Genomic DNA, 230,686 nt, shown 5'->3' on the forward strand with positions numbered 1-230,686 from the left:
GGAGATAAAGCATCTGTGCTGAGTTGTGAAAAATTTGAAGTCATGCTTAATATGTTCCGAATAGGGTAAACAATTCACACAAGCCCGAGATGAGCTATTACACAGAAGAGATGAAATTCCTTATCAACTCATTTTATGTTAGTGTACAAAACAAGGGTCTGTTGACATTTCACAGATGGTTGCGACATAAGACAATTCTTTTAGACGTTACCAAGCAAGAGCTATGAAATTTAGCCATTCTAAATAAATAGATCTTAACAACGGAACGTACAAAATAACATGGTCTCGCGCTATGCCTGCGCTGCTTAAATGGCAACTCAGATTATGGCTGAAATTTCACAAACTATATAACAAAACTGGACAAAGGATTGCCATTGTCTGGGTTTTGCGTCTTATTTGGATTAATTTTTAGCTCTAACGCAATCCATAGATGAAATGTCAACAGACCCTGCTTAAATTTATAATTTTTTTTAGGTAGTTGCAATGCAAACAAGTGTACATTGGCTAGAGAATGTTGCTTTTGAAGCGAAATCGGATAGCGGGCATAGTGTCATCATGGATGGCTCACCTGAGTATGGTGGTGAAAACCGTGGTCCACGTCCTATGGAGTTGTTATTAATGGGACTTGGTGGTTGTGCTTCGTTTGATATTGTGACCATTTTAAAGAAATCTCGTCAAGATGTGACGAATGTTGTATGTAATTTAAAAGCTGAGCGTGCTGACGCAATTCCAGCTGTTTTTACTAAAATCCATTTACACTTCGTGGTAACGGGTAAAGCTGTGAAAGAAAAACAGGTTGCAAAAGCAGTTGAATTGTCTGCCGAAAAATATTGTTCAGCGAGTAAAATGCTTTCCGATGGTGGTGTTGAAATTACCCATGACTTCGAAATTATTGAAGCTGAATAAGGCACTTTTTTAATAGGTAGAAAGAAGAAGCTGACATGAGAGTTGGCTTTTTTATTGTCAAAAATAACTAAAAAATAAGAGGAGGAATGGAAGTGAATATTCGTTCTGCTAAATTAGAAGATACCCAAGCAATATGTGATTTACTCAAACAGATGGGCTACCCACAGTCACTCGCTCTTATCCAAGAAAAATTTGAAATATTAAATAACGACTCTAATTCACAAATTTTAGTTGCTGAAGAGGGAGGTAGAATTTGTGGTTTTTTATCTCTTTATTTTATTCCACAAATTGCCTTACAGGGTGACTTTGCCAAAGTATGTTATTTGTGTGTTGATGAAAATATGCGTAGCAAAGGTGTAGGGCATTTACTCGTACAAGAAGTCGAACAGTTAGCAAGGCGCCGCGGTTGTGATCGAATGGAACTGCACTCTGGAATGCAGAGACCTTTGGCACATCAATTTTACCTAAGAGAAGGCTATGTCGAGGCACCAAAGTATTTTCGTAAAGCTTTAAATTAATGAGCTGTATTTAGAAAAAGCTGAGGATCTACCCGAGCATTATTAAGACTCATGCCCCAATGTAGGTGAGGGCCTGTCACACGTCCAGTTTTGCCTACTAAACCTAAAGTTTCTCCTTGGCGAATATGTTGGCCTTTTTCTACTTTAATTGCGCTTAAATGGCAGAACATACTGATTAAGCCTTGCCCGTGATCAATTAATACAGTTTGACCATTAAAAAAATAAGATCCAGTTTGGATAACGACACCATCTGCTGGTGCAACTACTTTTTGGCCTATAGGTGCAGGAATATCTAGACCTGAGTGGGGCGCGCGTTCTTCACCGTTAAAGAAACGTTTTCGACCAAAAGAATTAGTAAATTTACCCGAAGTTGGGCGTATAAATGCTGGTAGGGATTGCCATGAACTTCGTGTAAATGAGCTATATACATCATTTTGTTCTTTAGCTTCTTGAGCGTAGCGGTCTAATTGACTCTGGTTCGGGTTCACATAATCTTGGTTAGTGACTTTAATCCGTTGTTCAGCATAAGGATAGGACTTAACTTCTATTTGAATTGGAGTTTTGTTCGTATCAAGTTGTACACTACCAAGAGGAGTAGCTAACGGAATACCAAGTACAGCATAACGCTGCTGACCTTCCTTACTAATTAAAACTGGCTTTTGTTGAAAGGTGACTTGCGTAATATCAGCGTTTAAAGGGACAACTGCGATTCCACCGGGTCTTCTTGAGTCTTGTGGAAGCTGAGCGATTGCCAGTGCCGAAGTAAAAAGACAAGTTGTTGTTAATAGAATGTGTTTAAAGTGCATTTTTCATTTCAAAACGAGTAGTAAACTAACAAGATAAACTAAAGCTTAATCAATAAATTCTCAATGAAGAGTTTGTGAAAAGCGTAGTATGAATAAGCATGAAGCTAAATATTCAAGTATTTTAATAAAATGTAGCTGAACTGTACTTGAAATATATACAAAACAATCCCATATTATAATCGAGTTTTACTCATTGTTATTTTAATAACATTATGAAAAATATATAAAAATTTATTTGAAATCCGGAAAAATGTTCCCATCTATTAGACAAGTACAAATTTGTTGTGAGGAATAACAAGAATGCGTTTTGAAAAATTTACAAACCGCTTGCAGCAAGCCCTTTCAGATGCTCAATCTTTAGCGATGGGTAAAGACCATACCGCAATCGCGGGTATTCATATTTTGAGTACCCTTTTAGAAGAGCCATCAAATATTAGTTTGTTGCAACAAGCAGGTGCACGGTTACCTGAACTTAAACAAAAGCTTGAGCAAGCTATAAAAGATGCTCCGACCATTGCGAATCCGACTGGGGATGTCAATTTAAACCCTGAAGCTGTTAAGGCGCTTAATCTGGCAGATAGATATGCACAAAAAGCGGGTGATGAATTTTTGTCAACTGACTGGGTGCTATTAGGCTTAGCAGAAACAGGCGAAACTAAAAATATTTTAAGTGCCGTAGGTGTAACTCCTGACAGCCTACGCAAAGTAATTGAACATATTCGAGGTAGTGACAAAGTCATGAGTAATAATCACGAAGATCAACGTGACTCACTTAATAAATATACGATTGATTTAAATGAGCGTGCTTTAGCTGGGAAACTTGATCCGGTGATTGGGCGTGATGACGAAATCCGCCGTACTATTCAGGTCTTATCACGTCGTACAAAAAACAACCCTGTACTTATTGGTGAACCGGGTGTTGGTAAAACTGCTATTGTTGAAGGTTTGGCACAGCGTATTGTGAAGGGTGAAGTACCTGAAGGACTAAAAAGCAAACGTGTTTTATCATTAGATTTAGGTTCATTGCTTGCTGGTGCTAAATATCGTGGTGAGTTTGAAGAACGATTAAAAGCTGTTTTAAAAGATTTGGCAAAACACGAAGGCGAAATCATCTTGTTTATTGACGAGCTACACACGCTTGTAGGTGCAGGTAAAGGTGATGGCGCAATGGATGCAGGTAATATGTTAAAACCTGCATTGGCGCGCGGTGAGTTGCGCTGTGTGGGTGCAACAACCCTAGATGAATACCGCCAATACATTGAAAAAGATGCTGCATTAGAGCGTCGTTTCCAAAAAGTGTTGGTTGATGAGCCAAGTGTTGAAGATACCATTGCAATTTTACGCGGTCTAAAAGAGAAATATGCCACTCACCATGGTGTGCAGATTTTAGACTCGGCAATTATTGCTGCGGCGAAAATGTCTCATCGTTACATTACTGACCGTCAATTACCGGACAAGGCAATTGACTTGATTGATGAAGCAGCTTCTCGTATTAAGATGGAAATTGACTCTAAACCTGAAGCGCTTGATAAGCTCGACCGCCGTTTAATCCAATTGAAAATGCAATTGGAAGCTGTGAAAAAAGACGAAGATGTAGGCAGTAAAGCCGAAGTCACTCATCTTGAAAAACAGATTGCTGAAGTCGAGAAAGAATACAACGATCTTGAAGAAATTTGGAAATCTGAGAAGACTCTTGTCGAAGGTACTAAACAGGCTCAGGTTGAACTCGATAAAGCACGTATTGCTTTTGAAAAGGCTCAGCGTGAGGGTGATTTGGCTGAAGCAGCACGTTTACAGTATGGTGTAATTCCTGAGCTTCAAAAACAACTTGAGCAAGATGAAGTTGCTGAAGATAACGAAGAGCCAAAACTCATTCGTACTAAAGTCACTGAAAATGAAATTGCCGAAGTGGTTAGTGCGGCAACCGGAATTCCGGTCACGAAAATGCTGCAAGGCGAGCGTGAAAAACTACTCAATATGGAAGGTTTTTTACATGACCGCGTTGTAGGGCAAGATGAAGCTGTCGTTGCCGTGTCTAACGCAGTTCGTCGTTCGCGTGCAGGCTTATCTGATCCGAATCGTCCAAGTGGTTCATTCTTATTTTTAGGACCAACAGGTGTTGGTAAAACTGAGTTAACCAAAGCGCTGGCTAACTTCTTGTTTGACAGTGACGATGCCATGATTCGTATCGATATGAGTGAATTCATGGAGAAACATTCGGTGAGCCGTTTGGTTGGTGCACCTCCGGGTTATGTGGGGTATGAAGAAGGCGGTGTTTTAACTGAAGCTGTTCGCCGTAAACCATATAGTGTGGTGTTGTTTGATGAGGTTGAAAAAGCGCATCCAGATGTATTCAATATCTTGCTACAAGTGTTGGATGACGGGCGCTTAACGGACTCTCAAGGTCGAGTAGTAGACTTTAAAAACACTGTGATTGTGATGACCTCGAACTTAGGTTCACAAGATGTACGTGAGCTAGGTGAACATGCAACAGATGATGAAGTGCGTACTATTGTAATGAATGCGGTAAGTCAGCATTTCCGTCCGGAATTTATTAACCGGATTGATGAGCTTGTGATTTTCCATTCACTTAAGAAAGCACAAATTCGTGGTATTGCCGATATTCAGTTGGATCGCTTACGTTCAAGACTTGTCGATCGCGATATGAGCTTAACTGTAGATGATACAGCCTTTGATTTATTGATTGATGCTGGTTTCGACCCTGTCTATGGTGCGCGTCCATTGAAACGTGCAATCCAACAACAGATTGAAAACACATTGGCTCAAAAAATCTTGTCGGGTGATTTCGTCGCAGGTGATACCATTTTGGTTAAAGGTGAAAATGGTCACTTAGTGTTTGATAAAATGAAACTCAGCTAAACTTTGTCTGCTAAAACCGAAAAGAGAATATGGAAACATATTCTCTTTTTTTTATGGTGAGGGTGTTTTTGTTGTTGATGTGAGTAAAAAAATTAAGGTGTCTGAAACTTTCTGAGTTAATGTTTTTAATTTTTGTTCGGGGTGGCCAGATAAAAAATAATGGTAATGATAAATACGCTCTTGGTAAAAAATGCAGATAAAAAAAGTACCTACAGGTTTTTCTGGGGTTTCACTTCCGCCAGATTTTAATAGACCAGTACAACTTACAATAAGATCGGCTTGTTGAAATAACCTTTGACCCAGTCTGCACATTTCCTCTGTGACTTGTGGTGATTCTGCTGTGTAAGTCTCTATCAACTTTGGATCGATATTTAAAATACTAATTTTAATGCTGGGATCGTAACTCACTAAACCACCGAGTAAAATGTCTGCACCGCTATTTTTATGAATAGAAAATTGACTGGTTAAATAACCTGAACTCGCACTTTCAATAAATGCAATTTTGAGTTGATGATTTTCTAATAGTTGGCAGCAGTGCTGAAGCATTATTTCACCTCGAATGGCGTTTTTATAAATAAAATCAATTTACAGATAAATTATAAAATTACAGTAAGTGATTTAAGGGTGCCGTTCAAGTCTGAGATAAAAATCTATAAAACTAGTTGAATATTCACAAAATGCCTGCGTGATATTTTCTATTTTTAGAATAAAAATGCTAACTATCGGGAAGTCTATTTAGATCATTGCGACATGCTTAAAAAATTGTTAATTTTGTTCGATATAACAAACAATAACAATTTTAGGATGAAGGAAATGAACAATAAACAAGGGTATATGCTGGGAATTTTGAGCGGCGTGTCTGTATTATTATCAAACACATGGGCAGTAGAACCAATGTCAGAAAGTGCGCTTGCAACTCAAACAGGAGCAATAACCACGTTTTTACCCGTCATTATTGCGAAAGCTCAAGATGATGCAAAAAAACCTGAAATAGAACAACAACAAGTCCGTCAGGTGTTAGGGGATAATTATTTACAGCAGGTTAGATGGGATGTGCTTAGAACTAGCGTGCTTTCTCCTTATCAGAAACAAGACAATGTCATTGATAGTAAAGAAAAGAAGAAGTTAGAAATGATTGCACAGCCTGAGCGTGCAGATCGATTTACACGTTATGATTTTGAGTCAAAAAATATTCATGGTGAGGTTATTATTACCGTGAAGTAATAATAACCTCTAGGCTTATTAATATTGATCTAGAGCAGGGTGCTGAATTTTCCATGCACGATGGATTTTTTGATTACGTTTAAAATCTAGGCCGATGGTTTCAGAAGTGATTTCTTCAACCTGAAAAATAGCTTCGATTTCTTCGTCCATTTCAAAACCGCGATAGTTATTCGAGAAATAGAGCGTACCTTCACTTTGTAAACGGTTCATTGCACGTTTAATGAGTGAGATGTGGTCACGTTGTACATCGAATGTACCATAGAATTTTTTCGAATTTGAGAATGTCGGTGGGTCAATAAAAATAAGGTCGTATTGTTCATGACCTTCTTTTAACCACTCAAAACAGTCGCTGGCAAAGAACATGTGTTGTTCATCTGCATGATCTACAGTTAAACCATTGAGTACGAAGTTTTCTTTTGACCAGTTTAAGTAAGTGTTAGATAAATCCACACTTGTTGTACTTGCAGCACCGCCAAGCGCAGCATGTAAGCTCGCAGTAGACGTATAACTATATAAGTTCAAGAAGTGTTTGCCACGTGCTTCTTGAGCAATACGTAAACGCATTTGACGATGGTCAAGGAATAAACCTGTATCAAGATAATCGGTCAGGTTAACTAAAATTTTAGCTTTACCTTCTTGAACGATAAAACGTTTTGAAGCTGTACTTTGCTTCGTATATTGAGTTGTACCAGTTTGGCGTGCACGTGTCTTAATAAAGATGGCATCGCGGTTTAAGCCAGTAACAGCACGAATCGCAGCAAGCGCTAAATTAAAACGTTTTTTAGCTTTTTCTGGATCGATTGTTTTTGGTGGTGCGTATTCCTGAACGTGTAAACGGTCACCATATAAGTCAACAGCGACATTAAAGTCAGGTAAGTCAGCATCGTACAAACGTAAGCAATAGATGTTTTCTTTAGTTGCCCATTTTTTCAAGGCAATCATATTTTTTTGCAAACGATTAGCGAAGTCTTGTGCTTCTTCCATTTCAATAGGTTGAGCTTGCCAATTCGTTAAAAATGGTTGACTTACTTTTTCTGGTTTGATTACACCGAAACGAATATAAATTGGCAACTTACCATTCATTAAACGTAAAGTTTCAGGCGCTTCAAATGCTAAAACATCAGATTGTTCAATTTGAGCTGCAATAACTGCTGCATATTGATTTGGGAAATGTTTTTGTAAAAGCGCTGATAAACCTAGGTATAGAGAACGGTTTGAAGCTTTTTCACCTAAACGTTCACCATAAGGTGGGTTAGTCACAATAAATGCAGTTTTACCTTCAGCAGCAAAATCTGGCCAGTCAGCTAAAGTACGCTCTTCGATTTGAATCTGACCTAATAAATTTTCAAAGCCTGCTGCAATAATATTTTCACGGGTTGCTTTAATCGCTTCCCAGTCTGCATCGTAGGCATAAAATTTAGGTAAAGGTAATTCAAGTGCCTTTTCGTGACGTTCTGCTGCTTCTGCTTTAAGTGAAAGCCAAAGGTCGCGGTCATGACCATGCCAGCCATTAAATCCAAAACGGCGAACAAGTCCAGGTGCACGGTCAGTTAAAATCATTAATGCTTCAATGATAAATGTGCCTGAACCACACATTGGGTCAAGTACAATTTCTGGATTACGCTGTTTGAGCTGAGCTTTTTGCAAAATTGCAGCAGCAAGGTTTTCTTTAATTGGTGCATCCGTCATGTAATGGCGGTAACCACGTTTATGGAGCGAGTCACCTGATAAATCTAGACAGTAAGTATGTTCAGTTTTACCTGCCAAAGCATATATCGTAATTTCTGGTTGTTTGGTGTCAATGCTAGGACGGCGACCTACAGCTTCCATAAAGGAATCAACAACGCCATCTTTTACACGAAGCGTAGCAAATTGTGAATTGACCATGATTTCACGTTCTGCATGCAAGCGAATTGCAAAGGTACTTTGTGGTGCAAAAATGAGTGACCAGTCAAAGCTCATTGCACCTTCGTAGAGTTCTTCTGCGACATCACGTGCATCATGCGTAAAATCAAGTTCATAAGTATGAATAGGAAGTAAAACACGAGAAGCGAGACGCGACCACATACAAATGCGGTAAGCTTGTTCAAGCGTCCCTTCAATGATTAAACGTCCTGCTTTACGTTCTGTCACTTTGGTGCCAAGCTGTTCTATTTCTTCTTGTAAGAGGGGCTCTAAACCATCAGCACAAGTAATCCAATAGTGGTTTAAACGTAAAGAGGTATTCATAAACTCGATTGACCAAAACATATAAATATTAACGATGCAAAGTTTAACGTATTTTGATGTCTAAAGGTTTTTAAATTATTGCAACCTATCATTTAGCAACCAATAAACTGATTTTTAAAGAGTAATACCTTGAAATTGGTATGTATTTTGCTAGACCAATATTATTGATGGTTATTTATTTAACAGACATAGTCAGTTTTTAACCATTTTTATAATTTTAATGGATGGGGTAATTATAAATGAAAGACATGATGGGGAATGGTTTTCTTGCTAATGCAGATGCTTTCTCAGTGGCGACGCAAATATATGTACGTATGCGTAGGGTGACTGGGCGGGTAATCGATGCAATGTATGTTATTCAAAATAAAGATTATGCAAAATATGTAATTGTGCTGGCATCAGAAACAGAGGATGACGAATTAAAACGATGCGTTGAGCGATTAAAATCGTTGGTTGACTCAATACCTGAGCCTTCCCAAAAAGAAAACCTTACTATTGTTAAAGTCGATGAAGATTCAGAAATTACCGCCGAAGAAATTTATAGGGCACAAGTTCCACACCATTACATTGGTGCATTAAGGTAATCTCGAATAAGATCCTAAATTTCTGGTCAATTTAGGGTCTTATTCTGTAAAGTTCTTCTGCGAAAAGAGCGGAATTCAGCTACACTATGCACGTTTTCGCGATTCGACCCATAGGAATCCATTATGCATATTGCAGCGTTGCATCAGCCGAGCCAGGTTCAGCTCAATCAGGACGGAAATTTAAAACATTTTTTAACAATTGAGGGACTTTCAAAAGAAAACCTCACTAAGATTTTAGATACCGCACAAAGCTTTTTAGATGATAATAATAATTTAATTAACCGTCCGCTCCTAGAAGGGTTGACGGTTATGAATCTTTTCTTTGAAAACTCTACCCGTACTCGTACTACTTTTGAAGCAGCAGCAAAACGCTTGTCTGCCAATGTATTGAATATTGATATTGCACGTTCAAGTACATCAAAAGGTGAAACTCTGCGAGACACGCTCTGGAATCTTGAAGCAATGGCTGCTGACATTTTTGTTGTGCGTCATTCATCGTCGGGTGCTGCACATTTCATTGCTAAAGATGTATGTCCAAAGGTCGCAATTATTAATGCAGGAGATGGACGTCATGCCCATCCAACGCAAGCGATGCTCGATATGCTTACCATTCGCCGTGAAACAAAGAAACCGTTTGAAGAGTTGAGCGTTGCCATTATTGGAGACATCAAACACTCTCGTGTAGCGCGTTCGGATGTGGCTGCATTACAAACATTAGGTTGTAAAGATATTCGTGTGATTGCACCGAATACATTATTACCAGTGGGCTTTTCCGAATATGGCGAACATGTTCGTTTGTTTAACAACATGGATGCAGGGGTCGCAGATTGTGATGTGATTATTGCTCTACGCATTCAAAATGAGCGTATTGACTCTCCGGCATTATCTTCGCAGTCTGAATTTTATCGAATGTATGGCTTAAACAAAGAGCGTCTTGGTTTAGCTAAACCGGACTGTATTGTGATGCATCCGGGACCAATGAATCGTGGTGTGGAAATTGACTCAAGTGTTGCTGATGGAGACCAGTCGGTTATTTTGAAACAAGTAACCAACGGTATTGCAGTTCGTATGGCTGTATTGGCACTGTCAATGCAAGGCCAACTCCAAGAGCAAGGTTTAATTGAAGCGATTACGTTGTAAGGAATGGATCACATGAGTATTGTAAAAATTGAAAATGTACGTGTGTTAGACCCAATCCAAAAAACAGACAGCGTACAAACTGTATATATTCAAAATGGTAAGTTGGTTGCTCAAGCAGAACAGGTTGAACAAACGATTGATGGCCAAGGCAAATGGTTAATGCCAACCATGGTTGATCTGTGCGCACGTTTGCGTGAACCGGGTCAACAGCAACACGGCACGCTTAAATCTGAAGGTAAGGCGGCCCGTGCGAATGGCATTTTGCACGTTATTACTCCACCAGACTCAAAGCCGATTGTACAAGACAATGGTGCGCTTATTCACGGCTTGATCGAAAAGGCATGGCTTGATGGCGGCATTCACATGCATATTATTGGCGCTCAAACCCAAGGTTTAAATGGCAAACAACCGGCAAATATGGCAGGCCTGAAAAAGGGTGGTTGTACTGCGGTTTCAAATGCCAACGCTGCTTTTGAAAATGATGACGTTGTGATTCGTACTTTGGAATATGCAGCTGGTCTTGGCTTAACGGTTGTGTTCTATGCCGAAGAACCACAGATTGCTAAAGATGGATGTGCACACGAAGGCTTTATTGCTTCTCGTCAAGGGTTGCCAATGATTCCAGCACTTGCTGAAACAGTAGCAATTGCGAAATATCTGCTCATGATTGAAGCAACTGGCGTAAATGCGCACTTTGGTTTGTTGTCTTGTGGTGCATCGGTTGAATTAATCCGTGCCGCAAAAGCAAAAGGTTTACCTGTGACTGCCGATGTTGCAATGCACCAGTTACATTTAACTGAACATTTAACTGACGGTTTCAATTCACTTGCACATGTTCGACCCCCATTGCGTTCTGAGCAAGATAAAGAACTTTTACGTCAAGGTTTAAAAGAAGGTGTAATTGATGCAATTTGTACGCACCATGAGCCTTTAAGCAGTTCGGCAAAAATGGCGCCATTTGCTGAAACTCAGCCAGGCATTACAGCTTTTGATACCTATGTGTCTTTAGGGATTCAACTTATTAATGAAGGTTTATTTGAACCTCTAGAATGGGTTGCTAAAGTGACTAGCGTGCCAGCGCAGGTTGCGAATATGACCTCGCGTTGGGAAGATGAAGCTGGATGGGTATTGGTAGATCCTGCTCTAAACTGGACAGTAAGCAAAGACACAATTTTATCGCAAGGGAAAAATACTCCATTGTTGGGGCAAACCTTGACGGGTAAAGTACTTCATACTTTTGCTAAATAATCAGATGATTGGTTAAGTAATTTTTAAAGATAAACAGGCAGATCAATAAGATCTGCCTGTTTTGTAAATACTAGATGGAAAATTGTATATAAATTATATAAAAAACAACAAAAGGTTGAAGGAAGATTAGAATAAAAAACTATCAGCAAAGAGAAGTATTTGAATAATCAAAAGTTGCTGGTTACGACGTATAAGATTCGGGAGAATAACCAATGTCGATAAACCCTATAGAATTGCTTAAAGAAAAAGTATCTTCAATATTATTAGATGAACAGGATGGATACCTAGGCGAAAAAACTAACGCTTTATCTAAGTTTTATCCAATCTTACTTTCATTATTAGCTGCTAAACCTGATCTTATTGGACAATTGAAAAACAGTTTGGCTCCTTCATTATCAGACCTTTTTTCTCATAATGACCAAATTAAGAATACTGTACTTACCCATTTAAGTGGTACAGCACCTGCTACAGAAATAGAAAGCACACTCAACAGTGCAATTAAACCAAGTCTTAATGCAATTTCAGGTGTCGCCGGAAATGACCAGCAAAGTATTGTGAACTACTTACGCCAGCATGCAGAAACGATTCGTTCATATTTACCAGCATGGGCAGTGGGTCTATTAGCTCCACTAGGCCTTGGTGCGGGCTTTTCTTCAGTTACTTCACCAACTGCGCCCCCACTTGCTGCAGCAACGGAAAATACTGGTAAGTCTCGTGGGTTCTTACCCATTATTGCCCTCATTATTCTAGGTCTTATCATTGCTTGGTTATGGCGCTCTTGCCAGCATAAAGAAGCTGTACCCGCGCCAGAACCAAAGGCTGCAAGTGGCGTTGAAGCCGCTGCTGCACCAGCTAGTTTAACCTTAAGTACAGATGATAAAGGTGCGGTGAGTCAGTGTCAGGCAGGCATTGGTGACCCAGGCTTCTTGGCAACGCTACAAACGAACGTTAAGAAAGTTCTTTCAACAACTAAGGACTGTAACGTTGATACAAGCCAAACCTATGCAGCTTCATTTACAGATAAAGACGCGCTTGCTGGCGTATTAGGTGCATTAAAAGGTGTGCCAAATGCATCTTTAGAATGGGTGGGCGATAAAATTACTTTGAAAGCGGGTGATGCAGCAGCATTAGAAGCTTTAACTGCAAAAGTAAAAGCATTGGTGCCACATACTGAGGTTGTAGGCGCAGCACCAGCAACAGCTGAGCAATCTGTAAGCAATAGTTTAACTGCTTCGCAAACTGCTCTAGGCTCAATTGACTCGAATAATGTCGATGTAAATGCTTTAGTGAAAGCACTTAACTTGCAAATTATTAATTTTGCGAGTGGTTCAAGTGAAATCCCAGCAGATAACAAAGCAATTCTTGACCAAGCTGCAACGCTTTTAAATAAAGTGACTAGCGTCAAATTAAATGTGGGCGGTCATACCGACTCGACTGGTAATGCAGCAGCAAATAAAGCTCTGTCGCAACGCCGTGCTCAAGCCGTAGTAGACTATTTGACATCTAAAGGAGTCGATGCTTCTAAATTGGTTGCCCAAGGTCATGGTTCCGACCAACCAGTTGCTGAAAATACAACTGACGAAGGTCGTTTTAAAAACCGTCGTATCGAGTTTTCAGTCGCTCAATAATCAATTGATTGATTAAAAATGATTGATTTTATTTAATTCTAATTTGAAAAAAGCTTCTCATTTTGAGAAGCTTTTTTTATAGAGACATATATTGTTGAGTTGATATGAAAATCAGTTTGGTAGGAAGTGGGCGAGTTGCCTTTCATTTAGCAAAAGTACTCTTGGCTCAAGGCCATAAGATTGTACAAGTCTATGCACGTGATTTTGAGAAAACTCAAAAATTTGCAGAGAAGATCCAGACAAAAGCATGCCAGACTCTTCAAGAATTCCAACCGGCTGATTTAATTATTCTGGCAGTTTCAGATAGTGCCATTGCTGATCTTGCAAAACAGATTCATGAATTATTTCCTGAAATTCTTATTGCTCATACCTCGGGTAGTACCAATATTGAAGTCATTAGTCATGTGCATGAAAAAGCAGGGGTGTTTTATCCATTACAAACATTTAGCTTTGAAAGAGAAGTTGATTGGTCTGCAACGCCGTTGTTTGTTGAAGCAGTAGCAGATGTCGATCAGAGACTACTTTTAGATTTAGCAAATAGCCTAAGTAGCCGAGTATATCAATACAGCTCACAACAACGTTTAACTTTACATTTGGCAGCAGTGTTTGCCTGTAATTTTAGTAATTATTGTTTTGATATGGCAAAGCAGGTGGTAGATGCAGAGCAAGTCGACTTTAGTTTGCTTTATCCATTAATTGTGGAAACAGCAAAAAAAGCCACTGAAAATGATCCAAAACAAGTACAGACAGGGCCAGCAGTACGAGGGGATAAAAATATTTTGGCAATGCACCAAAGCTTATTGGCTCAAGCAAATCGTGATGATTTAAAACAAGTGTATCAACTTCTAAGTGATGGCATCTTAAAGCGCCATCACTCGGCCTAAAACTGATTTAAACATTAAGGTTCGCCGTTATTTCCCCACTTTAAGAACCCTGGACGTTGATTTAAAAGTTCAAAATATTGATCGACATGTTTAAGCGTTGGATGATCAAAAGGCGTTGCTTTCCAACGTTGTACAGACAAGCCAATTGGAATATCGGCTAAGGTAAACTCAGTACCAGCAACATAGGCTTGAGTCTTGGCAAGCTGTTGATCGAGAATCTGCATATGACGATTCCAGTTTTCAATGCCTTGTTGTAATAAGTTTGGATCTTGATGATCTGGTGAATGTCTAAGCAGAGACATAATCGTATAAGTCCAGCTATTATTCAGTTCGATTGCTTGCCAATCAATCCACTGGTCAACAAAGAATCTTTCTTTCGCTTGAGTAGGGTAAAGCTGATGCTCTTTATCATAAACATTTGCCAAATAACGGATAATACTGTTGGACTGCCAAAGGACTAAATCACCATCTATAACAACAGGAATTAGACCATTTGGATTTAATTGCAAATATTCAGGTGATTGTGCAGAGCGAAAGCCTCTTCCCCAATCTTCTTTTTCATATTCAAGATTTAATTCTTCACATAGCCATAAGACTTTGCGAACGTTAATGGAGTTATCGCGCCCTAAAATTTTTAGCATGTGTTGTCCTTAGCAATCTTTAGTGTGGCAAGTATCAGTTTCTATAAATAACTATATTCAGTCAGATTGGCAATTATTAATTAGAAAGAAGAATAGATAGATGAGTTCAGTTATAGGGATTTATTTAATTTTTAGTATTACAAAGAAAAGGCTTAGTTTGTCACTAAGCCTTTTCTTTTATTTACTTAATCTTCTTAAAGATAAAGTCATTAATTTTATGACCTGATTCAATACCACGACGTTCGAACTTAGTCACTGGGCGCCAGTCTGGACGAGGGTAGCTATTACCTTTACCAGCCAAGTTTTCAAGGTCTGGACGGTTATCTAGTACATCTAGCATCCATTCAGCATACGGTTCCCAATCTGTTGCTGCGTGGAACGTACCGCCAAGCTCAAGTTTTTGTTCAACCAATGGCATACGCTCATGAGCAACAAAACGGCGTTTAAAATGACGTTTCTTTTGCCAAGGGTCTGGGAAGTAAAGCTGAACACAGTTGATGCTGTTGTCTGGCATTTCACGTAAAACTTGAATTGCATCTGCATCGAGTACACGCAAGTTTTTAACTTCTGCTATACCTGCTTCATACAGACATTGAGCAATACCGGGTACATGGACTTCAATACCCACATAGTTGCGTTCAGGGTTTGCTTTTGCCATAAGTACTAACGAACGACCCATACCAAAACCGATTTCAACAGTTAAAGGACGTTCTGGATGTTCGAAGTGTTGACGCAAGTCACCAACAGGATATTCCAAAATTAAATCGCGATGTTGTTCTAATGCCGTGCGTTGAGACGTATTAAGTGGTGCTGAACGACGCATAAACGTCACAATTTCACGGTGTTCAGGCAAATTGTCTAAGTCTGCAATTTGCGTTTCTAACTGATCGATCGACATAACCTTGGCAATATTGAAATTCAAATGCGGTATTTTAAGTCTTCATGTGATCAAGTCAAATGTTTCGGTGTTTTTCTTCATGTAGATGTCATGATCAATATTTAATCTAAGAGGCTAATTAAAACTCATATGAACACATTTACTCATGAAAACTTTTCAATTAAGAACACTTTCAGTTTTTTTAAGTGCATTAGGTGCATTTTCATATAGCTCAGTTGCTCAAGCACAGCTCATGTTTAGCCAATATGTTGATGGCAGCAGCAATAAAAAAGGCTTGGAAATTTATAATCCGGATGGCACGACTGTTAATTTAGCCGATTATGAAATTCAACAATTTAATAATGGTGGAACTGCCAAGACAGTAACTTTCCGTTTACAAGGTACGCTCGCAAGTAAGCAGAAGTTTTTAGTCGGTCGCTCAGAGTTGCAAACAGAACTTGGAAGTAAAGTTAATCAGGTAGCAGCATTATCTTTTAATGGTGATGATGCGGTTGTACTTGTTTATAAAGGAACGCCTGTAGACCGTTTTGGTCGTATTGGTGAACGCCCAGCAGCGGGATGGGGTACGGCAGTTTCAAGTCTCGGAAATAGTTTTAAGCGTATTGAAACAGAGAACCCAGCTTTAAGTGTTGATGCAACAGCAGCATTTGATTTAGACCATTCATGGTCGGCATGGGCAAACAGAAATGACTTTTCAAATTTATCTGGTTCTACAACTCAACCTCCTGTGGAAACAGTAAGTTGTTCAAGTTCAGATACAGCCATTGCTGATTTAGCAACATCAACACAAAACCAGTCTTACACAGTGCGAGGAGTCATTACAGCAGACTATCGTTATGCCAATGGATTCTCAGGTTTTTATGTTCAAACGCCTGACACGAAGGCTCGGGCAAATGTCAGCAATGCAATTTTTGTTTATATTCCAAATAGTAGTGCTGTAAAAGGTGGGCAGGTCGGCGATGAAGTCATTTTACGTGGTCGTTTAACCGCTTATCAAAACCAGTTGCAATTAGATCAGTTACAACAAGATATTCAAACTTGTAATAGCAATATGGCAAATCAGGTTCAGCCGATTAGCCTTGAGCTTCCATTTGCCAGTTTAACGGGCGGCTCGACTAATTCTCCGCAGCGTTATCAAGGTATGTTGGTGAAACTGCCTCAGACTTTAACGGTGAGTGAGAACTACAATTATGGACGTTATGGTGAACTATCGTTAAGCTTGGGCCGTTTATATATTCCGACCAATTTATATCCAGCGCTGTCTCCTGAAGCTAAAGCTTTGGCACAAAAGAATCTATTATCAAAAATTATTTTTGATGATGGTTATAACAACCAGAACCGTACACCATGGTTACCAACTAATTTTAGTGCTACTAATACACTGCGTTCAGGCTATCAACTTAAAAATGCTGAAGGTATTTTAGAATATCGTTTCAATGGTTGGCGTGTGCAACCTGTGCTTGGACGTAATCAACCTGAAGTTATTACTCAAACAAACCCACGTCAAAGTGTCCTTACCAAAAATGCGAATCATATTCGTGTAGCTTCATTTAACGTTTTGAACTATGACAATGGCGCAACGGGTTTTCCAACGGAACGTGGAGCGACAACTCAAGCTGAGTTTGATAAACAGCACCGTAAAATTGTGAGTGCATTAAAAGCGATTGATGCCGATGTTTACGGTTTAATGGAAATTGCGAACAATGGTTATGGACCGAACAGTGCAATTGCCAATTTGACCAAAGCTTTAGGTAGCGATTGGAAATACGTCATTCCTGAAAATCTGGATCGTTTAGGTGGTGATGCAATTGCTGTGGCTATTATCTATAACAGTAAACGTGTTAAACCTTTAAATAAGCCTGTTGTGCTTGATTTAGGCGACAAGAATCGAACAACATTAGCGCAAAGTTTCCAAGCAGTTCGTGGGAATAAAACCTTTACCGTTATTCCAAACCACTTGAAATCGAAAAGCTGTAGTGGCGTTAATGCTAGCTCTACTGATGCCGATCAAAATGATGGCCAAGGCTGCTGGAATCCAACCCGCGTGAAAGCAGTCGATCAAATTGTACAATGGTTAGCGAAAAATCCAACTCAAGTTAATAAGCAAAATGCTTTACTTGTAGGGGATATGAACAGTTATGCGAAAGAAGAACCTATTTTGTCGTTTGAAAAAGCGAACTATAAAGTTTTACTTAATGACGCTAAAGTAGGTCAGGGTACTCAAGCATATAGCTATGTTTATGGTGTTGCGAGTGATGCCAATGGTAATGGTGGGGCAGGTAACTTAGACCATGCAATTGCAGATGCTGCTTTATATCCAAAAGTAGTGCGTACCTTTGCATGGCATATCAATGCAGATGAACCGCCAGTTCTAGACTATAACGAAGAATATAAAACCGATGAGCAAAAAGCATTATTTTATGGTGAAGATGCCTACCGTTCTTCGGACCACGACCCTGTGATTGTTGATCTGGATTTAAACGGCAAAGATTCAAGCCATCCAGATGATGACAAGAAAAATGGTATTTTTGATTTCTTAACTGAATTAATGAACTGGCTTACCCAGCTTTTTAAACGTAATTAACGTGAAATAAGCGTGATAGAAATTTGTTTTATCATATTTTAAACAATCGTCACGTAAGACAACTTGCAAGGGAAAACTTTTTCGAGAATATTAGAGAGTATAAGTAATTTATAAAATTACGCTTTTTTACAATTAAGAAATTGTATGACCCTTGCAGGTTTTCTAGAAGCAATTTAAAACGTTAATGTTAGATAACAAGGATCAGATATGAAATTATATTATTCGCCAGGCGCATGTTCTTTAGCTGCACATATTATTTTAAATGAAATTAATGTTGATTTTGATTTAGAACGGGTAAATTTAAAAACACATAAAACAGAAAAAGGTGCAGATTATTACGAAATTAATCCGAAGGGATATGTGCCAGCTTTAGAAATTAACCCAGGTTTAATGTTAACTGAAAATGTTGCAATTTTACCATTTCTTGCTCAGCATGACCCTAAACAGGATTTGATTCCTCCATCAGGTATGGGCCGTGCGAAAGTATTAGAGTGGTTGGGTTATTTGAACTCTGAATTACATGATGCTTATGCCGTATTCTTTGGTGCATCATTAACAAGTGATGAAAAAAACAAAGCTTACGCAGAAATTGATCGTCTTTTAAAATATATCGATAATTATTTGGCTGAATCTGATTATGATTATTTGGTAAATGATAATTTTGGTCCAGCAGATGCTTATCTATTTGTTTTAACAAATTGGTCAAACTCAATTGAGCATGATTTAACGCCATATAAAAATATTATTGCACTACGTAATAAAGTTGCAGAGCGTCAATCTGTACAAATTGCGATGCGTGATGAAGGTCTAATTTCATAAAAGATTTTAAAAGCCAAAAAAAGCCCCTAATAAATAGGGGCTTTTTTACTTCTAGAGATTAGTGTTGAGCTTTTTCTTTTACATCAGCAGCGCCCTTTTCAACAGCTTGAGCTGTATCAGCTGTTGCCTTACGAGCAGTCGCTTCAGTTTTTGCAGCAGCATCAGCGGTTGCATTAGCGGCATGATCAGTTGCAGCATCGATTTTTGCAGTCGCTTTATCAGTTGCAGTAGCAATATCGGTTGCTGCTTTATCACCCGCAGATTTGATATCAGCACTTGCTTGTTGAGCAGCATTTTCTAAATGTTCACCCGTTGTCGCACCTGTTTCTGGAGCTTTATCTTTATTACATCCAACAAGGGCAACGGTCGCAGCAAGACCTAAAGCAACAAGTAATTTATTCATTGTGTTTTTCCTTCTAATTCATGGCATCCAAAATTATGGATGTGTAAAATATAAACATAAACTAACTGATTAATAAAGATCAAAAATTGTTAAAGAGTTGTAACTTCTATATTAAAAAAGCCTAGCATTTTGTAATGCTAGGCTTGAGTTAAATAATAATGATTTGACCTGTTTTTATTGCCCAGAACGGATGATGTAATCAAACGCAGAGAGTGATGCTTTAGCGCCTTCACCTGTGGCAATAATGATTTGCTTGTAAGGTACTGTTGTACAGTCACCCGCAGCAAATACACCTTTAACATTGGTCTCGTTGCGATCATTCACAATGATCTCGCCACGGTTGGTTAACTCAACTTCACTGTCTTTTAAGAAGTCAGTGTTTGGCAGTAAACCAATCTGTACAAAGATCCCTGCAAGCTCTACCACATGCTCTTCATCTGTAGCACGGTCTTTATATTTAAGGCCAGTCACTTGTGAACCATCGCCTAACACTTCTGTACTTAAAGCATTCATAATCACAGTTGTGTTTGGCAGACTATGCAATTTGTTTTGCAGCACTTGGTCAGCACGAAGTTTAGTATCGAACTCGACCAGAGTCACATGCTCAACAATCCCTGCAAGGTCAATTGCAGCTTCTACACCTGAGTTACCACCACCAATCACAGCAACACGTTTGCCTTTGAACAATGGTCCATCACAGTGTGGGCAGTACGCGACACCACGGGTACGGTATTCTTGCTCACCCGGTACATTCATTTCTCTCCAACGTGCACCTGTTGAAAGGATCACAGTTTTTGATTCAAGTTTTGCACCGTTTTCAAGTTCTATTTCGACCAGACCATTTGCTGTTTGGTTTGCACCTGTGATTTTGCTCACACGTTGTAGGTTCATGATATCGACATCATATTCACGAACATGGGCTTCCATCTCGGCAGCAAACTTAGGACCTTGAGTTTTCTGCACAGAAGTGAAGTTTTCAATGTCCATGGTATCCATGACCTGACCGCCAAAGCGTTCAGCCACGATACCTGTGTTAATGCCTTTACGTGCTGCATAGATTGCTGCTGTTGCACCTGCAGGACCACCACCAATCACCAATACATCAAACGCATCTTTTGCGTTCAATGCTGCTGCATCTTTCTCAGCTGAATTAGTATCGAGTTTTGCCACAATTTCTTCAAGGGTCATACGACCTTGACCAATGTGCTCATTGTCTTGGAACACCATTGGTACGGCCATGATTTTGCGTTGTTCCACTTCATCTTGGAAGAAGGAACCGTCAATCATGGTTGCAGTTGTGTTTGGGTTATAAATTGCAATCAGGTTAAGCGCCTGTACCACATCCGGACAGTTATGACAGCTTAACGATACAAACACATCAAAGTTGGCTTTGAGGTTTAAACCTTTAATCTGGTTAAGTACTTCATTTGACACTTTAGGGGCATAGCCAGAGACTTGTAACAGTGCCAAGATCAAAGATGTAAACTCATGGCCCATCGGTAAGCCAGCAAAGAACACACGAGGTTGTTCACCAGCTTTAGCAACACCAAAGCTAGGACGACGTGTATTGTTGCCATCAAAACGCGCAGTGACCTTGTCAGAAAGTTCGGCAATTTCAGTGACAAGTTCTTTAATTTGAGCAGCTTTATCTGATTCATCTAAAGCAGCCACTAATTCGATTGGACTTTCTAAACGTTCTAAGTAAGCTTTTAATTGAGTTTTAATGTTTTGATCTAACATCTGTTTTTACTCCAATGCATCCAAATTCTTTCAATAGAAGCATAGTACGTTAAAACATAAAATAGGTGAAACAGTATGTTTTTATAGATTTGATCGGTTTTTTGAATTGATTGTGGAGCTTATAAACAATATCAATAACTTAAAGCGTAATTTGTCTTTAAGCACTCTTTATTACTCTTTTTTTATTTTTTAAAGTGAAAGTATTTAAAAATTTATATATGTTATATGGCTGTAAAGATTTTATGTCATAACATTAAAAGGTACTTTCATGTCATTGCAACGCGGCATTTATCAGCATTATAAAGGTAATCTCTATCAAGTTTTTTCTGTGGCAAAACACAGTGAAACTGAAGAGGAGTTAGTCGTTTATCAGTGTCTCTATGGTGATTATTCAACTTGGGTACGTCCGCTAGATATGTTTACCGAAACGGTTCAAGTGGCAGATGGAAGTATCGTACCGCGGTTTAAATTAATTCAAAGCACATAATTTAACGGCTGTCATCTAAAATAACGATTTGAAGGATGTATGTATGACGAATACTGTTTTCTTAGAAAAAGTTGCAGATTTATATGACACCTTTAAACGACATGATGCCCAGCAGGCAGATCGCTTACAGCGTTATCGAAATATTGAGGCTGAATCAGCTCAATTACTTTCGCAACTTATTCGAATGCAGCAAGCCAAGTCAATTTTAGAAATTGGTACTTCGACCGGTTATTCTACTTTATGGCTAGCAGAAGCCGCTCAAGCTACTCATGGGCAAGTTATTACTGTTGAAATTGATGCAAACCGTAGTACAGAGGCAAAAAGACATGCAACTGAACTAGCCTTGAACGAGATTGTTAATTTCTGGGTAGGTGATGCAGCGGATTATCTGAAAGAGAACCAAAAAACATTTGATTTTATTTTGTTAGATGCCGAGCGTAATGCCTATGAGAACTATTGGCCTGATTTAAAACGTATTATCAAGCCAAAAGGTGGTGTATTGATTATTGATAATGTCATTTCACACGCGGCTGAGGTTAAGCCTCTACTTTCTTTAATTAAGAAAGATGGAACATTTATGAGCAGCATTTTACCCGTAGGTGCAGGTTTATGTGTTGTTGTCGCAAAATAAATTGGATGAAATGAGTTTATGTTGTAGAAAGGGCCTGTTCAAATCAGGCCTTTTTATTTGGTTTAAGAAGCATTTACTAAACATAAACGCGTAAAATGTAAGTCGAATTCTAAATATTTGTGTACAAAAGCTGCTTTATCTGTCGAGCGCAGTAAGTTGTCATAAATAAATTCAGGCACAGGGTGATAAAGTTCGCCTGAACCATCGCTATAAAAAATTTTTAAATGACGCGATGTTGCATTATATTTCCATGAAGTGACGACCGCTGGATTCGCCATAAATTTTCCCCTTTATTTCATATTACTAAAGCTCAAACGCCAGTTATTGATTTGACATTACTTAAACTTTATCTAATGGGGAAGGGCAGAATTGTAAAAGTATCAGTAGAAAATGTGATGTGCTTATTCAAAATAAAAGAACCATCCGATGAGGGATGGTTCTTTAAGTTTTTAAAATCTAAGAGAGATTAGATTTTACCAACTAGGTCGATAGATGGAGCAAGAGTTGCTTCGCCTTCTTTCCATTTAGCTGGGCAAACTTCACCTGGGTGAGAGTGCACGTATTGAGCAGCTTTTACTTTACGAAGAAGTTCAGAAGCATCACGGCCGATACCACCAGCGTTGAGTTCAACGATTTGGATTTTACCTTCTGGATCGATAACGAAAGTACCACGGTCAGCTAAACCTTCAGATTCGATAAGAACGTCGAAGTTTTTAGAAAGAGTCCAAGTTGGGTCACCAACTAATGGATATTGAATTTTTTTGATTTCTTCAGAAGTGTCGTGCCAAGCTTTGTGAGTGAAGTGTGTATCAGTAGATACAGCATAAATTTCAACACCAAGTTTTTGGAATTCAGCGTAGTTGTCTGCTAAGTCACCAAGTTCAGTTGGGCAAACGAAAGTGAAGTCAGCTGGATAGAAGAATACAACAGACCACTTACCTTTTAGGTTAGTTTCGTTAACTTCAACAAATTGGCCGTTGTGGTAAGCAGTTGCTTGGAAAGGTTTAACTTCAGTATTAATCAAGCTCATCATTGTCTCCATGATTGAGGTTTATATTTAAACTTGTTTACGAGATGTAGGATAAATAAAAATTCTTTATTGGGGAAATAGTATTTTTACATGACTAAAATCGGAAAATTGAATAAGTGATAAATTTACGATTTTTAAGTCCCCAAACACTGTATTCGATTTGACTGCAAAAACATGTAAATCAAATGACAGTTATCGTAAAAGAAACTTGCCTAACAACATGAAGCCTACTCAGTCAAAATTCAAGGGTAAAATTTTAAAAAAATAAAAATATATAAAAAACCAAGTGTTTTACCTTAAGGTCATTAGAGCGTAAAATAGCGGATTGTTGTATTTTCAGGAAAGTTTGTCTGTGCAGAATGGTTTAAATGTAGATCAGTGGGTGATGGCAAGAGATCGTCACCGTTTAAATCGTTTACGTAAAGACAAAAAAGCCAATACAGCAGAGATTGAAAAGTTATTTGAACAATCTAATGCCAAAGTTCGGCAACGGTTCGAACGTTTACCTAAAATTAAATTAAATCAAGATTTACCTGTTTCTCAATATGCAGATCGTTTAATTGATGCGATTCAAAAGCATCAGGTCATTATTGTTGCAGGTGAAACAGGTTCAGGTAAAACCACTCAGCTTCCCCAAATTGCAATGTTAGCAGGCCGTGGTTTAACGGGTATGATTGGTCATACACAGCCACGTCGTTTAGCTGCACGTAGTGTTTCACAGCGTATTGCAGAAGAAGTAGGCGAAAAGCTTGGCGAGTCGATTGGTTTTAAAATCCGGTTTAATGAACAGGGTTCGCAAGACTCGATTGTACGGTTAATGACCGATGGTATTTTACTTGCCGAATTAGGCAATGACCGTTTTTTATCTAAATATGACACGATCATTATTGATGAAGCACATGAGCGTTCACTCAATATTGACTTCATTATGGGTTATTTAAAGCAGTTACTACCAAAGCGCCCAGACCTAAAAGTCATTGTGACTTCGGCAACTCTAGATGTAAATCGTTTTAGTAGCTATTTTAATGATGCGCCTATTTTTGAAGTTGAAGGGCGTAGTCATCCGGTCGAAGTGCTTTATCGTCCAATTTCAGAGATGAATATTGGCGGAAGTGATGACGATGAGTTTGATGATTTTGAAGAAAATCTACCGCGTGCAGTTGTACAAGCGGTTGAAGAATGTTTTGCCGATGCCGAAGCAAAAGGTCACCCTGAACATGCCGATATTCTGATTTTCTCAAGCACAGAACAAGAAATTCGTGAGTTGCAGGAAACCTTGCAAAAGTATGGTCCTAGACATACTGAAATTCTTCCTCTATACGCGCGCTTAGCTGTTTCTGAACAACAAAGGATTTTCAGTCCGGGTGGTAAAGGCCGTCGTATTATTATTGCGACTAACGTAGCTGAAACTGCGCTTACTGTTCCAAATATTCGCTATGTGATTGATAGTGGTTTTGCTCGTATTTCTCGTTATAACTACCGTTCGCGCGTGCAACGTTTACCGATTGAGGCGATTTCTCAAGCTGCTGCCAATCAGCGAAAAGGTCGTTGCGGTCGTATTGCTGCGGGTGTTTGTATTCGTTTATATAGCGAAGAAGACTTCGTAAGCCGCCCCGAATTTACTGAACCTGAAATCAAACGAACCAACTTAGCTTCTGTTATTTTGCAAATGCATAGTTTAGGTTTAGGTGAGTTAGAAAACTTTGATTTTATTGAACCACCAGATTTCCGCCTTGTAAATGATGGCCGTAAGTTGCTCATTGAGTTAGGGGCAATGAATGAGAAGAAAAATGAACTGACCAAAGTCGGGCAAATGATGGCACGTATGCCAATTGACCCACGACTCGCTCGTATGATTATTGGCGGTGCCCATTTTGGCGTGCTCAAAGAAATCTTGATTGTAGTGAGTGCTTTAGCGGTTCAAGATCCGCGTGAGCGTCCGGCGGACAAACAAATGCAGGCCGACCAAAAACATGCATTATTCAAAGAAGCTGATTCAGATTTTCTGTTTTATTTAAAACTCTGGGATACTTTAAATCCTAAAGGTGAAGCAGGGATGTCTGAAAATAAACGACGTCAGTTTGCCAAGCAGAATTTTTTAAGTTGGTTGCGTTTACGTGAATGGAAGCAGACGCATCAACAGTTAGTTGAGTTGGCAGAAGGTTTAAAACTTAGTTTTAATGAAAAAGATGCAAACTATGAAAACTTGCATCGGGCATTATTGACGGGGTTATTATCATTCATTGCTAATAAAACTGATGAGCGTAATATCTTTATGGCGGTGCGTCAGCAAAAGGCAAAAGTTTTTCCAGCAAGTACTTTGCACAAAACCAATACCTCTTGGGTGATGGCTTTTGAGATGGTAGAAACCTCTCAAGTGTACTTACGTACTTTAGCCAAAATTGACCCTGAATGGATTTTGCTTGCTGCACGTGATTTATTGAAATATCACTATTTTGAGCCGCACTGGTCTAAGAAAGCTGGGATCGTAAATGCCTATGCGCAAATTTCCTTGTTTGGTTTAATTATTGAACCGAAACGGTTAATTAATTTTGAGAAAGTTGATCAGCCTGCTGCACATGAGATCTTCTTACGCGATGCATTAACCACAGGTAATTTAGGAACGATTCCACCATTTTTAAAGCATAACTTGCTTAAACTTGAAGAAGTGGAGCGAGTTGAAGATAAATTGCGTCGCCGTGATTTGGTGGTCGATGAAGAAACGATTTATCAGTTTTATGCATCTAAAATTCCTGAAGAAATCGCGAGCCGTCGTAGTTTTGAAGATTGGCGAGCAACAGTAGAAGCAAATCATCCGCGTTATTTATTTATTGAGAATGATGCGCTTTGGCTGAATGACCGACCGACAACGCAGCAATTTCCAGATCATCTGCACAATGGTCAGCTACGTTTAGCAACGAGCTATCATTTTGACCCGAGTCATGACGAAGACGGTGCAACGGTTCAAATTCCTGTTCAGGCGTTGCCACAAGTTGATGAAAATATCTGGTCTTGGGGTATTCCCGGTTGGCGCCAAGATTTAATTGAGGCTTTACTCAAAGCTTTACCTAAAGACAAGCGCCGTAATGTGGTTCCTATTCCAGATACCGCCCGTAAGCTTATGCAAGGCATTGATGCAGTACATTTACGTGAACATATTTTTAGTTATTTAGCTTTTGCTTTACGTGGTGAGCAAATTACTGACAAAGATTTCTCGTTTGAACGTATTGATCCATATTTGGTGCCTTTCATTAAGGTTGTTGATGAAAAAGGTAAGTTGATTGCGAAAGGCCGTGATTTACCTGAATTAAAAGCGCGTTGCCGAGTGGAAACACATCGCCCCGTTAAACAGCAAGAAGGTGAGTTTAAAGACTTCCCCTCAAACTTTACTTTTGAGGCTTCACACAAGGTAACGGGCGTTGTTGTAAAACAATATCAGGCGTTAGTACCAACCAAAGCTTTTGCAGAAATTGAAGCTAAAGATGACTCAGGCATTGTTATTCAGACTTTTAACGATCAGGCTGAGGCGATTAAACAGCATCGTGAAGGTATTATCCGTCTGGTCCATATGCAGCTTGGTGACTTGGTTCGCCAATTGAAAAAGCAGATTTCAAAACCACTTGCTTTAGCATATTCACCTTTGGGCGATAAAGCTAAACTTGAGCAGATGCTGGTCTATGCAACTTTACAGATGGCGATTACAACTTTGCCAATTAATGCTGATGAATTTAATAAATTGCTAGAACAAGTCAAAAAACAATTTTTGAGTCATGGTCAGCAAGCACTTGAGCAATTAAGTGATATTTATATTCAATGGCAGCAAATTCGCCGTCAGTTATTAGTACTTGACCGAGATATATTTGGTCGTAGCGTTGATGATATTGAAGATCAGCTAGATTTAATGTCACTTAGCAATTTTGTTTATTGCCAACCAGTCGATCTTTGGCAGGAATATCCACGATATTTAAAAGCGCTGCTATTGCGTTTAGACCGATTGCCAAATAATCTACAGCGAGATCATGCCGCTATTGATGATGTCGATCCATGGATGGACAAGGTATTTAAATTCAAAAACGATCCAAAAATCAAAGAATTGTATTTGATGTTGGAAGAGTTCCGCATTTCTTTATTTTCTCAACCGATGAAAACCAAGATGCCTATTTCGCCAACTCGACTGCAAAAGTTATGGGATCGTTTGGGAATCAGTTAAGATAGATCGGGGTCTGTTTATGCTGTTGTTTAGCCTACAACGCAATTTATAAATGAAAGATTAACAGACCCTATTCATTTTTTTAGGAGTTTTACATGGGCATTCGTATCACAGGTACTGGGTTATTTCACCCAACCGAAATCATTTCTAATGAAGAACTGGCCGACAGTTTAAATGCTTATGTGGAACAATATAACCAAGAGAATGCAGAGAAAATCGCAGCAGGTGAACTAGAAGAGTTACGTGGTTCAAGTGCTGAATTTATTGAAAAAGCTTCTGGTATTAAGCGCCGTTACGTAATTGAAAAATCAGGTATTCTTGATCCAAATCGTTTACGTCCTCGTTTGTCTGAACGTTCAAATGACGAACTTTCACTTCAAGCAGAGTGGGGCGTTATCGCTGCTAAACAAGCAATGGAAAATGCAGGTGTGACTGCTGAAGATATTGATGTCGTAATCTTGGCATGTTCAAACATGCAGCGTGCTTATCCGGCTGTAGCGATTGAAATTCAATCGGCACTGGGCATTCAAGGTTATGCATATGACATGAATGTTGCATGTTCTGCTGCTACTTTTGGTTTGAAACAAGCGGCAGATGCAATTCGTTCAGGCGCTCGCCGTGTTTTATTAGTAAATGTTGAGATTACATCTGGTCACCTAGACTACCGTAACCGTGATTGCCACTTCATTTTTGGCGATGTTGCAACAGCTTCTATTATTGAAGAAACGACTACTAAAACTGGTTTTGAAATCTTAGATATTCATTTATTTACTCAATTTTCAAACAACATTCGTAATAACTTCGGTTTCTTAAACCGTAGTGAAGATGCTGTAGTTGACGACAAGTTATTCCGTCAAGATGGCCGCAAAGTATTTAAAGATGTTTGTCCATTGGTGGCAAAAATCATTAATGCACAGTTGGAAAAAATGCAGTTAACTGCAAACGACATTAAGCGTTTCTGGTTACACCAAGCTAATGCCAACATGAATGAATTAATCTTGAAATATGTGGCTGGTAAAGAGGCAGATTTAAGCCGTGCGCCAATTATTCTAGATGAGTTTGCCAATACTTCTTCAGCAGGTGTGATTATTGCTTTACACCGTACAGGCCATGAAGTGAATGATGGCGAATATGGCGTGATTTCGTCTTTCGGTGCTGGTTATTCAGTAGGCTCGATTGTTGTACAAAAGCATGTTGCTTAATTTATACGTTTGATTCAAAACGCTCGTAAGAGCGTTTTTTTATGGGAAAATAATGTAAAGAACGGGCCAAAAGTGGCCCGCTTGGATTGAGTGACTTAAAAGCTCTTAAAACTTTTTGGTGTAATTCACAAATAGACGGTCTTCACCAAAATCATTGCCATGTTTAACGTTGTAATCAATACGAATATATTGCAGGGCAACACCCTTTAAGAACGGTTGCTGAAATGCATAGTTAACAATCACATTAGACTCAGTTTCATGGTTTTTTTCACCATTGGCTGATTTAAAGTCATCGCCATACACATATTTCACCATCGCATTTAAGCCCGGTACATAGTCTTTAAAATCGTATCCGTACATGACATGGTAAGACTTCTCGTCTTTTTTAAAGAATCCAGTGGCATTCCAGTTAATGAAATATGTTTCTGGTAAAAAACCATCGGGTAGTGGGTAGGCCGATTCACCGATAATCTGTTGGTAACCTATACCAAAAGTATGGTTTTTCACTTTAAGCATTTCCAACACACCAATGTTTTGCGCATCAATATCAAAAGTATTACCGTCATTTTTTGCATTGAAGTATTTAAACTTAGAGGTGAGGGCAAAAGTTGGTTGTTTCCAGTTATGTTCAAGCCCTACGTAGTGCTTGTTGTAGAGGTCTTCTAAATTACCAAAGTAATATTCGCCCTTGAGTGACGGCGTAAATTGATAGCGCAGGTCAATATAGTTTAATCCGTCGGATTCTTTGGTGACTCCATTTGCAGTAAATGAAAACTTTTTAAAGTCTTCTTCATTTCGTGGAGACACTTTTGCAACGCGACCAATTTCTGCATAGAGCTGACCTGAAAGTTGTGATTTAAGATTGGTTCCCCAATAAGAGGCAAGTAATTGTCGACTAGCATCGACAGCCGTTACTGGCAGGTCTAACCAGAGTTCACCCACACTCAAAAGAGTTTTGTCATAACCCAGTTTTAAAGTTGCGCCGTATTTTAAAAAGTCCGATGCTTGAGATTGAGTTTCTTTATTAAAAGGCAATACCGTATCGGCTACATGTTTGTCTGAACTCAAGCGAACGGCGTACTGAACAGAAGCATCTGCACCAATCGTAATGGGTTTGTCCGCAATTTGCAGCGGGGTGTCATGCATTTTTGATTTATAAAATAAAGATGCTGCTTGAGACCAACTACCTGTATCTTTGAGTGCATCGTTGTCAAAATCACGGTTGATATAGGCATTTTTTAAAGTGAATTTCCATTCATCTTCGCTTTGTTGCGCTGTATCTGCTGCCCATAAGCTTGAGCTAGTCAATAAACCTAATAATGTTGCTATTGCTAAATTACATGGTTTAAAGCGGTGTAATAATTCCATAATCCATTTCCAAAAAAGATGCGCCAGTCCTCGGCGCATTGATGTTTACTGCTGAGTAAGCGTGTTTTGAGGGGTAAAAGCTGATGGCGTCTGTGCAGTAACAGAAGCCTTTAGATTGACCATAAATATTGCAAGTGCAGCAATCACACCTGGGATCGCAATTGCTAAAAAATTCATTTGGTGTGGAAGCTCAAATGTGAGTAGGGCTCCAGTTAAAACTGGGCCGATAATTGCACCAATACGGCCAATTCCTGATGCCCAGCCCATGCCAGTTGAGCGAAGTGCGGTCGGATAGAACTGTGCAACAAACGTGTAGAGTAAAATTTGCGAGCCAATTGTTGCAGCGCCAGCAATCGCAATCAGACTATATAAAATAAATTGTGGACTATTAATGCCAAGCAAAATTAAAGCTGCTGATCCCACAATAAACATAATGGTAACGACGGGTTTTAAATGGAATCTATCTGCTAAAGCACCGCCACCAATTGCACCGACCATACCACCGATATTAAGTGCAAATAGGAACAACATACTTGCACCCAAAGAATAGCCAGCTTGTAGCATGAGTTTAGGTAACCAGCTACCTAAGGCATACACCATGAGTAAACACATAAAGAAGGCAATCCAGAACATAAATGTGCTGAAGGTACGGCCTTGTTGGAAAAGTGCACGAACAGGTGCATCGGTTGTAGTGCTTTCGTTTAACACCAGTTGGGTATTGGCATTGACCTGAGTTTGAGGTGCAATTTTACAAACAATACTTTTTGCCTGTTCGTCATGATTAGATTTCACTAAAAAGGTGAGAGACTCAGGTAAGAATTTCCAGATGATTGGCAGTAGTAAAAGTGGAACACCCGCAATTAAAAACATGATTTGCCAGCCCATATCTTTCACGAGCCATGCACCGAGTAGTGCAGATGTCATGCCACCAATCGCGTAACCGCTAAACATGATTGCCACCAATGTACTGCGGATTTTTTTGGGTGCATATTCGGTCATAAGAGCGACCACGTTTGGCATCACACCACCAATACCAAGGCCAGCAATAAAGCGCAGAATGGCAAACTCGGTTGGTCCTTTAGCAAAGGCTCCAATAAAGGTAAATCCGCTAAATAAAGTGACACAAATCAGGATCGTTTTTTTACGCCCTAATTTATCTGATAGTGTGCCGAAAATCATGGCACCAAACATCATGCCAAATAAAGCAGCACTTGCCAGCAGACCTGCTTCAACAGCCGTTAATGACCATTGTTGCATTAGTAAAGGAAGTGCAACCCCATAAATGACCAAATCATATCCATCAAAAATAATAATAATTAAACACCAGATTAAAACTTTCCAATGAAAAGATGTAAAACTGGCCTTGTCAATTAGCTCATTAATATTAACCTTGCTAGCATCCATTTTCTTCACCTCCAATTTGTGAAGTATCGCGTTATTTTTTAATAAACTATTTTGTTATTGGATTAGAGTCAAAAACCTAATTGATATATCTTTATGTCTTTAAGGTATTGTGTTTTTTATAATTTAATTATTTGAAAAATATATGTTTATTTTTGGTGGTTTGGATTGTTTTACTGTTTAATTAAAATGGAGTTGAATATTATATGGTGAGAATTTTAAGGTTTTTATTTCTATTTTATTCTTAATTTATCTGGTGAAAATCACAGACGAAAATATGGATAATTTTATATTATTAATTAAGTGGTAAATATTAAGGTTAAGGACTTAAGGCTATTATTTAATTGTTTTAGAAATGAACTGTGAAAAATAAAATTTAATTGATCATAAATATAAAAAAGCCAAATCAGGTTTAGTAAATTATTTACTTCCTGATCTGGCTATTGAGGCTTTATTTGGGTTGGGTTACTTAGATAAGAACTTAATGAGTAGCTAGAGTTGATCGTGGTGTAAGAATGAAATGCGCGATAACACCAATACAAATACCCCAAAAGACCGAACTTAACCCGAGAAAATGCATGCCAGATGCCGTGGCTAAAAAGGTAATAAGTGCGGCATCACGTTGACTCTCATTTCTCATGGCAACAGAAATATTGGTGGCAATTGCTCCAAGCAAGGCTAAACCTGCTAGTGCTGCAACCAACTCTTTAGGAAGTAAGCTAAATAGCATGACAATACTGCCAGCAAATAGACCTCCTAAAATATAAAAAATTCCATTGGCGATGCCTGCGATATAACGCTTTTCTTTGAGTTCATGTGCATCTTTGCCCATGCATAAAGCAGCGGTAATTGAGGCGAGCACAATGGTAATACCTCCTACGCAAGCAACTGCTAAAGAGGCAATGCTGGTAACACTAATAATTGGTTTGGCTGGTGTGTCATAACCGCTGAGTTTCATAATCGCCATGCCCGGTAAAAATTGACCAGTTAGGCTGACTAAAATGAGAGGTAGAGCAAGGTTGAGCGTTGAATTCCACGTCCATTCTGGACTAATCCACTGCGGGATAGCTAAACTGAAACTCACATCAACCGGATTCATTTTGCCTAAAATGAGACTTAATAAAACTCCGGCACCTAATACCCAAATCATGGTGTAGCGGGGCATTAAACGTTTAGCAATTAAAAAGACAAGAAGCATGCTAAAGACAATAAAAGGCATGCTATCAGCTGCTGTAAATAGGCCAATACCAAATTGAAAAAGAATACCCGCCATCATGCCCGCAGCGACGTCTTGCGGAATCCACTTGAGTAATTTGTCGAAGTAACCAGTCACGCCAATTAAAAAAATAACAACAGCGGAAGTAATATAAGCAGCTACTGCTTCATTCAATGAAATATGCGGAAATAGCGTAACTAATAGAGCAGTGCCCGGTGCAGACCATGCAGTAATGACAGGAGTTTTATATTTAATTGAAAGATAAATACCTGAAATGGCGGCACCAATTGAAATTCCCCAAATCCATGAAACCATCATGTCGGTTGAAACATGGGCACGCTGAGCAGCTTGAAAGAAAATAATGAGTGGACCAGAGTAAGAAATTAAAACAGCAAGAAAGCCAGCAACAGTGGCTGATATGGACCAATCATTTTTTAATGTTTTTAACAGGTTTGCCATTGTTTGATTGCCTCCATGCAAATCATTTTATTTACCCAAGCATATAAAAAGATCAGGGCTTAACCCTGATCTCCACCTCCGACTGAAATTACTGAGCCAGTCATGTAAGAGGCATCATCTGATGCAAGAAATAAAATTGCATTCACTTGTTCTCCAATTGTGCCATAACGACCCATAAATGTTCGATCTATAGTTTGATCAACCACTTGCTGCATCCAGTCTTTTTCATTTTGACTTAATGGGGCGGCATTACGTGGTACTTTTCGGGGCGGTGCTTCGGTTCCACCAGTCGCAACGGCATTCACACGAATCCCATCTTTAGCATGTTCAAAAGCGAGAGATGCTGTCAGAGCATTTACACCACCTTTAGAGGCAGAGTAGGGAATACGATTAATACCGCGGGTTGCAATTGAAGATACATTTACAATAACCCCCGATTGTTGCTTAATCATAGCGGGTAACACGGCGCGGCAGCACCATAATGTTGGAAACAATGAGCGATTTACTTCCTTAATGATCTCTTCTTCGGAAAACTCCTCAAAAGGTTTCATCCAGATCGCGCCACCTACATTATTAATCAGGATATCTACCCGACCATAATGTTCAATGGCTTTTGCAACAACCGCTTGGGCACCTGCATAGGTTTCAAGGTCAGCATTAATCGTGACAGCATCGCCACCTAGACTCTGAATTTCTTTAAGAACTTCTTCAACATATTCGGAGCGGTCAGCCATGATGACTTTTCCGCCCTCAGCCGCGACTTGCATTGCCACGCCACGACCAATGCCTTGAGCACTACCTGTAACAATCACGACTTTATCGGTAAATCTTTGACGGTTTGACATAGATAACTTCTCCACCCTAAGTTAATTCGCAGAGAATTTTTCAAACAGGAAGCTAGCAGGTTTGATATTTTCAGTTTCTAACCAGCCACGAACAGCTTCTACCATTGGCACTGGGCCACATAGATAAACATCGACATCGCCACCGTTTAACCATTCACTTTCAATATGACCAGTAACATAGCCTTTGCGTTCATGGTGACTCTCAGGGCTTGCAACAACAGTTCGATATTCAAACCATGGGAATTTTGCTTGCAATTCATTAAGTTTGTTTAAGGCAACTAAGTCAAAATCATTGGTTACGCCAAAAACTAAACGAACGGGTTGTTCAGAACCTTTTTCTTCAAGCACTTGTAACATTGACATAAATGGCGCAATACCAGTACCACCTGCGAGCATCAGTACTGGACGTGCTACATTACGCAAATAGAAGCTACCGAATGGGCCGGTAAATGTCATTTTGTCGCCAGCTTGAGCATTCTTGCTTAAGAACTCACTCATTTTGCCATTCGGTACGTTACGTACCACAAAGCCCGTTAAACGGTTACCTGGTTTTGAGCTAAATGAGTATGAACGTGTTTCGCCAGTTTCAGGAATGGCAACATTCACATATTGGCCTGCAAGGAAATGAATATCCGGTTGGCCTTCATCAAGTTGAATATCAAAAGTAATAGTTGAGTCTGATAAGTTTTCAACGCGGGCTAATGTGCCTTGGAAGCTATGAATTGCAGTTTTGCAAACATCTGACGATGCTTGAATCTGGAATACGGCATCTGAAGTTGGGCGACATTGGCAAGCAAGAATATAGCCTTGCTCAGCTTCTTCAGGTGTTAAGGCATCTTCAATATAGTTTTCTTCTGGCATGTCATAACGACCAGACTCGCAAAATGCGCGGCAAGTTCCACATGCACCATCACGGCAATCCAAAGGAATATTAATTTTTTGGCGATAGGCTGCGTCAGATAGGGTTTCGCCCTGAGCTACGTTAATGAAACGTGTAACACCATCTTCAAATTGAAGTGCAACATTGTGGTTTGACATGGCATGTATCCTACAAAATATTTGAAACTTTTACCCTCAGCCAACCATCCGTTTAATTGAGGGGGTATGTCTTAAAGGTGGTAAATATCAATAACCTGATTGATGTAGTCATTTTTTAAAACGACATATTTACTCAAGATTTTTGGTTGATCACCTGAAAAATCGATCACATAACGTGACATACCGAAATAGCTGTAATTTGTCTTGTAACGGAAACTCAAAGTATTCCAGTTAAAGCGCACAGTGACTGTGTCTCCGTCGCGTTCGAGAACTTCAACGTTGGCAATATTGTGGCTTGTACGTGTGTCCGGCATGGTTGCAGACGAGCGCTCGGTTTTAATACGGAACACGCGATCTTCTAAACCTTGACGGTCTGGGTAATAAATAAGTGAAATTTCAGATTGTGGGTCTTCAGTTAATCTATCGTCGTCATCCCAAGCTGGCATCCAGAAAGAAGCTTCCTGTGCATAGCATTCAAGCCAGTCATCCCATTGCTCATCATCTAAAAAGCGAGCTTCACGATAGAGAAACTGAGCAATATTTTCTAAAGTTGCTTTGTCTTGAGTGCTCATGCTGTTTCTCCCTGATCAGCAATTTCTTTCTCTGCGGCAATCGCATGTTTCATGGTGTGTAACCAATATTGATGTTGGGCAAGATAAAGACCTTCATCTTCAGTTTTGACACCACTTAGCATTGGTTTTAAACCAATTTCGTTTGCTGCATCGTCTGGTCCATAAATCCAGTGTTTAGAACCGCGGCACATGTCATTCCACTCAAGGGCAATACCTGCGTAGCCTGCCTGACAAGCACGGAATTCTTCTAAATCGTCTGGTGTTGCCATACCTGAGGCATTGAAGAAATCTTCATATTGACGGATACGACGTGCACGAGCTTCAGGTGCTTCGCCTTTAGGTGCGATACAGTAAATGGTGACTTCGGTTCTATTGACAGAAAGTGGGCGAAGTACACGAATTTGCGAACCGAACTGATCCATCAAATAAACGTTTGGATAGAGGCACAAGTTACGTGAACGCTCAATCATCCATTTCGACATCGCTTCACCGTATTTTTCGGTGTATTCGTCTGCTTTCGGGAAGTTTGGACGGTCTTCAGGATTTGCCCATTGTGTCCAGAGCAACATGTGGCCATTTTCAAAGCCATAAGAACCGCCACCTTGTTTACCCCAAGCACCTGCGCTCATGGCACGAATGTTATCCGCTGCTTGAGTTTCTTTACGGTGTTGAGTGGTTGCAGCGTAGTTCCAGTGCACAGCAGACACGTGGTAGCCATCGGCACCATTTTCAGCAGTAAGCTTCCAGTTACCTTCGTAAGTGTAGGTAGATGAACCGCGTAAAACTTCAAGGCCATGTTCAGACTGGTCAACAATCATATCGATGATTTTACTGGTTTCACCTAAGAATTCTTCAAGTGAAGGAACATCTGGATTTAAGCTACCAAACAAGAAGCCTTTGTAGCTCTCAAAACGAGCCACTTTTTTAAGGTCGTGTGAGCCTTCTTGGTTAAAGCAGTCTGAATAACCCGCTTCGCTTGGATCTTTAACTTTGAGTAATTTACCAGAGTTGTTAAAAGTCCAACCGTGGAAAGGGCATGTATAGGTTGCTTTGTTACCGCGCTTGTGACGGCAAAGTTGTGCTCCGCGGTGTGAACACGCATTGATCATGGCATTCAATTCGCCGTTACGGTTGCGGGCAATAATGACTGGCTGACGACCAATGTGAGTGGTGTAGTAGTCATTATTATTTGGAATTTGGCTTTCGTGTGCTAAGTAAACCCAATTACCTTCGAAGATGTATTTCATTTCAAGGTCAAATAGGGCTTCGTCAGTAAACACTGAGCGATGAAGTTTAAATTCACCTGTATCGATATTATCTACAAGTAATTCATCAATACGGTCAAGATGGCTAGTATTGATTACAGGAATACGTGGCATGTCCGTTCTCCGACTTTCCAAAAGTGTGGAAGTCACCAAGGCCTTAGCTACGATCTACAAGGTCTTGATATCCTAATATTGTCAATGAAGCGCATGAGCGCGCTGGGTGTTTAACCGTGAATTGATGAAGATGAATCACTGGCAGATTGGCAAGAAGGCTTTTTCACAAAGCAATTCATCACTTCATCGGTTTGTTGCTTGTATATACCTTAAAAGAATGGTTAAACTGTGTCTAAGACTGAATTTGCATTTTTTTATATCTTAAAGGTATGGAAGCCTTATGGAATTAAGACATTTACGGTATTTTGTGGCTGTTGTTGAAGAACAGAGCTTTACAAAAGCGGCTGAAAAACTATTTATTGCTCAACCACCTTTGAGTCGGCAGATCCAAAATTTGGAAAGTGAGCTTGGAATTCAACTGTTTGAGCGTGGAAGCCGTCCTTTACAGACAACCCCAGCAGGACATTTCTTTTATCAGCACGCTCTTAAACTTTTGTCGAATGCTGAAGAAATAAAAAGTATGACCAAGCGGATTGGTCTCATTGAACGTAGTGTGACCATCGGTTTTGTTGGGTCTTTACTCTATGGTTTACTGCCTCGAATCATTTATTTATTTAGGCAACAGCAACCCCATTTGAATATTCAACTGATGGAGTTAAGTACAACTGAGCAACTACAGGCATTAAAAGAAGGCCGTATTGATGTTGGATTTGGACGTTTAAGAATTAGTGACCCTGCGGTGAGACGTATTCTGCTGCGTAAAGAACGACTGGTGGTTGCTGCACATACCAGCCACCCAATTGCTCAGCGTACGGAAGGGGTATATCTCGCCGATCTTATTGATGAAAAGATGTTTATGTATCCCACTTCGCCAAAGCCTAATTTTTCGACCCAGCTTTTGAACATTTTTGCCGAGCATAGTTTGGTTCCAAAAAATATGCATGAAATACGGGAAATTCAATTGGCTTTGGGCTTGGTGGCAGCGGGTGAAGGTTTGTGTATTATTCCTGCCAGTGCCGATACCATTCGTTTTCCTCATTTAAACTACATTCCGATTTTAGATAACGGCGCGGTCAGCCCGATTTTCATTACGGCACGCGCAATGGATCGAAGTGAAGACTTACAGCTTTTATTTGATTGTATTTATCAGGTTTATGATCTTGAAGGTATACCTTATCAACGGACTGTTTTTACACTTGATCAAAACCCGATAGATGATTCAAATGGTATCGATTTTTAAATAAAGTAATTGCATAGCCTCAAACGTAGAAGCTATGCGGAGTATTTATATTTTATTGCACTTGAGCTGGGAAACCATCTTCTTCAAGCGCTTCAGTAATTTTATCGACGCTTTCACTGCTTTCAACAGTCACGATTTTTGTCGCTAAATCTACATCTACTTTTGCATTTGGGTCGATATCTTGAATCGTCGCAGTCACGCCACGAGCGCAGCCACCACAAGTCATATTTTCAATAAGTAGTTTCATGTTCATACTCCATCAAGAATGAGATGTTTGTTTGGATAACCATGAGTCTAAACCTTGTCATGATTGTAAGGTCAAGCCCAAATTTTTAAAAAAATATGCTTGACCTTCCCATGATGGGAATCTGTATGCTCAATACAGAATATTAAATTTTGCAGATTTGCAGAGGTGTTTGATGGACTCAAAAAACACAAAATTGCCAGCATATAGTGAAACACTTCCAATTGAAGGTATGACCTGTGCTTCATGTGTCGGGCGTGTCGAAAAGGCACTCAAAAAAGTTGAAAATGTAGAGATTGCCAATGTTAATTTGGCAACAGAAAAAGCCGTTGTATATTCAAACCAGCCAATTCAGCGCGAAGCACTCGTCAAAGCAGTTGAACGTGCGGGTTATGATGTTCCAAAAGCTGCACCTGTGGAGTTGTCTATTGAAGGCATGACCTGTGCCTCTTGTGTTGCACGTGTTGAAAAAGCCCTTAAAAAAGTGGAAGGCGTTCAAGAGGCAACTGTCAACTTAGCAACAGAGCAGGCTTGGGTTCAAGCAAATCCCTCAGTAAATGTTGAAGACCTCATTCGTGCTGTTAAAAAAGCAGGTTACGATGCAAAAGCCTCTGAAAAAAATCAAGATGAGCAACTCGATAAAAAAGCGTCAGAGTTAGATCAGCTCAAAAGAGATTTGATTATTTCGATTGTATTGGCTTTACCTGTGTTTATTTTGGAAATGGGTTCACATCTCATTCCAGCTTTTCATATGTGGGTCATGCACACGATTGGTCAATACAATAGCTGGCTTTTACAGTTTGTTTTGACAACATTGGTACTCGTTTTCCCTGGTCGCCGTTTTTACCAAAAGGGTATTCCTGCCTTATGGCGTTTAGCACCAGATATGAACTCGTTGGTTGCTGTTGGAACCTTGGCTGCCTATAGCTTCTCGGTCGTGGCAACCTTTATGCCGCAAGTCTTACCGCAAGGCACAGTCAATGTTTACTTTGAAGCGGCTGCTGTAATTGTCAGTTTAATTTTGCTCGGGCGATATTTTGAAGCAAAAGCCAAAGGCCGTACCTCTCAAGCTATTCAACATTTGGTTGGCATGCAACCGAAAACTGCCCGTATTCAGCGTGACGGTCAAGTGGTTGAAGTTGCCGTTGCAGAAGTGGTTAGTGGAAGTATTGTCGAAATTCGTCCGGGTGAACGTGTGCCTGTAGATGGTGAAGTGGTTGAAGGGCATAGCTACATAGATGAATCCATGATTACGGGTGAGCCTGTACCTGTTGAAAAAATAGTGGGGCACCAAGTTGTGGGTGGCACGGTTAATCAGAACGGAACACTAAACATACGGGCAACTGCCGTTGGCGCTTCATCTGTACTCTCACAAATTATCCGAATGGTTGAGCAGGCCCAAGGTTCTAAACTTCCGATTCAGGGTTTGGTCGATAAAGTCACCATGTGGTTTGTACCTGCTGTCATGTTAATTGCGGCAATAACATTCATGGTTTGGTTTATTTTTGGGCCAGAACCTGCGCTTACTTTTGGTTTAGTGAATGCCGTTGCAGTACTAATTATTGCGTGTCCTTGTGCGATGGGACTTGCAACACCAACATCTATTATGGTCGGTACTGGGCGTGGTGCTGAGTTAGGTGTCTTGTTTCGTAAAGGTGAGGCATTGCAGCTTTTACAAGAAGCGCAGGTGGTTGCTGTTGATAAAACGGGAACGCTCACAGAAGGCAAGCCGACATTAACAGACTTTAATGTGCAACAGGGTTTTGAACGTCAGCAAGTGCTTATGTTAGTTGCTTCTGTCGAAGCCAAGTCAGAACACCCAATTGCACTCGCTATTGTTCAAGCCGCACAAGCTGAGGGTCTAAGCTTATTACCAGTAACAGCATTTAACTCGATTACAGGTTCAGGTATTGAAGCTGAAGTATCAGGCCAAAAAGTACAAATTGGCGCAGATCGTTATATGCACCAACTTGGTTTAGACATTAGCTCATTCCAAGCGATTGCAGCCCAATTAGGTGAAGAAGGTAAAACACCGCTGTATGTTGCCATTGATCAACAACTTGCCGCGATTATTGCCGTTGCAGACCCAATTAAAGAAACAACCTATGCTGCGATTGATGCCTTGCATCAGTTAGGTTTAAAAGTTGCCATGATTACGGGCGACAACCGTCATACAGCTCAAGCGATTGCCAAAAAACTTAACATCGATGAGGTTGTGGCAGAGGTTTTACCCGAAGGCAAAGTGGACACAGTTCGCCAACTGCAAAAACAATATGGTCGATTGGCCTTTGTTGGTGATGGCATTAACGATGCGCCGGCCTTGGCACAAGCAGATGTTGGTTTAGCGATTGGTACAGGCACAGATGTCGCGATTGAAGCTGCCGATGTCGTGCTTATGTCAGGTAGTTTAAAAGGCGTACCTAATGCAATTGCGCTAAGTAAAGCCACTATGCGAAACATACGCCAAAACCTATTTTGGGCATTTGTCTATAACATTGCACTTATTCCAATTGCAGCAGGTGCCTTATATCCAGCATTTGGTGTGTTACTTTCACCTATGTTTGCAGCGGGTGCGATGGCGCTTTCTTCGGTCTTTGTTTTAGGGAATGCGCTACGTTTAAAACGCTTTCATGCACCCGTGCAGTAAGCGTGCTGAAAATCATATTTTGGTTTAAGATCAGAAAATCAGGTCTTAAACCAAATTTAATATTTGAGGTGTGAGATGAACATCGGTCAGGCATCTAAGCAGTCTGGTATTTCGGCGAAAATGATTCGCTATTATGAAGAAATTGGTTTACTTGAAGCGGCGCAGCGTTCTGCTTCTGGTTATCGTATTTATTCAGAGACAGATCTTAAAACCTTAAACTTTTTAAAACATGCCAGAGAGTTAGGTTTTTCATCGGAACAAATGAAAGAGCTCATTTCGCTTTGGAAAAATACTGATCGTCATAGTGCCGAGGTTAAGCAATTAACCGTAAAGCATATCGCCGAATTAAAACAAAAAATTGCTCACTTACAAGAAATGGTTTCTATTTTGCAGACTTCGGCCGATGATTGCTGCGGTGATCAACAGGCGGCTTGTGCCATTTTAGATCACATTGAAAAAGGTGTGGGTGTAAGCTAAATCCAATCAAAATAAGAGGATAAATAATGCCTTATACAGCTTCTTGTCTTTGTAATGGTGTTCAATTAGAAGTAAATGCCGAATTAGCTCCCATCATGGTATGCCATTGTAAACAATGTCAAAAAGCACAAGGTGCCGCTTTTGCTGCCATTACCCAAGTACAAAAAAGTGACTTAAATATTGTGCAGGGGGAAAACCTGTTACAGGCTTATTTTGCATCTCCCAATAAAAAGAGAGTGTTTTGCAAAACTTGTGGCTCACCTGTCTGGAGTGAACGTTTAGATAAGCCTGAAGTAGTGCGCTTAAGGGTAGGGCTCATTAATGAAGAAATATCTGCCCAAGTTAGCTCTCATGCTTTTGTCAGTTCAAAAGCGAAGTGGTATCCAATTTGCGATAGTGCTCGCCAATATCAAAATGGGGTAGAAAACCCTTAAATATTAAGGTTGGATCGTATTTTATTCATTTGTAAAAAAACGTGAACAAGACTAGCCATGAATAAATAATGTGCTATAACTGTACTTAAGGTAATCGTAATATCTCCTCGATCCACAGGGAAACTTGGGACAGGGCAAAAGATACGATAAGACCTTACATATAGCTAGCAAAGAGCATTTAAGAGATGGAAAGATACAAATCTTAGATTGCTCACCGTTGCAGAAAAGCCCGTGAAACGGGCTTTTTTAATGCCTGTAAAAAGTTACTTATTAGGTTGTCACTTCATAAATAACGATTTTTTGTCGCGCTACTTTTGTCTGTTGCTTCTTAAGCAAATAAAACTCTGAAGAAATAATAAAATATTTTAAACATACAGACTATTCTGTATTGCAATTTAATTTATTTATAGGTACATTTGGTCAACGGTTTAAAGTTCAAGTGTAATAATGGACTCATGGTCGTTGTGGGAGATCTAAGAGCCTGCATTCTTCCCCAAGATGCGGGTTTTTTTTATGCCTAAAGAAAAGTTATTATTAACCTCTCTTAAATAAAATACAAAACGATAAATTATTAATTTTTAATACCTTAAGTTACTCAGTCCTTTTTTAGAAATTTTCCTACCATATATGGCCTGACTATAAATCAGCTATACAAACTTCCTTATGCGTTACGTGACTATGCACGATAGGCTTGACACGCTTGAGCACAACGTAAACAAGCTTTAGCACAAATTTGGCAGTGCTCATGTTCATGTTTGCTGCATTCTGCTGCACAAAGTTGACATGCATGGGCACATAATGGCATCGCTTGTTCAGCCAGCTCAGAATGTCTTAATTCCAAAGAAGTACATAACTGACAGGTTTCTACACAAGTCAGACAGTGTTTAATACATTCACGCATCATATGTTCTTCTTGCAAACAGGCGGCTGCACAGGTTTTACAAGCAATCATACATTCTACACAGGCTTGAATTGAGGTAGAGGCTTGGCAAAATAATGAATTATTTGCTTCTTGATTGGTTTGCATACGAATTCTCCTATTCCAAAAGTTTTTATTAAAAAATGGAATATTGTTATGTTTTTCTATTTTATAGATCATTTTTCAAACAATGGGCATTTGAGATGAAAGGGGTACAAATACCCAATACATAATTAACCTCGTAGTAGAATGTTACATCCAGTTTTTAACTTAAAAGGGCTTATTTCTTGAGGATAAAAGGTGTCACTAAAATTTAAGGATTGTGTTAAATTTAATTGCATATAATACTTTTGGCTAATTTCTTATTGTGTGAATATTAGGCAAATTAGGAATGTGAACTTTGAAGGACACGAAATGGAAAACGTTAATCAATACGCTCACGGAGCTGAGCATGAAGTCCACATCCATTGCAAACGATCATTAAGCACATTAATACTGAGTATGCTCGTATTAATTACAACTGGTCGTTAAAAGAAAAAGCACCCAAGGGTGCTTTTTCTATATGCCTACTATAATAGGTATGTTTAATAACCTATAAAACCACGGCGTTTTTTATAAGCTTTACGGTCATAAGAAGAAATGTTGGACTTTTGAAGATCAATAGCGAGTTGTTTCTTGCGTTGAAACTGTACTTCACTCAGAAGAGCAGCATAAATTTTAGGACGATCGGTTTTAAATTTCTCTACATCCAGTGGAATTTTATCTTCATTTCTAACAATGTATAGGACAGAACCATTGCCATTAACTTCATAAATCGTCCAACCAAGCCGCACAACATAGAGCCCAGTTGTCTGATTTTTTCCTAAATAAGATTTAAAACCATCTGGATGAGGGCGAACATAAGCATTCATCATGCATCCTCCATCATCTGACATATTTGATGAAAGCGGCGATCAATGAATTGATGGGGAGCAGAGCATCATATTCAGTAAAATCACGATTTCTAATTGCTTATATATTGTTCAATTTTGAAATTTCAAGTAAGGATTAAAGCTATTATTTGTTAAGCTAAAATGTATTAGAAATACCAAAATTTTGACGCTATAACGCTCGATTTTTGAAAAAAATAACCATTAAATTTTATGAGTAGGCATTAAGGATTATGTCTCTTTATTTTATATTTACGTGATAAATTTTGCATATTTAAAATTATTGAAATCGTAAGTGAATTTAAGGTCAGTTTTTGTTAATTATTTGTTTTAAAGATAAAAAAAATGATTTCAATATTTCTTGTTACAACGATTTTATCGACAATAGAGGCTTCTTTTTGACATATTTCGTCTAGCATAATTAAATTGCTTTTGGAACCGTATTAATTTTAAACAAAGTAACTTGGTTAAACCCACGTAATTTACAACGTACGGCTGTATTTATTTTAACTTTTTTGCTATGCCAATCGGCCATTCAGCGATTAGCTCATTTTAAACTTAACCCATTATTTATATTAAAAATTTAATTTTCAGGAGATTTTTATGAAAAGATTAAAAGTAATTATTAAGGACCAGTTTAACCAAGAAACAATTGCTTTGGCAAAAGTTCGGCCTATGAATGACCATGCCCTTGAGCTTCATAAAAGTGTTGAACATATTGAAATTGATGATGATATTATTTTACCTAATATGGATTTACTGTATGAAAACCCTAAAGACGGAAAAATTTATCAATTGGTTGGACCCTTTGGTGAGCAATAGCCTTTAAAGCATGTTTTGAAAATCAAGCCAAACTAACGTAATAGACACAATTAAAATATTGAACATCCAAAATGATTGTGGGACTATGCTTTTGCAAAAATGTGACCTAATCTACATTTTTGCATTTCAGGACTGAGTGGTTTTCACTAAGCCCATTCCTTCAATGAGAAGTAGGAATGGGCTTTTTCTATTGCGCTTTATTCTTTAAATGTCTCATCTAAAGCTTGTTGTACGGCTTCTATACGTGATTTACACGCTTTATAAGCAGTAATCGATTCTTCAACAATTTTCATCAAATTATCAATATCTGGGCTTTCTTGAGATTCTAATAATTCGGCATTTTTTTTCAAAATGTCATGGCCATCCTTAAACGTTAACTTTTCATTTTTCATTTGGAATTACCTGTGTAATGTTGGCTTCAATCACACCATCTTGCATTTCAATGGTAATGGCAGGGTTTGAAATTTGATGGATAGAGTGAATTGCTTTTCCTTCTGATCGAACAATTGCATAGCCTTTGGCTTGAACCTGTTTCGGATTTTGTAAAAGGATTTCTTTCATTAAAGATTCGATCTGGGCTAATGAAAATTTAACTTGTTGCTGTGAACTAAACTGAATACGTTCTTTCATCTGGTCAAGCAGGCGATGTGCTGAATTAAGCTGACCTTGTGCCGAAGATTTAATGTGCTGAAGTAGCTGATCATTCTTGCTTTGATAGCTTGTGATTTGATGCTGTGAAAGTAGCTTAATGGTTTGCAGACTATCTACCACTTCTTGTACGTGTTCTACAATATGGTTGCGAATACCAGCAATCACTTTACTTGGTGTGTCGAATGAACGATGTGCGATTTCATCAAGAATTGTACGGTCTTTTTCATGACCAATACCGACCCAAATGGGTACAGTGCGTTTGCAAAGCAGGGCTGCAAGTTCATAATCGTTCAAATACGCCAAATCATTCACAGATCCACCGCCACGAATAATTACAATCAAGTCTGGTGGAAAGTTGAATGTGCTGGCCCATTGCCTTAAACCTGTACCTAAAGACTCTATCAAGCTAGTTGCGGCTGTATTTCCTTGAAAAGTCGCTGTGTGATACACAAAATGGCAAACCCCATTTCTTTCTAGCGCATCGGCATCTTTTTTAAAGTCGCCGAGGCCCGCAGCATTTTGAGGAGCAATGACTAAAACATTTTGAATATCAAACGGAGTAGGAAGGAGTTTATTTTTATGAATTAAGCCTTCTTGTGTGAGCCGTTCAATAATTTGCAGATAACGTTTAGCAATTTCGCCTAAGGTAAAACTTGAGTCAATCTCTTCAATATTGACTGAAAATCCATATTGAGGATCAAAACGTGCTCGAATTTTTATGAGAACATTGAGGTCACTTGAAATTTCAATACCCGTTTCACGCTCAAACTTCAGAACAATTTTACTTGCCGAAAATTTCCAGATCGTGGCCTTACAACTTGCAATGACCTTATCCGTATCTGCATCTTTTTCTGCAAGTTCTAAATAGTAATGACCGCCTTTAATATTTAAATTTCGAATCTCAGCTTTTACCCAAACTGGTTCATCAAAGGCTAGGCGTATGACTTCCTGAACTGTGCTGAGATATTCACTAAGGGAAAACTGAGGTTCAGACATACGAAATAAAACTTAGAGAATTAAACTAGATAGTATAAAAGCAACCCAGCCAAGGCAATTGTTGTCTATGAATTTAGCGTTCTGTTTAAAATAAATACAACAATTCAAAAGTTTAATCTTAAATTTAGCTTGTTTATCTCAAGCTTGTGAAAAAGATAGAATTAATTAAAAAAGATAAAACTGAGTAATTACAACAGATTAAAAAAAAGAGTTTGCTTTATAAAATATATGGGCGTATAAAGCTTACTTCCAATTGCGGGGTGGAGCAGTCTGGTAGCTCGTCGGGCTCATAACCCGAAGGTCGTTGGTTCAAATCCAACCCCCGCAACCAAAATATTATGCTCTGTGATGTACCACTTTTCATAATGCGAAAATTATGAAAAGCAATTAGCTTATAAATAACCCAATATCAAGCTAAATATTAAATTCTAGACTGACTGTCCATACCTTAAATCTAGCGTTCTAATTAAATACCGTTAAATCACATGAGCTCAGTGATGAGTGAATGATTGTGAATATAGTAAATGAGTGGCTAGTTGCCACAGCCGTAAATGGCAATGAGATTAATGTGAGGATTGTTCCTCACGTGCGTAAGCAAAACTCTCAAGATGGTTATCGTTGGGTCGAAGTTGGTAAGAAAATTCAACTTCAATCTGGTGAAGAAATCGAATTAAATCAAGATGGCAAAAGCTTCTATGCTGGATTTAATCAGCTTTATCGTTTAACTGCGTATTGTTGATGAAAATGTTTGGCGCTAAAGCTAAAAAACCTATCTCCATTGAAAGAGATAGGTTTTTTTATATCTATATGGGATATAAACAATTAAAGTTATAAAAATGCAAAATATCTCAAATCTATAGAATTATTATTTTAATTATATTTATAACTGAGTTAGCCTGCTCGCCAGAATTGACGGCCCATAACCTTAAAGTTCTTTCCATTTTCTTCAGTTACGCGTCGGTCTCTAAATTTTTCATTTAGACTATGCAAAATTAAAGAACCGTCTGCTTCTTTAAAAATTTGCTTAATCATTCCTTCCCCTGCAAAGTAAACCGCATAAATCTCACCATCAATCACTTCAGTCTGAGAGATATCAATACCGACTAAATCCCCATCTTTAATGTAGTCTGTCATGCTATCGCCTTTAGCTTTGATAATACGCATGCATTCTTGAGCAACTCGTTTTTCTTTAAAAAATGAAGCTGGAAAGGGAATTTTTCCATTAATTGCATCGAAGTGAAACTCGATAGACTCACCAGTACCACAAGAAAAGTTAGCCTCTACGACTTCAATCCAGACATATTGATCGGTGGATTCCGCATTCACGACAGTAGCGCTAAATACATCACTTTCTCTAAAAGAATCTTCTGTATTTCCAGTTGTTAACCAATAACCATCTACACCTAAAAATTGGGCAATTAAAGGAAGAAATGCAGATTTCAAATTTTTACCTGACTCTAAAGCCTGATAGGCAGGTTGAGACATCTTTACAGCCTCAGCAACTTCAGCCTGAGTTTTTTTAGCTTTAATTCTAGAGTCTTTTAAACGGTCTTTAAGAGCCATAACGGTTACACCAGCAAACTTATAACAAATATATAACTAAAGTTATATCGAGTAAAACAACTATAGTTATTGACTAATAATAACTATAGTTATAATATCAGTTATATCTTGAGATGGATAGATAAAGTTTAAATAGTGTTTGAGTCTCTATTTATAGGTTTATCAACATGTTGAGATGGAAGCTAAATTTAATTTGTTTCTATAGGAAGCAAATTAAAAGGGAGATAGCTCAATTATTATTTACAGATAGGCTATCAAAACAAAAAATGGAATAAAAAAAGCCCGATTCCGTGGATCAGGCTTAATGTTCGTCGATAAAGGGTATCAAGAACATGAAGAATTTAACAAAGATTGTGAGCTGCAACAAAAGTTTCCGATATACGGCAAAGCCTTATTTGAACTGTTTTGGCAAAAAATTAAAGTTCGAAAACAGCTTAAATTTAATACTTTTTTACAATTTTAAAAAAGGAAATATCTATTTTAAATTAATGATTTAAATGCATACAGTTTCGTTCTTTGTATTTGTTGTACTAGATGAAACGTTTCGAACACACATTTGTAGTCATAGCTTAGCTATATTGCTCAAAGTAGTGTACGAAACTTCAAGAATAACAAACGATAAAGATGCCTTACTAAACGAGTAAATTGAGTTGGAGATAGTGAATGACTACAGCAATGCAGAACAGAGCTAAACAACTTAAAAATGCAAAACGTGGAGGGTATGTCCCAACAATTGCAAAAGATATAAACAAATATAAGGTACAAAAAATAAAAAGGGCGCTTGAAGAGGCAAAGCAAATTGCAAGTGAGCTTGAAGATGAAGCATTCGAATTCGATGATCAAGTCTCTATGCAAAAAGCGATAGGTGCAATCACCGTAATTGAGTTGATTGAACAAGCCTTAAACAGTGCACACTAACCAGCTTTAGCACACAAACATTCTTTCTGAGGCCCTGAAATTAAGGGCCAAGGGTAAGTTCGTCTTGCAATTTAGCGCCGCTTTAAAGCGTTAGTGTTTTTTATTGACTGTAATAAAGAAAACTAAGGGTATTTATACAACCTGAAAAACAACAAGCTGGTGATGTTGATGAATTTTCAAGTTTTACCCTTTAAAGCAGGACAAGATTATGAAAGCAATTCCAACGAGTGGATTAGCCACCTTTTTAAATTTTTATAGCATTGCAATTATGGTGGCTTTAGCAGTCAGCTTAGTTGTCGCAGTCGTGTTAATGATGCGTTTCCCTCGCTCTCCACAAGAATGGATTGTTGGGTTGATATGTACAGTAGTTTCAAGCTTAACAGGCGGCTCATTTATTATTATGAAATGGAATTTACAAGAATGGGTACAAGATATTTGGGGAATGATCACACTATGTGGATTCTTCTTTATTTGCGGTTTGCCGGGTTGGGCTATTGTGAGATGGATATTTAACTTCATCAATAAACAAGAAGGTAAAACGATTGTGGAAGTCATGAAAGACTTAAAAAAAGCGAAAGATGATCTGCAGAATAGCTAAAAACAGTTCAAATCATATGGGTAAAATAAAATGAATATCGACCAGTACTTAGAAACAATCATAGACAGAGAAGGTGGATATGTTAACCATCCATCAGACCATGGGCATGCTACCAAGTTTGGCATTACAGAAGCAGTCGCTCGATCACAAGGCTATCAAGGTGATATGCGAGATTTACCATTAGCCGTGGCCAAATCTATTTATAAGCAACAATATTGGTTTGAACCCCAATTTGACCAGATCAATGAGATTAGCTCTGCTATTGCAGAAGAGTTATTTGATACGGCTGTTAATTGTGGTGTCAATTTTGCAAAACTCATATTACAACGCGCTTTAAATCTGCTGAATAAGGAGGGAAAAGAAGGCTGGCCAAATCTTGCGTTAGATGGTCAGTATGGACCTCTCACTTTTCAAGCTCTTACGACGTATTTGAACAAGCGGCATAAAGAAGGAGAAATGGTATTAGTACGTGTTTTAAATATTATGCAAGGGCAGCACTATATCGAAATTACAGAGAAGAACCCAAATTATGAAGCCTTCTTTTATGGTTGGATTTTAAATAGGGTGTCGTTATAAAAATTATAATTAGATAAAAATATGCTGAATAATCGCAATGCTTTAAAAGTCTAAACATGAGTTAAGGCTTTTAAAGCATAATTCTTAAATTAATGAGTTATTGTGCGATGAGTAAAATTGCAAGAAGAAAGAAAATAGCGCCACTGATTTTATTGAGTATAGAAAAATTATTTCCAGCCAACATCTTTTCTTTAAAAATTGAAGAGAAATTTGCATAGACCAAATGAATTAAAAAGCCAATAAAACAAAAGGTTAAAGATAGAATTAAAAACTGATTTAAAATTTCTTTCTTTATATCAATAAATTGAGGGAAAAGAGCAATAAAAAATACGATTGTTTTAGGGTTAAGCAAAGATGCGAGGAGGCCTTGATAAAAGAGTTTCGATTTACTTACATTTTTATCACCTTGCTGATCAGTGATTAAATCTTGTGATGGCGTTTTTTTACTGAAGTTTTTATATCCTAGATACATTAAATAAAATGCACCAATAAATTTTAAAACCGTAAATATAGTAGGGTTGCTCGTAATAATAAGACCTACACCACTCGCGGAAATTACAGCAATTACAAACATACCAATAATTAAGCCGCTAATACCGAATAAAGCGGTTCTAACACCATAATTGATTGAATTTGTGACAGTAAATAAAACACCGGGGCCGGGGCTTAAGAGGGTAAGGAATGCAATTGTTATAAAAACTAAAAGACCGCTCACGCTGATATATCCTATTTATCAATTGAGGCAAGATTATGTGTTTACTTTAAATGAGAAAATAATTTATGTATACAGAAGGTTATGTATATTTATAAGTGAATAGATTAAATAGTAAAATTTGAAAATCCCTAAATAAAATAGGTATTTATATAAACAGATAAGGGATATAAAAATTTTGAAGGGGAAAGCAACATAAACATACAACCCCACTAAATGGGCATGCTACTATGCTAAGTCTATACCTCTCGAAATATACAACATGACGAAAAAAGAACGGCAGTTTAAATCTGGCGAATTTCGATTTTCCTTTTTATCGTTTAAATATTGGGGGCTATGGGTTTTAGCTTTTATCTTGATGTTATTCGCAATGTTACCTTGGGCTATTCAATGGCGTCTCGCAGATTTTCTTTCAAAAATAGCATGGAAATCTTTAGGTTCAAGAAGAAAAACAACACTACGTAATTTAGAAGCATGCTTTCCTGAAAAAACACCTATGCAAATTGAAGTGAAAGCTAAACAGGTTTTTGTGGATACTATAACTGGGGTATTTGAAGCATTAAATGCTTGGTACAGCCCAAACTGGTTTAAAAGCCGTGTTCATATAGATGGGCTAGAGAATTTAACTAATAATCAGGAAAATGGCGTACTTTTATTAGGGACTCATAGTACGCTTTTAGATGCAGGTGGAGCGGCTTGTACCTTATTTTTTAATATGGATGTGGTTTACCGACCACAAAACAATCCCTTTTTAGATTTTCTGATTCATCGTAGTCGTGCAAGAGTGTATAAAAACCAGATTGCTCGAGACAACATGCGTGGGCTTATCCAAAACCTCAAACATGGTCATGCAATATGGTATAGCCCAGATCAGGATTTTGGTTTAAAACAAGGCGTAATGGCATCATTTTTTGGTATACAAGCGGCGACTGTGACAGCTCACCGCAGACTGATGGATATATCAAAAGCAGCGGCAGTCCCTTTGTACTTTTACAGAAGTGGCAATATCAGAAATCCTCAATATCATGTGCTCGTAGAACCTAAATTAGAGAATTTTCCGAGTGGGTGCGAAGTGAGTGATGCTGAACGAGTAAATAAAATTATTGAGAATCAAATTCGTATTGCCCCTACACAATACATGTGGTTCCATCGACGTTTTAAGACACGTCCTGCTGGTGAACAGAAATTTTATTGATGGGCTTATGAGAAGTAGCAAAGTTACTTCTCTCAATTGCAATGAAACAGAATTTGAAATGAAAGAAATTCTAGTGAAATTAATATGAAATAGGGATGTCTAGGCGCGTAGAAGCTTTCTTGTTTGAATTATTTTGAATATCGATTGCAAATGCTTTTGAAATGTGTATTATCGAGAGTAACTAACAAAATATTCTTGTCATTATAACTTTATATTTGCACAGTTTGATTTATAATCCTTCGGTTTTTTCAGATATTTAAGTTCTGACGTCTATTTTTTAGTTAAATTGGTTTCACCAATAATAAGTTATAATATTTTAAGAGTTAGGATATAAGATATGTCTACTACAACTGGTACAGTAAAATGGTTCAATGAAACTAAAGGTTTTGGTTTTATTGTGACTGATGAAGGTAAAGATATTTTTGCTCATTTTACTGATATTCAAACACAAGGTTTTAAAGTTCTATTGGAAGGTCAACGTGTTGAGTTTACGATAGTACAGGGTAAAAAAGGCCCTCAAGCTTCAAATATTGTGATTCTTCAAAATTCATAATTAAATAAAATGCATGAATATTTTAAATAAATTATATTTAAAAAGTATAGCATTTTAGCAGAGTTGAAAAAGCCCACTTTATATTTGTGGGTTTTTTATAAATGTTAATTTAGAATATGTTTAAAATGAAGGGGTTGTGTAGAAAACAATCTATTAAAATTACTTTTTACTTTCTATGTTATAATATAATTCACTAAGTTTTTGGTATTAAAATGGATATTTGTATTGGTGGTATTTTTGACGGTCAAAAAATAGAAAACGATAAAAATTATTTCAAAGTGGAAGATCACTATTCTGATAACCATTCGGAATATAATAAGCAACACTTTCATTTATTTGGAAAAATTTATACTTTTTGGGTTTGCAATGAGATAGCTTTAGAGCAAGCTACAAGAAAAGCGGAGCGAATCTTAAATAAAAAAGCAGAAACCAATTAGCTGTTTTTTTAATGAGTAGATATGAATTGTGGGTGTTTGACCCTCACTCTTATTCGATTGATACAAAGTATGAGTAGTTGCTTCATGGAAAAGTAGCATATTTTATGCCTCTACTTTTGTTTAGAAAATCTAATAATTTTATACTTATTATTAAATACTAAAGGTTATGTACAATTTTATAATACTAATTACATGTCTTTTACAATTTGCGTGTGGAATATACTAAATATAGTAATAGATTAGGTTTAAGCTAAAGTTGTTTTATTTATTGCGCAAATAAAACATAACCCACTTAAATACAAGTTATTTGAGTGGGTTCTTTATTCAAGACGGTTATACATTCTTTCAATGTTCATAATTAAAGTATAGATAATATTTATTGTTATAATCTGCTTCAAGAAAGGAAAACATTTTTAATGTTAAATGCAGTACAACCTAATATTTGTTTTGTTGGTAGTAGTACCTTGGCGTTAGCCTTAATTGGAGGCTTAGTTTTAAAAGGATTTAAAAAAGAAAAAATACATCTGATGGAAGAGAAAAAAATTAACGATGAAAATATGTTAAAGCAAAAGGAAAATATTTTAAAAAAAGCAGATATTGTTATTTTATTACTGGAGCCTAAAAACCTAAAAGAAACGCTTGAACCATTCAAAAAGCACTTAGCACGTAAAGTCATTGTTTCTATGATGGCTGGGATTGATATTGTAAAACTGACAACGATTACTGGTTCAAAAAAAGTTGTTCGGGTAATTTCAAATCCTCCCGTACTCACTCATGTCGGCACTCATGTTCTTATTGCTTCTGACCAGATGGACCAGATCGATAAAGACCTGATTGAAACGCTATACTCTGCAACAGGACAGACTTTCTGGGCAGTTTCCGAAACACAAACTGACGCAATTATTGCTTTATCTGGCTCTGGGCCAGCTTACTTTTTTTATATTTTAGATAGCATGATTAAGACGGGAGTCTCATTAGGTCTAGACAAGCAATTAGCCTTAGATCTTGCACTTCAAGCTGCTACGGGTGCAGTTGAAATGATTCGCAAAACCAATGTTTCGCCTGCAGATTTATGTGGAAAGGTGACTTTGGCAAATGGAATTACCGAATCAGCGCTACGAATGTTTGATTTAGGAAATGTATCTGATGATATACGTTTAGCAATGAAGGCCGCATATCACCGTAGTAGAGAAATTACTTCAGAAATTATTTCTGAGGTTGGTTAACTCTTCTTTAGTAAACTAGTTCTTTAAAAAGTATTCCCAAATAATGAAACCTAAGCCAAACCCAATAAAAGAGTAGAGAGTAATAATAAAGAATACAAAACTGGCCTTATTTTTTTTCTTCAAAATGTTCATGGCGATGCCTCCAATTCAGATTAATTTTATTATGCAGAAGCGGAGGCTGTAATCATAGATACAGAGTTTTTCAAAAAAAATATAACAGAGTAGCTAAAGGCTATTATTGATTTTTTAAAACAATAACTATTTTAATCAATGGATTAGATCTAAATTTTAGTCTTTACAATTAACAACGCCTATTCAATTAACATCAAATCGGCTGTATTGGCAGATTTAAGCGGGCGCAGGGCAAAGGTTGAGCGTGTGTGTCGAATGCCTTTAATTGAATAGAGTTTTTTTCGTAAAAAGCGTTCGTAATGTTCAGCATCTTTTACAGCTACTTTAACCAAATAATCATATTCGCCTGTAACTAGATGAGCTTCTACGACTTCGGGTATGTCTGCTAATGCTTCGCTGAAATTTTCCAGCATTTCATCATCATGGCGCTCTAAAGTAATTTCTATAAAGAATACCTCATGAATGCCAATCGCTTTAGGGTTTACGTTTACCGTATAGCCTTCAATAATTCTTAAGGTTTCCAGTCGCTTGAGTCGTGTCCAACACGGAGAAGATGAAAGACCTACTTCTTCAGCCAATTGAGCAACGGTTAATCGGCCATTACCTCGTAAGGCAGATAAAATTTTCCGATCTATACGGTCTAATGTGTATTCTGTTCTGTTCAAAATATAAACCAAAGAAGAATCTTCTGATAAAATTAAATATACTTCATTTTTATGCTGACATCATTTAAAAAAACCAAAAAATACAGGAAACATTTTGAGCTAAAGCTAAATACACTATTTCTATGCATCCAACCTTCTGGATAAAGGTTTGGTGGAGCAAAGAGCACTGTTTCAGTAAGGGTGACTAAACAGTGCTCTTTGCGGATTTTTTATAAGTTCTTAAATCTATTTTTATTCATTGTCATTGTGTATTAAAATAAATTAAATAATAACTTTATTTTATAAATAATAGAAAAACTAATCATTATTTTTTATCTAACTTTTCCTTTATGGTGATTTCATTGCAAAGAAGGAAGCAAGGTTATGATCACCCAGCACGATATAAACCAAAAACAATATCAAAATAAATCTCTCGACTATTTGAATAGCCAAGCTCATTCTGAAGGAATTGAATTTAATAAATTTATTAATGAAATTCAGAAATATGAAAAGGCGGTAGTCCTAGATTTAGGCTGTGGTGGTGGTCATGTCTCTTATAATGTTGCTCCCCATGCTGATCTCGTCTTTGCTTATGATTTATCTCATGAAATGTTAGACACGGTGTCTAAGGCTGCTAGCCAGCGCAAATTAAAAAACATTTTTGTGCAGCAGGGCATTGCCGAAGATATGCCTTTTAGCGATCATCAGTTTGATGTAGTGATTAGCCGATATTCTGCTCACCATTGGCAGCATGTTCCGACCGCCATGAAGGAAGTAAGCCGCGTTCTTAAGCCTGATGGTATTGTTATTTTCGTAGATATTATTAGTTCCAGCTCGCCTATATTAGATACGTTTTTACAGACGATCGAAACGATTCGAGACCCGAGTCATGTACGAAATTATAGTGTGAAAGAATGGGTTTATTTCATCGAAGATGCGGGCTTTGACTTGGTTGGTCTAGATAAGCAAATGCTTAATTTAGATTTTGATAGTTGGGTACAGCGTATGAAAACACCTGAAGACCAAATCAAAACTTTACGTTATTTGCAGGAAGGTTCATCTGACCTCGTTAAGAAATATTTCAAAATTCAAAATGATGGTAGTTTTGAAAGCCATGTCGGCTATTTTGTCTTTAAGAAATTAGGGTTTTAACGTGCTAATGAGTAAGGGTTTTAGTAGATAAGAAATAAATCAAATATCACTAGAACTCTTTTTTGAATCGCTTGGATTATATTAAAGAAGATGAGAAAACAAATTTAATATCAGTTATTTGATAAAACTTAATCACACAATTTTTTTAAGGTGATTAAGTATTCAAAAGAGAAGAGGATTTATTTAATTTCCTTTTTATTAATAGACACTTGTAAACAATTATTATTTAATACGCCCGCAACATTGCCACTAATACTTTTAATAATTTTATCGGGGAAATAATGCGTAATATTTTAGTAACAGCTTTCACTTTATTGGTAGCAACATCAGTTTATGCGGGTCAAGAGTCCAAAACTTATATACAGCGATCAACTTGCGAGAGAACAGTACAACTACATGGTTATTTAAGCCGTGCTCAACTTGATTGTAACTATCACTATACTTCACAAGAGTTAGTTCATGAATCTGACAAATGTACTAAACATGAACTAGGTGATAAATACGGTAGAGAAGTTATGCGATTAGGTATGGACCAATTTGAAGCACGCAAGAGAGGAGATGCGAAAGGCCAATTATGTAGTAAGGTTTTAAAAGAGTTTCCAAACTATATTAGAAAATAAAATAAGATTTTAAAAACCTCTTGTAGCAAGCCGATAAGATGGATTTAATTATTCATTTTATCGGTGTATCATGGCATATAACCTATCATTTAAATCATAAAATACACCTCAAGAAACCGCTTAATATAAAAAATGATCTAATTGGGGATCTATCATAGCGGAGTATATTTTTAAGTTTTACTCATGTAAAAAAGCTGGGAAATTTCCCCCAGCTATCACTATATTTATGGATTACTCATTAAAGAAACCGTCTGGCAATCCCGCTTCTGGAATAACACCTAATTCAACAAGTGCAATCGAATTCTCTTGAACTATTTTCTTTAATTCGTCTGTCTCATCTGCCCAATTTTCATCAAACACAAGAATAGTGCCTTTGTTGTATTGGTTATCTACATCCACCTTTTTATAGAGGTGTGGTAAATAGTCTGCGGTGATGCTGACAGGCACATAGCAAATAGCAGTCGTTTCGGCTTTATGGGGAAATACGTTGATATCGCCAAAGAAATAAGTATTTAGGGAAACATAATTATAATGAGCGTACTTTAGTAAAACTTGAAATAACTGAATCATTTGCTCAGTATTAAAAACCTTTTTAAATATCATCATCAAGTCAAACGAATCATATCTTAGACTCGCAAATTGCCTACTTTCTTCTAACCCATTCCATAGTGAAAAACTTTCAAAATGATCTGAATCTCTAAGATTAAAAAGATACTTATGAGCTTTTTCTGTGGGAAAAGGATAATCTAGGGGAGCCTCAGTAGTATCTTCATCAGCGTTATTTACATACCAGTTGGCAAAAATCGGATCAATTACCGAAATTTCTTTAATCATCAGCTTTAAAGTTTCTAATTGAGCCGTAATTTCATTTTCAGTTGATCCAAGTCTTTTTGAAGTGTGAGTACTAAGAAAAAAATCTCTCATTTTGAAATCCTATTGTCATAAAGGCATAAAATTGTTGAGATGAGTGAAATTTGCTCATCTCATTTAGCTAATTCTTTGTTATTATTTTTCTATAAAAACAGGGGCACGCTTTGTACCCCAAGTATCACTATATTTATGAGTTATTCATTTAAGAAGCCGTGCGGTAGTTCAGTTTCAGGAATAACACCTAGCTCAATAAGCGCAATAGAGTTTTCTTGAATTATTTTTTTTAACTCGTCTGTCTCATCCGACCAGTTTTCATCAAACACCAGAATAGTGCCTTTGTTATATTCGTTATCTACTTCGATCTTTTTATAAAGATGGGGTAAATAGTTGTCATCAATTTTGGTCGGTACATAGCAAATTGCAGTAGTCACTAATCTATGAGGATAAATATTTATACGGCCACAGAAGAAGGTATTAAGATATACGTAGTCGTAAGTTGGAAATTTTAAAATAACTTCAAAAAGTCTAATCATTTGATTGGTGTTTAAATTTTTTTGAAAATCAAGGATTAAACCAACTCTACTAAATGAAATTCCTGCAAAGTTTTCTTCTTCTATTGAACCATTCCAGAGTAAAAAGATTTCATTAATATCATTTTTTCTAAGGTCAAATAGATAATTTCGTGCTTTTTCTGTAGGTATCGGATAATCGTATGGAGGCTTAGAACCAACAGGATTATTGATATACCATTTCTCAAAAATAGGATCAATTGTAGAAAGTTCAGAAACTATTTCAAACAGTTTATCTATTTGCTCTCTTATTGCAGTTTCAGAGCTGCTAAGAACTTTTGAAATACGAGTACTTAAAAAAAACTGAGTCATTTTAGAATCCTATTGTTATAAAGGCATATAAATTGTTTGAATCAAATGACCAGTCATTGAGTCAAAAAATAATTTGGTTTCTTGCTCGTAAAAATACCATGACAATTTCGCAGATTTAAACGTATCTTTTACGGCTTTTTGACTAAGTGCTTCTGCTTGCATCTTTTTAAAAATTTCCCTTTTCATGAATATAGGTTTTCCCTCTAAAAATTGAGCATATCGTCCTTTTGCCTCAACCAAAATACATTCCATAGGCCATAAACCATCAAATGAAACACCAGAGACATTCCACTCTTGAATTTGGGTCGTGGGCGTGGGCTTTTTATTCCCTGTTTTTAAAAAGGGTGGTGAGGCTTTAAAGGTCAAAGGATAGCTCGATAAATTGGCGATCTTGAGCTGATATTGGGTATTAACTTCATTGCCCATCGTGCGTTCTAATTGATGTTTATTGCCTAACTGATAAGGCTCGCATTTATTACAGCGTTGTTGTTTGGTTATGTCTTTGCTGACTTCTTTGGCTAACACAATGGTCGCCATGCCTTTAGCTGCTTCGGTCGCAATGACTCTGCCACCTTGCACGCCAATGACTTCACCCGCAGCAGGAGCGGCAACTCTTGCGCCAGCGGTGGCGAGTCCACGTAACACGATTCCCAACATGTTAGCTATCCTTCTTCAATTCGTAATATTCCAATGTCGATAACAGGTCTTTGCCGCGAATATTTGAGCCATAAATAAAATCTTGGATTTTAGGGTCTTTCAGCACGTCTTTTCTCATAATCGTATTCCACACGATGAGCTGACAAATGACTTCGTTGTCTGTCAAAAGTAGGGATACCAACAAATCAAAGCTTGCATAAATGTCTGTTTTTAGCTGCTCATAATTGACCTGATAGGTGCTAAAAGACGTTTCATGTTCCAACAGATAGTTATAAATTTTTTCGCACAGGTCTTGTCTGTCTTGGACTTTTTCTAAACTTTCTATTTGCTTTGGGTCTAACTTAATCATGGTTGTTTAGCTCATAGCTTTTTTGGTTAAGCGCAAAATAAATAGACTCAAAACCATCTAACAGTTGTTGTTTTTGCTTTGGGGTAAAAATAAGGGTTAGGCGGTTTAATACACGCGGGTCGTAGTATCGAAGTATGCCTATCCCACCGTCCTCAAGATCTATATAGAGCTTTTCCAAAAGCTTATTTTTCAATTGTTTGATATCTAAAGTGCTCTTAATCAAGATCATAGAATCTTTCGATTTCATGAGCTGAATGTGGTTTTCAATGTGTTCTTGGTTTAGTTGCTTTAGCTCAAACAAAATTGGGCCGTAAGTGTAGGCTTCTTCTTCATAAGTGCCTTTAAATAAATAGATGCAATCGCCATAGCTCTGTTCAATACTTGATAACTGGTCGTGGTCGAGTTGTGCGCCGTCAACCAGTAAAAACAGTGGCCCATTTGCGTGATGATTTACGATTAAGTTTTCTAAATTAGGTTGTTCAAAACTCATCTTCTTACAATCCCTGCACCTTCTTTTGCGGCTTTCATGAGGCATTCAACACAAATGGGTTGGGGGAGTGCATGGTTGAGCATTTTTACTTGTGCGCCAGACTTGAAAAGGTGCTGACCAGCTTTGACTTCAAATTTTGAAGGCGTAATAACGGTAATACCGTTTTGATTGATAATAATTTGGGAACCACCAGCCATGATTTACCTAATATTTTATTAAAAAGATTTAAAATTAATTTATAATAAAAAATATTATATTATCTAATTATATTTTATTCTACAAAATTATGACTTTTATTGTTGCGATACAACTAAACGATAGCATTATCGTTGCTTCTGATAATAAGAAAGTAACCATTAATCAAGATGGCGAGTTAAATTTTTCTAATGAAAGTATTTCTAAAATGTTCGCGTGGGAAAAGGGAATAATTACAGGGACAGGTGAATATATTGTGATAAGTCGGGCAGTTCATCTCTTTAATAATAGTAAAGAGATGACATCTCAATATTTATCGGAGTGCTTGGAAATTTCAAGACGTCTTAGGGAATATGAAATAGGTCAAGATTATTTTCAAGTGGCTTATACTAAACTGATTTATTCGACTTATACCGAAAATGGGGCACAGCTTTATCGAGTTGAAAATTTTGAGTCTAATTATAACTATCAGGTAAGCAAAGCTGAACCTATGGATATAACAATCTGGTTGTTTAATCCAACTGTTGAAACCATCGCTGTTAATTTAAAAGCATTATATGATGATTTAAAGGATAGAGCATATTTTAAAAATAATACAGAATGGATAAGTTACTATATTGAACGAATTGCCCCAATTTTTAAAAAGAAAAGTCAGCAAGATTGGTTAATGAGTCAAAGCTTTGATATATTTTTTCAAAGTAAAGATGGCTTTATTTATGATCAAATACCCAACATATAGATTGTTAAGTATTTATTTACGGTCTGATTTTTTTTACAATTAATAAATGTAGTTTATTGACAGTCGTTTAACCAATCATTATTCTTCACATGCTGGCCACATTGCCAGGCAGTCTTGACGGACTGTTAAACTCAGTCATCAGAGGTAATCCTTTCTGAGGATCTGCTTCGGATGTACCACTCGTTCCCTCCCGTAGCGGTAGGACGGGAGAGGGACACCCTCGGGTGTGCTGGTTCTGAGTTACTGGTCCGTCAACCCTCTTCCGTTCTGCCACCATAATTTATCATCTTGGCAGAATCCAATTGTGAGTATTGGAGGTTGTCATGTTCTTAAAAATTCGTTTATTGGTCGCCTTGACCAAAATACCTATACCAATCGGCCCATTATTTTCTTTAAAATTTTAATCTTTTAAGGGTTTTAATTTTTTAGATTATTACGTTTAAAAATTATATTTAATATTTATTTTCGAGATATATTTATTCATATCATCTTAAAGGTTTTTTTGCGCCTTTATTTTTATTCTCCCGATATGGTTTATAAAATTTATCTTGATTGTTTAAAATAAGAAATGATTGGAATAATAATTTATGCTTAATTTAAAAATGGGTGGTAAAGCAAAAAAATTGCTTGAAACTTCGAGCTTGTTGTTTAGTCAGCATGGTTTTTCTAATGTTGGTGTTGATACTATCGTTAGAGAATCAAAAATAGCTAAAATGACGTTGTATCAATATTTTGAATCTAAAGAAAAATTGGTTGAAATATGTTTGGTTTTACATAAAAACCAATTAATAGAAAAAGTTGAGCTTATTATAGATCAGACAGAATATATGAGTTTATTTGATAAACTTAAGAATATTTTTTATTTTCATGTCGATTTGGAAAGTCCATATTGTTTAATTTTTAAAGCAATCATAGAAATTAAGTTGGCTTATCCTGTGGCTTATGAGATTGTGAAAAAATATAGAACATGGCTCATAAATACGATATATCAACTTATATCTGAACATAAAAAATCGGTGACTTATCAAGAAGCACACATGTTTTTGTTTATTATAGATGGTGCGATGACTCAGTTATTAAGTCCTAATCATATTGATGATAGAGAAAGCCTGTTCGATTATTATCTATTGACTGTTTTTACACTCTATAAGAAAGCTTAAATATTCAATAAATGAAAAAGCCCCTTAATAATCGGGGCTTTATTTGCTGATTCTTAACTTAATGTTGCGGGCTTCGCAGAGGGTGCCATTTGCTCAAAATATTGAACGGCAGGTGAGCGAGCCATATACGCCAAAGCTTGCTCAGTATCGCCTTCATGAAGCGGGTTGAATTTTGGAGAAACCCATCGTAAGGTCGCTTTCCACAAATACTTAATGGTCGGAAGGTTGTCTGACTGTGTTGCCGTTTTTTCAAATTCACGGATGAAATTAAAGAAACCACGGCGCATCAATTTTTGAATGTCTTCGTGCTCTAAATCTTGTTTGCCTAGGCTACGAGCAAAATCGGCTAGGAAAAAAATGAACAGTGGGAAAATAGCCGCCATAATGACTTGGCGCGACACATAAAAACCCAATTTGTTTGTTAATAGATGCTCAAATAAGTCGTAGGCAACACAGCGGTGTTCAACTTCTTCGGCAAGGTGCCAACGGAACAGATCAGCCATGGCAGGGTCGGCTTTGTCCCAAGACTTACTATCGAGTGTCCACTGTCCAATGGTTCCCGTAAAGTGTTCAATTGCAGCAATGACACCTACTCGAAACAGTAACCAATATTCTTCAAGTTTTTTACCTTTTACAAGCGGCAGACCAAAGGGTTTATCGCCCAATAAAATATTAAAAACAAAATGGGCACGGTTGAGCGGGTCTTGAATGTCGTAGCCATTTTCACGTAGAAAATCTTGAGCTTTTTCATGAGCACGTGCATGCGCTGCTTCTTGACGAACAAATCCGATCACTTCTTGTTTTAATGTTTCATCGGTAATGAAGGGAAGCGTTTTGTTAAATACGCGGCAAAACCAAAACTCGCCAGCAGGCAAAAGCATGTTAATCCCATTGGCTACATGCGAGCATAGTGGATCATTTGGCATCCAACATACAGATGACTCGGTAAAATCAAAATGTACCTTTCTCGCTTTAAGCTGATGATTCCCTGTGATCATATACGTCACCCTATTCATAATTGTTTATTTAATGCGAATGGGTCATTTTTAGCATTGAGTAAAGTTAATCACCATGTGCATAAAGGACAAAAATGTCCTTTGAATGGTTTGTTCAGATAAAAAGCGATCTAAGTTAAAGCTTTTCAGGCTTCACTCAATAAAAAAGGCTCCTTCGTTAAAAGGAGCCTTTGTCTTTATATTTTAAGTTTTAAATGACTTAAGCTTATTGATTTATTTTTATAAGCTGAAACACTTTATTATAAAGTTCACAGCGAGTAATTCACCGTGCCGAGAAGCTAGATCGCTTGCCACTGATCTTTCACTTCTTCTGAGTTTTTATTGAGTATGACTTGGTTTTCTTTCACTTCCCCAATCCACGCAGTAGGAATAAGGTGATGTTGGCCACTTTCATCTCGAGTCAACTTTAATTGATTTTCACCATCCAGATGGTCGACTGTTCCTACTTTAGTACCACATGAAGCAATAACATCAGCGTGTTTCTTAATATCATTAATATTTAAAGTATTCATTTTGGACCTCTTCTTTACAAATAGAAAAACGGTAGAAACTAAGTTACTTGAAATAATGGGCTAAATGTTGGGTTTTTAATAATCCTTACATGATCGGTTTATAAGTTCACTTAATAAGTGCATTTGAATAACAATGAAATAATTAGATATAAATCTAATAATATTTATCTTTTTATTACAATTTATGTGTTTATTTAAACAGATGGGTTCAGATAGGGTTAATTTAATACTTGTAAATAATTAATCGTAATGAATAGCAAAATACCTATAAACATGACGATATTGAGTATCTTGAGCGAGTTTGAATCTGCCTTAGCCGAAGATAAAAGTAAGCTTCGTATAGATTTGCTCTATCAATTGGTCAAGTTAACTGAATATTTACCTCATCCCGCTTCGGGCCAGACCTATCAGCGTTGGCAACTTTTTGCTCAGATTGCAGGTTGTGATTTAAGTTTAGCTAAACTATTTGAGTCTCATTGCGATGCGTTAAGCATTTTAAATGAACTGGGCTATCAACAAGAAATAGATCAACAACTTTGGGCTGTTTGGGCAGCCGATGGTGGGCCAGCACCTTTGCAAATAAATAATGATTTTTGTAGTGGCATTAAGCCTTGGTGTTCGGGGGCTGAATTTATTCAAAAAGCTTTAATGAGCTATAAAGACAAGCAAGGGCAGGCGCAGCTTTGCATTGTTGACTTAGACCATTCTTCAATTACCACCGATTTGAGCCACTGGCATGCAGTTGGAATGCATGCGACGCAAACAGCAAGAGTAACTTTTCAAAGCACGCCTGTTAAACCGATAGGTCAGCCAAATGCTTATTTGGAGCGTCCAGGGTTTTGGCATGGTGCGGCTGGGGTCGCTGCTTATTGGTATGGTGCCGCCGTACGTTTAGCTGGTTTTTTACAAGAAAGTTGTCAGGCAAATCCAAACGCATTTAAAAAAATGTATTTGGGCGAGTTAGCTCAGCAGTTGGCGATAACTCAACAGTATTTTAAATATGTCGCAGAGCAAATGGATAAGCAGCCCTTATTAAGCCATGAACGAGAAATTCGCATATTACGTGCCCAAACCGAGCAATGTTGCCTGAGTGTCGTTGAGTTGGCTGGTAAAGCACTCGGTGCGCGACCTTTTTGTGAAGATGCTACTTTTGCAGCGCTTATGGCAGATTTGCCCGTCTTTATTCGACAAAGCCATGCGGCATTTGATTATGAAAATATTGCAGAACTCTGTTTGTCGGAGCCAAGCCTATGGGAACTTTGAAACATCCGTTAGTAGAAGACCGCGTTATTTTTGGTGAGGGCACAGACAAAGAGCAGTGGGTAAATGCATTTAAAGATCATCCTTTAGATTCTCTTGATCTTGAACTGTTTAAGTCTAAAAGAGTGGTGATTGTTGCTCCGCATCCCGATGATGAAATTTTAGGATGTGGCGGGTTGATGCAGCAGTTAAAAGAACAGGGCTGTCATATTGTGGTTTTGGCAGCAACCAATGGCACACAAAGTCATCCTAATTCTAAGAAATATAGTCCTGAACAGTTGAATGTGCTTCGGCCTCAAGAAAGTTTGGCGGCTTTAAATTGTTTAGGCGTGGCAGAGTCTGCCGAGCGTATCGCACTTAATTTACAAGACGGGCAGCTACATTTACAAACTGATCAGCTTTGGCAAGGTTTAGCCAAGGTGGTAAGAGCCAATGATATTTTAATTTGCAGTTATGCATTTGACGGTCATCCAGACCATGAAGCGGTGGGTAACACCGTACAAGCTTTTGCAAAAGCTCGGCAACTCCCGTGTTTGCACGTATTAATTTGGGCTTGGCATTGGGCAAAGCCTTTGGATGCCCGAATTAATTGGAGTCAGGCCAAAGCCTACACATTAACCAAAGATCAATTAATAAAAAAACATCAAGCCATGATGCAATTTAAAACACAACTTGAAGCTGATGAAAGCACGGGGAATGCCGCAGTGCTATCTCCAAGTGCGATTAATCGTCTTTTAATGCCTTATGAGGTTTATTTGAGTGATTCATTCTCGCATGTATTTTGAAGAGTTGTATCGAAGTAATAGTGATCCATGGGGCTATGACTTTCATTGGTATGAAGCCCGTAAAAGACAAATTTGTCTGGCATTATTAACGCGACAACACTATCAAAACGTTTTAGAAGTAGGCTGTTCAAATGGGCATTTAAGTGTTCATTTGGCACAGCGCGCTGGACATTTGTTATGTATAGATGTCTCTGAAAGTGCTGTCCAATTGGCCTCCCAGCGCCTGCAAAAGTTTGAACATGTGGTGGTCGAAAATAGAAAAATACCAGAAGACTTTTTAGTGCAAAAATTCGATCTGATTTTGATTAGTGAGATGGCCTATTACTTGTCGGCAAATGAGTTGCATCATTTTATTGAAAAGTTAAAGCAGAGTTTAAATACCAACGGTGAGATTCTATGTTGTCATTGGCGACATGACATTGAAGATTTTGAGCTAAATGCTCAGCAAGTACATCAAAGCTTTCAGCAACATTTTCCATTTCATCACTATTTAAGCCTAAATGACCCAGATTTTATGATTGATCTGTGGACAGAGAATTCTTCGTCTTTGGCAGAGCAGGAAGAGCTAAGATGAAAATAGGAATAGTCGTTCCCGCACATAATGAAGAGCAATATCTTTCAGCCTGTCTGCAATCCATTCAGGTTGCTATAAATCATATTGGTGATTATGAGGTAGACGTTATTGTGGTGCTTGATGATTGTACTGATCAATCACGGGCAATTGTGCAAAGTCATCAGGTCAACTGGATTGAATGTAGCTATGCCTGTGTAGGCAAGGCGAGAGACTTAGGTATTCGTCATTTAATTGAACGCGGGGTGACATGGATTGCATGTACAGATGCAGATAGTGTGGTCAACCCAGATTGGTTGCTCTATCAAATTCAGCATCAGCCTACAGATGCAATTTGCGGTACTGTGATTTTAGATGATTTAAGCCATTTGCCCCCAATTAAACAACAAAAGTACTTGGCCCATTATCAAGATCAAATGAACCATCAGCATATTCATGGGGCAAATCTAAGTTTTAGTGCGAAGGTTTACTTGCAGGTAGGAGGTTTTGAGCCAATATCTTGTCATGAAGATATTTCCCTTATTGAAAAGATTAAAAGTCTTTCTTGTAATATTACTTGGAGTAATCTAGTTCGAGTTACAACCAGCAGTCGTTTAAATGGGCGTGCACCTCAGGGTTTATCTTATTTTTTAAATCATCTTTAAAAAAAACTAAAGCATAAGCTCTCCTAAAATAGAAATATTCTTTAAATTTTTAGGGTCATATTTAATAATGAAGTGCTTCGTTCGATCTAATTTATATAAATGATCTAAAAGCAGGTAAGACCTCATCGTTAAAAGCCAGAATAAAGAGATCCATAATTAAATTGGGTAGGGTATGCAACTTAGTTGTTGTATTTATGACTACATATGTAAACAAGTCTTATTAACAAATACTTTAGCCCTTAAAATTATTGAAAATAAAGTTTAAGGCGTATGATTTTGGATTTTTTAAATTTTTTTCGCGATATTCGGGTTGAGTTAAGCCATTATCCTTGGCTAGAGATGTTGGTTTCACTCATTATTTTGATTTTTTTTGCGGCTTTGGCAAACTTTATTGCTAAACGAATTATTGTTCGGGGTGTTCGTCATTTAGTCACAAAACTCAAGTCTCCCAATCAATCAATCTTTGCTCAGCATAGTGTCATAAGTAAATTTGCAAATATTGTTCCTGCTGTTGTCATTATGAATGGTATTGCAACCGTTCCTCATCTCTCTCCAAAATTTATTGCTTTTGTAGAAATGGGGGCACAAGCCTTTATTTTTCTTACACTCGCGCTTACGGTCAGTGAAATATTAAATATATTTAATCTTATTTATCAGCGTAATCCAAAATCTAGAAATAAGCCTATTAAAGGTTACTTGCAACTCGTCAAACTCATTTTATTTGTGGTTTGTGGCCTAATGATTTTAGGAACATTCCTTAAAAAGGATGTGTTTACTTTACTGGCTGGCTTTGGTGCGATGGCGGCAGTATTAATGCTGGTTTTCCAAAATACGATTTTGTCTTTGGTTGCCAGTGTACAAATAGCATCTTATGACATGGTGCGTATTGGTGACTGGATTGAAATGCCTTCACTGAATGCAGATGGTGATGTCATTGATATTTCATTGCATACAGTGACTGTTCAAAACTTTGATAAAACCTATACCACCATTCCAACCAATAAGCTCGTTACCGATACATTTAAAAACTGGCGAGGCATGAGTAACTCTGGATGCCGTCGAATGAAGCGTTCACTATTTTTAGATCAAAGTAGTGTTCATTTCATGAGTGATGAAGAACAACAGAAGTTAAAAGAGTTTTTATTATTAGACCAATATCTTGATGCAAAGCAATCTGAAATTGACGAATTTAATAAGCATTTAGGCAATCAATCTCGTTATAACAAGCGCCGTTTAACCAATATAGGAACCTTTAGGGCCTATGTAGAATTTTATTTGCGCCAGCATAAGGGGATTGCACAAAATCAAACTATTATGGTTCGCCAATTACAGCCCACAAGCCAAGGTTTACCTCTTGAAATCTACGCATTTTCAAATACCACTGCATGGGTTTCGTATGAAGCAATTCAGTCAGATATCTTTGATCATTTAATTGCGATTCTTCCTGAATTTGGCTTAAGAGTTTATCAGGCACCTTCTGGTCATGATTTGCAAAGATTAACGTCAGAAATTAGCCCAACTAAAGTTTAATTAAAACATTAGATGTAAGATTTACTTCTGCAAAAAGCCTTCCTTACGAGGGCTTTTTTTAATTTTTTATATTGGATTCGAACCTTCGCACTTTAAATTATGCAGCAAACCAAATATTTTGATGATCACACATTGGACTCAAATGTTTAATACGTAGGTTGTCTTGTTTAAAATTGCCAAAACCTCCAGCAATATCTAATTCACTGCCTAACTCGATATGCTTGCCTTTATAGCTTAAAGCTCCTTTTTCCGAGTCCCATTGGGCGGCGTGTTCAGGAAAGATAATGAGTATATCGTTCACATATAGACACTCTTGCTTTAGTTGCAATATTCCTTTTAAACGTGCTGATGCAGACAGGCCATTAGATTGATAAACGGGGAGTTTCACAGCACTTGTATTCTCACTTGCTTCTTGCTGCTGACAACCTGCAAAAAGGATACATATAGCTGTGCAAATCAATTTCGTCTTAATACCCAATTTTATTCCTTTAGGGGCTTCCATATAGTTGATAGTAATAGACTAAAGTTACATATCAAGATTTAGATTGTTAGAGAAGATTTCATCTCACTATCAGATAGAGCTTTATAAATTAAGGCTAAACCCTCTATTGAACGACTATAAGAACCTTATTATTTTGATTGGCCTTCGGTCTTATGGGCTTTTATTGTTGTCTGTCTAATGGTCTTTTAACTCTAAAGCAGCAGAGATGTCTCATTAATTTTTTAGATTGAGCAGTATTATTCAATTTACTCAGTTATAGAGATATTAATAATATTTTTTGAAATTTTTATTATAAACAAATAATTAATAATTTATGTTTCATTTTAAATCAACTTAATTTTTGGTTAAGAAATATACAAAAATGTAAAGAATGAAATCTAAAAGAAGTTACAATGAAAATAGATGTTTTTAAAAACTAAGGAATATATATTTAAAATCATCTAATTTTATACTTAAAATACTTCTTAATTGATGTTTTTATTAAGAAATAATACTTGTAATTAATAATGAACTTAATTTAATAATTGCTGGGAATTACATTATGATTAATAAAACTTTACCTCGAAATGCATTACCCTCATTTTTTAAAGATGTCGAAATTGTGGGTTCTGCACAGGATGATTTTCTAAAATATCAACTCGATAATCAATCAAATGTATTGAAAGATACTAAAGACGAAATTGTACTTGGTATACAAAATACCCCACGGTTAGTTACCTCAGATAGGGTAAAAAGCCTTTATGTCAATAATGATTTTAAGGCTATACAAAACCTACAAAAGGAGGCGCAAAAAGATATAGATCCTATTCATGAAAATATTAAACTTCACAAAGAGAAAGCTTGGACACGCGTACGTGGAAAAGATGGCAAGGAGTTTTATCTAAGCTATTCAAAAAAAGGCAGTATGTGGGTTTTTCCTGAAGAAATGCATCGCTTGACTGATGCAGATGGAAATGTAACGTATCAATGTGTTATGCAAATTGGTTCGTACACTGCAACTGGAAATATTGTAGGTATTCATTCTTACAATTTTAGTTATAAATCAATTCTTCCGATTATGGCTATTGCACTTATTGTTGCGGTTGCATTAGCAGCTATTCTATTTCAAGGATTGGCATTTGCTATTACAGCTTTATCGTTAGTCTTAGCGACTGCTGCATCTGCTCTTGGTTTTGCTTCTTTTAGTTTTACAATCGGTCCAGTCGGCTTATTTGTTTTAGCTGCAACAGTGATCTTTATTATTGTCTTTATTGGATTAATGGCCTTATGGAATTTCATAAATCGGAAATATACGATTAGGCTACAGGTTTATAATTGGGATAAAAATTATGACTGGAAAATTGTAGATGACTTTAAGTCAAACTCTGTTACCCCAAGTACAAAAGATCCAATTTTAATTGATATTCCAAAATTTGATCCAGACGTAATTTATCCACCTGGTTTTGAACCAATAGAGCCTATTGATCAAATTTGTCATTATGCAGTTATTATTTGGGAAAATGATAATACCTTCTTAGAAGGATGTTCGATGGCTTTAAGATTCAAGAGAGGAGATAATCCTAACTATGGATTTATGTGGGCATTTTCATGTCCACGTTTTAAAGACAATCAACAAGCTGCTACAAATCAATTAACCACAGCTAAAAATTATCGTGAAAAAGAAGTTAAATGGAATAAGGATCCTTTAGGATTTAAAATCTATGCAGGCAATGATCAGAGTTCAAATATTAAATTTGGCTTGTCTGCATTAAGTGGTGCAGATGATAATCTTTACACAATCAATATTAATATCTGTCCACCCTGAAATGATGAGTATTAGTTTTTAAGATGCTTAGATGTTTTAATTCACAAAAATAGTTTAGAAACCACATCATTCTTTTGAGTGATGTGGTTTTTTATTTGAGAGTAAGCGTTATTACTATTTAACAGACTTTACGTGTCATCCACCAAAATAATAGCGCCAATAGACTAACGCCTGTACCGAGAGCACACACACCAAGCCATCCTGCATAGGCGTAGGTAGCCGTTGTGCTGATTGCACCTAAGCCACTACCGATTGCATAAAATAGCATGTATAGCCCGACAAGCCGGCTATGCGCTTCTGGACGAGTGCGAAAAATCATACTCTGGTTAGTCACATGTAAAGCTTGTCCGCCCAAGTCTAGCAATACAATGCCAATCACTAGCGCCCAGAGCGAATAAGACATGAGTGAAAGTGGCCCCCAAGCGAGTAGTAATATTACGAGAGCTGCTGCACTTGTACGCTGAGCATATCCGCGGTCGGCCCAATAACCCGCACGAGCGGCGGACAGAGCACCAACAACTCCGACAAGACCAAAAGATCCAATAATAGTATGTGAAAAACTATAGGGCGGCTTACTTAACGGTAATACCAGTGCGCTCCAAAAAATATTGAATGCTGCAAACATAAGTAAAGCTAAAACACCGCGCACTTGTAGAACTTTTTCTTGGCGAAGCAGTTTTAACATAGAGGCCAGTAGGTGCAGATAGTGCATTGTAACGGGCTGAACCTTTAAATGAGGAAGTCTTCTCCAAAGTGGTAATGCAATCATGAGCATGACGAGGGCTGCGCAAAGGTACACGCCACGCCAACCTGCTACATCACTAATTCCTCCTGAAAATACTCGGGCAAGCAGTAAGCCAATGAATACTCCACTTTGTGCCGTACCTACCACATGTCCTTGTTCATGCGGCGCAGCAGCACTCGCAGCGTAGGCAATAAGACCTTGAGTCATTGCTGTACCGAGTAAACCCACAGCAAGCATTCCTACTAGCAAGACGATTACCGACTGTGCTAATGCAACCACCACCAATGCAGATATCAATGTTACGAGTTGAATAGCCATTAAACGACGCCGGTTAATGATGTCCCCCAATGGCACCAGAAACACGAGGGCTAGTGCACAACCAATTTGAGTGGCTGTAACGACACCGCCAATGGCAGCATGACTAATGTTAAAGTCCCTAGCTAATATGTCGAGCAAAGGCTGTGCATAATAGACATTTGCTACGCTTGCACCACTTGCAATGGCAAATAGCAATATCAAGCTCCGAGACATCTCTGGAGCTTTTACATTGTTCTGTCTCGTCTGCAAGGCGGAGGTGTGAGAAGACTTCATATTTTAAACTGGTTTTAAAATGAAACTAGTTGAATGTTAGACCTGATAGTTTTAAAATGCAACTAGGTATCATGTTCCTAATTACCCATAAGGAAATCTAATGGCGAACTCTACATCTTTAAAAGATGAACCTTGTCCTGTTGCACGTTGCGTGAATGTGATAGGAGATCGGTGGTCACTGCTTATTGTGCGTGATGCTTTTGATGGAATGCGCCGTTTTGGAGATTTTCAGCGGAGCTTAGGGGTTGCGCGAAATATTCTCTCTGACCGACTAAAAAAATTAGTGGATGCTGGTGTTCTTGAAATGCAAGATGCTTCGGATGGCACGGCTTATCAGGAATATGTATTGACCGCTAAAGGAGAGAGTTTGTTCCCAGTCGTTGTAGCTTTACGACAATGGGGAGAACAGAACCTATTTGAAAGTGGTGAGCGCCACTCTTTGTTAATTGATAAAAATACAGGCCAGCAAATTCCATTTATGGCACCAGTTGCGGCAGATGGAACAGTGCTGAGAGCTTCTAATACTCAAGTGCAAAAGGTGAAATAAAATAAGAGAAAACAAAAATAACCTTTTTTAACTTAAATTTGGGCAGATTAGTTGGTACCCTTGCGCGTCAAATTAAGGTGAGATTATGAGATTTATATTCCTCTTTATCAGCGCAATTTCAATTCAATGTTATGCAGCATCAGAAGCAATGGAACTTCATTACTGTGAAACTGTGAAGAAAGCAGCGAGTGGGGTGATGGATGCTAGACAACATGAAGTGCCCGCTAAAGAGTTACACGACATCGCCGATCATCTGGAAGAGCAACAAGCCAAACAACTTTATCAAGAGCTTATCAAATCTGCATATTCTTCAAAATTATTTGAAGATCCTCTCATTAAGTCAAAAGCTGTCGAGAACTTCCAAACTACGTGGCATGAACAATGTTTAGCAAAAGAATTGGCTAAAAATATGTGAGGGTGTTAGGACGTGATGGTTAAATAGGATGCGGTTGGGTGGGGGTTTGTTTCATGCTTACCTTACAGTTTCCAAAGCCCCATCTTCTTACAAGTTTTGGGTCTTTTTAATTAATTGATTTAATTTTAATCAATTATTTGCAATAGAAATGATCAAGGAAAATAATATGTAAATTTAAACATGTACTGTCATACATGACGTAAAAATAACTTATTATCATTAAGAAAATTGAAATATATAAACTTTTTTTAACTAATTCTAAATTTCTTTTTTGTCTTGTATATCTAGTTTTTAATACTATAAAATTATTATGGATTTCAGCTTTTTCTTTAAAAAGAGGATCTTTAATAAACTCTTTTTCTTGTGCCTCATATTCGTATTTAATATTTTCTAATGTATCATTTTGATTTTCACACATAAAAAAAACAGCAATAGTAAAAAATAAAGCCCCTAAAAGGACTATTGTATTAGATAAAAAAGAATAATTGCTGCCAGTTTTTAAATTTGCTCCGACAACAATTAAAGAAGCAGGTATGGTTATAATTTGCATTTGGATATCAGAAAATGCTTTATTAATTCTTGTAATAGTTTCGGTTCTAAACTTTTCAACTTCTTTTTTTATTTTTTCAAAGGTAAATTGAGAAATATATGTATCATAATTATTTTTGATAATTTCATAAATTGTATCAAAATTATTACATAAATCATTTATTGAAATATGATTTTCATTATAAAAACTAAGAAGACTATCTGTAATAATATTTTTTATTGCATCTTTATGTATTTGACTTTCTATATAATTAATCTTAAAAGCTTGTATTTTGCTTAATAAATCTTTATTGGAAATGGTTAAATCATTTAAAATCAAAAGTTTCTTTTTGCCGAGGAAATACAATGTTTCTTGATTAGAGGCATCTCTGTTTGAGTGATCACATTGTGTTTTTAGTAAAGAAAAAAGGTTAACACTCCTTATGTAGTTTTTTATTTCTAGACTTAATGATGAGCTTTCTAATTTATCTAACTCTATAGGTGTGTAAATATAATCGATATCTTCAAAATAAATAGCATTCTGAGGCAGATTGCTTCTAAATGAAGGATCATCTGATAACATTTCTTTTAATGAAGTTTGATAAAAAGAGGGAAGTTTTATAGTAAGTTCACCATCTTCCTCATCATAGATAGGTAATATTGAAGTAGGTACAAAGCTTTTTAATTCATCGAGAAGATTTTCGGCAATAGATCGTGAGGCTTTAGGAATAAAGCCTTTATATGTTCGACGATTTGGGCGTTTTCTTTCATCTAGTAATTTAACTAACTCGACAAATTTCTCAACACCCATTTGATAAGAATCAGTTACCATTATTATCTTTCAAAGTAATTTGAGTTATTCTAGGTTTGTATTCATCAATTTCCTTAACAATATGTTTTGGAACAGGTTTTATTAAAAGACCTTCATCACTTAATATAACCTTATCGTTAATATCATCATAGGAAAAACTAACTTTTACATCACCTACAGTAAATGAAAGCTTACGCAATTGTATAAAAGATTTTTCACTTGGCTTGAATGAAGAATCAATATTTAAATTATTTTCTTTAAGGTAATTTGTAAAATCTTCAGGTTCTTCTGCATTAACCTTTCTAGAAATCGTCTCTAAATCAATTTCTAGGTCTAATTGATACTGAGTAGAAAAGTAGTTATATAAAGTATCTCTAACTAGATCTTTCTTATTAGAATCATAACTCTTAGATTCCATATAGTCTGTTATTGCGTTAATAACTTCTTTAGTATTTCTATTACTGCTATGATAACCAATACATCCTAGAGCATCTCTAAAGTATTCTGTAACCTCACTATCTTTTTGTCTTGCCCCTTTCATAAAGGATAGACAATTAACTTTTTCATCGTCTTTCAAACTTATATTATTTCGCCATTGTTCTATATTAATCCTTGCAGATTCATGTAATTTTTTAATATTCAAATATTTTCTTTTTTCGAGGGCTAATGCTTCTGTTAAACCATATCCTTCATCATTTTTTAACATTGCAATCAGAAGCCATTCTTTTTCCGAATAGGTGTAGTTTAAAATTAGTACGAATCCACCAGTACCCAGAATACACTTTGCTAGTTCATTTTTTATGAGCTCACAAATATCTTTAGAAAAATCAATAAAATCTCTTGGTTTTGGTGAGTAGAAACTTTCTAATTTATTATGAAAATCGTTCTTTTCATTAATTAATCCCCAAATAGGATTATGTTGTCTATATGATTCAAGAATATCATCACAAAATTTTTGGACAACAGCATCATCAGGCTGTAATAAATCCTTAGCAAAGTCGATAGTAACTTTATCAAGTCCGAGCTTTGTAGCTTTTTTATCGATTTGATGAAAAATTACGTTTTTTATTTCCATAGTTTTCTCAGCTTTAATACTTTCCTATATAACTCGATAATTTTCCCAACCAATCTATATTCCTTGTGGAATAACTGTGATCTTTTCGTGTTATTTAGGGTTTAAGAGTTCTAAATACATACCGTTGTTTACTACACTCAATTTTTTGAAAGTTCTTTCTATTTTTGCGTTGTATAAAACGATAATCAAATTACCTGTTTTTAAATCACTTATTTGAAAGTAAGGATTTACATACTTTAACATTTTGTTTGAATTTTGAACATATATATTCTTAAATTATAACTATTTTAATTACCTTTAAAGTTTTTACAGTTGCTATAAAGTTTGCCGTAGTCACATGTTTTCGTCTTCTAATAAGTTATATAAGGCTCATCTCATACTGAAATTGATATAGCAAAATTTAGCGAACAAAGAGGGTAAAGTTGCAACAGAATATAAAGTATTTCTTTTATATGACTTCGACTAGTCAAAGCTAACTATCAGACAATAAAAAAACCACCTAACTCTTTCGAATTAAGTGGTTTTTAAATTTTGGAGCGGGAAACGAGACTCGAACTCGCGACCCCAACCTTGGCAAGGTTATGCTCTACCAACTGAGCTATTCCCGCAATGTGAGCACATTATAGAGTGTTTCACTAAAGTGTCAACACTCTTGTGATTTAATTGAACATTTAATCAGCACGACGCCAAACTGTACCTTGACGAGTATCTTCTAATACAACACCTTGGTCGAGCAAAGACTGACGAATACCATCTGCTTTAGCAAAGTCTTTTGCTTTTTTCGCATCAACACGTTGTTGAATAAAATCTTCAATTTCAGCATCAGACAAAGTAAGCGCTTCTTGTCCAATATCTGATTTTAAGAAATCATCTACATTATGTTGTACCAAACCTAAAATGTTGGTGAGGTGACGTAATGTCGAATAAAGCACAGTCGCTTGGTCAGCTTGCTCTTCTTTTACAGCACGGTTTAACTCTTTATTGAGTTCAAACAATACAGCCATTGCTTCGGCTGTGTTGAAGTCATCACACATTGCATTGTTAAAGCGTTCAACAAAGCTTTGATCAAGCGTTTCAGTTGTCGTTTGACCATACACTTGTTGGTAAGCTTTAAATGAATGGTAGAAACGCGTTAAAGAAGTTTTCGCTTCTTTGAGTGCCACATCAGAGAAGTTCACAGGGCTGCGATAGTGTGAAGACACAATAAAGTAGCGGATCACTTCAGGGTGGAATTTCTCCATCACGTCACGAATCGTAAAGAAGTTGCCTAAAGACTTAGACATCTTTTCACCATCAACATTAATGAAGCCAACATGCATCCAGTAGTTTACATATTGTTCGCCAGTTGATGCTTCACTTTGCGCGATTTCATTTTCATGGTGTGGGAACATTAAATCTGAACCACCACCATGAATGTCAAAGTGATTGCCTAGGCAGCAAGTCGACATTGCAGAACATTCAATGTGCCAGCCCGGACGACCATTGCCCCACGGTGATGCCCAAGAAGGTTCATTTTCTTTGGCATGTTTCCAAAGAACAAAGTCAAACGGATGTTTCTTTTCAACTTCTACGTCAACACGTTCGCTTGCTCCAGCTTGCATATCGTCAAGTTTACGGCCAGAGAGGCGACCATATTTTTCAAATTTAGTGACTTCAAAATAAACATCACCATTTGAAGCAGGGTAAGCAGCACCTTTATTTACCAGATTGCCAATCATATTTTGCATCTGGTCAATATATTCAGTCGCTTTAGGTGCTTCATCAGGAGCTAAACAGCCTAAATTGGCTGCGTCTTCGTTCATTGCATCGATGAAACGAGTGGTGAGTTGTTGAATCGTTTCACCATTCTCATTAGCACGTTTAATGATTTTGTCGTCAATGTCTGTAATATTGCGGATATAGCGAACATTCCAGCCTTGACTACGCAAGAAACGTATAATGTAGTCAAATGCAACCATAACTCGAGCATGCCCGATATGACAGTAATCGTATACGGTCATTCCGCAGACGTACATATCGATGTGACCTTCTTTGCGAGGTACAAATTCAACTTTTTTTCGTTGCTCAGAGTTATATAAAACAAACGGTTGCATAAGGGTTTTCAAACACTCAACAAAAACAGTGTTACATCATAACTGATGCATCATTTTTCACAAAGTTTTATGCAAGAATTTTATAAGCTTGTGAAATCTTATACATTTAAAAACGTGTAAATGATTGAGTTATGTTAGAATGCCCCCAAATCTTTTGATTAAAATCACCGATCTTCACAAGAGATCAGATCAATTATTTTGAGTCAAACTCGTATGCCCAATCCTACAGATTTTCAAAGCAGCGCATTAGCAACCTTGCGTATTGAGCAGCAAGCCATAGACGTGTTAGCAACACAAATTAATGACAGTTTTAATCAGGCCTGTGAAATATTATTACAGTGTAAAGGCCGTGTTGTGATTACTGGCATGGGGAAGTCAGGGCATATTGGCCGTAAAATGGCCGCGACTTTTGCTTCAACTGGCACACCATCTTTCTTTATGCACCCGGGCGAAGCGGGGCATGGTGATTTGGGAATGCTAGTTCGCGGTGACGTTTTAATTGCGATTTCCAACTCTGGAAAAAGTGATGAAATCATGATGTTGATGCCACTCATCAAACATCTTGGTGTACCACTTATTACCATTAGTCGTACTGATAAAGGCCCAATGCCTCAAAATGCAGATATTGCTTTAACTTTAGGTGAGTCTGACGAAGCGTGCCCATTAGGATTAGCTCCGACATCGAGCACGACAGCAACTTTAGTGTTAGGTGATGCACTAGCGGTTGCTTTACTTGAAGCTCGTGGTTTTACTGCAGATGATTTTGCCCGTTCGCATCCTGCGGGAGCATTGGGTAAACGCTTACTTTTACATGTAAAACATCTAATGCACACTGGCGATGAATTGCCAAAAGTTTCACCAGACACACCAATGAATCAAGTGCTCTACGAAATTTCTAATAAGCGTTTGGGCTTGACGACAATTGTTGATGAACAAGAACATTTGCTTGGCATTTTCACTGATGGTGACTTGCGCCGTTTAATTGATAGACAGCAAGGTTTTGATGTGAATTTACCTGTTTCTGAAGTGATGACAAAAAAACCGTCAACTATTTCTCAAGAAGCACGTGCGGTAGAAGCTCTACAACAGCTTAACCTGAAAAAAATTAGTCAATTTGTTGTGGTTGATGACCAAAATAAAGTGATTGGTGTAATTAGTATGCATGACCTTATTCAGGCAGGGGTAAATTAATCAATGGCATCTTATGCATTGTTAGAACAAGCACGTCATTTACAGGCATTGGTTCTGGATGTGGATGGTATTTTGAGTGACGGTTTTGTAACTTTAACGAATAGTGGCGATGAGATTAAATCGTTTGATATTCGGGATGGCTTAGGAATGAAGCTTGTACAGCAAGCGGACATGAAGGTCATCATTATTACAGGCCGAAAAAGTAATATTGTTGAGAAGCGTATGTCTGATTTAGGCGTAGACCTCGTTTTTCAAGGGCGTGAAGACAAAGGCTCTGCGCTGCGCGAAGCTTGTGCACAGTTTAATATTTTGCCTTCTGATTGTTTATATATGGGCGATGACTGGCCTGATTTATCTGCTTTTGCAATAGCAGGAATGAGTGTCACTGTGCCAAACGGTCATGAGGAAGTGCGTCGCCGTGCTCATTTAGTTACCCAGTCGATGGGCGGACGTGGTGCTGTACGAGAAGTCTGTGATATGTTGCTGATCGCAAAAGGCATTTACCAAGAACTTCTTGAAAAATATCTTGCAGTACCGCATTAATAATAAGATTACTTAAAAAGGTAGGCTATTCCTGCTCATGGATACCAGAGTTTTATCTATTGTTGCTGTAGTTATTGCTGCTATAAGTGGTGGTTATTACTACTATAGTGGCAAAGCAAAAAAACTAGACATTGCTTCTGCGAAGAATATGACATATTCGGCGCAGGGCGTCCATTTGACTCAAACTGATGATCAAGGCAATTTGTATATTCGTGCTGAAGTTCGTCAGCTTGAACAGGATATGCAGCAAAAAACATCAAAGTTGGATCAACTTAATGCATCTATGTATAAAGATGGCAAAGTTGATGCGACGTTCTTGGCGAAACAGGCAAATGGTTATGATGATAATAGTAAAGTTATATTATCGGGTGATGTGGTAGCAACTAAACTGGCTCCACAGGGGAAAATTGAATTCCAGACCGATGAGTTAACAGGATATCCAAAGACCAGAGAAATTGAAACGAATCATCAAGTGATTGTTCATTCTCCACAGGCCGATTTTGTCAGCAAAGGATTAAAAGCCAATTTGAATAACGGTCAGTACGAATTTTTTAGTATTCGAGGAAAGTATGCACCAAAGTCTTAATTTAAAACGTTCTTCAGCTTTCCTAAAACAAGCTGCGGTAATTACATTCGTTGCTATATCATCAGCTTCGACTTTTGCGTTACCGTCTGACCGTAATCAACAACTTTCATTAGTGGCAGACCGTGCAACTTATAACGAAAAAACCGGTTTGACGACTTATACTGGCAATGTCATGATTGAGCAAGGCACGATGAAGCTGCAAGCCGATTCAATTGTTGCTACGCTAAACTCTAAACGTCAAATTCAAACCATTACTGCTAAGGGCAGACCATCTAAGTTTCAGCAACAAGTAAGTGCTGATAAGGGTGTGGCACGTGGTGAAGGACAGACCATTGTTTATAATGCAGATACGGGCATTATTACACTGTCTGGTAATGCATATTTATATCAAGATGGTTCTAGTATTCGTGGTAACTCATTGAAATATAGTATGAACAAGGGTGATGTTGAAGCTCAGGGTTCATCGTCAAATCGTGTGCAAATTATTATTCCACCATCAAGTTCAAAAACCTTTCCAGGAGCGCGTGAATAATGCAACAAGCTCTTCAACAACCCCAAACTTTGTGTATTAAGCACTTAGGAAAAAACTATAGTAAGCGTTGGGTCGTCAAAGACGTATCTTTTAGTATGCAAAGTGGACAGATTGTTGGTTTGCTTGGCCCTAACGGTGCCGGAAAAACAACAAGCTTCTATATGGTTGTAGGGCTAGTGCGTATGGACAAAGGTGAAATTCACCTTGATGATCTGGATATGTCCGATTTGGCAATGCATGAACGGGCAAGAAAAGGAATCGGATATCTTCCGCAAGAAGCTTCTATTTTTAGAAAGCTGACAATCGCTGAAAATATTATGTCCATTTTAGAGACACGCAAAGACCTAAATAAGCAGCAGCGCCAGCAACGTCTTACTGAATTATTGAATGATTTTAAAATCAGTCATATTAAAGATTCATTAGGAATGAGTGTGTCTGGTGGTGAACGCCGCCGTGCTGAAATTGCTCGTGCATTGGCTGCCGATCCTAAATTTATGTTACTTGATGAGCCATTTGCTGGTGTTGACCCAATTTCGGTTGGAGATATTAAAGATATTATCCAGACTTTAAAGGATCGTGGCATTGGTGTACTTATTACTGACCATAACGTACGAGAAACTCTGGCAATTTGTGAGCGTGCATATATTGTGAGTGAAGGTGCTGTAATTGCAGAAGGTACACCACAAGAAATTCTCGATAACGAACAAGTCCGTAAAGTGTACTTGGGTGACGATTTTACAGTTTAAATAAAACAGTTAATCTATTTGTCTAAAAAGAGGTCAATGCCTCTTTTTAGTTTTTTTACATTTATTTTTTTAAAACAATAAATTAACCCATTCATTTAATGAAAATATAATGTGTGAATTATTCCTGCAATTATGCTTCTTTATGCAAAAAAATATGTAGAATGTAAATGCTTTTAAACGATAACAAACAAGATCAACAAGACAAGCATGATTGGATATAACCAGAAAAGAGTAAAAGGGACATGTAAAAAGCCGGCTTTCCTGAAAGGGTTGATGCTTTTAACTTCATTGCATGTACCTGTGGTGATATATGCTGCTAAACCAAGTGAGCAATATCACACCCTAAAAGACAACTTATCGCAACTTTTTGCCCCAAAAAGTAGTGATGAATTTAAAGTTGCCAAGATGCAAGAGCTGAGTAATTTTAAGGTTGATCGTTCTAGAGTTCAGGAGTTTCCGACTGTTCAACTCAATGATAGAGCAGCTTCATCTTATTCAAATTTGCCATCAAGGAAGATGACTTTGCAGGAGGCGGTGAAAATTGCCATCCAGCGCAACCCCGATATTTCTCAAGCGATTTCCACTTTAGCTGGTCAAAATGCGGGTATTGATTTTGCCAAGGCAGGTTATTATCCCCAGCTTTCAGGTGGAATAACGACCGGTGATTTAAGTAGTGGCGAGCGTGGTCGGCAGTTATTGACCCTAAATGCGACTCAAATGCTCTACGATTTTGGCAAAGTTAAATCAGGCGTAGATATTGCGCAAGCTAAGGTTCAGGTTGAACAAGCCAATGTTCTCGTCAGTATTGATGATATTGCACTCGATGTTGCACAGTCGATTGTCAATATTCAGCGCTACCTTCAATTAAATAAAATTGCTGAACAGCAAATTGCAGGTATCCAGCGAATTCAGGAAATTGCCAATTTACGTGCAAATGCTGGAATTAGCAGTCAGGCTGATCCAATTCAAGCTCAGTCTTATTTACAAGCTGCTCAGGCGAGTTTGATTGCACAGCAATCATTATTAAGTCAGTACCAGCAACATTTAAGAACATTATTGGGTGCAGATGTCTCACGAACAGGTTGGATTATTTCAGATGATCTGGTGAAGCAGTCTGATTTATATGGTGAACCTGAATTTAATACCATTCCAAAAATGATCTCGGCCCAAGCAAGTGTGGAAGTTGCTAAGGCACAAAAGGAACAGACTCATTTAACGCGTTATCCAACCTTATCGGTCAAAGGTTCCGTAAGTCAGGCCATTAATGGAAAAAACCCAAACAATGATAAAGATGATGGTCTATATAGTTCCATCATGCTTGAAGCGAGCAGCCAGTTTTATCAAGGAGGGGCAATTTCTTCTCAGGTAAAAATGGCCAGTTATGCAGAAGAAGCTGCAAAGTCTAAAGTCAATTCTGTTTATTTGGATGTTCTAGATAAGATAAGAACTAGCCGTGAGCAAATTGAAAATAAGCAACGCCAAATGTTGGTTTTAGCAAATCGCCAAGCCACAACGGTTCGTACACGTGAACTTTATCAAGAACAGTACAAACTTGGTACACGGTCATTGGTCGATTTATTGAATGCAGAACAGGCCATTCATAGTGCTGATGCAGACCTTGAGTCGGCACGTTATGACATCTACAACAGTATTGTTCAGTACATTTCGGCAACAGGACGTTCCCGCCAAGCCTATGGCTTAAATAATATTTCAATTCAGGGGTTCGAAGTACAACCATGATGACAAAAATAAACTACCAGCCCTGGTTACAGGCGGTCTTAACGATTGCTAAACATTATCGAATTGAGCCTTCAGAAGAAAGAATTCGTTTACAACTTGACTGGAACCAAAATCAAAACCTTGATGATGTTTTACAGCTCATTACACGTCAGGTTGGACTAAATTTACGTAAAGTGCCGTTTTCTTTAGAGGTTCTGAACCCGTGGCGCTTACCTGTTATGGTCGAGTTTTATGACGGACAGGTCGGTGTTATTGGTAAAGCAGACACCCAAGGAAATGTCAGTATTCAGTTGAGTGGAGACCATGGTCTTTCTCAAAATTTGAGCTTAGATGTCTTAAAAAACACAATTAAGAATGTCTATATCCTGCGTCCTGAAACGTCTATTCCCGATGCACGTATTGACGAATATATCAAACCGTATGAAGCAAGCTGGTTTTGGTCAATTGTTCTAAGAGACTGGAAACGCTACGTTGATATTATGTTTGCCTCACTCATTGCCAATGTATTGGCATTGGCAACGATTATTTTCTCAATGCAAGTCTATGACCGCGTTGTGCCATCACAGTCGATACCGACCTTATGGGTTCTTGCTGGTGGTGTGCTCATTGCTGCTCTTTTTGAGTTTACCTTACGTATATCAAGGGTATATTTATCCGATATTATTGGTAAACGTGCCGACTTACGTGTTTCTGATCGCGTATTTGGTCATGCACTAAGAATCAAAAATAAAGACCGATCAAAGTCGACGGGTAGTTTTATTTCCCAGATTCGTGAACTCGAAGGTGTTCGTGAACTGGTGACTTCTACCACGATTAGTGCAATTGCAGATTTTCCATTCTTTTTCTTGTTCCTTACGATCTTTGGCATTATTGGTGGGAAGCTATTCTGGGTGATGTTGGTTATTGTACCGCTTATGATTTTGCCGGGTGTTCTCGTGCAGAAAAAGCTAGCGCAACTCGCACAGGAAGGCATGAGAGAATCTTCAATCCGTAATGCAATTCTTGTAGAAGCGGTGCAGGGTATTGAAGATATCAAGCTATTGCGTGCCGAATCACGTTTCCAAAACCAGTGGAACCACATGAACGAAGTTTCAGCCGATATCGCTATGAAACAACGTAAAATTGTTGGGACCTTAATGGCATGGACTCAAATGCTTCAGGGTTTGACCTATGCGATTGTGGTTTTGGTGGGATGTTTTGCAGTGATGGATGGCGAAATGACCACGGGTGCGTTAGTGGCATGTTCAATTTTATCTTCACGAATGTTAGCACCGATTGCACAAATTACTGGTGTTCTAGGTCGTTTACAGCAGGCGAAAGTTGCAAAACAAAGTCTGGATGAACTCATGCAACGCCCGATTGATCAGGCTGACCGTGCACATTTGGTACACAAGGCTGCTTTAAATGGCGACTACGAGTTACAAAATCTCTTATTCCAATATGGAGATGAAGACCCGAAACCAAGTTTGGCAATCCGTCATTTAAAAATTCGTGCTGGTGAAAAAATTGCAATTTTGGGGCGCAATGGTGCGGGTAAATCGACATTACTTCAGCTTTTATCAGGGATGCAAGTTCCAACTCAAGGTGCTGTGCATTTAGATGGTCTGGATCTTTCTTTAATTGATCCATCTGATGTGCGCCGTGATATGGGCCTGCTTAACCAAAATGCGCATCTTTTCTACGGTACGATTCGTGAAAACCTTACTTTGGGTGCACCGCTTGCAACGGATGAAGATATTCTTCGCGCTTTAGTCGTGACTGGTGCATTAAATTTTGTACAAGAGAAAAAAGAAGGGCTAGATCACCTGATTTTAGAAGGTGGTGTTGGTTTCTCGGGCGGTCAAAGACAAGCATTGTTATTGGCTCGTTTATTGATTCGTCAACCCAACATTTTATTGCTCGATGAACCAACAGCATCTATTGATGATGTGGCAGAGAAACAATTGATTGATCACTTAAAAGGATGGCTGGCACATCGAACCTTGATTGTTGCGACTCACCGCCGAGCTGTTTTGGAACTGGTGGATCGTATTATTGTCGTTAATGAAGGCAAAATCGTGATGGATGGCCCAAGAGATCAAGTCCTTAATCAATCAACAGCCCAACAAAAACAAGTGCAAGGGGGTAATTCATGAGCGAACAACAACAAGAACTCACCCGTTCAATGAATGTCACTTATAGTGAGCCACCGTTACCGCGTGCCAGTTTAGTGATCTGGATTGTGGGTATTGGTTTAGTTATTTTCTTTATCTGGGCATGGGTATTTAAGCTTGAAGAAGTGTCTACTGGTACAGGTAAAGTCATTCCATCATCTAAAGAGCAGGTCATCCAGTCTTTAGAGGGGGGTATTTTAACCAAACTGAATGTACAAGAAGGCGATATTGTTCAAAAAGGCGAAATTCTTGCACAATTAGATCCAACCCGTTTTGCATCTAATGTAGGTGAATCTACATCTTTACTGACTTCTGCTCAGGCAACAGCAGCGCGGTTACGTGCGGAAGTAAATGGTACACCATTGGTTTTTCCTGAAATTGTGAAGAAACAACCAAAACTTGTACAAGAAGAAACAGCACTATATCGTTCACGTCGGGCTGATCTTGAGCAAACACTTGCAGGTTTAAAACAGGCTTTGCAACTGGTACAACAAGAACTGACAATGACGGAACCGTTGGTTGCTAAAGGTGCGGCAAGTGAGGTTGAAGTTTTACGTTTACGCCGTGAAGCAAACGACCTTAGAAACAAAATGAATGATGCGCAGAACCAGTATTATGTTAAGGCTCGTGAAGAGTTATCTAAAGCCAATACAGATAGCGAAACACAACAACAAATCGTACTTGGTCGTAGTGATAGTTTAGATCGAGCTGTCTTTAAAGCACCCGTACGTGGTGTTGTAAAAGAAATTGCGGTCACTACCCATGGTGGTGTTATTCCGCAAAATGGTAAATTGATGACCATTGTACCGATTGACGAACAATTGCTCATTGAAGCGCGTATTTTGCCACGTGACATTGCTTTTATTCGACCGGGACAAGAAGCACTGGTTAAGATTACTGCCTATGACTACTCAATTTACGGTGGCTTAAAAGGGAAGGTTACGGTTATTTCTCCAGACACAATTCGTGATGAAGTTAAACAAGACCAATTCTATTATCGTGTTTATATCCGAACTGATTCAGACAAGCTTTACAATAAAGAAGGTAAGGCATTCGGTATTACACCAGGTATGGTGGCAACTGTAGATATTCGTACTGGTGAAAAAACAGTACTGGATTACTTGCTAAAACCATTTAATAAAGCCAAAGAAGCGTTACGAGAAAGATAATAAAAAAGCCCCGAAATTCGGGGCTTTTTTTATGGGTTTGATTCTATTAAATTCACGTTATAATTTGATTTTTCTTATGCTTTATTTAATTTATGGCTTTTACGATTGCATCACCCATTACGTTTGAAGAAGAAATTAAAAAAAGTAGATTTGAGGCCATTGCTGTACCTGTAGAAAATGAACAGCAAGTTAAAGAATTTTTAGAACAAAACAAAGATATTTCGACAACTCATCAATGTTGGGCATGGAAAATTGGCCATAACGTTCGCTTTAACGATGATGGTGAACCTTCAGGAACAGCAGGGCGTCCAATCTTGGCAACCATTGAAGGGAATGAACTGACTAATATTATTGTGATGGTTAACCGTTGGTATGGTGGAATAAAACTCGGAACTGGTGGCCTTGTAAGAGCATACGGTGGCTGTGCCGGACAATGTTTACTTTTGGCTGAGCGTATTGAACTCATTGCAAAAAAGACGATTTACTTTTCCTGTCACTTTAATGAATGGGCTATCTTTCAATATGAGCTTACTCAGCAACAAATTGAATATCAGGAAACTTACACTGCAACAGGTGTAGATGTCGAAGCAAGACTACAAATACATCAAATTGAGCCACTTGCCTTAAAGCTAAGAGATGTAACACGTGGTCGTGAAGCGTTAAAAATTGAGGATGAATTAACTGATGACTGATTCCTTACTTAAATATCGTGAACAGCATAAGCACCGTTTAAATTATATGCCATGGTTATATTGGACTTTAAAACCTAAAAATCGTGCTTGGGCTGAAGAATGGCAAAAAGAATATCAGGCTTATTTGATGGACATGGAAACTGTTGAGATTGGGGAAAATTGTTTTATTTCACCTTTAGCTCATATTTTTGCTGAGCCAGGACGAAAAATTATTATTGGTGATAATTGTTTTATCGCAGCAGATTGCAGTTTGCATGGACCTCTTGAAATTGGCAATGAGGTTGCGATAAACCATCATTGTATTTTAGATGGAGGACGAGCCGGCATAAAGTTGCATGATCAGGTTCGTATTGCTGCATATTGCCATTTATATGCATTTGATCATGGTATGCAATTAGACCGTCCACTTTACCAGCAACCTGTCACTTCGAAAGGAATTGAAATTGAGCAAGACGTTTGGTTGGGGGCACATGTGGGTATTAAAGATGGTATTAAAATAGGTAAGCATGCTGTGATTGGCATGAATAGTATGGTGACGAAAGATGTGGAACCGTACCATATTGTGGGTGGTAACCCCGCAAAATTTATTCGTTTAAGGGAATAATACAGTCTCAAGAATGTAATAAAATGTTTGATCTTTAAACAAAAAAGTTGATTTTTACACATAAACCTTAACATACAGATTTTTATCTATGTTAAGTTAAAGCTAAGTTTTAATAATAATCTCCAAGGCAATAGACCTGAAGAAGAGAGGCTGACATGAACCGTGTTATTGCGTGTATTGACTCATCACCGTGTATTAATGCTATTGCCGATGCAGCAGCATGGGTTGCTAAAGCAACCGGACGAGAACTTGTATTATTACAAATTCTAGACTATTACCCTGCAAGTTATCATCTTGGTGAAATTAGTGGCGTAATTGGCTTTGAAAGCAATGCAATGCTGCTAAAAGAGTTAGCTGAGCTGGAACAAAAACAAAGTGAACTCGCTTTAGACTATAGCAATAATTTACTCCGTCATATTTCTGATCTTATTAAAGAAAAACACGATATTACCTGTTCAAAAATTCAAGAAAAAGGTGATTTTTTAGAGCAAAGTTTTAATCTCTTGCATGAAAATGACATTGTAATTTTAGGTCGAGTCGGGGAAAGAGCTGCCGAAAAACATAAACCAATTGGGAGTAATGTTGAAAACTTTATTCGTGGAGCTAACTGTACTATTTTGACGATTGGTGAAAACTTTAAAATACCAACACGATTTATCTTCGCCTATGAATATTCACCAACTTGCCAAAAAATGATGCGCCGTATTGCGCAAAGTGATTTATTGAGAACCCTCCAATGCCATTTGGTTTATGTAGGCGATCACCCAGAAATTTTAAATGAACCTGAGCATTACCTTAAACAAGCAGGCATTGATGTCGTGACTGTATACCGCTATGGCGATGTTGCACAAAATATTTTAGAGTACCAACAAGAACATGGTATTCAAATTATTGTGCTAGGGGCATTTAGTCATAGCAAGATTCATCAATTCTTCTTAGGAAGTATTGCGACAACTATATTCCGAAACGCGACTGTGCCATTGCTTGTGGCTAAATAATAAGATTTCCATATAGTTATCCGCAAATCTTGTGGATAACTATATGGAAAAGCAACAGTAATAAAAGTAATTTATTGATTATAAATAAAAAAATAAAAAAGCTGTTTTTTTAACCGTTATTTCACAATTGCAATTGCGAAGCCATCATGGCCTTTTGAACCAACCGTTTGCAAGGCTGTACACGACAATATTTGTGGGTGGTTTTCGAGGGCTTTAAACATTTCACGAATGCCTTCAATACTTGGTTTTTTATTATCTGGATTTAAAATATCCCCTGCACGAATCACATTATCAAGCACAATAATCGTACCTGATCTGGAAAATTTAAGGCTCAATTCTAAGTATTCCGGATATCCCTGTTTATCTGCATCTATGAAAATAAAATCAAACGGCTCAATAGACTGAGGATCAATTGCAGAAAGAATATCTGCGGCTCGGCCAGCTTTAAGTTCAACTTTTACAGGAAGATTGGCATGATCGATATTTTTTTGTGCCATTTCTGCGTGAGTATCACGGCCTTCTATCGTCAGTAAATAACCATCTTCAGGTAAAGCACGGCCTAGCCAAATTGTACTGTATGCAGCAAAGGTTCCAATTTCTAAAACTCGTTTGCATTTATTCATTTGAATAAGCATCTGCAAGAACATTCCTTGATTAGGAGCTACTGCAAGATGATTTGAAAAGCCATGTTCATCGGTATTTTTTAATGCATAGTCGAGTCGCGGGTCTTCGGGAATTAAATGTGAATCGATATATTCGTCAATGTCTGTCCACATCTGCTGCATAATCAAATTTACCTATATGTTGATAGGGGTATTTTAAACGTTTATGCCTAGAGTGCAAAAATCTTCGTTTGTAGAAATTTTGGTTGATTATTGAATAAGCAAATTATTTTTTCTAAGCTGCTTACTCAAATTAAAAAATGAGCATAAAAGGCTCATTTCTTGCTTATTGTTTTAATGTTTAATTAGGAATGTATAAATAAGATGGATATTACGTTTGGTGCTTTCACAAATGTAGATTTTGAAGATGCTATGGACGTTTATTGTTCAGCTTTTAGTCATGAGCCATGGAATGAGCAATTTGATGATTTAGGACCAATGAGAAAATATTTTGAGAGTTATTTCCAATATTCATGTTCTTTTGGCTTTTGTGCAAAATGGGAAAACAAACTAATTGGCGTAGGAATGGGACATATTCATCCGACCATACAAGGAATTCGTTATTATTTAGATGATTTTTTTATTCATCACCAATATCAGAGAAATGGAGTTGGTTCTAAGCTTTTAAATTATATAGAAGGAAAGTGTAGAGAAAATAATATAGAAACCATTGTTTTGCATACGTTGAGAGAATCTATTTCAGAAGATTTTTATAAAAAGCATGGTTTTAAAACCCGTTCAAAACTTAGCTCTTTAGCTAAACGCTTGTAGTGGGCTTCAGTAAAAACTCCTTTCAATCGAAAGGAGTTTTTTTAATTAGAAATTACACATTGAACTGTTTCGGGTTAGGTCAGGTCCCCAAGTACGATAGCCTTGAGTGTCGATATGAATCTGTCCGGAGCTATATAAACCCACACCTAAGTTTAAACTTTGACCATGCTGAGCCCAGAATTGACACAATTTAAACTTTGTATTTTCAATAAAAGCATAGTCTTGTGGCTGTGGAACTTCTGGTCCAATTCGGAAATCAATTGCAGAGTTAAACAAGTGTTTAGAAGAGCTTGCACCACCAGCACACTGGTTTAAAGGCAGGTCACGATAAACTGAAGTCACTTCAAAGTCGGTTAAAATTTTTGCGGCAACTAAATATTTAAATACGCGTAGGGTAGATAAGGAGTTATTCCATAGCTCACGGTTTGGTACAGCATATTCAGAACTACCGCATTTTTGCCAATCACGAGCCGATCTTAATAATTCAAAACTTGGTACGATACCTGCTACTTCATTACGTGCTAGAAATCTTTCATATTCACGTACACGTTCATAATGATCACCTGTATTCAACCAGGCACGATAGGAAGTAGGCTCAACTTTAGGGGGAATCGGGCGCTCGATAATAACGCGCTCTTGTGGAATAAAGATTCGTTTACCACTTGGAGAGGTTTTGCCTGTTGTTGTGTGTTGGGGAGAGCTGGCACAACCTATCATAACCGCTGGGATTATGCATAAGGGCACCATACTCTGCAAAAACTTCCGCATAAGAAAAATCAAAAGCTTATAAATATTGCAGCTATTTTAATGCAAAACAGTGCACAAATTACGAGGAATTTGCAATGAAATGTTTGAAAAGGGTATAAAAAAGATCAGCGGTTGCTGATCTTTTTTTGAAATTACTTTTCAAGATATTGTAATTTATCAGGTTTACCGTTCCATTCTTCACGGTCAGCCGGTTGATCACCAATTTGAGTAATGTTAGGCCATTTTTGAGAAAGATCAGCATTTAATTCAATAAATACTTCCTGACCTTCTGGTAACTCGTCTTCAGAGAAAATTGCATTTGCTGGGCACTCTGGTTCACATAATGCACAGTCAATACATTCATCAGGATTGATCACTAGGAAATTCGGACCTTCGTAAAAACAGTCTACAGGACAAACTTCTACGCAATCTTGGTATTTACATTTAATACAATTTTCAGTGACAACAAAGGTCATGGCGACAGCTACCTAAAAAATATGGTTTCATTTCGAATAGCTTATTTTAGGCAAAAAAGGGGTAAACAAACAATTGCTTTTATTGATATTCTTTATTCATGCATATGAAGATAAGTTAATACGTTGATAATCAAATAGATCTTCTATCCTTCAGATGTGCTAATCCATAAAATTAAAATAATAATATATTTTATAAAACAATTACTTAAAAAATATTTTCTTTAAATCTTTAGATGTCATTTAAGTCAAGGTATCTATTTTATTAAATGTCTTAACTGCTCATTTTTTCTTTTATAAATTTTGATTTTCTGCTTTTTCATTGGAAATCACTTCAATTGGTAGAGCTAAAGGGTGCAGAGTAAATGGATATCTTCAGGTTCAAGTTGCCAAAGTTGTTGATCTGGAGCACTTAAGGGTTGTGCGCCATGCTTAATATAGAAATCTACAGTGCGTCGACTTGGGGTTGCTGAAATATACAATTGCTTTGCACCGAGTTGTTTGGCGGACTCTTTTGCAGCTTGCATAAGTTTGGCACCAATGCCTTGTCCTTGCTGGTCAGCATCTACATAGAAATAGTGGAGTAATTTAGCGTGAGGGTAATCCGCTATGAGCTGATTTGATACCACACTGATGCCAACGAGTTTTTCAGAGGCATCAAATGCACCGATAAATATTGAACCTTGGTCATAGAGTTGTTTGAGTTTAGGTGGGTCATTTTCTAAATGATATGCGTCCCAATGTTGCACATCAAAAAAACAATCAACTAAGTTTAGATGTTGCTGATTTTGTATGTAGTTTTGAGTAATTAATTCACGACGGCTAATCTGCTGCCAAATAAGATCGATTTCAGAACGTTGCAAAGATCTTAAAAACATATAAATATTATTCTCCGAGATGAATAAGCAGACCTAAGCCTGCTTATTCGGATGTGGTTTATTAAGATTTGAGTGCAGCTTTCAGCTCATAGAGTTGTTCAAGTGCCTGACGTGGCGATAAGTTATCGACTTCAATTTGCTTAAGTAAATCTAGAGCAGGGGATGAAACTTCTATTTCGACAACTTTCTCTATGATTTGTGAACCAGAGTTAGCATCTGGTGGAGCAAACAAATCGTTTTGAAAGCTGGTTTGTAGATGTTGCTGCTGCTGTTTCTCTAGAATACGTAAACGCTTTTGAGCTTCTTTAATGACATTGGCAGGAATGCCCGCTAATTTTGCCACTTGTAAACCATGACTTTGGCTTGCAGGGCCTTGTTGAACCTTATGCAATAAAATCAGATTGCCATTAAGCTCTTGCGCCGTCACATGATAGTTATCAATTCCTGCTTCACTACCAAGTTCAGTCAACTCAAAATAATGTGTAGCAAATAGACATAAACATTTTACGCGCTTGGTTAAATCAACCACGCAAGCCCATGCTAAAGACAAACCATCATAAGTACTGGTTCCACGGCCAACTTCATCCATCAAGACAAGTGATTGATTAGTGGCATGGTGCAGAATCTGTGAAGTTTCTGTCATCTCAACCATAAAGGTCGATTTGCCTGTAGATAAATCGTCGGCTGAACCAATACGCGTGAAAATGCGGTCAATTGGACCAAGCTTGGCTGCTTTGGCTGGAATATAACTACCACAGTATGCCAATAAACTAATTAATGCCGTTTGACGCATAAATGTTGATTTACCGCCCATGTTTGGGCCAGTAATAATTGCCATACGGTGCTGAGCATCAAGGAAAGTATCATTTGGAGTAAATGGTGCTTTATTTAATGCTTCAACAACAGGGTGGCGACCAGCCTGAATTTTAATGCCCGTTTCAGGGGTAAATTCAGGACGCGCCCAATTGTTTAAACGTGCTTGATGAGCAAAGTTAGCAACTACATCAATTTGAGCAATTGCTGAACTCATCATTTGAAGATGAGCAATATTTTCGCGAAGATTTTCAAGTAAAGCTTCGAATAATGCTTTTTCACGTGCTAATGCACGCGACTCGCTCGACAGTACTTTATCTTCAAAACTTTTGAGTTCAGGGGTAATGTAGCGTTCAGCATTTTTTAACGTCTGACGACGGATATAGTCTGCTGGTGCTTGTTCTGCTTGAGCACGAGTCAGTTCAATGTAGTAACCACTTACACGGTTATAACCGATTTTAAGGGTATTAATGCCAGTACGTTCACGCTCTTTAATTTCTAAATCAATGAGGAATTGACCTGCATGATCACGGATTTGACGTAATTCATCGAGGTCGGCATCATAACCTTCTGCAATTACATTGCCATCACGAAGTAATACAGGTGGATTTTCAACAATCGCTGCCATTAAGTGTTGATGAAGTGCTTTAAAATCACCAAGTTCTTGATCGAGTTGAACGAGTAGTTTTGATTTTTTTGCTTGAATGACTGATGTTAGCGCCGTTCTTAAAGCTGGAATTTGTGCACATGCATGACGAAGTTGAACTAAATCGCGCGGTCGCGCACTGCCTAAAGCAACACGGCTAAGCACGCGTTCAATATCACCAATTTCTTTAAGCACTAAACGAACAGGGGTTTCATGATATCCCTGAATGAGTTGCTCAATTGCATCTAAACGAGCATCGAGCAATGCAGTATCACGAACAGGTTGCATCAGTGTGCGGCTTAATAGGCGGCCACCCATTGCAGTTTGGCAGTCATTTACCAGTTGGAATAATGATGTTCCATGTTCAAATAATGGTTCAATAATTTCTAGGTTACGGCGCGTGATTGGGTCAAGCGCAATAAAGTCTGTGCTTTGTTCAAGTTGAATTGAACGAATATGTGGTAATGCAGTTTTTTGTGTTTCTTTTGCATAGTGAATGAGTGCAGCGGCAGCAGCTTTAGCTAAAGGCAATGTGTCTAAGCCAAAACCTGAAAGCGTTGATACCGTGAACTGATCACATAGGGTTTTTTGTGCATTATTTAGATTGAAGTCTACATTTGGACGTTTGGTCACGGGGCAATCTAAGTGTTTTTTAATTTGCTCAATAATATGAGTATCGACCAAATCTTCATCAATCAAAATTTCACTTGGCATTAAACGCGCAAGTTCAATCGGCAATTGTTCTGGCTTGTAATCTTGCTGTTGAACTTTAAAAATGCCTGCGCTTAAGTCGAGTAAAGCGAAACCAATCTGGTTTTGATGAATGCATAATGAGACTAAATTAGATGATTGATAACTACTGAGTAATGCATCATCAGTTAAAGTACCCGGAGTAAGAATACGAACAACTTTACGATCAACCGGACCTTTACCTGTCACTTCCCCAACTTGTTCGCAAATGGCTACAGTGCGCCCAGCTTTGACAAGACGTGCAAGATAACCTTCTGCCGCGTGATAGGGAACACCCGCCATTGGAATAGGTCGGCCACTGGCTTTACCACGATGAGTTAAGGTAATACCTAAAAGTTTGGCTGCTAAATGAGCATCTTCAAAAAAGAGTTCATAAAAGTCACCCATACGGTAGAACAGCAACGCATGTTGATAGTCCGTTTTGACTTTCAGATATTGCTGCATCATAGGTGTATGAGAAGATAAGTCAGCCATGATTTCAGCGCTATTCATGCGTATTAAACCCTTAAAAAATCAATAATAAATAAGTTAACTTTGAAAGTTTGGTTATCCAACCAATTCTAACAACTTCTGTGTAAATCTGACTTAATCTAAGAAAAAAGTATACGTTTAAGTGTACCTTTTTTAGTGTCAATATTGGGTTAACAGTGTGTGAAATTAACTTAAATTTTCACGGTTGCAATCTTAACAAATTGAAGCTGATTGACAAAAAGGATTCCTAAAATAGTTGAGGAAATAAACAGCAAAAAGAAAGTGGCCTTATCAGCTTAAACTATCACTCAATTTCTGCTGCATAAAATCAATGAGTGCTCTTGTTTTAGCGGGTAAGTAACGGCGATCTGAATAAAGTGCAAATAATTGCAATGGAGCTGCTGATTGTTCGAATTCAATCTCGATTAAACGTCCATCGCTAATGTAGGGTTGGCAGGCTTGTTTGGATAGAATTGCAAAACCGACACCTGATATCGCAGCTTGTCCTGCCATCTCTCCGCTGTTTACCCGATAATGCCCTTTAACCTTGATGGTCTCGAATTCTCCCTTTTTATTGACAAACTGCCAAGGGGCACCTTTGAGTGCACTTACCGTTGTAATACAGGGCAATTCTTCAAATTGCTGGATATGAGTAGGGGTACCATAACGCTGAATGACAGAGGGGGCTGCAACAATGGTGCAAGGGATAGTCACCAAATGACGGGCAATGTAGTCACTGTTATCCATCTGACCACGGGTAATAATGATTGCTAAATCCAGATCATCTCGCAGAGATTCGAAACCTGACAAATTAGTAACGCAGCTGATCTCTAGGTCTGGGTACTGACAAGCAAAATCGGCAATAACAGAACCCAGCAATGCAGGACCTATTTCATTGGGAATACAGATCCGTAATGGGCCTTTGAGTTGCATTTGCCGCGACGTTAATTCTGTCTCAGTTTGCTCAAGTGCTTCCAGTAATGGTTTTGCTCGGGTGTAGAGTAGTTGCCCCGCCTGAGTGAGTTTCATATGTCGGGTGCTACGCTCAATGAGCTGAAGATCCAATTTTTCTTCTAACTGAGAAATACAACGACTAACGTTTGATGTTGGTATTTCAAGGATTTTCGATGCCCCAACAAAACTTTCTCTTTCAACCACAGCAATAAACACTTTCAGGGTATTAAAGTCAAAAGCCGAACGCATCAATTGTCCCATATTTGATAATAATGAGTGTCATTTCTACCATATAATAAACACCATTGATAGCAGTTAAACTCGGATATCTTTCATCCATAGGTTGCTTGCTATGCCTTTAGGCACACAAACATTTAATCATAAAGCCCTCATGCGGATAGCCATTGTAATTGCTTTTGTCCAGTTCACGAATGCGCTGGAATATATGGTGTTCAACCCTGTTTTTGTTTTTATGGCATCAGATTTCGCAGTGCCTGTATCATTCTCTGGCTATGTGTCCGGCATATATACACTTGGTGCTGTCCTTTCGGGAGTTATTGCTTTTTACTGGATTGGTCATTTCAATAAGAAACATTTTTTAATCGCCAATATGGTGCTATTAGCTCTACTGACACTTTTGACTACATGCACATCCAGTTTTAGTCTTCTGCTTGCACTACGTTTTTGTGCAGGTTTGGTTGGCGGTACGACAATGGGCGTGGGTATCAGTATATTAATAAACAACGCGCCGTCTAATTTGCGTGGAAAAATGTTGGCGACAGTGATTGCTTCATTTTCGATAGTAAGCATTGTAGGAACGCCCACGATATTATTTTTGTGCACACATTATGGTTGGCATGTGGCTTTGTGGATAATAAGTGCATTGTGTGTGTTGGCTTTGCCATTGATTGTATCCATTATACCCAAAGACCCAGTCTCTTTAGACACGCTCCCTAAGCAGCCTCTCGATGCGAATACTTTATTGTTCGCCTCTGGTAATGCGCTTGTACAGTTTAGTCCAATGCTGGTCATTCCTATTCTGGCACCATTAATGACACAGCAGTTGGGCGCTTCGCAAGACTTGTTGCCTTGGCTCTTTTTCTGTGGGGGCGTGATAGGTTATCTGTCTACAAAAATTACAGGGGTGTTAAGCTCCCGTTTTTCTGCTTTGATGTTGGCTACAGGTTCGACCATTGTCTTTATATTGAGTTTGCTCATACCAATTCTAGGCTATCAGCATGCGACGTTATTTATTACTTTATTTCTCGGTGCATCTTACAGTCGTTTGGTGTCATCTTCGGTGGTTTCGATTCAGTTTCCTGACGATAGACAAAGAGCTGGATTTTCTTCATTACAGACATCAATCATGTATCTGGTTACAACCATCGCATTTTTCCTGTCCGCTTTTCTATTACCTGATCATGGCATGACACCACAAAATCTAAACAAGTTACTGGTGATATGTGCAATATCCGCATCAGGATTTCCAATTCTTATTATTATTCTGCAAAAGAAACTGGCTCAACGTTTTCATCAGAGATAATTCTAAAGTCGCTATTTAAAATTTTGCTTATTTCAAGAGAGATACGACATATTTTTTTGTGAAAAAAATATATACTATGGGGGAGTATGAATAAAAGACCAGATATATGGAAATCAACAGTAATTTAGAACGCTACCATTCTCATCAGTTCGATGAGGGAAACCCTCTGGCTCAAAATAAAATTCTAATAGCGACCATCTTAACTGCCTTAATGATGATTTTTGAAATTGTGGGTGGATGGATATTTAACTCCATGGCACTTTTGGCTGATGGCTGGCACATGAGTTCACACATGGTTGCGTTAGGGCTGGCTTATTTTGCTTACAAAATGGCCCGCCGTTATGCCTATGACAAACGCTTTAGTTTCGGAACGTGGAAAATAGAAATTTTGGGGGGATATAGTAGTGCAATCATATTAATGGTTGTTGCTATCTTGATGGGAGGTCAGTCTATTGATCGATTGCTCCATCCCGTCGATATTCATTACAATGAAGCGATTCCTATTGCTGTTGTCGGTTTGGCTGTCAATATAATCTGCGCATGGTTATTACATAATACTCATGAACATGATCACCATCACGATCATGAGCATAGTCACCACCACCATGATCATCATCACGATTTAAACCATAAGGCTGCGTTTATTCATGTGGTTGCCGATGCCGTAACTTCGGTATTAGCCATAGTTGCACTTATTGCTGGTAAATATTTTGGATGGAACTTTTTAGATGCTTTATTGGGGATCGTGGGTGCCATACTGGTTGCGCAGTGGTCTTGGGGGCTTTTACGTGACACAGGAAAAACTTTATTAGATGCTGAAATGTCACATCCAGTTGTTGCTGAAATACAAGAAGTGATTGAACAATTGCCCCAAGTGAAAATTACGGATTTACACGTATGGAAAGTGGGTAAAGAAAAATTTTCATGCATTTTGGCTTTAGAAACGAATAGATCAGATTTAACACCTGATTTGGTCAAAAAAGCGTTGTCTATTCATGAAGAAATTGTCCATGCCAGTGTAGAAATACATTTTGTCTGAGCCTCTCTGTAGAGTTTCGATTAAATCACTGCTAAAATCCACAGCATTGTCATTGGGGAGTAGCCATTCCTAGTACCCAACTAGGAAGAACACGTCAACAAACTTGAGATCAGTGTCTCATGGCGTGTTCAGCCACTGTATATATACAGTATGAGCTAGGCGAGACCTTTGGCCGCAACGTACTTTGCTAGTCGGGCGAGGAGCGTTGTCGCGCCAATGGTTTCTTATTCGCCCGGCTGGAACTATTCCTATGCTCCTCACTTTAATCTTATTCTTTTTGTCCGCCGGGGCAATTTACCTAGCCTGTGAATATTTCGTTAACGGAATTGAATGGTTTGGTAAACGTCTTAATCTTGGTGCAACCGCAGTAGGTTCAGTGCTCGCAGCTTTTGGTACAGCGTTACCAGAGAGTGCGGTGACTTTCATGGCCGTGGTATTTGGTAATACTCCAGAACAAAAAGACCTTGGTGTTGGGGCTGCCATGGGTGGTCCACTTGTTTTGGCTACCTTGGGTTACGCCGTAGTTGGTCTGGTATTAATCCTTCATCGTAAGAAGTTGGCCCGAACCTCACATAAAGTACAAGTTGATTACGCTCGTTTAAGTCGAGATCAAGTTTCATTCCTTGCCATCTTTGTATTAAAAGTAGCGCTTGGTTTAGTGGCTTTTGCAATCAAGCCTTGGTTAGGCGTGTTGTTTTTAGCGGCTTATGCAGCTTATGTCTGGCGTGAGATTAAGGAAGCTGACACAGCCTCAGATGAAGAAGAACTTGAACCCCTCAAATTTCGTCCAAATACAGACGAACCATCTTTAGGTTGGGCTGGTCTACAAGTATTAGTGGCTTTAGTTGTGATTAGCTTTGCATCACACACTTTTGTCGCTCAACTTGAAGCGATTGGCACACTCCTAAAATGGCCGCCTCACATAGTCGCCTTGTTACTAAGCCCCGTAGCTACTGAATTACCTGAAATCATGAATGCTCTGATTTGGGTACGCCAAGGCAAAGAGCGTTTAGCTTTAGCGAATATTTCTGGGGCGATGATGATTCAGGCTACCATACCGAGTGCATTGGGGATATTCTTCACACCGTGGCGCTTTGATTCGCTGTTATTAGCATCGGGCATTATCACCACATTGGCTATTATATTTCTTTGGAGCTTGTTCCGACGTGGTGTAGTCAACGATCGATCGTTGGTCGCAGTAAGTGGTTTGTATGCTGTTTTTGCATTTCTAGTTGTCATTTATCTTTGATAAAACTGAATGATTTATCCTTACTTTTTAATGATCTAATTTAAAATAAATGTCATTTTGTGTGCTTTACTGCAAGAGGGTTGAGCACTATCCTTTGCCTGCTGTTCTACATTACCAGTCGGTTTTGATGGACCGATTTCATAGAAGCACTAAAGGTTTCATACTTTTAGTGTTTAGCTCCTCGTGCTCTCTCTACGTGGAATGATTTGACCCATAAAGTTGGACCGTTAATTAAGCGGTTTTAAAAACTGATTTCTGTATTGTACAGGGGATAAACCTTGTAGCTTCATCTTATTATTTTTTAAAGCTGTTTATTCGATGAAAAATAATAATTTAAATGATACAGCTTATACTTTGCTTTGTTATTGCTGAGCGACCACATGATAATGAAGAGTTCCTGCTATTACTATCTCACAACTGAATATTACAATGGGATCTGTTAAATTTGATGATCTCGGTCATTATTACTTTTTAAGTAAGCGAGGTTTGAAATGAATGAAATATGGGGATATCATTATAAAGAGGGATGGACTCACCAGCATAATTTTATTGCCGCTTACCTCACTTTATTTAATGAAAAGGATATATCTAAAGCTATAATTGCACTTGGATATTTTGGAAAATTTGGGGTTTATCAAATAGATGATTCAATACTTGGAAATCCAATAGAAGTATATGAGTTACAAAATGATTCTACACTCCCAAAATATTTAATTGAATATTGTCCAATAGGGGCTAATGTAGATTATTTTGTAGCATATAATATGCCAAGTTTAATTGATCTTTTAAATAAGTTAGCCCCATTAGTTCATGCAGTAACAGCATGTAATCAAATTAATGATACACTTTTGAATTAAAAAAATAATAAAATCAATAAATTAAATTTTAATAAATTCTAGCTGCCAAATTTTTTAATTTTAATATTTTTTTAAATAAATTTTACATTCTTGTTTCATTAAATCACTTGTCTATAAGAAAATAATAGATTAGTCAATTTCATTAGTTTATTCAAGATCAAGTTGATTATCATCTTTGGTTACTTTGATTTTTAACTTTTTATATTTTCGTTTGTTTGGATCAATTGCAGAATTCATGACTTCATCTGCGAAAGATGAGCATAACATCAATTTTGTGTATGCTCGGTAACCTATCAAAATTCTGCGTAGTGGATAGTCCGTTCTTGCAGAGTGGGTCATTGCAGCATATAGATATTTATCTAATCAAAGAAGGGTTGTTTTTTAAATGATGTAAAAATTGGAAAGAAAAGCCTTAAGATTACATATTAAAGTATTTTAAATATACAATTTCTTATTTTATTACCTGTAAATTTAAGTAGATAAAATAAAATTAAAATATTTTGTTAAATGGTGAAAATTACGGATAATAAACCTTGCTTCAAGCAACAGGTTTATGTGTATTATAGATAATTGCGATCAATTATTGGCGGTGGCATAGTTGATAGTCAAAAAGAAAGGCTGATCAAAATACTTTCAAAGTAGACAACCATTATTCTGATCATGGTTCTCAATATAATAAAGAGTATTTTCATTTAGATAGGTAAATAACTTGACTTCTATCAGGAAAAAAAGAGTTGAATTAATACTGAATTTGAGATTTTAGTTACCTAAATTAAAATAAATAATTTACTCAAAAAGAGGGTTGGTTTTGAGGCTATCTTCTTAATTAAAATAAATTTTAAATATTTTTAGATTTAATTTTTGAAATTTATTTATACATAATTATTCATTAATCTAATTTTTTATCATGTAATCTAAAGAAAATCATTTAGTTCAAATTTTAGGTGTCTATATGGGAGATCGATCAATTGAAAAAGATAAAATTTTGAATTATCTCACCAAACAAAATGCAGAGAAAGAAATCGAGTGCGAGTGGCTACGGGATATTATTATTCGGTTAATTGATGAGATTGAAGATGGCCGCTTACAAGTACAGCTAATTCGACAAGTAAATGAAGAACTTGTGTTATTAATACAAACACATATCGACGCAGATTTTAATTCAAAAGATTTAACTAAATTTAAAAATTAATTAGATTGTAAATTTTTCGAAACAATAATATATGTAATGGAGTAGATTTGATTGGAGAGTGGTTGAGTTTAGAAAAATTTAATGCTAAGAATTTGGCATTGCAATAGATTAATTTGAAAATAATATCATGTATAGTTTTTGAATTTTCATAAAATGAAATAATTTTTACTATAAAAAATAATATTCAAGAAGCCAAATATATTTGGCTTCTTGAATATTATTTAAATTTCATCTACTTATTTTTTTCTTCATTGTTTTTAGTTGATGAGGAGTTTCCTGATTTAGGGGAGTGGACCGGTTTTTCAGTTGTTTCCTCATTAGGTTTTGAATTAGAATCATTTTGATTTTGGGTTGCTTTTTTTGAAAAGTCTTTGAAATCAGACATTTTAAACTTCTTAATAAGTGTAGGGAAACTTGATAGTACACCTTTAACTGACTTACATTACGGTAGTTATGGAAGGAGTATGTAGAGATATGTTCCTTTATATACTTTAATATCGAAATGATACTTAAAAAACTTATATGTTAGTTAGAGTAGTGAAATTGAAATGTAGGAAATGCATGAATTAACAAAGATTTTAAATTTATTTTACTTAACTTTCTTAAAATATAAACATAATTTAATATTTATATCATGTTTTTAAATAAATGTGATAAAGTTGTTTCTGTTTTTACATAAATGTTGTTGTTTTTTCAAATTTATATTTAAAATTTACATATTAATACATTATATTCATCATAATTTAATTTGTAGAATAACTATATAGGCGCTCTTCCTGAAGAGATGGAGATAAAATGCCCTTACATATAATAATAGCAGAACGAGTCTATCAAAAAATTTCTGATAAAAAACTACTGTCAGATCGACTTATGGATCGATTAAATGATTTAATTCATATAATTCGTGATGAAATTAAAAATACTCCTTTTAAACTCAAATATAACTTTATTGATTTTGAGGAGTGTTTGAGTAAACCTATGCAAGATTGTGTAGTAAAACTTGATTTAAGTCTAATCCCTGCTTATAAAAATAAAGATGAATACATCCTTTGGTTGGCAAGTTTTATTGAAAAAATTACAACTGGAGGAAAGCCAACACTTCCACCTATTCGAAATTTTATTCCTTTGGGTTTTAAATTTTACGATAATTCTGGAGTGATCATTACATGTGAACCAAACAGTGAGATTGAAAATCTAATTACAAATTATTTTAAATCCAAAGACTTTAAAAGAATTATAAAGAACAAAAAACACTATTTATAAGCTAGAAGTAGCTGACCACTACACTTCTATATCCCTTTTTATTAGTAGCCGCTTTTTTTGGGCGGTTTTTTAATAATTTTACTCACTCAGGTCTAAAAGTGTTTCTTTATCTATATTTTATAATTTTTATTTATCTAGATTGTGAAATTTATAATCAAAATTTTAAAGTTTTCTTGAGAATGTTTTAATAATTAAAATTTTTAATTAGTGGTGAAGCAAAAATTAAAATAATAGAAAATATAGGAATTTAAAATATTTATTATTATGATAATAAACAACAGTATCACATTTGGATACACTTGTATTGTATCTATGTAAAGGTAAAAGGACTATGTTTATTAAGTGTTAGATAATCATCTACACACCATTAAATAGGAGAGACTCTAATGTCTCAGGACCAAGTTAAAAGCGATCAAGACAAATCAAAAGAGCAACAACAGCAGCAACAAGATGGTAAAGAGTTTGAACCTAAAACTCCTGATCAAAAAGATGTAGAGAAACTAAATAAAAATGAGAAAAAATCATAATATAATAAATTATATTTTTTCTTAAAAATGGTTGGTGGAAAGAATAACTATTCTTTTGCCAATTTATAAAATTAAGAGGAATATTTTAATATGTATTTTATTATATTACTTTTAATTTTTGCTTATATTTTGTTTAAACTTTTTTCAAAAGTTAACTTGGAGCTCCCTGAAAGTACTCTCAAAATAGCTGGAAAAATATTTACAGAAAATAAAGATTTTTTTGAACATGAAATAATTGTAATTTTATACCAAGAAGAATTAATAACTTTAGTCGGCAATGAAAATAGTGATAAAATGAAGGTTTTTAAAAATGCTGTGATATGTCTCGAAAAAGAAACAAATAAAATCGCAGTATATATAGATACTTTAAGGGTCGGATATCTTAATAAAATAAACTCCTCTAGTTTTGTTAATTTTTTAAAAATAAAAGGTTTTAGTGAGAGAGATGCTTTTGAAGTTGATGCAGTTATAATTAGTGAAGAATCAAACCAATGGAGTGTGAAGCTAGACATACCATACGATATGGAAAAGTTTAGATTTGATAAATACTAAACTCCAATAAGTATTGGGTTGATTTTTTATAAGATATATTTTGGTACATTTTTTTTAGTATTGGAAGTAAAAAAAGATCATAATTAATTGTAGTGATAATAAAAAGGAGAAAAGATATGGAACTTAGAGCTGTAAAAATGCATAAAATGTTTAGAGAGTTTCATGAAGAAAAAGAACTCGGCTATATGGGGGAATATGATGAAAAACATAATCTTGTAGCGATATATAATATTTTAAAAGAAAAAATGAAGAAAATAGACGGAACCTATCAATGGATTCTACCTTCATCAGGTGAGGTATTTTTTGTTGAGGAAGACCCAATCTATATTCGTTAATTAATTTTATCGTTATTTTAAGCAGGGAAAACACCTGTTTATAAACTAAATTTTAATAATAAAACTGAATTATTTATCCTCACTTTTTAGTGATCTAATTTAAAACAAATGTCATTTTGTTTGCTTGACTGCAAGAGGGTTGAGCACTATCCTTTGCGTGCTGGCCTACATTGCCAGTCGGTTTTAGCAGACCGTTCCGAAAAGCATTAAAGGTTTTATACCTTTAGTGTGTACACCCTCGCGCCCCCTCTACGGTGGAACGGAGGGGGACACCTTCGGGTGTGCTGGGTTTTTTCGGCCAGTCTGCTAACCCCCTTCGTTCTGCCACCATAATTTTAATGTCTGGCAGAACTCTCAATAAAAAGGAGTTGGCTTTGTACATTCTTAATTTCTTGGCTCTCGATGCCAAAAGCTATAACGACACAACTTAAAAATTTAAAGCAGCTTGATCACCCTAGGGTTTTCAGGCTTTAAGTCATTACGGCTCAAAAAACTTGCATTAACAATAAAACTTGAGATGTGCCAAGCACAGTCTTTACGGCTTTGCTGTGCCTTTTTTTCTCCCAAAAAGGGCACAGGCTTTTTTCATCTCTTTTACATACAACAAAAATTTAATTTATAACGGTAAAACTATGCCAAATTTAGAAATGTCTTCCAAAAAATTACATATTATTGATACCTCCATTCGTCTCTTAACGACTTATGGGTTTCACACAGCAGGTGTTGACCTGATTGTGAAAGAGTCAGAAATACCCAAAGCCACGCTTTATAACTATTTCGGCTCGAAAGAAGGTCTGATTGAAATGTGTATTGTCTTTCAAAAAAGCCTACTCAAAGAAGAAGTGCTTGCCATTATTTACTCAAATCGTTATCGAACCTCAAGTGATAAACTCAAAGAAATTATCCGTTTACATGTCGATTTAAATAGTCTTTACCACCTTTTGCTTAAAGCCATTTTTGAAATAAAACTGCTTCATCCAACGGCTTACCGTATGGCAGTTGAATATCGAAAGTGGCTACTTCGAGAGCTTTTTGATTTGGTCTTTAGTCTGGAAACCAATGCATTTAATCCTGATGCTCATATCGTCTTAAACTTAATTGATGGCTTGATGCTACAGGTTTTAAGCTCTAATAGTTTGGATGAAAGGGATGTGGCTATAGAGAGTTTTTTTAAGATACTTATTTGAGATAAGTTCATTATTCATATAAATAGAGATAAAAGTCATTTTATTGACCTCTTAAAAATATATTAGTTAAAAATCTGATTACTTCAAATCAACCAGATTTTTTAACTATTGTTCAATTAAGGATTGTGATCTTTGGGATAAATCTGATCGAAATAAGCTGCTTAGGCGATAAGATAGATAAATATTTTTTTGATATTCCAATAAATAAGGTTTTAAAGCTTCTTTAATATTCTCAGCGTTTTTAGATTCCGTAATAATACGGGTCTATACCAACAGCTATATAATTTTCCTGAATAAAGAGCTGAGTAGCAGTGTTTAGAATGATTTCTCGTTTTGATTGTTTTTTAAATTTTATTTCTGCGTTCATAATAGGGTTATTGCAATGAGTTGCAGTGTTAAGTTTGTTATTTCAGTGGACAGATGGTGGTTAGACTAGTAGCCGTGAATGAAAGTTAGATAAAAATAGACAGAACTGTACGTATTTAATAGAATATATTATTTTCTAATTTATATAAACGTAATGTTTAATAATATTTCCTATATTTTAGAGAGTTTTGGTTTTCTCTCACAACATCGTTCGGTATATCTCCAGTTTTCAGATGCCTCCTTAAATAGTCAGGTTTTTTTACAACGCATAGATGGGCAACATTATCTTAATCAAGGCATGTCAGCAGAGCTGATTTGTTTATCAACTAATGCTCATATTGCACTTAAACAATTTATTGGGGTGCAGGTTGCTGTTGATCAGATAACAGATCAAGGAAGTTTTTTCCGTACTACAGGTATTATTACGGGAGCATCGCAGGGGCAAAGTGATGGTGCTCTAACCTTATATAAGCTCACCATAAATGATCCAACCTATCTCTGGCATAAACGCAGAAATAGTCGTGTGTTTATGAACAAGAGTGTGAAAGAAATTACTGAGAGTCTGTTTCAGGAATGGCAGGGGAAAAGTCCATTATTTGCATCTAGTCTGACTTTAGATTTAAGCGGGTTGAAACAGACATACGATATCCGTCCTTTTATTATGCAGCTCAATGAAAGTGACTATGACTTTTTAACCCGGCTTTGGCGTAGCGAAAGTATTAACTGGCTCATTGATGAAGCTGAGCTGACTGTACCAAGCAATACAGATCATATTCAGCCACAAAAGTTACGCCTCATTGACGACAATAGCCAATATCAGGCGCTGACCAGAAGAACGATCCGTTACCATCGAAGTCATGCAACCGAACAATTTGACAGCATGACCAGTCTGATCGCTGGTCGTAGTTTGCAGCCGACTTCTGTTTTTGTGCAGCGTTGGCAGTCAGATGTATTACAGCAAACAGATGGGGCAGGTAGTGTACAAAGTACACATCAACATAGTGCTAACTATGACAATCAACGTTTAAGTCTCGAAGATGCATGGCACTTTAGTCCTGCATGGATGCAAGATTTAAAAGGGGAAGATGGTGCAACATCCGCAAGTAATCAACAATTGGAAAAATTTAACCAGAACCTAAGTGCTCACCATGATGCCCAGTCTAAGCAATTTATTGCTCAAACCTCGGTACGAGATACACAAGTTGGCTACTGGTTTGAACTGAATGAACACCCTGAAATTGATCTGCATAGTGGGGCAGATAAAGAATTTCTGATCATTGGTAAGCATTACTACAACCAAAATAACTTACCGAAAGACCTAAACCAGCAACTTCAAGCATTAGTTCAACAAAGCCATTGGCAAGTTGGTCATACAGACGAGCGCCAAGGCAATGAACTAGTTTTACAACGTCGCAATATCAAGACAGTTCCAGAATATCAGCCATTACACGATCGACCAGAAGCCTCTGTACAACGTGCCCGTGTAGTGGGGCCAGAAGGTGAAGAAATTTATGTTGATCAATGGGGACGTATTAAAGTCCGCTTCCTGTTTACCCGAGCCGATGACCATCGCCATGATGGTGGGGCTGGAAGTAACGACAATGACACTGATTCGGCTTGGGTTGATGTTTTAACCCCGTGGGCTGGAAAAGGTTATGGGGCACGCTTCTTGCCACGTGTTGGTGAGATCGTGGTGATTGATTTCTTTGATGGCAACATCGACCGACCATTTGTGGTGGGACGTATTCACGAAGCTGAACGGCATCCAACGCAGTTTGACCAGAAAGGACAACTACCAGACACTAAAAAGCTGAGTGGCATTTGTTCACAAGAAGTTGATGGTAAAGGCTTTAACCAACTCCGCTTTGATGACACTACAGGTCAAATTAGTGCTCAGCTACAAAGCAGTCATGGGGCTAGTCAGTTAAACTTAGGTAACTTAAGCCATCCAAAAGACAGTGCGACAAGCGAAGATCGCGGCGAAGGCTTTGAACTTAGAACTGATCAATGGGGTGCAGTTCGAGCTGGAAGTGGTTTACTCATTACTACGCATAAACAAGATCAAGCTCAAGGCACGCATTTAGACGCAGCCGACGTCAAGCAACAAATAGAAGGTGGCCTTAATAATGCCAAGGCACTCAGTGAAGTTGCGAAAAACCAGCAAACTGACCCACTGGATATGCTTGAGAACATTCAGGCTTTCTTAGAAATTCTCAAACAAGAAGATCCTAAAAAGGCTGCTGAGTTTCAATCAGCGGTAATGCTGTTGGCCTCTCCAAAAAGTATTGTTCTAGCCAGTAATGAAGATATTCATATAGGTGCGGATGGTCAGTTAAGCCAAAGTGCTGGAGATAGCATTAACCTAAGCACTCAAAAGAACCTGATTGCACACGCCCAAAATAAAATTAGCCTTTTTGCAGCACAACAAGGGGCTAGACTCTATGCGGGTAAGGGCAAAGTTGAGATACAGGCACAAGCGGATGGGGCTGACTTTATTGCCCGTAAGGGAGTTCAAATTATCTCGACGGAAGATACTGTTTATATTACTAGTCCAACTGAAATTAATCTGACTGCAAATGGGTCTCAAGTGAAACTCAATGGTTCAGGCATTTTCCCTGTCAGTGGTGGCAAGTTTGAAGTGAAGGCTGGGCAGCATAAGTTTATGGGAGGCGGGAGTGCGAATGCGAATGTTCCTGCGTTGCCGAAATTAGAATTTGCTCAATCTCCTTATTCTGCTCAATATCAATTATTTAAAGCAGATGGGAGAAATTTTCAAGGTTATAAATACTCTATTTATGACTCAAAAAATAACTTAATAAAGCAAGCCGTTACTGATAATCAAGGTTTGACTGAACAAGTAGTGACTGAGAATAGAGAAAGAATCATAGGTTATAAATCTGTAATGAGAGAAAGTGAGCGTATTACTGAGAATTGGGAAGCTAAGCTGGAACAGGTGGCTAAGAAAATGAGTTCAGGAGGAAAATAATTATGCTTCCTGTAGTGATTGGAATAATTGAACTGGCTGGATATGCCATAACAGCGTATGAGTTGTATCGTACAGCAGCAAATGCTTACGATGACGTTAAAAACTATCAAGATAATATTAAAAAGGCAAAAGAAGAAATTAAGAAAATAATGAAAAATCTTGATAAGGAGATTACTGACAAGATTGATCGGCAAAGTGAAAAAGTATTATTAACGACGTTAACCACTGGTGATAAACAAACTAATGCTACAAAGTCGGCCTCTGGAAGACCACAGGTAAAAAGTAATGTAATTACTGCGGCAATAAAGCAGAAAATTCCTTTTAGACCTATTATTAGCCAAATATGTGAGAAAGCGGATCATTTGCCGATGATCCAGTTAAGAAAACAAAAAGGTAAAAAATTAAAAGATGTTATTCCTAAAAGTAAGGTAGATATTGTTGCAAAGTTATTAAAAATGACGGCTCAAGAATTAGCCGGAGCCAGTGTTGATGAATATATTATTATTAGACTAAAGCAGCTTGCCGTAAACTTTATGTTTGAGTTTATGGATGAACTTCTAAAATGGCGTAGTCCTTTAAAATCAGAAGTATGTTTTGGTTATGAGATAAAAACTAAGAAATATTTAGCTCCCCAGTTAGCGGGACAGACACGTATAAAAAGGGTGGGTTCAGAACTAAATCCATTTTGGCCGATGCCTTATAAAGGTAAAGGTGTAATTGGTGCAGATATTATTATTCCTGAATATCGTGGTGAACCTTTAACTTTGAGTAATATTTTTGCGTTGGTTGAAATTAAATTTCAGAATGATGTGATTAAAGATAGTCAATTCCAAGCATATAATGATTTGAAGCTACAATGCGCAAAAGCCAAATTTACTAGCAAAGTTACTGCCAATGAAGGGTTTAAACTATCATTGTTCCGATATCCTGAGGATGCTGGAATGTTAGAAGAGAAGAAACCAGCCCAAAGTAAAACTAAAGGAGTTACTGGGAAAAAATGAGTACGTCGGAATTATTTTTATCTGAAAATGAAATTAAAAGTTTTTTATCTGGATTTGATCAGAATAGTGATTATATGTATGGTTATGAAGGGGAAGAGTTTGGCATTTGCCCATTTATAACATTCTATATTTTAAATAGTGATGATGAGCTGCTTTTAATTACCGATAAAATTTTATCTATTTGTAATGTTTTGGAAGAAGAAATAATTGATAAACCACTAAACTTATTCTATCGAAATGAAGATAGCCATTGGAAGAAAATTGTTAAAAAGAAACCAAATAAGAAAGATATCATAAATGACGTGACTAAAACCTTAGATTCAGATTTATTTTATTTTATCGGGGCATCAAGTGCTGACTCAAATCTACAAAGTGCACAATGGGCATATTCGGCGATGTTATCCCAGGCTAGCGCCTACTCTTATTTAAAGATTACATTTAGTAGTAAATGGTATAAAAATAATAAAAATAAGTGGGAAGAATTTGTTGAAAGATGCTTGAAAGAATTTAATCCAATTCAATCATATAGTGGATATGAAATTGGAAATAGCACACAACTATCATCAATTTCTCCAGAGTTTGAAACAGCAGAAAGAATATTTACCGATTACTTTTACGGATTAGATATTGATCATCCAGCTGCTATGGCATTTCATTCTCATTATGATGAAGATGGTTTTGAATATTTACCTGTTCTTGGAGCTGGGTTACGAACTCCAACATGGTGTTTTTTACTTTCCCCTTATTGGATAGACAAATTAGAGTTAAGCGAGGAGCAAATCCGCCTAAAACTCAATGATTCACGAATCAAGATTACTAAATTATCAGATCCAACAGATCCCGAAAAATTTAGTCTGTGGATTCGACTTGGAGAATTGTCACTTTACCCAGTCGAAGAGGGTATTCCAGATTTATTGATAATGGCAAATGAGCTTATTAAGCCAATCCGTTGCAATGATTTAAAATTAACTACTTTAGATGCATGGGATGATGATCCAAACCCAAGATTTGATATAGAGAACTCTCCACATTGGATTGCTCGCTTTGATAAAGATAGTGATTGGCCTGAAGGAAAACGAGTTAATAAGCTTCATGCAGTACAGTTAGAACAAAATAAAATTAAGGTACTAGCTGGAGAAATTTGTCCGAAAAAAGGCGAGTGGTATAGTCCTGCAAATAATATGGAAAAGCGCTACTTTGCAGAGGGTGAAATCATGCCAGAGATTAAAGATAACCCTTGGGGTGAAACCATTTGGTATTTAGATAACGAAAATGAATAATATTTTTATTTATTTAATTTATTAATAAGGAGCCTATCTAGCGGATAGGCTTTTTCATGTATGCAAGTGTGTATACGAGGAATTAAATAAAGTCGAAATACAGGCATAAGGTGATGGAGCTGATTTAATTGTTCGTAAAGACCAAGTTCAGTAGCAAAGCTACAAGCCAATGAGAGATTTAAATTATCATTGTTGAGCTATCCCGAAGATGAATCAACTACACAAGCTAAAGAGTCGAAGCCAGCTACAACGAATAAAAAGCGTAAAACCAATTAAGGAATATTACATGAGTACTTCTGAAACTTATTTAAATGATGAAGAGATTTTTGAATTAGTACGGGATATTCCACTTGATACTTCAATTATTTATGGTGAGGAAGATCAGGAGTTTGGTATTTGTCCATACATTACCTTTTATATTTATCATCAAGATGATGAAGTGGAAGACGTAGCCAATAAAATCATAGATATTTATGAAGAGTTTGAAAATGAAATAATTGATAAGTTATTTAAATTGAAATATAGGTGTAATTCAAGTGCATGGAAGAAAGCTGATAAATGGCAAAGAACTCGTCAGCAATTACTGGATGAAATGTATGAAAGCTACAAAAAGTATTCTGTTTATTTTATAGCTGCAACGACAGCGGACTCACCAGTTCAAAGTGCAAGATGGGCTTTACAAGGTATTATTAGGAATAATGGTTTAAGATATTCTAGTTTAAAACTGTCTTTTAATGAAAAATGGTACAAAGAGCATAAAAAACATTGGTATCAGTTTGTACAGCAATGCCTAATTAAACTCAATCCAATACAGGCCTATAGTGGTTATGAAATTGGTGGTACACCTGCAAGTTTTAATTATAATTCACCTGAATTTGAAATCGTAGAGCGCATTTTTAGTGATTATTTCTATGGTTTAGATATCGATCATCCTAGTAATATGAGCCATACCCATGATGATCCAGATGGCTTTATCTACACACCATCATTAGCAGCAGGAATACGTACTCCTACATGGTGTTTTTTACTTTCACCTTATTGGATCGACAAATTAGGCTTAAGCGAGGAGCAAATCCGTTTAAAACTCAATGATTCACGAATCGAGATTACTAAATTATCAGATCCAACAGATCCTGAAAAATTTAGTCTGTGGATTCGACTTGGAGAATTGTCACTTTACCCAGTCGAAGAGGGTATTCCAGATTTATTGATAATGGCAAATGAGCTTATTAAGCCAATCCGTTGCAATGATTTAAAATTAACTACTTTAGATGCATGGGATGATGATCCAAACCCAAGATTTGATATAGAGAACTCTCCACAATGGATTGCTCGCTTTGATAAAGATAGTGATTGGCCTGAAGGAAAACGAGTTAATAAGCTTCATGCAGTACAGTTAGAACAAAATAAAATTAAGGTACTAGCTGGAGAAATTTGTCCGAAAACAGGTGAGTGGTATAGTCCTGCAAATAATATGGAAAAGCGCTACTTTGCAGAAGGTGAAATCATGCCAGAGATTGAAGATAATTCTTGGGGTGAAACCATTTGGTATTTGATTGAATAAAAGAATGCCCGTAAGGGCATTTTTTATTTAATTGGGTTTCACTGACTTTTACTGATGAAACTGATCAAGAATATTCAACAAACTACATGGTTTTTAAGATAAATGATGATGTCAAAAAAACCATGCAATTTTAGAAATAGGCGCTTTAAAGTGCCCAAAATTTATTTAACTCGATACCATGTTTGGTTGCGACCAATTGCAGAAATACCAATGTAGCCACGAGCAGTAAGTTTTTCACCATCTGGTGCTACTGTTACGCTAAAGCGATAGGTGCGATCAGACTGAGGGTCGAGAATAGATCCCTTGTCATATTTATTTTGGCCTACATTTTTTAAATTTTTGACGATGGTTAAACCAATCAAAGATTTGTTTTTGTAGGTACCTTCACACATCGTACATTTATTGGCTTCACTTGGAACAAGGATTTTTTCGATATTCGCAGTTAAAACACCGTTTTTATCTTCGCTAAATTTTATGAGTGCTCTAGGCTGATTGGTTTCATCATCAATGGTTTTCCAGAAAGTGCCATTAAGTTTGTCGGCAGCAAATGAATGAACCGAAAAAGAGCTGAGTAAAAGTAGGAATAGATATTTTTTCATAACAATCATTTCTCAAATTAACAAATAGGGTGGCTTTAACTGCCAAAATTATTCATTTTAAAGTCAACTTTACAGCCTTCTTTGTTTTGAATCTAGAAGGTTAACATTATGCAAAATTGTATTATGTTCTTCAGATGTTACTTTGATCGTTTTTTTTATGCAATTGCGAGAATGGACAGAATTATCAGACTTTTAAATTTCTCGTAAGTAGATGGGTAGTCTATTTATTTTATAGTTGAGAAGTATGGCTAGAACGTATTTTTTATTCGAGAAAAAGACAACTTAGAATAATATTTTTGTATTCTTCTAAGCAAACTCACTCAAGTGTAATACGAATTAGCTCGAGTCATTTATCTCTAATTTCTCATCCTGACCAAGTGTTTAATCTTATTGATAAAGCCGCTAAAAGCTTTAAATGATGTGAGTGATAGAGATATTTAAAAACACGCTATCAATCCTTTAAGTTGCAGCTTAGCAAATTGTTATGAACGAAACCTTGTTAAGCTGCATGAATAGAGCCGAATGATAGTACTGACTTTGTGAAGCTATGATTAGAAATTTGTATCATGTAAATTATTAATAAATGACATAATTATTTTATTTAACAATGATTTAGTTCTGATTTCCAGTTTTAAGAAAACATAGTGGAATTTTTTTTCTCAGGTTATAAAGAATTGCTTAATTTCTTTTTAAGAAAGTTGTTTTAGTTTTTGCCAACTACTACATTAATTTTGAATTATTACTTTTATGTATAAGAAGAAATTGTACGTTTGCTTGAGTACTTCGTTGCTATTCACACTTTGTTTATCTGGGTGTGTGAGTTACCAAGCTTTGTCACTGCCCACCACGACACAGTATCACGATCTAACGGTTGATCGTGCTTTGCTGAATCCTTTTCCTGCTTTAAAGGCGCATCCATTTAATCCAGAACTTGGGCTAGATGCACTGAATATTGCAATGCTGGCAGTGAGCAACAATCCAGAACTTCAACTCGCACGGAAAGATACAGGCGTTGCTGAAGCACAGGTATATTCCGCAGGCTTATTACCAGATCCTCAATTGAGTTTATCACGCGATATTCATGTGGCCGCTGGATATCAAGCCGCTTCTAGCATTGGTTTGAGTTATGATTTTATTGGTTTATTGACGCATTCTTTAGCAAAAAAACAGGCGAAGGAAAGCCTACATCAGTCTGAGCTGAATTTACTGTGGCAAGAGTGGCAGGTAGTAGGTCAAGCACAGTTATTAATGTCCCGATTACAAATGCAGCAAAAAACACTGCCAGTCTTATTGCAAAATCAAGCAATCGCAAAAGACCGCGTGAATCGCATGATGAAAGCCATGCAAACGGCTGGAGTGACACGTGATCAGGTGAATGCAGATGTGGTTGCATTACAAGCAGTAAATAGTCGTATTGATGACTTAAAAACAGCCCATCAAGCAGCACTTCATGATTTAAATGCATTGCTGGGCTTAGCAGCAGGCACACAACTCAATTTAAAATTTGATGATCAGGACATGAGTCAAGCACCTAAAGTTGTGAATCCTCAACTCATTCAGGTCGCACTGGATCATATCAATACACATAGACCTGACTTATTGGCCTTGCGTAAAGGTTATGACAGTGAGGATGCCAAGCTACGTCAGGCCATCTGGTCTCAATTTCCTTCACTGAATGTTGGTTTAACACGAGCGAAAGACTCTTCGGGCATTTCCAGTCAAAGCCTAGGCATTTCATTAAATTTGCCAATATTTAATGGTAATCGAGGCAATATTGCTGTGGAAAAGGCCACCAGACAACGTATGTATGCAGAATATCAGTCACGTTTAAATCAGACGGTTTTTGCAGTACAGCGTTTGCAAGCAGAGCAACAGCAGAATGTTGCTGTTTGGCAAGATCGCTACCTTCGTTTAAAGCAGTTGCAGCAAGATGTAGAGAAAGCTGCCCCAGCACATCAACAACGTTTAATCGATGATCAAATTTGGCTTACCTTGCAGAACAATATGCTCAGTCAAAAGCTGGATTTGCTTAATCTAGAGCAAACAATTCGTGAGCAAGCAGTTGGATTAAATACGTTATTAGGATTGCCCGTACAGCAATCTGCTGGAGTTACACCATGATTAAACAGAATGTTTTTATTTTTGCCATCTTGGTAACGAGTGCCTCGAGTAGCGGATTGGTATTTGCCGAGAGTGAAGATCAGCCTAAAAAGGAGGTGGAACCTGTTGCTTTGGTGCGGACCCAGCTTCCTGTTAAAAAAGCATTGATGGATACACTTACTGTATATGGCAGTATTCAAAATCCACCACAAGCTATTTATAACGTCAACTTGTCTCAAGCTGGTCAGATTACAGCGATTTATGTCAGCTCAGGGCAATATGTTCGTAAAGGACAAGCCTTACTGACCATTAAAACTGATCCACAGCTCATTATGAATACCACACAAGCACAATCTGCCGTGGTATTTGCTCAAGGCGAACGCCAACGGGTTGCCAGTTTGGTGAATGCGCGTTTGGCGACTCAGTCGCAACTTGCTACTGCTGAAAAAGCGCTAACTGATGCTAAGGCAGCATTAAATGCTTTGCAACAACAGGGCGGAGCACGTAAAACTCAAACTATTCATGCGACTGCCGATGCACAGGTCAACAGCATGAATAATCAGGTGGGAGATCATGTGGCTGCGGCAACGACCATTATGCAGTTGGGTAAAACTGCAACGCCACAAGCGGTAATTGGGATTGCTCCAGACATGCTGAACCGTTTACGGGTGGGTATGCCTGTGACTATTAGTCCTGCACTTGCTACAGGGCAGACAGAATCTTTGCAAGGGAGCATTCTGCGAATTGATGGTGCAATCAATCCGCAAACAGGTCGGGTCGATATTCCAGTACAACTCAAACATAGTTTATCGGGGCGCTGGCGTATTGGTGTCCCAGTTAAAGCGATATTGCAATTAAACAGCTTGCAACAGAAGGGGCAAAACGGCTGGGTTGTACCACGCAATACAGTATTGCAGGATCAGCAGGGTCATTATATTTATCAGGTGAATAAAAATCATGCGGTACGCGTACCAGTGCAACTCGGTGTACAAACCAACAAAGAAAGCATGATCTATGGGCAAGTGAATCCTAACTTTAAAATCGTCACCTTAGGAAACTACACCTTGAAGAACGGCATGCGTGTACAGGAGCAAACCCGATGACTGCATTGCCAGAACCAAATAATCAGGATAAGAACGGCAATGGCATAATGCAATGGATGCAAAGGCATTACCGTTCCTTATTGTTTTTAGTCATTATTTTAGGTGGGGCTGGTATTGCCGCATCAATCAAATTACCCGTTGCGTTATTTCCACACGTGGACTTTCCTCGAGTTGTAGTGTCTCTCGATGCGGGCGATCGCCCTGTTGAACCAATGACGCAGAATATTACTATTCCTGCTGAAAATGCCATTCGACAAGTGCCAAATATCAGCAATATTCGTTCAGTGACCAGTCGTGGTTCTGCTGAGATTTCCGTCAATTTTGACTGGAATGTCGATATGTCGATGGCAACCTCACAAGTCAATCAAGCTATTGGTCAATTGTTGCCAAATTTGCCGCCAGGCGTACAAGTCAATGTGCGCCGTATGGATCCAACTGTTTTTCCGATTTTAGCCTATAGTCTGCGCTCCGACACAATGTCTCAATCTCAGTTGAGGGTGCTTGCCTATAAGCAATTGCGTCCCATGCTAACGACCGTGTCGGGTGTGTCGCATGTTGAAGTTGAAGGCGGTACACAAGACGAATATCAGGTAATGGTTGATCCTGCGGTATTGCAAACGATCGGTTTGAGCATTAGTGATGTTGCCAATGCCTTGGCCGCCGCTAATGTTGTGACAGCAGATGGTCGACTAGAAGATCAATACAAACTCTTTTTGGTGATTACGAATACACCTCTTAAAAATGAAACTGATATTGGTAATGTGGTGGTTAAATCTGGACCTGATGGTGTGGTTTTACTCAAAGACATTGCCACCATTGGTAAGCATCCTGCACAACAAGTGAGACGGGTAAATGCCGATGGTCATGATGCGATTTTACTAAATATCTATCAGCAACCTACGGGTAATAGCATTCAAATTGTTAAAGATGTGGCAGCTAAATTGGCATCAGCACAATTGCCTGCTGGAGTGCATCTCACCAGTTGGTACGATCAAAGTCAGTTAGTATCAGCTTCTGCACGTAGTGTATTAGATGCCATTTTGATTGGTATGGCATTGGCAGGTATTGTACTGCTGATTTTTTTGCGTAATTTCAAAATTACTTTGATTGCTGTCGTGATGGTGCCTTTAACACTGGCATTGACGACGATTTTACTCATGTATCTAAATATGAGTTTTAACATCATGACTTTAGGTGGTATGGCCGCTGCTGTGGGGCTTATTATCGATGATGCTATTGTGATGGTAGAACATTTAGTACGTCGCCTACATGAGCGGGCCATCGTGTTGGGTGATGATGAACAGCAAGAAAATCGAGAACAGGTCCGTCAGGGCATCATGTCTTCAGCACAGGAATTTTTGCGCCCATTGGCAGGCTCATCTGCTTCTACAATTGTTATTTTTATTCCGCTGGCTTTTTTGACAGGTATTACTGGGGCATTCTTTAAAGCATTGTCTCTGACGATGGCATCAGGTTTGGTTATTTCCTTTTTGCTGACTTGGTTTGTTGTGCCGATGTTGGCAGATATTTTTCTTAAAGATAAAGATATACGTCTACATCAGCCAAGTCGTTTTGCTGAGATGATAGTCACCCGTTACCAGCAATTACTACAGACATTAATTCGTCGGCCGTTGTTAGTGCTATTGCTCGTTTTACCCTTATTGGCATTGGGTGGTTTTGCGTTTACCAAGGTTGGTTCTGGTTTTATGCCTGCCATGGATGAGGGTGGTTTTATTTTAGATTACCGCACACCTGCGGGAACGTCTCTTACTGAAACAGATCGCTTATTGCATCAGGTTGAGCAGATTATTCAAAAGAATCCCAACGTATTGACCTATTCACGTCGAACAGGCAGTGGTTTGGGAGGCGGTCTGGTTGAACCCAATCAAGGGGACTTTTTTGTTCGTTTAAAACCGCAACCGCGCGAGCCGATTGATGCGGTAATGGAAAATGTGCGTAGTGAGGTTGAACAAAAAGTACCAGGTGTTGATGTTGAATTGGCTCAATTGATGGAAGATGTCATTGGCGATTTAACTGCTGTACCGCAACCTATTGAAGTCAAGCTATTTTCAGATGATGCTGAATTACTCCAAAAGATTGCCACCAAAACAGCTACAGCGATTTCTACCGTAAATGGCGTAGTGGATATCAATCCAGGCATTATTCCAGCAGGTGATGCCATTGAGATTCATGTCGATGCACCAGCCGCTGCGCTGGCTGGCTTGACTACGGATATGATTAATCAGGCCGTACAGGATGCGATGTCAGGTCGAATTGCTACGCAAGTTGCGCAATCAACTAGCAGTATTGGTGAAACCCCAGTTCGTGTCTGGGTTCCAGAAGAACAAAGACAAACCTTGTTAGACCTAGAAAATCTTACGTTACATGCACCGAATGGCTCTATCGTGCGATTACAGGATGTGGCAACGCTTGAACATGTTGCAGGGCAGTCTGAAGTTACACGTGAGCAAATGCAGCGTATGGTTGCAGTCACAGCCCGTATCAGTGGGCGAGATTTAGGTTCAGTGGTTGCTGACGTTGAAAAAGTTGTTAATGCAAAAGGTTTTTTACCTCCTCATGTTCGAGTTGAAATGGGTGGTTTATATGCTGAACAGCAAAAGGCATTTAAAGGATTAATGGTTGTATTTGCTGCGGCTGTTTCTCTGGTTTTCTTATTGCTGCTGTTTTTATACGAAAGCTTCCGCATTGCCTTTTCGGTATTGCTTATTCCGCTGTGTGCGGTGTCGAGTGTGTTTATTGGCTTATGGCTAACGGGTATTGAACTGAACATTTCTGCCATGATGGGTATGACAATGATTGTGGGCATTGTGACGGAAGTGGCTATTTTCTTCTTTTCAGAATATCAGCATTTACGCACTCAGTCAGAACAAGAGATACGTAATGAAGATGATCAGCCACCAAGCCACTTAACGCAAATGTTCACGTTGATAGAAGCTGGGAAAAATCGTATGCGTCCTATCGCAATGACGACATTGGCAGCTATTTTAACTTTGCTTCCCTTAGCATTTGCTTTGGGGGAAGGCTCTGCCATGCAACAACCTTTAGCAATCGCTATTATTTCTGGACTGATCGTGCAGTTCCCATTGGTATTAATTGTAATGCCAGTGGTATTTAGCGTGTTATCTAAGCATCAAAAATAAGCCTAAAAGAAAAGGCACATATTCTATGAATAAGAATATGTGCCTATGTTTCAGCTAAGTTAGCCTGATTAAACTGCTTGTAAGTCCACTTCTTTTGGTACAGCACCATGAGTAACTTGCAAATGGCCAACACCAGTAGTTGGCTCAATAAAGTTCCAGAGGTTACCTTATCGTTCTGGATCATTAAAATTATGTCAACCACGGTTGGTGAAACAGGGGCCGATTTCCTCGCTGTGAATGCTGGCCTTGGTCAGAACATTACTTGTGCGATTATGTCAGCTTTACTGTTGATTGCGCTGACGATTCAGTTAGGCACTAAACGCTATGTACCTTGGATTTACTGGTTGACCGTTGTGCTGGTGAGCATTGTGGGTACACAAATCACTGATTTATTAACTGACGGTTTAAATATCAGTTTATATGTCAGCACATCTGTCTTTTCAGTTGCACTCGCTGCGATATTTTTCATTTGGTATCGAGTTGAGCGAACCTTATCTATTCATGAAATCGTTTCACGTAAACGGGAGTTGTTTTACTGGGCTGCCATTTTGTGCACTTTTGCGCTCGGTACAGCAGCAGGAGATCTGGCAACTGAAGCATTAGGTTTAGGCTTTATTTGGGGTGCTGTACTGTTTGGTGCCTTGATTGGCAGTATTTTTATTTTGTGGCGTATGGGAGCAAATGCCGTACTCACTTTCTGGATAGCCTATATTTTAACCCGCCCATTTGGTGCTGCACTTGGTGATTTTCTGACACAAGATCACACCTATGGCGGACTAGGTTTTGGAGCGATGTGGACCAGTATCATTTTCCTTACTGTAATTGTCATTTTAGTCACCAAGGCCCAGTTTAATTTCTCTGTAGCGCAGAACCAGTCGGTTCAAACCAAATACTAATTTTCTTTATTTTGTAGGAAAAAAACCATGAAATCACAACGTTCATTGATTCGTCCGCTTGCTGTTGCAACATCAACAATTATTTTGACATTGGTGGTTGGATGTTCTAAACATTCTGGCAATCAGAATACCGATACAACCGCTCAAGGTACTCAAACTTCCCAAGCTCACTCAGCTTCTAAATTGGGTGATTTAACTTCATTCCGTAATATTGCATTTGAAGTTAGTGTACTTGTTGATAAAGGTGATTTACCTGCTGCTAAAGCACGAATCAAAGATTTAGAGTTGGCATGGGATTCTGCCGAAGCTGGATTAAAACCAAGAGCAGCAGATGATTGGCATGTGCTAGATAAGTCAATTGATCAGGCTTTATCAGCATTACGCTCTAATCCTGCAAAGCAAGCTGACTGTAAAAATGCGATGACTCAACTATTAAAAACTTTTGATATGCTTCAAGGTCAATCCTGATTTATACATATATCTAAATGATCATTTGAATGAATAAATATGAAGTGGAGTTCCGATGCGAGTACTATTGGTTGAAGATGACCCGATGATTGGCGACGCGATTCAGAGTGCTTTAAAAGATGCCTCTTATGCAGTCGATTGGGTTAAAAATGGACAAGTGGTACTCAGTACTCTGGACTGTCAACATTACGATGTCATTCTTCTTGATCTTGGATTGCCAAACAAAGATGGGCTGGATGTACTCAAAAGCATCCGAGCCCAGAATAACCCGATTCCATTACTGATTATTACTGCGCGTGACGGGCTAGATGACCGTTTAAATGGACTTGATAGCGGTGCAGATGATTACGTATTAAAACCTTTCGATATGGCAGAATTACTTGCCCGTATTCGGGCTGTGCTGCGGCGCAAGGTGGGTAATGCAACACCTACACTCAATAATGGTATTGTAACCCTCGATCCGGTAACAAAAGAGGCTGCCATAAATGGTGGGCTTCCGACTCAGTTATCGAACCGTGAATTTGCACTACTCCATGCTTTACTACTTAGACCCGGTGCAATCCTATCCCGTAGTGAGTTAGAAGATCGTATTTATGGCTGGGGCGAGGAAGTCGAAAGTAATGCTGTTGAATATCTGATTCACGCCTTAAGACGAAAATTAGGAACTGAAGTCATTAAAAATATTAGGGGAGCTGGATGGATGGTGTCAAAAAAAGTCTGAATAATTCGATTCAGCTCAAATTATCTTTCACTTTGTCTATCTCAATTTTACTTGTGGCTTTAGTCGCGGGGATTTGCTCATTTGTATTTGCTTTTGATGAAGCCCACGAGTTACAAGACGATATTTTGCGGCAAGTAGCGCAGCTCATCGATCAAAAACAATTGTCTTCTAGTCTTGCACCTATAACTTACCTCAAAGGCAGTGATGCCGAGGCTCAAGTGATTATTCAGCACTTAAAAGCCAATCAGACGACTCTAGAAAAAGAGACAAACGGAATCTTACCGATATCGCCAACCCTGTCCGATGGTTTACATACCCAAGAAGTTGGGGATAAGACTTTTCGTGTATTGGTCAAAACACTGATTAGTGGTGACCGCATTGTGGTTGCTCAGCCATCGAGTTTAAGAAATGAAATTGCGTATGACAGTGCCTTTCGTACAGTGATGCCTTTTTTAATTTTTATACCCGTTTTACTGTTTCTTGTGTCTCATTTAGTTCGAAGCATGTTTCGGCCAATTGCTACACTTTCAAAGGAAATAGACCAGCGTGCTGAACAAGATTTACGTCCAATAGAAAGTACCCATTTACCAACAGAAATTCGTCCCTTTGTTGTTGCGATCAATTCACTGTTTTTACGTGTAGATCGATCGATGGAAGCACAGCGCCGTTTTGTTGCAGACTCGGCACATGAACTACGCTCACCACTGACAGCACTTTCTTTGCAGGCTGAACGATTGGCAGATGCCGACATGTCTAATGTAGCCAGAGAGCGCTTGAATGTATTGCAACAAGGTATTAAACGAGGACGAAGCTTGTTGGAGCAACTTTTAACTTTGGCTAAGGTTCAGACCAATATTGAATCTCCAAAAGCATGGGTTTCTGTTCAAGGTATTTATCGCCGAATATTAGAAGACCTAATGCCGTTGGCAGAAGAAAAGCAGATAGATATTGGTATTGAAGGTGTGTCGGATGCCCAAATATGGGTAAATGAGCTAGAGCTGATGACTGTTGTTAAAAACTTGGTTGATAATGCTATTCGCTATACGCCGTCAGCAGGACGAATCGATTTATCAGTACATCAAGAAAATCGACAAGTGATTTTGCAAGTTCAAGATAATGGACCGGGTATTCCTATGAGTGAAAGAGAAAGAGTATTAGATCCATTTTACCGAATACTTGGTGGAGAGCAGGTGGGTTCAGGTTTGGGCTTATCAATTGTCAATGCGCTTTCCACGCGTTGGGGTGCAAAAATCGATTTCAGTTTCACTGATAAAGAAACCCAAACTGGGCTACAAGTTAAAATTTACATACCTGTTTAGCTTGTTGAGTGTGCGGATCTAAACCTCAATTTAACAATAGGTTTTAACAGATCATCACTTGTTCCTAACATGCATTTATGTATTACTTTAAATTCTACTACTAGAATAAAAAGGAATTTATTATGAAGTACATTAAGTATCTTTTCGCGGCTTTACTCATCGCGCTCTCGGTCCCAACCTTTGCAAAAGACTATGGTTCACATCATGGCTATGGTCATGCTTATCAAGGTTCGCATCATGGCTATGGACATGCTTATCGTGGCTCACATCATGGTTATGGACATGCTTATCGTGGTTCACATCATGGCAAGGGTTACTATCGTAATAAAGCACATGGCGATCATAGGTCTGATCGACATAACTACGAACGTGGTTATCGATAATTCTGTTAACTACAAAAATCCCGCAATATTCAGCGGGATTTTTTAAGGATTTATTTTTTGAGTAGCCATTGAATTGAGGCATCAAACAGTTTTAATCCATCTTCAGATAGATTGGTAAAAGTGTCATTGTTGAGAAAGAACATCAAGCGTTTTTCAGGTGCCAGAGACTCATAATCCATGGTTGCACCTTTTTCATAACCCCAGATTGCCACTTTTTCAGGTTGCCCATAAACAGTCGCAATAATGGTTGCGCCTAATCCGGGTTTGCCCCAACTCATTGGTGCTTGTGCTTTATATACATTACGAGTTCCAGCAGGAAGATGCGCAGATAATGGATGCGGTGCATTCACCAACCATAAGTAACGTTCTTTTTCGACCTCACCAAAATCGGTATTGATGCGTTTACCCGTCATAGCCAAATCATCAAGATAATCATTTTCCCACGTCATGAGTGGAATGGGCAGTTGACGCCAGCCAGCTTGCATATTCTTAGACGCGACAGTAGAAGAAATAATGACTAAATCGGTATTTTTTAAACTGTTGGGTGAAACAGATTGATCGAATACTTCAGCTTGATAGCCTTTGCTCTGCAAGTATTTTTGAATGGCAACATCTGTGCTAGCAGACGCACCCTTGACTTGTGAGATCAGGGCAATTCGTGTTTGGGCATAAAGAGAGGATGTCCATACACATAGTGTAGTGATCATCATCATAATAGAAAGAAGCTTTTTCATAGTGTTCTCAAAAGAGCAGCGATTTAGGCACTGCTCTAATCCCATGTTTAGAATTTAAAGGTTGCGCGTAATACCGCTTGGCGAGAGTCACCTTGAGACACGGTCAGATTATTGACGCTCGCTGTGTAGTAGGTTGTGTTAAAGATATTATTTAAATTAAATTGGAAAGTGACTGCTTGTTTGGCAATGGTCGTGTCATAACTTACAAAGGCATTGGCAAGGGTATAGTCAGGCAGGTCAAAGGTATTTTCCGAATCTCCCGCACGTTTACCGACATAATTACCGCTTACACCTAGACGTAAATTACCATTGTAAAGTTCGCCATAGTTATAGGCCAATGCGAGAGAAGCCGTATTTTTCGCTACATTATTCAAGCGATTACCTTCTAGACCGCTTTCATCTTCGGTGACTTTGGCATCTGTATAGGCATAGGTCAGGGTCGCATCAAGTTGATCGGTCACACGTCCTGTCAGGTCGAGCTCAGCCCCTTTAGAACGTACGGCACCAGTAGTATGTAGTTCAACTTCACCAGTTGATGAGTTAGTGACTTTAGCTAAAACATTACGTTTTTTAATATCGTAGAGCGCAAAATTGGCTTTAATGCGGTCATTCAGCTCGTATTTCGCACCAACTTCATAAGACTTGGCTTGTTCAGGTTGGACATCGGCATTAATTACAGCGTCGCCACCTAAAGGCGCAATTGAAGAAGACGGCTTAAGTGACTCGGTATAGCTACCATAGAATGAAAGCTGGTCATTCCATTTATAGACTAAGCCTGCATGTGGGAGCCAAGCATCATCATTGGTATTGGTATTTTCTTTGAATGGTCTGCCACGGCCAGCAGTCTGCTGATAGTTCAGGTAACGACCACCAAGTACTGCAATCCATTTTTCATTTAAATGAATTGCATCTTGTACATAAAAACCATAGGTATGCAATTTATCGGTTTGATCGCTGTCTGATGCAACAACGTTTTGAGATGGTTCGACAGTTCCAAAACTTGGATTTAAATAATCTAAAGTTGAGGTATTGCCACGAACCATATCTGGACGGAAATACTTACGGTACTCGATGTCTGAACCGATTTGAATATCATGTTTTAAACCAAACAGGTTGGTTGAACCAGTGATATACGCTTGAGCATTACTGTCTATGCTCTCAGCATTCAGCGTCGCGTCAGTACGGCGTGTCACGGTGTGTTTGGTCGTATCTAGTTTGGTTACACGTAACTGGTTAGCATCATAGGTTTCGTAGTTGTAGGTATAGCCTAAGTGAGCTGACCAGTTATCATTAATTTGATGATCTACCAACAACTGCGCCAGATGATCTTCACCTTTCATTTGGTTAAAAGCTTCATCTAGACGTTGATATTTAGAGATGGGTAGGGCTTTATTGGTTTTCGGGTCAAAAACTGTAGAGCGGTCAAAAGGTACATCAAAGTGACGGTATTGATAGCTCAGGTTTACTTTAGTTTGACCATTGTCCCATGCTACAGACGGAGCAATTAAAGTTTGTTTGAGGTTACCAAAATTACGCCAATAATCGGCATCGGAATGATCGGCAATAAAACGATAGGCAAAGTTACTATCACTAATTGCGCCCGTGGTATCTATGCTTGCGCCTAAACCATTTTTACCTGCTGCAAAGCTTGAACCATAGAGTGAAAGTTCAGTTTTTTGAGTGGCCTCTGGTTTTTTTGTAATGACATTGACCACACCACCTGGGTCCATAATGCCGTAGAGCAATGAAGACGGGCCTTTTAAAACCTCAACTTGTTCAACTGCTGCATTCATGGTTCGACCTTGCACAATCGGCATACCATTTACGGTAATTGAACCGTCACGATTGTCACCAAAACCTCGTTTCATGACGGTATCTTGAGTGCCGCCTAAAGTATTACCCTGTGTAATGCCGCTCACTTGAGTCAGTGCATTATCCAAGTTTGCAGGCAAATAATCTTTTACATATTGCTTAGAAACTACATTTACGGTTTGTGGGCTTTCCAGATTTTTTTGATTGCCTCTTAATGTTGACGCCGTTTGAGTTCCGATGTAGCTTGAGTCTGTTTCAGCCTGAACTTTAATTGTTTCTAATTGAGCAGGTGGGATTGCAGTTGCTTCTGCCCAAGATAAGGCTGGGAGCAGTGATAAAAGCAAGGGGCTACTATGTTTTAAAATTTCAACAGTAATTAGATTTTTACGTGGGGAGAAAGCAAACATAAGTATACCTAAGTGATATAGAAAATCGTGTGGAGGCTGAAAAGAACAGTTATTGGAGCGAACTGTAGCGCCGACCAGACCCCAAAAAGTGTGTAAAGTATATATAAATGAGACTCATTTGCAACGTTTAAAGCAGTAACAAATGAGTGAGAAAAATTAAATAATTGATAATGTTTTTATTATTTTATGAATTGCAGTGACGTTACTCACCACCTCGATTAGGCAGTTGTCATGAATGGAACTTATTTTTCGCTCAATGTATCTTTAATGATCTTAAATGCAGGAGATATTAAGCGCCGACTCGTATAGAACAAATAAAAGGGTGGCAATGTGACAGTGTATTGCTCTAATAAACTTATTAGTTTTTTCTCTTCTAAAGAAGACTTCACAAGTGAATATGGTAAGTAAGCAATTGCACAGCCATCTATTACTGCATCTAACATCTCGTCCAAACTGGTCATCACGAGTTGTACAGGCCCTCTAAAATATATACTTTTATTTTTATCTTTAAACTCCCAAGCCATTAAAGAGTTATCAGTTAATAGCCTGATATAAATTCCTTTATGATTTTTTAAATCTTCAATCGTATGAGGCATACCGTATTTTTCTAAATACATAGGGGAAGCCACCAAACGAAATGGAATCTCTTTACTGATGGGGATCGCAATTAAATCTTTTTCGACTAAATTGCCAACACGCACACCAGCATCATATCCCTCTTTGGCAATATCAATCCGTCTGTTTTCAGAAGTCAGTTCAAGCGATATGTCGGGATATTGCTTAACAATATTTTTAAGCTTGGGCCACAAATGATATTTAATCGTATAAGCATCTGCAGAAATACGAACATGTCCACTCGGCAGGTCTTTCATAGAACTAATTTGTTCTATTCCTAAATCTATATTTTCTATGTTTTGACCGACCAGCTCAATTAAACGAGAGCCCGCTTCGGTAAGGGTTAGACTACGAGTAGATCGGTTTAATAATTTGATACCTAACTGCGCTTCAAGATTATTAATACTCTGGCTCACAGCAGACTGGGTAATTCCCATATATGCCGCAGCTTTCGTAAAATTTTTAGTCTTTACTACTTCAGAAAATGTTTTTAAATCATTCAGATTAATTTTCATGATTCATAAGTTTTACTAATAGTTACGATCAGATTATAGCATCTAATCAGACTAATCTTTGCTTGTTACTATGTTTTTAATGAAGTTCAACACAGGTGAGTCAACAATGAAAAACGTAAAAATCAAAGCACCGTATTGGGAAATCGCAGCAAATATCCATTTCCCAGAAAATTTTGATGAAAACAATCAATACCCAGCAATTATTAGTGGTCACCCAATTGGTAGTTGTAAAGAACAAACCTCTGGAAATGTATATGGTGCAGCCTTAGCAAAAGCAGGTTTTATTGTGATTGCGTTTGATGCAAGTTTTCAGGGTGAAAGTGGTGGTGAACCTCGCTCAATTGAGAATCCGGTCTTTCGTGTAGAAGACTTCCGTTTAGTCACAGATTATTTAATGACTCTTAAATATGTTGATGAAAATCGTATAGGGGTATTAGGGATTTGTGGTGGAGGTGGCTATGCCTTAAATGTCGCGATGACTGAAAAACGAATCAAGGCAGTTGCTACAGTAGATGCTGTTAATTTTGGCCGTTTATCTAGAGAAGGTTTTAGTAACTGGAATCCATTAGAAAAATTGGAATTAATAGCAAAACAACGTACTGCCGAAGCACGTGGTGAATCAAGAAGAGTGGATGACTTATTACCCGACTCAGTTGAAGTCGCAAAAGCAGCAGGTTTAACAGATATTGATGTATTAGAAGCGACTGAATATTACAAAACTGATCGAGGCTATAAACCTAATGGTGTAGCTAAGACATTATTTTCAAATTCGGCTGTTTCAATCGGGTGGGACGCATTTCACCTTGCTGAAGTTTTACTTACCCAACCTTTATTAATTATTGCTGGCGATAAAGTGGGTGGATTTGGATCTTATCGAGATAGTTTAGAAATCTATGGTCGAGCACGATCTGAAAATAAAGAACTCGTGATTGTAGAAAGTTGGTCGCATTACGACTTATATGACAAGCCTGAACCAGTCGGTCAAGCATTAGCAAAACTGATCCCATTTTTTCAAAAAAATATTTAAGTTAAGTTCTTTAAGGAATCAATTCGATGAAAACTATTAAATTTCATAATACAAATGGTCAAGGCAATACAATTGCTGCAAATATTCACTTCCCGCCAGCTTTTAATGAAACTCAAAAATACCCTACAGTTGTTGTTGCTCATCCGGGTGGTGGAGTAAAAGAGCAAACAGCAGGTCTATATGCGGCTAATCTTGCTAAGCAAGGGTTTGTAACTATTGCATTTGATGCATCTTATCAAGGTGAGAGTACAGGTCTGCCACGTCAATTAGAAAATCCTTATATCCGTACAGAAGATATCAGTGCCGTTATTGATTATCTCACCACATTAAATTATGTGGATCAAAATCGTATTGGAGCAATGGGAATTTGTGCAGGCGCGGGTTACGCTGCGAATGCGGCAATCAATGATCGCCGTATTAAAGCTCTAGGTACTGTAAGTGCAGTAAATATTGGGTCTATGTTCCGAAATGGTTGGGAAAACACGGTTAAAGATGCAGACGCTATTCCATATATTCAAGCTGGTTCAGATGCTCGAACAGCAGATGTAAATAGTGGAAATATTGCAACTATTCCTCTTGCACCATTAAAAGAAGAAGATGCACCTAATGAAGAATTACGTCAGGCATGGGAATATTACCATACCCCAAGAGCTGAACACCCTAACTCACCAGGGTTTACAACAGCTCGTAGCTTAGCTCAAATTATTACTTATGATGCATATAACAAAGCTGAAGCTTTTTTAACACAACCTTTAATTGCTATTGCTGGAAGTGTGGCGGGTAGTAAGTGGATGAGTGAAGATTTAGTTCATCGTGCTGGAAGTGCAGACAAAAAATTACACATTATTGAGGGTTCGAATCATATGGAATTATACGACATTCCTAAATATGTGGATGAAGCTTCGAGTGTACTTACAGATTTCTTTAAAATGAAATTGTAAAGTTATTACTATTTATTGAATAAAAGCCCTTAAATGGGCTTTTATTTTTTTCATACAGATTTAAAAAAACATAAACTACTTTTTAAATTAATTAGATTGCGTGTAATTCATCACAGATTATAAAAATAACCTGCAAATCATGCGTTTAGTATTTGTTGACAGTAGGAGATATTAAGTTTTATAAATAAAAGATCCTGAAGCTGTTTCTTTAGCCAGAACAGAGAAATAATAATATAAAGATGAATAGATATTAGAATGAAAATATAAGGAGAAAAAATGAAAGTTCTTAAATATACTTTATTTTCTCTTATGGGAATGCTGATAATAAATAGTGCGGATGCAGGAAATACATCTACATCCTTAAAGGTCAGTTTAACCATTATAGAAACTTGTGAAGTTTCCACACAAGGAAATTTAGATTTTGGCTCAGTTGTTCGCTCTCAGCCAGTTGCTGATGCAATAACCAATATATCTGTTCAATGTAGCAAAAATACACCGTATCAATTGGCGGTAACTTCAGACAATAATTTTGAACTTAAATCTGCTGCAAGCACAGCATCTGTTGCATATGTACTGTATCAAGATGCTGGTCATACTCAAATTTGGGCGGGATCAGGGGGTAAAATACGCTCAGGAGTCGCAACAGGAATGAAAGAAAATATTCCTATTCATGGTGCAATTACCTCAAGTACAAATGTTCAGGCAACAAAGTATGAAGATTGGGTTCGTGTGAATGTCATATATTAATAAAAGAAAAATAAAATATTGTTGAATAACTCAGTCTTCTGGACTGGAAAATCGTACTACTTCCTAACAAATCAATAGCAAACGATATTCACCATCTTTTTCAACAGGCGCTCGATGAACACAAGGTAAGACCTTTTGCGTTGGATGATCTACTGCTAAACGCCAAATATGTCCTGTGCCTAAATTTACAGGTTGGGCATCGTGTTTAGGCTGATAATGTAAATCAAAAAAATACTCTGCTAAAAAGCTTTCAAATTCAGTTTCTGGGCCGTCATGTAATTCTTTGAGCTTTTCTCTGATTTCTGGAATTAAAACTTTCTGTTCAACCTGATTATTGGGCACAATATCGCTAGCAGCGCCGTGATAAGTACATAAGAACGTATCTGTTGCAACAGGTGAACGGTCAACATGAAATGAATATACATCTGTTGAAATGAAATCCAGCTCTTCATCACGCTCATAATATTTAAGTAAATTAAGAGAAGGCGAGGCACCAAAATCAGTTAATAGCTGTATATCTTCTAATATAATTTCCCTTGCCAGATTACCTCTTTCGGAAAGTTGTAGAGCTAAAAGATCTTCAATAGAAACTTCTGTAATATTCTCTTTTAACTCAAGTTTATCTACAACTTCTTTAAAGTCACCAGCCAAATTTCTGTTCCAGCAAAGGGCATTGGTCTCTCCTTGAAAATTCGTATTTACAAGTTCAGGGAAAGTAGAAACCACTCTAATTTGATTGCTGTCAGAAAGCGTATTCTTCATAAGAGAATTAAATAAATCATAAACCATGGCGCATAATATACACCGAGCTTTGCCGAAAATATGAAATTCCAAATTATTAAGTCAATTTAGGCTAAGCGCTTAGTTCAGCAAAAGTGATGACTACTCTACTTGATGAGTTTTTCCCGATAAATCTGGTTTTGAAAAATTAAATTTCTGAAAGTCTTGGTCCTGCGGAATTTCAAGATCAAACTTTTTTAATTCTGCAACTTCTATTTTTAAGTTACTTCCATCAAACCCTAAGACATGTCCGCCTTGTTTCTGGTCTTGAGATAAAAAGTGGAAATGGTAACCGCCAATATTAATACCATTTAAAAACTCTGGTAAACGATAACCTATGAGCGTGCCGTTGGTAGATTCATAATTCAACTGAACCTGTTTATCCATCATATTATATAGAGGGGTGAAATAAGGTCCTTGCTGTTGGTTGACAGGGGGAAATGCTCTGGTCTGGATGTTTTTAAATTTACCAGTAATCTTAATCGCATACATCTTGTTCAAGCTTTTGAGCTGAGCATTAATAAAATCAAAAGTTTGTTTTTGATTTGCTTGCTGATCCATTGAAAAGCTTTGCTCTGGTTTGAAAAAAGTGACGAAACTGAGGGATGTTTTGAAGTCATTTGGTACGAGATGGGTCTGACCACTAGAGGTCGTTTGATAAAAACTTCCATCTATGAGGATGAGTTCACCATCAAGTAGGTCGGGTGCACCTAACCCAAAGTTACCATGTTCCTTGATCTCGCTGACACTTTTGGAACCTTTGTATAATCCTTCAATAAAAGCATCTGCTATTCCATACTGATAAAGATGATTTTCTGGGATGTGAGTTTGAGGTGTCTTAGCAACGTAAGCAGATTTTCCAACAGGTTTATCATTGGCATAGGCCAAATTTACGATACTGAATATAGATGTACTAATGAGGGCCAAGTTTTTAATCATTAGAGTTCTCCTTTATCGTAAGCCTGCAATTGAGAAGCCGCCGTCGATAAGAATAGATTGTCCCGTAATGAAACTAGCTTCATTTGTACATAGCCAAGTTACGGTACTTGCTACGTCTGCTGGTTGTCCCAGTCTTTGCTGAGGAGTATATGCAATATAGGGTTTAGCTGTTTCATCATCAACAAAACGTCTAAACATTGGAGTATCAATAATTCCCGGGTTTACGTTATTAATCCGAATCTGGAATGGGGCAATCTCAAGTGCAAGCGCTCGTATCATAGAATCAAGAGCACCTTTACTCGCTGAATATGCAGATGAACCACTACTTGCACCAACAGCGAGCCATGATGAGGTGTTAATAATCACTCCGGGTGTTTTGTTTTCCATCATGGCTGTAATTTGATATTTAATAGCTAGCCATGTTCCTCTTAGATTGGTAAGGATTGTTTTATCAAAATCTTCTTCATCCATTAGATGGGCTGGTGCAAAGCTTCCTTCGATACCTGCATTGTTAAATGCAATATCAAGTCGGCCGAAGGTCTGAATAATTCGATTTATCAGTTCCTGAATTTGTTTTGAATCCCTAATGTCGGTTGGAACAATAAGTGTTTTACCTACACCATACGATGATTCTATTTCATCTGAGACTTGTTGAAGAGGAGCAAGAGTTCGCCCAGCGAGGACAATATGTGCACCTTCTTTGGCAAGAGATAAAGCAGTTGCTTTTCCTATGCCAGTACCTGCACCTGTAACTAAAGCTACTTTTCCTTCTAAACGACCTGCAACATTTTGGATATGTGAAATCATATAATTTCTCCAACTTCTGGATGGGTTAAAGAAATTGTATTGCTTAATAATTAGGATACAATATAGTCAAAATTCAATGAACTGATGAATTAATCAGCATAATAATGATATGACAAAAGCAAATTTTGATGAGCTCTGGGCCTTTGTGGTTATTGCAGGAGAAAAGAGTTTTCGGCGTTCGGCTGCCAAATTAAATGTAACGCCATCCTCATTAAGTCATTCTATGAAAGCATTAGAGGCGAAGCTCGGGGTTAGACTTTTAAATCGCTCAACGCGAAGTGTTTCTGTAACAGAAGCTGGTAGCCATTTACTTAATAAAATTTCACCCGCTTATAGTGACATTCTTTCGGCAATAGAAAGCCTAAATGATTTTCGTACCAGCCCTCAGGGCATTGTGAAAATTAATGCTCCGCGATCAGCCTTGGTTTTATTTTTTCTTCCTCACCTTAAAGCTTTAAGCGAACTTTATCCGAACATTACTTTTGAAATTACTGCAAATGAAGAATTTATCGATATTATCGACAGTGGCTTTGATGTTGGAATCAGGTTGGGTGAAAGTATTCAAGAAGACATGAAAGCTATTCCAATTTCTAAAAGTCTTAAATTAGCAATTGTTGCTAGCCCATCTTACTTTTTGAAATACCCTAAACCCATATCTCCCAAAGATTTGTTAGATCATCATTGTATTGGCTGGCGTCAGATTAATAGTCAGGTTTTATATAGCTGGCCTTTTGAAAAGGAAGACCAAAAGCTTAATCTGGCTGTTAAAAGCACTCTTATTTTAGATGATGCTGATTTAATGATAAGAGCTGCTCTTGATGGGCTTGGTGTGGCATTTTCATTAGAAGAGCAGGTGTTGCCATATTTGAAATCGGGTCAGTTGGAAAGTGTCTTGACTGACTGGTGTGGTAGCTTCCCTGGATTTTATCTGTATTATCCAAGTCATCGGAACCACTCGGCTGCGTTAAAAGCTGTAATTCATTATTTTCTTCATAGAATTTAATTTGCAGTTAATATCTTTGTAAATTACATATTGTTTAATTATTATTCTAAGAATGTCGTGCTATCGTTTAGAAATTGATTATGGTTCTCTTTAATCCATATAAATCCAGATTGCATCATAAAAAATTATAGATACCTTTTTTATTTTTATATTGAAAGAGGCAGAACTTACCAGAAATTATTTTACTGCTCTTTAGGATCAACGATGAAAAAAACTTATTTAGTGACAGGTGCGACAAAAGGTATTGGAAAAGCGATTAGTGATGAACTCTTCTTACAGGGACATCAGGTTATTGGAATTGCTAGAAATATCGATAATATAGAATTTTATGGGCAGCTCTTTAGTTGTGATCTATTGAATATAGAACAGACTGAAGAAACATTAGCCTTAATCTCTAAATCTCACGTCATTCATGGAATAGTGAATAATTCAGGAATTAGCTTACCTCAACCTTTAGGCCAGATTACATTCGATGCCTTAGAGGATGTTTGGAACCTAAATGTAAGAACAGCCATTCAAGTTACACAGCATTTTGTTGAACAACTGAAAGAACAGCGATTTGGTCGCATTATTAATATTGGTAGTCGGGCTATTTACGGGGCAAAAGAACGGACCGCATACTCAGCAGCTAAAAGTGCATTGGTTGGTTGTACTAAAACATGGGCACTTGAGTTAGCTGAATTTGGAATAACAGTAAACTGTATAGCACCAGGACCGATTGAAACGGAACTCTTTAGAAAAACCAGACCTGTTGGTAGTTTAGCTGAGAAAGCTATTTTAGATAGCATTCCATTAGGAAAGATCGGAACACCAAAAGATGTCGCACATGCTGTCTCATTTTTACTGTCAGATCATGCAGGTTTTATTACTGGTCAGGTTCTAAATGTTGACGGTGGTGGAAGCTTATAGAGAATAATGGTAAAAAGATCTAAATATAAATACCCAATTAAATGGGTTTAACCTCGTTCCAGAACCACATGATTTGCTACCTGAAGTAGGGTCATTAAAAGTAAGGCAATCTATTTACCACTCATATTTTACGGCCACTCGAAAATTGGTCGGAGCGCCGTAATAGCTATTGGTTGTGGCTAAATAGTATTTCTTATTTAAGTTAGTAAGATTGAAGTTAATATAAATAATGAAAATTATATATTCAAAAAATTTTAATGCGCTAATTTTTCACCATTTAACGCTTGTACCTTAGTCGCAGAGGCATGTATCGTTAGGGTTGATAGTTTAAAATTATAGGACCCTTGAAAAGTCACATCTTTTAATTCAATTTATTCAATAAATGGACTTTATTGCGAAGCGTAAACGGTACTTTAAAATCAAAAATATTAGATAAATAACAACAGTCATAGAACTTAAGTTTTATTGGTGGATTTTGAAATAGAGCATGAATGGCAAAGGTAGTGCTTTGTTATATTTTTTACGGTTGATTTACTTATGATAGCTTCCTCTTACTTAAAAAAACAAAAGAAAAATTACCATGCTGTAAAGGACCAGCAACTTACCATTGCAGCGAAAGCAAATATCATTATTTGCCTTATGTTTTGCCTGTTTTGGACCATATATTTCGCATTTGCCCAAATGTGGACTATTGTTTATATGGATATTTTTTTCACATTTATATCTTTATTTAGTCTCTTTTTAATTTGTATACGCCGAATCTCAGCCGGTATTCTTTTGTCCCAAGCTGTTTTGCTGGTTTTTCCTGTCGTTTTTTGCCTGCTCTTTGATGTCGCTACCCCAGATCGGCCACGTGTGGCGCACCTGTTTTTACCCGCTGGAGCAATATTAGGGTATATAAATTACCGCAGAGACCCCAGCTTTCTACAAATCGTTTTAATTGTATTGTCGATTGTGTGCTTTATATTTTTTAGTGGTAGCTCTTTTACTTTGGAGAATGCCATACCTTTATCGGAAAATATTCGCTCACATGGCGGCTGGATTTCAACTTGTGTTGCTACGCTTATGATTTGCATCTCGATTTATACGATGCAGTTAGAAATACAAATAGAAAATACCATGGCGCAAGACCTACGTTCGGCCCTTACTAAAGAACAATTTGAACTTTTTTATCAACCACAAATCAATTCTTCTGAAACGTTGATTGGCGCGGAAGCCTTGTTAAGGTGGCATCATCCTGTTTTAGGATATATGCCTGCAAAAGATTTTATTCCAGCGGCAGAAACTTTGGGGTTAATGCCTGAGATTGGGGAATGGGTGTTAGCTCAAGCCTGCAACGTTTTACAAGATTGGGCTAAAAAAGAAGAGACCAAAAATCTTACGCTTTCAATCAATATTAGTGCTGATCATTTCATGCAACCAAACTTTGAGCAGACCGTAATTGCCATGGTTCAAAAATATGGAGTTAATCCAGCTCAGCTCATATTAGAAATTACTGAAAGTATTGCTTTAAATAATAGTGCTAGCTTGATCGAAAAAATGCATTACTTGTCAAAAAATGGAATACGGATTTCTTTAGATGACTTTGGTACAGGCTATTCATCTTTAAGCTATTTACAGAAAATGCCCATTAAGCAAATCAAGATTGACCGTACCTTTGTACAAGCGGCTTTGGATGATAAGCGCGGCAATAAATTAGTCACTGGCATTATTAAAATTGGGCTAGATTTGAACCTTGAAGTTTTAGTCGAAGGGATTGAAACTGAGGAGCAGTTTAATGCGTTTAAAAATAATGGATGTACTGAGTTTCAAGGCTATTTATGGGGCTGTCCAATGCCATTAAGTGATTTTCTGAAGAAATTGTCACATTTCAATCAATAGGCAAAAAGACGGCTTAACATGTTTAGAGGTAAAAAATTATTTAGAATAAATTTAAATTAATGGTGGATAAGTAATAACAACTAAACATTCATGATGAAAGATACGGATATTTATTAAACGGATTACATCATGTCTAGCTTTAAAATAAATACACTTTTACTTTCTCTTATATCATGTTCGGTCTTTTTTACGGGGTGTAATGACAGCAACTCATCTGATGATGCTACTGCAAATCAAGAAATACCCGCTGCTCCGAAAGGGTTAGGATATGAAGATACAGCTCCAGTACCTTCAAATGTTACTACGACTGTAGATTCGTGGATGACGAATCAGCGCGGTGACGCACGCTATGCAACAGTTGGTACCAATGCTGGTGTTCGAGTGCTGAGCGGCTTTTTAGATGTATGGACGCCATCAAGTTTGTTTGTAGATGCGGGCCAATCTGCGGAGGCAAAAGACGGTTTTCCAGCTGTAGTTGAGTCGAGCTGGACAGGTTTACCAGGTGACAGCACGGATGGTACAAAAAAGAATGCAGATGTGCTGAACTACAATATTAATTATTCAATTCAGACCACCCATAAACGTACAGAAGAAGAAGCCATTCGCACTTATTTAGATGATCGACGTGGAAAAAATTATAGTGTCACGACTGGAATGGGCGCATTAACCGACCCGTGGAGAAAACTTACGGGCCAGACCACGACCATTAATTCAGTACCGCCCGATGCTACGCAAATAAAATATGATGACAAAGGCAATAATAATGGACTCACTACGGCTGACGGAAATACAGATTTTGGAAAAGTCGTAGAATTTATTCAGTCGATGGGTAATAACTCATCAACAGAACCTGCAAAGCGTTTTTATAAATATGCTCGTCCATGGCGTTGGAGTACGGAAGTTGTTGTCGTGCCGAGTTTGGAACCTGCAAAAAGTAGTACACCGACAACCGATGGTGGTTTTCCAAGTGGTCACACTGCCGAAGCAGGTCGAAATGCAATTGCGATGGCCTATTTAGTACCAGAGCGTTACCAAGAAATGATTGCTCGGGGTTTAGATTTGGGTGACTCACGTATTATCGCGGGAATGCATTCCGCGATGGATGTGATTGGCGGAAGAATTCAGTCTATTGCAGCCGATGTTGCAAACTTAAATGCCATGACTGTAGATCAACGTAAAGAAGCTTATCTTCAAGCCCAAACACAGCTCATGAAGGCAACCAATAGCTCAACCTTTGAATCGTTTTATAGTTTGGCTAAAACACCTTATGACACCAACGATCGTTTTGCCGATCTTGAAAAATTAAAACAACAGGTTAACCACTGGATGACCTATGGTTTTAATCAAATTGGTGACAAAACAAAAATCGCAACGGTTCCGAAAGGCGCAGAAGTTTTATTGGAAACCCGATTGCCTTATTTAACTGCCGATCAGCGCCGTGTGGTTTTAAAGTCGACTGCGCTTGCCTCGGGGTATCCGGTTATGGATGATGCTGAAGGCTATGGTCGCTTAAACCTATTTAGAGCGGGCGCAGGTTATGGCAGTTTTGATGGTGATGTAAACCTGACAATGGATGCAAGCTTAGGCGGCTTTAACCAATACGACCAATGGAGTAATGATATTAGTGGCGCGGGTAAGCTCACTAAACTTGGTACGGGAACCTTAGCACTGACAGGAAATAACTCGTTTACGGGTGGTATTGATTTAAAGCAGGGTGGTTTAGAAATATGGTCTGAACATGGGGCAGGCCAAGGCGATATTTATATGCATGAAAATAGCCTATTAAAAACCAACTCTGCTAAAGCCATTAACATTGCAGGTAATTTAACTCAGCTTGCAGGAACAACATTTAACATCACTTTCAAATCGAATGCACTTCAAGCAGTTCAGGTGGCAAATACGGCTACTCTAAATGGAACATTGCAGCTCGTCACAAAAGACAATTTAGCAGCAGGCACTTATACGGTGTTATCAGCTAAAAAAGTTCAAGGCAGCTACAAAAAGGTGACATTGAATGGCAAGGATATTACGCCAATCTATCAATCTAATAGCGTTAAGTTTACGGTGTCTTAAGTGGAGCTTGGATAACCCATATCCATAGTTAAAATTAAATTGAGCCACTCCATTAAACAACTTTGAAGAGTGGCCCAACCAAGCAATCTGTTTGAATAATAAAAACAAGTCGATCTACATACAAACTTTATGATAGATCGATTTTACCTTTTCGGGACTAATTGCCAGCATGTGAATCGCGCCGTGAATCATTCCTTCTAACAAATGAACATTCACCTGAATACCAGCATCCCACAGTTTTTGAGCATATCTTTCACCGTCATCACGAACGGGGTCATATTCACAAACAAAAATGGTTGCATCAGGCAATCTTTCTAAAGACTGAGCGAGTAACGGACTTACAAGTTCATTCTGTTTATCACTTTCATGCTGCACATATTGATCCCAGCAATAATCCATGGTGGATGAGTCCAAACCATAACCTTCAGCGTATTGGCTATAAGAATTGCTACTCATTGTGGCATCTAAAGCAGGGTAGAAAAGAAGTTGATGACTCACCTTAATTTCTGGGTGCTGTCTTGCCATTAGACATGTCGCGGCAGCTATATTTGCGCCCGCACTATCTCCACCTACAGACACGCGGTTTTGATCAATTCCAAATAGTGAAGCATTGTCATGGATATAGCGAAATGCCGTAAAAAAATCATTTAAAGGCGTTGGAAACTTAAACTCTGGGGCTAATCGATAGTCCACAGAAAATACAACGTGTTGAATGGATTCTGCTAATAACCGACAAGTACGGTCCCATGCGTCTAAACTTCCGAGGCACCAACCTCCACCATGCGCAAAAACCAAAGCGGGTCGTTGCTCATTGTTTTCTAGGGAATAGGGAACATAAACACGAACTTCAATTTCGGTACCATCTGAAACCTCAACATAAAAACTTTGCTGATAGCTTGCATCATGCTGAATGCCTTGCTGATCGATAATGTCTTTATTCACTTGTTCTCTTAAGGCTTGTAATGAGTTTGCACCTTGTGGGGCTGGTTTAGGTTTAAGCCAGCTTTCAATTTCAGCAAGTAGAGGCATGGCTTTTTTCCTGCTGCAAAAAGTCTAAAATGAGTGAGCTAAATACTTCTGACTGTTCTTCCATAATGAAATGACCGCAGTCTTTTACAATCGCACTCGTTAAATGTGGTGAAACCTTTTTCATGGTTTCATAAGGTGCATTATCTGTGGCATGTTCAGCGCCTATGGCTAAAACTGGCATTTCTAAGCTTTTAGTTTCTCTAATTTTATTTTGACGTATAGTCTCTGGAATAGAGCGGTAATAATTAAAACCCGCCGTTAAACGGCCCGGAATTTTATACGCTTCAATATAAGTTTCAGTCGCAACTTTATCTTTGTGCCACGACCATTTATCAAACATATAATTTAAATAAGTATCTTCACGGCCCGCGATTAAAGCCTCAGGTAAATCTAGGGTTTGGTTAAACATGAAATGCCAAAGAAAAATGTTTTCACTCGGCTTAACAAAAATAGGCGGCGCGGGCGCTAAACCAGGAATCACAGCTTCTGTTACAGCAAGACGAGTCACTGACTCAGGAAAGTCTGATGCAAGCGCATAGGCAACCCACATGCCAATGTCGTGACCAACAACTGAATAAGTTGGATATTCAAGTTCAGTCATGAGCATTGATAAAATTTTAGCGATACGCCCCGTATCATAACTTCCATCCAGTGGAGCTGAATTTCCAGTTCCGGGTAAATCAACAGCGATGGCTTGATAACCTTGTTTCGCCAGTTCAATCATGACTTTGTGCCACGCGTACCATGTTTGCGGCCAGCCCGGAATCAGTAATACAACTGGGCCTTCACCCAAGGTGACGTAATGTAGTTTTTTGCTCTCGATGTGAATGTAAGAATGATGGAATTCATTATGCGAGTTTTCATTTAATAGGTGAGTTTTCATGTTGAGTTTAAATACCTAATAACTGATTAATTTGAGTCTGGTTCACAGGGGCAGCAGCAAAGTCATCAAACACTTTATCGGTGACATGAATAATATTTTGCTTAATGAACTCAGCACCTTCGCGTGCGCCATCATCCTTATTTTTAAGACAGCATTCCCATTCTAATGTTGCCCAACCTTCGTAGTCGTAATGCGCTAACTTGGAAAAAATCGTTTTAAAGTCAACTTGACCATCACCCGTAGAACGGAACCGAGCTGCTCGATTTCCCCAGCTTTGATAGCCGCTGTACATTCCTTGGCGGCCTGTAGGATTAAATTCGGCATCCTTAACATGAAACATGCGAATGAAATCTTTATAAATATCGATATATTCAACATAGTTCAGTTGTTGCAAAACAAAATGGCTTGGGTCAAAAAGAATATGGCAACGTGGATGGTTATGAGTTCGCTCTAAAAACATTTCAAATGTAATGCCGTCATGCAAATCTTCACCGGGGTGAATTTCATAGCAAAGGTTGATGTCTTGTTCATCACAAGCATTCAAAATAGGAAGCCAGCGACGTGCTAATTCATCAAACGCCGTTTCTATAAGCCCTGATGGTCTTTGAGGAAATGGAAACACGTAAGGCCATGCTAGCGAGCCAGAAAATGTGCCCATATCTTTAAGGCCTAAGCGGGCAGATGCTTGAATTGAAGCGAGCATTTGTTGTTTTGCCCACTCGGTTCTAGCTGCTGCATTGCCATGTAAATGAGATGGCGCAAAGTTATCGCACATTAAGTCATAAGCAGGATGCACAGCCATTAACTGCCCAAAAATATGAGTCGTTAACTCACTAATTTGTAAGCCATGATTTTTTAAAGTACCTAATATTTCATCACAATAATCTTGGCTTTCTGCTGCCAAATTAACATCAAATAAACGTTTGTCCCAAGCAGGAAGTTGAACAGCTTCAAAGCCTTGGTTTGCTACCCAAGCGGCAATATCTTCTAGACGGTTAAAAGGGAAAATGTCATCGCTAAATTGAGCAAGATGAATACTTGGGCCTTTGATGGTTTTCATAATAAAACCTAATTAGTTGTCGATCGACAAACAATAGGCTTAATTTTGGATAAAAACAACTTTTTATTTGAAAATCAAAACAAAACGAGAGTATTTTGAATAAATCTCATTGATTTATTTGTGAAAATTTTTTTTTCGAATAATAATGAAAAGACGTACTAAGTTTGATGAAGGGTCATTATGGCTGGCAGACCAAGAGAGTTTGATCGAGAAGAAGCCCTCGTAAAAGCGAGAGATTTCTTTTGGCTTCACGGCTATGAAGGCACATCAATGTCAGATTTAGTCGAAGTTTTGGGGATTGCCTCAGCTCGAATTTATAAAGCGTTTGGTTCAAAAGAGGCTTTATTTAGAGAAGCCGTAAATCACTATGAAAAAAACGAAGGTAATTTTGCGCTAAACGCTTTAAAGCAAAAAAATATTAAGGATGCAATCAACCAATTATTTCAAGATGCGCTAACGCTTTATACGCAAACCAATCATGCGTATGGGTGCATGGTCGTGTCCGCAGCGAGTGTGCTAGGCGAAGAAAACCAAGCTGTTTTAGACTGGATGAAAGCACAGCGTATAGCGCGAGGGCAAAGTCTGGTCGATCGATTTGTTCAAGCAAAATCAGACGGTCAATTGGTCGCAGATGCAAACCCTGAAACATTGGGCAAATACTACGCGCTCGTTCTGCATGGATTATCGGTTCAAGCAAGAGATGGATATTCACAAGAAGAACTTTCTCAGGTGATTCATTGCGCATTAAAAAATCTAGATCAATATGTTGTGAGTGTTTAACCAATTGGGGTTTAAGAGTTAGCAGGAATCTCATAGGTTACAAATTCGTATTTTGGGCCTGTAGATTTTGAAACTACTTTGCCCCCTAAAGATTCAGCAATTTTTCGACTTGGATAGTTTTCTTCAGCGACAGGGTACGTAAAATAGTCAGGTTTAACAAAGTCGATTGCCCACTTAGCGACTGCTGATACAGCTTCTCTTCCATAACCATGATAATGAGAGTCTTCGCGTATCCAAATGCCTAATTCTGGGTTATTAGTTTGAATACGATGTAGGCCAACAAGACCTATAAATATTTGAGAATGTGCCTCTCTTATAACAAATATAATTTCAGATTCAGCTTTGAAGTTTTTTAACCAAGCATTCCAAGTTTGATCAAACTCATGTCTTGGTTGAGGGTCCCACGCCATATAGCGTGTTAGGGTAGGCGTAATACAGTTGTAAATTTCATCTGCATCTTGTGCTGTAAATGGTTTTAGATTAAGCCTTTGAGTAGAAATGCTCACTTCATGCAAACTCATAATGATCCTTATATAAGTCACTTAAATTTAATTGTTATCAAAAATATATTATTCATATTAGCGTTAAATAATGAATAAAGTTTCACCAATAATAGCCATTTAGCTTTATGTAAATATTTTATAAACTAAATTTTAACAAGCTCTTTATTTTTTAAACATACGTTCAGACAAGAAATTAACAAATGCTCGAACTTTCGGAGACGGATGTTTACTTGCAGGCCAGAGTACATTAAATACGCCTGTTCTATCTATAAATTCAGGTAATACTTGAACTAGTTGATTGGTACTCAACAATTCTTTAATAGAAAAGTCAGGCAGGCAAGCAATTCCTCGACCTTTCAGCGCAAAACAAACTCTTGTCTCAATATTATTACAAATCATCGATATTGGCAGTTGTAACTCTGATTCATTTTCAGTTGTTTTTAAGGGCCATTTCTCAAGCTTGCCGCTATGAGAAAATCGATAATGTAAACAAGAGTGTTCTAATAAATCAGCAGGTACTACCGGAGTTCCACGTTGAGCTAAATATGCTGGAGAGGCGACAAGTAATTGTCTAAAAGTCCCCAGTTTCAAGGCTTTTAAGCGTGAATCTGTTGGAATACCTGTACGAACAACAGCATCAAATCCTTCTTCAATTACGTCTACCAAGCGGTCTGTAAAATCTAGATCTAATTCTATTTCTGGATATTCCTGCATAAAGTCACCAAGTATAGGTAATACCAGTGAACTAACTAAAGGCAAGCTCACACGTAATCGCCCTTGTGGAGACTTTATTGCTTGCGATAATTCCATTTCTGCTGCTTCAATTTCAGCCAGTATCCGTCGACTACGTTCTAAAAATAATATTCCTTCAGCGGTCAGATTAATACTACGTGTATTACGATGAAAAAGTCGCACACCAATTTTTTCTTCAAGGCGAATCAAGCTCTTACCAACGGCAGAAGCTGAAATTCCTAATGAACGTCCCGCTGCAACAATACTTCCAGTCTCAGCGATTTTAACGAATACGGTAAATCCATTCAGGCTATCCATTCTTTCCTCCTTATTACGGAATAAAACTTCCGTATAACAAGGAACTATACCCGACTTTTTCTTTAATAGGAGACTTCCTAGTATATAAATTACGAATATGAAAAGAAGTTTTTACTATGATTTCTAAAGCGTCTGTATCAAGTAACACCGTACCATCAACCTCTTTAAGCCTCATTCAAGATGTTGTTCAAAAAGCTATAGATAATAATCAGTTAGTCGGTGCTGTGGTTATGGTGGCTCAACATGGGAAAGTTATACACCGTGAGGCATTAGGACTATCTGATCGGGAACAATCAATATCCATGACCATGAACACTGTCTTTCGCTTAGCGTCAGTGAGCAAGGTCATTGTTTCAACAGCCGCTTTAGTCTTAGTTGCCCAAAATAAACTGAGTTTAGATGAGTTCATTCATCACCAATTACCATTTTTTCAGCCTAAATTAGAAAATGGAAGGTTTGTTCCCATTACTCTACGTCAACTACTCAGCCATACGGCAGGCTTGGGCTATCGGTTTCTTGAACTAGATAGCGCTGGTGCATATTCGCAGGCAGGTGTCTCTGATGGCATGGATTCATCCACTATTAGTTTAGAAGAGAATGTACGTCGAATTGCTACCGTACCTTTACTCTATGAGCCAGGGAAAGGATGGGGATATTCTTTGGCAACTGATGTATTAGGCGCATTAATTGAAAAAGTATATGGCAAGCCTTTAGATCAAGCAGTTAAAGAATTAGTCACTGATCGATTGAAAATGAACAAGACTGGTTTCGCTGTACCCGATAACCAACATGTAGCAATTGCTTATGTGAGTGATAGTCCTGAACCTCATATTTTATTAGAAGAAGAGGTTGTTTCACCATTTGAAGGGTGTGTTGGAATTAGTTTTAGTCCTCGCCGTATTTTTAATTCGCAAGCATTTTTCTCAGGTGGCGCAGGAATGGCCGGAACCGTTGAGGATTTTTTTAACTTATTAGAAGCCCTTCATAAAGAGGACTCATTATTTTTACCTCCTGAATTAGTTCATGAAATGACAAGAGATCAAACGGATGGTTCTGAGTTACCAAGTGCGCCGGGCTTTGGTTTTGGTCTCGGATTTTCAGTACTAAGAAACGCTCAGCAAGCACTTTCACCAGAGTCAGAGGGAACATGGCGTTGGGGAGGAGCTTACGGTCATTCATGGTTTGTCGATAAAAAACATGATCTGAGTGTGATCGCATTTACAAACACGCTTTATGAAGGAATGTCTGGAAAGTTTGTCACAGACCTACGTGATGCAGTTTATAAAGCGATAGGAGTTGTCGAATGAGCAGCTCACCTTCAAATGATCGGTTGCCTATCGTTCCATTACTCATCCTCGCTATGGGAGCATTTGTTACGATCTTGACTGAAGCTTTACCTGCGGGGTTATTACCTCAATTAGCTTTGGGTTTAAATATATCTGAATCCGTAGCGGGACAAACAATCACCATATATGCGATTGGGTCTTTATTAACAGCCATTCCATTAACGAATGCTACCCAAAGTGTTCGGCGTAAACCCTTGTTATTAATTGCTCTAGCGGGTTTTGCTCTCACAAATCTAATTACAACGTTATCTACCAGTTATCTTTTAACAATGGTTGCCCGATTTTTTGCAGGTGTTTCAGCAGGGTTACTTTGGGCCTTGCTCGCTGGATATGCAACGCGAATGGCGCCAGAACACTTGAAAGGGCGTGCGATAGCGATAGCAATGTTAGGAACTCCATTAGCTTTATCGCTAGGTGTGCCAGCAGGTACTTACCTTGGTCAACTCTTCGGTTGGCGAATGGCTTTTGGTGTTATGAGTATTTTTGCGATACTTTTAGTGGTATGGGGAAGCTTTACATTACCTGACTTTGAGGGGCAGGCTACTGATAAACGCACATCTTTAAAACGAGTGTTCCTGTTACCTGGGGTTAGACCTATATTATTTACTGTTTTAAGCTTTGTGCTTGCCCATAATATTTTATATACCTACATAGCTCCGTTTTTAACAATTGCTGATTTAGCTAAAAATACGGATATTATTTTACTCATATTCGGCTGTTTATCATTATTCAGCATCTTTATTACAGGACTGCTGATTGACCAATATTCACGCCTATTAACCCTCAGTAGCATAATATTATTTGGCTTTTCCGCTCTTTTACTGGCGGTCATGGGTAATCACACGGTTCCTGTTTATGTGGCAATCGCAATTTGGGGTGTTGCGTTTGGTGGTGCTGCGACATTGTTTCAAACGGCCTTGGCGGAAACGACAAATGATATGGCTGATATTGCTCAATCCATGTTAGTCACTGTTTGGAATATTGCCATTGCTGGCGGGGGAATTATCGGTGGCTTTTTACTGAGTAATTTTGGAGTGAGCACTTTTCCGTTCGTTATTTTAATATTGTTATGTTTTACATTCATTGTAGTGTGGCGGGCTAAGCAATATGGGTTCCGCTAAAACTATATATTTCACTATAAAAATGCAGAGGGTAATGGATCATTTAATTTTTATTAACTATATTTAATTAAGCTTTTGCTTAAATATGTAATTTAATGAAAAACAATAATTATTTAAATATTTTCTAGACAATTTCACATTGACACCTCAAATATTGAAGATTACCATTTGCATGCTGGCCACATTGCCAGTCGGTCGTCGCGGACCGGTTTTTTCGACCACATCAGGATTATTTCTTCTGAGGAATAGTTTTGTGTGAGCATCTCCTCGTTCCCTCCCGTTGCGGTAGGACGGGAGAGGGACACCTTCGGGTGTGCTGGAGTCGAAACCAGTCCGCGAACCCTTTCTCGTTCTGCCACCATAATTCTATAAATGTCTGGCAGAACTCCCAATAAAAAGGAGTTGGCTTTGCACATTCTTAATTTCTTGGCTCTCGATGCCAAAAGCTATAACAACACTACTTAAAGCATATTGAACAGCTAGATGACCTTTAGGTTTTTCAAGCTTTAAGTCATTACGGCTCAAAAAACTTGCATCAACAATAAAACTTGAGATGTGCCAAGCACAGTCTTTGCGGCTTTGCTGTGCTTTTTTTCTCCCAAAAAGGGCACAGGTTTTTTTATCTCATTTAGATACAACAAGAATTTATAACGGTAAAACTATGCCAAATTTAGTTCTCTCTACACGTGCTGTACAAGTTGTGAATAAGTCGATTGATTTATTTCACCATCGCGGATTTCACACTGTTGGGATCGACAGAATCGTGCAAGAGTGTGAAATTACAAAATCGACTTTTTATCATTATTTTCATTCTAAAGATCGGTTTATTGAAATCTGTTTGATCGTACAAAAAGAACGTTTAAAAGAAAAAGTAGTTTCAATTGCTGAGTGTGAATGTGAAACCAATGTGGTTGATAAAATTAAGAAATTATATTTTTTACATACAGATTTAGAAGGGCCTTACTATTTATTATTTAAAGCAGTTTTTGAAACGGAACTGACTCATCCCAAAGCCTATCAAATTGCGATTAGGTATAGAACATGGCTCATCAATGAAATTTATAGCCAGCTTATAAAACTAAAAACCGATGCTTCTTTTCAAGATGCAAAGCTATTTTTATATCTGATTGAAGGCGCAATTATTCAGCTTTTAAGCTCAGATGGGGCAATCGAGCAGGAGAGTGTGCTTGAGTATTTTTTTGTGGGGTTTGGCGGCGGTGAAGGTGATAAATAGATGGGTTTATAGCTTAGATTGTCACGAAATTTTAACTTGATATTTCACAAAGATAATTCTAGAATCCGCCCAACAAATTTTTAGGAGCTTCATTGTGAGTACTTGCTCGAGTGACGGTAGTCGATCGGTAATAGTTTAAGTATCCACAGAAGTCCTACGGACCTCTTCTTGTGGATGCAAGAAGAGGTTTTTTATTTTCATCTTTTCATTTCTATTATTAACCCATGATCTAATCATGTCTGGTTGCAGTACTTGCATATGCTCCCTCACTTATAGGAGTGATGCTAGTGTTATTTACTTTAAAGAAACGCTCACTTATTTCTGGTTTCTGTTTATTAGCATTATCTAATTCTAGTCATAGTGGACGCCCCATGGTTGTTGATGATGCAACCCTTGTTTCCCCAAAAACTTGCCAACTTGAAACATGGATGCAGCATAATCCTGACAGCAAAGAATATTGGGCAAAGCCTGCTTGTAATTTTGGCGGTAATTTTGAATTTTCTGTAGGTTTGGGAAAAGTAAACGATGACACCGAGCACTTGAACTATGCAACTTTACAAGGCAAAACTTTATTAAAACCTTTAGAGACCAATGATTGGGGACTTGGTTTTTCTTTTGGAACTCAAATTAATACAAAAGATTCTTCGAAGAAAGATTGGACTGCCAATGTTCCGCTAAGTATTTCTACCTTGGATGATAAGTTTTTAATACATGCCAATATTGGTTGGTTACGTGAAAATACCACGCATAAAGACCAGACCACATGGGGAATCGGAACCGAAACACAACTTGCTCATCCATTAACTTTCACTGCCGAAGTATATGGTAATGATCGAAATGATTCCTTCTATCAAACGGGTTTAAAGTACATGATCTATAAGGATTTGGTTCAATTAGATGCAAGTTATGGCAACCGAATTTCTAATCACGATAATGCTTTTTTCTCTGTCGGTTTAGTATTTCAAACAAAACCATTTTTACGTTAATAGGTTAGAAATATCTTAATAAGTTATTTTCAAAAAAGTGCTCTTTTTTTTAATGAAAGGGCACAATAAAAAGAAGTTTAAAAGCTATTTAGCTACTTTTCCTTGTGATTGATGATAAAAATTTCACTTTATCTATCAATAAATGTGACATATTCTAACTTTTTATAACATGTAAATACGGCTATCTTAATTTGACTTGAGCACGAATTTTTAAAGTGTTCTCAATTTAGTTAGATTTCTAGGTGTTTAAAAAATGAATAAAATGCATGTAACTTTAGCTGTAATTATTGGTTTAATTGTTGGTGGAGTAATAGGCGCTCTAGGTTACTCTAAAACTGCTGCGCGTTATGACGCCATGACCACAGCATGTGTCATGGTAAACCAAGCGGTTGAACATGGGATTCTGAAACCTGAACAAGTAAAAGAGCTGGGCGAGCTAACAGGCCAAAGCCTTAAAAAAGATTATGAGTCTGTTGCAGCTAAATTTAAATTTTCTGAAAAGCAATTAGGTAACGCATCTGAAGGTTCTCATTGTAGCCAGTTTATTGTTGGGGTAAATGCCGCAAAATAAGCTAGAGGAAGCCCACAGTCTGTGGGCTTTTTTATAAAGCCTATTTAAGAGGTGATGAAGAGAAGCGACAAGATCAACTGAACATATAATCTACAGACTGTTATAATCAGTATTGTGCCTGAATGATCATCACAAAATCTAAAGTTTGCTCTAAAGGCAGCTTTTTGTGATTGCAAACAAATCTGCTAGGAAATATGAAACGTTATTTAAAACAAATTCAATCGACAACTTCTAAGTGGACAACAGAACAAGACTGTTTCTTGATAGAAAATAATTCTCTCCCAATTCATGAACTCACAGAACATTTGCCTTTTTCTGAAGAAGAAATAAGGGTGCGTCGGTCTGTTCTCGGTTTAGTCAGAAGAGATAAGCAGATGAAAATATATTAGTTTTACCATTTGGTAAAAACAATATGAAAGTAAATGTTTCTGATTATCACTATTTAACCAGTCATTTTGTGGATGAGTTATCAAAACCATAATTTTTTTAGGTGTTTTTTTGGTGCAACTTACGCAAAGCACTAATTAGTTACAAGCTACTTTAATAAGGTTACTTATACTTACACTTCTTTAAGCATAATCAAAGTCATAAAAGATTCATAGATCAGCACTTTATAACAATAGTACGGAGAGAGGAGAGAGAGGTTAATGCCAAAGTATCTAGCTGTAGCCGAAAGGGTTTATAAAAATATTAAAAAAGATGGCTTATTCACTGATGACATTACTCAGAATCTTAACTGCTTAATTAGTCAGATTCGAAAAGCTATCAAGGGAACTGAGTTTAAACTCAAGTTTAACTATATAGATTTTGAGGAGAACTTAACTAAACCATTAAGTGAGTGCAAAGTTCAAATTGATTTAAGTGTCATGCCAAAATTTGCCAATGAAGGAGAGTATCTTCTTTGGTTAGCTGGTTTTATAGAGCGAATTACGGAAGGAGGAAAACCGAAATTGCCACCAATTTCTCAATTTCTTCCACCCGGTTTTAAGATGTCGAAAGAGGCATTTCCTATAAATGTCGCCCCTTCAAAAGAGGAGCATGCGGATTTGATCATTAGTTATTTTAAATCCGAAGATTTTATAAAAACCAATAAAACGCCTTCATAGAAGAATATAGAAGTATTCGTCCACCATACTTCTATATAACTGCTGGTTTATCTCAGCGACCGCCTTCTGGGGCGGTTTTTTTTATTGATCGGACCAAGCTGAATTTATTGCATTAATTAACCGTAGGTTTAATGCTTTCTGCTCTAGTTGCCAATTTGAAATTTCTTCAGCAGTAGGTTCTTGTTGCCCGTCGGAGGCTGCTAAAAACCGTTTAAAGTAATTTTTATAATGATAGGCAGAAACATCGCCAGTAATATCTGCCGCAACTAAACGGCCTTTACATGCTTGAATTAGGTCTTGTAAATGACTTTCCAGAAATTTTCCTTGATCCCAGTTGGTCATGACAACATCACTTGAAAGCACATCCTTATCAATCGACAAATAAATAGCAGCGTTAGATGCTTTTATTTCTGTCAGGAATGTAGATAACAGTTCATCGGGATGATTGAAATTTTGCCATGCATTTTTTTTACCCATAAAACGCACCCATGATGCATTTTGTTGGACACTCCAGTAATGCAGTTTCCCTTTATATAGGGGCGACCAATGGTTTTCTACTGCATGTGCCCATCCAATATCACTTGAACTGATCCCAAGCACATCAATTCTGGCAACTTGTGGAAGTTTGCTTGCCCAATACACCCATGAACCGCAGTGAATACCAAAAGGGTAACGCATATTGTCAGGATGGTTATCACAGACAATCAAATGGATTGGTTCTGCGGATGGCAGTCTTTCCAATAAGAGCTGGGTAACATGATGGTAATCACCACTGCCTAAAAGGACACAACCCAAGTTTGAAGGTAAATGCTGGTTAAGGTGAGTACGTAACTCATCAAATTGCTTTAATTTACAACCAAAACGAATCACCTCTTGCCATGAGGTTAAATCAATGCGTACCGCATCATCAGGATCACCAGCAGAATCATCAAAGTTTAAAACGATAGGTGTTCTGTTATTTATCAGATTCATGATCGTGTTTCCTGTTTAACGTGCCAATGATGATCTGCTTCAAATAGAGGTCGTAATTTTTTTAAAATAAAACGTAAGACAGGGGAATGTATCCATACCAGATGTCGCGTAAACGTAAATTTAGCACCCAGTTGAGCTTTGACTTCAGGGTCTGTCCATCCAGCAATGTAGAATTTGAGGTTGTTGGCTAATGCATAATCTAAATTTACGAACCAACTAATAAAATATAAATTGTATTCTTTTGCTAGCGGGTAATTAAGCCCAATATATTTATCAACAAGATTCTCTTTATATTCATAACAAATGTTATAGCCTACAAGTGTAGTGTCTGCCCAATATAAAAAGACTTTGCCACCACTGTTTGCATCTTGAAGAATTTCTGAAAAAAACTCAGGGCTGAGTAGGTCAAAATGTATTTCGCTTTGCTGATAAACGGCAAGATAGAGCTTATATAAATATGTTTTAAACTCATGATCATTAAAGCGTTCATCGCCCGTAGATAATTGTTCAACGTTTAATTCATTTAAACTTTTGAGTTTACGTTTAAAGTTTTTACGACGGGGTCTAGATAATCTAGAGAGATACTCTTCACGGCTTGAAAAATCGATAGGAACGTAAGCTAAAGCTTGTCCTTCAACAGATAAAAACCCCTTTTTTTCTGCATCTTGAATAAAATTGTGACTGTAATTATTTTCAAGTTCGCTCAATAAAGGTGAATCTAAAGGCAGATCTTTAATAATGCCTAACTTAATTTTTTGGTCATTATTTTTTAAAAAATCTGTAATCGAGTCCAGAGAAAGTTCATTGGGTAATAAGCTGTATTCGGTAACAGTGGTACCGATGAAACATGTTTTAAAATGAAGAATTTTCCCCCAGGTTGAATACCCTGGCAATGCTTTGATTTTTTTAAGAAGGTCTGTATCTAGAGTCGTTAATAAGTCAAACTCTGTATAAAAATAAGGCAAAAAATTATTAGGAGAATGAACCTGAAAACTTAAAGGTGGATGCTTTAAAAAAGCATCCACCACTGCCTGAGGTTCTAACTGATTCAGGTTTGTAGTCATAAATTGATTTTAAATTTCCCGTTTAGCTCGAATAAATAATTGGTCAAGTAAAACCATTGCTTGATCGATTTCGGCTCTCGAGATTTCTAGAGATGGTGCAAATGTAATTACGTTTTTGTAATAACCGCCTACATCTAACACCAAACCACATTGTTGTCCTTGATATTCAAGTGTACCTGAAAGACCGATATCGACCATTTTATCCAATAATTCTTTGTTTGGAGTAAAGCCATCAGCCTGACAAACTTCTGCACGCAATGCTAGTCCTAATCCGTCAACATCACCAATTTCTGGATGACGTGATTGTAAGTCTTTTAGACCTTCTAGGAAATAGGCACCACTTTCCATGATTTGTTTTTCATAGTCTTTTTCAGCCAACATGTGCATGACTTCAAGACCAACTGCTGTACCAAGTGGGTTAGACGCAAACGTTGAGTGAGTTGAACCAACTGGGAAAATTTCAGGATTAATCATTTCTTCTTTTGCCCAAATACCGGCAAGAGGATTTAATCCGTTAGTTAACGCTTTACCAAATGCAACAACGTCTGGCGTAATATCGAAATGTTCGAAAGACCAGAGTTTACCAGTACGGTAGAAGCCCATTTGGATTTCGTCGACAACCAATAAAATACCGTGGTCATCTAGAACTTTTTTCAAACCTTTATAGAAGTTTTTAGGTGGGATTACATAACCACCAGTACCCTGAATTGTTTCGATATAGAAAGCAGCAAATTCACTTTCACGAACTTTAGGGTCCCAAACACCGTGGTATTCATTTTCAAAAAGACGTGCAAATTCAGCAACTAGCTTGTCTGCATATTCTTCTGGTGTCATACCTTTAGGACGACGGAACGGGTATGGGAATGGAATGAATTGAGCACGCTCACCGAAATGACCATAACGGCGACGGTAGCGATAGCTTGAAGTAATTGAAGATGCGCCTAAAGTACGGCCATGGTAACCGCCTTCGAAAGCGAACATGCGGCTTTTGCCTTTAGTAAAATTACGTACAACTTTTAATGAGTCTTCAATTGCTTGTGAACCACCAACGTTGTAGTGAACACGGCCTTGTACACCTGTCTTTTTAAGAATGTCTTCAGCAATAACTTTACTGAGTTCAATTTTAGTTGGGTGTAAATATTGGCTAGCAATTTGAGGAAGTTCATGAATTTGCTTGATAAGCGCCTGATCTAAACGAGGGTTTTTATAACCAAAGTTGACCGCCGAATACCACATTTGTAAATCTAGATATGGAATATCCTGGTCATCAAAAATATAGCTGCCCTGACAATCCGTAAAAATCTTAGGTGGGTTTACATAGTGTACTGTATCGCCGTGTGAACAATACTTTGCCTCATCTGCTAGAAGTTGTGCCTCATTAAGTCGAACGCGGTTCTTCGAACTCGTTGCAGAAGTGCTTTCTTGCTTGAATGTATGATCGTTGTTCATACTTCTATTCCTTTTACGGTTGGTGTTTTCAGTGTGTATGTTTTAGATACAGAGGCTGAGTGAAAAAATGTTATTTAAAAGCTATAGGTAATACCCAAAGCAGGGGTAATGTCTGTACGTTTTTTTACCATTGGGCTTTTGAACTGTTCGTTTGATAGATAATTAACTTCAAGAGAACTAAAAGCATTCCAGTGCTTGGAGACTTGGTAGTTGGCAGTCATGCTTACAAAAGGCGTTACACTTTGGCCCGGTTGATATGCTGCGATCCCACTACGTTTACTTTCAGCCTCACTCACACCGTAGTAATATTGGTTATATTTTGCGTTGTTCCATTGGAAACCTGCTTCTGGATAGATGGTTAAATTGCCTTCTTCTAGTTCAGCAAGATAAGAAGCTCTTAAAATAGTACCTTTACTACGGGATAAAATATCGGTATTAAGTCTTGCTTTGAATCCACCATAAGGTGTAATTCGCATATAACTTGCACCAGCCAAAACAGACCATTTCCGTTTGTCTAGTAAATGAAGTTCACCGCTTGGATCGTATGAGTTGCCGTCATAGTGACCATCGATGCGTAATTGATTTTTGTCGTCTTTGAACAGGTAATAGCCCGCATCTTCGCCTTCAATATAGAATTTGTCATTGTCATAGAAAGCCACAGGCAGAAGCGTTTGAGAGGTTTTATGACCTTTATAAGCCTGAAAGTTTACAGAATAGTTAAAACCCATTGTTAAATCTGGTGATGAGCTTTCTTGTGCATAAGCTGGATAGTAAAAACAGCAGTTGGCTATTACTATTGCTATGGAAATTCTTTTCAATGGTTTAATCATATTCAGTCTTTCTGGGGGCAAGAAAAAACGGTGTTTAGTTGTGTTCTGTTCAAAATTTTTTTGAATATAAAAGTTAATTCTTATGCAAATCTTAATAAAAAATTAAAACTAACTTAATTTTGTATTTTATGGTCAAATCACTCTAATTTCGAGTAAAAAATAGACTATTTAAGAAGGATGCGTGATTCATTTTAGTGTGTATCCTTATTTGAGACAAATAAATTAGTAAGTTTTTCTTCAAAATAAAAAGTGTTTTTTGCAAGTTTTAAATCATCTGAAGTCTATTTATATGTTTGTAAGTGCTAGAATAACATAATACTTTATTCCAAATTTTTTTTGAATACTCCTAATTAAAGAAATTTTAAGATTTCCCACCTAAAGTTATAGTGTGATTTTTATAAAAATTCTTAAATTATTCGTATGAGGCATTTATGTTCATGGTCAACCAGCACTATTACACAGATCACACTGTACCTTGGCATATTTTATGTGACTTTGATGGAACAATCAGCTTAAAAGATACGACGGATTATTTGCTCGAAACTTACGCAAAAGCTGGCTGGGAAGAAATTGAAGAAGAGTGGGAACAAGGGAAAATTGGTTCTAAAGTCTGTATGCAAAAACAGATTGAACTGCTGGATGTATCAATTGATGAATTGCACCAATGTCTCGATCAGATTGAAATTGATTTGGGCTTTATCGAATTAGTAAAGATTACTGCTCAATATAAAATTCCTTTGACCATTGTGAGTGATGGGCTCGATTTTGTGATTCACCATATTTTAAAAAAATATAATTTAGAGCATTTGCCTGTTATTGCAAATCATCTGGTTCAGACCGGTGAAAGGTCATGGAGACTAGAGTTCCCTAATGAAGAGGTGAACTGTATAAGTGGCACATGTAAATGTAAGGTTGCAAATCAAAAACCTCAAAAGCATATTATTTTGATTGGTGATGGTCGTTCAGATTATTGTCTGGCGGGAAATGCAGATTATGTTTTTGCAAAAAAATCTTTAATAGATCATTGTAAAGAAAACAATATTTTTCATACCAAATTTGAAAACTTTGCAGAAATTTACCAACCATTGTCAAAGCTATTATGTAGTGATTTTGGAATCGATACCCCAGTTACGGTGATCACATGATAAAAGATAATTCATTTTTTTTATCAGGTAACAGAACTGGTATTTTATTGATTCATGGTTTGACTGGCACACCAAATGAAATGAGAGGAATTGCACGCATTTTGCATCAAGCAGGTTATAGTGTGTATGGCGTTCAGTTGGCTGGGCATTGTGGCGATGTTGAAGACTTAGTAAACACTCGATGGGAAGATTGGTTTGAGAGCGTAGTTGCAGCAGCAGAAAAGCTAAAAGAACATACAGATGATTTATTTGTTGCAGGCTTATCAATGGGGTCTTTGTTAGCATTAAAGTATGCGTCGACTTATCCGGTTGCCGGAGTGATTGCCTATAGTCCAACCTTTCAATACGATGGTTGGAGCATTCCTTTATGGTCAAAAATGCTTGCACCTATTGTTTTGCCTAGTATTCATTATTTAAATATTTGTCGTCATAATACGTTTGATGAAGCTGAACCTTATGGTATTAAAAATGAGGTATTGCGTTCGCGTATTGTGCAGGCCATGAATAGCGGTGAAAGTAGCGAAGCAGGCTTACCTGGTAATCCGTGGCACTCATTGTTTCAGTTACAACGCCTGTCGCGTAATGTTCGTAAAAATCTCTCAAACATTACTGCACCATGTCTATTACTACATGCCTATGACGATGATATTGCTCACCGAAGAAATAGTGAGTTAATTTATGCCAAGGTGAAGGGGCCTAAGAGTTTAGTCTGGCTTTATAATAGCTATCACATGATCACTATTGATAATGATCGGAAACAAGTGATAGAAGAATCCATTCGATTTATTAAGCAATACGAACATCAAAAAAATAAATCAGAGATTCCGTCAATGAGACCGGAAATAAAAGTCTCACCTGAAATGATTGGTAAATCCTTATGAATATTGTGGTGTTCAGTGTATGGATGCTAACCATTTTGATTGATACAGTAGGGCAGTTGGCTTTTAAGGCCGCTGCTCATGAAAGTAAAACCAACGAAGGGCTTGAACATTGGTGGTTCATGGCTAAACGCCCGTGGCTATGGGTTGGTGTTTTTTGTTATATCTTTGAATTTGTCGTTTGGCTCGCTTTCCTCTCGCTAGTTCCACTTTCTGTTGGGGTAATGCTAGGGTGCATCAATATTGTAGTGATCATGCTTGCTGGTCGTTTATTCTTTAAAGAAAAATTAACTCGAAATCGATTAATTGGTGTTGTTCTGATCGGACTCGGAGTGACTATTGTTGGGATTGGAGCATGAAAAAATTTTATATCGTTGGTTTTTTAACACTAATGCTCTTCGATACTTTGGCTCAGATCAGTTTTAAGTTGGCTTCAAATCATGCAATGCCTTTAACTTTTGATGTCGATTGGCTAATAAGGGTATTTAGTCATCCTTGGATTTATGGGGCTTTCATTGGATATATAGGTGCCTTTTTTATCTGGATGAATTTATTAAAGCATGCACCTATTGGACCTGCCTTTGCAGCTTCACATTTAGAACTCATCACTGTCATGTTTTTGTCGATTTGGCTGTTTAATGAACCGCTTACATTTACAAAAGTCACAGGCGCTATTCTTATTTTTGCTGGTGTTTGCTTCTTGGCTAAAGATGAAGAAGAGAGCCATAGTCATGAAGAAGCTGCTATAAAATAATCTTTAATCAATTATTTTTTAAAACCGTCGTAACTCCCGTAACTGATATTTGTGAATGTTAGTGCAATGCTCAATAAGCATTTGGGGGGTATGGCGGTTTTATTATTTTTAAGTTAATAAATTGAAAATTAAAAGAAAGATGCAAAATAAGCCATCTAGTTATTTGCATAAAATAAAAAGACAAATTTTCAAACCTAAATACAAATAAAGATGTTCCTATTCAATTGATTATTTGCTCTTAAATAATGCTTGAAGCGCTTACCGCAGCAGCCCTAAACCGCTATTATTTATAGATTGATATTTCATAATGAAAAACGATATAGAGCACTTAAAAATGAAAAAACTGACAATGGCCTTTGCTGTTTTGATTCCACTATCGACTTACACCCTAGCCAATGATTCTACGGGGTATGTCGGTACAGGCGGCATTCAATATCTTAAAAATTCACAAGTTGCGATGCAAAGTGAAGATCTATTTATTAGTAAAAAGATGATTAAAGTTGACTATCTTTATAAAAACCTAAGCAATAAAGATGTCACTGAAACTATTTTGTTTCCGCTACCTCGTATTGATAATTTCTTCGAATCTGATTTTGCTCACACTGAACAGCTTTTAAAAAGCTTTAAGATTGTGGTGGATGGTAAAAATATAAAACTGGACATGCATGTCAGAACGTTTATTCAAAAAGATGAAAAATCACCATTAATTGATGCAACAGATGAGTTTAAGCAGTGTGGTTTTAGTGAAAAAGACATGCTAAATCCGTGGGCACGTAGTAATTATGATTATGAATATTATGTAGATAAGCTAAAACAATGTAAGAAGCCACAAATACAAAAAATCTTAGCCAATTTTAAAAAAGAAGATGTGATTCCGTGGTCATCTCAAGTGATTTATAGCTGGAAGCAAACTTTTAAAGCCAATAGCCAAACTAAAATTCATCATGAGTATAAGCCTTTAGTCGGCGGCTCTGTTGCGCTATACCCCGATGAAGATAGCCGGCAATTTTGCATGGATAAACAATTTAAGCAGGGTCTTAAAAAAGCCCAAGCAGAACATTCGCCGTTTAGTGCTTTGGGCTATATTTTGACGACAGGCGCAAATTGGGCAAAGCCAATTGAAAATTTTAAGTTAACAATTGAGCGTGATAAAAATGAACTGGTTTCATTTTGTTGGGATGGCAAAGTTAACAAAATTAGTCCAACACAATTTCAAATGACCAAAACCAAGTTTGTTCCTGAAAAGGATCTGGATATTATTTTTGTTCAAGTGAAATAGCCTGCGTTGTGCAATCGACCCAATGCACACTGGCTTTAATGATCTAATTAAGCTTTACGTTGTATAAAATTGCATCATATTTGATTGTGTGCCATAACTTAATCAGGACGCACAATAAGAAGAGGATGCCGTATGTTGCTCAATGGAAAAGTAGCGTTAGTCTTTGGAGGCAGTGGGGCAATTGGCACTGCGATTGCACAGGTTTTAATTCGTGAAGGGGCGCATGTCTATTTATGCGCAAGAAATCTAGACAAACTTCAACACATCGCAGCACAACTTCAAAAATCTGGAGGAGTGGTACATACGGTTAGTGTTGATGTGCTCGACAGTCAGGCAACAAGTGAAGCAGTCGGTCAAATTGCTCAAAATACGAGTGGTTTAGATTTAGTCATCAATGCAACGAGTTTTATGCATGATCAAGGCAAAGAACTTTTGGAATTAAATCTTAACGAGTTTGTAGGGGGAATACAGCCATTTCTAACGGCTCAGTTTAATATATCGAAAGCTGTAGTTCCTTATATGGGTGGTGAGCGTGGCGGAACCATCATTTCGATTGTGGCACCTTCAGCACGAATGGCGATACCGGGACATCTCGGACATATTGTGGGCTGTGCTGGAATTGAGGCATTTATTAAGGCGCTTGCCAGTGAGTTAGGTTCTAAAAATATACGGGTACTCGGTGTGCGCTCACATGCAATTGTTGATGCGGTTCAAGCAGGTTCTTACACGCGTGAATTATTTGAGTCTAAAGCACAAGCAATGGGACTTAGCATAGGACAATGGCTTGAAGGTGCTGCTCAGAGCACCATGCTAAAGCGTTTACCTACACTTTCTCAGGTTGCTGAAACCGTCGCTTTTCTTGCATCGGAACATGCGAACTCGATGACGGCAACTATTGTGAATATGACCGCTGGTGCAATAGTTGATTAGAGCAGCTTATTCTTAATCCAATAATCTAAGCTAAAATAACGGCCGCCTCCAAGTACAAGTAGAGCAACGAGCATGACTATATAGGTGGCTGCAAATTCAATTCCATTGTTTAAAACAACAAATGAACCACTCGACGTAAGCCAGTCATAGTTGCCATAGTTTTGCAGGATCTCTCGAGCTTTATCTAACTTTTCAGCCGAAGCTAATACTTGCATGTTGGCGAAAGGTGCATGTGGGTCTGCAATTGCTTGCCAGCCATTGGGTAGGTGTACCGTAAATATTGCAACCAACATGGTAATAATGAGGGGAATACTAATTAAACGGGTAAACAGACCAAATGTTAAGAGTATTGCACCTGCCAGTTCAGTTGACGTTGCAAGTAGAGCCATTAAATAGGGAAAAGGAAGTCCTAAACCTCCATCTGAATTGCCAAACCATTCTACAATGTCACTGAAGTGCATCAATTTATTTGTGCCTGCCATCCAAAATATTGGAACGAGATACAATCGAATAGCCAGTGCTGCAATGCCATCAATATGTTGTAGAGACTTACCGAGATTTTGATAATATTGAGATAAGCCATAAATAAAGTTCTTCATGATAATTTCACATCCAATACGATTGAATAGTAATTAGTCGGATGAAAACTGTATTTCTTACATAAAAAAAATTTATTTACGGTGTAATAAAAAAGGATTTGGTCCGTCTAACTTTATGTACCCATGTACAAACCGAGAAATTATCATTAAAGGAATACGAAAATGAACAAACTCAACTCAATGACTTCAGTCGCAGCATTATTAGCACTTTCAGTTGCAGGTGCTACGCAAATGGCTGTAGCAGCAACCAATACAACCACTGAAATGCATGCAACCAAAGCAGCAGATGGCAAATGCGGTGAAGCGAAATGCGGCGCCAACAAAATGAAAAAACATGAAAAGTCTGCTGAAGCAAAATGTGGAGCAGATAAAAAAGCAGCAGATGGTAAATGTGGAGCAACCAAAAAAGCAGCAGACGGCAAGTGTGGTGCAGATAAAAAAGTCGCTGATGGTAAGTGTGGCGCTAAATAAACAATCTAAATATGGGTGATGTCGACCTTCTGATAAGTGTCGGCATCATTTCCAAAAGGAGAAATCACCATGATGGAGTTGTCAGGTGTAGGACTTGGTTTAAGGCGTGATTTTATAGATTCGTTTTTAGATGCTAAAACATATCCGGACTTTATTGAAGTTGCCCCTGAAAATTGGCTGGGGTTTGGTGGGCGGCATGCGAAATTACTCGCACAGTGTATTGAAAAAGCCCCATTAATTTGTCACGGCTTGTCATTATCTATTGGAGGGCCGCATCCACTTAATCTCGAATTTATCGGTAAAGTAAAAAGTTTTTTAGAACAATATGATGTGCCAATTTATTCTGAACATTTAAGTTATACAAATGATGGCGGCTATTTATATGATTTGTTGCCAATTCCAATGACAGAAGCGGCTGTTCAATATGTCGCTGAACGTATTTTACGTGTTCAAGACATTTTAGGAAAAAGATTAGTCATAGAGAATGTTTCTACATATTTAATGCCCAATGCTGAAATGAGTGAAGCTGAGTTCATTCGTGAAGTGCTTCAATTTGCAGACTGTGATTTGCTTCTGGATGTAAATAATGTCTACGTCAATAGTATTAATCATGGCAGTGATGCATTTGGATTTATTCGGGACATGCCAAAAGAACGAATCCGTTATTTACATATTGCCGGACATGAACAAGTTCAGAAAAATTTGTTAATTGATACGCATGGGGCAGAGGTTTGTGACCGTGTGTGGGAACTACTGAGATATACCTATCAAGTCTGTGGTGTGAAACCAACTTTACTTGAGCGCGACTTTAATATTCCATCATGGCAAGAATTAGAAGAGGAACTCGCCAAAATTAAAATAATTCAACAACAGGAGAGTGGTTATGAACGGAAATCAAATATCCTTCCAAACCATGCAACAACAGTTTTGTGACTGGATTAGAGATCCTGATTTGGAAATCCCTCAAGAACTTCCTGTCGAAAGAATGCAAATTTATCGGGATTTGCTTTTTAATAATGTCAGTTCATTTATTGACTTAGTTTATCCTGTGGCTCGCGCGATGTTACCAGAATTAAAGTGGCAACAATTACTTTCTGAATTTTTTCAAAAAGCTGAGTGTCGCTCACCTTTATACAATGATATCTCTTTAGAATTTAGAGAATATTTGACAGATCAACGGCACCCGATATTGCAAGAATATCCTTGGTTGGCTGAATTATTACAGTTTGAATGGCTTGAACTGTATTTAGATACTGTTGAAATTGAAGATGTCATTTTGCATGAAAATTATAATTGGCAGTTAACCACCAAAGTATGGGTATTGGTTTATCAATATCCCGTTTATCTCTGGTCTACTTTAATGACACTAGAACAAGTTGAACTTATGCCAGGTGCAATCATGGTCTGGCGCGATGAACAGGATAAAGTATGTATCGAACAGCGTTCTCCATTATTTGCCATGGTGATTGAACAGCTAAATCAAGGTATACAGTTAACTGATGAAGATATTCACACACTCATTCAATCTGCACTCGCTGACTTGTCTGAGTCTGATATTTATCTGCAAATTCAAGAACTAAAAACCTTATTAATCCGACTACGATTAATTCGAATTCCCCATGATTTTAAAGAGGTATAAGGATGACTTCAGCCGTTGCATCAGATCATGAAGAAATAGGGGATCAACTGCATAATCCAGTCTTTTTACAAGACTTAAGACAGCAGATGATAAAATTTGCATTTTTACAGTTGTCCTCGCTTCCTCAAGCTGAAGATGTGGTGCAAGAGGCATTGACCAGCGCTTTTCAGCATTTAGATTCATTTAAAGGGCGCGCCGCTTTCAAAACTTGGGTCTTTGCCATTTTAAAAAATAAAATTATTGATGTGGTTCGGCAAAAGTCACGCTTGGTCACAATGTCTGAATTGTTTAAAGATGAAGAAAGTGAACTTAGTATTGATGAATTGTTTGATGCCTCGGGGCACTGGCACAAATATGAAGCACCTCAAGCATGGCAAAGCCCTGAAAAAATGATTGAGCAGTCAGATTTCTGGATAATTTTTGAAGCCTGTTTAGATCATTTGCCAGCCAAATATGCTCAGGTTTTTATGTTGAGAGAAGTGATTGAGCTTAGTTCCAATGAAATTTGTAGCAAGCTGGAAATTTCTATCTCGAATTTTAATGTGCTGATGTATCGAAGTCGTACCCGATTACGTGAGTGTCTAGAAAATAAATGGTTGTTGAAGGAGGATTGTTCATGCTGACATGTCGACAAGCCACTCAATTATTGTCCGAAAAGCAAGATAGGCCGTTGTTTTTACGTGAGCAAAGTGGTTTACAACTGCATCTATTAGCCTGCCGGTCATGCCGTCGCTATGCGAAACAGATTAAAACGATTAGTCAGCTTTCTAAAGTATTTAGAAATTTGGATGACTAACTTTATTTAAAAAATTATTTATTGCTAGCCTTACTACGCTAAAAGCTCCCATACTATAAAAGTAGAGGAGTTATTGAATACAGGATGAAAAGTGAATTTAAAAAATCTGGAAGCATTTTATTGGGTCGTCACTTTAAATAGCTTCAATAAGGCTGCGGCAAAATTGCAAACCACACAGCCTGCGGTCTCTCAAAAAATCACATCTCTTGAAAATGAATTAGGTTTTAAAATTTTAGATCGAAGTTATCGGCAATTTAAACCGACCCATAAAGGCATCACGTTATTTAAATATGCCGAAAAATTTATGCGTTTAGAGACAGATCTGGTTGCTGAGCTTACCGAAAATCAGCACCTGACTGGCACCATTCGTTTAGGTGTTTCAGAAACAATCGTTTATACGTGGTTAGTTGAATATATCGAAAAAGTTCAACAGGAGTTCCCAAAAATTTCAGTCGAAATTGTGGTAGATCTGACACCAAACTTACAAGAAGGCGTTCGGACAGGGGACTTGGACATGGCCTTTTTGCTTGGGCCAACGTTAGCTTTTGAATGTATTGAGCAGGCACTATGTGATTTCGAGCTGAGTTTCTTGGCTTCACCATCATTTAAAGGTGGTTTTGCTCAAATGTCTTTTAAAACTCTTATGTCTCATACCATTTTAACTTATCCAAAAATTACCTATCCCTATAAAGAATTGAAAGCAAGAATGAAAGAACAAGGAATTGATGAACCACTTTCAATTACCAGTTATTCACTCGCAACTTTATTGCGTTTAGCCGAACAGGGCTTAGGTATTGCTGTTGTGCCAACCTTAACGGCGTTAAAAGAAATTATGGATGGTCGATTAGAGGTATTAAATACCCCCATTCAGTTAAAGACCTTTCATTTCACTTCTATTTACATTCAAGGGAATGATGTTGCTTTAAAAGAAAAATTGACCGATGTTGCGGTGAAGGTCTCGATGAGCGCCATGAAAAGACTCAATGAACAAATTAAAAACTAGGCTGTTTTCGAATATTTCTTGTCACTATTTTTATTGTTTTAAGAAGCTGTTTTTTATGTGAAACCATAAAAGCAGCTTATCTACATCGATAAGTAAATATTATCCTTGTTTATGATTAATTTTAAAAAATATAAAAATCAATAGCTTATAATTCTTACTTTATGTAAAAAGTCTTATTGTTCGTAGGGATTAGCTATGTTTTTATCTTAAATACAAGATTTGATCACCGATTGTATTGATTGGGGAACAGGGAATCTTTGTCATTTAAAAGGATTAAAGAATATTGTTTGGGAAAAATGATGTTCTTGGTTCAACCTGAAAATAGCGTTGTTAAGCTCAAATGGATGAGGAACGCATTAATATGTCTTTACTGAAATCTTCTTTTTTATCAGATCGCCAATGGGCCATTGTTGCCTCGATCTTTATGATGGCGACCTCTGCAATGGGGCCCGGCTTTTTAACCCAAACTGCTGTATTTACAGTCAAGTTAGGCGCGGCATTTGGCTTTGCAATTTTAGTTTCAATTCTGATTGATTATGTTGTTCAACAAAACATTTGGCGAGTGGTCACACTGACCCAAATGCGTGCATCTGATATTGCCAATAAAGCATTGCCGGGTAGTGGCTACTTACTCGCGTTCCTTGTGATTTTAGGCGGATTTTTCTTTAGTGTCGGCAACATTGCTGGTGCTGCTTTAGGTCTCAATGCGCTTTTTGGTCTAGACACTAAATGGGGCGGCATTTTAAGTGGCGCATTGGCCATTTTGATTTTTGCCTCAAGAAAAGCCACGCTTGCCATGGATAAAAGCATGATCGTGTTGGGATTGCTTAAAATTGTCCTGATTATTATTGTTGCGGCAATTGTGATGCCACCTGTTGGACAAGCGGTACATCAAACTTTCGCTCCAGACCAGATCGACTTTGCAATCATTACGACCATTGTGGGTGGTACTGTAGGTGGTTATATCTGCTATGCAGGTGCACACCGTTTACTCGATAAAGGTGCTGTTGGCCCTGAAAATATTGATGAAGTTGCTAAAGCTGCAACCAAGGGCATTATTGTAGTCGGCATCATGCGCTATGTGCTGTTTTTAGCATTTTTAGGTGTGGTGGTGAGTGGTGCCAATATTGATTTAGCTAGCCATGATGCCAATCCGGCAGCTCAAGCATTCCAATATGCCGCGGGCACATTTGGCTATAAATTATTTGGTTTAATTTTCTGGGCAGCGGGCATTAGTAGCACCATTGGCGCAGCATATACTTCTGTTTCATTCTTTACTGCATTTAAAAAGAACTTAACGCCAAAGCAAACCAACTATACGACCATTACCTTTATTGCATTAGCCTTATTACTCTATGTGTTATTAGGTGCGACTCCGGCAGGTCTACTCATTTTTGTAGGTGGTTTTAACGGTTTGGTGTTGCCAATTGGTCTTACAATTTTTCTGTATGTTGCAGCGTGTCGTAAAGATTTAATGGGTAATTATAATTATCCAAAATGGTTAATTATTATTGGTGGATTAACATGTCTGTTAACGTGGTGGATGGGCTATATGTCGTTTACTACAGTGTTTAACTATTTGACGAAGCTTTAAGCCAGACTTTGTTAAGTGATAAAGGAATGATGCCATGTTTGTAGATTTAAATAGTGATTTGGGTGAAAGCTTTGGCTCATGGAAAATGGGCAATGATGACCAGATTTTACCTGTCGTGACCAGTGCCAACATTGCTTGCGGCTTCCATGCTGGCGACCCGCTTGGCATTTTAAAAACGGTTCGTAAAGCCGTTGAACTGGGCGTGACGATTGGCGCTCATGTCTCTTATCCTGACCTTGTCGGTTTTGGCCGCCGTAATATGGATTTGTCACGTGACGAGCTTATTGCAGACGTGCTTTACCAAATTTCTGCACTGGATGGTTTGGCAAAAGTAGCAGGCTCAAAAGTGCAATATGTTAAACCGCATGGCGCACTTTATAACACCATTGCACATGACCAAGTTCAGGCAGCAGCCGTGATTGATGCGATTAGAATGTACAACCCTGAACTGGTTTTGGTGGCTTTGGCAGGTTCAAATTTAGTCGAGCAGGCGCGTGCGGCTGGCTTAAAAGTTGTGTCTGAAGCATTTGCAGACCGCGCATATAACAGCGATGGTTCACTGGTGTCTCGCCGCCTAGAAGGTGCGGTTTTACACGACTCGGCATTTGTTGCTAGTCGTGTAGTTTCAATGCTTAAAAACGGTGGAGTAGAGTCAATTGACGGTGTATTTACCCCAATTCAAGCCGACACCATTTGCCTACATGGCGACACCGACGGCGCTTTAGAAATGTCGGCAGCCATTAAAGCAGAGCTTGTAAAAAACAATATTGAAATCCGCCCGTTTGTAAACAAAGCATAAGGATGAGCACAATGTATAAGGATATTAAAGTCGACCCAGCTCAGCTTGAAGCCGCTTTAGATGCGCGTTTAAAAATCCGTGCAGGTTTTGATAAACCAACAGCAGGCATGGCTGCGGGCATGACGCAGGTGAACATGATTTCGGTGCCAAAAGAATGGGCATATGACTTTTTACTCTATGCGCATCGTAATCCGCAAAGCTGTCCAGTGCTTGATGTGCTTGAAGAAGGCATTTATGCGACCAAGCTCGCGGCAGACTCAGACATTCGAACTGACTTTCCGCGCTATCGCATTTGGAAAGATGGCGAAATGGTCGATGAAGTGACAGATGCGAGTGATATTTATAATGCTCATCCTGATTTGGTGACTTTCTTAATTGGTTGTAGTTTTTCATTTGAAACGGCTTTGCAAGAAGCGGGTATTGAAGTTCGCCATATTCATGATGACACCAATGTGCCGATGTATCTGAGCAATATTCAGTGCCAGCCAGCAGGCCGTATTTCAGGAAATATGGTGGTTTCCATGCGACCAATTCCATCTCATCAAATTAGTGAAGCTGTAAAAATTACCGCGCGTATGCCAAGTGTCCATGGTGCGCCGGTGCATATTGGACACCCTGAAAGCTTAGGAATTTTAGATGTAAATAAGCCTGACTTTGGTGATGCTTCTCGTATTGAAGCGGGTGAAATTCCGGTGTTTTGGGCTTGTGGGGTAACGCCGCAAGCGGCAGTCATGAACTCGAAAATTCCTTTTGCCATTAGTCATGCACCGGGCTACATGTTTATTACCGACATTCCTGACCGCGCTTGGATGGGCTAATTGGACTAAAGAAGAATTAAAAGGATAAGCAAATGCGTTTTTTATCGGTAAACGCCGATTGTTTTCTGATTGAGCTTGCGAGCTTAGAGGAAACTTTGGCGTTGTACAATAAATTGCAAAATACGCAATTGAATGGAATTAAAGATTTAGTCCCCGCTGCAAAAACAATTTTGGTTTTTTTTAATGAGATCGAAACCAACTTTAAAACGCTGGTTGCTTCAATTCAGAGTCTCAAAGTTGATTCTGGATTTGAGCGTAGCAGCCAAGAAGTGATTGTACCGATTCGTTACGATGGCGAAGACCTTGCTCAGGTTGCAGAGTTACAAGGATTATCTGTGGCTGATGTGATTAGAAAACATCACGAAAGTGTGTGGAATGTGGCTTTTATTGGTTTTGCACCCGGCTTTGCGTATATGAGTAGTCCCGATAAGCCTTTTACCGATATTCCACGTTTAACAGTTCCGCGTAAAAAAATACCGTCAGGCTCTTTGGGCTTAGCTGGTAAATATTCTGGTATTTACCCAAAAGACAGTCCGGGTGGCTGGCAGCTCATTGGTACTACATCGGAAAAAATGTGGGATTTAGAGCGAAAAAACCCTGCATTGCTTTTACCGGGCATGACCGTACATTTTGAGGATGTTACACATAGTCCGTTAACCGTAAATGTACCGCAGCAAATTACCCGTACAGTTGAGCCTAAACAATCGGTGCCACTGTTTAAGATCACTGCGCCAAGTTTACAGATGCTCATTCAAGACCAAGGGCGTTTAAACCAGACCAATATTGGCGTTGGGGTTGCAGGTGCAATGGATTTATCTGCCATGCATAGTGCTAACCGTATTGTGGGTAACCCAACAGATACGCCTGTCATTGAAGTTTTAAATGGCGGCTTAAAGGCCAAAATGCAGCATGCGGGCGTTATTGCGGTGACTGGGGCAACTTCAAACATTCGTGTGAAATTTGCCGATGGTCAAACCGCCGACTTTGAAAATTATCAGCCTATTGCGTTAGATGAAGGCGATGAGTTTCAAATTCAGCCACCGACGGCAGGCCTAAGAAACTATTTGGCAGTTCGAGGCGGCATCGACGTTGAACCGGTTTTAAATAGTGCATCGTTTGACAGTTTGGCGGTACTAGGGCCAGAGCCTTTAAAACTTGGAGATACCATTTACCAGGGACAGATAAAGGCAGCCAACATTAGCGTAAATGAAGTGGGTAAAAGCGACTTGCCAAAAGCTAGTGAAGTGGTCGAGCTAGATATTGTAATGGGGCCACGCACAGACTGGTTCGAACAAGACAGTATTGAATTACTCTGTCAGCAAGAATGGCTTGTGACCAATGAAAGCAACCGAGTCGGGCTAAGACTTTCAGGTGAGCAGGCTTTAACTCGCAAAATTACCTACGAGCTGGAAAGTGAAGGCACATGCATTGGCGCTTTACAGATTCCACCGAGCGGCCAACCCGTTTTATTTATGAATGATCACCCTTTAACGGGCGGATATCCGGTCATTGCCTCTGTTGCTAAACACCATTGGGATTTGGTGGCACAGATTCCGGCAGGTTGCCGCATCAAATTTAAAAAAATTGCCGAATTTACAGATTTTGAGAATGAATGATGAATACAGAAAAATTATTGATTGCTAACCGTGGTGAAATTGCCGTTCGTATTATTCATGCTTGCCGTGACATGGGCATTTCATCGGTCGCGTTATATGCAGATGATGATATTGGCAGCATGCATGTCGAACTTGCAGATGAAGCATGGGGCTTGGCTGGTGCTACCGCCAGTGAAACCTATTTAAATATTCCTGCGATTATTGAAATTGCAAAAAAATCGAAAGCGACCATGGTACATCCGGGTTATGGCTTTTTATCTGAACGTGCCGAGTTTGCCCAAGCTGTGATTGATGCGGGCTTAAAATGGGTAGGGCCATCACCAAGTGCCATTGAAAAACTGGGCGATAAAATCGAAGCGCGTAAAATTGCCGCTTCTGTGGGTGCGCCATTGGTTCAGGGTACGCAAGACCCACTCAATAATGGTGATGAAGCTTTAGAGTTTGCCAAACAGTTTGGTTTACCGATTGCCATTAAAGCTGCGTTTGGTGGCGGTGGCCGTGGCTTAAAAGTTGCGTGGAAACTCGAAGAAGTGAAAGAGCTTTATGAGTCGGCAGTACGAGAGGCAAAAGCTGCTTTTGGCCGTGGTGAATGTTTTGTCGAGCAATATTTAGATAAACCACGCCATGTAGAAGCTCAGGTGATTGCTGACCAGCACGGCAATATTGTGGTACTTGGCACACGTGATTGTTCGTTGCAACGCCGTAACCAAAAGTTAGTCGAAGAAGCACCTGCGCCGTTTATTAGCGATGAGATTTATCAACAAATTTTAACTTCGGCAAAAAACATTTGTCAGGCAGCAAACTATGTGGGTGCAGGAACGGTTGAATACTTACTCAGCCGTGACGGAAAACTTTCATTTTTAGAAGTGAACACCCGTTTACAAGTCGAGCATCCAGTGACCGAAGAAACGGCAAAAGTTGATTTGGTGGTTGAACAAATTCGTGTTGCGCAAGGTGAAGTACTTTCTATTAAAGAAACACCGAAAGCGCAAGGTCATGCGATTGAGTTTCGAATTAATGCCGAAGACCCAGCACGTGGTTTTATTCCTGCATTTGGTGTGTTGAGCCTATTCGAGGCACCGTTTGGTAACGGTGTACGGGTTGATACAGGCGTTCGCACTGGTTCATTGGTATCGAGCCACTTTGACTCACTCATGGCAAAATTGATTGTGACTGGTCCAACCCGTGAAGTTGCAATTGCTCGCGCTAAACGTGCATTGAAGCAATTTAAAATTGAAGGCGTGGCATCGGTTTTAGACTTTCACCGTGCGGTGTTAAATGAACCTGACTTTACCGACGAGTTTAATGTACACACGCGTTGGATCGAAAACGACTTTAAACAAGAGTTAAAGCCGACGAAACGAGGTATTCCAAACCATCAACAACCGATGCTACTCAGCTACATTGAAATTGATGGAAAGCTACACCGTTTAGGTTTACCTGCGGGTATGTTTGCACAAGGGCCAGCCACAGCAGCAAATCAAGCACAATCTGCTGAGCCAGAAGTAAGTGCAGAGCATTTACTTGCACCTATTAATGGTGTGATTAGTTCTTGGAAAGTTGAAAATGGTGAGCAAGTGACAGAAGGGCAAGTAGTTGCAATTATGGAAGCCATGAAAATGGAAGTTCAGGTCCTAGCACACCGCAGTGGCACTATTCAGACTGAAGCCGAAAAAGGCGCAACCTGCCATGCGGATACGATCATTGGTACGATCAATTAAGATTTGAACAAGTGATTTGACCTGATTGAGCTTTAGTTTAGTCGGGTTGGATCTATGACTTATCTATTAAAAAAGTCAGCCATTTTTTCAGAGCTATCATTAACCATTTTCAACTTGAAAGCCTGAACTGATTGTGAGATATTTCGCACAGTTTGGTGATATTAAAATTGATTGCCGTATTTAAAGCTCGCCTATGCGAGCTTTAATTTTTAGCCCAGTTTAAGCATTTCTCACTTAATGAGCTGGCAGCATAAAAAAAATTGAGAATTTGGCATCCATTTTATAGGCGAATTGAAGAACGCGAATGAAAATTCTACCTTCATCTGAATATGATCAAATTCTAAAATATAGTGTTTATTGGCTCGTCATATCGATTGTGATTGGGGTCGTAGCGGGGTTGGCCTCGACTTTAATTTTTGTCGCCTTTGATATTTCAAACAAAGTAAGAAGCCTGCATCACTGGCTCATCTATTTCTTACCTTTTGTTGGTTTTGGCATTGGTTACCTCATTAAAAAGTATGGGTCGCCTATTGAACGGGGAACTCATTTACTCCTAGATGAAATTCATCAGCCCAAGTCATTCATTCCGAAACGAATGAGCCCTATCATTTTTATTACATCAATTTTGACTCAGTTGTTTGGTGGTTCGGCAGGGCGTGAGGCGCCAGCAGTTCAGCTTTCAGGTGCTTTAATTGATCACTTGAGCCATATTTTAAAAATCTCGGAAGATAACCGAAAAATTTGTTTAATTGCCAGTATTGGTGCTGGCTTTGCTGGGGTGTTTGGTTTGCCTCTGGCAGGTGCAATCTATGGTTTAGAAATTACGGCTTTAGGTAATTTAAGATATTCGGCTATTTTTCCATGTTTTGTATCGGCTCTAATAGCCTCGACCATTCCTGAGCTATTCGATATTCTTCACCCGCACGTCTACTATGTCATTAGTGAATTTCCAGCCATTCATTTTGGCACGATCATGAGTTTGATTGCGGCAGGGCTAGTCTTTGGTTTAGCGGCACGATTCTTTATTGCCGCAATTCATTTTGCGAGTGATAACTTTTATAAATATATTCGCTATTTGCCATTAAGAACCATGGTCGGCGGCATTGTGATTATGTTACTTACTTTGTTCACCGCACATCAGCAATACAACGGTTTGGGCACAGATAAAATCATTTCATCTTTTTATGTACCGATTGAGTTTTACGACTTTTTTAATAAGACTATTTTTACCGCCATTACTTTAGGTTCGGGTTTTAAAGGTGGTGAAATTACGCCATTGTTTTATGTGGGCGCGACATTAGGTAATGCTTTAGGCGCGGTTTTAAACCTACCAATTTCATTACTTGCAGGCTTAGGTTTAGTCAGTTTGTTTTCAGGGGCGAGTAAGGCGCCGTTGACTTCTATTATTTTAGCCATTGAGCTATTTGGAATGAATGTTGCCACTTATGCCATTATTACTTGTTTGTTGGCAGCGTTATTTTCAGGTGATTGTGGCTTGTATCGCCGTAAAAAGTTGATGGATTAGAAAAATTTTTTTATAAAAATAGCTTAAAAAATTAATTTAGTATGTAATTAAAAACCAAAATTTTATATTCTTAATTTGTTATCAATAATTGAAAAATTAATAAGTTTAAATAAATAGTTGGGAGTTATTATGAATTTTGATTTAAATATAAAGGATACTTTTGGTAAAGAGCTTCAATTTAATAATAGACAAGAAATAAGAAGTTTTCTTAATTTAGAAAAAGAATATTGGTTAGCTAAACGGAAAGAAATCGGTAAAAGTTTATCAGGAAATTTTCCTACATTTCCTGAGCAAGCTGAACAATTTCTTGCACATTTTGATTTGTATGAAAAAGCAGTTCTTCTAGAGCCTCAGCCGGATAATTTAGCTCAGTTAAAGCACAATTATGAAGGTGCTAAGACGCAATTTATTCAATGGTGCGTCCAATATTGGATATATCGTGGAAATACTCATACAGAGGCTTTATTGGATGCCTATAAATATTCTAATGAGTCAGGGGTTGCTTTTTGGAATGCAATTAAAAATCATCGTGTTGAAAATAACAGTCAACGATTTGATTCTTTTGCTGGAATAATGATGGCCTATGAGTTTCTATTCCAAAATGAGAGTTTTTTAAATAAAAGAAGATATGCTGAAAAGCGTACATTTATAACTTTAAGGAATGAACTGGAAGATGAAAGAAATAAACAAATCTCAACTTTTGCGGAGTTTAATGAAGAATATTCTAAATGGTATGAGAATCTACAGGGAAATATAAATGACTGGTTTAAAGATTGCCGAGAGCGCTCAGATAGTACAATCAATAATCATTCAACTTTTTTTAATCAGATGACAGAACATGCAATTGGACGCCATGAAGAACTTGAAAACTTATATGCTGAGAAATTGAGGTTGGAAAAACCTGCGAAATACTGGGAGGTACGAGCAAAGCAGCTTAAGATTCAAGGAGTTATTTGGTCAGTTTTATTAGTAGTAGTTTTATTAATTGGAATTGGTTATTTCACTTTATTATTTAAATATTGGCTTACAGGACAGCAAATCAGTATTTCATTACATAGTTTACAGGGAGCTGTATTACTTACAGTAATAATTTCAACTTTTATTTTTTCAATACGCGTTCTTTCTAGATTAGTATTTAGTTCATTTCACTTACAACGAGATGCAGAAGAAAGACAGCAATTAGCTTATGTATATTTAGCATTAAGTAACGAAACAAAGGTTGATGAAGAATCTAGAAAAATTATTTTACAGTCTTTATTTAGTCGCGCTGAAACTGGATTACTTGCTTCTGAGTCAGGCCCTACAATGCCAGCGATTGATGGTATTACAGGATTAGTTTCAAAAATAAATAAATAATTTTCTATTATTTGTTAAGTTTTTGTATTTTAATTATTTTTTGAGTTTGGCTAATGTTATCAAATAGTTTTTTTTCTCCATTAATTTCTATTTTTAAGATTCTTGTAAAATTTTTTTTGGGCAAAGATAAATCTTTAAATAAGCAATTAGAAGCTCGTTTAATAATGAGAGGTATTGTTGCAGAAATACCATTAGATTTGCCGTTACATATAACTTATAAGAATGACGAGGAGCTTAAAGGTGTATATGTTATAGGTCTTTTAATCTGGAATAAAGGTAAACAAGCAATTGTTACTAATGACTTTCTTACGCCCTTACAAATTAAAGTTGCATCTGATGCTGATATTATTGATGTTAAGATATTATCTATTGAAGATCAGATGAAATATTCAAAAAATATAACTGATAAAAATACTATAAATATACAGTTTGATTGTATGAATCCAAAAGAATATCTCATAGTGCCAATATTTATAACAGGAAATCCTATGGCTGAAGTGGAAATTTCTGGAAGAATTATTGGGCAAGAGATACCAATTGATCATACTGCGGAAGAGGTTAAAGCCTCTATTGGTGAAAGAATTTCTGCCTTATTGTTACTATTATTTATTATAAATATAGTTCCTGGATTTTTCATAGGTGGATGGTTAATTTGGAGAGACTATGGACTAAAAAGTTTATTAAATAGTTGTAATGATATACCACAATATTTAAGTACACCTTTTATACTTGGTTTATTTGGAATAGGACTTTTTATTGTTTCAAGAATTAAAAATTGGAATGAGCGTAAAAAATATCCAGAGGGATATCCTTTGGACGCTGATTTGGAGCCGCCTTTTTTTAAAAATATTATAGGAATATTCAATACTGTTTTTATGGGTAAAAAGCAAAGAATTTCGGTTTCTATATTTAACTGGGGGAAACCAATTTTACTTACCAATAAAAAAGTTAGAAAACGTACAATTGATGATTGGATTTACTAATAATTTTATTGTAAGACAGATAGAATAATACGTATTCTATTAATAGAAGTGAGAGATTACTTGAATATATTTATTAATTATTATGAAATTTTGCATGTATCTCAAGATGCTCCTGTTGAAATTATTAGATTGGCCTATAAAGGTTTAGCACAAAAATATCATCCTGATCGTTACCAAGGGAGTGATGCAAATGAAAAAATGCAATTAATTAATGAAGCGCTTGAAGTGCTAACTAATGAAAAAAAACGTAAAGAATTTGATTTAAAATTAAATTCTTTTAATCAACGAAAGCAAAAAGAGAGAGATTTTCAAGAATATCAAAAAAGGAAGAAGTATGAAGATTTTCAGCAGCAAGAGAAAAATAGTAGAAATTTTTCAAAAAATTATGATGACAAAGATAGAACTCAGAAATTAGCTAAAGATTTTAATGTCAACATCAATATAAATATTTCAAGAGGGCTTTATATATTTAAGCCATTTTTGAGTCTTTATAATATGATAAAAAGAAATAGCAAAAAAATTATTATATCGTTATCACTCTTAGGAGTAGGGCTAATTTTTATTAGTACTATTCTATCAATATACGAGAATACAAGATACTCAGAAAATATTGTTACTGAAGGTCCCTTACCAGCTGAACAAGCTGATGAAACAGCGAATAATTTATATACGTCTACTTCTGAATCTGTCAGTACACCAGAATTAGTTAATACTACCAATGAACAGTCTAAACTAATTCCATATCGACCAGATCTAATGCATAAAGCCGTCCAAAGTGTTATTAATATTCAAGAAGAGAGCGGCATCATAGGGGTGGTCAAAGAAATTCATGACTGCTATATAGATAAAAACAAGGATAGGCTTTATTGTCTATTCTTAGACTTGACAGCTAGGATGCTTGATTTAGGTGCTTCTCAGACAATGGGTATTATTCGTGATGATTACTTAATGGATGAACGAGTATTAAGTAGGATAAATAATAATTACTATATACCAAATGGTATTGACTCTAGTACAGCAACTGAACATGTGCAAAAAATGGATCTTGAACTAGCAGAAATATTTAAAGAAAAATATCAAGAAAAAATAAAAGAATTGCATTCTTCTGACAATCTTAATAAGTCTGGTGAAGAGGAATTGTCAGAGATAAATAATGATGAAGTGGAAACAGATCAATCCTCTAGTAATTTAATCTAAATTTATTAAATCTTTTGAGATAATAGATAAAAAGTACATTTTATTACTTTGAAACTTTAAATGTGATTTGTATAAATTATTTTGTTATTAATATGGACATATAGTATTTAAAAAGTGTTCTAATTTAATACGAATAGAATTTTATATTCTTGACGACAAGAAAAGTGAATAATATCCTTTCTTTCTGGTAGGACGGAAAGAGGACATCTTAGGATGTGCTGGTCTCTTTGGCACCAGTCTGCTAACTCTTTTCCGTTCTACTACCCTAATTATTTAGGAGAGATTGGTAGGATTATATTCACTCCTGAGTTTGTATTTAATTTTTATAACTAGACAAACAGATACTAAATATCAATATTTAATTAGTTTTTTTAATCTTTAAAACTTGAAAATAATTTAGAACCCAACCGCTCTACTTTAATACGATTGTCATGTCCTACGCTTGACGCCAACAAAAGCGAATACTATCCTTTGCGTGCTGGCCACATTGCCAGCCGACTTTGACAGGTCGGATAGCCAACGCACACGAAAAAGTCTCTCTTTTTTGTGGGCATCCCTGCGTGCCCCCTCTGCGGTGGAACGGGAGGGGGACACCTTCGGGTGTGCTGATCTTTTGGCTATCAGTCTGTCAACCTTCTCTCGTTTCACCACCATTATTTGACAGTAATGTGGTGAAGCTTCTTTATAGCCAAAGGAGTCCGCTATGCGTACTAATTCTTCTTCTTATTTTTTGGCCTACGCCAAAGTCTTTACATACATACCACCTAACTGGTCTTTAAAACGGTTTAATCGACTATAGGTTTTCTACGACCTTAGATCATTACGACTAAAAAATCATAGCAACAATAAAACCGAGATAGGCGAGCACACCATTTAGTGCCGCTTTTGCATGCCTGTTTTTAACGCTCAATTTAAGAGTGACGGCATGTCTATCTCTTTTATATACAACAAAAAATTATTTTAAGCGGTATACATGAAAAATTTAGAATCTTCATTTAGAGCACTCAGAGTGCTTCACACAGCAAAAGACTTATTTAACCAATATGGATTTCACAAGGTCGGGGTGGACCGAATTATTGCAGAGGCCAAAACGCCAAAAGCGACTTTCTATAACGACTTTCATTCAAAAGCGCGACTCATCGAGATGTGTCTGACTTTTCAAAAAGATGCGCTAAAAGAAAAAGTGCTTTCAATTATCAATTCATACCGTGAACAAATGGTGTTTGATAAACTCAAGCAGATTTACTTTCTGCATGCTGACTTAGAAGGATTTTACCGTTTGCCATTTAAAGCGATTTTTGAAATTGAAAAGCTTTATCCAAAGGCTTATCAGGTTGTGATTGAATATAGAACTTGGCTAATCAACGAAATTTATAAACTGCTTTTAACCATTAAGGCCACAGCTTCAATGAAAGACGCTCACATGTTTTTGTTTGTGATTGATGGGGCGATGGTTCAGCTTTTAAGTAAAAACAGTGTAGATGAGCGAGACAAGTTACTAGATTATTTTTTAATAATGCTGTCTTAGCGATAAATCCAAACACATTTTAAAACTAAAAAGCCCGTCATTGGGCTTTTTAGTTATTCGAGTTCTAGCTGATCATCATCTTTAGTGACTTTGATTTTCATCTTTTTATATTTACGTTTGTTTGGGTCTAAAGCAGAGTTTGACACTTCATCAGCAAATTTTGGATTCTGCATGAGTTTTGCATAGGCTTTGTAACCTATACGAATTCTGGTAGGTGGACAATCTGTTCTTTTGGAATAATATTCAATAAGTGAATTTAATTCCTGTAACAAACTCTGATGTTCCATTGTCTTAGTTATTTTCTATTAGTAGGTTATTTCAGCATACTGAACTTTAGAAAATTTCTAAAGATGTAATTGATATACATTATCTCTAATAAATGTAGATAAAAATACATTAACTGAATAAATTGTGAATTATTTGGTGTTTAAACGTGTATTACTGATTTTTTTAATCAAACAGTCATAACTAAGTTGTAAATTAATTTTAGAAAAAGAAAATAGATAGAAGATTGCCACGAACAAAAACTATTTAAGCAATTTTCTCACACTGTGGAATTAAGCTGACTTTAACGAGTCGGCTTTTGTTTTTGTGGCCAAATAAAAAGCCCTAGATCGGGCCTTTTACTTTTTAAATGAGCGATTAAAACTTCAGTTTTTTAAGCCCACGGCTTACGCCATCTTGTAAGGCTGCTTTAATAATAGGGCCAATAAACGGTACTCGACCTTTAAAGCTTATGGTGTAATCCAAGCGCGTACGATTGTTGCCTAAGTCAGTAAATTTCATTACGCCACGGTGGGCTTTAATAGGACTAAGGCCACTTGTAATCGCATATTCGATTAACTCATTTTCTTTGTAGACTAAATTTGTTTCTACAAATGAAGGGGTAAATGGAATAGACATCTTGCGGGCAGAACCTACGCCATTACGTGCGTCTTTCCCGTTGCTAATGCGAGTCACTTTAGCAGGGGCAAAGAGTTTGCTTAGGTTTTCATGTTCACTCAAGGTTGCAAAGACCTTGTCTACGGGCGCATCAAATTCTTGTACGATGTTGATTTTTTGAGTTTTTAACATCTTATTCCCTCTAGAAATTATTTTGACATTGGTAATTGTCAGAATTTGGATGTTAGCACGCTTTTAACAAAGGGGGAATTCTAATCGGTCGGAGTTTTGAGTACTCATCAATTAGAGGCTGAACTTGTCAATTGACCCAAATAGTAAAACTTATGTCTTAAGTTAACATAGTTAATTTAAATCTAAGCACCTAATATCTATTGTGGGAATAAGAACGAGTACAACAAAAATGAATACTGTTCAACCAACAAAACCCGCAGGTGCTATGCGGTATTTAATAAGTAAATTGAGCGTAATGGGCCTCGTGGTCTGTGCCACAAGTGTATTCGCCGCTAAAGAAATAAAATTAGGAGATTCGGTAATGGGTTATCAAAATCAAGCTGCTTGGCAGCAAATTGAACAATTTCTTCCTCAAGAATTTCATATTCCTAAAGACCAATTACCCAAAGAAGAATGGTGGGCTTGGAATGGTAATAACATCCATTTAGACACTTATCGAAATCCGAATGCAAAAATTAAAGTGATTTTATTTCATGGTGTAGGGACCAATGGCCGACAAATGTCGATGATTTTAGGTAAACCATTGGCTAATCGGGGATATGAAACAATTGCAGTCGATATGCCCGGCTATGGTGTAACGCAAGTTGGCAAAGGCAAGATCATTAGCTACAACGATTGGGTGCAGGCTGGTAGCGATTTAATTGATATTGAATTAGCAAAAGATAGTCGTCCAGTTGTGCTTTATGGTTTAAGCGCAGGTGGAATGCTGACCTATCACGTTGCGGCAAAGAGTAAAAAAGTGAAAGCAATTGTTGGCATGACTTTCCTTGACACAAGTAACCAGAAGGTTAAAGACACTGTGGCAAGTAATTTGTTTATGAGTCGAGTAGGGACGCCTGTTGCACATTTAACTGCAAAAACACCTTTGGCCTCAATGCGAATTCCAATGAGTTGGGCAAGTAAAATGAGTACTTTGGTCAATAATAAAGAGGCTTTAAAGGCCTTTATGAAAGATAAAACCTCGGCTGGCAACTCGGTTTCACTCACATTTTTAGACTCATATATAAACTACAAACCAGAGCTTACACCTGAAGAGTTTGATGTGTGCCCAGTCTTGTTAACTCAACCCGAAAAAGACCGTTGGACCCCCCTCGATTTAAGTACACCATTTCTTAGCCGTATTCAGAAGGTATCTGTAAAAACCGTAATATTGGAAAATGCGGGACATTATCCATTAGAGCAACCGGGTTTATCGCAAATGGTTGACGCCATTGATAGCTTTTACAGTACTACAGTGAAATAGCGGGTATTGTGCCCCGTTTTAATTCTTCTGGTTACGGTTCTTTTATTTCGTAATTTTTTTGAGGAAAAGTTGAATAACAGACCAGTTGGTTGAAACCCAGCAAATAAATGAACCAGCCGTAACCATTGCTGTTCCTTGCCAAAAGCTTAATGATAATTGAGTTTGTAAAACAAACATCGCCAAAATAGAAGAAATAATCGGGGTGAAATAAGAGGCCACCACAAGCATGGTAATGTTTCCATGAATAATGCCAATATTCCACGCTGCATAGCCAAAGCCAATTGCAGCAGATGCGACGACAAGTGTTATCAGCGTCGATAAATCTATAGAGGGAATGGCAAATTGCCCCGAAAGAAGCAGCTTGAGCCATAGCGTTAGGGCAACACATACAAAGAAAATAGAGATTGGGTTTTGCCCATTACTTATTTTTTTTGTGAGAACACAGTAAAAAGCCCAAATGATGGCACCTACAAAAGCTAAGAGATAGCTTAGAGGGTTGTTATGAAAATTATCGACAATACTTTTTAGACTAAAATCGCCATTTCCAGTCTGAATAAAAATAATGCCTGAAATTGAGATGAGTAATCCTAAAATAATAATAAAATTAAATTTTAATTCTTTAAAAATGACAAAGGCTAAAACCGTTAAGCTTGGCCAAAGGTAGTTAACAATGCTCACTTCAATTGCTTGTTGAGCTGTCTTTGAGTAAGCAATCGCAAATGAAAAACACAGCTCATAAGCCACGAAAAGGACTGTACCCAATATTAAATATTTTTTAGGAATCTGCTTAAAGTTTGGAATTCTGAAAATGGCAAGTAATAGTAAGGCACTTAAAGAATAAATAAGCGTAACACCTAGCTCAGGTCCAATGGCGGCACTGACTTGCTTCATCAGACCGACCAGAGATGCCCACATGAGAATGGCGCTTAGACCAATCAATGTTGCTAGATTTTTTGACATAAAATTCAGTAAATAACGGTTAAAAAATGGTAAAAGATTGAGTTGTACTAATGAAAGGAATAAATTTTCAAGATAGGGAATATAGGACAAATTATATAAAATATAAACAATTAAATTTATTGATTGGTTGAATCTGCTATGTTTGTTTAAGCATTCAATTGGGTAAAGAAATTTCGAATAAAATAACATTGTTAAGAGGAAAATATGGAAGTTATTAAAACGGTTGGTGTGGTAGGTGCAGGTGTAATTGGAGCAAGTTGGACCGCCTTATTTTTATATAAAGGATTTAAAGTTAAGGTTTACGACCCGTATCCTATAGATGAAGCGATTTTTAAAAAGAGAATATCTGAAAATCTAAATGATTTAATGGCGTTAGAGCAGCAGCCACAGCGCAAAGATCATTTACCAGATGCATTACTTAATCTAGAAGTTTTTACCGATTTGAAAGCAGCAGTTTCAGATGTAGATTTTATTCAAGAAAATGCCCCAGAACGTCTGGATGTAAAACAAAAGCTATATCAAGAAATCACAGCATATTGCCCTGAGCACACCCTCATTGCTTCAAGTTCATCGGGCTTAAAAGTGACTGATTTTCAAAAAGAGGCGCAACATCCTGAACGTATTTTATTAGGTCATCCTTTTAATCCGCCTCATCTTTTACCTTTAGTTGAAATTGTCGGCGGTACTTTGACAGATCCTCAAATTTTAAAACAGGCTTCTGAGTTCTATAAACAACTCGGTAAGCACCCAATCATTTTAAATAAAGAAGTCAAAGGGCATGTGGCAAACCGGTTACAGGCTGCACTATGGCGAGAAGCCTTTTCACTGGTCGAACAAGGCGTGTGTTCAGCAGAAGATGTTGATGTCGCGATTACCAGTGGGCCGGGTTTAAGATGGGCGCTATTTGGGCCATATATTAATATGGAGCTTGCAAACCAAAAGGGTTTTAAAGAGGCTATTCATCATTTAGGCCCACCAATGACAGAATGGTGGAATGACATGCAAGCATTTCAACATTCGGATGAAACCACCGATTTATTAGAGACAGAAACCGAAAAACTTTTAACACAATATAAAGATATAGATTTATATCAAACCCGAGATAAAGGCTTGGTTGATATTTTAAAGCTTAGACAGAAGTTACAGTTAGATTAATTTAGCCTTTTATAGTCTTATCAATTTTCTAATTTCATTCTGATTTATCTGAAAGCCTCTTTATGAAAGGGGCTTTTTGTTGTTTTGAAATGCACAGTTTTTAGTGCAGCTTTTTATATTTGAACTTAAATCGCACCTAAACAGCTCAAGTTTAGTATTACTTTTAACCAAAAACGTAATACTAAGCTGGCATGTCCTTTGCATAGTCTTAAACAATCAAAAGTGATCTAGGGTTCCGATACTGTACGTATGACTGGACCGAGAGTTCACGGTTCCTAGCGAACTACACGGAGGGATAAAAGCCCGGGAGGAAGTCTAAAACTATCCGACAGGAGTAGCTATGAACACTGCAAGTTATCATAACAATCAACCGATTTGGACCGAACTTTTACCCGGAGGTCATCACTGGTCGGGTCGTATTCAAAAAGGAACTGTTCTTAGATTTACATCACTTGGCGCGCAGGCAAACGTTTCTTTGTTTTGTGTAAATGCTGCCGATGTGCTTGAACGATTTAACATGCCTGACAGTTTGAAAGGGCAACATACAGCCTATTTAAAAGCTTCCAATGTACTGTACTCAGACCTTGGTCGTGTCATGGCTTCAATTGTTCATGATGATCATGGCTGGAACGATGCGCTTTGTGGCCCAAGCCGACCTGAACAGATTGAAAAGCAATTTGGTACTCGCACCTTTCAGGATGCCCGCAATGATATGTACCAAAACGGGCTAGATAGTTTGCTCATTGAAATGTGTAAATACGGGCTTGCCAGCCAAGACCTGAGTGCCGCCGTTAACCTATTTTCTAAAGTTGTGCCAGATGAAAACGGCGCTTTGTCTTACCTAAGTTCTGACAACACCGATCAAACCATTGAACTACGTTTTGAAATGGATTGCCTACTATTTTTATCTGCCACGCCGCATGGTTTAGATACCACTCAAATTTATCAACCTGCCGATATTCAATTGAGTTTGTTTAAAGCCGACCTCTTAACAGACAGCGATATTTGTCGTGACGCCTGCCCGCAAAATCAGCGTGCCTTTCAAAACACTGCGCGCTACTACGCACTTAGCAATATTTAAATCAGGAGAAGCATCATGACAGTTTTACAATCATTTGAAAAAGCAGTTTTAAATGAAGTTTGTCCTGCGGGTGAAGCGTGGATGTGTGAGGTTAAAAAGGGCCAATATTTTCGAATTATTGATCTGGAGGGAAACCAAGCGGTCGATACTTTGTTTATGAGCGCCGAAAACCCAACTGAACGTTATAGCGCAATGGATACTTTGGCTATTAACCAACAGATTTATTTAGAAAAGGGCACCAAGCTCTATAGTAACTTTGGTCGTCCAATTGCGGTTATTCATGATGATAACTGTGGTCGCCATGACACCATTGGCGGTGCCTGTTCATGTGAAAGTAATACGGTTCGCTATGCACATGAAACGTATCCTATGCATAGTTGCCGTAACAACTTTATGTATGCCTTGGCAAAACACCCGATTGCAAAAAAGCATGACTTAAATGTCCGTCACATCGGTCCAAATATTAACTTCTTTATGAATGTGCCTGTAACGCCAGACGGTCAGCTTAAATTTGATGATGGAATTTCAGCGCCGGGGAAATATGTCGAAGTTCGTGCAGAAATGGATTTAATTGTTTTAATTTCCAATTGTCCGCAGCTCAATAACCCATGTAATGCCTACAACCCAACCAAAATTCAATTGGTTGTCCGCGAAGCGGAAGGGGTGTAAGCATGTTTAAAAAAGTTCTGATTGCCAACCGCGGTGCAATTGCCTGTCGTGTAATTCGCACCCTTAAAAAACTCGGTATTGCTTCGGTTGCAGTTTACTCAGAAGCCGACCGTGATTCTTTACACGTGACGTTGGCTGATGAAGCCTTCTTAATTGGCGCTGCACCAGCCCATCAAAGTTATTTAAATATTGAAAAAATCCTTGAGGTTGCAAAACAGTCAGGAGCAGAAGCCATTCACCCCGGTTATGGTTTTTTGTCTGAAAATGCCGAGTTTTGTGATTTGTGCGAAAACCAAGGCATTGCTTTTATTGGGCCAACCTCAAGCCAAATGCTCGATTTTGGTTTAAAACATACTGCACGTGAACTCGCAATTAAAAGCAATGTACCTTTACTTCCGGGCAGTTCACTACTTGCCGATGAAGCCGAGGCTTTGTTTGAGGCAGCCCGTATTGGTTATCCAGTCATGTTGAAAAGTACCGCGGGTGGCGGTGGTATTGGCATGCGTCTGGTCTGGAACGAAACTGAATTAAAAGATGCCTATCAAACCGTGTCTTATTTGGCTCAGGTCAATTTTAAAGATGCAGGTTTGTACTTAGAGAAATTTGTACAACATGCACGCCATATCGAAGTTCAAATTTTTGGTGATGGGCAAGGGCAAGTCTTAGCGTTGGGTGAGCGCGATTGCTCAGTGCAACGCCGTAATCAGAAAGTAATTGAAGAAACACCTGCGCCACACCTAAATGAACAGCAACGTGACTACCTTCAAAAAGTTGCTGTTCAACTGATGCAGTCGGTGAACTACCGCTCGGCTGGTACAGTTGAGTTTGTCATGGACACCGAAAACCAAGAATTTTATTTCTTAGAAGTTAACACCCGTTTGCAGGTTGAACACGGCGTGACCGAACAAGTGTTTGGGGTCGACTTGGTCGAGTGGATGGTCACTTTGGCAAGTGGCGATTGGTTAGCACCGACTGAACAGTTGGAGCCAACAGGACATTCAATTCAAGTTCGTCTTTATGCCGAAGACCCGATTAAACAGTTCCAACCAAGTGCGGGCTTACTCACTCATGTTAAATTTGACCCACACGCACGGGTCGAAACATGGGTCGAAACTGGTTCAACGGTATCGTCTTTTTATGACCCGATGATTGCCAAAATCATTGTGACCGCTGCAACCCGAGAGCAAGCCATACAGGCAATGAGTACTAGTCTTGCAAACACGCAAGTGGCAGGCATTGAAACCAATCTGGAATATTTGCAAAACATTATTGCTTGCGATGTATTTGCTTTAGGTACTCAAACCACCCGATTTTTAAATACATTTGAATGGAAAACTCAAAAAATTGAGGTCTTACAGGCTGGTATTCAAACTGCCATTCAAGACGTAACAGGCCGACTAGGTTATTGGGATGTTGGTGTGCCACCATCTGGGGCCATCGATCCACTTAGTTTAACTGTAGCAAACCAACTTTTAGCCAATGAACTAAATACCGCAGGGCTTGAATGTACCTTACAAGGCCCAACTCTAAAATTTCACTGTGACAGTCAAATCGTGATTACGGGCGGTGATATGCCATCGACACTTGACGGTGAACTTGTGCCGATGTGGCAAACCATCAATGTGAAAAAAGGCCAGATTTTAAAATGTGGCATTATCCGTTCAGGTTGCCGCAGCTATATTGGCATTAAAGGTGGTTTTGATGTTCCTGACTATTTAGGGTCGCAGGCGACTTTTACTTTGGGGCAGTTTGGTGGGCATGCAGGCCGTAATTTGTTAATTGGCGATATGTTACCGATTACTGAATATTCAGCTCAATCAACCACAGCTTTAGATCAAGCGCAAATTCCTAGCTTTACCCAAAACTGGGAAATTGCAGTCATGTATGGGCCACATGGTGCGCCAGACTTTTTCACTAAACAAGATATCGATACGTTCTTTGCCAATGAGTTTGAAATTCACTATAACTCAAGCCGTACAGGCATTCGTTTAATTGGCCCAAAACCTGAATGGGCGCGTGAAGATGGCGGCGAGGCAGGCTTACATCCATCCAATATTCATGACAATGCTTATGCCATTGGGGCAATTGATTTCACTGGAGATATGCCAATTATTTTGGGTCCCGATGGTCCGAGCTTAGGTGGTTTTGTATGTCCTGCGGTAGTCATTCATTCCGAGCTTTGGAAAATTGGGCAACTTAAAGCAGGCGATAAAGTCAAATTTGTGCCAGTAAGTTATGTGCAAGCAAAAGCACTCGATCAACAATATCATCAAAGTTTGAGCGTGACTGATACAACGCTGATCGATTTTAATCCAACCATTCAAGCAGAACCTGACACTTTAAAAGATGCAGTTTTGGCAATCTTAGAAGGTGAAGCTGATTTACCAAGTGTGACTTATCGTCCAGCAGGAAATAGCTATTTGTTGGTGGAATACGGTGAGTTGGTACTCGATCTGAATTTACGCTTCCGTATTCATGCACTCATGCAATGGGTCAAAGATCAAAACATTCAGGGCATTATCGACTTAACACCAGGCATTCGTTCACTACAAATTCATTTTGATTCAATCCAGCTCGATCAACTTGAGCTTTTACATAAACTTCAACAAGCAGAAGCCGAATTACCCGACATTCAAAATATGCAGGTGCCTTCACGGACTGTCTATTTGCCTTTAGCTTGGGAAGACTCGCAGACTCAACTTGCAACTGAGCGCTACACACAAATTGTTCGTCCAGATGCACCATGGTGCCCAGATAACGTCGAGTTTATTCGCCGTATTAATGGTTTAGCTTCAAAGCAAGCGGTTAAAGATTTGGTTTACAGTGCGAACTATTTGGTGATGGGTTTAGGCGATGTGTATTTAGGTGCACCCGTTGCGACACCACTCGACCCACGTCAGCGTTTAGTCACCACAAAATATAACCCTGCGCGAACTTGGACACCTGAAAATGCTGTCGGCATTGGCGGTGCTTATATGTGTGTGTACGGCATGGAAGGCCCGGGTGGCTACCAGTTTGTTGGCCGTACTACTCAAATGTGGAGCCGCTACCGTAAAAATGCCGACTTCGAAGAAGGCAAACCGTGGTTATTACGCTTTTTTGACCAAGTTAAGTTTTATGAAGTTTCTGAGACTGAACTTCTGCAAATGCGTGAAGACTTTAAGGCAGGCCGTCTACAACTTCGCATTGAAGATGGCGTGCTCAATTTAAAAGAGTACAACGAGTTTTTAAAAACACATCAAGACAGTATTCAAGCTTTTAAAGACACGCAACAAGCCAATTTTGAAGCTGAGCGCCGCCGTTGGCACGAAGCAGGCTTGCAAGAATATATCTCTGAAAGTCTTGATGCGGTTGATGAAGGCGAAACCGTTGCTATTCCCGAAGGAGGTTGCGCAGTCGAATCGCACATGCCGGGTTCAATCTGGAAAATCGAATGTGCATCGGGAGATATTGTTGAAGAAGGTGCAACACTCGCAGTCATTGAGGCAATGAAAATTGAAATTCCAATTATTGCGCCCGAACGTATGAAGGTCGAAACCATTACCATTGAAAAAGGGCAAACCGTAAAAACGGGGCAAGTGCTATTTACCTTGGCACCTGTCGCTTAAACCAAAAGAGAGCATCGATAGTGATGCTCTCTTTTTATATTATGCTTCGGTCAAATGTTTTAATACTTTATGAGTATGTTCAACCGCTTTTAACTCAATTTTAGACTCTGAATTACCCGATAAAGGCGATACATCGTAAAGCAAGAATGTGCTGCTTAACTGCATTTGCGTATATTGAATTGAATATTGAACAGCTTTTAAAAAGCTATCAATTAAGTTTTCTTGGTCGTTCACCATGTTGGCTTCTGTTTGGCCGACCGTCATACTAATAATGACTTTTTTATCTTTTAATTTGTCGCCCTGAGAGCCATAAGCAAACTGATACGTAAAAACATCATCAAACCATAATTTTAAAATTGCCGGCATATTAAACCAGAACATTGGATATTGCAGAATGATCGTGTCGTGGCGTAATAGTGCTTCTTGTTCAGCACTCACGTTAATTTTATAGTCCGGATAAAGCTGGAAAATATCTCGCACTTCAAGGTCCGGATAGGTTTTTATAAGTTCATTCACAATCGTTTTATTTGCAATTGATTGAGCGTAGTAGGGATGGGCCAAAATAAGTAAAGCCATAATAATGCCTTGTAGCTATAAAAATCATAGTCACTATAATTTTTATAGTATGGGTGTACAATAACTATCAAAGTTGATAGGTGGCGTTAAAAATGGCAAATACTGAAAATAAATGTGAAATCAGCATGAATGGAAAAACTTATCCATGTCATATCAGTATGGCTATGGATTTAGTCGGTGGAAAATGGAAAGGCGTTATTTTGTATTACTTAAAAGATGGACCAAAACGTTTTAATGAAATCAATCAATTAATGCCAACTATCACAGAAATGACCTTAAGTCTTCAACTTAAACAGCTAGAGCAAAGTGGCTTAATCTCTAGAACCGTTTATGGTGAAAAAGCTCCGATTAAAGTGGTTTATGAAATGACAGAATTGGGCCAATCTTTTAAGCCTGTTTTAGAGTCTTTATCGGTATGGGCACATACGATGATTGGTTCGAAATAATATTAAAAAATTAGTTTTTAAAAATATAAATATTAGCCCCATCACTGTGCATGGGGCTTTTTTTTGCCCAAAAATCACTCATAAATACCCACCCAATCTATCAAACCATGCTTAAAAACTGGCACATTTTCTGCATCTCTTATCAGTAATACAAAAACAGAATTTGGTAATACCAAGCTAGAGGTGCGATATGAACGATGTAAAACCCGTGGTTCAACCAAAGCAAACTTTAAAAGCCTTTTTAGTCGAATTGCTCAGCGTACGTGCAGGCGTATATATCAAGCAAAACAATCAGCCACCTAAAACAAAAGGATAAGACTGTGCCGAAACAAAAGTTGGCTCGAATCAGTATTACCGTACCTGAAACGACCCTCAACGCACTCGATCAAAAAATTGTCGAGCAGAACTATGAAAGTCGCTCGCAAGCCATTGTCGACATGATTAATAAACACTTGATTGCAGAGCAGGCGCAGGCCAATGAGGTCATGGTGGGTACTTTGACTCTGCTTTATGACGCGAATCAAATGACCTTGCGTAATCAGTTGGTTGATTTACAACAACAGTTTTTAGCTCAAGTGATTAGTTCGCTTCATATCCAGCTCGACCAACAAAAAATATTGCAAGTCATGTTAATGCAAGGCGCGAGTTCTGAACTCAGGCAGATTAGCCAGCAATTTATTGTGCTGAAAGGGGTGATTAAAGGGCATTTAGAACTGATGGATGCCGTCATGCCCCCTATACAGCAAAATGACTAAATGAGGAGTAGCGTGTTGAAAAAATTATGGACTATCCAAGACTGGAAAACAGCATATCAAAACGGGCAAATCCATCTTAGAGATTTGGTTGGCTATGTTGCAGAAATCACAAATGATGATCATGCATGGATTGAAATTGCATCGAACGAGCAGATTCAAGCACAGATTGATGCACTAAAAGATCAGAATATTGCTGACTTACCCCTATACGGTGTGCCATTTGCAGTCAAAGATAATATTGATGTTGCGGGCTTTCACACCACTGCTGGCTGTAAAGAAGTTCAATATTTAGCGAACCAAGATGCGGTCGTTGTTGCCAAGCTTAAAAAAGCAGGGGCAATTGTGGTCGGTAAAACTAACCTCGATCAGTTTGCAACTGGATTGGTAGGCGTTCGTTCTCCGTATGGTGCAGTAAAAAATAGTTTTAATCCCGAATATATCAGCGGTGGGTCAAGCTCTGGTTCTTCAGTAGTGGTTGCCAACGGTATTGTACCTTTTAGCTTGGGGACAGACACGGCAGGGTCAGGTCGTGTTCCTGCTAGTCATAACAATATTGTGGGTCTTAAGCCCACAAAAGGTTGGTTTTCTACCACAGGTTTAATTCCTGCATGTCGGACCATTGATGTTATTTCCATTTTTGCACTGCATATTGATGATGCTTGGACCGTTGCCAATTTAATGCAGGGCTATGATGAAACAGATGAATATTCACGAGCGCATCCAGCCAATGTACCAACTCAGTTTTCTAAACGAAAAATTGCCATTCCTGCTCAGCTTGAATTTTATGGTGATCTTGAATCTGAAAAAGCCTTTTTAGTTGCAATTGAACGTGTAAAAAAACTGGGCTATGAAGTTGAGAGCATCGATTTCAGCGCATTTAATGAACTTGCTGCTGCACTTTATAATGATGCATGGGTAGCGGAAAGAACAGTCGCCGTTGAACGCATGACAACACGTGACAAAGCCCATCCGGTTATTGCCCAGATTATTGCGCAGGCGGATAAATTCAAGGCAACAGATGCACTTCAAGCTGAATATAACCGCGCCGTTCTGGCTCGAAAAATTAATTTGGCTTTACAACCTTTTGATGCATTGATGGTTCCGACAGCACCAACCATTTATACCATTGCGGAAGTTGAAGCCGACCAGTTGTCTAAAAATGCGCACATGGGGGCTTATACCAACTTTGTAAATTTTGCCGATCTTTCTGCACTGGCCTTACCAAATGTACTGCGTGAGGATGGTTTACCAAGTGGAGTAACCTTTATTGCACCAGCTTGGCACGATCAGGCATTGGCAAATTTTGCCCAGTTTTGGCAAACCGAAACACCGCTGAGCTTGGGTAAATCAACTCAACATTATCAAAAAAGTATAGACATCCAGTCGAGTCATTCAGTGCAGCTTGCTGTCGTCGGAGCGCACTTAACAGACATGCCACTTAATTTTCAGCTCACTAGCCGTAATGCCACTTTGCTTAAGAAAACCCAGACAGCAGACACTTATAAACTCTTTGCTTTAAAAAATACCACACCACCAAAACCCGGCCTGCAATGCGATGCAGCAGGTACTTCTATTGAAGTTGAAGTTTGGGATGTTCCATTAGCAAATTTTGGGGCCATTGTGGCTGAAGTGCCTGCACCGCTTGGTATTGGGAACCTTAAATTAAAAGATGGAACATGGGTCAAAGGCTTTATCTGCGAAGCTTATGCCATTCAAGATGCAACCGATATTAGCCATTTTGGAGGCTGGCGAGCTTACATACAGTCACTCAATCAAACCGCTCAAAGTGTTGTTAGTAAAAATGTTGGGGAAGTTTCTATATGATTAAAAAAGCGTTGTTATCCGTATCTATTTTATCGGCAGTTGTATTGGGTGGTTGTGACAATACCGCTAAAGTGCCTGAGGCTAAACAAGACGCTCAGGCATCTACAAATACAAAACCAATTACCATTGGCTATAGTGATTGGCCGGGCTGGGTGGCTTGGCAAGTGGCTATTGAAAAAGGCTGGTTAAAAGAAGCAGGCTTAAATGTAGAATTTAAATGGTTTGATTATTCGGCTTCTCTTTCGGCCTTTTCGGCAAATCAGCTCGATGCCGTTTTGGTCACCAATGGCGATAACTTGGTAACAGCTTCGGGTGGCACTCAAGGCATGATGATCATGGCAACAGATTATTCTGCGGGTAATGATGTCATTATTGCCAAAGAGGGCATTAATACCATTCAAGACCTAAAAGGAAAATCGATCGGTGTTGAAAAAGGGTTGGTTGACCATCTTCTACTGGCAACAGCTTTGACCGACCATAACATTAAAGCGAGTGAGGTGAAGCTAGTAAATTCAGCAACTAACCAATTACCTCAAGTGTTTAATAGCCCAGATATTTCCGCGATTGCTGTTTGGCAACCCGTTGCGGGACAGGCATTAAAAGCCGTAGCGGGTTCCAAAATTATCTATACCTCTAAGGACAAGCCGGGATTAATTTATGACACCTTGACCGTTAACATGAGCCATTTAACTGCCCATCAAGAAGAATGGAAAAAAATCATTCAGGTGTGGGACAAAACAGTTAAATATATTAATGACCCTGCAACCCATGCCGATGCGGTTAAAATTATGGCAAACCGTTCAGGGGTTGATCCAAAGCAATATGAGTCGATGGTCAGCGGAACGCATTTATTAGATATCAATGCCAATAAAAAAGTATTTACTAAATCTCAAGGTTTTGACTCGATTTATGGTTCTACCTATCACGTCAATAAATTTAACGTTGAAAACGGTATTTATAAAACCGAACAAAATGTAGATGGGCTGATTTACCCAACGCTCGTAGAACAACTTAAATAAGCCTAATCAATAAAAAAGCCCAAGTTCAGCTTGGGCTTTTTAATGTCTTACTTATTTCTCTGTACTGACCTGAGTCATACGCGGAATTTTTGGTAAATCTTGCAAAGCTGGGTCAAGTTCATCTTCTTCAGCATGTACCAAATAATCTACCCGTGAGCGGAGCTGTTTAAACTCAGGTGTACTCATTAAAGCGAGTGAGCGTGGGCGCGGTAAATTAACCTCAATAATTTCCTTAATTTCACCCGGATTGGCTTTGAGTGCCACAATTCGGTCTGCCAGTAAAATAGCTTCATCCATGTCATGGGTCACAAAAATAATGGTGATATCAATGTTTTGCCATAAATCCATTAAATGCTTTTGCATTTTTTGGCGAGTGTGGGGGTCGAGCGCACCAAAAGGTTCATCCATCAGTAAAATTTTAGGTTGATTAACCAAGGCTCTCGCAATTGCAACCCGCTGTTTCATGCCACCAGAAAGTTGATGTGGATACTGATTTTCATATTTTTCTAAACCAATAATATTGATCCATTCACGGGCTTGAGCCTCGGCTGTCATTTGACTAGCGCCGCGCATTTGCGGACCAAACATCACGTTTTCTTTTACAGTTTTCCATGGGAACAGGGTATAACCCTGAAACACCATGCCGCGCTCGGGGCATGGGCCAGTAATGCATTCGCCGTCTACTAAAATTTCTCCGCTGTGATATGGGTCTAAACCTGCAATGACACGGCTAAGCGTCGATTTTCCGCAGCCAGAAGGGCCAATCACACAAATAAATTCTCTTTTGTGAATTTTTAAATCGAGTTTATTTAAAACGGTACGTTCAGTTTGACCGTGTTTAAATACTTGGCTCAGTTGTTTGGCTTCCAAAATAACAGGACGTTCATAAATTTTTTGAAAGTATTCATGTGCGTTAAATATTGAATCGTTCATTATTTTACTCCTACTTTCCAAGCAAACATTCGCTCACCTAACTTCATTAATACCCAATCACAAACCAGACCAATCACTCCAATAATCAAAATAGCTGCATATACATTGTCAAAGTTTTGATAGCGTGCCTGCTGGGTAATAAACCACGTAATGCCTGAAGTGGTGCCAATTAACTCTGAAACAATTAAATAGGTCCAAGCCCAGCCCAATAGCACACGTAAGTCACGGTAAATATCAGGCCATGCCGCAGGTATCACAACATGAAGTAAACTCTTTAGCTTATTGGTTCCTAAGGTATAGCCGGCTTCGATTAAGCCTCGATCTACCATTCGGGTGGTATTAGCAATAATCAGAATTTGTTGAAAGAGGGTGCCGATGACAATAATGGCAATTTTAGGTGCGTCATTAATCCCTAAAATTGCTACTGCAAGTGCGCCAAAGGCGGGTGCAGGCAAGTAACGGAAAAACTCCACAAACGGTTCGGTTAGTAGTGAAATACGCTTAGAAAAACCACATAAAATACCCAGTGGAATCCCAACCAGCGAAGAGATAAAAAAGGCTGAAAAAACCAGTTTAATACTGTGCCATAAACTTTGATGAAACCACGGTGAATCAGGTTGTTCTGGTGGTGTGGTAAAGGCGGTGACCAAAGCTTTAGCTACTTCATGGGGAGCAGGTAAATAAATCGGATTGACCAAAATACCTTGTGGTGGTGCAGAATCTCGATTGACTGCATTTTGTGCTTCGAGATAGAACACATTTTTATCAATACGACTGCCTACTTGTAAGTAAGAAACACTTCCAGAGCTTGTGATTTGTACTTGAGGATGCCAGATAAAAGGTAAATAACTAATTGCGCACCAAAGACATATTGGAATAACGAAAGAACAAATACTCAGTATGAGCCTGTTCTTGCTCGTAAATTCCTTTGCAACATAACCCATATTGAAAGCTCCCCATTTTTGATCAGTATTACGATTTTCATAAAACGTAATATTTTTTAAGCAAGATGAGTGCCATGTTTAGGATTATGCCTATATCTAAATAGAAAAAATCCCCATTACATTCAGGGGATTTTTTTAGAGGTTTAATAGCGTTCTTTATTGCGTGAATGGAACTAAGGTTTCATGTAAATAAACCCAAGAGCACTTTTCAGATTCAACTTTAATGCATGCTGTAGAGGTACGTAATGTTTGACCTTCTTCAGTTTGTTGACGCTCTTGGTATTGCACCCAACAGTAATTCTCAGATTTAAATAAAGCTGTGCTTTTAAGAATGGTGATTTTTAAAGAAGGCTTTTTACCTATATTTTGGCTAAATAGCGAAATAACTTCAGGCAACCCAATGCATTTGCCCTGAACTGTGACCATCTTAAAATCGTTATCAAAACTAATTAAAAGTTCACTAAGGCTTTGTTTTTCGTTCTGACCAGTAAATACATTTTCTATTAAAACATGTAGGTCTATGACACTTTGAACCGCCTGATCCATTTGATTAGACATGAGTTCTCTCCTTTAAAATGGGAATGAGTGAAAGCAAGCAGAGTATTGCTGCAATAAGAAAAGTATGTTGATAACGGCTTATATCGTTTGAGGAAGACATCAGGTTATAGATTGAAATGAGAACAACTGTGCCTACGCTAAATGAAACCTGACGATTGATGTTCCAGAGAACGCTACCTTGTAATAAGTCTTTACCAGTGAAATCAATTAATGAACTAATTTGGGCAATATTTGCACTTAGTCCGCCTCCCATCCCCATCAATAAATAAGCAAGAATTAAAAGACCTAATTGAGTACTGCTCAAAATACAAAATAAAAGAAAGATGCCAAGACTATGCAATGTAATGCCAATCACAAGTAAATATTTTTTACCCAGTCTTTGATAGAGCAGGCCACCATTGACCATTGCAACTAAGGCACCCGTTGCATAGAGCAACATAAATAAGCCAGTTTGTTTGGCATTAAAGCCAAAGTTGATCTGTAAATTAAAAATATTAAGTAAATTAACGCCTGTAAAAATGCCCGGAACAGCGTAATAAACAATAAATGCATTACGTAAGTTTTTATTTTTTAATAACTGTAGGTTGAGAATCGGATGGGTAGTTTTCTTTGTATGGTAAATATAAAAAGTAAGCAGACCCACCGAAATTATAAAACTACTGATTGCTAACGTGACATTATGATAATCCCCATAAAATGAGAACGAGAGTAATAAACAAAGAAGGCTTATATTAAAAATAAGTAAGCCCCAAATGTCGGGTTTTACGCTAGGTACATTCTCCGTTTCTTTAATCCATAGCCATGCTAAAGCTGAAGCAAGTAAAGAAAAGGGAAGGTTCGAAAAAAACACCCATCGCCAATTCAGTGAATCAATAATCACGCCACCAATGGCTGGCGAAAATGCAGGTGCAATGAGTGCAATTGCCATAATCATGGTAGAAATACGCTGACGTTCCTGATTGGGAAATAGTGCATATACCAGTGCTTGGCCAACGGGTATTAATAAACCACCCGCTATTCCTTGAATAAAGCGCCAAAAAATTAAGCTATAAATCGATTCACTCGAACCAATAAAACAGATACTTATAGAAAATAACAGCATCGAATAACACAATAACTTTTGGTTCCCTAATTTGCTGGCTAACCATAAACTCATGGGCATAATTAAAATCAGACCCAGAATATAAGCATTTGTGACCCAAGCAACCATGGATGGGCTGACTGAAAATGATGCTGCAATATTAGGTAGTGCGATTGCTGACATAAAAATATTAATGCAGTCAATAAAGAACCCAAGTAAAAACACCGTTGCTATTTTATATCGATATGACATACCTACCTCCGAGCAGGCAGGGTAAGATCCAGCACTTTTATTGTCGATGCAGGCGAAGTAAAATCATTGTTTAATAATTTCAAACAATCGGCTGAATTGTGCAAAAAAATCTCAAGCAAATTACCAGTTTTTTACAAGTCGTTGATTCTGGATCTTTTACCAAGGCTGCTGAAATTTTAGGCCTAAGCCGATCAATGGTGAGTATTGATATAAAACAATTAGAAAAGCAGTTAAATATGAGCTTATTAATTCGTAACACCCGTAATATTGCATTGACCGAAATAGGCCAGCATTTTTATGAAGATTTTAAGCAAATTCAGCTTCAGATTGATGAGGCTTTTGAAAGAAGCCAACATTTAGGCACAAGCATTACAGGCACTTTACGGTTTTCATCAACCAATGAATTTGGTCAACGTTTCATTTTGCCGTTGCTTCCTAAGTTTTGTGAGCTTTATCCTCATTTACGCTTACAGTATTCATTTAATTCATCACTCGATGATTTAGTCACTGAAAAATTAGATCTGGTTATTCGGTTAGGGAATTTAAAAAACTCATCTCTAAAAACTCGAAAAATTGGAGAATATCCAATTTATCTGGTCGCTACTCCACAATTTATAGCAAAATATCCCGTAAATAATATATCCGATTTAGCGCATGTACCGTGGATAGGCCACACCTTATTAAATTGGCAAGATTCACAATATATTTTGCAAAATAGTTTAGGCGAAAAATATCCCTTACCTTTTATTCGAAGTCAGTATGAATCAAACTCGGTCACTGCAATTCATCAAATGGCTCTTTCATCTTTAGGTATTGCAATTTGCCCTGCATGGTTGGTTGATGAAGATATTCAACAAAACCGCCTTGTTCGATTATTACCGGATTTTTCTTTACCCTTACAAAATATTCAGTTGCTGTACCCGAATACTTCTAATTTATCGGCTAAAACTCGTGCCTTTATAGACTATTTAGTAACCCATCTTTCTTTTAGATAAAATAAAAATATGTAAGTTGTGGAAGCTAAACTATTTTATACGGATAGACAATTCTGTCTATTTTTTATAAAATACCGATGATCACGACTCAGTTTTATAATAATGATGTCCCATAAAATATTTCAAATTTTAGATAGTTTAGGTTTGGTTGCACAGAATCGAGTACTTCATGTGCAATTTTCCAACCCGTCATTAAACAGTCAAGTCTTCTTACAACGTGTTGAAGGCGAACATACGCTTAATCAGGGCAGCGTTGCTGAGTTACTGTGCCTGTCGACCAACGCACATATTGCATTAAAACAATTTATTGGCTGTCAGGTTGCCATTGATCAGGTCACTGACATGGGCCAGTTTTTTAGAACTACGGGCATTATTACCGAAGCGAGCCAAGGTCAAAGTGACGGCTCACTCACTATTTATAATCTCACTTTAAAAGACCCAACCGCACTTTGGCATAAACGCCGCAATAGCCGCGTGTTTATGAATAAAAGCGTGCGCGATATTAGCGAAATTTTGTTTAAAGAATGGCAAGGCAAAAGCCCGTTATTTGCTTCAAGCTTAACGCTCGATACATCTGGCTTAACCAAAGACTACGATGTGCGTCCATTTGTGATGCAGTCTAATGAAAGCGATTATGACTTTTTAACCCGTTTGTGGCGTAGCGAAGGCATTAATTGGTTAATCGATGAATCACAACTTTTAGTCGCTGACCCAAATACGTCTATCCAGCCACAAGTGCTACGTTTGATTGATGAGAATCAGAATTATCAAGCCCTTGAACGCCGTAGCCTACGCTACCAACGCAGTAGTGCGACGGAACAGTTCGATACCATTACTCAAGTCAAGGCAGAGCGAAGCTTGCAGCCGACGTCGGTTCATATCCAACGTTGGCAAGCCGATGCCCTGCAACAAGAAGAAGGCAGTGGCAGCGTACAGGGCACACAAAAGCACAGCGAACACTATGACAATGCCAGTCTGAATCTTGAAGATGCATGGCATGTTAGCCCTGCATGGATGCAGGACTTAAAAGGTGAAGACCAAGCCACCGCTTCAGGCAATAGTCAGATTGAACAGTTCAATCAGAACATTAATGCTTACCATCATCTGACTTCTAAGCAGTTTACCGTTTCAGGTAACGTCCGCGATTCACAGGTGGGTTACTGGTTTGAGCTCAATGACCACCCAGAACTCGACCAGCATGACAGTGCCGACAAAGAATTTTTAATCTTAAGCAAGCACTACTACAACCAGAATAATTTACCGAAAGAATTACAGCAGCAACTCGAACGTCTATTACCAAAAGACAAGCTCAAGGCAGCCCAGCTCGATAGCCAAAACTCTGAGCAGCGCCACTTTGCTGAACTCAATGTCGTTCGACGTAACATTAAAGCTGTGCCTGAGTATCACCCGCTAGAACACCGACCAGCAGCTCACCCGCAGCGCGCTAAAGTCGTGGGGTTAGAAGGTGAAAGCATCCATGTCGACCAGTGGGGACGCATAAAAGTCCGCTTCCTGTTTACCCGAACCGACGACCATAGCCATGATGGTGGAGCAGGCAGTAACAACAATGACACCGACTCGGCTTGGGTCGATGTACTCACCCCATGGGCAGGTGCGGGTTATGGAGCACGCTTCTTGCCACGTGTTGGTGAGATTGTGGTGATCGACTTCTTTGACGGCAATATTGACCGTCCGTTTGTGGTGGGGCGCATTCACGAAGCCGAACGTCACCCAACCCAGTTCGATCAAAAAGGCCAATTACCTGACACTAAAAAGCTCAGTGGCATTCGTTCCGAAGAAGTCGACGGCAAAGGTTTTAACCAACTCCGTTTTGATGACACCACAGGCCAAATCAGTGCCCAGCTACAAAGTAGTCATGCAGCTAGCCAACTCAACTTGGGTAACTTAAGCTATCCAAAAGACAAGGCGGAGAGCGAGGGCCGAGGTGAGGGCTTTGAACTTAGAACTGACCAGTGGGGTGCGGTACGTGCAGGCAGTGGTTTACTCATTAGCACCCACAAACAAGATCAAGCTCAAGGTGTACACCTAGACGCAGTTGAGGCCAAACAACAAATCGAAGGTGGTCTTAACAATGCCAAGGCACTCAGTGAAGTAGCTAAAAATCAGCAAACTGACCCATTGGAAGTGCTTGAGAACTTAAAAACGTTCATAGAGCAAATTGAAGAAAAAGATCAAGACAAAGCTGCCGCTTTTAAGCAAGCCTTGATGATATTAACTGCACCTAACAGTATTGCTGTAGCCAGTAATGAAGACATTCATATAAGCGCAGATGCCCAGATCAGCCAAACTGCGGGTGACAGTATCAACCTGACCACTCAAAAGAACCTGATTGCGCATGCCCAAAATAAAATCAGCCTTTTTGCGGCGCAAGAAGGAGCGAGACTCTATGCAGGCAAGGGCAAAGTCGAAATACAGGCGCAAGGTGACGGAGCAGACTTAATTGCCCGTAAAGCTGTTCAGATTATTTCTACAGAAGACAAAATTGAAATTAGTGCTTCTAAAGAAATTGTGATTACGGCGGGTGGTTCTCAAATCAAAATTAATGGTTCGGGAATTTTCCCTGTCACTGGCGGTAAGTTTGAGGTGAAGGCGGGGCAGCATGTGTTTATGGGGGGCGGAAGTGCAAACTTCAGTTCTTCACTACCGCCTCCGCCAAAACGTGGGCAGGGTGTACTTGAGCTTCTGCATGACTATTCACATGGAGCATTTGTTAAAGGGGCTAGTTATACCGTAACTGATAATTTGGGCAAAGTCGTTAATGGAAAGTTAGACGATAAAGGTTTCGCTCGTGTTTCAGGTTTGGCAACAGGTTCGGTGAAGGTACTATTTGATCCAGATCCTCGTAATCCTTGGGATGAAGCAAGTGATTTTAAACGCAAGGTAGAGTGGCCAAATCAAAATGATGCAGAAGGAGGCGTTGGTATTACATCTGGTAGTAAAGGATTAACTGAGACATTGAAAAATGACTTTAAAAAGTTGAGTCAACTTTCAAACAATGTGAAATCTGTGCAGCAAAAGATTGAATCGGTTAAAAAAATTAAAGATCAAGGTGCTAAAGTATTACTGCCAATGGCGATGGAACAAGTTTTAGGGGGGAGTGATGGATCTAAGTTAAGTCAATCATTTGTTAGTCAAAATAGCTTTATGCCTTCAAGTCAGCAGAGTAATCCACTCCGAATGTTGACTCAAGGAAGCTCTGACAAAACAGCAATAACAAAAATCCAATCACCATTTGAAACGTTTGTATAATTTGAGAAGAACATGTCACAAAATTCAGTCGTTGCACCTTTAAATACTTTTAGTCCGAAAGATTTAACAACAAAAAAAGCAGAAGTTGATAAATGGTTTAGGGAATATACAGATGGTATCGTTACAGTTGACCGACTAGAGACAATCTGTAGAAGTGTACCTGTTTTAGGTAGTGCCTTTGCTGTTGGTGATATCGTTATTGATATCATAAGTATGATAGATAAAGGTATTGATAAAGTTGAAATTTTTGATTGGTTGAATTTGGGAATCGATGTCATTGGATTGGTACCAATGGGACCAGTTGGACCTTCTGTGCGTGGCGTAGCCCGGCCAGCATTATTTTATGTAAAAAATGAATCAGAACAAATTATCAAAGCCCAAGCAAAGAAATTAGGCAAAAAAACATTAACTTCCCAAGAAGTAAAAAAAGCTTTAAGTACGGGGTTTAAAGACAGTGCAAGTGTATTTTTAACTACCATTATTGCTGAAAAAGTAGCAGGGACTTTAGAAAAATTTGCTAAAGAAGGGCAAAGTTTACTGAATCAGGTTCTAACAGAAGTTGGTAACTGGATTATCAAGCTAACAAATGCTATTGATACTGGCTTAAAAAAACTAGTCAGTGGTTCATTAGATGGTCTTCCAAATCTTAAGCGTGCGGGCCAGCAGTCTTTAGGCGTTATAAAAGGAATATTTGAACTTGATGGAACCCGTGTAGTAAACAATGCCAAATATGCTGCTGAAAACGTTACAAAGACTGTGGGTAAAGGCTATGTCAACTTAGCCAATTTGGTAATTTCTGAGGAAACACGAGCTAAAATTTTAGCTTTAGGCGCGAAAATAAGATCTATAGGACAAGTTGCACAAGGAAAAGTAAATAGTTTAAGTGACCCTAATACTTTATGGACCATTGGTTGGCTATTTAGCATTATGGGGATGGTTGCTGCAAAACATCGGCAAAAAAAAGCTCAGATTAAGGCAAAAGAAACGACCAAGGCCAATGCAAGCCATCCATCAACGCCGACTGACAAATCAAATAAACAAGCTAAGGCAGAGAATAATGCCAATCAGTGTAAAAACTGTATGGGAAGAACTGGTGGTTCAATTAGCTTTGCAATGGGTACAGAGTTCTTTACCCATGTTGATGCACAACTTGGCGGAGTAATTGAGGACAGCATTAGCCGGACCTATGTTTCAAACCTTTATCAGATGGATGACTCTGTATTTGGAGCACGTTGGGTTACTCCATTTACTACAAAAATTTCTCGTAAATTTACATATAGTTCAAAGAAAAAAGACCATAAAGACTATTTAAATGGGCTTGAATACATCGGTTTAGATGGCCGAGCAATCAATCTGCCTGACCTAAAGAAGGGTCAAAGTATTTATGATCCGATTGAGCAATATACTTATACAGTTTTATCAGATCAGCTGCATTTAATTGCCCATGGTGAAGATGAGAAGCGCTATTATGAAAAATACGGTGAGGACTATCGTCTATCTTATATAGAACGTAAAAATGGTTTAAAAGTCGCTTTACGTTATGACCATGTTTCTATCGACAATAAAACAATTTTATCGGACATTTTATTTAAACAAGACGATAATTTGCTGGTTCATTTAGCTTTGCAATTAAATCCACAAGGATTGGTTTCCGATATTTGGACAATCAAAAATGGTCAATTAGATCGTGTTTTGGCAAGTTATGACTATGATCAACAAGGTGACTTGGTTCAGGCAACAAATGAATTTGCAGCTTCTTATTATTATCAATATAACCATCATTTAATTATACGTTATACAGATCTTACTCAGCGTGGGATGAACCTAAAATGGGACGGTATTTTACCTACTTCGAAAGCAATTGAAGAATGGGCAGACAACGCCAGCAGTGCTTCAAAGCTGGAGTGGGATAAAGATATCCGAAAAACAACCGTGCTAGATGTTGATGGGAATAGCACCGAACATTACTATGATATTGACGGTTATACTTACCGTATTGTTTATCCTGATAATTTTCAAGAATGGTTTTTTAGGGACAATGCTAAGAATATCACGCTCCATATTGCTAAAGATGGTTCGAAAACTTCTTATACTTATGATGAGCGCAGTAATGTCCTGACAACGACTCAAGATGATGGTGCAACGAGTTATTTTGAATACGATGAAAAAAATCAACTCACTGGTATGGTTGATGCCGAACAGGGACGTTGGTTTAAGCAATATGATGGTTCTGGAAACCTGATCAAAGAAATTGATCCACTCAAGCATGAAACAACTTATGCCTATAATACTATGGGGCTGGTAACTTCTATTACTGATGCTAAAGGTGGAAGTAAATCGCTCAAATATGATGATCAAGGGAATTTAATTAGTTATACGGATTGTTCAGGTAAAGAGACCAAGTGGCAATATGATGCGCGTGGTCGTGTAGTAAGTATTGAAAATGCATTAAAACAAAAAGTTGAGTATTTTTATACTGAACTTACCTTAGAAAATCGAGAACCTATTATAAAGGGTTTACCTCTAAATGCTTTTGGTCAACTTGAAAAGATCAAACATGCTGATGGCACAGAAGAACACTTCATTCATGATGCTGAAGGGCGTTTACTGGCACATATAGATCCTAAACAAAACATTACCCGCTATGAGTATGATGAGGCGGGTTTAATTCTGTCTCGTACAGATGCTTTAAATCACAAATTAAAATATAAATGGGATCGATTGGGACGTCTCACCCGACTCATCAATGAAAATGGTGCCAGTTACCAATTCTTCTATGATGTCGCAAGCCGACTTGTTAAAGAAATTGACTTTGATGGTAAGGAAACAGTTTACCACTACGATGAAAACTCAGGTCAACTTACAACCAGTATTGAAGTCGCATCTGCTTATGGACAAGACCTCAAAGACCGAGCTGCACCAAAAGACCGTATTCAGCAATTCATTTTTGACAGTATGGAGCGTTTAGAACAGCGTACTGCGGGTTATGGTCACTATGGTTTAGAACTTGAAGAAAAGCAGACTGAAGAATTTGCCTATGATTATATGGGGCGAATTATTCAAGCTAAAAATGTTCAAAGCAATTTACAATGGTTTTATGATGCGGCTGGCAATTTAGTAAGGGAACACCAGCAAGACTATAAAATCAATAAAACTGCGGTGTGGAAACACCAATATGATGAGATTAATGATCGAATCAAAACGATTCGTCCAGATGGACAGTTTATTGACTGGTTGACCTATGGTAGCGGTCATGTACAAAGTTTAATCGTGAATGGTCAAGACCTTGTTAGCTTTGAGCGTGATGATTTACACCGTGAAATTGCACGTCACTATGCCAACGGGGTGAGTCAAGAACAGCAATATGACTTGGCTGGTCGTTTGAAAAGCCAAATGATGTTAAGTGAACATAAAAATGGCTATCAAAACCAATATAAACCCCACAACAATGCATTAGAGCAGACCAGTCAACTGGTACAGCGTCTTTATCAATATGACAAAACAGGTGAGTTAACGGCAATTAGGGATACACGCCGTGGCAATATTGCCTATAAGTACGATCCTGTAGGGCGTTTACTTGAAGCGAGTAGTAAACTTGGAAAAGAAACGTTTAACTTTGACCCTGCCAGTAACATTATAGATTCGTATCATAGTCAGAAGGCTCAAAGCCACTTACAAAGTGAGCAAGAAAAAGACTATGGTTATAACCGTTTAGTTAATAACGTAGTTAAAGAATATCTAGATCAACAATACCAATATGATGCTTATGGACAACTCGTACGACAAAAATCGAGTCAAGGTGATTTAAACCTTGAATGGGATGTCTATGGCCGTATGGTAAAGAGCCGTAATAGTCAATACACGGCAGAATATCGTTATGATGCTTTAGGTCGACGTATTCAAAAGCGGAGTAAACATCACCATACAGGTCAAGAACAGAACATCATTTATGGATGGGATGGTGATACGCTTGCTTATGAGTCCACAGAAGAACTGACTAAGCATTACATCTATGAAAAAGACAGTTTTGTACCAATGCTACAGGCAGTTTATTTAAGCCCAATAGAACTCCATCAAACACCAGATTGGTCAGATAGACCTTATAATGTATATCGTGACCCGCTTTGGAAAACTGACAAACAGGGTAAAGAATTTGATGATGTATGGTTCTATCACTGCGACCATTTAGGCACACCGCAAGAAATGACCGACCATACAGGTGCAATTATTTGGAAAGCTGAATATAAAGCTTGGGGTGAGTGTAAAGCAGAGAGAGCCAAGTCGAATTTCTTCGAAAATAGTGAAATTATTTCAAATAATATCCGTTTCCAAGGTCAGTATTTTGATGAAGAGACAGGGTTACATTACAATCGCTATCGTTATTATTCGCCATATATAGGGAGGTTTGTTAGTCGAGATCCAATTAAGCTTGTTGGTGGTTACAATATTTATCAATATGCTTCTAATTCAATCAGATGGGTAGATCCATTAGGTTTAGCTCCTAAAAAAGAATGTAATAAACCTAAAAGAGAAGAAGAAATTATTAAACAAACAGCTTCATTTGAAGCTGCACGAAAAGAAGCCTTACAATTAATAGGACCTTTAGTTCCAGGTACAAGGCAAGATCAAATTGGAAGTTTAGGTGAAGGGAAAGGGAAAAAAGTCGGCTTTTTTGGTATAAGTGCTGCAAAAAAAGAATATGTTCGATATAGATTGGATTATGATCCTATAAAAGGTCCTCATATCAATGTGGATGTTGGCAAAGGTATCTGTGGAAAACGCTATGCTATAAAATTCCCTGGTAATGAAAAAACATTTATAACTCTTTTAAAAAGGAATACCTAATGTTGACACCGTCATTTATTTCTAAAGAACTGTTAGGTAAGGTTGAGCTAACAACCACAGATTTAGAAAATGAAATTCTTAATTTAGGGTTGAATATTAAAAGTCACGGGGTAATTGATAAAGATACTGATAAATTGAATCTTCTAGTTCAGGATGAAAGAGATTTTTTGCTTGATAAAATACGAGAAAATCTTATTGATAGACCTCTTCATGAAAAAGTGGAGGTATTTTGGTCAAACCTAAATAAATATTCAATCATATGTGAAATTGAATTTGTTATCCAAAATTTAGACAATATTTTTGATGAGGATTGGGATTTTTGGATTATAGATAAAGATAAAAAATGGATTATTGAAAGCTATCATGAAGAAGAGTTGGCAATATTCGTTATGAGTTAATGCTTATCGTTATGATGCTTTAGGTCGTCGTATTCAAAAGCAGAGTAAACATCACCATACAGGTCAAGAACCATAACATTCTTTATGGATAATGGCGATACGCTTGCTTATGAGTCCACAGAGGAACTGACTAAGCATTACATCTATGAAAAAGACAGTTTTGTACCAATGCTACAGGCAGTTTATTTAAGTCCAATAGAACTCCATCAAACACCAGATTGGTCAGATAGACCTTATAATGTATATCGTGACCCGCTTTGGAAAACTGACAAACAGGGTAAAGAATTTGATGATGTATGGTTCTATCACTGTGACCACTTAGGTACACCGCAGGAAATGACCGACCATACAGGTGCAATTATTTGGAAAGCTGAATATAAAGCTTGGGGTGAGTGTAAAGCAGAGAGAGCCAAGTCGAATTTCTTCGAAAATAGCGAAATTATTTCAAATAATATCCGTTTCCAAGGTCAGTATTTTGATGAAGAGACTGGATTACATTACAATCGCTATCGTTATTATTCGTCATATGTTGGTCGGTTTATAAGTAAAGATCCTATTGGATTGTTAGGAGGCGATAATAATTATGCTTATGCACCTAATCCTATTAATTGGATTGATCCATTAGGTTTACAAAAAAGTAAGGATCCTGCTAGACAAAAATGTCCGACAGGAAAATGTAAGCATCCTGAAATTGAATCTCATGCTAATAGTTATAATGAGGCTAGACGGATGGCAATGCAAAAATCTGGTCTAGATAAGGCTGTTTCAACTATTCCATTTATTGCAGATATTGGCCCTCGTAAAGGAGAGGTTGTAGGAAGCCAATCTATAGATGGAATGAATCATTGGCGTATAGATTATGACCCTAATTCAAATAAACAGTTTCATGTTAATTGGAGAAAAATTTATCAAGACAAAAAGACTGGCAATTGTATTATGGAACGTGGAGCAATATTAGTTTCTGGCGGTAAAGATGCCTATCTACAAAAAATTGAGAGAATGCCTAAGTTATGAGTTTACTTAAAGATATTGAAGATTTTTGTACAACATATGAGATTGATTTTTCAACAATGCCATTACATTTAACTGATGAAATTAATGATTTTATGAACCCTTTATGGCAGGGAACAACAGGGAAAATGAATTGGGAAATCACCAATACAGACTTTTTAAAAGTGAATTTCCCAAATGAAATTGATAATAGTGTGATAAATAAAATTATCTCGAATTTGAAATTTAAATTATTAAATGAGGAGAGCGTGTATTTATATTTTTCTGGATCTGAACCAGTGATTAAGATAAATATTAACGAATTTTTTCTGAATTTATTTAACTTCATGGATGAATTTTGTTTTCTGGATTTTATTTATTTTTTAACTATAGATAATACTAAAAAAGATATAAATTTAGGGGAGTTGAGAATTTTTGAATATATATGTGGAACTGTCTAATTTATTAAATTGTAATACTTTTCATCATCCTAAAGATAAAGAGCATCCATGTTCGCATTAGCATGCAGCTCCAGCTATGATGGATAATGGTCAAGTGAGGACTAATAATCAAGGTGCTTGGAAATATATTTCAAGTGGGCTAGTGGTTACTCATGACTAGTGATAAGGAGCGCATGAATGAAAAGAATTACAGCACTTAAGATTAAACAAAGACAAAATCTGAATCTATCAAATTTTATTAAGGATACTAATTTAAAATTTAAATTTTTAGATAGTTCAGACAAGTTGTCTGTCGATGAAAGTATTGATTTTTACAATGAAATATTGTCTGTAAAAAAATCAAATCAGATGTTGATAGAAGCTACAGAAACACAAGATAAGGTTTTAATAAGTAAAAAGATCATTAATTTTATTAAGAATATTTCTGATGAAGATCTTTTATTTAATGTATCTTTTAGTCAATATGAAACATTTTTAGATGATGGCGAATACTATAATATTTCGCCTTTACCTGTTTTTAAATTGAACAAGAATCAAATTTCATTTTTATTTGATTGTTATATATATAACAATCTTTATTTTCTGGAAATTATTTCTGATAATTTTAAGTTAGTGTTAGATAGTTATGCTGGAAATACAAATTCATTAGAACCTGATTTACCAACGTATGAATATTTTGAGGAAATTAAGTAAATATAAATTTAGTATATTTTAAAACTTAAAGGCACAATTTTCTTATAAATTCTCAAAAAATTAAAAACTTTTAAAAGTGAATTAATAGCGTAAGTTGTTAATTCACTTTTTATATTTATCACGGATAGCATTCTCATCCATTCTTGTAGTCGTATGGTTAAGTTTTTCTTCATAAAATAGACAGATGTGTCTGTATTTTATAAAATAATGCCAATCCTGACAAAATTTTCATAAAAAGATGTTATCTCATATACATAGAATTCTAGAAGATTTGGGTATCAGCTCGCAAAAACGCGTGCTTCATATTCAATTTTCTAATCCCTTGTTGAATACTCAAGTCTTTTTACAAAGTATTGAAGGACAGCATCAGCTAAATGAGGGCCTGACTGCCGATTTATTTTGTCTTTCTACCAATGCCCATATTTCATTAAAACAATTTATTGGTTGTCAGGTTGCAGTCGATCAAGTAACTGATCAGGGGCAATTATTTAGAACTACAGGAATTATTACCGAAGCCAGTCAGGGGCAGAGTGATGGTTCATTAACGCTGTATAAATTGAAACTACAAGATCCGACCATGCTATGGCATAAACGCCGAAATAGCCGCGTGTTTATAAGTAAAAGTGTACGGGACATCACTGAAATTCTATTTACAGAATGGCAGAATAAAAGCCCATTGTTTGCGTCTAGCTTAACTTTGGACTTAAAAGGTTTAACACAAGATTATGATGTACGACCTTTTGTCATGCAAAGTAATGAAACGGATTATGACTTTTTAATTCGACTTTGGCGTAGTGAAGGCATTAACTGGTTAATTGATGAAGCTCAGTTTTTTGTCACTAATAGTTCAGATGAGATTCAACCACAAAAATTACGTTTAATTGATAATAATGAATCATATTTAGCATTAGACCGAAGAAATATCCGTTATCACCGCAGTAGCGCAGTTGAACAACACGACAGTATGACGAGTCTTGTGGCAAATCGGAAGTTGCAATCTACAGCCGTGCATGTACAACGCTGGCAGGCGGATGCTTTAAGTCAAGAAGAAGGCGTGGGCACTGTTCAGTCAAAGCATAGTCACAGTGCTAATCAGGAGAATGCGAGTTTAAGTCTAGAACATGCATGGCATGTCAGCCCTGCTTGGATGCAAGACTTAAATGGGGACGATCAAGCTACAGCATCAGGCAATCAGCAGCTAGAAAAACTCAATCAAAATCTATCTGATTATTATGCATTTCAATCAAAATATTTTCATGCACAAACCACGGTACGTGATGCGCAAGTCGGTTATTGGTTTGAATTGAATGAACATCCAGAAATAGATACCCATAGCGGGTCTGACAAAGAATTTCTGATTATTGGAAAAAGCTTTTATCAGCAAAATAATTTGCCTAAAGATTTGCAACAGCAAATCAATCAACTTTTTAGTCAAAGCCAATGGCAAAACAATCAATCAGGGCTAAATGACCAGACTGAGCGTCAGGGTAATAAGCTCATCTTGTCGCGTAGAAATATTAAAACTGTTCCTGAGTATCACCCACTAGAACACCGACCAGCAGCTTACCCACAACGCGCTAGAGTGGTGGGGTTAGAGGGCGAAAGTATTCATGTTGACCAGTGGGGGCGTATTAAAGTCCGCTTCCTATTTACCCGAACTGACGATCATAGTCATGACGGTGGAGCGGGAAGTAACGACAATGACAGCGACTCGGCTTGGGTTGATGTACTGACCCCATGGGCGGGTGCCGGTTATGGGGCACGGTTCTTGCCACGAGGGGGTGAGATCGTAGTCATCGACTTCTTTGACGGCAACATTGACCGCCCATTTGTGGTGGGTCGTATTCACGAAGCTGAACGGCACCCAACCCAATTCGACCAGAAAGGCCAGCTACCCGACACTAAAAAGTTGAGTGGCATTCGTTCAGAGGAAGTCGATGGTAAAGGCTTTAACCAGCTACGTTTTGATGACACAACAGGGCAAATCAGTGCCCAGTTACAAAGCACCCATGCAGCTAGCCAACTAAACTTGGGTAATTTAAGCCATCCAAAAGAAAGTGCGACAAGTGATGGCCGTGGTGAAGGCTTCGAACTCAGAACAGACCAGTGGGGCGCGGTTCGAGCTGGTAGTGGCTTACTCATCAGTACCCACAAACAGGACCAAGCTCAAGGTGTACACCTTGATGCAAATGAGGCCAAACAACAAATAGAAGGCTGCCTTAGTAATGCCAAGGCACTCAGTGAAGTTGCAAAAAATCAGCAAACTGACCCGTTAGATATGCTTGAGAACATTCAGACTTTCTTAGAGGTCCTTAAACAAGAGGACCCTAAAAAGGCTGCTGAGTTTCAATCAGCAGTGATGCTGTTGGCATCTCCAAAAAGTATTGCTGTAAGTAGTAATGAAGATGTTTACCTCAGTGCAAATGGGCAGCTTACTCAAAGTGCTGGAGATAGCATTAATATCAGTACGCAGAAGAATATAGTAAGCCATGCGAGTCAAAAAATAAGTCTATTTGCTGCCCAAGCAGGTGCCCGGCTTTTTGCTGGTCAAGGTAAAGTTGAAATTCAGGCACAAGGTGATGGCTTAGATGTCATGGCTCGAAAGGGGCTACAGATTACTTCAACCGAAGACACAGTTTTTATTACTAGTCCAACTGAAATTAATCTGACTGCCAATGGGTCTCAAGTTAAGTTGAATGGTTCAGGTATTTTCCCTGTAACGGGCGGTAAGTTTGAGGTGAAAGCAGGGCAGCATTTGTTTATGGGGGGAGCCAAGGTGGCAACGAAAAACCCAGAGTTGGCAATGTTGCCAGATTATCATTTAACTTATATAGCCAAAGATATAACTGGAAACCCATTGAAAAATAAAAAATATTTAATGATTTTACCGAATGGGGAAATGATCAGTGGTGTGACAGATGGTCAAGGTAAAACACAGAAGATCACAACCAAGGGCCCTCAGCAAATCCAAATTAGTTTAGAAGATCATGTTCACGATAGTTTTGTAACTTTTGAAGAAGAATAAATAATGAATAAGATTAAATTAAAGCTATTTATTAATGTATTGCCTGATAATGATACGATTGCTTGCCATGGAATGGATTATTCTGTAACTGAAAAGGGAAAGCGGCCAGGACAGGTAAATAAACTCGCAATAGCAATAGGAAGTGCAAAGAATCCTAAGCCTCTTGTGCAGCCTTTAGATTTGAACTCCATTTATAAAAATAAATCTATTCCAGTGCAGACGATCGCCCAAAATATGGCGAAATATAAAGATGTACACGAAGGTCCAAGCTTGAGTCAGAACCGAGAAGCTAAAACTGACATGAAAGGTTTTACTAAAGAAATGCATCTGCCAGCTGGTGAGTATGATCTTTGGATTAAAAGAACGGATTCAGAGTGGGAGAAAGCCATTAATATTAATGGTAGTTCAAGTCTCCATATAAAAGAAGAAAAGCAAGGAATCACTACTATAGAATATCAAATTAAACAATATTATCGCTATAAAATAGAAGGATTTAGGGGGACTAAACTAACTGATAATATTCCATTTGAAACTTTTACTTTTGACAAAGACGGTAAGGAAAAGAAAATTAATTTACCGAATGTCAAAATGAGTGTTGTAGATAAAAATGGTTTTACTCCACCTTTATATTCACCAAAAGGTGAAGTTATATTTGTAAAATTTAAATTCGTAAATATGTCTGCTCAACCAGAGAAAAAAGACATACAGCATTTTGCAACAATTAGTAAAAAGAATTATGTCACTGTACAGTTGAAGTCTGTTGCGAAAATAACAAAGCAAGATAAGAATACGACAGTAACTTTGCAGGGCAATGGAAAACCGCCTGTTATTTTAAATATGCATCGAGAGGAAATGATAGTCCTTTCAGCAGAGGATTATGCTGAGTTTGAAAAGGAAAGTTCAAAACTAGATAAATTATTTGGAAACTCTTTTGATGCTAAAAATAAATTAGCAGAAGCAATAAAATCTGGCAGTGTTTCTAATGTTAAAAAAGCAGAAGAAGAAATAAAAGAAGCAGAGAAAAAAATCGAAGAAGAGCTCAATAAAAACTTTAAAAAAGCGGCTGATCTAACAGAAGTCATTACTTTTGAAGCGCGTCAAAAGAAAAATCCAAATGGTAATACACAAGAGTTTGATTTCAGACGTCGATATTTACGTACTGATAGATATATGCAATTGCAACAAAAGAAAAAAAACAAAGAAAGCTTTAAGGTGACGGTTTTAGGAACGGAGTTAAAGAAACTTAAAGACATCAAACAAGACTTTAAGAAAATTAACCAAGAGACCATTCATAATGAATTTAAAAAAGTTAGTTTAGATCTTGCAAAATATTCTAAGCAAACGGGAACTAAGGTTTGGGATTTCTCTGCTTTTAGTGCTGGTTTTGTTGAGCAAATTAAGCTTTCAGATAACTTAACGGTTGATATTCAATCACAATGGTTAAGGTGTGTTGGTGGCGCTGGCTTATCGACAAGTGCGAGTTGGAAGCCTGAAAGTGGTGAAGTGAATGCTAAGGCAAATGTTAATGCGCAAGGTAAACTTGTGTTGTTTGAAGGAAAGGCAAAAACTACTTATGTAATTCCATGTGATAAAGGTTGGATGTTGAACTTTGATGATATTGATCTGGGTGCATTCCGATTTATTATTGGTATGGAACTCTATGGTTTTGCTGGTGCAAAAGTGGCTGCAGGGATTGGTTTAGAGATAAGTTATAGTAAAAATGGGCAGCAACAATTGGCTGCTAATGGTAGAAGAAATAGAAATCCCTCACTCGCCAATAATATGGGAGAAAACCGTCCAAGATTTGTGCCAATGGATCGAGATGAAACCATCATTCCTGGTAGTGGAGCAAGTTCTGAGGGGCAAATTGAAGCTTTTGCTGGTGCAGAAGCGGGAATCAAACCATCTGGAGAGTTTCAGTGGCTTTCACCTGAAGCTAAGGATTTTAAGCCTTTAGCAAGCTTAGCTGTCGATTTTGCTGGTAGTGCCGGATTGGGAGCAGGCGTTAATTTTAAATTATTCTATTGGGCGCAAGAAAATCAATTCCGTTTTAGAGCAAAGGCTGCATTATGTGTTGGTTTGGGTGCAAAAGGCGCATTAGATTTTGTTATTGATTTTAGCCAAGTGCTAGAAGTATTGAAATGGGTTCATTACCAGCTTATACGTGCACAATTTACTGTGTTGGGTTTTATAGCAGAAGATGCTTTTAGAAATTTAAGTCAATTGGCTGTAATTGCACTGGGGAATGACTCTATAACTGCTAAAACTCTCAATGATATTGCTGAGGAGTTTGATAATTTTAATGCTAAGTATTCCGTTGCGAAAGATTCAGTTGATTTAGCTAATAAAATTAAACGGCAGCCTGAGTGGCTAAAACAAGCAACACCGGAAGCAAAGGGAATGCTAATATATCAAATGACTAGGCACAATAAAGTTACTCATTTAGCCGACTATCCGACATCCTTAACGTCTCCATATTTGCCTAGCCATAAGCAAGGTGTCATTGCGATTTTTGAAACAATTGCAACAGAAAATGAATGGCTGAATGTACTTCAAAGGATGTCTTTTGATGGTTCGAAGTCAACTGCTAGTATCAAAAAATTGGAAAAACAACTCTTGGTTTTTTTACATGATGGTGTTTGGTCTCAGGTCTCAGATATTGTAAAAGAATATGCTTTTAATTCAGATACAGTTGGACGTGGAAGTGAATATGTAGAGCAGTATGAAAAATTACGTTCCAAAGTTGTGAAAACTATACCTTTACATGAGAAAGCTCCAATGAATAATCCAAGAGAATTAAAAAAATTACGAGAAAAGATGGTGAGTGAGCCAAGTATTATTAATGCGGATGCTTTAGTTGCTTTAAATACTGAAGTAGTACCATCGCTTGAAGTCGATGGTACTGATGCAGACTTATTTATTGCAGCCAATTATGAACAAAATTCAGATGATTCATATATGGCTTAAAGTTATTTAATCGGCTGCTGGATATTGGCAACACAACGAACAGAATATAAGCGATATTTTGACTTGCTTTCATCATTTGGAGTGGGCAAGGCTTTATTTCTAGCTATATTAAAACCATCAGCCATCATTAAGTTGTCAGCTCCCATTGCTACAGTACCTCGTAAAACCTTTTCAGTACCTGTTTTTGGTCCTGTTGGGTTATTGCTAGGTGAGTGTTTATAATAATCTTTATCATACCAATCATTCATCCATTCATAATTATTCGTAACAAGATCAAAAAAACCTAAAGGATTTGGGGGGGTCTGCCCTATAACTGGAATGTTTGCAACTGTTTGTAAATCATGTGAATGTCTATAGTTATCATATTGATCTAATCCCCATAGATTTTTCTTTGGTTCTACTTTACCTGTATCCGTCGCAAATAAAGTATATTGTCCTTTATTTCGAGCTACATACTCCCATTGAGCTTCAGTAGGTAAATCCATTGGAGTGCCGACTTGCTGTCCCAACCATTGACAGTAGTCTTTGGCTTGCTGCCAAGCCATACCAGTCGCTACTTCATGAGCAATTTGTTGACTATATCGCTTATTATCTACACTCTCACTTTGTCCAATGGCTGCCGTAAAAATATTAAAGTCTTCTAACGTTGTTTTATAAGCATTCATATTAAAGCTGTTAAGCGTGACTTTATGCAGGGTCTTATTATTGTCCCCTGGAGAGAAAGGCTGGTTATCAGGTTTTTCAGTATTACCATTGGGATTCTTTACAGCCATACTATTTGGAACCATTTTTTCTAATTCTGGAGTTACTAGTCCAAAATCACCCATTAGGTAACTACCGCCTTCAACAAAGATCATATTCTTTTTGGTTTTCTCAACCAATTGTTGAATTTTTTGCTGAAGTTCTGGCGAGGGCTTTAATGGTTTATGACTTGTCTCAGTAGATTTAGCACAAGCACTTAAAGCAAGACTTGAAAATAAAATAACAGCTATATTCCGTTTCATCATTTTTTTAGAAATCATTAGGTTGAATATGGATGAAACTATTTTAGTAAGAGACGTGAAAGATATAAATAGCGGTTTTGTTATTCAACGAAGCGAATAGTCATTATAGTTTATGAAAAATTCAAATGAACTCAGATATTTTATAATTGAAATATAGATTGGATGCGTTTCAAGGAGAATTAAGCGTGAACCAATTGACTAGTCAAAAGAGGAGTCTGTAATTTTTTATCGTATTTTACAAAAAACTTAAATTTTTTCTTCTAGATTTTTGATGAACATATATTGAGAAAGCATACATGGGCGTGATTTTTTTAACATTAGCCATGAAACTAAATTCATCTAAAAAGTATAATGGATAGACAGATTAGTCTTGACAAGTTTGTTTTTATTTATATTGAATTTTTACTTCATAAGTTTGGAATGTATTTTTTACAATCATTTAACTTCTTTATCTTTTAGTTGAGATTAAATATTCTTAAGCAAATGTTTCATAAAAACTAAATAAATGATATTAAAATAAAATTTATGTTTAGTTTTAATTTTAATTATTTATTTAAATATCAATAATTTATTTTTAATTACAAAAAATAACAATATTATTTTTTTATAAGAATAACTTTATAAAGCTATATTTTATAACCATGTTAACTATTTACTTTTAGTTTCTTTTGATATGATTTTTATATAAAATATGTTTGTTTATATGATAAACTGCATTCAAATTTTTTGAATATAAGGTTTGATTCTGATTTTTTGATATTTATTAAATGTTAATTTTTCAGTAAAACCTTGATTAAATAAGAAGATAGAGGAATGAAAGTTGTGTTAAAGCAAAGTGTTTTGATACTTTTTTTAATTGGTAACTATGTCGGTTTATCTTGTGCACAAGCTGCAGAATTAGAACCTATAAAACTAAAGAAAAGTTGTATTAAGAAAAATCCTATAATTGAAGGTCAAACTGATCCTGAGTTGCTAAGTCTTTTTAAACAAGTATGTGATACAGATAATCCTATTCAAAAGAATGATTTATTAGCTAAATCAGCTATGAGATTTTATCAGACCAACCAACCAGTTAAAGCCTTGAACTTAGCTAATCAATTACAGAGCCAAAATGTTCGTGGTTCATTGTTAACAGATGTATTATTTCTATCTAGTGTAAGTATTGCAAATAACTCATTGCAACAAATGCGTAGTCAGGAAATGCGATATTTAACTAATGACGTAACATATCCTCCTGCAAAGCAGTTAATTGAAAATGTTCATACCGCGATGCCAGTTCCTGATCCGTCGAGTTTCAAAACTAGCTCAGAAAGCAGTACAGCTGATAATGAAAAAAGAAGTTATAGAAAACAAAATGTAGTCCGTAATCGAGTTTCTACTCCTCGAACGACAACTAAACATACAGTAACTCCAGTAAAAACACCTGCTGTTAAACCAAAAACTGCACCTGTTGCGAGTGTTAATAAATCAAAAAGTTCGCCTTTTGACCCTTTAACTAAATAATCTGGGATAGAACCTTATGGCTAAAAGAGAAAGTGTACAAAAGAAGCTTCAACGAATTCGACCTCCTCGTGTTCAGCTTACTTATGATGTAGAAATTGGTGATGCAAAAGAAGCGAAGGAACTTCCATTTGTTGTGGGTGTGATGGGTGACTTTTCGGCTGCATCGGAGCTTGAGCGTACAAAATTAAAAGATAAAAAATTCATTAATGTTGATTTAGAAAATATTGATGAAGTTATGGAGTCGTTGTCTCCGAGAGCTGCTTTTCAGGTAGATAATACCCTAACTGAAGAAGGTGGCCGAATTGCAGTTGATTTAACATTTAAATCTATGGAAGATTTTCGCCCGGAAAATGTTGTTCAACAAGTTGATCCATTAAAGAAACTAGTTGAAGCACGTGAGCGTTTAACAGATTTAAGAAATAAGATTTCAAACAGTGAACGTTTAGAAGATTTGCTAGATGAAGTGCTTAAGAGTACTGATCAGATCCGTAAATTAAGTGCGGAGGCTGATCATGAATAATACTCAATCTGCAGCAATGCCACTTGTTGAAAATGAACAAGTTAATCTTTTAGATTCGATTGTTGAAGAAAGCCGTATTGCCCGGAATGAAGAAGAACATTCGCGTGCAAAAAGCTTAATCGGTGAGCTTGCCAAAGAAGTGATGGCAGGAACAATTACAGTTTCTGAAAATATGACTTTATCAATTGATAAGCGTATTGCAGAAATTGATGCACTGATTTCAAATCAATTAAGTCAGATCATGCACAATGAGCAATTCCAAAAGATTGAGTCAACTTGGCGTGGTCTTTACTACTTCTGTCAAGAAACACCATCTAATCCTCTTATTAAAATTCGTATGTTAAATACGACTAAAAAAGAGTTGGTAAAAGATTTTCAAGGTGCTACTGATTTTGATCAAAGTACTTTGTTTAAAAAAATCTATGAAGAAGAGTATGGGTCTTTTGGTGGTGCGCCATATTCAGCACTAATTGGTGATTTTGAGTTTGATCGTACGCCTTCTGATATGTATTTGCTTGAGCAAATCTCTCACGTTGCCGCAGCAGCTCATGCACCATTTGTTTCCGCTGCTAGCCCAAGCATTCTCGGTCTAGAGTCATTTACAGATATTGATCGTCCTAGAGATGTTTCAAAAATCTTTGAAACGGCTGAATATGTTCAATGGCGTTCATTCCGTGACAGTGAAGATTCTCGTTATGTTGCATTAACATTGCCGCATGTTCTTGGTCGTCTTCCTTATCATCCAAAAGAAGGAACAGCGACAGAAGGCTTTAACTTTGCTGAAGATGTTTCGGGTGCAAACCACAACGAATATTTGTGGATGAATGCTGCTTATGCTTTTGGTACTCGTTTAACGAATGCATTTGATATGCACGGTTGGTGTGCCGCAATTCGTGGTGTTGAAGGTGGTGGTTTAGTCGAAGGCTTGCCAGTTCATACTTTTAAAACACAAGATGGCGAAGTGGTATTCAAGTGCCCAACAGAAATTGCGATTACTGATCGCCGTGAAAAAGAACTAAGCGATTTGGGCTTTATTCCTTTAGTGCATTGTAAAAATACTGATTACGCTGCTTTCTTTGGCGCGCAATCAACTCAAAAACCTAAAAAATATGACAATGATACAGCAAATGCTAACTCTGCTTTATCAAGTCAAATTCAGTACATCATGGCCGTTTCACGTATTGCTCATTATCTAAAAGCAATGATGAGGGATAAGGTGGGTAGCTTTGCTTCTGCTGGAAATGTTGAAGCATTCTTAAATGAGTGGTTGTCACAGTATGTATTGCTTGATGATGGCGCTTCTCAAGAAGCGAAAGCTCAATACCCTCTTCGTGAAGCGTCTGTAAAAGTTGTAGAAGATCCTGCTCAACCAGGTCACTACAAGTCTGTGGTTTTCTTACGACCACACTTCCAGCTGGATGAGTTGTCAGTTTCTTTGCGACTTGTCACTGAGTTGCCTCAGTCCTCAAATTAATAAAGGTCAGCGAAAGAATAACTTTAAATTAAAAATAGGAAAGTTCTAAATGAAAGATATATACGTTGAGTTTCGCGGTAAATATAAAGTTGATGGCGAGTCTCGTGACTCTGAGCACAAAGGCTGGTTAGAAGTTAACTCTTGGTCTCACAACATTCGTCAACCTAAATCTGCTACTTCAAGTAGTGTTGGTGGTCATACTGCTGAACGTGTTGAACATTCAGATATGCTTTTTATTAAAGACCTAGATGCAACTAGCCCGAAATTATGGGAAGCATGTTCAGCTGGTTATACATTTGATGAAGTACAAATTGATTTTTATCGTGCGAATGGCGATAAACGTATCAAGTACTTACAAATTAAATTGAAGCATGTTCTAGTTTCTAGTGTAACTCCAACAGTTAACGAAGAAGGTGTTCCAACTGAAGCGTTTGGTTTGAAATACGCAGCTGTTGAGTGGACATATAATCAACAAGATATTAACGGTACTGCTAAGGGTGCTGTTACTAAGAAATGGTCACTTTCTAATAATACTGCTTCTTACGCAGCATAATGATTTAAGTGAATATTTGGCAGGGGCTGACATAAAGTTAGCCTCTGCTGTCTTTAAGCATGCTTGTTGTGAACTCCAATGAATTTAGATCGGCTTTATCCATACGGATTTCGTTCAACTTTGTTTGATCGTTTAATTCCTGAAAGTGAAGACTATGCAAAAGGTCTTTCTATTCAGCAATTAAGGGAATCGGTAGCAAAAGATTTAGAAGACTTGCTGAATAGTCGGGTCGCTAAATTGGACCATGTAGTCGATGATTATCCGCTAGTTAAAAAATCTATACTTCAGTTCGGGATTATTGATTTTGTGGGGCTTTCTACAGCCAATCCGCTAGATCGAGACAAGATTTGCCAATCTATTGAACAATCAATTGCAGCTCACGAACCTAGACTAAGACAAATACGGGTAGAGATGTTGTTGGATGGACATAATATGGGGGCATTATGTTTAAGTATTCAAGCTTATCTAAATATTCATCCACTGTATGAACCTGTCGTTTTTGATGCATTGCTAAAACCGACAACTCAACAATATGTAATTTCAGCGAGAACCTAAGCGTAGTAGGTGTGTTGTGATAGAAGAGCTTTTACCGTTTTACGAAAAACAACTACAAGAATTTGGTCAGCAGTCTCGTGAATTTGCCCAAAAATATCCGAAAATTGCTCAGCGCTTATCTTTAAATCAAGAGCAGATTGATGACCCACATATTGAGCGTCTCATACAGGCGTTTTCATTAATTGCTGCTCGCATCGATAAAAAACTTGCTGATAGTTATGATGTATTTACACGCTCCTTATTTGAGGTAATGTTTCCTCAATACTTACGACACTTTCCAGCTTGTTCAGTGGTGAGTTTCGAAGATATAAATAAAATCAAGCAGCTCATAGATGCCCATGTTGTGCCTGCGCACACAGTTTTGAAGTCTCGTAGTTTTAAGGGAGTTCAATGTGAGTTTAATACTACACAGGAAGTTAAATTACTCCCAATAACGTTACAAGCGCTAGAGTTTAAGAGTACACCAAGTGCGCATATGCATTTGAGTCAAAATGCGACTTTAAGTTTTAAATTCGAAATTTTTAATCATGCCCATCTATGCTTGTTAAATGAAAAACTTCCTATTTATTTAGATGCAATTTCTAATTTTCCGCTTCAAGTACTAGATAGTATTTTTAAGAAGGGAACAACTTTTGCTATCCGGATAGGGCAGAAAGTTGTAGTGCTGGATAAAAATCCATTTGAATTAACAGGTTTTTCAGAGCAAGAAAGTCTATTACCTCTCGATCAGCATACTCATCATGCATATCGTTTGCTCATGGAATATTTCTGTTTTCCTGAAAAATTTAATTATCTTAAGCTAGATTTAGACTTTTTAAAAAATCTATCTCGAGAAAGTAGTGAGTTTGAGCTCTTGATTCATTTTAAATTAAATTTGAATGATCAGGCAGTGGTTCGAAATTATTCTGAGTTGAATGTTGCTAATTTTAAATTATTTACTACACCTGTAATTAATTTATTTGAAAAATATGCTGAACCTCAAAAAATCGTACACAAACAATTAGAATATCCATTAATTACAGATGCGCATCATCCTGAGTTTTATCAAGTCTATTCAATTACTGAAATGAATATGGTGCGTGAAAAAACCAGTCAAGAAGAAAGTTATGTTCCTGTGCTGCCTTTTTTTGCGATGAGTCACTATCATACTGACACAGCTCGCTTTTTCTATTCGGTAAATTATCAAAAACTACAACTGAATTTCGTTGAAATGGGATATTCAATTATTTCTAAAAATTTAAATCCTTCTTCAATACGTTCAGATTTTATTAGTACAAAATTATTATGCTCAAATCGTGACTTGCCACATGAAGCTTTAGGGCAGTCTAATAATATATTGAATTTAAATGATAGTAGTTTAGCCAGACGTGCAATTGTTTTAAAAAGACCTACAAAACCTTATCAATTTGGACAAAGCCAGAGTGAGCAGTGGCGTGTCATTTCGCACCTTTCATTAAATAGTTTAGCTTTAATGAAAGGTGATGCCGTATCTCATATTAAAGAGCTACTTGCTTTATATAACTTGCCGTTATCAAAAGAAAATTATCTTATTATTGAATCAGTTAAGCAGCTTGAATTTTCACTTACTCACAAACTAGTAGATGGTAAACCATTCCCAATGTTTGTAAGGGGGGTGAAGGCCGAGTTGCAAATTGATTCATCTGTATTTAGAGGGCATAGCCTATACATTTTTAGCCAATTGTTAAGTCGTGTTTTTAATTTAAAGGTTCAAATTAATAGTTTTGTTGATTTGGTTGTTAAGGATTATTCATCTCAGCAGGAGTTATACCAATGCAGTCAGAACGTTGGTGGCAAGACTCTTCTATAACAGCTGAGTTGTTTACAAAGCCAAAGTCTTTTGAATTTATTCAAGCAACACGTCTATTAAGGCACGATTCAGATTGTGCAGTTAGTTCATCTTGGAGTGATCATTTTAAATTTGAGACATCCTTTAATTTAAATTTCCCTGCTACTGAAATTGAAAATTTAGAATTATCGGATGAAAGGGTTTATATCACGAATTTAATTGTTGGTCTTACGGGCATACAAGGCGCTTTACCTTATACATATACCAATAAAATTAAGCAGGCCCCACGTCAGCAAAGAGCTGAAACTAAAGAGTTCCTGAGCTTATTTAACCATAAGCTTACTGCTCAATATGTTGAGTCCAGCATTGTATATAATTTGCCAATTCGATATGAGACCGAGCATAAAAATGATTATTTAGATATTTTGCATGCCTTGAATGGATATGTACGCTCGCAACATCAGCAAACAGAACTTGATGACTATTTTGCCGAGTTTTCAGGATTAATGCAGGGCCAGAATAATACAGTTCATGCATTAAAAACAATGTTGTCCTGTATTTTTAAACATGAAATTACGATTAAAGAGTTTATACAAGAATCTTTTAAATTGGCGAGTGATCAGTTAACGACTTTAGGTGGAAGTCAACCGAGCCTACTTGGTATTAATACATTTTGTGGTGAAACCATTCAGCAAATTGATGGAAAAATTGAAATTCAGATTGGCCCACTAAAACGTCAACAATATTTAAATTTCCTTCCAAATCAAGAGTTAAGTTTAAAACTAAAAAAAATTGTAGAAACTTGGTGTAGCCCAACTTTATCGATAGATCTTCGACTCGTATTAGATGAGTCTGAAATACAGCCTATTTGTCTAACCCATCATAATCAAAGTGGTTTGGGACAAGGTTCTTTTCTTATATCACAACAACCTAAAGTGCATAGTCATGAAACTTGCTATAGCCTTATTGGAGAGAAAATATGATTAAAAAAATATTACTCTCATTTATTGCTATTTTTACAGTGGTTAGTGGAATTATTATTTTCTACTGGCGTGACGTTCAATATAATCCTGATAAAGGTGATTTTTTCCTTTATTTCTTGATGTTACCAGCAATTATTACACTGGCGATCTTATCGCCATGGTTAATTTATAGTGCTTATAAAACTTATAAAGACAAGAAAGAACAGGCTACAAGTCAAAATAACGATGAAGCTAATCAAAAACAAACCGCGGTAACAGATGCACCACTCGAACAGCTAGATTTCAATATTTACTCTGCTTTTGCGGTGCATGCATTGGGTGAGAATGAAAGTATTATTGAGCAGCTACAAAACTTCAGAAGTCCAGAGTTAGATGATCAACTGTTAAATGCTTATGGCTTGCCTCTTTTATCTTACCGTATTAAGCATCTAGATGATGTTGATCATGCGGAGAATGATTACTCATCTCCACGACAAGTTCGTATGATGTCATTAATGCAACAACAATTAGAACAAAATATAGAAAATTTATATCTTCTCGCAGAGCATTTAAAACGTTCAACTTTATTTTATGAATCAAAGCAAGCTCGTGAATATCATATGCATCCGGCATGGGTTGATCCCGAGTCTGAATATGATGATGTCCAAATGCCAATCGTAGAAGTTTATCGTTTAAATCGCTTAAATCTACATATCCTTCTTTCGGAGGATTTATTACATATCTGGAATGATGACCAAAGTAATGAATTAATTTTAGAGTTCTTTACTGAGATTGGTATTCCTGCTCAAAAGATCCATATTGAATATCATTTTTTTGGAGAGCGATTAGCTTACCAAGAGTTAATACATTTATTAAAAGGTATTCATAAAAGAGAGCATGAGATGTTCTTTTTAGTCGTGGCTGATTCTGAAGTTGATCAAGATCTAATCGATGAAAAATCTTGGATAATTAAAGATTATGTTCCTGCTGAATTTGCAGCAAGCTGTTTACTTGCAGATCCTTTAGTGAAAATTCAAGAATTAGAACCTACTAAAGATCTGAAAGTCATTATAGGTCAACAAGATACAGCGAAGCTTTTTACCAATTTTGAATTTCATGATTTACCTCAGCATGAAGGTGAAGAACCTTATGTGCTGATATTGTCAGATCAGATGGATATAAAAGTTTCGAAGAAATTGCAGCAACACTTTCTTCAAACACCTGTAGAGCCGCATCACTATATTTATGTGAAATCTTCATTAGGGCATACCCAGAATTTAGCTGATATTTATGGCTTTATGCTGAGTATGCATTTTCCTGAACATATCACTCCTTTTATCTTTGGCGAAAATACGGTGTCAGCACATACATTTGTGCAGCATGTCACTGAAAATTCAAAAGATGATGTGATGGTGTTGAATAACTAATTTAAACTTTGGACTTAGAACGAGAATAGAATGCATACAATTTTAGGCTACTTGTGGCAGTACATCACGAATCCTAAAGCAATTATCGCCTTGTCATTGTTCGTGGCATTGATGTCTTCATACACTTCAATTCCTCGCCATATATTCTGGGCTTTAGCAACTGCCTATGCTTTGGGTCTTATAGTTTATGGTATCTATTGGCTTATTCAACGAAGAAAGCATGCTGCTCAAGGTGAAGAACTAGCTGAGGCGATTGAAAAAGATAATCAAGCTGAATATGGGAAAAATAAAGATAAAGAAGAGCTTCAGCTTGTTAGCCAACAAATGAAAGAATCAATCCAACTGATTCGTAAATCTAAGTTGGGTGATAAAAAAGGGAATGCAGCACTCTATGAGCTTCCTTGGTATATGGTTATTGGTAACCCGGCTGCAGGTAAAAGTTCAGCTATTTATAATTCTGGTTTAAAGTTTCCTTTTGAAGAAACGCATCAAAAAATGGTATCTGCTGGTTTAAGTGGTACTCGAAATTGTGACTGGTTTTTCTCTACAGAAGGTATTTTACTCGATACGGCTGGTCGCTATTCTGTTTATAGCGAAGATCATTCTGAGTGGTTAGGTTTCTTAAATATTCTAAAAAAGAACCGTTCTAAAGCTCCGGTCAATGGTTTGATTCTGATTGTTAGTATTGCTGAGTTGATTAGCCAAAGTCCTGAAAACTCTTTAAAGCTTGCTAAAAATTTACGTGCTCGTATTCAAGATTTAACTGAGCGGTTGGAAGTTGTTGTTCCTGTCTATTTAGTCTTTTCAAAAATGGACTTGATTGCGGGCTTTACAGAGTTTTTTGAATTTTATGAAGCTCAGGAGTATAACCAAGCTTGGGGAGCGACGCTTCCGTATGACCAGAGTTCTTCGCATAATGCCGTAGATTTGTTCGAGAAGCATTACAATATTCTTTACGATGGTTTAAAAGGGGTGAGTTCGACTCATTTAAGTCGTCGTCATTCGCAAAACATCTCACCAAGCGTAATGACTTTCCCGTTAGAATTTAAAACATTAAAACCAGCTTTAAAGAGCTTTATTGCTACACTTTTTGAAGATAATCCATATCAATTCCAACCTGTTTTCCGTGGGTTTTACTTCACTAGTGCTTTGCAAGAAGGTGTCATTGAAAGTCCAATGACAGAGCAAATTGCACAAGAATTTCAGCTTACTCAAATTGCTCAAAGTGATTTAAAAGATCATTCAAAAGTTACCCCTAACCACGGTTATTTCTTAAACGGTCTATTTTCAGATGTTATTTTAAAAGATAAAGATCTCGTTAAGCAGCATGTAAATACGGGCAGAAAACGTCAGCGCTACATTGCATTTATTGGTGCTTTGGCGGGTGTTTCAATTATTTTGGGTGTATGGGTTTGGTCATATCGCAATAACCAACAATTAGTTGCCGAAGTCCAAGCTGATTTAAATAAAGTTGTTCAACTAGAGAAAGCTTCGGGTCAGCAATTGTCCACTCAGTTAGAAGCTTTACTTATTCTTCAAAGACGTCTACAGCAGTTAGATGAGTTTGATGAAAATAGACCACTTAAGTTTAGTTTTGGTTTGTATCAGGGCAATGAACTTCGTGAAAAGTTAAAAGCTGAATATTTAAAAGGCGTTAAGCAAATTGTCTTAATACCGACACAGCAAAATATTGCTCAATATTTGCAACGTGTAAAAAATAATGAAGCAACTTTAAAAGCCAATCATACGAATGTTGAGATTAAACAAACTGCTCAGGCTCAACAATATTTAGAACCTTCAGACACAAATCCTCAAGATGCGTATAACGCATTAAAAGCATATTTGATGATGAGTAATCCGCAATATATGGATGCAAGTCATCTGAGTGATCAGGTTACACGTTTCTGGCGTTCTTGGCTTGATGCTAATAAAGGGCAAATGCCACGTGCAGATATGATTCAGGAAGCTGAACAGATCTTATCCTATGCAATGACTTTGGCGAATGATAAACAATTCCCAATTTTAGAGGCAGATTCGCAAATTGTTGATCAAACACGTCAAGTGTTGCTCTCTGTTGTGAGAGGAATGCCTGCGCGTGATCGTGTTTATAACGAAATAAAAATGCGTGCTGCGGTACGTTTCCCTGCGCTGACTGTAAGCCAGATCGTTGGTGAAGCAAATAAAAATGTTGTATTGGGTAGTTATGCATTGCCGGGCGTATTTACCCAAAAAGCATGGAATGATTATGTAGAAAAAGCCATTGAAGCAGCTGCTGATAAACCAACAGATAGTAAGGACTGGGTATTAAATAGCCGTCAGTCTGATGATTTAACTTTCTCAGGCAGCCCTGAACAAATTAGAAAGCAACTTACCGCACTCTATAAGCAAGAATATATTGCTGAATGGAGAAAATTCTTAGGTGGCATTCATTATGCAAAAGCGGGCCAATTTACTCAGCAAGTAAAAAATATTGATGTTTTGGGTGAGCCGCAAAACTCTCCGATTAGAACCTTAATTGAAAGGGTAGCGATCGAAACAAACTGGGATAATCCAGTTGTTCAAGCAGAGCTAGCAGCCCCACAAAAAGGATTTGTTGCTTGGTTTAAACGTAAAGTTTTAAATCATGATGATAAGCAGGTTGCTAACCAAGTGGCAACTAATGCTCAAGGTGCTATTTCTCAAGAATACCAAATGTTCTACCAGTTGGTTCGCAAACGTGATGATCAACAAGGTAAATCATTACTTGATGAATATATGACAAATTTAGCTCTAGTTCGTAGCAAGTTTAACGAGCTTAAGAATGCAGGTGAAGTTGGACCTAATGTGATGACATTAGTCAAGCAAACCCTTAATGAGCAAACTTCTGTATTTAATCAAACGCAAAAAATTGTAGATGAAAAAATGGCGGTTGGTTTCAATGAAATTGATCAGCGATTACTACAAAAATTAGTGGTTAGTCCACTTACACAGGCTTTCGAGAGTTTAATTACACCTACGCAAGACGAAATTAATAAATTATGGGTCATGCAAGCTTATCAGCCATTTACAGCAAATCTTGCTAAGAAATATCCATTCAATTCATCGGCTTCTTTACAAGCTACAAGTAGTGAAATTGGTCAAATCTTGGGTGAAAATGGCAGTATTTCTCGCTTTGTAAAAGAAAATCTTGATCCATTTGTGATTCGTCGTGGTTATACGTTAACGTCTAAGACATGGAAAGATTTAGGAATTAGTTTAAATCCTCAATTTGTCATGAGTTTCCAAAGATATGTGACACCATCTAATGGCATGGCAACTGGTGAGTTAAATAGTCAAGCTCCAGCCGCTCCTGCAACCAATCAATCTAACTTCCAGTTCTATCCAATTCCAAATCCACAATTGATTTCATATACAGTTGATATTGATGGTCAGCGTATGACTTATGAAAATGGTGTGCAGCAGTGGGTTAACTTTATTTGGCCAAATCCAGGCAGCATTCCAGGTGCTCGTATTACCGCAGTAGATTTACAGGGTCAAACGCACACTATTTTTGATGAGCCAGGTGAATACGGTATTAACCGTTTAATTGATAGCGCTCAGCGTAAAGAACAAAATGGTGGATTTGAAATGCTTTGGCGTAGTAAGACCGACCCAGCATTATCTGTAAAAATGAATTTCCGTCTAATTAGTAGTAATTCAGGCAGTATTGGTTCAAGCCGTGGTTATGCGGGTATGCAACTGGTTGAGAAAGTCACTGCCGATAAAGCCGCTCTAGTGGTTTCTGCTCAGCAGGCACCAGCTCAAGCAGCACCAGCAAAAACAGGAAATCCTGTTTCAGCAATCGCTCAGCCTTCTTCGGGAGTTAAGCCATGACATGGAAAATAACCGCTATGCCAAAGGAGGAGCAATAATGCAAACATTAAAAACAACTCCTCTGTATTATGGTAAAAGTCCAGCGCGGGGGGACTTCTTAAAAACAAAAGGTCAGTATGCCTTAATACAGGTACTTGATCAGTGGATTACTGAGGCATTGGAATATGCAATGCAATCAGGTCTTTTTAAAGAAGCTTATAGCACCTTACCTTCACTGGATTTTTTTATTGCAAATCCAAAAGAAAATATGTTTTTAGTGGCGAATTTACTCGCAAGTGAAGATAGTTCAGGCCGATCTTTTCCAATGGTACTTAGCCATTTATTAGAAATTGATTTGCCTTATGAGAACTTGTTATATGCGCCATATAGCTATAAACATGTACTTGTTGATTTATTTCAAAACAATCGCACTTTAAAAGGAATTAAAGATTCAGATTTGTTACTTGGGAAATTGAGTCACTTACAGAATCAAATTCAGGTTTTAACTGAACGAGAATGTGTCGGCTTCTATGAAAATCATACGATGCATTCATTTGCTCAATTGATGAAGTTGAGTATTTATGAACTAGCACAAAGTATGATTGGGCTAGGATTATTACTACAACCCATTTTACAAAATGGAACTAGTCGATTAAATAAAGTTTTAATTCTACCTATTAATAATCCTGCTTACAGTTATGAAATAGCGGCTTTTTGGGTCAGTATTATTTGCCGTTTTTTAAAGGAACATAATACTGAGGTACTCATAGGTTTGTTACATCGAGAGCAACCCGTATTATTCTTCGGTTTTCAAGGTGCTGATATTTTAGCCCTTAGCGATATTTTTACTCAGGATATGGATAGTAAACACTGGGTTTCTTTAATAGAAGCTCAGTGGATTGATACTTATTTGGAGCAGGATGCTGGTTTAGCTACGCTAGAACAATCATTATGCCAACGACAGTTAAGTTTAAATCAAGGCTTAAAACTATTTAGACAGACTTTTTTGGGTGAATAATAATGAATCAACGATATCAAACTAAACTTTTACAGCTCATAAAAGGCTCATTTATCTATGCTATTGCTAATTATGCTTTGGCTCAGCCTATTGTTGTAGAAGGTGTAGTTCCTAATGAAGCCAGTAAGCAGGCTATCTTATTAAAAATGCAGTCTGTTTATGGCGCAGATCAGGTTGTAGATAAAATACAAGTTAGGCCAGTAGCTGCTCCAAATGGATGGAGCGATTCTGTTACACGAGTCATTACACCTGATCTTAAAAAAGTTTCACAAGGTAAATTAAGCGTGAATGGTACGCGATTTGAGTTGAGTGGAAAAATGCTGAATCCAGCAGATATTCAACCTACTACTCAGTCTTTTCAGGGGTTAGTTCAGCCACCATATCAATTGTATTCACAATTATCAGTAAATCAGGCAGAGCAGAAAATTATTGATGATGCACTTAAAAATCGAATTATTGAGTTTGAATCTGGTAGTGCAGTTTTAACAGCTGCTGGTCAAAAAATTCTTGATGAGATGGCTGTTGCTTTAAATAAAGTAAGCGGTAAAAAAGTCAAAATTGTGGGACATACAGATAGTTCCGGTGATGCGACTAAAAACTTAAAACTTAGCCAAGATCGGGCGTTAGCAGTGAAAAACTATTTGATTAGTAAGAGTATTCCTGCAGATCACTTATCAGCGGAAGGTTTGGGTTCCTCTAAACCAGTCGCAGAGAATACTTCTCCAGAGGGAAGAAAGAAAAACCGTCGAATTGAGTTTACTGTTCTATAAATATAAGGAGAAGAACATGGCTAGTCCTTACATTACGATTGGATGCCCAACAACAGGTGGCGGGCAAGTTATTTCGGGTAATAGTACGTTTTTAATTGAAGGAATTGCTATTGCATGTGTAGGAGATAAGGCAACTTGTCCGTTACACAAAACGGTTTCTACAATTGTATCGGGCGATCCCAATATGCTTGTTATGGGAAAATCTGCAGCGCGTGTAAATGATTCATTATCATGCGGTTGCAAATTACTGCCAAAACAAAGTTTGGTTAATCAGGGATAATGGTAGAAATATCTTTTATATAGATATAAATCTATAACCTTATATTAACGCTTGAAATGAAGAGTAGTTTGTCTGATAAAGCTGAATTTTGTTAATATACAGACATTATGATTTTAAGCATTAAATTATTTAAAAATATTGAGAGTAATGATGAGTAATTTAAAAATTTTAATTACAAAACTTTCTACAGTTGCGCGTACTGCTTTAGAAAAATCAGCTAATGCTTGTGTTATTCAACAAAATTACGAAATTGAAATTGAACATTTATTTTTAGAGTTACTTAATCAATCTCTAGAGAATGATTTAAAAATTTTATTGAAGAAATATAAAATTTCACCTGAAGCTTTAGCTGATGATTTAAAAGAGACAATATCTCAATTACCTAAAGGTAATAATCGAACTCCTATTTTTGCTAAATCTATCGTTCGTTTGTTTGAACAAGCTTGGTTATTGGCTTCGGCCGAACAAAATCCAGTCATGCGTAGTGGTCATCTATTAGTTGCATTATTAACTGCACCTGATTTATATCAAATTGCCACTCGCGCTTCGAGTTTATTTGATCTTTTACCAATTGATTCAATGAAACATAAGTTTCTTGAAATTTGTGAGAAGAGTATTGAACAACAAGATGAAACAAAAACACTTTCTGGTGAAGTCGAACCAACAGAAACGACTGTAGCAAATACTAAAGTAGCTAAGACTCCTGCGCTTGATCAATATACGATTAATCTAACTGAAAAAGCTAAAAACGGCGGCATAGACCCAGTTATTGGTCGTGAATATGAAATTCGGTTAATGCTCGATATTTTAATGCGGAGACGCCAAAACAACCCGATCTTAACTGGAGAGCCGGGGGTTGGTAAAACAGCTGTGGTTGAAGGTTTAGCTTTAAAAATTGCTCAAGGTTTAGTACCTAACGCCTTAAAAAATGTACATTTACACGTGCTTGACATGGGGCTATTACAGGCTGGCGCAAGTGTTAAAGGCGAATTTGAAAATCGTTTAAAACAAGTGATTCAAGAGGTTCAAGCTTCTGCTCATCCTATTATTTTATTTATTGATGAAGCGCATACTTTAATTGGTGCGGGTGGACAAGCCGGGCAAAATGATGCGGCAAATCTTTTAAAACCAGCGCTTGCACGGGGTGAGTTACGTACCATTGCTGCAACCACTTGGGCTGAATACAAACAATATTTTGAAAAAGATGCTGCGTTGAGCCGACGCTTCCAAGTGGTAAAAGTAGAAGAGCCAACTGAGGAAGTTGCCGTTGATATGTTACGGGCAATGATTCCTGTTATGCAGCAGCACTTTAATCTACAAATTGATGATGAGGCGATTGTTACGGCAGTTCATTCTTCACATCGATATATTAGTGGTCGTCAACTTCCGGATAAAGCAGTTAGTGTGCTTGATACGGCAGCAGCACGTGTTGCATTGACTCAAAATGCACAACCCGTAAAGCTTGACCAGTTAAAGGCTCAAGAGCATAACTTAAAGCTGGAACAGCAGATTTTAGAAAATGAACATCGTCAAATTCCAATTCATCATGAACGATTGGATAATTTAAAAGTTAATTTAGAATCTTTGCAAAAAGAAATTCATGAAACCCAAGAGCAGTGGCAAAAAGAATTAGAACTTGTTCATAAAATTCAGGAATTAGAAGCAGAGAATCATTCTAATGAGTCTGAAGCTTATGATCAGATTAATCTACTGCGTAAGGATCTTGCTGAAATTCAAGGTCAGCAACCATTAGTTTTTGAAAGAGTAAACTCTCAAATCATTAATGAAATTATTTCTGATTGGACCGGAATTCCTGTTGGAAAAATGGTGAATGACGAAATTAAACAGATATTAACGCTTGAAGATAAGTTGGGCGAGCGTGTAATGGGGCAAGATTATGCACTTACACAATTAGTTCAGGGTATTAAAACTTCAAAAGCAAGACTTGAAGATCCTAATAAGCCACAAGGTGTATTTCTTTTGGTGGGCCCAAGTGGTGTCGGTAAAACTGAAACTGCATTAACTTTGGCAAATGAATTATATGGTGGTGAGCAGCATTT

At 37.8% G+C, this 230,686-nt stretch carries 214 protein-coding genes, 2 tRNA genes, 5 pseudogenes and 2 riboswitches (2 of these 223 only partly in view); of the genes and pseudogenes, 147 read left to right on the top strand and 74 right to left on the bottom strand.

All coding sequences use genetic code 11. The features are described 5' to 3' along the window. Nucleotides 1-44, bottom strand: the beginning of a protein-coding gene (gene crp / locus I5515_RS04210; RefSeq protein WP_004793675.1) for a cAMP-activated global transcriptional regulator CRP. Its footprint begins 664 nt before the window's first position; only the first 44 of its 708 coding nucleotides appear in the window; it begins with the start codon at nt 42-44; the stop codon falls past the left edge of the window. A 235-nt stretch (nt 45-279) separates the two neighbouring features. Between crp and I5515_RS17490 the strand changes: the two are divergent. From I5515_RS17490 to I5515_RS04220, 3 genes and pseudogenes are all read left to right on the top strand, one after another. Continuing rightward, nucleotides 280-348 (top strand): annotated as a pseudogene (locus I5515_RS17490) (hypothetical protein); the annotation flags it as partial. Between the two features lie 135 nt (nt 349-483). Next, complete coding sequence (locus tag I5515_RS04215) at nt 484-906, top strand: OsmC family protein (protein ID WP_004642007.1); 423 nt, start codon at nt 484-486, stop codon at nt 904-906. 92 nt (nt 907-998) lie between these two features. Then, entirely contained in the window at nt 999-1,424 is a 426-nt protein-coding gene (locus tag I5515_RS04220; RefSeq protein WP_199964910.1) for a GNAT family N-acetyltransferase, read from the top strand. Here I5515_RS04220 and I5515_RS04225 read toward each other — a convergent pair. Then, the gene (locus I5515_RS04225; protein WP_199964911.1) at nt 1,421-2,230 is read right to left on the bottom strand and encodes a M23 family metallopeptidase; all 810 of its coding nucleotides are present in this window, start codon (nt 2,228-2,230) and stop codon (nt 1,421-1,423) included. The genes I5515_RS04220 and I5515_RS04225 overlap by 4 nt on opposite strands. Before the next feature lie 300 nt (nt 2,231-2,530). On the opposite strand from I5515_RS04225, the gene clpB reads away from it, so the two are divergent. Continuing rightward, the gene (clpB, locus tag I5515_RS04230; protein WP_199964912.1) at nt 2,531-5,110 is read left to right on the top strand and encodes an ATP-dependent chaperone ClpB; all 2,580 of its coding nucleotides are present in this window, start codon (nt 2,531-2,533) and stop codon (nt 5,108-5,110) included. Between the two features lie 51 nt (nt 5,111-5,161). On the opposite strand, the gene I5515_RS04235 is transcribed toward clpB, so the two are convergent. Next, nucleotides 5,162-5,656, bottom strand: a complete 495-nt coding sequence (locus I5515_RS04235) for a CinA family protein (protein ID WP_199964913.1) — start codon at nt 5,654-5,656, stop codon at nt 5,162-5,164. Between the two features lie 267 nt (nt 5,657-5,923). Between I5515_RS04235 and I5515_RS04240 the strand changes: the two genes are divergently transcribed. After that, nucleotides 5,924-6,334 carry a hypothetical protein gene (locus tag I5515_RS04240; RefSeq protein WP_199964914.1) on the top strand — a complete coding sequence of 137 codons (411 nt, stop codon included), beginning with the start codon at nt 5,924-5,926 and terminating at the stop codon, nt 6,332-6,334. An 18-nt stretch (nt 6,335-6,352) separates the two neighbouring features. On the opposite strand, the gene rlmKL is transcribed toward I5515_RS04240, so the two are convergent. Then, nucleotides 6,353-8,563, bottom strand: coding sequence for a bifunctional 23S rRNA (guanine(2069)-N(7))-methyltransferase RlmK/23S rRNA (guanine(2445)-N(2))-methyltransferase RlmL (rlmKL, locus tag I5515_RS04245; RefSeq protein ID WP_199964915.1), 2,211 nt, complete (start codon nt 8,561-8,563; stop codon nt 6,353-6,355). Nucleotides 8,564-8,802: 239 nt separating this feature from the next. Between rlmKL and I5515_RS04250 the strand changes: the two genes are divergently transcribed. The 5 genes from I5515_RS04250 to I5515_RS04270 all read left to right on the top strand — a co-directional run bounded on the left by I5515_RS04250 (nt 8,803) and on the right by I5515_RS04270 (nt 14,047). Continuing rightward, nucleotides 8,803-9,147: a hypothetical protein gene (locus tag I5515_RS04250; protein WP_199964916.1), complete on the top strand. Its 345-nt coding sequence runs from the start codon at nt 8,803-8,805 to the stop codon at nt 9,145-9,147. Between the two features lie 123 nt (nt 9,148-9,270). After that, on the top strand, nt 9,271-10,287 hold the full coding sequence (locus I5515_RS04255; protein WP_199964917.1) for an aspartate carbamoyltransferase catalytic subunit: 1,017 nt from the start codon (nt 9,271-9,273) through the stop codon (nt 10,285-10,287). Between the two features lie 12 nt (nt 10,288-10,299). Next, nucleotides 10,300-11,535, top strand: a complete 1,236-nt coding sequence (locus tag I5515_RS04260; protein ID WP_199964918.1) for a dihydroorotase — start codon at nt 10,300-10,302, stop codon at nt 11,533-11,535. A 212-nt stretch (nt 11,536-11,747) separates the two neighbouring features. After that, a complete protein-coding gene (locus I5515_RS04265) occupies nt 11,748-13,163 on the top strand; it encodes an OmpA family protein (RefSeq protein ID WP_199964919.1) in 1,416 nt (471 codons plus the stop codon). Between the two features lie 104 nt (nt 13,164-13,267). Continuing rightward, nucleotides 13,268-14,047 carry a Rossmann-like and DUF2520 domain-containing protein gene (locus I5515_RS04270; protein ID WP_199964920.1) on the top strand — a complete coding sequence of 260 codons (780 nt, stop codon included), beginning with the start codon at nt 13,268-13,270 and terminating at the stop codon, nt 14,045-14,047. 14 nt (nt 14,048-14,061) lie between these two features. Here the strand turns inward: I5515_RS04270 and I5515_RS04275 are convergent, their stop codons facing one another. Both I5515_RS04275 and trmB read right to left on the bottom strand, forming a co-directional pair. Further along, entirely contained in the window at nt 14,062-14,688 is a 627-nt protein-coding gene (locus I5515_RS04275; RefSeq protein WP_199964921.1) for a glutathione S-transferase family protein, read from the bottom strand. A gap of 181 nt (nt 14,689-14,869) precedes the next feature. Then, nucleotides 14,870-15,586 (bottom strand): tRNA (guanosine(46)-N7)-methyltransferase TrmB, encoded by a 717-nt coding sequence (trmB, locus tag I5515_RS04280; RefSeq protein WP_004642023.1) that lies wholly within the window; start codon nt 15,584-15,586, stop codon nt 14,870-14,872. 145 nt (nt 15,587-15,731) lie between these two features. Here trmB and I5515_RS04285 point away from each other — a divergent pair, with 145 nt between their 5' ends. Both I5515_RS04285 and I5515_RS04290 read left to right on the top strand, forming a co-directional pair. Then, the gene (locus I5515_RS04285) at nt 15,732-18,170 is read left to right on the top strand and encodes an ExeM/NucH family extracellular endonuclease (protein WP_199964922.1); all 2,439 of its coding nucleotides are present in this window, start codon (nt 15,732-15,734) and stop codon (nt 18,168-18,170) included. 207 nt (nt 18,171-18,377) lie between these two features. Beyond that, nucleotides 18,378-18,989 (top strand): glutathione binding-like protein, encoded by a 612-nt coding sequence (locus I5515_RS04290; protein ID WP_199964923.1) that lies wholly within the window; start codon nt 18,378-18,380, stop codon nt 18,987-18,989. Nucleotides 18,990-19,047: 58 nt separating this feature from the next. On the opposite strand, the gene I5515_RS04295 is transcribed toward I5515_RS04290, so the two are convergent. Then, a complete protein-coding gene (locus I5515_RS04295) occupies nt 19,048-19,392 on the bottom strand; it encodes a hypothetical protein (RefSeq protein ID WP_199964924.1) in 345 nt (114 codons plus the stop codon). Nucleotides 19,393-19,566: 174 nt separating this feature from the next. Next, the gene (gene ahpF, locus I5515_RS04300) at nt 19,567-21,132 is read right to left on the bottom strand and encodes an alkyl hydroperoxide reductase subunit F (RefSeq protein WP_199964925.1); all 1,566 of its coding nucleotides are present in this window, start codon (nt 21,130-21,132) and stop codon (nt 19,567-19,569) included. A gap of 268 nt (nt 21,133-21,400) precedes the next feature. Here ahpF and I5515_RS04305 point away from each other — a divergent pair, with 268 nt between their 5' ends. After that, nucleotides 21,401-21,619 (top strand): DUF1653 domain-containing protein, encoded by a 219-nt coding sequence (locus tag I5515_RS04305; RefSeq protein ID WP_003652655.1) that lies wholly within the window; start codon nt 21,401-21,403, stop codon nt 21,617-21,619. Between the two features lie 43 nt (nt 21,620-21,662). Then, nucleotides 21,663-22,250 (top strand): O-methyltransferase, encoded by a 588-nt coding sequence (locus I5515_RS04310; protein ID WP_199964926.1) that lies wholly within the window; start codon nt 21,663-21,665, stop codon nt 22,248-22,250. Nucleotides 22,251-22,312: 62 nt separating this feature from the next. Here the strand turns inward: I5515_RS04310 and I5515_RS04315 are convergent, their stop codons facing one another. After that, nucleotides 22,313-22,528, bottom strand: coding sequence for a KTSC domain-containing protein (locus I5515_RS04315; RefSeq protein ID WP_199964927.1), 216 nt, complete (start codon nt 22,526-22,528; stop codon nt 22,313-22,315). Between the two features lie 188 nt (nt 22,529-22,716). Beyond that, nucleotides 22,717-23,280, bottom strand: a complete 564-nt coding sequence (ahpC, locus tag I5515_RS04320) for an alkyl hydroperoxide reductase subunit C (protein ID WP_016138759.1) — start codon at nt 23,278-23,280, stop codon at nt 22,717-22,719. A gap of 352 nt (nt 23,281-23,632) precedes the next feature. On the opposite strand from ahpC, the gene hrpA reads away from it, so the two are divergent. Next, nucleotides 23,633-27,490 (top strand): ATP-dependent RNA helicase HrpA, encoded by a 3,858-nt coding sequence (gene hrpA, locus I5515_RS04325; protein WP_199964928.1) that lies wholly within the window; start codon nt 23,633-23,635, stop codon nt 27,488-27,490. Between the two features lie 95 nt (nt 27,491-27,585). Next, nucleotides 27,586-28,692 carry a beta-ketoacyl-ACP synthase III gene (locus I5515_RS04330; RefSeq protein WP_199964929.1) on the top strand — a complete coding sequence of 369 codons (1,107 nt, stop codon included), beginning with the start codon at nt 27,586-27,588 and terminating at the stop codon, nt 28,690-28,692. 105 nt (nt 28,693-28,797) lie between these two features. Here I5515_RS04330 and I5515_RS04335 read toward each other — a convergent pair whose 3' ends face one another. From I5515_RS04335 to benA, 7 genes and pseudogenes are all read right to left on the bottom strand, one after another. Further along, the gene (locus tag I5515_RS04335; RefSeq protein ID WP_199964930.1) at nt 28,798-30,060 is read right to left on the bottom strand and encodes an OprD family outer membrane porin; all 1,263 of its coding nucleotides are present in this window, start codon (nt 30,058-30,060) and stop codon (nt 28,798-28,800) included. 45 nt (nt 30,061-30,105) lie between these two features. Further along, nucleotides 30,106-31,464 carry an aromatic acid/H+ symport family MFS transporter gene (locus I5515_RS04340; RefSeq protein ID WP_199964931.1) on the bottom strand — a complete coding sequence of 453 codons (1,359 nt, stop codon included), beginning with the start codon at nt 31,462-31,464 and terminating at the stop codon, nt 30,106-30,108. Nucleotides 31,465-31,942: 478 nt separating this feature from the next. Beyond that, nucleotides 31,943-33,136 (bottom strand): benzoate/H(+) symporter BenE, encoded by a 1,194-nt coding sequence (gene benE / locus I5515_RS04345; protein ID WP_199964932.1) that lies wholly within the window; start codon nt 33,134-33,136, stop codon nt 31,943-31,945. Between the two features lie 59 nt (nt 33,137-33,195). Beyond that, nucleotides 33,196-33,981 (bottom strand): 1,6-dihydroxycyclohexa-2,4-diene-1-carboxylate dehydrogenase, encoded by a 786-nt coding sequence (locus I5515_RS04350; protein ID WP_199964933.1) that lies wholly within the window; start codon nt 33,979-33,981, stop codon nt 33,196-33,198. A 21-nt stretch (nt 33,982-34,002) separates the two neighbouring features. Beyond that, entirely contained in the window at nt 34,003-35,019 is a 1,017-nt protein-coding gene (gene benC, locus I5515_RS04355) for a benzoate 1,2-dioxygenase electron transfer component BenC (RefSeq protein WP_199964934.1), read from the bottom strand. Between the two features lie 52 nt (nt 35,020-35,071). Beyond that, nucleotides 35,072-35,591: pseudogene (gene benB, locus I5515_RS04360) on the bottom strand (benzoate 1,2-dioxygenase small subunit). After that, a complete protein-coding gene (gene benA / locus I5515_RS04365; protein WP_199964936.1) occupies nt 35,588-36,970 on the bottom strand; it encodes a benzoate 1,2-dioxygenase large subunit in 1,383 nt (460 codons plus the stop codon). Before benA ends, benB begins: the two are co-directional and overlap by 4 nt. Nucleotides 36,971-37,076: 106 nt before the next feature. Here benA and I5515_RS04370 point away from each other — a divergent pair. Together I5515_RS04370 and I5515_RS04375 are read left to right on the top strand one after the other, a co-directional pair. Beyond that, a pseudogene (locus I5515_RS04370) lies at nt 37,077-37,206 on the top strand (hypothetical protein). Nucleotides 37,207-37,250: 44 nt separating this feature from the next. Continuing rightward, on the top strand, nt 37,251-38,210 hold the full coding sequence (locus I5515_RS04375) for a LysR family transcriptional regulator (protein WP_003652630.1): 960 nt from the start codon (nt 37,251-37,253) through the stop codon (nt 38,208-38,210). A gap of 52 nt (nt 38,211-38,262) precedes the next feature. On the opposite strand, the gene I5515_RS04380 is transcribed toward I5515_RS04375, so the two are convergent. Continuing rightward, complete coding sequence (locus I5515_RS04380; protein ID WP_077162564.1) at nt 38,263-38,463, bottom strand: heavy-metal-associated domain-containing protein; 201 nt, start codon at nt 38,461-38,463, stop codon at nt 38,263-38,265. A gap of 166 nt (nt 38,464-38,629) precedes the next feature. Between I5515_RS04380 and I5515_RS04385 the strand changes: the two genes are divergently transcribed. From I5515_RS04385 to I5515_RS04395, 3 genes are all read left to right on the top strand, one after another. Next, on the top strand, nt 38,630-41,101 hold the full coding sequence (locus I5515_RS04385; protein ID WP_199964937.1) for a heavy metal translocating P-type ATPase: 2,472 nt from the start codon (nt 38,630-38,632) through the stop codon (nt 41,099-41,101). A gap of 75 nt (nt 41,102-41,176) precedes the next feature. After that, on the top strand, nt 41,177-41,578 hold the full coding sequence (gene cueR / locus I5515_RS04390; RefSeq protein WP_199964938.1) for a Cu(I)-responsive transcriptional regulator: 402 nt from the start codon (nt 41,177-41,179) through the stop codon (nt 41,576-41,578). A gap of 26 nt (nt 41,579-41,604) precedes the next feature. Further along, nucleotides 41,605-42,012 carry a GFA family protein gene (locus tag I5515_RS04395; RefSeq protein WP_199964939.1) on the top strand — a complete coding sequence of 136 codons (408 nt, stop codon included), beginning with the start codon at nt 41,605-41,607 and terminating at the stop codon, nt 42,010-42,012. 676 nt (nt 42,013-42,688) lie between these two features. On the opposite strand, the gene I5515_RS04400 is transcribed toward I5515_RS04395, so the two are convergent. Further along, nucleotides 42,689-43,039, bottom strand: a complete 351-nt coding sequence (locus I5515_RS04400) for a four-helix bundle copper-binding protein (RefSeq protein ID WP_092707927.1) — start codon at nt 43,037-43,039, stop codon at nt 42,689-42,691. Between the two features lie 476 nt (nt 43,040-43,515). Next, on the bottom strand, nt 43,516-43,845 hold the full coding sequence (locus I5515_RS04405; protein ID WP_199964940.1) for a hypothetical protein: 330 nt from the start codon (nt 43,843-43,845) through the stop codon (nt 43,516-43,518). Between the two features lie 440 nt (nt 43,846-44,285). On the opposite strand from I5515_RS04405, the pseudogene I5515_RS04410 reads away from it, so the two are divergent. Then, nucleotides 44,286-44,416, top strand: a pseudogene (locus I5515_RS04410) (LysE family translocator); the annotation flags it as partial. A 47-nt stretch (nt 44,417-44,463) separates the two neighbouring features. Next, nucleotides 44,464-44,682, top strand: a complete 219-nt coding sequence (locus tag I5515_RS04415) for a hypothetical protein (RefSeq protein ID WP_199964941.1) — start codon at nt 44,464-44,466, stop codon at nt 44,680-44,682. 197 nt (nt 44,683-44,879) lie between these two features. Here the strand turns inward: I5515_RS04415 and xseB are convergent, their stop codons facing one another. Both xseB and xseA read right to left on the bottom strand, forming a co-directional pair. Continuing rightward, complete coding sequence (gene xseB, locus I5515_RS04420; protein ID WP_199964942.1) at nt 44,880-45,074, bottom strand: exodeoxyribonuclease VII small subunit; 195 nt, start codon at nt 45,072-45,074, stop codon at nt 44,880-44,882. After that, nucleotides 45,064-46,329, bottom strand: coding sequence for an exodeoxyribonuclease VII large subunit (gene xseA, locus I5515_RS04425; RefSeq protein ID WP_199964943.1), 1,266 nt, complete (start codon nt 46,327-46,329; stop codon nt 45,064-45,066). Before xseA ends, xseB begins: the two co-directional genes overlap by 11 nt. 254 nt (nt 46,330-46,583) lie before the next feature. Between xseA and I5515_RS04430 the strand changes: the two genes are divergently transcribed. Next, nucleotides 46,584-46,660 (top strand) — tRNA-Met (locus tag I5515_RS04430). Between the two features lie 174 nt (nt 46,661-46,834). Further along, entirely contained in the window at nt 46,835-47,068 is a 234-nt protein-coding gene (locus I5515_RS04435; protein WP_199964944.1) for a transposase, read from the top strand. Nucleotides 47,069-47,220: 152 nt separating this feature from the next. On the opposite strand, the gene I5515_RS04440 is transcribed toward I5515_RS04435, so the two are convergent. After that, on the bottom strand, nt 47,221-47,892 hold the full coding sequence (locus tag I5515_RS04440) for an XRE family transcriptional regulator (protein ID WP_199964945.1): 672 nt from the start codon (nt 47,890-47,892) through the stop codon (nt 47,221-47,223). Nucleotides 47,893-48,555: 663 nt separating this feature from the next. Here I5515_RS04440 and I5515_RS04445 point away from each other — a divergent pair. The 3 genes from I5515_RS04445 (at nt 48,556) to I5515_RS04455 (ending at nt 49,984) form a co-directional block, all read left to right on the top strand. Then, nucleotides 48,556-48,810: a hypothetical protein gene (locus I5515_RS04445; RefSeq protein WP_042897964.1), complete on the top strand. Its 255-nt coding sequence runs from the start codon at nt 48,556-48,558 to the stop codon at nt 48,808-48,810. Between the two features lie 208 nt (nt 48,811-49,018). Beyond that, nucleotides 49,019-49,408, top strand: a complete 390-nt coding sequence (locus I5515_RS04450) for a hypothetical protein (RefSeq protein WP_199964946.1) — start codon at nt 49,019-49,021, stop codon at nt 49,406-49,408. A 30-nt stretch (nt 49,409-49,438) separates the two neighbouring features. Further along, on the top strand, nt 49,439-49,984 hold the full coding sequence (locus I5515_RS04455) for a glycoside hydrolase family 108 protein (RefSeq protein WP_199964947.1): 546 nt from the start codon (nt 49,439-49,441) through the stop codon (nt 49,982-49,984). A 97-nt stretch (nt 49,985-50,081) separates the two neighbouring features. Here I5515_RS04455 and I5515_RS04460 read toward each other — a convergent pair whose 3' ends face one another. After that, the gene (locus I5515_RS04460) at nt 50,082-50,699 is read right to left on the bottom strand and encodes a LysE family translocator (protein WP_199964948.1); all 618 of its coding nucleotides are present in this window, start codon (nt 50,697-50,699) and stop codon (nt 50,082-50,084) included. A 259-nt stretch (nt 50,700-50,958) separates the two neighbouring features. Here I5515_RS04460 and I5515_RS04465 point away from each other — a divergent pair, with 259 nt between their 5' ends. From I5515_RS04465 to I5515_RS04480, 4 genes are all read left to right on the top strand, one after another. Further along, complete coding sequence (locus I5515_RS04465; RefSeq protein WP_199964949.1) at nt 50,959-51,891, top strand: lauroyl acyltransferase; 933 nt, start codon at nt 50,959-50,961, stop codon at nt 51,889-51,891. A 337-nt stretch (nt 51,892-52,228) separates the two neighbouring features. After that, nucleotides 52,229-52,444, top strand: a complete 216-nt coding sequence (locus I5515_RS04470; protein ID WP_009389031.1) for a cold-shock protein — start codon at nt 52,229-52,231, stop codon at nt 52,442-52,444. Between the two features lie 212 nt (nt 52,445-52,656). Further along, on the top strand, nt 52,657-52,881 hold the full coding sequence (locus tag I5515_RS04475) for a hypothetical protein (RefSeq protein ID WP_199964950.1): 225 nt from the start codon (nt 52,657-52,659) through the stop codon (nt 52,879-52,881). 416 nt (nt 52,882-53,297) lie between these two features. Further along, on the top strand, nt 53,298-54,107 hold the full coding sequence (locus I5515_RS04480) for a pyrroline-5-carboxylate reductase family protein (RefSeq protein WP_199964951.1): 810 nt from the start codon (nt 53,298-53,300) through the stop codon (nt 54,105-54,107). Nucleotides 54,108-54,122: 15 nt separating this feature from the next. Here the strand turns inward: I5515_RS04480 and I5515_RS04485 are convergent, their stop codons facing one another. Next, nucleotides 54,123-54,239 carry a hypothetical protein gene (locus I5515_RS04485; protein WP_199964952.1) on the bottom strand — a complete coding sequence of 39 codons (117 nt, stop codon included), beginning with the start codon at nt 54,237-54,239 and terminating at the stop codon, nt 54,123-54,125. A 179-nt stretch (nt 54,240-54,418) separates the two neighbouring features. Further along, on the bottom strand, nt 54,419-54,904 hold the full coding sequence (locus tag I5515_RS04490; protein ID WP_199964953.1) for an Lrp/AsnC family transcriptional regulator: 486 nt from the start codon (nt 54,902-54,904) through the stop codon (nt 54,419-54,421). A 363-nt stretch (nt 54,905-55,267) separates the two neighbouring features. Between I5515_RS04490 and I5515_RS04495 the strand changes: the two genes are divergently transcribed. Together I5515_RS04495 and I5515_RS04500 are read left to right on the top strand one after the other, a co-directional pair. Continuing rightward, nucleotides 55,268-56,035: a class I SAM-dependent methyltransferase gene (locus tag I5515_RS04495; protein ID WP_199964954.1), complete on the top strand. Its 768-nt coding sequence runs from the start codon at nt 55,268-55,270 to the stop codon at nt 56,033-56,035. Between the two features lie 281 nt (nt 56,036-56,316). Beyond that, entirely contained in the window at nt 56,317-56,655 is a 339-nt protein-coding gene (locus I5515_RS04500; protein ID WP_199964955.1) for a hypothetical protein, read from the top strand. A gap of 231 nt (nt 56,656-56,886) precedes the next feature. On the opposite strand, the gene I5515_RS04505 is transcribed toward I5515_RS04500, so the two are convergent. The 6 genes from I5515_RS04505 to I5515_RS04530 form a co-directional block, all read right to left on the bottom strand. Beyond that, on the bottom strand, nt 56,887-57,579 hold the full coding sequence (locus I5515_RS04505) for a hypothetical protein (protein WP_199964956.1): 693 nt from the start codon (nt 57,577-57,579) through the stop codon (nt 56,887-56,889). 140 nt (nt 57,580-57,719) lie between these two features. Further along, the gene (locus I5515_RS04510; protein ID WP_199964957.1) at nt 57,720-58,406 is read right to left on the bottom strand and encodes a hypothetical protein; all 687 of its coding nucleotides are present in this window, start codon (nt 58,404-58,406) and stop codon (nt 57,720-57,722) included. 15 nt (nt 58,407-58,421) lie between these two features. Then, nucleotides 58,422-59,063, bottom strand: coding sequence for a Tox-REase-5 domain-containing protein (locus I5515_RS04515; RefSeq protein ID WP_199964958.1), 642 nt, complete (start codon nt 59,061-59,063; stop codon nt 58,422-58,424). A gap of 1 nt (nt 59,064) precedes the next feature. After that, entirely contained in the window at nt 59,065-59,412 is a 348-nt protein-coding gene (locus I5515_RS04520) for a hypothetical protein (protein WP_199964959.1), read from the bottom strand. Further along, nucleotides 59,405-59,902, bottom strand: a complete 498-nt coding sequence (locus tag I5515_RS04525) for a DUF4123 domain-containing protein (protein WP_199964960.1) — start codon at nt 59,900-59,902, stop codon at nt 59,405-59,407. The genes I5515_RS04520 and I5515_RS04525 overlap by 8 nt, the downstream gene beginning before the upstream one ends. Further along, complete coding sequence (locus I5515_RS04530) at nt 59,899-60,099, bottom strand: hypothetical protein (protein ID WP_199964961.1); 201 nt, start codon at nt 60,097-60,099, stop codon at nt 59,899-59,901. Before I5515_RS04530 ends, I5515_RS04525 begins: the two co-directional genes overlap by 4 nt. Before the next feature lie 89 nt (nt 60,100-60,188). On the opposite strand from I5515_RS04530, the gene I5515_RS04535 reads away from it, so the two are divergent. Together I5515_RS04535 and I5515_RS04540 are read left to right on the top strand one after the other, a co-directional pair. Further along, entirely contained in the window at nt 60,189-60,836 is a 648-nt protein-coding gene (locus tag I5515_RS04535) for a hypothetical protein (RefSeq protein ID WP_199964962.1), read from the top strand. Between the two features lie 587 nt (nt 60,837-61,423). Beyond that, complete coding sequence (locus I5515_RS04540; RefSeq protein ID WP_199964963.1) at nt 61,424-61,996, top strand: TetR/AcrR family transcriptional regulator; 573 nt, start codon at nt 61,424-61,426, stop codon at nt 61,994-61,996. 53 nt (nt 61,997-62,049) lie between these two features. On the opposite strand, the gene I5515_RS04545 is transcribed toward I5515_RS04540, so the two are convergent. Both I5515_RS04545 and I5515_RS04555 read right to left on the bottom strand, forming a co-directional pair. Then, nucleotides 62,050-62,994 carry a metal-dependent hydrolase gene (locus tag I5515_RS04545; RefSeq protein ID WP_199964964.1) on the bottom strand — a complete coding sequence of 315 codons (945 nt, stop codon included), beginning with the start codon at nt 62,992-62,994 and terminating at the stop codon, nt 62,050-62,052. A 296-nt stretch (nt 62,995-63,290) separates the two neighbouring features. After that, nucleotides 63,291-63,524 (bottom strand): DUF2171 domain-containing protein, encoded by a 234-nt coding sequence (locus tag I5515_RS04555; RefSeq protein ID WP_199964966.1) that lies wholly within the window; start codon nt 63,522-63,524, stop codon nt 63,291-63,293. Nucleotides 63,525-63,773: 249 nt separating this feature from the next. Here I5515_RS04555 and I5515_RS04560 point away from each other — a divergent pair, with 249 nt between their 5' ends. The 5 genes from I5515_RS04560 (at nt 63,774) to I5515_RS04580 (ending at nt 68,314) form a co-directional block, all read left to right on the top strand. Next, nucleotides 63,774-64,787, top strand: a complete 1,014-nt coding sequence (locus I5515_RS04560; RefSeq protein ID WP_199964967.1) for an acyl-CoA dehydrogenase — start codon at nt 63,774-63,776, stop codon at nt 64,785-64,787. Then, nucleotides 64,775-65,569, top strand: coding sequence for a PIG-L deacetylase family protein (locus I5515_RS04565; protein ID WP_199964968.1), 795 nt, complete (start codon nt 64,775-64,777; stop codon nt 65,567-65,569). Before I5515_RS04560 ends, I5515_RS04565 begins: the two co-directional genes overlap by 13 nt. Then, complete coding sequence (locus I5515_RS04570) at nt 65,544-66,143, top strand: class I SAM-dependent methyltransferase (protein WP_199964969.1); 600 nt, start codon at nt 65,544-65,546, stop codon at nt 66,141-66,143. The genes I5515_RS04565 and I5515_RS04570 overlap by 26 nt, the downstream gene beginning before the upstream one ends. Beyond that, a complete protein-coding gene (locus tag I5515_RS04575) occupies nt 66,140-66,784 on the top strand; it encodes a glycosyltransferase (RefSeq protein ID WP_199964970.1) in 645 nt (214 codons plus the stop codon). The genes I5515_RS04570 and I5515_RS04575 overlap by 4 nt, the downstream gene beginning before the upstream one ends. 276 nt (nt 66,785-67,060) lie before the next feature. Next, nucleotides 67,061-68,314: a mechanosensitive ion channel family protein gene (locus tag I5515_RS04580; RefSeq protein ID WP_199964971.1), complete on the top strand. Its 1,254-nt coding sequence runs from the start codon at nt 67,061-67,063 to the stop codon at nt 68,312-68,314. Nucleotides 68,315-68,411: 97 nt separating this feature from the next. Here I5515_RS04580 and I5515_RS04585 read toward each other — a convergent pair whose 3' ends face one another. After that, a complete protein-coding gene (locus tag I5515_RS04585; RefSeq protein WP_199964972.1) occupies nt 68,412-68,816 on the bottom strand; it encodes a hypothetical protein in 405 nt (134 codons plus the stop codon). Nucleotides 68,817-69,357: 541 nt separating this feature from the next. On the opposite strand from I5515_RS04585, the gene I5515_RS04590 reads away from it, so the two are divergent. Beyond that, nucleotides 69,358-70,620: a hypothetical protein gene (locus I5515_RS04590; protein ID WP_199964973.1), complete on the top strand. Its 1,263-nt coding sequence runs from the start codon at nt 69,358-69,360 to the stop codon at nt 70,618-70,620. 118 nt (nt 70,621-70,738) lie between these two features. Here I5515_RS04590 and I5515_RS04595 read toward each other — a convergent pair whose 3' ends face one another. Next, a complete protein-coding gene (locus tag I5515_RS04595; protein WP_413784474.1) occupies nt 70,739-71,896 on the bottom strand; it encodes an MFS transporter in 1,158 nt (385 codons plus the stop codon). Nucleotides 71,897-72,056: 160 nt separating this feature from the next. On the opposite strand from I5515_RS04595, the gene I5515_RS04600 reads away from it, so the two are divergent. Together I5515_RS04600 and I5515_RS04605 are read left to right on the top strand one after the other, a co-directional pair. Beyond that, entirely contained in the window at nt 72,057-72,503 is a 447-nt protein-coding gene (locus tag I5515_RS04600; RefSeq protein WP_199964975.1) for a winged helix-turn-helix transcriptional regulator, read from the top strand. An 85-nt stretch (nt 72,504-72,588) separates the two neighbouring features. Beyond that, nucleotides 72,589-72,918, top strand: coding sequence for a hypothetical protein (locus I5515_RS04605; RefSeq protein ID WP_057076979.1), 330 nt, complete (start codon nt 72,589-72,591; stop codon nt 72,916-72,918). 133 nt (nt 72,919-73,051) lie between these two features. On the opposite strand, the gene I5515_RS04610 is transcribed toward I5515_RS04605, so the two are convergent. The 4 genes from I5515_RS04610 to cysS all read right to left on the bottom strand — a co-directional run bounded on the left by I5515_RS04610 (nt 73,052) and on the right by cysS (nt 77,425). Beyond that, entirely contained in the window at nt 73,052-74,278 is a 1,227-nt protein-coding gene (locus tag I5515_RS04610; RefSeq protein ID WP_199964976.1) for a hypothetical protein, read from the bottom strand. Continuing rightward, nucleotides 74,268-75,332, bottom strand: coding sequence for a nucleoid-associated protein (locus I5515_RS04615; protein ID WP_045435883.1), 1,065 nt, complete (start codon nt 75,330-75,332; stop codon nt 74,268-74,270). Before I5515_RS04615 ends, I5515_RS04610 begins: the two co-directional genes overlap by 11 nt. A gap of 532 nt (nt 75,333-75,864) precedes the next feature. After that, nucleotides 75,865-75,940, bottom strand: a tRNA-Gly gene (locus tag I5515_RS04620). A 63-nt stretch (nt 75,941-76,003) separates the two neighbouring features. Then, complete coding sequence (gene cysS, locus I5515_RS04625; protein WP_199964977.1) at nt 76,004-77,425, bottom strand: cysteine--tRNA ligase; 1,422 nt, start codon at nt 77,423-77,425, stop codon at nt 76,004-76,006. A 213-nt stretch (nt 77,426-77,638) separates the two neighbouring features. On the opposite strand from cysS, the gene I5515_RS04630 reads away from it, so the two are divergent. The 11 genes from I5515_RS04630 to I5515_RS04680 all read left to right on the top strand — a co-directional run bounded on the left by I5515_RS04630 (nt 77,639) and on the right by I5515_RS04680 (nt 88,379). After that, the gene (locus I5515_RS04630; RefSeq protein WP_199964978.1) at nt 77,639-78,616 is read left to right on the top strand and encodes a KpsF/GutQ family sugar-phosphate isomerase; all 978 of its coding nucleotides are present in this window, start codon (nt 77,639-77,641) and stop codon (nt 78,614-78,616) included. A 3-nt stretch (nt 78,617-78,619) separates the two neighbouring features. Next, a complete protein-coding gene (locus I5515_RS04635) occupies nt 78,620-79,159 on the top strand; it encodes a KdsC family phosphatase (protein ID WP_199964979.1) in 540 nt (179 codons plus the stop codon). 37 nt (nt 79,160-79,196) lie between these two features. Then, a complete protein-coding gene (gene lptC / locus I5515_RS04640; protein ID WP_199964980.1) occupies nt 79,197-79,745 on the top strand; it encodes an LPS export ABC transporter periplasmic protein LptC in 549 nt (182 codons plus the stop codon). Next, nucleotides 79,729-80,277 (top strand): lipopolysaccharide transport periplasmic protein LptA, encoded by a 549-nt coding sequence (lptA, locus tag I5515_RS04645; protein WP_199964981.1) that lies wholly within the window; start codon nt 79,729-79,731, stop codon nt 80,275-80,277. The genes lptC and lptA overlap by 17 nt, the downstream gene beginning before the upstream one ends. Beyond that, nucleotides 80,277-81,023 carry an LPS export ABC transporter ATP-binding protein gene (gene lptB / locus I5515_RS04650; protein ID WP_003650837.1) on the top strand — a complete coding sequence of 249 codons (747 nt, stop codon included), beginning with the start codon at nt 80,277-80,279 and terminating at the stop codon, nt 81,021-81,023. The genes lptA and lptB overlap by 1 nt, the downstream gene beginning before the upstream one ends. Nucleotides 81,024-81,296: 273 nt before the next feature. Continuing rightward, the gene (locus tag I5515_RS04655) at nt 81,297-82,763 is read left to right on the top strand and encodes a TolC family outer membrane protein (protein ID WP_199964982.1); all 1,467 of its coding nucleotides are present in this window, start codon (nt 81,297-81,299) and stop codon (nt 82,761-82,763) included. After that, on the top strand, nt 82,760-84,898 hold the full coding sequence (locus I5515_RS04660; protein ID WP_199964983.1) for a type I secretion system permease/ATPase: 2,139 nt from the start codon (nt 82,760-82,762) through the stop codon (nt 84,896-84,898). Before I5515_RS04655 ends, I5515_RS04660 begins: the two co-directional genes overlap by 4 nt. Beyond that, nucleotides 84,895-86,085, top strand: a complete 1,191-nt coding sequence (locus I5515_RS04665) for an HlyD family efflux transporter periplasmic adaptor subunit (protein ID WP_199964984.1) — start codon at nt 84,895-84,897, stop codon at nt 86,083-86,085. Before I5515_RS04660 ends, I5515_RS04665 begins: the two co-directional genes overlap by 4 nt. 92 nt (nt 86,086-86,177) lie before the next feature. Next, nucleotides 86,178-86,777: an IMPACT family protein gene (locus I5515_RS04670; protein WP_199964985.1), complete on the top strand. Its 600-nt coding sequence runs from the start codon at nt 86,178-86,180 to the stop codon at nt 86,775-86,777. Then, complete coding sequence (locus I5515_RS04675) at nt 86,770-87,381, top strand: DapH/DapD/GlmU-related protein (protein WP_199964986.1); 612 nt, start codon at nt 86,770-86,772, stop codon at nt 87,379-87,381. The genes I5515_RS04670 and I5515_RS04675 overlap by 8 nt, the downstream gene beginning before the upstream one ends. 155 nt (nt 87,382-87,536) lie before the next feature. Then, nucleotides 87,537-88,379 (top strand): universal stress protein, encoded by an 843-nt coding sequence (locus tag I5515_RS04680; protein ID WP_016138696.1) that lies wholly within the window; start codon nt 87,537-87,539, stop codon nt 88,377-88,379. 116 nt (nt 88,380-88,495) lie between these two features. Here the strand turns inward: I5515_RS04680 and I5515_RS04685 are convergent, their stop codons facing one another. After that, nucleotides 88,496-89,164: an O-methyltransferase gene (locus tag I5515_RS04685; RefSeq protein ID WP_199964987.1), complete on the bottom strand. Its 669-nt coding sequence runs from the start codon at nt 89,162-89,164 to the stop codon at nt 88,496-88,498. 201 nt (nt 89,165-89,365) lie between these two features. On the opposite strand from I5515_RS04685, the gene I5515_RS04690 reads away from it, so the two are divergent. Further along, on the top strand, nt 89,366-89,812 hold the full coding sequence (locus tag I5515_RS04690) for a GNAT family N-acetyltransferase (RefSeq protein WP_199964988.1): 447 nt from the start codon (nt 89,366-89,368) through the stop codon (nt 89,810-89,812). 45 nt (nt 89,813-89,857) lie between these two features. Here the strand turns inward: I5515_RS04690 and I5515_RS04695 are convergent, their stop codons facing one another. From I5515_RS04695 to I5515_RS04715, 5 genes are all read right to left on the bottom strand, one after another. After that, nucleotides 89,858-90,580, bottom strand: coding sequence for a D-Ala-D-Ala carboxypeptidase family metallohydrolase (locus tag I5515_RS04695; RefSeq protein ID WP_199964989.1), 723 nt, complete (start codon nt 90,578-90,580; stop codon nt 89,858-89,860). Nucleotides 90,581-90,711: 131 nt separating this feature from the next. Then, nucleotides 90,712-91,035 (bottom strand): ferredoxin FdxA, encoded by a 324-nt coding sequence (fdxA, locus tag I5515_RS04700; RefSeq protein ID WP_003650851.1) that lies wholly within the window; start codon nt 91,033-91,035, stop codon nt 90,712-90,714. A 344-nt stretch (nt 91,036-91,379) separates the two neighbouring features. Next, nucleotides 91,380-91,910 carry a GNAT family N-acetyltransferase gene (locus tag I5515_RS04705; RefSeq protein WP_199964990.1) on the bottom strand — a complete coding sequence of 177 codons (531 nt, stop codon included), beginning with the start codon at nt 91,908-91,910 and terminating at the stop codon, nt 91,380-91,382. 61 nt (nt 91,911-91,971) lie between these two features. Beyond that, nucleotides 91,972-94,611, bottom strand: a complete 2,640-nt coding sequence (gene mutS / locus I5515_RS04710) for a DNA mismatch repair protein MutS (RefSeq protein ID WP_199964991.1) — start codon at nt 94,609-94,611, stop codon at nt 91,972-91,974. 270 nt (nt 94,612-94,881) lie between these two features. Next, nucleotides 94,882-95,793 (bottom strand): LysR family transcriptional regulator, encoded by a 912-nt coding sequence (locus I5515_RS04715; protein ID WP_199964992.1) that lies wholly within the window; start codon nt 95,791-95,793, stop codon nt 94,882-94,884. A 103-nt stretch (nt 95,794-95,896) separates the two neighbouring features. On the opposite strand from I5515_RS04715, the gene I5515_RS04720 reads away from it, so the two are divergent. The 4 genes from I5515_RS04720 to I5515_RS04735 all read left to right on the top strand — a co-directional run bounded on the left by I5515_RS04720 (nt 95,897) and on the right by I5515_RS04735 (nt 100,232). Next, nucleotides 95,897-97,087, top strand: a complete 1,191-nt coding sequence (locus tag I5515_RS04720; RefSeq protein ID WP_199964993.1) for an MFS transporter — start codon at nt 95,897-95,899, stop codon at nt 97,085-97,087. A gap of 106 nt (nt 97,088-97,193) precedes the next feature. After that, a complete protein-coding gene (gene dmeF, locus I5515_RS04725; RefSeq protein WP_199964994.1) occupies nt 97,194-98,126 on the top strand; it encodes a CDF family Co(II)/Ni(II) efflux transporter DmeF in 933 nt (310 codons plus the stop codon). Between the two features lie 38 nt (nt 98,127-98,164). Next, nucleotides 98,165-98,366, top strand: a riboswitch (yybP-ykoY riboswitch). A gap of 10 nt (nt 98,367-98,376) precedes the next feature. Continuing rightward, nucleotides 98,377-99,375, top strand: coding sequence for a sodium:calcium antiporter (locus tag I5515_RS04730; protein WP_199964995.1), 999 nt, complete (start codon nt 98,377-98,379; stop codon nt 99,373-99,375). Nucleotides 99,376-99,866: 491 nt separating this feature from the next. Further along, the gene (locus I5515_RS04735; RefSeq protein WP_199964996.1) at nt 99,867-100,232 is read left to right on the top strand and encodes a hypothetical protein; all 366 of its coding nucleotides are present in this window, start codon (nt 99,867-99,869) and stop codon (nt 100,230-100,232) included. A 147-nt stretch (nt 100,233-100,379) separates the two neighbouring features. Here the strand turns inward: I5515_RS04735 and I5515_RS04740 are convergent, their stop codons facing one another. After that, nucleotides 100,380-100,571 (bottom strand): hypothetical protein, encoded by a 192-nt coding sequence (locus I5515_RS04740; protein WP_199964997.1) that lies wholly within the window; start codon nt 100,569-100,571, stop codon nt 100,380-100,382. A gap of 613 nt (nt 100,572-101,184) precedes the next feature. On the opposite strand from I5515_RS04740, the gene I5515_RS04745 reads away from it, so the two are divergent. Beyond that, nucleotides 101,185-101,424: a hypothetical protein gene (locus I5515_RS04745; RefSeq protein WP_199964998.1), complete on the top strand. Its 240-nt coding sequence runs from the start codon at nt 101,185-101,187 to the stop codon at nt 101,422-101,424. A 232-nt stretch (nt 101,425-101,656) separates the two neighbouring features. Here I5515_RS04745 and I5515_RS04750 read toward each other — a convergent pair whose 3' ends face one another. Next, complete coding sequence (locus tag I5515_RS04750) at nt 101,657-101,809, bottom strand: hypothetical protein (protein WP_199964999.1); 153 nt, start codon at nt 101,807-101,809, stop codon at nt 101,657-101,659. A 410-nt stretch (nt 101,810-102,219) separates the two neighbouring features. Between I5515_RS04750 and I5515_RS04755 the strand changes: the two genes are divergently transcribed. From I5515_RS04755 to I5515_RS04795, 9 genes are all read left to right on the top strand, one after another. Beyond that, nucleotides 102,220-102,687, top strand: a complete 468-nt coding sequence (locus tag I5515_RS04755; protein WP_199965000.1) for a hypothetical protein — start codon at nt 102,220-102,222, stop codon at nt 102,685-102,687. A 386-nt stretch (nt 102,688-103,073) separates the two neighbouring features. After that, the gene (locus I5515_RS04760) at nt 103,074-103,214 is read left to right on the top strand and encodes a hypothetical protein (protein WP_199965001.1); all 141 of its coding nucleotides are present in this window, start codon (nt 103,074-103,076) and stop codon (nt 103,212-103,214) included. Between the two features lie 90 nt (nt 103,215-103,304). Next, the gene (locus tag I5515_RS04765; RefSeq protein WP_199965002.1) at nt 103,305-103,766 is read left to right on the top strand and encodes a hypothetical protein; all 462 of its coding nucleotides are present in this window, start codon (nt 103,305-103,307) and stop codon (nt 103,764-103,766) included. A gap of 146 nt (nt 103,767-103,912) precedes the next feature. Beyond that, on the top strand, nt 103,913-104,101 hold the full coding sequence (locus I5515_RS04770) for a hypothetical protein (RefSeq protein ID WP_199965508.1): 189 nt from the start codon (nt 103,913-103,915) through the stop codon (nt 104,099-104,101). Between the two features lie 632 nt (nt 104,102-104,733). After that, nucleotides 104,734-105,288, top strand: coding sequence for a TetR/AcrR family transcriptional regulator (locus I5515_RS04775; RefSeq protein ID WP_199965003.1), 555 nt, complete (start codon nt 104,734-104,736; stop codon nt 105,286-105,288). 520 nt (nt 105,289-105,808) lie between these two features. Next, a complete protein-coding gene (locus I5515_RS04780; RefSeq protein ID WP_199965004.1) occupies nt 105,809-108,640 on the top strand; it encodes a type VI secretion system Vgr family protein in 2,832 nt (943 codons plus the stop codon). Between the two features lie 2 nt (nt 108,641-108,642). After that, nucleotides 108,643-109,641: a hypothetical protein gene (locus I5515_RS04785; protein WP_199965005.1), complete on the top strand. Its 999-nt coding sequence runs from the start codon at nt 108,643-108,645 to the stop codon at nt 109,639-109,641. Then, nucleotides 109,638-110,921, top strand: a complete 1,284-nt coding sequence (locus I5515_RS04790) for a DUF3396 domain-containing protein (protein ID WP_199965006.1) — start codon at nt 109,638-109,640, stop codon at nt 110,919-110,921. The genes I5515_RS04785 and I5515_RS04790 overlap by 4 nt, the downstream gene beginning before the upstream one ends. A gap of 286 nt (nt 110,922-111,207) precedes the next feature. After that, the gene (locus tag I5515_RS04795) at nt 111,208-112,485 is read left to right on the top strand and encodes a type VI immunity family protein (RefSeq protein WP_199965007.1); all 1,278 of its coding nucleotides are present in this window, start codon (nt 111,208-111,210) and stop codon (nt 112,483-112,485) included. A gap of 161 nt (nt 112,486-112,646) precedes the next feature. On the opposite strand, the gene I5515_RS04800 is transcribed toward I5515_RS04795, so the two are convergent. After that, nucleotides 112,647-113,084, bottom strand: a complete 438-nt coding sequence (locus tag I5515_RS04800; RefSeq protein ID WP_199965008.1) for a DUF2147 domain-containing protein — start codon at nt 113,082-113,084, stop codon at nt 112,647-112,649. A gap of 816 nt (nt 113,085-113,900) precedes the next feature. Between I5515_RS04800 and I5515_RS04805 the strand changes: the two genes are divergently transcribed. The 8 genes from I5515_RS04805 (at nt 113,901) to I5515_RS04840 (ending at nt 123,235) form a co-directional block, all read left to right on the top strand. Further along, complete coding sequence (locus tag I5515_RS04805) at nt 113,901-115,205, top strand: TolC family protein (protein WP_199965009.1); 1,305 nt, start codon at nt 113,901-113,903, stop codon at nt 115,203-115,205. After that, nucleotides 115,202-116,287 carry an efflux RND transporter periplasmic adaptor subunit gene (locus I5515_RS04810; RefSeq protein ID WP_199965010.1) on the top strand — a complete coding sequence of 362 codons (1,086 nt, stop codon included), beginning with the start codon at nt 115,202-115,204 and terminating at the stop codon, nt 116,285-116,287. The genes I5515_RS04805 and I5515_RS04810 overlap by 4 nt, the downstream gene beginning before the upstream one ends. Continuing rightward, nucleotides 116,284-119,448, top strand: coding sequence for an efflux RND transporter permease subunit (locus I5515_RS04815; RefSeq protein ID WP_199965011.1), 3,165 nt, complete (start codon nt 116,284-116,286; stop codon nt 119,446-119,448). Before I5515_RS04810 ends, I5515_RS04815 begins: the two co-directional genes overlap by 4 nt. A 107-nt stretch (nt 119,449-119,555) precedes the next feature. Beyond that, on the top strand, nt 119,556-120,344 hold the full coding sequence (locus I5515_RS04820; RefSeq protein WP_227562634.1) for a hypothetical protein: 789 nt from the start codon (nt 119,556-119,558) through the stop codon (nt 120,342-120,344). 27 nt (nt 120,345-120,371) lie between these two features. Continuing rightward, the gene (locus I5515_RS04825) at nt 120,372-120,812 is read left to right on the top strand and encodes a hypothetical protein (RefSeq protein WP_199965012.1); all 441 of its coding nucleotides are present in this window, start codon (nt 120,372-120,374) and stop codon (nt 120,810-120,812) included. A gap of 55 nt (nt 120,813-120,867) precedes the next feature. Beyond that, on the top strand, nt 120,868-121,533 hold the full coding sequence (locus I5515_RS04830; RefSeq protein WP_199965013.1) for a response regulator transcription factor: 666 nt from the start codon (nt 120,868-120,870) through the stop codon (nt 121,531-121,533). Continuing rightward, on the top strand, nt 121,509-122,852 hold the full coding sequence (locus I5515_RS04835; protein ID WP_199965014.1) for an ATP-binding protein: 1,344 nt from the start codon (nt 121,509-121,511) through the stop codon (nt 122,850-122,852). Before I5515_RS04830 ends, I5515_RS04835 begins: the two co-directional genes overlap by 25 nt. A gap of 122 nt (nt 122,853-122,974) precedes the next feature. Beyond that, on the top strand, nt 122,975-123,235 hold the full coding sequence (locus I5515_RS04840) for a hypothetical protein (RefSeq protein ID WP_199965015.1): 261 nt from the start codon (nt 122,975-122,977) through the stop codon (nt 123,233-123,235). Nucleotides 123,236-123,285: 50 nt separating this feature from the next. Here I5515_RS04840 and I5515_RS04845 read toward each other — a convergent pair whose 3' ends face one another. The 3 genes from I5515_RS04845 to I5515_RS04855 form a co-directional block, all read right to left on the bottom strand. Continuing rightward, nucleotides 123,286-123,969, bottom strand: a complete 684-nt coding sequence (locus I5515_RS04845) for a hypothetical protein (RefSeq protein ID WP_199965016.1) — start codon at nt 123,967-123,969, stop codon at nt 123,286-123,288. Between the two features lie 47 nt (nt 123,970-124,016). Further along, entirely contained in the window at nt 124,017-126,188 is a 2,172-nt protein-coding gene (locus tag I5515_RS04850; RefSeq protein ID WP_199965017.1) for a TonB-dependent siderophore receptor, read from the bottom strand. A 242-nt stretch (nt 126,189-126,430) separates the two neighbouring features. Continuing rightward, on the bottom strand, nt 126,431-127,318 hold the full coding sequence (locus I5515_RS04855; protein WP_199965018.1) for a LysR family transcriptional regulator: 888 nt from the start codon (nt 127,316-127,318) through the stop codon (nt 126,431-126,433). Between the two features lie 106 nt (nt 127,319-127,424). Between I5515_RS04855 and I5515_RS04860 the strand changes: the two genes are divergently transcribed. The 3 genes from I5515_RS04860 (at nt 127,425) to I5515_RS04870 (ending at nt 130,033) form a co-directional block, all read left to right on the top strand. Continuing rightward, nucleotides 127,425-128,345 (top strand): alpha/beta hydrolase, encoded by a 921-nt coding sequence (locus tag I5515_RS04860; RefSeq protein ID WP_199965019.1) that lies wholly within the window; start codon nt 127,425-127,427, stop codon nt 128,343-128,345. A 26-nt stretch (nt 128,346-128,371) separates the two neighbouring features. Then, complete coding sequence (locus I5515_RS04865; RefSeq protein ID WP_199965020.1) at nt 128,372-129,286, top strand: alpha/beta hydrolase; 915 nt, start codon at nt 128,372-128,374, stop codon at nt 129,284-129,286. 276 nt (nt 129,287-129,562) lie between these two features. After that, nucleotides 129,563-130,033: a spore coat U domain-containing protein gene (locus tag I5515_RS04870; RefSeq protein ID WP_199965021.1), complete on the top strand. Its 471-nt coding sequence runs from the start codon at nt 129,563-129,565 to the stop codon at nt 130,031-130,033. 63 nt (nt 130,034-130,096) lie between these two features. Here the strand turns inward: I5515_RS04870 and I5515_RS04875 are convergent, their stop codons facing one another. The 3 genes from I5515_RS04875 to I5515_RS04885 form a co-directional block, all read right to left on the bottom strand. Next, nucleotides 130,097-130,795, bottom strand: coding sequence for a DUF1826 domain-containing protein (locus I5515_RS04875; protein ID WP_199965022.1), 699 nt, complete (start codon nt 130,793-130,795; stop codon nt 130,097-130,099). A gap of 120 nt (nt 130,796-130,915) precedes the next feature. Beyond that, nucleotides 130,916-131,752: an acetolactate decarboxylase gene (gene budA, locus I5515_RS04880; protein ID WP_199965023.1), complete on the bottom strand. Its 837-nt coding sequence runs from the start codon at nt 131,750-131,752 to the stop codon at nt 130,916-130,918. A 12-nt stretch (nt 131,753-131,764) separates the two neighbouring features. After that, nucleotides 131,765-132,559 (bottom strand): SDR family NAD(P)-dependent oxidoreductase, encoded by a 795-nt coding sequence (locus tag I5515_RS04885; protein ID WP_199965024.1) that lies wholly within the window; start codon nt 132,557-132,559, stop codon nt 131,765-131,767. Nucleotides 132,560-132,668: 109 nt separating this feature from the next. Here I5515_RS04885 and I5515_RS04890 point away from each other — a divergent pair, with 109 nt between their 5' ends. From I5515_RS04890 to I5515_RS04905, 4 genes are all read left to right on the top strand, one after another. Beyond that, on the top strand, nt 132,669-133,562 hold the full coding sequence (locus I5515_RS04890) for a LysR family transcriptional regulator (protein ID WP_199965025.1): 894 nt from the start codon (nt 132,669-132,671) through the stop codon (nt 133,560-133,562). Between the two features lie 204 nt (nt 133,563-133,766). Continuing rightward, a complete protein-coding gene (locus tag I5515_RS04895; protein ID WP_199965026.1) occupies nt 133,767-134,471 on the top strand; it encodes an SDR family oxidoreductase in 705 nt (234 codons plus the stop codon). Between the two features lie 537 nt (nt 134,472-135,008). Beyond that, nucleotides 135,009-136,352, top strand: coding sequence for an EAL domain-containing protein (locus tag I5515_RS04900; protein ID WP_199965027.1), 1,344 nt, complete (start codon nt 135,009-135,011; stop codon nt 136,350-136,352). 129 nt (nt 136,353-136,481) lie between these two features. Next, on the top strand, nt 136,482-138,425 hold the full coding sequence (locus I5515_RS04905; RefSeq protein ID WP_199965028.1) for an acid phosphatase: 1,944 nt from the start codon (nt 136,482-136,484) through the stop codon (nt 138,423-138,425). Between the two features lie 114 nt (nt 138,426-138,539). Here the strand turns inward: I5515_RS04905 and I5515_RS04910 are convergent, their stop codons facing one another. From I5515_RS04910 to I5515_RS04920, 3 genes are read right to left on the bottom strand one after another with little or no spacing between them, the layout of a single operon-like run. Then, nucleotides 138,540-139,454: an alpha/beta hydrolase gene (locus tag I5515_RS04910; protein ID WP_199965029.1), complete on the bottom strand. Its 915-nt coding sequence runs from the start codon at nt 139,452-139,454 to the stop codon at nt 138,540-138,542. Further along, nucleotides 139,438-140,337 (bottom strand): alpha/beta fold hydrolase, encoded by a 900-nt coding sequence (locus I5515_RS04915; RefSeq protein WP_199965030.1) that lies wholly within the window; start codon nt 140,335-140,337, stop codon nt 139,438-139,440. Before I5515_RS04915 ends, I5515_RS04910 begins: the two co-directional genes overlap by 17 nt. Before the next feature lie 7 nt (nt 140,338-140,344). Continuing rightward, nucleotides 140,345-141,397, bottom strand: a complete 1,053-nt coding sequence (locus I5515_RS04920; RefSeq protein WP_199965031.1) for a sugar phosphate isomerase/epimerase family protein — start codon at nt 141,395-141,397, stop codon at nt 140,345-140,347. A gap of 180 nt (nt 141,398-141,577) precedes the next feature. On the opposite strand from I5515_RS04920, the gene I5515_RS04925 reads away from it, so the two are divergent. Next, nucleotides 141,578-142,177, top strand: a complete 600-nt coding sequence (locus I5515_RS04925; RefSeq protein ID WP_199965032.1) for a TetR/AcrR family transcriptional regulator — start codon at nt 141,578-141,580, stop codon at nt 142,175-142,177. Between the two features lie 11 nt (nt 142,178-142,188). Here the strand turns inward: I5515_RS04925 and I5515_RS04930 are convergent, their stop codons facing one another. Both I5515_RS04930 and I5515_RS04935 read right to left on the bottom strand, forming a co-directional pair. Continuing rightward, nucleotides 142,189-142,698 (bottom strand): GNAT family N-acetyltransferase, encoded by a 510-nt coding sequence (locus I5515_RS04930; RefSeq protein WP_199965033.1) that lies wholly within the window; start codon nt 142,696-142,698, stop codon nt 142,189-142,191. Between the two features lie 144 nt (nt 142,699-142,842). After that, complete coding sequence (locus tag I5515_RS04935) at nt 142,843-143,730, bottom strand: LysR family transcriptional regulator (protein WP_199965034.1); 888 nt, start codon at nt 143,728-143,730, stop codon at nt 142,843-142,845. 116 nt (nt 143,731-143,846) lie between these two features. On the opposite strand from I5515_RS04935, the gene I5515_RS04940 reads away from it, so the two are divergent. The 7 genes from I5515_RS04940 (at nt 143,847) to I5515_RS04970 (ending at nt 150,094) form a co-directional block, all read left to right on the top strand. Next, on the top strand, nt 143,847-145,037 hold the full coding sequence (locus I5515_RS04940) for a serine hydrolase domain-containing protein (RefSeq protein ID WP_199965035.1): 1,191 nt from the start codon (nt 143,847-143,849) through the stop codon (nt 145,035-145,037). Then, nucleotides 145,034-146,197, top strand: coding sequence for an MFS transporter (locus I5515_RS04945; protein WP_199965036.1), 1,164 nt, complete (start codon nt 145,034-145,036; stop codon nt 146,195-146,197). Before I5515_RS04940 ends, I5515_RS04945 begins: the two co-directional genes overlap by 4 nt. 661 nt (nt 146,198-146,858) lie before the next feature. Further along, on the top strand, nt 146,859-147,431 hold the full coding sequence (locus I5515_RS04950) for a TetR/AcrR family transcriptional regulator (RefSeq protein ID WP_199965037.1): 573 nt from the start codon (nt 146,859-146,861) through the stop codon (nt 147,429-147,431). Between the two features lie 281 nt (nt 147,432-147,712). Next, a complete protein-coding gene (locus I5515_RS04955) occupies nt 147,713-148,417 on the top strand; it encodes a hypothetical protein (RefSeq protein WP_199965038.1) in 705 nt (234 codons plus the stop codon). Between the two features lie 253 nt (nt 148,418-148,670). Continuing rightward, nucleotides 148,671-148,988 (top strand): hypothetical protein, encoded by a 318-nt coding sequence (locus I5515_RS04960; RefSeq protein WP_199965039.1) that lies wholly within the window; start codon nt 148,671-148,673, stop codon nt 148,986-148,988. Between the two features lie 194 nt (nt 148,989-149,182). Beyond that, a complete protein-coding gene (locus I5515_RS04965) occupies nt 149,183-149,377 on the top strand; it encodes a hypothetical protein (protein WP_199965040.1) in 195 nt (64 codons plus the stop codon). 258 nt (nt 149,378-149,635) lie between these two features. Continuing rightward, nucleotides 149,636-150,094, top strand: coding sequence for a hypothetical protein (locus I5515_RS04970; protein WP_199965041.1), 459 nt, complete (start codon nt 149,636-149,638; stop codon nt 150,092-150,094). An 81-nt stretch (nt 150,095-150,175) separates the two neighbouring features. Here I5515_RS04970 and I5515_RS04975 read toward each other — a convergent pair whose 3' ends face one another. From I5515_RS04975 to I5515_RS04990, 4 genes are all read right to left on the bottom strand, one after another. Beyond that, nucleotides 150,176-151,066 carry a hypothetical protein gene (locus tag I5515_RS04975; RefSeq protein WP_199965042.1) on the bottom strand — a complete coding sequence of 297 codons (891 nt, stop codon included), beginning with the start codon at nt 151,064-151,066 and terminating at the stop codon, nt 150,176-150,178. Next, nucleotides 151,063-152,130, bottom strand: a complete 1,068-nt coding sequence (locus I5515_RS04980; RefSeq protein WP_199965043.1) for a GNAT family N-acetyltransferase — start codon at nt 152,128-152,130, stop codon at nt 151,063-151,065. Before I5515_RS04980 ends, I5515_RS04975 begins: the two co-directional genes overlap by 4 nt. Nucleotides 152,131-152,139: 9 nt before the next feature. Then, a complete protein-coding gene (locus tag I5515_RS04985; protein ID WP_199965044.1) occupies nt 152,140-153,579 on the bottom strand; it encodes an aspartate aminotransferase family protein in 1,440 nt (479 codons plus the stop codon). A 74-nt stretch (nt 153,580-153,653) separates the two neighbouring features. Continuing rightward, on the bottom strand, nt 153,654-154,409 hold the full coding sequence (locus I5515_RS04990; RefSeq protein WP_199965045.1) for a MipA/OmpV family protein: 756 nt from the start codon (nt 154,407-154,409) through the stop codon (nt 153,654-153,656). Nucleotides 154,410-154,840: 431 nt separating this feature from the next. Here I5515_RS04990 and I5515_RS04995 point away from each other — a divergent pair, with 431 nt between their 5' ends. The 6 genes from I5515_RS04995 to I5515_RS05020 all read left to right on the top strand — a co-directional run bounded on the left by I5515_RS04995 (nt 154,841) and on the right by I5515_RS05020 (nt 159,395). Next, the gene (locus I5515_RS04995; protein WP_199965046.1) at nt 154,841-155,554 is read left to right on the top strand and encodes an MtnX-like HAD-IB family phosphatase; all 714 of its coding nucleotides are present in this window, start codon (nt 154,841-154,843) and stop codon (nt 155,552-155,554) included. Then, entirely contained in the window at nt 155,551-156,435 is an 885-nt protein-coding gene (locus tag I5515_RS05000; RefSeq protein ID WP_199965047.1) for an alpha/beta hydrolase, read from the top strand. Before I5515_RS04995 ends, I5515_RS05000 begins: the two co-directional genes overlap by 4 nt. After that, the gene (locus tag I5515_RS05005) at nt 156,432-156,791 is read left to right on the top strand and encodes an EamA family transporter (protein ID WP_199965048.1); all 360 of its coding nucleotides are present in this window, start codon (nt 156,432-156,434) and stop codon (nt 156,789-156,791) included. Before I5515_RS05000 ends, I5515_RS05005 begins: the two co-directional genes overlap by 4 nt. Beyond that, nucleotides 156,788-157,186 carry a DMT family transporter gene (locus I5515_RS05010; RefSeq protein ID WP_199965049.1) on the top strand — a complete coding sequence of 133 codons (399 nt, stop codon included), beginning with the start codon at nt 156,788-156,790 and terminating at the stop codon, nt 157,184-157,186. Before I5515_RS05005 ends, I5515_RS05010 begins: the two co-directional genes overlap by 4 nt. A 334-nt stretch (nt 157,187-157,520) precedes the next feature. Continuing rightward, nucleotides 157,521-158,465 (top strand): DUF4424 family protein, encoded by a 945-nt coding sequence (locus tag I5515_RS05015; protein WP_199965050.1) that lies wholly within the window; start codon nt 157,521-157,523, stop codon nt 158,463-158,465. A gap of 132 nt (nt 158,466-158,597) precedes the next feature. Next, nucleotides 158,598-159,395, top strand: a complete 798-nt coding sequence (locus I5515_RS05020) for an SDR family NAD(P)-dependent oxidoreductase (protein WP_199965051.1) — start codon at nt 158,598-158,600, stop codon at nt 159,393-159,395. On the opposite strand, the gene I5515_RS05025 is transcribed toward I5515_RS05020, so the two are convergent. Then, on the bottom strand, nt 159,392-159,994 hold the full coding sequence (locus I5515_RS05025) for a DoxX family protein (RefSeq protein WP_199965052.1): 603 nt from the start codon (nt 159,992-159,994) through the stop codon (nt 159,392-159,394). The two genes, I5515_RS05020 and I5515_RS05025, sit on opposite strands and share 4 nt — an antisense overlap. 162 nt (nt 159,995-160,156) lie before the next feature. Between I5515_RS05025 and I5515_RS05030 the strand changes: the two genes are divergently transcribed. The 16 genes from I5515_RS05030 to I5515_RS05105 all read left to right on the top strand — a co-directional run bounded on the left by I5515_RS05030 (nt 160,157) and on the right by I5515_RS05105 (nt 177,040). Beyond that, nucleotides 160,157-160,465: a hypothetical protein gene (locus I5515_RS05030; RefSeq protein WP_199965053.1), complete on the top strand. Its 309-nt coding sequence runs from the start codon at nt 160,157-160,159 to the stop codon at nt 160,463-160,465. A gap of 69 nt (nt 160,466-160,534) precedes the next feature. Continuing rightward, complete coding sequence (locus I5515_RS05035) at nt 160,535-161,398, top strand: DUF692 domain-containing protein (protein WP_199965054.1); 864 nt, start codon at nt 160,535-160,537, stop codon at nt 161,396-161,398. Beyond that, the gene (locus tag I5515_RS05040) at nt 161,349-162,104 is read left to right on the top strand and encodes a DUF2063 domain-containing protein (protein WP_199965055.1); all 756 of its coding nucleotides are present in this window, start codon (nt 161,349-161,351) and stop codon (nt 162,102-162,104) included. The genes I5515_RS05035 and I5515_RS05040 overlap by 50 nt, the downstream gene beginning before the upstream one ends. 2 nt (nt 162,105-162,106) lie before the next feature. Continuing rightward, entirely contained in the window at nt 162,107-162,727 is a 621-nt protein-coding gene (locus tag I5515_RS05045) for an RNA polymerase factor sigma-70 (protein ID WP_199965056.1), read from the top strand. Further along, a complete protein-coding gene (locus I5515_RS05050; protein ID WP_199965057.1) occupies nt 162,721-162,900 on the top strand; it encodes a zf-HC2 domain-containing protein in 180 nt (59 codons plus the stop codon). Before I5515_RS05045 ends, I5515_RS05050 begins: the two co-directional genes overlap by 7 nt. Before the next feature lie 91 nt (nt 162,901-162,991). Next, complete coding sequence (gene mumR, locus I5515_RS05055) at nt 162,992-163,903, top strand: LysR family transcriptional regulator (RefSeq protein ID WP_199965058.1); 912 nt, start codon at nt 162,992-162,994, stop codon at nt 163,901-163,903. Nucleotides 163,904-164,243: 340 nt separating this feature from the next. Further along, nucleotides 164,244-165,497 carry an NRAMP family divalent metal transporter gene (locus I5515_RS05060; protein WP_199965059.1) on the top strand — a complete coding sequence of 418 codons (1,254 nt, stop codon included), beginning with the start codon at nt 164,244-164,246 and terminating at the stop codon, nt 165,495-165,497. Between the two features lie 34 nt (nt 165,498-165,531). After that, nucleotides 165,532-166,296, top strand: a complete 765-nt coding sequence (locus tag I5515_RS05065; protein ID WP_199965060.1) for a LamB/YcsF family protein — start codon at nt 165,532-165,534, stop codon at nt 166,294-166,296. Nucleotides 166,297-166,298: 2 nt separating this feature from the next. After that, nucleotides 166,299-167,114 (top strand): putative hydro-lyase, encoded by an 816-nt coding sequence (locus I5515_RS05070; RefSeq protein ID WP_199965061.1) that lies wholly within the window; start codon nt 166,299-166,301, stop codon nt 167,112-167,114. 32 nt (nt 167,115-167,146) lie between these two features. After that, the gene (locus tag I5515_RS05075) at nt 167,147-168,730 is read left to right on the top strand and encodes an urea amidolyase family protein (RefSeq protein WP_199965062.1); all 1,584 of its coding nucleotides are present in this window, start codon (nt 167,147-167,149) and stop codon (nt 168,728-168,730) included. After that, nucleotides 168,730-170,451, top strand: a complete 1,722-nt coding sequence (locus I5515_RS05080) for an acetyl/propionyl/methylcrotonyl-CoA carboxylase subunit alpha (protein WP_199965510.1) — start codon at nt 168,730-168,732, stop codon at nt 170,449-170,451. The genes I5515_RS05075 and I5515_RS05080 overlap by 1 nt, the downstream gene beginning before the upstream one ends. Before the next feature lie 304 nt (nt 170,452-170,755). Further along, a complete protein-coding gene (locus tag I5515_RS05085; RefSeq protein WP_199965063.1) occupies nt 170,756-171,976 on the top strand; it encodes a chloride channel protein in 1,221 nt (406 codons plus the stop codon). 129 nt (nt 171,977-172,105) lie between these two features. Further along, complete coding sequence (locus I5515_RS05090; RefSeq protein WP_199965064.1) at nt 172,106-173,332, top strand: DUF6161 domain-containing protein; 1,227 nt, start codon at nt 172,106-172,108, stop codon at nt 173,330-173,332. A 53-nt stretch (nt 173,333-173,385) separates the two neighbouring features. Then, nucleotides 173,386-174,315: a hypothetical protein gene (locus tag I5515_RS05095; RefSeq protein WP_199965065.1), complete on the top strand. Its 930-nt coding sequence runs from the start codon at nt 173,386-173,388 to the stop codon at nt 174,313-174,315. A 60-nt stretch (nt 174,316-174,375) separates the two neighbouring features. Continuing rightward, the gene (locus I5515_RS05100) at nt 174,376-175,512 is read left to right on the top strand and encodes a J domain-containing protein (RefSeq protein ID WP_199965066.1); all 1,137 of its coding nucleotides are present in this window, start codon (nt 174,376-174,378) and stop codon (nt 175,510-175,512) included. A gap of 973 nt (nt 175,513-176,485) precedes the next feature. Then, nucleotides 176,486-177,040 carry a TetR/AcrR family transcriptional regulator gene (locus I5515_RS05105; RefSeq protein ID WP_199965067.1) on the top strand — a complete coding sequence of 185 codons (555 nt, stop codon included), beginning with the start codon at nt 176,486-176,488 and terminating at the stop codon, nt 177,038-177,040. A gap of 53 nt (nt 177,041-177,093) precedes the next feature. Here the strand turns inward: I5515_RS05105 and I5515_RS05110 are convergent, their stop codons facing one another. Next, nucleotides 177,094-177,327, bottom strand: coding sequence for a hypothetical protein (locus I5515_RS05110; protein WP_199965068.1), 234 nt, complete (start codon nt 177,325-177,327; stop codon nt 177,094-177,096). Between the two features lie 355 nt (nt 177,328-177,682). After that, a complete protein-coding gene (locus I5515_RS05115; protein WP_199965069.1) occupies nt 177,683-178,114 on the bottom strand; it encodes an SRPBCC family protein in 432 nt (143 codons plus the stop codon). 229 nt (nt 178,115-178,343) lie between these two features. Between I5515_RS05115 and I5515_RS05120 the strand changes: the two genes are divergently transcribed. Further along, complete coding sequence (locus I5515_RS05120; protein WP_199965070.1) at nt 178,344-179,417, top strand: alpha/beta hydrolase; 1,074 nt, start codon at nt 178,344-178,346, stop codon at nt 179,415-179,417. A 42-nt stretch (nt 179,418-179,459) separates the two neighbouring features. Here the strand turns inward: I5515_RS05120 and yddG are convergent, their stop codons facing one another. Further along, a complete protein-coding gene (yddG, locus tag I5515_RS05125; RefSeq protein WP_199965071.1) occupies nt 179,460-180,377 on the bottom strand; it encodes an aromatic amino acid DMT transporter YddG in 918 nt (305 codons plus the stop codon). Between the two features lie 204 nt (nt 180,378-180,581). Here yddG and I5515_RS05130 point away from each other — a divergent pair, with 204 nt between their 5' ends. The 4 genes from I5515_RS05130 to uca all read left to right on the top strand — a co-directional run bounded on the left by I5515_RS05130 (nt 180,582) and on the right by uca (nt 186,890). Then, a complete protein-coding gene (locus tag I5515_RS05130) occupies nt 180,582-181,532 on the top strand; it encodes a 3-hydroxyacyl-CoA dehydrogenase NAD-binding domain-containing protein (RefSeq protein WP_199965072.1) in 951 nt (316 codons plus the stop codon). 216 nt (nt 181,533-181,748) lie between these two features. Then, a riboswitch (guanidine-I (ykkC/yxkD leader) is annotated at nt 181,749-181,844 on the top strand. Nucleotides 181,845-181,872: 28 nt separating this feature from the next. Then, nucleotides 181,873-182,613: an urea amidolyase associated protein UAAP1 gene (locus I5515_RS05135; RefSeq protein WP_199965073.1), complete on the top strand. Its 741-nt coding sequence runs from the start codon at nt 181,873-181,875 to the stop codon at nt 182,611-182,613. Between the two features lie 15 nt (nt 182,614-182,628). Then, a complete protein-coding gene (locus I5515_RS05140; protein ID WP_199965074.1) occupies nt 182,629-183,282 on the top strand; it encodes an urea amidolyase associated protein UAAP2 in 654 nt (217 codons plus the stop codon). 2 nt (nt 183,283-183,284) lie between these two features. After that, entirely contained in the window at nt 183,285-186,890 is a 3,606-nt protein-coding gene (uca, locus tag I5515_RS05145; RefSeq protein ID WP_199965075.1) for an urea carboxylase, read from the top strand. A gap of 39 nt (nt 186,891-186,929) precedes the next feature. On the opposite strand, the gene I5515_RS05150 is transcribed toward uca, so the two are convergent. After that, entirely contained in the window at nt 186,930-187,466 is a 537-nt protein-coding gene (locus tag I5515_RS05150) for an NAD(P)H-dependent oxidoreductase (RefSeq protein WP_199965076.1), read from the bottom strand. Nucleotides 187,467-187,558: 92 nt separating this feature from the next. Between I5515_RS05150 and I5515_RS05155 the strand changes: the two genes are divergently transcribed. The 5 genes from I5515_RS05155 to I5515_RS05175 all read left to right on the top strand — a co-directional run bounded on the left by I5515_RS05155 (nt 187,559) and on the right by I5515_RS05175 (nt 191,510). After that, nucleotides 187,559-187,912 (top strand): winged helix-turn-helix transcriptional regulator, encoded by a 354-nt coding sequence (locus I5515_RS05155; protein ID WP_151962481.1) that lies wholly within the window; start codon nt 187,559-187,561, stop codon nt 187,910-187,912. Nucleotides 187,913-188,102: 190 nt separating this feature from the next. Beyond that, nucleotides 188,103-188,228, top strand: a complete 126-nt coding sequence (locus I5515_RS05160; protein ID WP_001000630.1) for a hypothetical protein — start codon at nt 188,103-188,105, stop codon at nt 188,226-188,228. A 4-nt stretch (nt 188,229-188,232) separates the two neighbouring features. Then, the gene (locus tag I5515_RS05165) at nt 188,233-188,667 is read left to right on the top strand and encodes a CopG family ribbon-helix-helix protein (RefSeq protein ID WP_199965077.1); all 435 of its coding nucleotides are present in this window, start codon (nt 188,233-188,235) and stop codon (nt 188,665-188,667) included. A gap of 12 nt (nt 188,668-188,679) precedes the next feature. Further along, complete coding sequence (atzF, locus tag I5515_RS05170) at nt 188,680-190,491, top strand: allophanate hydrolase (protein ID WP_199965078.1); 1,812 nt, start codon at nt 188,680-188,682, stop codon at nt 190,489-190,491. Further along, the gene (locus I5515_RS05175; protein ID WP_199965079.1) at nt 190,488-191,510 is read left to right on the top strand and encodes an ABC transporter substrate-binding protein; all 1,023 of its coding nucleotides are present in this window, start codon (nt 190,488-190,490) and stop codon (nt 191,508-191,510) included. The genes atzF and I5515_RS05175 overlap by 4 nt, the downstream gene beginning before the upstream one ends. Nucleotides 191,511-191,561: 51 nt before the next feature. Here I5515_RS05175 and I5515_RS05180 read toward each other — a convergent pair whose 3' ends face one another. The 4 genes from I5515_RS05180 to I5515_RS05195 form a co-directional block, all read right to left on the bottom strand. Further along, nucleotides 191,562-192,443 (bottom strand): ABC transporter ATP-binding protein, encoded by an 882-nt coding sequence (locus tag I5515_RS05180; protein ID WP_199965080.1) that lies wholly within the window; start codon nt 192,441-192,443, stop codon nt 191,562-191,564. Beyond that, complete coding sequence (locus I5515_RS05185) at nt 192,443-193,387, bottom strand: ABC transporter permease (RefSeq protein ID WP_199965081.1); 945 nt, start codon at nt 193,385-193,387, stop codon at nt 192,443-192,445. The genes I5515_RS05180 and I5515_RS05185 overlap by 1 nt, the downstream gene beginning before the upstream one ends. 156 nt (nt 193,388-193,543) lie before the next feature. Next, on the bottom strand, nt 193,544-193,945 hold the full coding sequence (locus I5515_RS05190; protein ID WP_199965082.1) for a hypothetical protein: 402 nt from the start codon (nt 193,943-193,945) through the stop codon (nt 193,544-193,546). Continuing rightward, on the bottom strand, nt 193,938-195,278 hold the full coding sequence (locus I5515_RS05195; RefSeq protein WP_199965083.1) for an MFS transporter: 1,341 nt from the start codon (nt 195,276-195,278) through the stop codon (nt 193,938-193,940). The genes I5515_RS05190 and I5515_RS05195 overlap by 8 nt, the downstream gene beginning before the upstream one ends. Nucleotides 195,279-195,376: 98 nt before the next feature. Between I5515_RS05195 and I5515_RS05200 the strand changes: the two genes are divergently transcribed. From I5515_RS05200 to I5515_RS05240, 9 genes and pseudogenes are all read left to right on the top strand, one after another. Continuing rightward, a complete protein-coding gene (locus tag I5515_RS05200) occupies nt 195,377-196,273 on the top strand; it encodes a LysR family transcriptional regulator (protein WP_199965084.1) in 897 nt (298 codons plus the stop codon). A gap of 102 nt (nt 196,274-196,375) precedes the next feature. Then, nucleotides 196,376-199,543 carry a type VI secretion system Vgr family protein gene (locus tag I5515_RS05205; RefSeq protein ID WP_199965085.1) on the top strand — a complete coding sequence of 1,056 codons (3,168 nt, stop codon included), beginning with the start codon at nt 196,376-196,378 and terminating at the stop codon, nt 199,541-199,543. A 12-nt stretch (nt 199,544-199,555) separates the two neighbouring features. Next, a complete protein-coding gene (locus I5515_RS05210; RefSeq protein WP_199965086.1) occupies nt 199,556-204,388 on the top strand; it encodes an RHS repeat-associated core domain-containing protein in 4,833 nt (1,610 codons plus the stop codon). Next, nucleotides 204,388-204,786 (top strand): hypothetical protein, encoded by a 399-nt coding sequence (locus I5515_RS05215; RefSeq protein WP_017389319.1) that lies wholly within the window; start codon nt 204,388-204,390, stop codon nt 204,784-204,786. The genes I5515_RS05210 and I5515_RS05215 overlap by 1 nt, the downstream gene beginning before the upstream one ends. Before the next feature lie 4 nt (nt 204,787-204,790). Next, nucleotides 204,791-205,416: pseudogene (locus I5515_RS05220) on the top strand (RHS repeat domain-containing protein); the annotation flags it as partial. Between the two features lie 380 nt (nt 205,417-205,796). After that, nucleotides 205,797-206,237, top strand: coding sequence for a hypothetical protein (locus I5515_RS05225; protein ID WP_199965087.1), 441 nt, complete (start codon nt 205,797-205,799; stop codon nt 206,235-206,237). A 177-nt stretch (nt 206,238-206,414) separates the two neighbouring features. After that, a complete protein-coding gene (locus I5515_RS05230) occupies nt 206,415-206,930 on the top strand; it encodes a hypothetical protein (RefSeq protein WP_199965088.1) in 516 nt (171 codons plus the stop codon). A 238-nt stretch (nt 206,931-207,168) separates the two neighbouring features. After that, nucleotides 207,169-209,955: a DUF2345 domain-containing protein gene (locus I5515_RS05235; RefSeq protein ID WP_199965089.1), complete on the top strand. Its 2,787-nt coding sequence runs from the start codon at nt 207,169-207,171 to the stop codon at nt 209,953-209,955. 3 nt (nt 209,956-209,958) lie between these two features. Continuing rightward, on the top strand, nt 209,959-212,922 hold the full coding sequence (locus I5515_RS05240) for an ATPase (protein WP_227562637.1): 2,964 nt from the start codon (nt 209,959-209,961) through the stop codon (nt 212,920-212,922). Nucleotides 212,923-212,924: 2 nt separating this feature from the next. Here I5515_RS05240 and I5515_RS05245 read toward each other — a convergent pair whose 3' ends face one another. Then, complete coding sequence (locus I5515_RS05245) at nt 212,925-213,929, bottom strand: formylglycine-generating enzyme family protein (protein ID WP_199965090.1); 1,005 nt, start codon at nt 213,927-213,929, stop codon at nt 212,925-212,927. A gap of 810 nt (nt 213,930-214,739) precedes the next feature. On the opposite strand from I5515_RS05245, the gene I5515_RS05250 reads away from it, so the two are divergent. From I5515_RS05250 to tssH, 13 genes are all read left to right on the top strand, one after another. Continuing rightward, nucleotides 214,740-215,429: a hypothetical protein gene (locus I5515_RS05250; protein ID WP_199965091.1), complete on the top strand. Its 690-nt coding sequence runs from the start codon at nt 214,740-214,742 to the stop codon at nt 215,427-215,429. 16 nt (nt 215,430-215,445) lie between these two features. Then, the gene (gene tssB / locus I5515_RS05255; RefSeq protein ID WP_199965092.1) at nt 215,446-215,949 is read left to right on the top strand and encodes a type VI secretion system contractile sheath small subunit; all 504 of its coding nucleotides are present in this window, start codon (nt 215,446-215,448) and stop codon (nt 215,947-215,949) included. Next, nucleotides 215,942-217,423 (top strand): type VI secretion system contractile sheath large subunit, encoded by a 1,482-nt coding sequence (gene tssC, locus I5515_RS05260; RefSeq protein WP_199965093.1) that lies wholly within the window; start codon nt 215,942-215,944, stop codon nt 217,421-217,423. Before tssB ends, tssC begins: the two co-directional genes overlap by 8 nt. A 49-nt stretch (nt 217,424-217,472) precedes the next feature. Then, nucleotides 217,473-217,976, top strand: coding sequence for an Hcp family type VI secretion system effector (locus I5515_RS05265; RefSeq protein WP_003651052.1), 504 nt, complete (start codon nt 217,473-217,475; stop codon nt 217,974-217,976). A gap of 78 nt (nt 217,977-218,054) precedes the next feature. Continuing rightward, nucleotides 218,055-218,531, top strand: a complete 477-nt coding sequence (tssE, locus tag I5515_RS05270; RefSeq protein WP_002048404.1) for a type VI secretion system baseplate subunit TssE — start codon at nt 218,055-218,057, stop codon at nt 218,529-218,531. A 16-nt stretch (nt 218,532-218,547) separates the two neighbouring features. Continuing rightward, entirely contained in the window at nt 218,548-220,359 is a 1,812-nt protein-coding gene (gene tssF, locus I5515_RS05275; RefSeq protein ID WP_199965094.1) for a type VI secretion system baseplate subunit TssF, read from the top strand. Beyond that, on the top strand, nt 220,323-221,321 hold the full coding sequence (gene tssG / locus I5515_RS05280) for a type VI secretion system baseplate subunit TssG (RefSeq protein ID WP_199965095.1): 999 nt from the start codon (nt 220,323-220,325) through the stop codon (nt 221,319-221,321). Before tssF ends, tssG begins: the two co-directional genes overlap by 37 nt. Beyond that, a complete protein-coding gene (locus I5515_RS05285) occupies nt 221,318-222,727 on the top strand; it encodes a hypothetical protein (RefSeq protein WP_199965096.1) in 1,410 nt (469 codons plus the stop codon). The genes tssG and I5515_RS05285 overlap by 4 nt, the downstream gene beginning before the upstream one ends. A gap of 30 nt (nt 222,728-222,757) precedes the next feature. Continuing rightward, the gene (gene tssM, locus I5515_RS05290; RefSeq protein ID WP_199965097.1) at nt 222,758-226,579 is read left to right on the top strand and encodes a type VI secretion system membrane subunit TssM; all 3,822 of its coding nucleotides are present in this window, start codon (nt 222,758-222,760) and stop codon (nt 226,577-226,579) included. A 37-nt stretch (nt 226,580-226,616) separates the two neighbouring features. Further along, nucleotides 226,617-227,576 (top strand): type VI secretion system-associated protein TagF, encoded by a 960-nt coding sequence (tagF, locus tag I5515_RS05295; protein ID WP_199965098.1) that lies wholly within the window; start codon nt 226,617-226,619, stop codon nt 227,574-227,576. 2 nt (nt 227,577-227,578) lie between these two features. Beyond that, nucleotides 227,579-228,346 carry an OmpA family protein gene (locus tag I5515_RS05300; protein WP_199965099.1) on the top strand — a complete coding sequence of 256 codons (768 nt, stop codon included), beginning with the start codon at nt 227,579-227,581 and terminating at the stop codon, nt 228,344-228,346. Between the two features lie 16 nt (nt 228,347-228,362). Further along, the gene (locus I5515_RS05305) at nt 228,363-228,626 is read left to right on the top strand and encodes a PAAR domain-containing protein (protein ID WP_199965100.1); all 264 of its coding nucleotides are present in this window, start codon (nt 228,363-228,365) and stop codon (nt 228,624-228,626) included. Between the two features lie 147 nt (nt 228,627-228,773). Beyond that, on the top strand, nt 228,774-230,686 hold the 5' portion of the coding sequence (tssH, locus tag I5515_RS05310; RefSeq protein ID WP_199965101.1) for a type VI secretion system ATPase TssH. 769 nt of this gene lie beyond the right edge of the window; 1,913 of the gene's 2,682 nt are visible here — the first part of the coding sequence; it begins with the start codon at nt 228,774-228,776; its stop codon lies beyond the right edge, outside the window.

The organism is Acinetobacter calcoaceticus (genome assembly GCF_016508255.1).
Taxonomy (GTDB): domain Bacteria; phylum Pseudomonadota; class Gammaproteobacteria; order Pseudomonadales; family Moraxellaceae; genus Acinetobacter; species Acinetobacter calcoaceticus_E.

Bases quoted from the DNA above. Each gene is read 5' to 3' on its own strand.
- tagF (WP_199965098.1), top strand. From the start codon at position 226,617: ATGCAAACATTAAAAACAACTCCTCTGTATTATGGTAAAAGTCCAGCG.
- I5515_RS04730 (WP_199964995.1), top strand. From the start codon at position 98,377: ATGCTCCTCACTTTAATCTTATTCTTTTTGTCCGCCGGGGCAATTTAC.
- I5515_RS05080 (WP_199965510.1), top strand. From the start codon at position 168,730: ATGAATACAGAAAAATTATTGATTGCTAACCGTGGTGAAATTGCCGTT.
- I5515_RS05030 (WP_199965053.1), top strand. From the start codon at position 160,157: ATGAACAAACTCAACTCAATGACTTCAGTCGCAGCATTATTAGCACTT.
- I5515_RS04655 (WP_199964982.1), top strand. From the start codon at position 81,297: ATGCTTTTAACTTCATTGCATGTACCTGTGGTGATATATGCTGCTAAA.
- I5515_RS04455 (WP_199964947.1), top strand. From the start codon at position 49,439: ATGAATATCGACCAGTACTTAGAAACAATCATAGACAGAGAAGGTGGA.
- I5515_RS04800 (WP_199965008.1), bottom strand. From the start codon at position 113,084: ATGAAAAAATATCTATTCCTACTTTTACTCAGCTCTTTTTCGGTTCAT.
- I5515_RS05265 (WP_003651052.1), top strand. From the start codon at position 217,473: ATGAAAGATATATACGTTGAGTTTCGCGGTAAATATAAAGTTGATGGC.
- I5515_RS04600 (WP_199964975.1), top strand. From the start codon at position 72,057: ATGGCGAACTCTACATCTTTAAAAGATGAACCTTGTCCTGTTGCACGT.
- benE (WP_199964932.1), bottom strand. From the start codon at position 33,136: ATGGCAAACCTGTTAAAAACATTAAAAAATGATTGGTCCATATCAGCC.
- I5515_RS04510 (WP_199964957.1), bottom strand. From the start codon at position 58,406: ATGACTCAGTTTTTTTTAAGTACTCGTATTTCAAAAGTTCTTAGCAGC.
- I5515_RS04435 (WP_199964944.1), top strand. From the start codon at position 46,835: ATGATTGTGAATATAGTAAATGAGTGGCTAGTTGCCACAGCCGTAAAT.
- I5515_RS04515 (WP_199964958.1), bottom strand. From the start codon at position 59,063: ATGTTGGGAATCGTGTTACGTGGACTCGCCACCGCTGGCGCAAGAGTT.
- I5515_RS05020 (WP_199965051.1), top strand. From the start codon at position 158,598: ATGTTGCTCAATGGAAAAGTAGCGTTAGTCTTTGGAGGCAGTGGGGCA.
- I5515_RS04885 (WP_199965024.1), bottom strand. From the start codon at position 132,559: ATGATTTCACATATCCAAAATGTTGCAGGTCGTTTAGAAGGAAAAGTA.
- I5515_RS05285 (WP_199965096.1), top strand. From the start codon at position 221,318: ATGATTAAAAAAATATTACTCTCATTTATTGCTATTTTTACAGTGGTT.
- I5515_RS04815 (WP_199965011.1), top strand. From the start codon at position 116,284: ATGACTGCATTGCCAGAACCAAATAATCAGGATAAGAACGGCAATGGC.
- I5515_RS04845 (WP_199965016.1), bottom strand. From the start codon at position 123,969: ATGAAAAAGCTTCTTTCTATTATGATGATGATCACTACACTATGTGTA.
- I5515_RS04910 (WP_199965029.1), bottom strand. From the start codon at position 139,454: ATGCCTCTACTTGCTGAAATTGAAAGCTGGCTTAAACCTAAACCAGCC.
- I5515_RS05045 (WP_199965056.1), top strand. From the start codon at position 162,107: ATGACTTCAGCCGTTGCATCAGATCATGAAGAAATAGGGGATCAACTG.
- I5515_RS05225 (WP_199965087.1), top strand. From the start codon at position 205,797: ATGAGTTTACTTAAAGATATTGAAGATTTTTGTACAACATATGAGATT.
- I5515_RS05010 (WP_199965049.1), top strand. From the start codon at position 156,788: ATGAAAAAATTTTATATCGTTGGTTTTTTAACACTAATGCTCTTCGAT.
- I5515_RS04920 (WP_199965031.1), bottom strand. From the start codon at position 141,397: ATGAAAACCATCAAAGGCCCAAGTATTCATCTTGCTCAATTTAGCGAT.
- rlmKL (WP_199964915.1), bottom strand. From the start codon at position 8,563: ATGAATACCTCTTTACGTTTAAACCACTATTGGATTACTTGTGCTGAT.
- I5515_RS04545 (WP_199964964.1), bottom strand. From the start codon at position 62,994: ATGATCACAGGGAATCATCAGCTTAAAGCGAGAAAGGTACATTTTGAT.
- I5515_RS04870 (WP_199965021.1), top strand. From the start codon at position 129,563: ATGAAAGTTCTTAAATATACTTTATTTTCTCTTATGGGAATGCTGATA.
- I5515_RS04915 (WP_199965030.1), bottom strand. From the start codon at position 140,337: ATGAAAACTCACCTATTAAATGAAAACTCGCATAATGAATTCCATCAT.
- lptC (WP_199964980.1), top strand. From the start codon at position 79,197: ATGGATACCAGAGTTTTATCTATTGTTGCTGTAGTTATTGCTGCTATA.
- I5515_RS04960 (WP_199965039.1), top strand. From the start codon at position 148,671: ATGAATAAAATGCATGTAACTTTAGCTGTAATTATTGGTTTAATTGTT.
- I5515_RS04665 (WP_199964984.1), top strand. From the start codon at position 84,895: ATGAGCGAACAACAACAAGAACTCACCCGTTCAATGAATGTCACTTAT.
- I5515_RS05105 (WP_199965067.1), top strand. From the start codon at position 176,486: ATGAAAAATTTAGAATCTTCATTTAGAGCACTCAGAGTGCTTCACACA.
- I5515_RS04935 (WP_199965034.1), bottom strand. From the start codon at position 143,730: ATGGATAGCCTGAATGGATTTACCGTATTCGTTAAAATCGCTGAGACT.
- I5515_RS05215 (WP_017389319.1), top strand. From the start codon at position 204,388: ATGTTGACACCGTCATTTATTTCTAAAGAACTGTTAGGTAAGGTTGAG.
- I5515_RS04560 (WP_199964967.1), top strand. From the start codon at position 63,774: ATGAATAGCAAAATACCTATAAACATGACGATATTGAGTATCTTGAGC.
- I5515_RS04250 (WP_199964916.1), top strand. From the start codon at position 8,803: ATGAAAGACATGATGGGGAATGGTTTTCTTGCTAATGCAGATGCTTTC.
- I5515_RS05025 (WP_199965052.1), bottom strand. From the start codon at position 159,994: ATGAAGAACTTTATTTATGGCTTATCTCAATATTATCAAAATCTCGGT.
- I5515_RS05065 (WP_199965060.1), top strand. From the start codon at position 165,532: ATGTTTGTAGATTTAAATAGTGATTTGGGTGAAAGCTTTGGCTCATGG.
- I5515_RS05050 (WP_199965057.1), top strand. From the start codon at position 162,721: ATGCTGACATGTCGACAAGCCACTCAATTATTGTCCGAAAAGCAAGAT.
- I5515_RS05205 (WP_199965085.1), top strand. From the start codon at position 196,376: ATGATGTCCCATAAAATATTTCAAATTTTAGATAGTTTAGGTTTGGTT.
- I5515_RS04635 (WP_199964979.1), top strand. From the start codon at position 78,620: ATGGCATCTTATGCATTGTTAGAACAAGCACGTCATTTACAGGCATTG.
- I5515_RS05230 (WP_199965088.1), top strand. From the start codon at position 206,415: ATGAAAAGAATTACAGCACTTAAGATTAAACAAAGACAAAATCTGAAT.
- tssG (WP_199965095.1), top strand. From the start codon at position 220,323: ATGCAGTCAGAACGTTGGTGGCAAGACTCTTCTATAACAGCTGAGTTG.
- I5515_RS04405 (WP_199964940.1), bottom strand. From the start codon at position 43,845: ATGATGAATGCTTATGTTCGCCCTCATCCAGATGGTTTTAAATCTTAT.
- I5515_RS04720 (WP_199964993.1), top strand. From the start codon at position 95,897: ATGCCTTTAGGCACACAAACATTTAATCATAAAGCCCTCATGCGGATA.
- I5515_RS04675 (WP_199964986.1), top strand. From the start codon at position 86,770: ATGACTGATTCCTTACTTAAATATCGTGAACAGCATAAGCACCGTTTA.
- I5515_RS04590 (WP_199964973.1), top strand. From the start codon at position 69,358: ATGATTAATAAAACTTTACCTCGAAATGCATTACCCTCATTTTTTAAA.
- I5515_RS04505 (WP_199964956.1), bottom strand. From the start codon at position 57,579: ATGAGAGATTTTTTTCTTAGTACTCACACTTCAAAAAGACTTGGATCA.
- I5515_RS05115 (WP_199965069.1), bottom strand. From the start codon at position 178,114: ATGTTAAAAACTCAAAAAATCAACATCGTACAAGAATTTGATGCGCCC.
- I5515_RS05210 (WP_199965086.1), top strand. From the start codon at position 199,556: ATGTCACAAAATTCAGTCGTTGCACCTTTAAATACTTTTAGTCCGAAA.
- I5515_RS04475 (WP_199964950.1), top strand. From the start codon at position 52,657: ATGGATATTTGTATTGGTGGTATTTTTGACGGTCAAAAAATAGAAAAC.
- xseA (WP_199964943.1), bottom strand. From the start codon at position 46,329: ATGTCTGAACCTCAGTTTTCCCTTAGTGAATATCTCAGCACAGTTCAG.
- I5515_RS05160 (WP_001000630.1), top strand. From the start codon at position 188,103: ATGAACGATGTAAAACCCGTGGTTCAACCAAAGCAAACTTTAAAAGCC.
- lptB (WP_003650837.1), top strand. From the start codon at position 80,277: ATGCAACAAGCTCTTCAACAACCCCAAACTTTGTGTATTAAGCACTTA.
- I5515_RS04690 (WP_199964988.1), top strand. From the start codon at position 89,366: ATGGATATTACGTTTGGTGCTTTCACAAATGTAGATTTTGAAGATGCT.
- tssB (WP_199965092.1), top strand. From the start codon at position 215,446: ATGGCTAAAAGAGAAAGTGTACAAAAGAAGCTTCAACGAATTCGACCT.
- I5515_RS04875 (WP_199965022.1), bottom strand. From the start codon at position 130,795: ATGAAGAATACGCTTTCTGACAGCAATCAAATTAGAGTGGTTTCTACT.
- I5515_RS04265 (WP_199964919.1), top strand. From the start codon at position 11,748: ATGTCGATAAACCCTATAGAATTGCTTAAAGAAAAAGTATCTTCAATA.
- I5515_RS04740 (WP_199964997.1), bottom strand. From the start codon at position 100,571: ATGACCCACTCTGCAAGAACGGACTATCCACTACGCAGAATTTTGATA.
- I5515_RS04295 (WP_199964924.1), bottom strand. From the start codon at position 19,392: ATGAATAAATTACTTGTTGCTTTAGGTCTTGCTGCGACCGTTGCCCTT.
- I5515_RS04745 (WP_199964998.1), top strand. From the start codon at position 101,185: ATGGGAGATCGATCAATTGAAAAAGATAAAATTTTGAATTATCTCACC.
- I5515_RS04750 (WP_199964999.1), bottom strand. From the start codon at position 101,809: ATGTCTGATTTCAAAGACTTTTCAAAAAAAGCAACCCAAAATCAAAAT.
- I5515_RS04950 (WP_199965037.1), top strand. From the start codon at position 146,859: ATGCCAAATTTAGTTCTCTCTACACGTGCTGTACAAGTTGTGAATAAG.
- budA (WP_199965023.1), bottom strand. From the start codon at position 131,752: ATGATTAAAAACTTGGCCCTCATTAGTACATCTATATTCAGTATCGTA.
- I5515_RS04375 (WP_003652630.1), top strand. From the start codon at position 37,251: ATGGAATTAAGACATTTACGGTATTTTGTGGCTGTTGTTGAAGAACAG.
- I5515_RS04485 (WP_199964952.1), bottom strand. From the start codon at position 54,239: ATGAACATTTTGAAGAAAAAAAATAAGGCCAGTTTTGTATTCTTTATT.
- I5515_RS04970 (WP_199965041.1), top strand. From the start codon at position 149,636: ATGCCAAAGTATCTAGCTGTAGCCGAAAGGGTTTATAAAAATATTAAA.
- I5515_RS04755 (WP_199965000.1), top strand. From the start codon at position 102,220: ATGCCCTTACATATAATAATAGCAGAACGAGTCTATCAAAAAATTTCT.
- I5515_RS04530 (WP_199964961.1), bottom strand. From the start codon at position 60,099: ATGGCTGGTGGTTCCCAAATTATTATCAATCAAAACGGTATTACCGTT.
- I5515_RS04855 (WP_199965018.1), bottom strand. From the start codon at position 127,318: ATGAAAATTAATCTGAATGATTTAAAAACATTTTCTGAAGTAGTAAAG.
- I5515_RS05120 (WP_199965070.1), top strand. From the start codon at position 178,344: ATGAATACTGTTCAACCAACAAAACCCGCAGGTGCTATGCGGTATTTA.
- I5515_RS04685 (WP_199964987.1), bottom strand. From the start codon at position 89,164: ATGCAGCAGATGTGGACAGACATTGACGAATATATCGATTCACATTTA.
- I5515_RS04585 (WP_199964972.1), bottom strand. From the start codon at position 68,816: ATGGAAGCCCCTAAAGGAATAAAATTGGGTATTAAGACGAAATTGATT.
- I5515_RS04835 (WP_199965014.1), top strand. From the start codon at position 121,509: ATGGATGGTGTCAAAAAAAGTCTGAATAATTCGATTCAGCTCAAATTA.
- tssC (WP_199965093.1), top strand. From the start codon at position 215,942: ATGAATAATACTCAATCTGCAGCAATGCCACTTGTTGAAAATGAACAA.
- I5515_RS04385 (WP_199964937.1), top strand. From the start codon at position 38,630: ATGGACTCAAAAAACACAAAATTGCCAGCATATAGTGAAACACTTCCA.
- cueR (WP_199964938.1), top strand. From the start codon at position 41,177: ATGAACATCGGTCAGGCATCTAAGCAGTCTGGTATTTCGGCGAAAATG.
- I5515_RS05140 (WP_199965074.1), top strand. From the start codon at position 182,629: ATGACAGTTTTACAATCATTTGAAAAAGCAGTTTTAAATGAAGTTTGT.
- I5515_RS04470 (WP_009389031.1), top strand. From the start codon at position 52,229: ATGTCTACTACAACTGGTACAGTAAAATGGTTCAATGAAACTAAAGGT.
- clpB (WP_199964912.1), top strand. From the start codon at position 2,531: ATGCGTTTTGAAAAATTTACAAACCGCTTGCAGCAAGCCCTTTCAGAT.
- I5515_RS04495 (WP_199964954.1), top strand. From the start codon at position 55,268: ATGATCACCCAGCACGATATAAACCAAAAACAATATCAAAATAAATCT.
- I5515_RS04930 (WP_199965033.1), bottom strand. From the start codon at position 142,698: ATGAGTTTGCATGAAGTGAGCATTTCTACTCAAAGGCTTAATCTAAAA.
- I5515_RS04820 (WP_227562634.1), top strand. From the start codon at position 119,556: ATGAGTAACTTGCAAATGGCCAACACCAGTAGTTGGCTCAATAAAGTT.
- I5515_RS05185 (WP_199965081.1), bottom strand. From the start codon at position 193,387: ATGGGTTATGTTGCAAAGGAATTTACGAGCAAGAACAGGCTCATACTG.
- I5515_RS04965 (WP_199965040.1), top strand. From the start codon at position 149,183: ATGAAACGTTATTTAAAACAAATTCAATCGACAACTTCTAAGTGGACA.
- tssM (WP_199965097.1), top strand. From the start codon at position 222,758: ATGCATACAATTTTAGGCTACTTGTGGCAGTACATCACGAATCCTAAA.
- I5515_RS04565 (WP_199964968.1), top strand. From the start codon at position 64,775: ATGGGAACTTTGAAACATCCGTTAGTAGAAGACCGCGTTATTTTTGGT.
- I5515_RS04945 (WP_199965036.1), top strand. From the start codon at position 145,034: ATGAGCAGCTCACCTTCAAATGATCGGTTGCCTATCGTTCCATTACTC.
- I5515_RS04615 (WP_045435883.1), bottom strand. From the start codon at position 75,332: ATGGAAATAAAAAACGTAATTTTTCATCAAATCGATAAAAAAGCTACA.
- I5515_RS04695 (WP_199964989.1), bottom strand. From the start codon at position 90,580: ATGCGGAAGTTTTTGCAGAGTATGGTGCCCTTATGCATAATCCCAGCG.
- I5515_RS04440 (WP_199964945.1), bottom strand. From the start codon at position 47,892: ATGGCTCTTAAAGACCGTTTAAAAGACTCTAGAATTAAAGCTAAAAAA.
- I5515_RS05175 (WP_199965079.1), top strand. From the start codon at position 190,488: ATGATTAAAAAAGCGTTGTTATCCGTATCTATTTTATCGGCAGTTGTA.
- I5515_RS04520 (WP_199964959.1), bottom strand. From the start codon at position 59,412: ATGATTAAGTTAGACCCAAAGCAAATAGAAAGTTTAGAAAAAGTCCAA.
- I5515_RS05245 (WP_199965090.1), bottom strand. From the start codon at position 213,929: ATGATGAAACGGAATATAGCTGTTATTTTATTTTCAAGTCTTGCTTTA.
- ahpF (WP_199964925.1), bottom strand. From the start codon at position 21,132: ATGTTAGATCAAAACATTAAAACTCAATTAAAAGCTTACTTAGAACGT.
- lptA (WP_199964981.1), top strand. From the start codon at position 79,729: ATGCACCAAAGTCTTAATTTAAAACGTTCTTCAGCTTTCCTAAAACAA.
- I5515_RS05155 (WP_151962481.1), top strand. From the start codon at position 187,559: ATGGCAAATACTGAAAATAAATGTGAAATCAGCATGAATGGAAAAACT.
- I5515_RS04980 (WP_199965043.1), bottom strand. From the start codon at position 152,130: ATGACTACAAACCTGAATCAGTTAGAACCTCAGGCAGTGGTGGATGCT.
- I5515_RS04985 (WP_199965044.1), bottom strand. From the start codon at position 153,579: ATGAACAACGATCATACATTCAAGCAAGAAAGCACTTCTGCAACGAGT.
- fdxA (WP_003650851.1), bottom strand. From the start codon at position 91,035: ATGACCTTTGTTGTCACTGAAAATTGTATTAAATGTAAATACCAAGAT.
- I5515_RS05110 (WP_199965068.1), bottom strand. From the start codon at position 177,327: ATGGAACATCAGAGTTTGTTACAGGAATTAAATTCACTTATTGAATAT.
- I5515_RS04555 (WP_199964966.1), bottom strand. From the start codon at position 63,524: ATGAATACTTTAAATATTAATGATATTAAGAAACACGCTGATGTTATT.
- I5515_RS04605 (WP_057076979.1), top strand. From the start codon at position 72,589: ATGAGATTTATATTCCTCTTTATCAGCGCAATTTCAATTCAATGTTAT.
- I5515_RS04955 (WP_199965038.1), top strand. From the start codon at position 147,713: ATGCTAGTGTTATTTACTTTAAAGAAACGCTCACTTATTTCTGGTTTC.
- I5515_RS04350 (WP_199964933.1), bottom strand. From the start codon at position 33,981: ATGTCAAACCGTCAAAGATTTACCGATAAAGTCGTGATTGTTACAGGT.
- I5515_RS04680 (WP_016138696.1), top strand. From the start codon at position 87,537: ATGAACCGTGTTATTGCGTGTATTGACTCATCACCGTGTATTAATGCT.
- I5515_RS05090 (WP_199965064.1), top strand. From the start codon at position 172,106: ATGAATTTTGATTTAAATATAAAGGATACTTTTGGTAAAGAGCTTCAA.
- I5515_RS04850 (WP_199965017.1), bottom strand. From the start codon at position 126,188: ATGTTTGCTTTCTCCCCACGTAAAAATCTAATTACTGTTGAAATTTTA.
- I5515_RS04285 (WP_199964922.1), top strand. From the start codon at position 15,732: ATGAAAACTTTTCAATTAAGAACACTTTCAGTTTTTTTAAGTGCATTA.
- I5515_RS04660 (WP_199964983.1), top strand. From the start codon at position 82,760: ATGATGACAAAAATAAACTACCAGCCCTGGTTACAGGCGGTCTTAACG.
- I5515_RS04780 (WP_199965004.1), top strand. From the start codon at position 105,809: ATGTTTAATAATATTTCCTATATTTTAGAGAGTTTTGGTTTTCTCTCA.
- I5515_RS05235 (WP_199965089.1), top strand. From the start codon at position 207,169: ATGTTATCTCATATACATAGAATTCTAGAAGATTTGGGTATCAGCTCG.
- I5515_RS04760 (WP_199965001.1), top strand. From the start codon at position 103,074: ATGTCTCAGGACCAAGTTAAAAGCGATCAAGACAAATCAAAAGAGCAA.
- I5515_RS04215 (WP_004642007.1), top strand. From the start codon at position 484: ATGCAAACAAGTGTACATTGGCTAGAGAATGTTGCTTTTGAAGCGAAA.
- I5515_RS04340 (WP_199964931.1), bottom strand. From the start codon at position 31,464: ATGGATGCTAGCAAGGTTAATATTAATGAGCTAATTGACAAGGCCAGT.
- I5515_RS05075 (WP_199965062.1), top strand. From the start codon at position 167,147: ATGCGTTTTTTATCGGTAAACGCCGATTGTTTTCTGATTGAGCTTGCG.
- I5515_RS04900 (WP_199965027.1), top strand. From the start codon at position 135,009: ATGATAGCTTCCTCTTACTTAAAAAAACAAAAGAAAAATTACCATGCT.
- I5515_RS04415 (WP_199964941.1), top strand. From the start codon at position 44,464: ATGAAAAGATTAAAAGTAATTATTAAGGACCAGTTTAACCAAGAAACA.
- I5515_RS05085 (WP_199965063.1), top strand. From the start codon at position 170,756: ATGAAAATTCTACCTTCATCTGAATATGATCAAATTCTAAAATATAGT.
- I5515_RS05060 (WP_199965059.1), top strand. From the start codon at position 164,244: ATGGATGAGGAACGCATTAATATGTCTTTACTGAAATCTTCTTTTTTA.
- I5515_RS04480 (WP_199964951.1), top strand. From the start codon at position 53,298: ATGTTAAATGCAGTACAACCTAATATTTGTTTTGTTGGTAGTAGTACC.
- I5515_RS04840 (WP_199965015.1), top strand. From the start codon at position 122,975: ATGAAGTACATTAAGTATCTTTTCGCGGCTTTACTCATCGCGCTCTCG.
- dmeF (WP_199964994.1), top strand. From the start codon at position 97,194: ATGGAAATCAACAGTAATTTAGAACGCTACCATTCTCATCAGTTCGAT.
- I5515_RS05130 (WP_199965072.1), top strand. From the start codon at position 180,582: ATGGAAGTTATTAAAACGGTTGGTGTGGTAGGTGCAGGTGTAATTGGA.
- I5515_RS04795 (WP_199965007.1), top strand. From the start codon at position 111,208: ATGAGTACTTCTGAAACTTATTTAAATGATGAAGAGATTTTTGAATTA.
- I5515_RS04275 (WP_199964921.1), bottom strand. From the start codon at position 14,688: ATGCTAAAAATTTTAGGGCGCGATAACTCCATTAACGTTCGCAAAGTC.
- benA (WP_199964936.1), bottom strand. From the start codon at position 36,970: ATGCCACGTATTCCTGTAATCAATACTAGCCATCTTGACCGTATTGAT.
- I5515_RS04865 (WP_199965020.1), top strand. From the start codon at position 128,372: ATGAAAACTATTAAATTTCATAATACAAATGGTCAAGGCAATACAATT.
- I5515_RS04445 (WP_042897964.1), top strand. From the start codon at position 48,556: ATGACTACAGCAATGCAGAACAGAGCTAAACAACTTAAAAATGCAAAA.
- I5515_RS04305 (WP_003652655.1), top strand. From the start codon at position 21,401: ATGTCATTGCAACGCGGCATTTATCAGCATTATAAAGGTAATCTCTAT.
- I5515_RS05240 (WP_227562637.1), top strand. From the start codon at position 209,959: ATGAATAAGATTAAATTAAAGCTATTTATTAATGTATTGCCTGATAAT.
- I5515_RS04525 (WP_199964960.1), bottom strand. From the start codon at position 59,902: ATGAGTTTTGAACAACCTAATTTAGAAAACTTAATCGTAAATCATCAC.
- I5515_RS04225 (WP_199964911.1), bottom strand. From the start codon at position 2,230: ATGCACTTTAAACACATTCTATTAACAACAACTTGTCTTTTTACTTCG.
- I5515_RS05300 (WP_199965099.1), top strand. From the start codon at position 227,579: ATGAATCAACGATATCAAACTAAACTTTTACAGCTCATAAAAGGCTCA.
- I5515_RS04860 (WP_199965019.1), top strand. From the start codon at position 127,425: ATGAAAAACGTAAAAATCAAAGCACCGTATTGGGAAATCGCAGCAAAT.
- I5515_RS05015 (WP_199965050.1), top strand. From the start codon at position 157,521: ATGAAAAAACTGACAATGGCCTTTGCTGTTTTGATTCCACTATCGACT.
- I5515_RS04925 (WP_199965032.1), top strand. From the start codon at position 141,578: ATGGCTGGCAGACCAAGAGAGTTTGATCGAGAAGAAGCCCTCGTAAAA.
- I5515_RS05070 (WP_199965061.1), top strand. From the start codon at position 166,299: ATGAGCACAATGTATAAGGATATTAAAGTCGACCCAGCTCAGCTTGAA.
- I5515_RS05095 (WP_199965065.1), top strand. From the start codon at position 173,386: ATGTTATCAAATAGTTTTTTTTCTCCATTAATTTCTATTTTTAAGATT.
- I5515_RS04290 (WP_199964923.1), top strand. From the start codon at position 18,378: ATGAAATTATATTATTCGCCAGGCGCATGTTCTTTAGCTGCACATATT.
- I5515_RS04395 (WP_199964939.1), top strand. From the start codon at position 41,605: ATGCCTTATACAGCTTCTTGTCTTTGTAATGGTGTTCAATTAGAAGTA.
- I5515_RS04785 (WP_199965005.1), top strand. From the start codon at position 108,643: ATGCTTCCTGTAGTGATTGGAATAATTGAACTGGCTGGATATGCCATA.
- I5515_RS04240 (WP_199964914.1), top strand. From the start codon at position 5,924: ATGAACAATAAACAAGGGTATATGCTGGGAATTTTGAGCGGCGTGTCT.
- I5515_RS04335 (WP_199964930.1), bottom strand. From the start codon at position 30,060: ATGGAATTATTACACCGCTTTAAACCATGTAATTTAGCAATAGCAACA.
- I5515_RS04775 (WP_199965003.1), top strand. From the start codon at position 104,734: ATGCCAAATTTAGAAATGTCTTCCAAAAAATTACATATTATTGATACC.
- I5515_RS04715 (WP_199964992.1), bottom strand. From the start codon at position 95,793: ATGCGTTCGGCTTTTGACTTTAATACCCTGAAAGTGTTTATTGCTGTG.
- xseB (WP_199964942.1), bottom strand. From the start codon at position 45,074: ATGAAAAATGAAAAGTTAACGTTTAAGGATGGCCATGACATTTTGAAA.
- yddG (WP_199965071.1), bottom strand. From the start codon at position 180,377: ATGTCAAAAAATCTAGCAACATTGATTGGTCTAAGCGCCATTCTCATG.
- trmB (WP_004642023.1), bottom strand. From the start codon at position 15,586: ATGTCGATCGATCAGTTAGAAACGCAAATTGCAGACTTAGACAATTTG.
- uca (WP_199965075.1), top strand. From the start codon at position 183,285: ATGTTTAAAAAAGTTCTGATTGCCAACCGCGGTGCAATTGCCTGTCGT.
- I5515_RS04450 (WP_199964946.1), top strand. From the start codon at position 49,019: ATGAAAGCAATTCCAACGAGTGGATTAGCCACCTTTTTAAATTTTTAT.
- I5515_RS04975 (WP_199965042.1), bottom strand. From the start codon at position 151,066: ATGAATCTGATAAATAACAGAACACCTATCGTTTTAAACTTTGATGAT.
- I5515_RS05305 (WP_199965100.1), top strand. From the start codon at position 228,363: ATGGCTAGTCCTTACATTACGATTGGATGCCCAACAACAGGTGGCGGG.
- I5515_RS05180 (WP_199965080.1), bottom strand. From the start codon at position 192,443: ATGAACGATTCAATATTTAACGCACATGAATACTTTCAAAAAATTTAT.
- I5515_RS04890 (WP_199965025.1), top strand. From the start codon at position 132,669: ATGACAAAAGCAAATTTTGATGAGCTCTGGGCCTTTGTGGTTATTGCA.
- I5515_RS04735 (WP_199964996.1), top strand. From the start codon at position 99,867: ATGAATGAAATATGGGGATATCATTATAAAGAGGGATGGACTCACCAG.
- I5515_RS04830 (WP_199965013.1), top strand. From the start codon at position 120,868: ATGCGAGTACTATTGGTTGAAGATGACCCGATGATTGGCGACGCGATT.
- I5515_RS04995 (WP_199965046.1), top strand. From the start codon at position 154,841: ATGTTCATGGTCAACCAGCACTATTACACAGATCACACTGTACCTTGG.
- I5515_RS04810 (WP_199965010.1), top strand. From the start codon at position 115,202: ATGATTAAACAGAATGTTTTTATTTTTGCCATCTTGGTAACGAGTGCC.
- I5515_RS04500 (WP_199964955.1), top strand. From the start codon at position 56,317: ATGCGTAATATTTTAGTAACAGCTTTCACTTTATTGGTAGCAACATCA.
- I5515_RS04595 (WP_413784474.1), bottom strand. From the start codon at position 71,896: ATGTCTCGGAGCTTGATATTGCTATTTGCCATTGCAAGTGGTGCAAGC.
- I5515_RS04535 (WP_199964962.1), top strand. From the start codon at position 60,189: ATGACTTTTATTGTTGCGATACAACTAAACGATAGCATTATCGTTGCT.
- I5515_RS05190 (WP_199965082.1), bottom strand. From the start codon at position 193,945: ATGTCTAATCAAATGGATCAGGCGGTTCAAAGTGTCATAGACCTACAT.
- I5515_RS04540 (WP_199964963.1), top strand. From the start codon at position 61,424: ATGCTTAATTTAAAAATGGGTGGTAAAGCAAAAAAATTGCTTGAAACT.
- mutS (WP_199964991.1), bottom strand. From the start codon at position 94,611: ATGAATAGCGCTGAAATCATGGCTGACTTATCTTCTCATACACCTATG.
- I5515_RS04895 (WP_199965026.1), top strand. From the start codon at position 133,767: ATGAAAAAAACTTATTTAGTGACAGGTGCGACAAAAGGTATTGGAAAA.
- I5515_RS04380 (WP_077162564.1), bottom strand. From the start codon at position 38,463: ATGAACATGAAACTACTTATTGAAAATATGACTTGTGGTGGCTGCGCT.
- I5515_RS04260 (WP_199964918.1), top strand. From the start codon at position 10,300: ATGAGTATTGTAAAAATTGAAAATGTACGTGTGTTAGACCCAATCCAA.
- I5515_RS04255 (WP_199964917.1), top strand. From the start codon at position 9,271: ATGCATATTGCAGCGTTGCATCAGCCGAGCCAGGTTCAGCTCAATCAG.
- I5515_RS04400 (WP_092707927.1), bottom strand. From the start codon at position 43,039: ATGCAAACCAATCAAGAAGCAAATAATTCATTATTTTGCCAAGCCTCT.
- I5515_RS04905 (WP_199965028.1), top strand. From the start codon at position 136,482: ATGTCTAGCTTTAAAATAAATACACTTTTACTTTCTCTTATATCATGT.
- tssE (WP_002048404.1), top strand. From the start codon at position 218,055: ATGAATTTAGATCGGCTTTATCCATACGGATTTCGTTCAACTTTGTTT.
- benC (WP_199964934.1), bottom strand. From the start codon at position 35,019: ATGTCAAACCACAATGTTGCACTTCAATTTGAAGATGGTGTTACACGT.
- I5515_RS05040 (WP_199965055.1), top strand. From the start codon at position 161,349: ATGAACGGAAATCAAATATCCTTCCAAACCATGCAACAACAGTTTTGT.
- I5515_RS05150 (WP_199965076.1), bottom strand. From the start codon at position 187,466: ATGGCTTTACTTATTTTGGCCCATCCCTACTACGCTCAATCAATTGCA.
- I5515_RS05000 (WP_199965047.1), top strand. From the start codon at position 155,551: ATGATAAAAGATAATTCATTTTTTTTATCAGGTAACAGAACTGGTATT.
- I5515_RS04610 (WP_199964976.1), bottom strand. From the start codon at position 74,278: ATGGTAACTGATTCTTATCAAATGGGTGTTGAGAAATTTGTCGAGTTA.
- I5515_RS04770 (WP_199965508.1), top strand. From the start codon at position 103,913: ATGTTTAGAGAGTTTCATGAAGAAAAAGAACTCGGCTATATGGGGGAA.
- cysS (WP_199964977.1), bottom strand. From the start codon at position 77,425: ATGCAACCGTTTGTTTTATATAACTCTGAGCAACGAAAAAAAGTTGAA.
- I5515_RS04670 (WP_199964985.1), top strand. From the start codon at position 86,178: ATGGCTTTTACGATTGCATCACCCATTACGTTTGAAGAAGAAATTAAA.
- I5515_RS04330 (WP_199964929.1), top strand. From the start codon at position 27,586: ATGGGCATTCGTATCACAGGTACTGGGTTATTTCACCCAACCGAAATC.
- I5515_RS04270 (WP_199964920.1), top strand. From the start codon at position 13,268: ATGAAAATCAGTTTGGTAGGAAGTGGGCGAGTTGCCTTTCATTTAGCA.
- I5515_RS04990 (WP_199965045.1), bottom strand. From the start codon at position 154,409: ATGATTAAACCATTGAAAAGAATTTCCATAGCAATAGTAATAGCCAAC.
- I5515_RS04465 (WP_199964949.1), top strand. From the start codon at position 50,959: ATGACGAAAAAAGAACGGCAGTTTAAATCTGGCGAATTTCGATTTTCC.
- I5515_RS04630 (WP_199964978.1), top strand. From the start codon at position 77,639: ATGCCCAATCCTACAGATTTTCAAAGCAGCGCATTAGCAACCTTGCGT.
- I5515_RS05195 (WP_199965083.1), bottom strand. From the start codon at position 195,278: ATGTCATATCGATATAAAATAGCAACGGTGTTTTTACTTGGGTTCTTT.
- I5515_RS04315 (WP_199964927.1), bottom strand. From the start codon at position 22,528: ATGGCGAATCCAGCGGTCGTCACTTCATGGAAATATAATGCAACATCG.
- I5515_RS04790 (WP_199965006.1), top strand. From the start codon at position 109,638: ATGAGTACGTCGGAATTATTTTTATCTGAAAATGAAATTAAAAGTTTT.
- I5515_RS04575 (WP_199964970.1), top strand. From the start codon at position 66,140: ATGAAAATAGGAATAGTCGTTCCCGCACATAATGAAGAGCAATATCTT.
- I5515_RS04235 (WP_199964913.1), bottom strand. From the start codon at position 5,656: ATGCTTCAGCACTGCTGCCAACTATTAGAAAATCATCAACTCAAAATT.
- I5515_RS04825 (WP_199965012.1), top strand. From the start codon at position 120,372: ATGAAATCACAACGTTCATTGATTCGTCCGCTTGCTGTTGCAACATCA.
- I5515_RS04310 (WP_199964926.1), top strand. From the start codon at position 21,663: ATGACGAATACTGTTTTCTTAGAAAAAGTTGCAGATTTATATGACACC.
- ahpC (WP_016138759.1), bottom strand. From the start codon at position 23,280: ATGAGCTTGATTAATACTGAAGTTAAACCTTTCCAAGCAACTGCTTAC.
- I5515_RS04705 (WP_199964990.1), bottom strand. From the start codon at position 91,910: ATGTTTTTAAGATCTTTGCAACGTTCTGAAATCGATCTTATTTGGCAG.
- I5515_RS05135 (WP_199965073.1), top strand. From the start codon at position 181,873: ATGAACACTGCAAGTTATCATAACAATCAACCGATTTGGACCGAACTT.
- I5515_RS05005 (WP_199965048.1), top strand. From the start codon at position 156,432: ATGAATATTGTGGTGTTCAGTGTATGGATGCTAACCATTTTGATTGAT.
- I5515_RS05250 (WP_199965091.1), top strand. From the start codon at position 214,740: ATGAAAGTTGTGTTAAAGCAAAGTGTTTTGATACTTTTTTTAATTGGT.
- I5515_RS04940 (WP_199965035.1), top strand. From the start codon at position 143,847: ATGATTTCTAAAGCGTCTGTATCAAGTAACACCGTACCATCAACCTCT.
- I5515_RS05035 (WP_199965054.1), top strand. From the start codon at position 160,535: ATGATGGAGTTGTCAGGTGTAGGACTTGGTTTAAGGCGTGATTTTATA.
- I5515_RS04765 (WP_199965002.1), top strand. From the start codon at position 103,305: ATGTATTTTATTATATTACTTTTAATTTTTGCTTATATTTTGTTTAAA.